The organism is Polaribacter sp. M10 (genome assembly GCF_054968445.1).
On record NZ_JBSSBG010000003.1, the window covers coordinates 1 to 230,686 of the forward strand.

A 230,686-nucleotide genomic window follows, 5' to 3' on the forward strand; every position below is an offset into this window, starting at 1 on the left:
AGGAAAAGCTATTACTGGAGCAAATTCTCAAACGTATACACCTGAAACTTCTTCAATTGGTACTTTTTATTATTATGCAGTGATTTCTCAACCAGAATCAGGTTGTAGTATTATTAGTGAGGTTTCTACTGTAAAAATTAATAAAGGTCCAGATTTCACGATTCAACCTACACCTTCTGAAATATGTTTAAATGATACAGCAAAAACCCTAGAAGTAGCTTATGAAAATGGCACAGGAACTGCAACTTATCAATGGTTTTCAAGTGATATTGATTCTAATTCTAATGGAGATGAAATACCTGGTGAAACTAACGCTACTTACAACCCTCCAACTGATAGTGTTGGCGAAATATTTTATTATGCAGTAATTTCTTTCAGTGGTGGTGGTTGTTCTGAAATTGTTTCAGAAACAGCTAGAGTTAAAGTAAATGGAATTCCTGTAATTGCTAATGATAAAATTACAATGTATAGTGAAGCAACTTTCAGTTTTGATCCTAATAGTATTGCTACGAATACAATTCCAGCAGGTACACAATACACTTGGTCTACGCCTACTTTTAGTCCTTCTGGAAGTATCCTTGGTGCATCAGCGGCAACAACTCCACAAAACACTATCAGTCAAACTTTAGAAAATACAGGGACATCACCTATAATAGTTACTTATGTAATTACACCTGCTACTGCAAGTTGTGTGGGAAATCCTTTTACCTTAGAAGTAACTGTAAACCCTAATATTAGTTCAAATACAGTGGTTACCAATATTACTTGTTTTGAAGCAAATGATGGAGCAATTTCAACTAATATTCAAGGTGGAGTTCCTTCTTCAACAGGCAATCCTTATCAGGTTTCTTGGTCTGGCCCTAATGGATTTTCATCAACAGATGCATCCCTATCAAATCTAGAAGCGGGTATTTATACGTTAAGAATAGAAGATAGTTCAGGCTTTTTTATCATAGAAGAATGGACTGTTACGCAACCTGATCTTTTAACAATTTCAAGAGATGTAGTACAAAATATTTCTTGTTTTCAAGGAAATGATGGTACTATAGAGGTTTCTTTTTCTGGAGGGACAGAACCTTATACGTATAACTGGTCTACAACTGATGGCAGTGGAATTATTGCAGGTACTAAAAATCAAAATACACTAACAGCAGGAACCTATTCTTTAGAAGTTGTAGATGCAAATAACTGTATAACACAAGAAACAGTTGTATTAACAGAACCAGATGGACTGAACATTACAACCAGCTTTAAACAAGATATTTTATGTTTTGGCGATGCTACAGGAGCAATTTCTATAGACGTTACTGGTGGTACACAAATTGAAGTTTCTCCCGGCGTTTTCGATTATACCTACAGTTGGTCTGGCCCTGCTGGTTTTACAAGTACATCAAAAAACATTACTAATATAATTGCGGGTACTTATACTGTTGCTGTTACAGACAATCTTGGTTGTACCACTGCTAGCGATATTGTTGTAAATGAATCTACAGAAATTAATATCAATTTCACAAAAAAAGATGTAAGTTGTTATGGAGAAGCAGATGGCGCTTTAGACGTTATTGTTTCTGGTGGTGCAGAACCATATCAAATTTCTTGGAGTAATTTTGCAAACGGATTTTCGCAATCTAATTTAACGGCTGACACTTATATAGCTACAATTACTGATGCTAACAATTGTGTTGAACAAGTTACCATAGAAATTAATCAACCTATATTTTTTATAGACCCTGTGGTTCAGCCTATATCTTGTAACAATGCGAATGATGGATCTGTAGCTTTAAATTTAACAGGTGGAGTTGCCCCAATTAAAGTAACTTGGAGTGATGACCCTACTGCAGGTGTAGAAAGAAATAATTTACCAGCAGGTACTTACACAGTAACGGTTATAGATAGCGACCCAAAACAGTGCCCCATTAAAGAAACATTTACATTTACAAATCCGCCTGCAATTGCAGTTTCGAGTATTGTTACTGATGCTATAGATTGTAACATAGAAAATAGCGGTAGTATAGACATTACTGTTTCTGGAGGTACAGCACCCCTTGAATTTGCTTGGAGTAATGGAGCAATTACAGAAGATTTAGAAGATATACCACAAGGAGATTACAGTGTAACCATTACAGATGCTAATGGATGTGAAGTAAATAGGCAGTTTTCTATTTTTAGACACGATCCTATAGAAATAGAATTTATAGAAAGCTATATTACAGATTGCGACACCAAAACAATCACTAAAAAAATAGAGGCGAAAACCTCTGGAGGATTCTTACCACATACATTAAGTTGGTCTTCTGGAACAGTTTCTGGAGTAAATAATGAGCTTATGACCACCAATCAAATTGGCGCTTATGTACTAACAGTTACTGATGATTCTGGTTGTGTACAAACAAAATCTATTTTAATAGATGAAATATCAACTATTGGCGATCCTGATTTTATCTATGATGCTTTTGCTCTAACTAATTACAACTACTTATCTTTAGAAGACCCCATACAATTTACCAATCTTTCTACTGGTAGTTTTACAAAAGTTACTTGGGACTTTGGAGATGGAAGTTTACCTGTAAATGATGAAAATCCAATTCATACGTACGACGCTGCTGGTAATTATACTGTTAGCCTTACAGTTGAATATGAATCTGGCTGTACTTATACCTCAGAAAAAACGATTGACATAACCATTGGTTATAAGTTAATTAATCCAACTGCTTTTACACCCAATGGAGATGGATATAACGAAACCATTAGGCCCAATTTTTTAGGATTTACAGAAATTGAAATGAACATCTATAACACTTGGGGTGTTCTAATTTATAATGAAAAAGGAACTTCTTTAAAAGGTTGGGATGGTACTATCAAAGATACACCCGCTGAAAACGGAAATTATATAATGGTTGTTAATGGAGTAACTTTTTATAATAAAAATATTACCACCTCAACACCAGTAACATTGCTTAAATAATATGAAAAATCTCGCAATTTTAGTTTTTTTACTGTTATCTACAACAATGTTGTACTCACAAGATGTAATTTTTTCTCAAAACTTTTTAGTACCCGAAACCCTAAACACCTCTTTTACAGGGGCATTAAGATCTTCAAAAGCAGGTACCGTACATAGATCTCAATGGAGAAATTCAGGATTAAAAATGAGTTCAAGTTTTGTGTTTTTTGATACTTGGTTCGAAGGCTATAAAACGGGCTTAGGAATTAGTGCCTTTAATCAAACAGAAAGTGCTTCGTCATACACCTTTAATCAAATTAATTTTAACTATGCCATGGCATTTCAAATTAGTGATTCTTGGTATTTTAGACCAAGTATTTCTGCGGGTTTTGGAACTAAAAACTATGGGTTTCAAAATTTATTATTAGAAGATCAAATCAATTTAAATTCGGGATACGTAAACACCTCTACAATAGACCCCATTCTATTAAAAGAGTTACGCAATTTCTTTGACTTTAGTTCTTCTATTCTTTTTAACAATGATGATTCTTGGATTGGCTTAACTCTTAAGCATTTAAACAAGCCCAACATTTCTTTAACAGAAAATGGTAATGTGCCGTTAGATATTTTTATATCAGCTCATTCTAACATTCTTATTCCAATATTTAACAATTACAGGAATGATTTTTCAGGAATGAGCAAACTATATTTACTTACCAATTTCATGATGCAAGGTAAGTTTAATCGTTTAGATGTAGGTACACAATATGTTGTTGACAATCGTTTCTCTATAGGTGTTTTAGCCTCTACAAGTCCCATTAAAAATGCTAATCAAAGTTCTTCCATTTCTTCCATAACTGCTTTTGCAGGCGTAAAATGGCAAGGGTTTAGATTTGGATATTCATATGATGCTAACACTACCAAACTTTTAAATACTGGTGGTATTCATGAATTTTCTATTTCTTATGATTTTGTAGTTAATATTAGAATGTTAGAACGTTATAAGTGTGTACCTTTCTTTTAATTCTTATAAATGAAAAGCAAGAAACTATTCGTAATCCTTATACTGTTTAACCTAAACAATACTTTAATCTTTGGATTTCAAAAGAATGAAAATCTCTCTGAATTAAAGTTTAAACTTGTTACTTGGAATATACAAGACTTAGGACGCACAAAAAATAACGAAGAAATTCTTTTTATTGCAAAAATTCTAAAAGATTACGATTTGATTGCCTTACAAGAAGTTGTAGCCAAAGACCCAGCAGGAGCAAAAGCCGTAACTAGAATTACAGATGCATTGAATAGATTAGGCAGCAAATGGGACTATAGCATAAGTAATCCCACAAATAGTTCTTCAAGCTATGCTAGTGAGCGATATGCTTTTTTATGGAAAACTTCTAAATTTAGGTTAAAAAAAAGTGCTTTTTTAGATAGTGAACTACAAGGTAAAATAGAAAGAGAACCCTTTATTGGTCTTTTTGAATTTAAGAAAAACAACAGTTCTTTTTATCTAGTTAATATGCATGCCAGAACTTATAATAAACATCCTGAAATGGAAATTGCAAATTTTAAGTTTTATCCTAAACGATTTAAAACAGATCGATTTATTTTTTTAGGTGATTTTAATTTAAGTGAAAAACATACTGTATGGAATCCCCTATATAAAATGGGGTTTAAATCGGCAATTCAAAATCAGCCCACCACATTAAAACGGAAATGCAAAGATGGTTCTTATTTAAATTATTCGATAGATAATATCTACTACAATAACAAATATTTTACACAAAAGAAAGCGTATGCTATTGATTTTGTAGGTAGTTGTAAAGATTTATTAACTGCAAGAAAAATTTCGGATCATTTGCCAGTAGTTTTATTTATATCAGGCAGTAAAGGTTAAAACTTTAGTATATATATAATAATGTTTAATTCCATTAGGGTTTTCTAACACCATACATCAAGAGGCAATGCAACATCCATCAAGACCCATTTGGTATTGCATCAAGACGCAACAACAAAAACTTCAGTAACTTTTGGTACAAACTATAGTAACTTTTAATACAAAGTTACTTATGTTTTGATACAAAGTATAGATACTTTTAGTAAAAAGTACTAGTGTTTTTACCCAAAAGTTATACTATATTTATATAAAAGTTCTAGTATTTTCTGTTAAATATTATAGTATATTTACCATTGGGGTATTTAGTAGCGTTTTAACCCCTTATTCTTGAATCTTTTACAATATACAAAAAAATGGCATTACAGTACAGAATTACCAAAAGAAATAACAGCATTCAAAACAATACCCCACAATACATTTTACAAGCCATAAGCAAGGGCACCATAGATTTAGATAAATTAAGTTCTGATATCAGTAACGAGTGTAGTTTGCATCAAGTAGATGTGCAAGCGGTGCTATATGCATTGGGTATTAAAATGAATTTTTACTTACAAAATGGTCATACAGTAGATATGGGTGATGTGGGTAAATTTAAAATGGGGTTCCAAAGTGTGGCTGCTGGAAGCCCGGAAGCTTTAAGTCCTAAAAAAAACATCAAAAAATTTATCATCAATTACCAACCTTCAATTAAACTAAAACGGATGTTAAAAGCAGGGGTGCAAGTGTTTAAGGAAGGGAGCAGGCATTTATAGATTTTGTTTTTCGTTGTTCGTTGTTCGTTGCTGGTTTATCGTTTTTGCTTTAATCTTAATAGATTTCTCTATTCCGCTCGCGCTTCTATCGAAATGACAGGCGGCTTGTCATTCTGATTGCAATGAAGGAAATTCGTTTTTGTAAAATCTGGCAAGAAAATAAAAGACATAAAAAAACGAATTGTGAAACACAATTCGTTGATTTAAACAGCTTTCGCTTTGTAGCGGGAACTGGACTCGAACCAGTGACCTTCGGGTTATGAGCCCGACGAGCTACCTACTGCTCTATCCCGCGATTTGGACTGCAAATATACAACACAAAGAAACTATTTTCCAAACTTTATTTCATTTATTTTTTTTCAGCCAAAATTTATACACAAAACATAAAACAAACTATCTTTGTTTTATGATACATAAAGCTGGTTTTGTAAATATTATTGGAAATCCTAATGTGGGTAAATCTACATTAATGAACGCACTAGTGGGCGAAAAGCTCTCTATCATCACCCCAAAAGCCCAAACAACTAGACATCGAATATTAGGTATTGTAAATCACGAAGAATATCAAATTGTATTTTCAGACACTCCAGGAATTATAAAACCTGCTTATGAATTACAAGCTTCTATGATGGATTTTGTAAAATCTGCTTTAGATGATGCCGATGTTTTAATCTATATGGTTGAAGTTGGTGAAACTGCCCTAAAAAACGAAGCTTTTTTTAATAAAATTATCAATAGTAAAATACCTGTTATTTTATTATTAAATAAAATTGATAAATCGAACAAAGAAGAGGTTGATAAAAAAATTGCGTATTGGCGAGAAAAAGTACCCAACTCTTTTGTTTATGTAATTTCTGCTTTAGAAAAATTTAATGTAGAATCTGTTTTTTATAAAATTATAGAATTACTACCAGAAGGACCTCCTTTTTATCCTAAAGATCAATTAACAGACAAACCCGAACGCTTTTTTGTAAACGAAAAAATTAGAGAAAAAATTCTAATGCATTACAAAAAAGAAATTCCTTATTCTGTAGAAGTAGAAACCGAAGAATTTATAGAACAAGAAAATATTGTAAGAATCCGTTCTATTATTATGGTAGAACGCGATACTCAAAAAGGAATTATTATTGGCCATAAAGGTGCTGCCATAAAAAGAATTGGTGCTGAAGCTCGTAAAGATTTAGAACGTTTTTTTCAGAAGAAAGTTTTTATAGAATTGTATGTAAAAGTGAATAAAAACTGGAGGAGTGATAAAAATCAATTAAAGCGTTTTGGTTATAATCAAAATTAAATTAACAATTTTTACAGCGTTAATGTTCTATCATTTCTATCATAAAATCGTGTAAATTTTTCATTTGATGTTTCCCTGTACTTTTACCAATTTTTCCTAAAAAATATAAAAGCACCCAAATTAAGGGCAAAATAATCATCATTAAAACAGGAAAAAAAATGGACTCATTTAAAGAAACTCTGGTATACAATAGCATACAAAAAGCAATAAATGAAATGCCGATTACAAAATGCACAAACATAAAAAGTGTCCAAACTGCTGGTTTAGGGCCAAACAATCCTTTTAAAAGTGAGCTTTCTGATGTTTTTTCTATAATTTCTAAATGCAATTGAGGCGACCAAAAATGCTCTTCTTTCTTAGAAACTTTTATAAAAACATGCCCATCAACAATGTTTCCAATTACGTTTGCGTTTTTATTTTTTAATCCTTCAGAAAAACGTTTCAGTATTTCATTACAATTCTCATCAAGGTCTATTGTAAATCTTGGTCTCAGAAAAACTTCGCTATTTCTTTTTTCTATCAACAGGTTTAATTTTTTACCCATAAAAATCTATTTTAGAACCCTTTAAAATTACAATTAAAATCCTTTAGTAAATCGTATCTTTGCAAAAAATTACAAATCAAATGAATAGCATTGTTGCCATTGTAGGAAGACCAAATGTAGGGAAGTCAACACTTTTTAACAGATTGGTACAAAGAAGAGAAGCAATTGTAGATTCGGTTAGCGGAGTTACAAGAGACAGACATTATGGAAAATCTGATTGGAATGGAAAAGAATTTTCTGTAATAGATACAGGAGGTTATGCTGTTGGTTCTGATGACATTTTTGAAGAAGAAATTAGAAAACAAGTAAACCTTGCCATAGACGAAGCAGATATTATTGTTTTTGTGGTTGATGTAGAAGATGGTATAACACCTATGGATGCTGAGGTTGCCAAACTTTTACGCAAAGTTAAAAAGCCAATTTTTATAGCTGTTAACAAAGTTGATAACGCAATGCGTGATGCAGATGCTGTAGAATTTTATAATTTAGGATTAGGAGATTACCACACCATTTCTTCTATAAACGGATCTGGAACTGGAGATTTATTAGATGCTTTAGCAGAAAAAATGCCAGAACCAGAAGCGGTTGATTTAGAAAAAGAAGAATTGCCAAGATTTGCTGTTGTTGGGCGCCCAAATGCTGGTAAATCATCGTTTATAAATGCTTTAATTGGCAAAGACAGAAATATAGTTACAAATATAGCAGGTACAACAAGAGATTCAATTGATACCAAATACAACAGATTTGGTTTCGATTTTAATTTAGTAGATACTGCAGGAATCCGAAAAAAATCGAGAGTAAAAGAAGATTTAGAATTTTATTCTGTAATGCGTGCTGTGCGTTCTATAGAATATTCAGACGTTATTATTTTAGTTGTTGATGCCACTCGTGGATTTGAAGGCCAAGATCAAAATATATTTTGGTTAGCAGAAAAAAACAGAAAAGGAGTTGTCATCTTAATTAATAAATGGGATTTGGTAGAAAAAGAAACCAACACCATGCGCGATTACGAAGCCAAAGTAAAAGAACAAATTGCACCCTTTACAGACGTGCCAATTATTTTTATTTCTGCACTAACAAAACAACGTTTGTTTAAAGCCATAGAAACAGCTGTAGAAGTTTTTGAAAACAGAAAAAACAGAATTTCTACAAGTAAGTTTAACGAAACTATGTTAGAAATCGTTAAAAACTATCCACCACCAGCCATTAAAGGAAAGTTTGTAAAAATTAAATACTGCATGCAGTTGCCAACGCAAACTCCACAATTTGCTTTTTTCTGCAACTTACCTCAATATGTTAGAGATCCGTACAAACGTTTTTTAGAAAATAAGCTAAGAGAAATTTATAATTTTTCTGGTGTACCAATCACTATTTACTTTAGACAGAAATAGTTAAATACCCATCATTTTTAAATAAATAAAAAAATTTTGAGATAACGATTATTTAAATACCTTTGTTATCAACCCCTTAAACAATTAAAATGAGAAAATATTTTTACGCTCTCGCAATCATTTCGATTGCTTTTGCATCATGTACAAGTCCTGCCACAGATGAGGAGGAATTAAATGACACCCCAAATGCTTTAAACGACTCTGCCTCTACAGATGTAGGAATATCAATTAACATTGACGTTTTAAACAATGATAATTTTGGTGATGATGGCCCATCTACAGGAGCAATTTCTGTAATTTCTAATTCAACCGAAAATGGCGGAACAGTTTCTGTAAACACAGCAGGTACACCAAATGACCCAACAGACGATACTATAGATTATACTCCAGAAGCAAATTTTGATGGTACTGATACTTTTGATTATACCATTACAGATAGTGATGGAGATAGCGATACTGCATCAGTTACTGTGGTAGTTATACCTCCTACAGGCCCAGAAGTAGGAACAACTTTTACCATTGGCGATTTAAAATATGTGATTACAAATTCTGATACTAAAGAAGTATCTATAGAAAAAACCACAGAAGATGGCCCTTCTGGTGCATTAGACTTACCTGCAACCATAGATCAATTCGATTTAACGTATAACGTTACTAGTATTGCAGACGAAGGTTTTGCTTATTCTTATAATTTAACAAGTGTAACGATACCAGAAAGCATTACAAGTATTGGTCAGTTAGCTTTTTACGATTCTTCTAGAATAACAAGCATAGATGTACCTGATACTGTATCAAACATAGAACATACAGCTTTTGGACAATGTAAAAGTTTAACATCCATAAATATTCCTGCAGCAACAGATAATTTAGCTGAAAATGTTTTCTTCGGATGCGAAAGTTTAACCTCTATTACGATACCATCAACAATAACTAGCATTGGGAATTCTGCTTTTTATTACTGCAGTAGTTTAAATAATGTTACCATTCCAGATAGTGTAGCCAATGAAGATATGGGTACTGCTGTTTTTGGTTATTGTAATTCTTTAACTACAGTAACTTTTCCTTCTAGTTATACAACAATCCCTGAAGCTACCTTTTATGCCTGTAATAATTTAGAAACGTATACGATACCAAGTAATATAACTACTATAGAGAATTCGGCATTTTATTCGTGCTCAGTTTTAAAAGAAATTACTATTCCAGATACCGTAACCAACATTGGTGACTCTGCATTTGGTTTATGTGTTAATATGACAAAAGCTGTAATTCCAGATAATTTTACAAGCTTAGCAGACAATTTATTTTATGAGTGTTCTAAACTTACAGATATCACCATACCTAATAGTGTAACAAGTATTGGAAACGCTGTTTTTTATGGATGTGCTACTTTAGAAAACATTAGTATACCAAATAGTGTAACAAGTATTGGTAGTGCTGCCTTTGGAAATTGTTTTAGCTTAAAGAATTTTGATTTACCAAGTGGTTTAACAAGCATTGAAGCGACTCTTTTTTGGAACTGCAGCAGCTTAACTGAAATTAACATCCCTAACAATGTAAACACCATAAAAGATGGTGCATTTGGAGGATGTAATAGTATAACAGAAATTACCATACCAGAGGGTATTACTACAATTCCAGAAAACACTTTTTACGCTTGTAGTAGTTTAACTGATGTTAATTTTCCGAGTACGTTAACTAGCATTGGAAAAACTGCTTTTGGTCTTTGCTCTAGTTTAACGAGTTTTACAGTTCCAAATACAATTACCAATATCGCTGAGTATACATTTTTTCAATGTACTAGTTTAACAGATGTTGTTATACCAAGTAGCATCACTAACATAGAAGACAATGCTTTTAATAACTGTGGTAGTTTACAAAACGTAACAGTAGATATTGAAACACCACTTACTATAGATGCAAATGTTTTTGAATATATTTCTTTAATCAACTCAACTTTAAAAGTACCAGCAAGTGCAGTATCAGCATATAGCGCTGCTGCAGTTTGGCAAGGATTTGGTACTATAAGTGCTTTATAATTATTTGTTGAACTTAATCTTTAAGTATTCAACTTATCAAAAAGAGTAAGAAGTAGTTTTCGATAAAAATCTATTATGATTTTTGTGTAATAACATAAAAAGGTGTTTCTACAATATCGTAGAAACACCTTAATTTGAAAAGGTTTTAGACAAGTATTCCTAGTACCTTAAGGCAGTTAAAACTCTTCTAAAATTAGATAGTTATCTCGATATAAATATATATATTTGTCTCTTTTGGTTAAGATGATCATGCTTGTTTATCAATATTTTAATAGTCAATAATTCTTATTAAACAAATATTTATGAATTTAACAAGAGTAGGAAATGTTTTAAAAACTACTACTGTTTTCTTTTTTATTTTTTTAAATATTACTGTTTTTTCTCAAAATCAGTCTAATCCCTCCTCTTTAAAAAAAGATTTAGATACCCTTAAAAGCGCCAACGAAATACTTGCGGTTTCTAAAGATTATATATCAAAAAAAGAATACAATAAAGCTGTATTATTTTTATCTGAACATTATGATAAATTTTCTGAGAACCTGTATATAAACTGGTTATATGCTTATGCGCTTTCTATGGATAATAACAATTCTGAAGCAAATAGCAAATTTAAAAAAGCAATTTCTATTGATGCTACCAATAAAGATCTGCAATTAGATTATGCTCGTTTTTTATATAAAATTGGTAAAATAAATAAGGTAGAAACTATTTTATCTAATTTTTTGGATGATAATTCTAAAAATGTAGAATTTTTAATGATGCAAGCAAACATTAATTTTTGGAAAGGAGATCTAAAAAATGCGAGAAGCATAATTACCAAAATCAATAAAATTTACCCAAACACAAATTATACAAAAAATTTAGAATCAGAAATTGAATCTGTAACTGCAACTTATATAAAGGCTAATTTTGAATATCAAACGGATTCTCAACCTTTAGATTATTTTGCGAGCCATATTACAATAGGAGAATATATTTCGAGGTTTTTAAGTCCTCAATTAGAAGTATCAAGATATAGTTTTTCACCAGAAAACGAAGACGCTTTAACCATTCAATTAAAAAATCAATTTTATTTTAATAAGCTTAAACTTAAAGCAAATGTATTTGGAGGAATCTATATCAATCATTCTGATAATTCTGATTGGATTGGCGGTTTAAGCATCACAAAAGAGCTGTTCAAAAAAACCTCATTAAAGGTGGGTTATGCAAAAAAGAATCTATTAGGTACAATTGCTAGTACCTCTATTAATTTAACGTATCAAAGCCTTTTTGGCGAATTAGATTACAGTAATAAATGGATGGTTTTGCATTCTTGGTACGACCATCAAATGTTTACTGATGACAATAAAATACAATCGTTTGGGGCTTGGATATTATCGCAACCCATAAAATTTAAAAAGTTTAATTTTCAAATTGGATATAGCTTTAATTATACAGATTCTGAAGACACTCTATTTTTCTTTGACAACCAAGGTGTAGGTGTATATAACCCTTATTTTACACCCGAAGAACAAGAAATCCATTCAGGTATATTTATTGTAAATTACAAGCCTACCAAAAAAATATCACTAGAAGCAAAAGTAAATTATGGTTTTGTTGGTAATATAAGAAACCCTTATCCTGTAACTACTACAGCTAATACAATTGAGATAGGTGGTTTTTACGATGCTACTTTTACACCAAAAGAATTTACTGGAAATATTAAATATAATTTTTCAAATAATTTTATTGCAAATATCACCTACATAGATCAAGAAACATTCTTCTATAATAGAAAAAATATTAACTTCGGATTAAACTTTATATTTTAATGAATTCAAAATTAAGAGATGATTTATTTGTATTTAAGCAAGCTAAAAAGGTAACTAGTTTAGACAAAGCCATCTTTTTAGGTTTAACACTTGCTGGATTACTTAGTATGTTTAATTTAATGGAGTGGTGGTTTAGAAAAGAACATATTGAAAACTTCTTTCTATTCATTGTTTTAAGTTTACTTTTTGGCTATGGAGTAATCAGAATAGCCTTAATTTGGATAAATTATTTAAGAATTAAAAAACCAACAGAAGTACCAGTTCCAAAAAAAGATTTAAGTGTTGCTGTTTTTACAACTTCTTCTCCTGGAGAGCCATTATCGATGTTTGAAACTACTTTAAAGGCCTTAGAAAACTTAGACTATCCACATACTACGTATTTATTAGATGATACAGAAGATATTGCCTTTAAAGAACTCGCTGAAAAACATGGTGCAGTATGGCTAAATTTAGTGAATATACCAGGTGCAAAAGCAGGTAAAATTAACGAAGCTTTAAAAATTACCAAAGAAGAATTTATTTTAGTTTTAGATCCAGATCATATTGTTTTTCCAAACTTTTTAGACCAAACATTAGGCTTTTTTCAAGATGAAAAAGTAGGCTTTGTTCAGGTAAGTCAAGGATATTATAACATGTTTCGCTCTTTTACAGCACAAGCAGCAGCAGAACAAACCTATACTTTTTACGGACCTACACAAATGGCTTTATATGGTTATGGAGGTGCTGTAGCTATTGGAGCTAATTGTACTTTTAGAAGAAAAGCCTTAGAAAGTATTGGTGGTCATGCCACAGGTTTATCCGAAGATTTAAACACCTCAATTAGAATACATTCTAAAGGATGGAAATCAGTCTACAACCCTGTTATTGTAAGTAGAGGTTTAGTGCCAGAAGATTTTACATCTTTTTGCAAACAACAATTAAAATGGGCAAGAGGAGTTTTTGAAATGCTATTTGATGAAATGCCAAGAGCGTACAAAACACTTAGTTTTTGGCAAAAATTGTCTTATTTTTCAATAGGAACTTACTATTTGGTAGGACCAATGACAGCTTTTTTTGTTCTAGTTCCCATCTTATTTTTTACAACAAAAATAAGTCCTGCTAGTATGGACTTTGCAGAATTTATTGTTCTTGGAGCACCAATTGTATTAATTGCAATCTTAATTTATGCTCATGCACAACGTTTTTTATGCGATACAAAAACGGAAAGAGGCATCCATTGGAGAGGAATGGTTTTAAAATATTCATGTTGGCCTGTATTTACTTATGCCTTTTTATTAGCTCTTATCAACAAAAAAGTTCCATACATACCTACTGCAAAAGTTGCGGTTAAAGGTTTTATGAGTCCGTTTGTAAAACCATTAATTATATATTGTGTGTTTTTTATACTAATGGTTGTTGGTATATATATTGAAAGAAGATACTACATTTCGCAAAGTGAATTAATTTTAACAGCTGAAAAAACTTGGGGAATGCTAGGTTTTGCTCTAATTGCATTTGTGCAATTTTTCGGCGGTATTGTTGCTGCTTACAAATCTTTGTATTTAAAAGCAGAAAATGCATGGAGCAGAATACTAATATCAAAAGACAAAAAAATAAAGGTAAAATAAAAGCTGAAGAGTAAAATTAAAAACCCCAGGTTTTAACTCTAAAGTTATATCTGATTAAATTTAAGAATTAGAACCGAAATAAAATAAATATAAATTATGTCATCAATTAAAAAAAAATTTAAGAGACTGTTTAATGTACTTCTTGCTTTAGTATTAGGCTATTTTATTGTTTACGGTTTATCTACTGTAAGCAAGAGTTCTAAGGGGCCTTTAGGCGGATTCTTGGAGAGTGTAGGCAATATGGTTAAAGATATTGAACAAGACAAAATCTTAGGAAAACGAGAAGAAAATAGAGGAAAAAAATTAGCTTGGTTTAAAGATCAAAGAAAAAATAAATATGCACTTTTAAAAACCAAAAACATTCTTTTTGGGGCTGCAGATGATAGTAATGGTGAGTCTTACGAAAACATTATTAATTTAGAAGATTCCTTAGCACTAACCTTTCCAATTATACAAATTTACAAAGCTTGGGGAGAGGGTCAGATTTACGATTTCCCTAAAAATAAAGTAGATGCCATTGTAAGAATTGGTTCTGTACCCATGATTACTTGGGAACCTTGGTTAGAAAAATTTTCACAAGAAAACTTTCCAGAAATCAGTAATTTAGAACAAAGAAACGATCATGGTTTGTTATCTATTGCTAATGGACATTATGATGCCTATATAAAAGAATGGGCTACTGAAGCTGCTAAAGTAGATACACCTATTTACTTAAGAGTAGGTCATGAAATGAATGACCCTTATCGTTATCCATGGGGGCCACAAAATAATGATCCAGAAGAATATATTGCGGCTTTTAGACACATTAGAAATGTTTTCGAATCTGTGGGTGCCTCAAATATTATTTGGGTTTGGAGTCCGCATTTATCTTATGGAAAGTTTCAAGAATACTATCCTGGAGCTGAATTTGTAGATATTATTGCAACAGGAGTATTAAATTATGGAACAAGTACGAGTTGGAGTGACTGGTGGACTTTTAAAGAAATTTTTGGTAATTTTTATAATGATTTAGCCGCTTTTTACAAACCTATAATGATTGCCGAGTTTGGCTCTTTAAAGCCTGGTGGAAATAGAGCAGATTGGTTTGCAGATGCGCTTCAAGATTTTAATAAAAAATATCCGTATGTAAACGCCATTGTATTTTTTCATTATGCAAGTGATGGAACCATTACTTATAAAAACGTAGATTGGTTTATTAAAAATGATAGCGAAGTTACTACAGCCATTAAAAACGAGTTAAAAAAATGGCCAGAAAATATTAAACAACCAGGCATGGAATAGTATTTTATCTTCCATAAAACTTTACAATTTCAATTTACAAAAACTGGCTTAGGTCAGTTTTTGTTGTTTTATGCACTTTTTTAAAAATTTATACTTATCTTATACAAACAACAATGCGTAATTATCATAGTAGAATAAAAATAATTGTACTTTTGTAACCTTTCCCCCATTTTTACGTCTTAATAGATACCTTTATTATAACTAATATATTATGAGAATCATAGAAGCTAATAATTTTGACGATGTAGAATTACCACTACAACTTTTCGTTTCCTTTAAAAAGGTATATGAGTTGTTCCAAAAATATGCAGATATAGAGTTTAAAGGTCATCCGTATCACAACTCTGCTATAGAAATGATAAAGTTGTTTAATAAACACCCGCAACTGGTAGATGGGTTTTCAGATTACTCAATCTTAGAAAAAAATAAAGAACAAATAGAATTACTATTAAACCCCTTATTTCCAGAACCTTTGTTGATGAACGAAATAAAAGCAGCAAGTGTTCCTTTCTCTTTTACATCGTTTAAATTTACAGATCGTTTTAAAAATATATTAGATAATGCTGGCGATGATTACGAATTTAACGTTCGTAATTTCGAAGACGATAGCATGTACATTATGGCATGTACATTTATCCTTGGTTTTGTTTATGGCTATAATATTGATGTAAAAAGACCTTTTTATTTTGATATTCCTGATAAAAAAACAGGAACTATGAAATATTATAGAGCCGCTTTTAATGCCGACTTTTCAGAAGTTATACCCACAGAAAAAGCACCGCAATTAACGCAAGAAGATTTTCAAGAATTATTAAATAACTTTGAAAATATTGATATTTGGAGAGAAAAATTTCCACCAAACAGTTATATTTTTAAAGGCTTTGGTTTAGTGAGTTTGTTTGATGTAACATCCGAAGAAATGTTATCTCAAATAAAAGCAAATTTACTTTCTGGTGGAGATGATTTAATCTACAAATTACAAAACAACCTAAGAGATTTTTATAGCATTAAAGACTTAAAATTAGGCTTTTCTATTTTCGATAACATCAATACTAAAGTTTGTGCAACTGTTGGAAAAAAATCGAACAGCATAATTCTAAATAAAAACGCAGAAATAAAATGTGATGAAAACTACTTTTGCGAAAGCATTATGAAAAAAGTTTTTGTAGATCATGAAACATTTATAATTTCTGATGTAGAGCAATATGGTTTAGATACCGATAAAAATCCTTTTTATCAAAACCTGCATGATTCTGGTATACAAAGTATCATATTAATACCAATTGTTGCTACAGGAAATGGAGATTTGGCCTTATTAGAAATTGCTTCTCAAAGAGCTTACGATTTAAATTCGGTTACGATTAATAAACTAAAAGACATTATTCCTGTTTTTGAAGCTGCTGTAAAAAGAACTTCAGAAGAGCGTCAAAATGTTTTAGAAGCAACCATTCAAGAGAATTATACCTCAATTCATCCTGCTGTAAAATGGCGATTTTACGAAGCAGCAGAAAAATATCATCAAGAATCTTTAGCTAGCGAAAACGCAAAATTAGATGAAATTGTTTTTAATGAGGTATATCCGTTATTTGGTCAGAGTGATATTAAAGGTTCTTCTGATGCAAGAAATACAGCCATAAAAGAAGATTTAACTACCCAATTAACTTTGGCAATTTCTGTATTAAAAGATGCTTGTAAAACAGAAAAACTACCAATTTATAACGAACTTATGTTCCGTGTTTCATCATATTTAAAAGATGTACAAGAAGGCTTAAACGCGGGTGATGAAGTAAGTATTTTAGACTTTTTAAGCAGCGAAATCTATCCCGTTTTTGGTCATATAAAAGATATTAGCAAAGAGCTTTCTGAGAAAGTTAAAATTTATATGAATCGTTTAGACAAAGATTTACATGTTGTTTACGAAAAGAGAAAAGAATATGAAGAAAGTGTTACGCTTTTAAATGATAAACTGGCAAAATTTATAGACAATAAGCAAAAAGATGTGCAAGAAATGTTTCCTCATTATTTTGAGCGATACAAAACAGATGGTGTAGAATACAACATGTACATTGGGCAATCTATTACCAAGTCTAAAACTTTCGACAATCTGTATTTGTACAACCTTCGTTTATGGCAACTTAAAGTTACTTGCGAAATGGAAAATCTAGCTTTTTACGAACGTAAAAACATGAAAAACGATTTGCGTGTGGCTTCCTTAATTTTAGTTCATAGCAATCCTATGGCTATTAAGTTTAGAATGGACGAAAAACAGTTCGATGTAGATGGCGCTTACAACATAAGGTACGAAATCATAAAAAAACGTATAGACAAAGCCAATATTAAAGGTACTCAAGATCGCTTAACAGTTCCTGGTAAAATTGCAATTGTATACTCGCAAGAAAAAGATGCTGTTGAGTACTCTAAATACATTGCTTACCTACAATCTAGAAATCAATTGGGTAAACTAGAACACTTAGAGTTAGAAGATTTACAAGGTGTTTCTGGGTTAAAAGCACTTAGAGTAGAAGTTATCTATCAAGAAGACTTTAACGAAAAAGAAACGTTTTCTTTTAACGATTTAATGAAAGAAATAGAGGCTTAATTTTAAAGATTCTATAAAGTATGTGGGCTGGTTCCTTGTACTGCAAAAGCAATAGAAAAGGCAATAACACTAACAATTATACCAATCATAAATACAGTATAAGTAGTTCTTAAAAGATTGTATTTTCTGTTTAATACTAAACCTAAAAAGTATAAATCTTTGGTTAAAGAACCATATAAATAATCTTTATCATTCATCATTTCTTGAATCCCCCATTCAAATTCTTCTAATTTCATTTGATGAAAATTACCAAAAAACAATAAGTTCACTTTTTTATTGGCAACATCTTCTTTGGTAAATTTTCCTTGGGTAACATTGGGTCTTGTTGCTAAGATGGATAAAACCATAGAAATAACCGTAAAAAGCACAAAAATTATAGACGGCACTAATAAATAATCGTTAGAAGGATTATCTAATTTAGGAATTAAAGTAGACAAAGACATCGAGATAATAATGGCGTTTACAGAAAGTAAAATATTTGCCTTAGTATCTGCAATATCACTCAAAGTTATGTGGTTTCTTAAAGCCACTCTAAACATGGTTTCTACACCTCTTTCAGGAACATCGCTCTTGTTCTTTTTAATATCTAAAGCCTCTTGTTTCTGATTAAATTTCTTGGTATTATTGGCAATCTCTTTTTGACTTTTAATTAATTTAGCCAAGTTTTTCGCCTTTCTTTTGCTCCAGTTTTTTAAAGCATAATCTGTATAAAACTTCTGAGTTATGGTAAAAAATTCGATATTACCACTAATCCAATCAATTTCAGACATCTTTCTTTTGTCTGTTAATTCCCACTCTTTTCTAAGTAAAGCAGTATAATCTAAAAAGTTTTTAGAAGCCAAATGTGCACAATCTGCATCAACAATAATTTCTTCTAATTTATCTGTAGGTTTAACCCCCATTTTAGTAGCTAAAATAATTCTAGAAATTACCTCAATTCTTTTAGCACTTACTTCATTATCTTTTAGCCAATTAACAGCAATTTTAACACTTTCTTCTTCGTGGTTTTCGGCTCCTTTTACAAAACCAGTGTCATGAAACCAAGCTGCCAATAAAACATCTTCGCTTTCTTCTTCTGTTATTTCTATATTTTCACAAATTTCTGTAGTATTTTCTACCACTCTTTGTGTGTGAGAAATATTATGATAAACATACTTCTTATCTAAATTTTTACTTAAAAAATTTAGTACATAAAGTTCTGCTTTAGATGTTAATTTACTCATTATTAAAATTATTTATATCAAAAGTAAGGAATAAAATCAACTTTTTATTCTATTCATTTAGTTGTAAATTTATAGTAAATTTTACGACTATTTAAATCAAATACAAAAAAATAAGAATGCTTACTTGGAAAAATATAATTAGTTACACTATAAACGGGAATCCTACTCCAGATAAAAGAGTAGAAAAATCCGATAAAGAATGGAAAGAGCAGTTAACTGCAGAACAATTTAGAATTACACGTAAAAAAGGCACAGAAAGACCACATTCTGGAGATTTATGTAGCATTTACGACGAAGGCCAATACAACTGTGTTTGTTGCAACACACCATTATTCGATTCTACAATTAAATTCGAATCTAGTTCTGGCTGGCCTAGTTTTACACAACCTATAAAAGAAAACGCAATAAAATACCATAAAGACACTTCTTTGGGTATGGTTAGGGTTGAAGTGATGTGCAATACTTGCGATGCACATTTGGGGCATATTTTTCCTGATGGACCAGAACCAAGTGGTTTGCGTTATTGCATTAACTCAGAATCTATGATTTTAGACAAAAAAGAAAATGAATAAAAACTTACAACTTGCCACAATTGGAGGTGGATGTTTTTGGTGCACAGAAGCTGTGTTTCAAGAAGTAAAAGGGGTAGAAAAAGTAGTTTCGGGTTATTCTGGTGGCAGTGCTCCTGGCAAACCAACTTATAGAGAAATTTGCTCGGGTTTAACAGGTCATGCAGAAGTAATTCAAGTAACTTTTAATGCAGATGTTATTTCTTACGAAGACATTTTGGTAATTTTCATGACTACGCATGATCCAACCACTTTAAACAGACAAGGGGCAGATAGAGGCACACAATACAGATCTGTAATTTATTACCATAATGAAACTCAAAAAGAAATTGCAGCAAATGTTTTAGACAAAGTTCAGCCTTATTATAACGATAAAATTGTAACAGAAATCAGTCCTTTAGATATTTTTTACGAAGCAGAATTAGAACATCAAAATTATTATAGAGACAATAAAAGACAAGGTTATTGCACTTTTGTAATTGAACCAAAATTATCGAAATTAAGACAATTACACGCAGATAAATTAAAATTACAAGGCGTATAAATTCGTTGTTACCACTTTATGAAGCTCAATATAAAAAATACATTTACCTCAGAATTACCTTCGGATAAAATTCTTGAAAACACAAGAAGACAAGTTGCTGAAGCTGTTTTCTCTTATGTACATCCTAAAAAAACAAAAGCACCCAAAGTAATTCACGTTTCGCAAGAAATGGCATCAGAATTAGGCATCACAAAAGAAGAAACTGAAACAGTTTTTTTTAAAAACATTGTTACTGGTAATGAGATTTGCCCAAACACAAAACCTTACGCAATGTGTTATGGTGGTCATCAATTTGGCAATTGGGCAGGACAATTAGGTGATGGTAGAGCCATAAATTTATTCGAGGTTGAACATCAAAATAAAAACTGGAAAGTACAATTAAAAGGTGCTGGCGAAACTCCATATTCTAGAACTGCAGATGGTTTGGCTGTTTTACGATCGTCAATTAGAGAGTATTTGTGCAGTGAGGCCATGTTTCATTTAGGCATACCCACAACTCGAGCTTTGTCTTTAAGTTTATCTGGCGATCAAGTTTTACGCGATGTTTTATACAATGGAAATCCGGCTTACGAAAAAGGCGCCATTGTTTCTCGTATTTCTCCATCGTTTTTACGTTTTGGAAATTATGAAATTTTTACTGCCAGAAAAGACATCAAAAATTTAAAGTTATTGGTAGATTATACCATTAAACATCATTTTTCAGCTTTAGGAAAACCTTCAAAAGAAACCTATATCAACTTTTTTAAAGCGGTTTCTGAACGTACGTTAAAGATGATTATTGATTGGCAAAGAGTGGGTTTTGTACATGGAGTGATGAATACTGATAACATGTCAATTCTTGGTTTAACCATAGATTATGGGCCTTATGGATGGTTAGAAGGTTTCGATTTTGGATGGACACCAAACACTACAGACAGGCAAAACAAACGCTACAGATATGGAAATCAGCCAAATATTGGGTTATGGAATTTGTATCAACTCGCAAATGCTCTGTACCCAATAATTGAAGAAGTTGCTCCTTTAGAAGCTATTTTAAATCAATATAAAACGGACTTTGAGAAACAATCTTTACAAATGATGAAAAGCAAATTAGGCTTATTTGTTACTGATGAAGATGATGTTGAATTGATTCAAAATTTAGAAGATAATTTACAATTGATAGAAACAGACATGACCATTTTCTTTAGAAATTTAAGCAATTTTTCTGATGATAAAACCGGACTAAAATTAATAGAAAATGCTTTTTACAATGTAGAACATCTTACAGATGATGTAAAAAATAGATGGAATTCTTGGTTAAAAAAATACGCTGATAGACTTAAAATAGAACGAGTTTCATCCGAAGAAAGAAAAGAAAAAATGGATTTAGTAAATCCTAAATTCGTTTTAAGAAATTACATGGCACAATTTGCAATTGATGAAGCTGACAAAGGAAATTACGGTTTAATTGATGAGCTTTTTCAACTCTTAAAAAACCCGTATGCAGAGCAACCAAAGCATGAAAAATGGTTTGCAAAAAGACCTGAATGGGCTAGAAATAAAGTGGGCTGTTCTATGTTGTCTTGTAGTTCTTAAAACTTTATCAAAGCGTATATATTAATTATCTTTCAGGTTTGGAAAAACTGAAAAAGTTTAAAGACAAAAATTATGAAAATTGGTTTAGGAACAGCAGCTTTAGGAAGACCACAATATATAAATGTTCGTCTGAAACAAGTAGATAATTCAGATTTAAATGCTTTTAAAAAGCAAAGTTTTTCTGTGTTAGAAAATGCTTATCAATCTGGAGTTCGTTATTTTGATACTGCTCCTGGTTATGGTTTAGCAGAAGATTTAGTTTTAGAATGGTTGCAAACCAAAAACAATAAATCTATAGAAGTAGCTACAAAATGGGGATATACCTATACTGCAAATTTTAATCCTGATGCTAAAATTCACGAAATAAAAGAACACAGTTCAGCCAAATTAAAAGAACAATGGCAATTTTCTAAACAACTTTTGCCTTATTTAAAAGTATATCAAATTCATTCTGCTACTTTAGAAACTGGAGTTTTAGAAAACAAATCCGTTTTAGAACAGCTGGCATTTTTAAAAAAAGAATACAATTTAAAAATTGGTGTAACTACAACAGGAACAAATCAGGTTGAAGTGATACAAAAAGCTTTAAATGTTTGTATTGATGGTGAACAATTATTTGATGTTTATCAGGTTACTTATAATTTTTTAGACCAAAGTTTAATAGAAATTTCTGATGAACTCATCAAACAAAATAAATCAATAGTAATAAAAGAAGCTTTAGCCAATGGTAGAATTTTTAGAAATAAAAAATACCCACATTATCAAAAAACATATACTATTTTAGAAAACTTAGCAAACAAATATAAAGTGGGTGTAGATGCCATTGCTCTAAAATACTGCATACAAACAATACCCAAAAGTGTGGTTTTAAGTGGCGCAAGTAACCCTAATCAATTAAAAGAAAATTTAAAAACTAATTCTTTTGTATTAACTTTAGATGAAATTGAACAATTAAATTCTTTTAAAATTTCACCAGAAATCTATTGGCAAGAAAGAAAAGAGTTGCAATGGAATTAACTTGAACTATAAGCTAAAAACTTTATATTAGTAGCACAATTACTATTATTTAATGATTCACGAACTTAAAGAAATAATCAATCAGGCCGTTATCAATCAACACAAAGGATTGAAAAATGTTTTGGCTTCTGTGGTACATTTAGAAGGTTCATCTTACAGAAAACCAGGCGTAAGAATGTTAATTTCTGAAGATTTAAATTCTGTTGGTGCAGTTTCTGGTGGTTGTGTTGAAAAGGAAATTATTCAGAGAGCTAAATCGGTTTTTGTTGATGGTAAACCCAAAGTAATCACTTACGATGGCAGATACAGATTGGGTTGCGAAGGCATTTTATACATTTTAATTGAACCTATTTTTATTGATGATGCATTTTTAAATGCTTTTTCAAATGCTGTTAAAAAACGAGAAACTTTAAAAATTGATAGTTTTTTTCTAAAAAAAGATGAAGCTTTTGGCTATTTTGGTTCTTTAGTCACTTTTTATAATCAAGAAAAATTTACATTTTCAGAATCATTCATACCTAAAGAAAAAAGTGAAATCGATCTTTTTACGCAAATTTTGCAGCCAGCTTTTAAATTAATTATAATTGGTGGCGAACACGATGCTGTAAAACTGTGTAAAATTGCTGCAAATTTAGGTTGGGAAATTGATGTAATAACGTCTGCAAAAGACAGCAAACAATTGTCCGATTTTCCTGGGGCAAATTCTGTGGTTGGTAATTCTCCAGAAACCATTCAATTTACAGATCTTTCAGAAAATACTGCTATTGTAATTATGAATCATAGTTATGTGCAAGATTTAAAATACGTGGTAAAATTATCAGCATACAAACCAAAATATATTGGTATTTTGGGTGCACCAAAAAGAAGAGAACGTTTATTTAATGAGCTTTTTGAGTTTATTCCAGATATTTCTGACGAATTTTTAGACAATATTTATACGCCTGCTGGTTTACATATTGGTGCAAAAACACCCGAAGAAATTGCAGTTTCTATAGTTGCAGAAATTTTATCGGTTATCAGACAAAAAGAACCTTTTTCTTTAAGGAATATTAATGGTAAAATTCATAGTTCTTAAATGAAAAATATTGCTGTTTTAGTTTTAGCTGCTGGTAAATCTACAAGAATGAAAAGCATAAAACAGCTTGTAAAGCTAGGTAATCAAACCCTTTTAGAACTTACTTTAGATAAAGCAAAACAATTAGCTACAAACTCTATATATTGTGTTTTAGGCGCAAATGCTAATTTGATTAAATTGAAAATTAAAACAGAAAACATCCACTTTATTTTAAATGATAATTATAATAACGGATTGAGTTCTAGTATTATTGCAGGCATTCATCACTTTAAAAAAAACAAAATTCAGTTAGATGGCTTTTTGGTGTTATTGGCAGATCAGCCAGCCATTTCTGTTGCTTATTTGCAAGAAATAATCAATCTATTTCACAAAAACACTTCTAAAATCATTGCTTCTAATTATGGCGATTTTTTAGGTGTACCAGCTCTTTTTCCATCAAAATATTTCGAAGATTTACTATTGATAAAAGGAGATAAAGGCGCAAAAAAATTCATCAATCAAAACACAAAAGACACGCTTTTACCTAAAATAAATGCAAATCTAGTAGATATTGATACCAAACAAGATTTAGATTCGTACAACAAGTCAATTTAAATATTTATTTTTACGCCATGAAAATATTGAAAATTTGTTTTGCGCTTTTACTAGTCTCATTTATACATTCTTGTGCCACTGTAAAAATGCAAGTTACAGAAGGTCAAAAATTTAACATAAAGAAGAATGATGCAAAGCTACTTCATTCATTTTATCTTGTTGGTGATGCTGGTAATTCTGAATTCAATAAAAGAGATTCTGCTTTATCTTACTTAAATCAGGTAATTGAAGAAGCGAATAAAAATTCTACTTTAATTTTTTTGGGTGATAATGTTTATCCAAAAGGAATTCCATCTAAAGGAAAAAAACTACACGAACTTTCTAAATACAGACTAAAAGTACAAACAGATATTGGGAAAAAATTTCCTGGAAAAACTTTATTTATTCCTGGAAATCACGATTGGTACAGTGGTTTAAAAGGATTAAAAAGACAAGAAAAACTAGTTGAAGATGCTTTAGGTAAAAATACTTTTTTACCCGAAAATGGATGTCCGTTAGAAAAAATTGAAGTAAATGATGATATAAATATTATTGTTGTAGACTCTCATTGGTATGTTACAAACTGGGACAATCATCCAGGAATTAACGATGAATGCCAAATTAAAACTCGCGAAAAATTCTTTGAAGAATTAGAGGGAATGATTAAAAAATCGCAAGGAAAAACCACGCTTTTAGCCATACATCATCCTATATTTACAAATGGTCCTCATGGAGGGTATTACTCTTTTAAAAGCCATACAAAACCTTTACCAATTTTAGGAAGTGCGCTAAATATTCTAAGAAAAACATCTGGTGTTACCAATACAGATCAACAAAATGATAAATACAACGAACTTAGAAAACGCATTATTAGTTTAGCACAGCAAAACGAAAAAATAATTCTTGTTTCGGGTCATGAGCATAATTTACAATACATTGTGCAAGACAACATACCACAAATAGTAAGTGGTTCTGGTTCTAAAGTTACAGCTACAAAAAATGTAAACGGAGGCTTATTTTCTTATGGTACACAAGGTTTTGCAAGATTAGATGTGTATACAGATGGTTCTTCTACAGTACACTATTATACTGCAAAAGATCGTAAAATTGTTTATGAAGCAAATGTGTTTGAGGCAGATAGTATTATTGAATTTAAAGCTTTTCCGAATGCAGATCTAACCGAAAAAAAAGCGTCTATTTACACGGATGAAGAAACCACTAAAACTGGCATGTATAATTTACTTTGGGGTAAACGATATCGAAAATATTTTGGTCAAAAAATAAATGCACCAACCGTAAGTTTAGATACTTTATTTGGTGGTTTAAAACCTGTAAGAAGAGGTGGTGGTCATCAATCAAAATCTTTACGATTAGAAGATAAAGAGGGTAAAGAATATGTAATGAGAGCTTTAAGAAAAAATGCTGTACAGTATTTACAAGCAGTTGCTTTTAAAGATCAATATGTAGAAGGGCAATTTAAAAAAACCTACACAGAAAGTTTGTTATTAGATGTTTTTACAGGCTCACACCCTTACGCTCCATTTACCATAGCTCAACTTGCAGATGCCATCAATGTTTATCATACAAATCCTATTTTATTTTATGTGCCTAAACAAGAAAGTTTGGGTGAGTTTAATACAGATTATGGTGATGAGCTGTATATGATTGAAGCCAGAACTGCAGATGGACATGGAGATAAAGAAAGCTTTGGTTATTCTGATGAAATTATAAGCACAGACGATTTACGCAAAAATTTAAAGAAGGACGAAAAATACGTTTTAGACGAAGAAGCATATATAAGAGCTCGTTTGTTTGATATGCTAATTGGAGATTGGGACAGACACCAAGACCAATGGAGATGGGCAGAGTTTAAAGAAAACGACAAAGTGGTTTACAGACCTGTACCAAGAGATAGAGATCAAGCTTTTTCTGTTTTTGCAGACGGAATTTTATTAAATATTTTTACCAAGTTAATACCAGATTTAAGAGGCATGCGCTCTTATGCAGAAGATATTAAAAGCGCAAAATGGTTTAATTTGTCTGGTCATCCTTTAGACATGACATTAATTTCTGCTTCCGATAAAAAGGTTTGGGATAAGCAAGTAAGCATCATTCAAAACCAAATTACAGACCAAGTTATAGAAAGTGCTTTTAAAAATTTTCCAGAAGAAGTAACTGACCAAACCATTAGCGAAATTAAAAGAAAACTAAAAGGTAGAAGAAAAAACCTTCAAAAAATATCTGACAATTATTTTTATTATCTAAATGAATTCCAAGTAATTACAGGAACAAATAAAGATGATTATTTCGAAATTGAACGCTTTGTAAATGGTGATACCAGAATTACAGTATACAGAATTAAAGATGGCGAAAAAGGAATTATTATCCATGATAGAAGATACAAATACGACATTACCAAAGAAATTTGGATTTATGGTTTAGATGATGATGACGAGTTTGTTTTAAGAGGTGCCAATGGTAAAAAAAGCATTAAACTAAAAATTATTGGTGGTTTAAATAACGATGTTTATGATATTGCAGAACCTCATGATGTAAAGGTTTATGATTACAAATCAAAAAAGAATACGTTTATAACAAAAAATATTCATAAAAAAATTACAGACGATTACAAAACCAATACTTACGATTACAAAAAACTAAAACACAAACAAAGTAAAGTTTCGCCAACAATTGGGTATAACCCAGATGATGGCATTAAACTTGGTTTAAAATATCTATTCTTAGTCAATTCTTTTGAAAGAAACCCTTTTACAAGACAACATGTAATTTCTGCAAATTATTATTTTGCAACTGAAGGTTTCGAGTTGGGCTATACATCAGAAATTGCAAATATTTTTGATAGATGGAACTTAGGTTTCGATGCAAAATTCACTAGCCCAAATTATGCCAACAACTTTTTTGGTTATGGAAATAATTCTTTAAATCCAGAAGCTCAAAAAGATGAAGAAAATAGAGATTACAATAGAGTTAAAATTGGGCAAATTAAAATAGGTTCGTTTATAAAGTTAAGAGGAGATTTAGGCGCTGCTTTAAAAGTAGGTTTAAACTACCAAAGTTATGATATAGAAAGAACTGAAGGCAGGTATTTAGAAGCAAATTACGCTGCAGATAACAGAATATTTAAACAACAACATTTCTTAAATACAGAAGCAAGTTACAACTATAAGCATTCAGACAATCCTGCATTTACAACTTTAGGCTTAGAATTCGATACCAAGTTTGGATACACTAGAAATTTAGATGAAAAAAGAAGTTTTGGGTACAACCATACTTCTTTGGCAATTACACACAAATTAATACCTAGTGGTAAATTAGTTTTGGCTTCTAAAGTAAAAGGACAATTTACTTTTGGTAATAATTTCGAGTTTTATCAGGCTGCCACCATTGGTGGTAATGATGGTTTACGTGCCTACAGAAATGAGCGTTTTACAGGTAAAAACGCATTTTATCACACTACAGATGTGCGCCTAAATTTAAGAAGTGTTAAAACAAGTTTATTACCTATGAATATCGGAATTTTTGGTGGCTTTGATTATGGTAAAGTTTGGCACACACCAGATAATTTAACCATACCAATTACTGAAAACGGAACACCAAATACTTCTTATGGTGGGGGAATATTTTTTAACGCTGCCAATATTTTTGTGGGTAATATAGGCGCTTTTAATGGCGATGATGGTATGCGAATTGCATTTAAGGTAGGTTTTGATTTTTAAATTATGAGTCAATTAGCATTAATTTCTGGTAGTATTTTTGGGTGTTTAGCAATCATTTTTGGTGCATTTGGAGCACATCTTTTAAAGAAAACTCTAAGTACAGACCAACTACAAAGTTTTGAAACAGGCGTAAAATACCAAATGTATCATGCCATTGTTTTGCTAATTTTAGGCTTTAATTTAGATGCTACTTTAACCATAGATAATTATATAGTTAATGCATTTATAATTGGTGTAATTCTGTTTTCTTTCTCTATTTACGGACTTGTTATTTCATCAGCAAAAAATAAGAAACTTAAATTTTTAGGTCCAATTACGCCTTTAGGAGGCTTGTTTTTAGTAGCTGCTTGGGCTTTATTATTGTATAAATATGTAGTTTTATTCTAATTTTAATTGATATAAATTACCACCTTCTCCACCAGATTTTTCATCAGTAATTAATAAAGTAGTAGTATCTTTAAAACAGATGCCTTCTTTTTGGGTTTCGTGGGTCAATTCTATTTCTTTTACTTTTCCTGATAAAAAATTATCACCTTTAAAATCGGTAAAAATTAGAATATTTTTTTGTGATAACAGCACCACTTTTTTACCATCGTTAGAAATATCAGCAGAAGTAATCCAAGAATCCGTTTTATTTCCATTATCAAATTCGCCAATTAACTTGGCTGTATGTTCTCCTTTTTTAGCAGGGATTTTATACAATGATGTTTTGCCGTATTTTTTCTTTGTTCTACTTTTTGTAAAAATATAAAGGTGATTTTTAAAGTAAAAAAAAGATTCTGCATCAAAGAATAGGTTTTTCTTTTTTGGTGGAAACTTATTTTGATCTTCATACTCAAATTCAATCTTTTCTACCTCAGCATTTTTTTTATCTAAATACTTTTTATCAACTTTAAGAATACGTAAATTTTTTCTTTTGTTAGTATTGTTTCCAAAATCGCCAATGTAAATATTTCCATTTTGGTCGGCTGTTAAATCTTCCCAATCATGGTTTTTTGTTTTAACGTAAATTTCTTTTAAAATTTTACCCTCTTCAGAAACTGCAAATAATTTTGGTTGATTTCCAGAATCATTCAACATCCAGATAAAATCTGAACCTTGTATTGTTTCTGTACCAGAAACTTCATCTAAAACTTTTGGTAAATCTGCAAGCATTTCTAGTTGTCCAAAATTCTGACAACTAAATAAAAATAAAAAACAGAAAGAAATCAGTAGTTTTTTCATCAACATTTTTTTTTGAAATTTATTTAGATTCTTTAAGTAGATAAATTTTAAGATTACCAACCTCCAGAAGCACCTCCACCTCCAAAAGAGCCACCTCCAAATCCGCCACCAAATCCACCTCCGCCAAAAGAGCCTCCACCAGAAGAACCACCAAAACCACCACCAAAGCTACCTCCACCTCTACCAGCGTTGCTTAAAATAATGGTATCTAAAATTGTGCCTGCTACAGAACCTCTTCTATAACCTCTTCCTCCACCTCTATTGTTTTTATTTCCTCTAGAAATAAGGATAAAAAAGATGATGATAAAAATAACGAAAATGATAACTCCAGGATCAAAACCCTCTGATTCTTGTTGTCGAGTTCCTTTAAACTCGCCCATTAAAGTTCTAAAAATATAATCTGATCCTTTGTCTAAACCAGCATAAAAATCTCCTTTTCTAAACTCTGGAATTATAATTCTATCTATAATTCTCTTCGATTGAAAATCTGTCATTAAATGCTCTACTCCTCTACCATTTTGGATGGCAATTTTTTTATCGTCTTTAGCTAATAAAATAAGAATTCCATTGTCTTTTTCTGCATCTCCAATCCCCCATTTTTCTCCCCAATTTGCAGCTAAATAATTAATGTTTTCACCTTCTGTGGATGAAATAATAGCAATTACAATTTGTGTAGAAGTAGTATCTGAATATTTTACTAATTTATGTTCTAAGCTCTTTTTTTGGTTTGATGAAAGCAAGCTTACATAATCGTAAACACTAGTTTGAAATTTAGGTGTTTCAGGGATTTTAAATCCTTGAGAAAAGGTATTTAATGAAAAAATAAAAGCGGTTACAAACAAGAACTTTTTAAACATACTTGTCCACTGAAAACTATTTTTAAAAAATTGTTTACGAATCATCATTATCCTTTAGAAATTTCATTAGAAAGTTCGTTTTCATCATCTATTTGCCAAGGAAAATGTGCTTTTAATTCTTCGCCAGCTTTTAAAATTCCATCAACAATTCCTTGTTTAAAATTGGCGTTTTTAAAATGATTTTGCATCACATCTTTAGTTGTATTCCAAAAATCTGTTGGCACCACTTTATTGATTCCTTTATGACCATAAATTACAAATTTCTTGTCTTTTACGGCTACATAAATTAGCACTGCATTTTCGTCTTTGGTGTTGTTCATTTTTAAGAGATGAAAAACTTCTAAAGCACGTTTGTAATGGTCTTTATCTGTTGTAGCTTCTATATGCACACGAATTTCGCCAGAAGTGTTTTTTTCTGCAACTCTAATTGCAGCAATAATTTCTTGCTCTTCTTCTTTGGTTAAAAAAGCTTCTACTTTAGACATTGTTTTGTTGTTCTTAATTAAAAATCAAAGTTTACATCTGGTGCATTTTCAGAACCTGGGTTAGATTTGTATCTAGCCATTTCATCGAAATTAAACCAACCAGCAAATACTGAATTTGGAAAAACTTTAATGTGTTTATTGTATTTATTTACATCTTCGTTAAAACGATCTCTAGCAACATTTATTCTGTTTTCTGTACCTTCTAACTGACTTTGTAATTCTAAGAAATTCGCATTGGCTTTTAAATCTGGATAACGTTCTACAGAAACTAATAATTTAGACAATGCACCTGTTAAACCAGATTGAGCTTGTTGAAATTGTGCCATATTTTCTGGTGTTAAATCACCAGCATTAATATTAACAGAAGTTGCTTTAGCTCTTGCATTAATAACATTGGTTAATGTTTCTTTTTCAAAATCTGCAGCTCCTTGTACGGTTTTTACCAAATTACCAATTAAATCGTTTCTACGTTGGTAAGCGCTTTCTACATTAGACCATTCTGTTTTTGCATCTTCTTGTAAAACAACAGCTTCGTTATTAAATCCTTTTGCTCTACTGTATCCATAAAAAGCTAAAACTGCTATAATTATTACTGGAATTAACCATTTTTTCATAATTTCTATATTTTAATTGATTGATTTTTTGTGTTACAATATTATCGATTATTCTTTAGAATCTAAAAAATAATGAACGGTTTTCTAAGGATTAGACACAACAAATAAACATTTGTTACAACTGATTTTTAATTTTAATCAATTCTGCTTTTACACTTTCTAATCTGCTAATAATTTCGTGATTATTAAAAATACCTTCCGGATTTTTTTTAAGCTTTTGCTTGGCGCCTTCTAAAGTAAAACCTCTTTCTTTTACTAAATTAAATATTAGCTTAAAGTTCTTGATATCTTCTTGTGTAAAAAGTCGATTGCCTTTGGCGTTTTTTTTAGGCTTAATAATAGCAAACTCTTTTTCCCAAAAACGAATTAAGGAAGCATTTACACCAAACGCTTTGGCAACTTCGCCTATTTTATAATAACGTTTTTCGGGTAAATCTATGTGCATTTTTCAATATTCAGTTTTTCAAAGTTAAAAAAGACTTTTAGAAGCTTAGGTAAACAATTGATTATTTTTTCATTTTTTTTCAATCCATGTCCAACTATCAACTTTAGTCTTGTCCCTTGTCTCTAAAACTAAAAATACTAATCGTAAGATTGACTTTCTTCTGAGGCTTGTTGTAGTTTGGCAAATTCATCCAAAGATAAATCTCCGTAATAAAAATTAATCGGATTTAAAGCCCTGTCGTTTTTATGCACTTCATAATGTAAATGTGGTGCAACAGACAAACCTGTATTACCTACATAACCAATTAAATCTCCTCTTTTAACTTCTTGGCGTCTTTTAACCACCATTTTGCTTAAGTGCGCATAAATTGTTTTGTAACCATAACCATGATCTATGTAAATTACATTTCCAAAAGTGCTACTTCTTTGTGCTCTATAAATTTTTCCATTTCCAGAAGCATACACAGGTGTACCTTTTGGAGCTGTAAAATCCATCCCTTTATGAAATTTATTGATTTTTAATATAGGATGCATTCTCATTTTATAACCAGAAGCTACATAAAAATCTCCTTTTTTAATCGGTAAAATTGCAGGTATTGCTGCTAACATTTCTTTTTTCTCTTTGGCTAAATCTACAATTTCATCTAAAGATTTAGATTGTACTACCATTTGTTTTGATAATATATCTACTTCTTTTGTGAGCTTTTTAATTAAATCAGAATTATCAAAACCATCTAAATTTTTATAACGATTTACACCACCAAAACCAGCTTTACGCTGCTCTTCTGGTATTGGGTTTGCTTCAAAATAACTTCGGTAAATATTGTTGTCTCTTTCTTGTAGTTGAGATAAAATAGAAGAGCTTTCTTCTAATCTTTTCTCTATCAGTTCGTAATGAAACTTTAAGTTTTCTAACTCTCTTTTTTGAGCTCTTTCTGAGGGAGACATTAAAATCTGACTAAAGCCTATAAAACCAAAAAAAGCAATTAAAATTACCCCTAAAATGCTAAATATTACTTTACGATAATAATCGCTCTTTTTTACTTCAATTTTTCTGTAAGAAAGCGTAGTCTCATCATAATAATATTTTACTTTTGCCATATTCTTAATTATACTATTTTTGTGTTTTTTGTAACGTTATATTTAAATAACCTTACTTAAATAACAAACAAATTTACAAAATGTTTTACAACTGCTTATTTTATAGCAGTTTTTTAAAAATAAATTAACAAAATCCAACTTGTTGGAAACTTCTTTTTTATGAAATCTCAAGAAATTCGCGCTACTTTTTTAAACTTTTTTAAAGAAAAATCTCATTTAGTAGTTCCTTCTGCACCAATGGTTACAAAAGATGACCCAACATTAATGTTTACCAATGCTGGTATGGTTCCGTTTAAAGAATATTTTTTAGGAAATGGAACTCCGAAAAAGAATCGAATTACAGATTCGCAAAAATGCTTGCGTGTTTCTGGTAAACATAACGATTTAGAAGAAGTGGGTTACGATACCTATCATCATACTTTATTCGAAATGTTAGGCAACTGGTCTTTTGGAGATTATTTTAAAAAAGAAGCTATTGCTTGGGCTTGGGAATTATTGACTGAGGTTTACAAAATTGATAAAGACATTTTATACGTTACTGTTTTTGAAGGATCTGATGATGCTGACAATTTAGAAATGGATACAGAAGCCTATGATATTTGGAAACAATTTATTGCTGAAGATCGTATTTTAAAAGGTAACAAGAAAGATAATTTTTGGGAAATGGGCGATCAAGGCCCATGTGGACCTTGTTCTGAAATTCATGTTGATATTCGTTCTGCAGAAGAAAAAGCAAAAGTAGATGGTAAATCTTTGGTAAACAAAGATCATCCTCAGGTGGTAGAAATCTGGAACTTGGTTTTTATGCAATACAACCGAAAAGCAAATGGTTCTTTAGAAGAATTACCAAACAAACATATAGATACAGGTATGGGGTTTGAGCGTTTGTGTATGGTTTTACAAAACGTGCAATCGAATTACGACACTGATGTTTTTACACCAATTATTAGCCAAATTGGCACAATAACAAATACTTCTTATGGTAAAAACGAACAACAAGATATTGCAATTCGTGTAATTTCTGATCATGTTAGAGCTGTCGCTTTTTCTATTGCTGATGGTCAATTACCAAGCAACACAGGTGCAGGTTATGTAATTCGTAGAATTTTAAGACGTGCAGTAAGATATGGTTTTACTTTTTTAGATAAAAAAGAACCATTTATTTATAGATTGGTAGCCGTTTTAAGTGAAAAAATGGGTACTGCTTTCCCAGAATTAAAAGCCCAAAAACAACTGATAGAAAACGTAATTAAAGAAGAAGAAACTTCATTTTTACGCACTTTAGATCAAGGTTTAGTTTTGTTAGATGGTATTATTGCATCAGCAAAAACTAAAGAAATTTCTGGTGATAAAGTATTCGAATTGTATGACACTTTCGGATTTCCTATAGATTTAACTGCTCTAATTTTATCAGAAAAAGGATACACTTTAGACGAAAAAGGTTTTGAAGCAGAATTGCAAAAACAAAAAAATAGATCGCGTGCAGCAAGTGAAATGTCTACAGAAGATTGGACAGTTTTAGTAGATGATGCTGTTCAAGAATTTATTGGTTATGATTTTTTAGAAGCCAAAGTAAAAATTACACGATACAGAAAAGTTACTTCTAAAAAAGATGGAACAATGTATCAACTCGTTTTTAATTTAACTCCTTTTTATGCAGAAGGTGGAGGGCAAGTTGGTGATAAAGGCTATTTAGAAAACGCAAATGGCGATGTAATTTATATTGTTGATACCAAAAAAGAAAACAATGTAATTATTCATTTTACTAAAAACTTACCTAAAAATGTAAACGATGTTTTTAAAGCTGTTGTTGATGAAAAACAACGTCATAGAACTGAGTGTAACCACACTGCAACCCATTTATTACACCAAGCATTAAGAGAGGTTTTAGGCACACATGTAGAACAAAAAGGTTCTGCTGTACATTCTAAATATTTACGTTTCGATTTTTCTCATTTTTCTAAATTAACTGTTGATGAATTACGTGACGTAGAAAACTTTGTAAATGCTCGTATTTCTGGCAAACTACCTTTAGAAGAAAGTAGAAATATTACCATGGAAAAAGCAATTGCAGATGGAGCAATGGCATTATTTGGCGAAAAATATGGAGATACTGTTAGAGCCATTAAATTTGGAAAATCCATAGAACTTTGTGGAGGTACACACGTAAAAAACACTGGTGATATTTGGCATTTTAAAATAAAATCTGAAAGTGCTGTTGCTGCAGGAATCAGAAGAATTGAAGCCATTACAAATGATGCTGTTAAAGATTTTTATTTTGATAATAACAGAACTTTATTCGAAGTAAAAGATGTATTAAACAACGCAAAAGATCCTGTAAAAGCAATTCAAAAATTACAAGATGAAAATGCTGATTTACAAAAACAAGTTGAGCAACTTTTAAAGGAAAAAGCACAAAATTTATCAGGAGAAATTAAAAATCAATTACAAGAAATTAACGGAGTGCAATTTTTAGCTACTAAAGTAGATTTAGATGCAAACGGAATTAAAAACCTTGCTTTTGGTTTGGGTAAAGAACATCAAAATTTATTTTTATTATTTGCTTCTGCTCCAACAAAAGAAAAAGCACTATTAACCTGTTATATTTCTAAAGAATTAGCCAACGAACGTGGTTATAATGCAGGTACTGTGGTAAGAGAATTAGGTAAATTAATTCACGGAGGTGGAGGTGGACAACCTTTCTTTGCAACTGCTGGTGGTAAAAATCCTGGAGGAATTCCTAAAGTTTTAGAAAAAGCAAAAGAATATATAGTTTAAACTATTTTATACCCAGTATTTTATTAAATGTTTTTATTTCGCATTTATAAAACTTTAATAACTTACTTTTAAATGATTGGTATTTTTTGTCTTTATTTTTCATGATTTATGGTTTTTATTTTAAAGATTAGACGCTTATAATTGAAAATGTTACAATAAATGAATTTGCAAACTAGAATACCTTTAAAGCAAGCATCTAAAAATCTAATTGATTACAATTCTAAACTGTTATTATTTGGCTCTTGTTTTTCTGAAAATATTGGAAACCAATTCAGTTATTTTAAGTTTCAATCTACGCAAAATCCGTTTGGTATTTTATTTCATCCGATAGCAATAGAGAATTTAATTACGAATGCCATCAACCAAAAAAAATACACAGAAAAAGATTTAATTTATCAAAATGAAATTTGGCATTCTTTTGATGCACATTCTAGCTTAAGTTCTTTAGATCAAAATGAAATTTTACACAACTTAAACTCAGCAATTTCTGCTACTCATCAACAAATAAAAGATGCTTCGCATATTATCATCACATTAGGAACTTCTTGGGTGTATAGACATATAGAAAGCGATAAAATTGTGGCTAATTGTCATAAAATTCCGCAAAAAAAATTCTTAAAAGAGTTGATCTCTGTGGATGAAATTACAGAAAGTTTACAAGCTATAATTGCTTTAATAAAAACAGTGAATACTAAGGTAGATATTATTTTTACAATATCGCCTGTAAGGCATTTAAAAGATGGTTTTATAGAGAATACGCAAAGTAAAAGTCATTTGATAACTGCAATTCATGAAGTAATTGAGCCAAGAACACACACACATTATTTTCCTTCTTATGAAATTATGATGGATGAATTACGCGATTATCGTTTTTATACAGAAGATTTAATTCATCCGAATAAAACAGCTGTAAACTATATTTGGGAAAGATTTTTGGCGACTTGGTTTTCTGATGAAACCACATCAACAATGAAAGAAATAGATGTTATACAAAAAGGAATTTTGCACAGGCCTTTTAATGAAAATTCCGAGCAACATCAGCAGTTTTTAAATAAATTAGATATAAAAAAACAGGCACTTCAAAAGCAATTTACTCATATTACTTTTTAAAAAAAGTAAGCCCGTTAAAAATAACAGACTTACTCAATTTATAATATTAAAACCCGATACTTACTCTAGGCAAACCTACTCTAACATTTGTACTGGTTCTTGTTCTATATCTTGGTTCTCTTCTATACTCAAAATGATAATAATATGTTGCATGTTTATGGTAATAATGACCATGAGAACAATGATTGTTACAATGCCTATTATGTTCTGCATATGCATCTCTTTTTCCTTTCATGTAAGCTTTGTAAGCTTCTTTATCTTTTTTCTTTAAATCTTTTTCATACGCTTTTTGTTCTTTCCAAAATTTTCTTTCTTCTTTTTTTGTTTCTGCTATTTTTAATGTGCTAAAAATGCTTTGGAGCATACTTTATGGCAAATAAAAAAAATCTGATTTTGGTCTTATTTTCTTTTTTATAGTTCATTATGGTTTTTTTGTAGCAATTCAATCTATTTTTGGCTTTGCTCTTTTTGGTATAGAAAGTAATGAAACTATAAAAGAACCTTTTCATCTTATAGAAAATTATGGTGCCATTTTAAATTTAGAAGATATAAAATATGCTCTACCTGCCATTATTTTTACACATTTAGGCAAATTTATTACAGATTATATTGGTAATAGAAAATACGAAATATTTACTGCTAAAGAAATTATGTTTAAACCATATGTTCGTATTTTTTTACAGCAATTTGTAGTAATTATCTCGTTCTTTTTTATTGTATTTAGTGGTGCTAGTGTTATTGCTGCTATTTTATTAATTCTTTTTAGGTTGATGGTAGATTTAACTTTAGAATCTATTAGAGAAAACTCTAAAACCATAGACTTTCTATCAGAAAAATTAGAAAACGAAAAAGCAAGTAAAGAAGAAATAAAAAAACAGCTTATTATTTTTACTGAGTAAAATATACGTCAAATGACGTATTGCACCAGTTTTGTGTTTTAAAGAGATTTGTAAAGTAACTTTAAAACCCTTAAAATGAAAAAAATATTAATATCACTTTCTATTATAGTTTTTTGTTTTTCTTTAAAAGCTCAAGAAATACAAAACTTTGAACCTAAAAACAATACTTACGGATTAAGAAATCTTAAAAAAAATCCGAAAAAAATTTACATCGCAAATTTTAATGTAAATATTCAAATTTATAAAGACGCACAAGACAGAAAAACTGGTAGTAAAGATTATAGGAAGGGAAAAGTTGTTGGAGATGCAAAAGCAGTTGCAGCTGTTGGTTTAGGAAATTTGGATAAAGATATGATACAGAATAAAGTTAATCAACTTTATAATGAATACATATCAGAATTAAAAAACAATGGGTTTGAGATTATTTCAGCTAAAATAGCTGGACAAATAGACAGTTATAAAGACTGGACTAAGGCAGATGGACCTTTTTTAAAAGAATCTAAAATACCAGGAGTTATTCAAATAATTCCAGCAAACTACAGCTACTATTACAAAGAGCAAAGTAAATTAAAAAGTAAACTAATTAAAAAACTAAGAGTAAATGCAAATATTTCTTCAGCAATCTCTAAAGAATTAGAGAATGCATTGGTTAGTGATGTTGAATTGTATTTTCTATTTACAGAAGATGGTGCTAAAGATTGGTTAAAAGGAAATGCAGCAAAAGTTAAAATTAATGTGAATTACAGGTTAATAAATTCCACAACAATTACTAATATCAAAAAAAGCAAAAGTTTATTCTCTATAGGTAGTAAAACATTTGATCAAGTAAACACAAGAGTTGATTTTACACAAGGTAAAAATAAAATTGGAGGAAGTGCTTTAAGCACATATTTAGGGTCGTTAAAAAAAGATTTAGAAATAAATGGAGTTATTAAAAAAGATAAAATAGTTGCATATCAAAGACAAGATTCAGATAGAATTACTTCTTTTAAAAACTTTGCAATTGCAGAAGACAGAATTAGTAAAACCGCAAATATTATAGAAGTTGATTCTAATAAATTTTCTGAAGGCTTTTATTTAGCAGGAAAAGAATTTATTTTTTATCATTTAAAAGAATTATTAGAAAACTATTAAATATGAGTAAAATGAAAAATCTAAAAATTATATTGCTTTTTAGTATTTCTATTTTATTTATAAAATGTTCAGGTTATGGTAAAAAATTACAATTTGGAAAAACTGAAGTTTACTACACAAGCAAAGTTGAAAAAAAGGATGCTAAGAGTTTAGGCAATTTTTTAGTAAGCTCTGGTTTTGCAGGTGACAATGAAAAATCTGTACAACTTTCTAAAGATGATGAAAATGGAAATTATCAATTTAGAATGGTAACCACAAAAGAAGCTGCTAACAGTAAATCTTATGAAACCATTTTTAAATTATATGCAAAACAAATTTCAGATTCTATTTTTAATAAGCAGCCTGTAGATTTTCATATTTGTGATAATACATTTTCAACTTTAAAAGTAATTCCTTTTAATGGTGAATAAAATGAAACGTTTCTTATACATTTTTGCCCTTTTTGTGGGTAGTATTTTTCTAATTTCAAACTCTGCACAACCAGGAGTTTGGAATGCAGGTGGCAGTGGAAGCTTTACGCTTTTGTATCCAGAAGACAGTATTGCATATAAAAAGATTCAGATGCAATCTGAAAAAATTTACATGCAACTATACAAAGGTTTTGCTACTGTAAAAGGGAATTATTTTTTTAAAAATACTACTAACGATACTTTAAAAATTAAAGTGGGTTATCCTATTAATAATGTATTTAAAAACGTACAATTTCATGATCATGTTAATGAAGTAAATGTAGATGGTTTATATAAAATAAAAGGTTTTGCAAACAATGAAGAGTTACCGTTGTTTGAAAAACCCAATGCCGATAATGAAAATTGGTACGTTTGGGAAATTGCATTTTTACCTAAAAAAACTACAGAATTCACTGTTTATTTTTTAATAAACACCAACAACGCTAAAATAATGCAGGGCTATAATTCTGATAATAAAAATGCTTTTATTTATCTAATTGAAACAGGTTCTCTTTGGAAATCGCCCATAGAAAATGGTAGTTTTTATACACAGCTGAAAAACAATATTTCTATAAAAAACACAAAAGCAAGTTCCCCATCCTCATTGTTTTTTAATGCTGATAAAAACATTTTACATTTTAATATGAGAGATTATGGCAAAAATCCAGATCCTAATTTTGTTTTGTCCTATAGTGAAACTTTAAAAGATTTCAATTTTAAAGAAATTACTGAAAAAAGCGATTTTTATTTCTCAAAAATCGATCAGTTTTCTAAAACAGAATTCAATGAGATATCTTTTGAACCTATTACTTTAAAAAACGTGTACGAGGTAGATGGAATTAGCAATGCATCCATAAGTATTATTTTCTACTTAGCAATGTATGGAGTCCCAATTTTTGTGGCGTTAATTGCTATTTTCATAATTATAATGATCATTAAAAATTTTAGAAAAAATAAATCAATAACAAGAATTTTTAAGCTTACAAATAGTTGCTATTTCTTTAATTAAATACAAACTAACTCCTTGTAAAAATTCCAAAAAAAAACGATTATGAATCTCCCAATTAATAATTTATTTTTAGTTACCCTTCTTTGTTTAGTTTCATTTTTTTTAATCACATTTTTATATTTCAACTATAAAAAAACTAAAAATTTAGAAATGAATAGATTAAATTATTTATTTTTAGATCTTGACAAAGAAAAATTAGTTGCCAATAAATTAAATTCTGTGGATTTAGAAATTTCACAAATTGAAAAACAAACACAGTTAAAAATAAATAAAGTAAATACAGGTGTTTTAAATATGCACTTTTCTTTAACTGAAATTTTTAATGATTAATCAAATACTTTTTTAATATGGTTTCTTTAAAAAGAATACTTTTTACTTTTTTTTTATTTTTTTGTTCTTTTATATATTCTCAAAATAAAAAGGAATTATTAAAAATTTTCACAGAAAAGGATTCTTTAACTTTTTATACTACAAAAGCAAAAGAGTTTATAACTAAAGACATAAAAGATAGTGTAGCCAAATATTATAAGAGGATGATTCCTTTTAGCAAAACTAAAAACACATATAAAGATTTTATTGATTTCTCATCTGAACTTGGTCATTATTATGAAGGAAGTGGCTCTTTTGAAAAAAGTATAGAAACTTATCAAAATGCATTAGCTCTTGCAGAATTTTATAATGATAAGATATATAGTTCAAAGATGTTTCAAGACATTTCTCAAACTTACAGAATTTTTCATAATTATGAAAAGGCAATTATTTATGGAAAAAAAGCTTATAATATTTTAACTTCAAATTCACGAGAGAGCTTAATACAAGAAACAAATGCTCTAAATGTGATAGCTGCAGCATACAACGAAAATAATAAATCTGATAGTGCTTTAATTTATCAAAAAAAAATTTTAGACTATATCCCTAAATTAGATTCTTTAGATTTAAAAGTAACATTTGTAAATATAGGCTACACTTTTATGAATCTTAACAGATTAGAAGAGGCTAGAATTTATACAGAAATTGGCTTAAAATTTTATAAACCTACAAAAAATCCATATGCAATTGGCTCTATTTACACTAATCTAGGAATGTATGCTAGAAGAGCTAAAAAATACGATTATGCTTTAAGAATGTTTGATTCTGCAATATATTATTCTAAAAAAAGTAAGTATATAGAAACTTACGTTTGGATTTATGATGAACGCGCTCAAGTTTACAAAGCACAAAATAACATACGAAAAGCTCTAGAAGATACCGAAAAATTATTAAAAATTAAAGATTCTGTATTCAAAAACACAAGAGACCAAACTGTACAAGAAACAGAAGCAAAATACCAAACAGCAAAAAAAGAAATAGAAATTGCCCAACAAAAAAAAGAACTATTAGAAAAAGAATTAGCAATAAAAAACAGAAATTTTTATGCAATACTACTAGCAGCTGCTTTATTAATTTTAGGAATTATCTTTTTTGCTGTTTACAAAAGAAATCAACTTAAAAAGCAACAATTACAAAAAGAAATAGATCTAAAAGATGCTTTAGCAAAGATAAAAACCCAAAACAGATTGCAAGAGCAACGCTTAAGAATTTCTAGAGATTTACATGATAATATAGGTTCTCAATTAACTTTTATTATTTCTTCTATAGACAACTTAAAATATGTTAGCAAAGATGCAAGCGAAAAGTTAAAAGAAAAATTAGTTGGTATCAGTTCCTTTACTTCAGAAACCATACACCAATTAAGAGATACTATTTGGGCAATGAATAAAAATGAAATTACAGTAGAAGATATACATACCAGAATTTTATCGTTTACAGAAAAAGCAAAAATTGCAACTCAAAACATTCATTTTTCTGTTGATTATAACATCGATAAAAACGAGACTTTTTCTTCTATGGAAGGCATGAATTTGTTTAGAGTTGTACAAGAAGCCATCAACAATGCCATAAAATATGCAGAGGCTTCTAAAATTGAAGTTATTATAGACAAAAAACAAAATGAGTTTGTAATTTCTGTAATTGACAACGGAATTGGTTTTGACATAAAAACGGTTGAACTAGGAAATGGCTTAAGTAATATGGAAAAGAGAATGAGTGAAATTGGTGGGAAAATTCAAATTTTATCTACTTTAAATCAAGGCACTAAAATTCATCTGTTTTTTTATAAAAAATAATACTATGAAATTAAAAATTTGTATTGCAGAAGACAATTATTTTTTATTAAAATCTATTAAAGAAAAACTTTCTTTTTTTGATGATATTTCTGTAAAATTCCATGCAAATAATGGTGCAGAATTAATTGGTAAATTAGAGGAAAACCACAATATAGATGTTATTTTAATGGATATTCAAATGCCAGAAATGGATGGTATTAAAGCTACTGAAATTGTAAAAAATAAGTATCCACAAATAAAAGTTATCATGCTTACAGTGGTAGATGATGACGACTGTATTTTTAAATCTATTAAAGCAGGTGCAAATGGGTATTTGTTAAAAGAAATTGATGCCGAAAATTTATATACAAGTATTAAAGAAGTTACAGAAGGTGGTGCTCCAATGACACCAAGTATTGCTTTAAAAACATTAAATTTACTTAGAAAACCTGTTGTTGTATCCACAAAAAAAGAAGACACTGAAGAAATAAAACTATCTAAAAGAGAAACAGAAATATTAATTCAATTAAGTAAAGGATTAAGCTATACAAAAATTGCAGAAAACCTATTTATATCTGCATCTACAGTAAGAAAACATATAGAAAACATATACAAAAAACTACAAGTACATAGTAAAATGGAGGCAGTAATAAAAGCTCAAAAAAGAAATCTTATTTAGCTGTTTTTTATTTTGTACCTTTAAATAATATTTTTGAAGATGATTAAAAATTATTATCGGTATAATAGCAGGAGCCTTAGTAGGTATATTTGTTACATCAATTATACTATCTAACTCTAGTAAATTGGCAGAATTATTTTTAACTAAAATAACAGCTACCTCTATAATTACAGGGATTTTATGTGGTGTTTACGCAAGCTTATCTAAATCTAAGCTACAGGTATTTTACATATCTGTACTTATAGGTATGGCTGTATTCTACCTAAAATATTTAATAACTGGCCATGATTTTGATGCCTTAACAATGGGCGCGTTTGTAGCTGCAATGTTGGGTGGTATTTTTGCCATTATTAGAAAAATTACACACTCTTACAAAGTATTTTCTAAATTAAACAAACGCAGAAAACAAGGTTTTGGCAACTATAATTAGTCTAAATGTTTCGCAACATTTTGCCAAGGACCACCATTAATTACATCTACACCATTTTGAGTTAAAAACTGGGTAGCTTGTCCACTTCTAGCACCACTTCTACAAACTGCTATAACAGGTTTTTTCCAAGCTTTTATTTGTTCTAATTCTAAAGGTATTAAGTTTAATACAATGTGTTTTGCATTTTCTATATGACCTTCATTCCATTCTGCTAAAGTTCTAACATCTAAAATTACTGCGTCTTTGGCTAAGTATTCTTTAATTTCTGCACTCATGTCTTTTCGTTTAAACATGTCAAATAAACCCATGTTCTATTTTTTTTATTGTTGGCACAAAACTAATCCATTTTCAATCAATTTTGTGTAGCTTTTGTTACATTTTAATTTTTCTAAAACTACTAATAATTCTTGTTGAATAGAAAAATTATGTTGCAAAGCTAATTCATACAATTCTAAAAACAGCAACCAATCATTAGAAAAATTATTTTTTAATTGATTATATATTACAGTTAGCTTTTCTTCAGTTACTGTTTTTTTTGCTCTCATTTTTCTTACATCACTATAAAGTGCGTACAATTCTCTTTCTTTATCAGTATATTTTATTTTGTATGTTTTGGTTTTAGAAACTTCTGTAGTGTCTTTAAAAGAATTTATATCTGCAGCACCTGTGTAAGCAGAAACTACTTCTTTACCAACTGCCATGTGATACAAACCCCAATCTGGTTGAAACAATATTTTATCTTTATAAGTAACAGTACAATTTTTAAAAGTTATTAATAATATTTTACCTCGCAAATCTCTTGTACCTGTAATTACGTTTCCTTCTACTTTTACACCACCTTCAAAAACCAAAGCAATTCTCTTACCTTCATAAATTTGATAGGCTTCTAAATCTCTGGGGCTCATGTTTTCGATAGCAATATTAATTCCTTTTAATTTTCCTATGGGGCTCCCAAAACCTTCTTTATGGTTTTCTATTCCATGACCAATTAATTCTTTATCTCTATTAGACAATGCCGTATTTCCTTGGGTTTTAATGTAAATGGGCTTACCATTATCATCTTCTATTACCTCTGTGAAAATACCCGAAATTTGGATTCCTGTACTTAGCTCTATTGTACCTAAATTTTTAGAATTGATTAACTTTTGTATGCCTTTTAAACCACCTTTACGAATTGCCATTGTATTGGCAAATTGTTCTAAAACTAAACTTAAATGAGCAAAATTTGGGGTTACAAATAATTGTGGTTGTGGTTTTGTAATATCAAAATTTATGTTTGCAGCTTCTATGGTATAAGGTAGTTTTTTAACTTTGTCTTGCATACACCAAGCACTTTCTCCTATAGAAGAAAGTAAACCTGCTCCGTAAATTTTAGGCTTTTCTACTGAGCCAATTAACCCATACTCTACTGTCCACCAATGTAAATTTCTAATTTGAGCCATTTCAGACAATTCGCCCATATTTTCCTGTAAATGTTCTACTGCATCTTGTGCATCTTGTATTTCTTTTTCGGTAGAATTCGGGTTTTCTTTTAATATGGATAAAAGCCTGATTGCTTCATACATTTCGTAATCTTTGGCAGATGATATTGCTTTGCAACCAATTTCGCCAAAACGTCTTAAATATTCTGCATATTCTGGATTTGCAATAATTGGTGCATGACCTGCAGCCTCGTGAATAATATCTGGTGCAGGTGTATATTCTATATGATTTATGGTTCTCATATCTGAAGCAATTACCAATACATTATAGGCTTGGAATTCCATAAAAGCATTTGGCGGAATAAATCCATCCACAGAAACTGCAGCCCAACCAATTTCTTTTAAAATTCGATTCATACCTTCCATTCTTGGAATATTCTCTGTAGAAATTCCTGTTTTTTTTAATCCTGGAATGTAAGATTTATGCGCAACTTTACTTAAATAATCAATATTCATTCGCATTACATACCTCCAAACTGCTTGGTTTTGCGCTGTATATTCATCATAAGGTTGCTTAACAATAAATTTATGCAAATGTTTTGGCAGCTTTTTAGTTACTTCATTAAAATCTAAATCATTTTTCATTACGAATTTCATAAAATTAGTTGAGTAAAATTACGAATAATTACAGATAAATCAATACAATTTATTTACAACTGCTTTTTTAGTACTTTAGCTTTATTAAAAAACCTTTCTTGAAAAAACTAATCTATTTAAGTCTAATACTTCTTTTTTGCTGCTGTAAAAAAGAACAAAAAATTACAGTTTCTATTTCTGATGATATCATCATCCCTAAAAATTATGTGGTTCTAAAATTATTATTAATAGAAAAGCGAATGAAATTGTTGGGAAAAAGCAAATTTACAACCTAAATACAATTTGGTTCAACATACAAAAATGTCTAAATTCGATTATGGTTATCATCCAATTGCTAGAAAAAGGTAATACAAACTTGGAACGATTGGAATTTAGACACTGCCTACCCAATGTTGTATCAAAATTTTTACAGACAAAACATCAATTAGATTGGTTTTGCTACAAAACAAGGAGTAAATGATGTCGATTTTCCTATTATTTCTGGATTATATGCTCCTGCTTTACGAAATGCAGAAGATTTAGAAAAAGCGATTAAAATTGCAAAGAAAAATGGCGCAAAAGGCATTTCTATTTTTACTGCAGACCATTTATCTGAAGCACAAAAAGGAGTATTTGTTAAATTAAAATCAGAATTTAAAAAGTAAACTATTGTAACATTTACTGGTTTTCAACTACTTATAATATAAAAGAGATACTATTATGGGTTTTGGAGGTTCTGCAGCAGCAATGATTACAAGTTTAAAAAACAACAAAAGAACACGTGTTTCTACTTTTAAAAAAATGAAAGATTTTAAAGAAGGTAAAAACATTCAAGTTTCTTTTCCTAAAAAATCTACCCCTGCACAACTCAAAAGAATAAGAGAAAAGCTACAAGCAGAAAACAAAAAAAGGTTTAGAAGATTTGCTATTATTGCTACTTGTCTTTTAATAATCGTCATTTACATTATGGGCTTTATAAAATTTTAAACAAAAAAAAAGCCGTCTTTTCAGACAGCTTTTCACTTACTTACTTTAATTATTTTTTTCGATAGGCAGCTTTTATCACTTTTATAACATCTTCTGCTTTAGATCTTTTTGCAATCTGTAACGCTGTCATTTTTAAAACCTTGTCAGATTTTGTGTCTAATTTTGCACCATGATCAATTAATAATTTTGCGATTTCAGGTTTATTATGTCTGGCAGCAAACATTAACGGAGTTAAACCTGTCGATTTTTCGTTAACATCTTGACCCGATTTAATTAGCGCCTTAACAGCATCGTAATTTCCCATTTGTATTAATTTACAAAATGAGCTTACTGCATAACCCGCTTTTGTTATTGTAATTGTTTTGTTAGTAGCCTTGGTAGAAACTGCATTAGTTGCCCCAGAAAAAGCCAATAAACAGATAAATGTGTTTAAGATTAATTTTTTCATAATAGATAGGTTTTTAAGTTATTTTAAAATTTATGGTTGTTTGTATCTATTCAATAGACCAAACTAAATCAATTATGTTTCAGAACTTTACTTCATTTAACAAGCGTTTAACGTATTCGTAAATTTTATCAAAAAAATTACTCAATTTATGTTAATATGTTATTTAAACTCATTTTAATGATTAGATTCTCAACTTTATCGGTTTCGTAGAATTTTAAAAATATCTCCAAAATCTTTCTTATTTTTACCTAATAAAACTACAAAATGGACAAGAAAGTAATCTTAATGATTTTAGATGGCTGGGGAATTACACAAGACCCAAAAGTATCTGCCATATACAATGCAAAAACACCATATATCAACTCTTTATATGATAAATATCCGAATGCAGAATTAAGAACTGATGGAGAACATGTTGGTTTGCCTGAAGGACAAATGGGTAATTCTGAAGTAGGACATATGAATTTAGGTGCTGGTAGAATTGTTTATCAAAATTTAGCTAGAATTAACAAAGCTGTTAAAGAAAAAACGCTAGGTAAAGAAAAAGTGTTGTTAGATACTTTTAAATATGCCAAAGAAAACAACAAAAATGTGCATTTATTAGGCTTGGTTTCTAATGGAGGAATTCATGCACACATAGATCATTTAAAAGGAATTATAGATGTTGCTAAAGAAAATGAAGTAAGCAATGTTTTTTTACATGCCTTTACAGATGGTAGAGATTGTGATCCAAAATCTGGAACGTATTTTATTAATGATGTGCAAGAGTATATGACAAAAAGTGTTGGTGAATTAGCATCAATTACTGGTCGTTATTACGCAATGGATAGAGACAATAGATGGGAACGTATAAAAGAAACCTATGATGGTTTAGTAAATGGAATTGGTACAAAAACTACAGATGCTATTGCAACTTTAAATGCCAATTACGAGGCTGGTTTAACAGATGAATTTCATAAACCAATCATTATTACCAACGAAGACGGATCTCCAAAAGCACAAATTAAAGAAGGTGATGCCGTAATTTTCTTTAATTATAGAACTGATAGAGGTAGAGAACTAACCAACGTTTTATGTCAGAATGATTTTCCAGATTTTGGTATGAAAAAACTAGACTTGTATTATACTACAATTACACTGTATGATTCTTCTTTTAAAGGAATTAATGTGATTTATAATAACGATAACATCAAAAATACTTTAGGAGAAGTTTTATCTGCTGCTGGTAAAAAACAAATCAGAATTGCTGAAACTGAGAAATATCCTCACGTTACTTTTTTCTTTTCTGGAGGACAAGAAGAACCTTTTGAAGGTGAATCTCGAATTTTAAGAAACTCGCCAAAAGTTGCTACTTACGATTTAAAACCAGAAATGTCTGCCTACGAATTAAAAGATGCACTTTGCGAAGATTTAGAAAAAGGCGAAGCTGATTTTGTTTGTTTAAACTTTGCAAACGGAGATATGGTTGGCCATACAGGAATTATGGAAGCTGCCATAAAAGCTTGCGAAACTGTAGACGAATGTGCAAAAGCAGTTATAGAAACTGGTTTAGCGAATGGTTATTCAACTTTACTAATTGCAGATCATGGAAATTGTGAAACAATGATGAATCCTGATGGATCACCTCATACAGCACATACCACAAACCCTGTTCCTTTTATTTTAATTGATGATGAAATAAAATCGATTAAAAGTGGAATTTTAGGTGATATTGCACCAACAATTTTAGATTTAATGGGTGTAGATCAACCAGAAGAAATGACGCAAAATTCGCTTTTATAATGTTAAAAAAAATCACACTTTTATTAGCTATTGTTGCCTTTATTTCTTGTAATACAAGTAAAACTACTGTAACCAACAAAGAAAAAGAAGTAACAAAAGAAGCTGTAAAAGTAAAAGAATATGTTAAGATAAAAGCCAAAGAAGCAAATGCCACTAAAAACGATAGAGGTTATTTAATAGGTTTTGCAGATAAAAATTCGTTTGCAGATGATGCTTATAAATCTTGGTTTAACAGCAGATATAGTGAGTACGACACAAACAAAGAAGTTATCGAAAAACTAAAACCTATTATTAATAATTTTACCATTAAAGGTTTTATGGGTACTTGGTGTGGAGATAGCAAAAGAGAAACTCCGCGTTTTTATAAAATACTAGAAGAAACTGGTTTCGATTTAAATTATTTTGAATTAGTTACTGTAGGTAGAAATAAAAAAACACCAGATAATTTACAAGAAGGTTATCATATAATACGAGTGCCAACTTTTATTTTTTATAAAGAAGGTAAAGAAGTAGGACGTTATGTAGAATATCCTAGAGAGAATTTAGAAAAAGATATTTTAAAAATACTTACAGGAGCACCTTACAAACATTCTTACGATAAAAGCGAATAAAATCTTTTTTTTTAGTAAAGATATTTACAGACACGAATTTTAAAGATTAAACAATAAATCTCTAAAATTCGTGTCTTTTTTTCATATGCATACTTGTGGATTAGCTTTACAGAAATCAGCAAATAATTACTAATAAATATAGTAACTTTGCATTTCAATTTTTAGAGAATGATTCATATTAAAACCAGAGAAGAAATAGAAATTATGCGCGAAAGTGCATTAATCGTTTCTAAAACTTTAGGTATGTTAGCTAAAGAAGTTAAACCTGGAGTAACTACTTTATATTTAGACAAATTAGCAGAAGATTTTATAAGAGAACAAGGAGCAATTCCTGGTTTTTTAGGGCTTTACGATTTTCCAAATACACTTTGTATGAGTCCGAATTCGCAAGTTGTTCATGGATTCCCAACAAATGAACCTTTAAAAGAAGGCGATATTATTTCTATAGATTGTGGTGCTTTAAAAAATGGTTTCTATGGAGATCATGCATATACTTTTGCTGTTGGCGAAATTGATGCTGAAACCAAAAAATTATTAGAAATTACCAAAGAGAGTTTATATGTTGGTATTAGAGAATTTAAAGTTGGTAAAAGAGTTGGCGATGTTGGTTATGCTATTCAGAATTTTACCGAAAAACATGGTTATGGAGTGGTTAGAGAATTAGTAGGCCATGGTTTGGGTAGAAAAATGCACGAAGACCCAGAAATGCCAAATTATGGTAGAAGAGGTAGAGGAAAAAAGTTTGTAGAAGGTATGGTTGTAGCCATAGAGCCAATGACAAATATGGGCACTCATAAAATAAAACAACATGCAGATGGCTGGACAATTACTACTTTAGACAACAAACCATCTGCACATTTTGAGCATGATGTTGCCATTGTTAACGGAAAACCAGAACTACTTTCTACTTTTAAATATATAAATGAAGCTTTAGGTATTGTTACTGATGAAGAAGACGAATTCCGACAAAATATTTAGACACGAATTTCACCGATTTTCACGGATAAATTAATTTTAAGAAAATGAACAATTTACTTTACAAAGAAGAAACTTATAAAATTATAGGTATTTGTATGGAAGTTCATAATCAATTAGGAAAAGGATTTAATGAGATCGTTTATAGTGATGCCCTAGAAATCGAGTTGATTGATAACAATATTAAATATTCAAAAGAGAAAAAATTCAACATCAGTTATAAAGGAAATATACTGCCTCATGCATATAGAGCAGATTTTATTATTAATGATAAAATAATTTTAGAGATAAAAGCTGTGCAATGTTTAACCTCTTCTCATATTAAACAAACATTAAACTACCTAGCCGTTTCTAGTCTTAAATTGGGTTTACTAATTAATTTTGGTGAAGATAGTTTAAGATATAAAAGAGTAATTTTATAACACTATTATCAGTGTAAATCTGTGAAATCCGTGTCAAACAAAATCTTTAAATCCATATTAAATTCAATTCCAAGACCCTGGCTCATAAAAGCGAGTTATGTAGTGCGTCCAATAATTGCATTAACTTTAAAAGGAAATCAATTTACAGATCCTATTGATGGCAAATCGTTTCGTAATTTTTTGCCCTATGGTTATGGTAAACAGCGCGAAAATGCACTTTCTCCATCAACTTTATCATTAGAAAGGCATCGTTTAATGTGGTTGTTTTTAAAGGATGAAACCAACTTTTTTACATCAACCAAAAAATTAAAAACGTTACATATTGCTCCTGAGCAATGTTTTTTAGACATCTTTAGAAAACAAAAAAACTTAGAATACATTACTTCAGATTTAGAAAGTCCGATTGCAGATGTTAAGGCAGATATTTGCGATTTACCTTTTAAAGACAATGAGTTTGATGTTGTTTTTTGCAATCATGTTTTAGAACATATTACAGACGATAAAAAAGCAATGCAAGAATTGTATAGAGTCTTAAAAAAAGGCGGATTTGGTATTTTTCAAATTCCACAAGACTTATCAAGAGAAACAACTTTTGAAGATGATTCTATTACAGATAAAAAAGAACGTGCTAAAATTTTTGGTCAATATGACCATGTAAGAGTTTACGGAAAAGATTATTTTAACAGACTACGTTCTGTAGGTTTTAAGGTTGATGAAATAGATTATACCCAAAAAATATCAACAGAAAAAGTAAAGCAATACTGTTTAATGAAAGGCGAAATTTTACCTGTTTGTTATAAATTAGACTAATTATTTTTTAGTAAAATTTCTCAAAAAATCACCTATTTTTTCTAAGCTTTCAGTTCCTAGAATAATAACACCATCTTTTTTAATTTGATAATTACCATTTTCTAATTTGCTTAGCACAGAATTTCCAGTATATACACCACCTTCATCTTCGGCAGCACTTACTTTTGTTCCATTTTGATTTATCCATACAACTTGAGTGCCTCGAATTGCTTGGTATTTGTTATTGTAGAAACCTCCTATATATTGATAATTTGAAGTAGCACTTAAAAAGCTTGCATCTAGAGAACATAAAAATCCCTTTAAATTATAATCTTCTACTCCATATAAAGGATGAATTCCTCCTCCTAAATGACCTCCAAAATTATACCAATCTTTATCAATTTTAACTTGATCGTCTTTGTTGTATTTTCTAATAGCTTCAATCTTTTCTAATCTTTTAAAAAGATTTTCAATATTCGCTATTTTAATCATTTTTTTAACGTTAAGATCGTATACAAAAGCGCTGTGCGAATTGTTTGGATAGGTAACTAATCTACCATTGCCTCTAGGTAACATTACTTTACCATAATGTGTAGAAAGTATATTAAAATCAGAGATACTAGGTATTTGAAAACTTACATTATTATTGGTATTGTAACTAAATAATTTTGTAGGATTAACAGCTTTATTTTTAAATATTATAAAACCATCAAAAGTAATAGCATCTTTATATTGGTTGGCTTTTATAAGTACTTCACCTCTATCATTTATTAATCCAAAGTAACCAGCATTTGTATATAAAGCCACATTGTTTTTATTAAATTTATAGATGCTGTCTGCTTTAAAAGACAAGGCATTAGATTTTTTTATCCAAACCGTTTTTAAAGAATCTATTCTGCGTAATTCTTTCTCTTTTTTTATACGATCTGCTTCTATTTTATCTAATTTATCATTTATGCTTTCTATATTTTCTAGAATAAATACATAATTATCTGAATTATTTATAAATTCTTCCGATTTTTTATTTTTACCATCATTTAAAAGAAAATACTGTTTAGAATAGTATTTCGCTTTTTCTAAAAATGCTAGTTGATTTTTTAAATCTGTTTGCTGATGATAGGTTTCAAAATATACAGACGCCCCTAAAGAAGCTATTTTTTTATCTAGAATAGTATCTGTATACTTCATTGCTTTTTGAAACATAGTAAGGGCTGTCTCAAAATCAATACTTTCTGTTAAAACTTCATTTGCTTTTCTAATATACACATTTGCAATATCTTTATTCGTTTGAGCTTCATTTACACCAAATGCCAATAAACATATAACAACAACAATTTTTTTCATAGTTAGGTAAGTACTTTTTCTATTTTTTTTTGCAATAGCTGCAATTTAATAAAAAAAGCTGATAATCAAGAATTAAAACTTACCCATTCTTTTTTTTCTAAGTGCAAATTTTAATTTCCTTAAATCGCTTTTAGCATGCGCAAACAACTCTAAATTATCTAAATAATCATTAGAATTTTTATTTTTAGCCAAGGCAAAATATTGTTTAGAGTATTTATTAGAAATTTCTAAAAATTTAATTTGTCTTTCTATAGTTCTCTGTTTGTGATGAATTTCATAATACGATCTTGCCCCTAAACTTGCTACATTTTTATCTGTAATAACATCCATATATTCCATAGCTTTATTAAAGTTGATGAGTGCTTCTGCATAATCTATACTTTCTTCTATGGCTGCATTTGCCTTTTTAATATATGAATAAGCTATTTTTTTGTTTGATTGCCCATTCGTCTGCAAACCACAGCAAACACAAATAACTACTATTGATAATAATTGTTTAAAGTTTATTTTTTTTGAACTCATAAAAAGTTAACGATTTAAGTAATTAACGACTTGTAATATAATTTAGTATGTAGAAAATTCTACTAAAGAACCATCTTCTGATGCGTAAATTAAGATGACTTTAATTTCAGGTTTGGTTTCTAAAAATTGTTTGGTTTTTTCTAAACCCATAGCCATAAAAGCAGTTGCATAAGCATCTACATCTGCACAATCTAAAGGTGCAATTACAGAAGCACTTAACAAATTACTTTCTGTAGCCAAACCGGTTTTTGGGTTAATAGTATGTACGTATTTTTTTCCATCATCTGCAATTCTAAACTTTCTATAGTTACCAGAAGTTGCCATAGATTTATTAGACAAATCTATCACTTTAAAGCCATCGTTATCAAAAGCCTTAACAGGATTCACCAATTGAATAACCCAAGGGTTTCCATTCTTTTTTAAGCCTTTTGCTCGTATTTCTCCTCCAATTTCTATCAAGTAATTTTCTATCTGTTTTGTATCAAAAAAACGAGATACAATATCTATTCCAAAACCTTTAGCAATAGAATTAAAATCTAAATATACCTTTGGATGTGCTTTAACAATCTTATCATTTATCAAACTAACCTTATCTAAACCAACAAATTGCATACTACTATCTATTTGTTGATGCGTTAGGTTTATCTTTTCTTTTTTAGGACCAAAACCATAAGCATTTACCAAATTACCCACTGTTGGATCGAAAAAACCATCGGTTTCTTTATAAATTCTTTTCGATTTTTTAAAAACTTCTGCAAAAATATCATCAATAATAACATCCTTTTCTCCTGCATTTATTTTGGATATATCTGAAGTAGAAATATAAGTTGATACAGAATTATTAATCACCAAAAACAAACTATCTAGAGATTTTTGATAATTTTCTGATGCATTTAAATACGTAATCTTATAGGTGGTTCCAAAAACACCTCCTTTTAAAACATAGTCTTGGTTTTTAATCTCTGTTTTACAAGCTGATAACAGTAATAAGCTTAAAAAAAAGAATACACCCTGTATTGATTTCATAAATTTGTGAATCGTTTTTTGCAAAAATAGTATATAAAATTTTCACAAAATCGTATTTATACTACTTATTCTATGTCGATTTTGTTAAATTTGTAGTCGAATTTAATTTTTTAAATGATGAAAAAAATAACAGCATTATTAATATTGACTGTAATCTTAGTAAGTTCTTGTGTTTCTAAAAAGCAATATGCGCAATTAGAATCTACACATGCTAAAACAAAAGACGAATTGTTAAAAGTAGAAACAACTTTACAACAATGTTTAATAGATCAAGAAAAACAAAACACGCAAGTTTCTTCTCTTACAGAACAAGTATCTTCGTTAAAAGAAGACAAGAAGAATGCCTTAAAACAAGTAGAAAACTTAACAGTTTTATCTAAATCATCTTCTGATGGTATAAACAAAGTAATTGCTCAATTAAGCGAAAAAGACAAATACATTAATGGTATTAGAAGAGCAATGACCCAAAAAGATTCTATAAATCTTGCTATTAAGTTTCACTTAACTAAAAATTTAACTGATGGTATACAAGATGAAGATATTACTGTAAATGTAGAAAAAACAGTAGTATTTATTTCTATATCTGATAAACTTTTATTTAAAAGCGGTAGTTATAATGTAACTGATAACGCATATACAGTTTTAGAGAAAATTGCCAAAGTTATTAAAGGACAACCAGAAATGGAAGTTATGATTGAAGGGCACACAGATTCTACCCCAATTAAAAGAAACATAATACAAGATAACTGGGATTTATCTGCATTACGTGCAACTTCTATTACTCGTATTTTACAATATAAATACGGAGTACAGCCACAACGTTTAATTGCAGCTGGTAGAAGTCAGTATATCCCTTTAGTAGAAAACGACACTAAAGAAAACAAAGCAAAAAACAGAAGAACAAAAATTATTATTATGCCTAAATTAAATCAGTTTTTTGAATTATTAGAGCAAGATGCAGAGTAATTTTAGTCTTTAACATCCTTATTAAAAACCAACTTTTTTAAGTTGGTTTTTTTGTTTTTAAAGGTTAAATGTTAAATGTTAAAAACCTGAACTCTTTTAACTTTTAATTTGCATAAAATAATACCTATAAATTATATTATTGCTGAATAACTACTGAGGTAGAATCGTAAGAAAAACAATGAGCATTAAAAATAAAAGGCAACAGCAAGCAAAATTATTACGGATTTTTAGAAAAATTCACAGAAAAACAGGTGCCTTATTATTCGTTTTTTTCTTTTTTATTTCTGTATCCGGACTTTTATTAGGTTGGAAAAAGCATAGTAATGGCATTATTTTATCAAAATCTTACCAAGGCACATCAACCAATCTTAAAGACTGGTTACCAATAGATCGTTTACACAAAAATGCTTGTAAAATTCTACACGATTCAATATCTTCTAAACTCTCATCAAAAATAGATCGAATTGATATCAGAAAAAATAAAGGTATGGTAAAATTTGTTTTTGAAGACCATTATTGGAGCATTCAACTTGATGGTGCAACAGGCCAATTATTACATATTGGGCAAAGACGTTCTGATTTTATCGAAAACATTCATGATGGCTCTATACTAGACAGGTATTTTGAAACAACAAATGGACAAATAAAACTAATTTATACCTCTGTAATGGGATTTGCTCTAATAAGTTTTACAATAACAGGATTTTGGCTTTGGTATGGACCTAAACGAATGCGAAAAAAAAGAACGGTTAAAAGTATTGATTAATTTCAATTAAACTAAAACCTACTCTAAAACCTTTAAAAAATCTTCAAAAGCCACATAATAAGGTTGATCTTTAAAAACAGGGCTTTCAATACTTTCTGCATTCGCAATTCCTACGCCTGCAAACCAAACTTTTGCATTTTGTTTTTTTGCATGATTGATAAAAGTTTCCATCCAAATACTATCATAATCGTTCGGATTTTGAAGATTGTTAGTCGCTTTTACCAATACAAAAATGGTAGGTTCTCCTTTTTTAAACAATACAAACTGAGGATGTCTTTTTAATTGACTGTTAATGGCTTGGAACTCATAACCCATTTTGGTGAGCTTCTCTCCTACTATATTCATTGCCAAATTATGCAATTCTTGTTTCGTTAAAATCTGCATTGTTTTTTAGTTTCTTTAAATTTCAATTAATCTGTCATTTCGACCTTGTGGAGAAATCTAAATAATTGAGATTTTTCGACTTCATTACATTTCGCTCAAAATGACATTTTAAATACAATTTTACCTATTTCTTCTTATTTCGTCTATTATAATTTTTATCACCTCTAGTTTTGGGCTTCTTATATTTCTTAGCAATTTCTCTTCTATAAGAGCCTCCTAAATTCACTTTGCTATTCTTTTCACTCTTTTCATGAAAAGCTGGTCCTGGCACATATTCTTGTCCTGTTCTATTTTTAGATTGTTCTCTATCTTCACTTGGGCGTTCATCTTCCGTCAACAATTTCGAAATTTCTACTTCTTCTGGCAATTCTAAAACCGGGATTTTATAATCCATTAAAGTTTCTATTTCTTCTTTTGCTTTTTGCTCTTTTTCTGTGGATAAAAGAATCGTTTTACCCGCTTTTTCTGCTCTACCAGTTCTACCTATTCTATGCATATAGTTTTCAGGAAAATCTGGCGTATCAAAATTAATAACGTGACTCACATTATCAAAATCTAAACCACGAGCCATAACATCTGTAGCTACTAAAATTCGGTTATTACCTTCATCAAACTGACGAATAGAACGTATTCTGTAATTCTGGGTTTTATTAGAATGTATTACACAAGTTTCGCTACCAAAAACTTCTTCTAAATGTTTAAATAAATAATCTGCAGTTCTTTTAAAACCTACAAATATTAACACCTTATTGTATGTTTGTTTATCACTTAAAAGATGATTTAACAAATTTACTTTAGTAAAAAAATTGGGAATATTATAAGAAACCTGCTCTATATTATCTAATGGAGTTCCACTAACTGCAATAGATATTTTCTGCGGATTTTTAAAAAAATCGTAAATTAAAGCATCTACATCTTCTGTCATAGTTGCAGAAAACAGCACGTTTTGTCTTCTTTCTGGTAGAATATCAAAAATATTCATCAACTGAAAACGAAAGCCTAAATCTAACATTACATCTACCTCATCAATTACCAATTTCTGAATCGATTTTAATTTTAAAGCATTACTTAAACCTAAATCGTACAAACGTCCAGGAGTTGCCACAATAATATCTTGACCTTGTAAAATGGCTTGTTTTTGTGTGTTGATATTTGCACCACCATAAACACCCAACACTCTTGTATTAATGTATTTTGATAATTTTTCAATTTCATCTACAACTTGCAAAACCAATTCACGCGTTGGCACTAACACCAAAACTCTTGGATGCAATTGTTTCGAAAATTTTAAATCGCGTAAAATTGGCATCATATACGCAAAGGTTTTTCCTGTACCTGTTTGCGCAATTCCTACAACATCTTTACCAGATCTAACCACAGAAAATGCTTGCTCTTGAATTGGAGTTGGGTTTTGAAAACCTAAATCGTCAATAGCATATTGTAACTGATTTGATAAGTCTAAATCTTGGAAAGTCATTTTGTATATTTTCTGCAAAGATACAGATTATAAAGATGCCATGTTTTGATTTTATACGCATGAATATTCTTAATTTTGTTGATGAAAATCAATCTTAACTAATGATTACAGATACACATACTCATTTATATTCAGAACAATTTAATGACGATAGAAAAGCAATGATTCAGCGTGCAAAAGATGCTGGTGTTACTCGCTTTTTTATTCCTGCAATTGATTCTACTTACACAGAAAAAATGTTTACTTTAGAAAAAGAAAATCCTGATAATGTGTTTTTAATGATGGGTTTACATCCAACTTCTGTTAAGGAAAATTACAAAGAAGAGTTGGCACTTGTAAAAAAATGGATCGATAAAAAACAATTTTATGCTATTGGTGAAATTGGTATAGATTTGTATTGGGACAAAACTTTTTTAACCCAACAACAAGAAGCTTTTAAAACACAAATTCAGTGGGCAAAAGAAAAGAAAATACCCATAAACATACATTGTAGAAATGCTTTTGATGAAGTTTTTGAAGTACTAGAATCAGAAAAAAGTGATGATTTAAGAGGGATTTTTCATTGTTTTACAGGTACATTAGAACAAGCTAAACAAGCCATTTCTTACAACATGAAATTAGGAATTGGTGGTGTTGCCACTTTTAAAAATGGTAAAATTGATACCTTTTTAAACCAAATTGACATCAAACACATTGTACTAGAAACAGACGCTCCTTATTTAGCACCAACTCCTTATAGAGGCAAAAGAAATGAAAGTGCATACTTAACAAATGTTGTTGATAAATTGGTAGATATTTACGGATTTTCCTACAACGAAATTGCAGAAATTACCACGCAAAATTCTAAAGACGTTTTTGGAATTTGATGGTATTTGACACAATTACAACAAAAGAAAAATTCTTCAATTTTGAGCATCCTAAAACTTATACTTATTTAGGTATAGCTATTTCAATGATTTCGTTTTTAATTATTTTAATCAATAAAAAATATTTAGGTTTTAACTTTTTAGAAACTATCTTTTTTCCATTGGCCGTTGTTTCTTTTATTGTTTACGCAATTTCTCAGTTTTTTACGCTTTTTTCTAAAGAAGATATTCTGATAACTTATACTGGAAATCTAAAAATAACTGAAGACGAATTTATTATTGACAAAGAAAAAATAAATTTTTCGGATATTATTTCCATTCAATTATCTGTTGATGATTATGAGGGCAGGACAAAAAACACATATTCTAAGACAGAACCAATGTATAGTAAAGGAATAGAAAATTTTGTAAAGCTTGCTACAATTAACAAAAAAATAGAAAAACAAATTCAAATTTGTAGTTTAAGAGAAACTCATTTAATTGTTGATTTTATAGCCGCTCAAATTGTAAAAAATAAATTTGCAAAAGCAAATACGAAACAATTAATCGCAATTTTTAGTGATTCTTTTAAGAAAACGGACGATGCCAGAAATTATATTGCCAATCAGATTAAAAACAGAAAAATAAAAACGGTTGAAGGTTTATTAATGATGAATTATGCATCAGATAAAGAAGCTAAAGAATTAAGAGAAAAATATAATTTATAATTGAATTCACAAACCACATATTACAAAACACCAATTGGTATTGCTGAAATTATTGGCGATAAAAACGGAATTCAATCTATTACAATTTTAGATGATGATTCAATTTCTGACGAACTACTAAAGACAACAACTCCTGAAGTTTTACAAGAATGTGTTACGCAATTAGAAGAATATTTTAAAGGAAAAAGAGCCAGTTTTAATTTAACTGTAAATCCTAAAGGAACTTCTTTTCAAAAAAAAGTTTGGAAAGCTTTGTTAGATATTCCTTATGGAAAAACGAGATCGTATTTACAACAAAGTAAGTTTTTAGGCGATGTAAAAGCCATAAGAGCAGTAGCTTCAGCAAATGGAAAAAACCCACTTTGGATTGTAATTCCTTGCCATAGAGTAATTGGTTCTGATGGTTCTTTAACAGGTTATGCAGGCGGAATTTGGCGTAAAAAATGGTTGTTAGCGCACGAAAATCCTGTAAAACAACAATCTCTTTTTTAACTGAGATTTACCAGTAACTTTATCATCTCTTTAAAAAAGAAAAAGGATTTAATAAATACATTTTCTTTGATTATCTTTGAAATAATTATGAGTACAGAAACTTTAAAAATATCATTAGCTCAGAAAATTTTAGCAATATCAGACACTAAACTTTTAAAGAAAGTAAAAGCTTTACTTGAAAAAGAAAATAGTGTTGGTTATTCTGCTGATGGAGAACCTATTTCTGAAAATGACTATGTTAAGGAAATGGATTTAAGTATTGATGCCATAAACACTAATAAAGCAACTTTATTTACTACTCAAGAAGTTAGAAAAAATATTGTTGATGCAAATAATTTGGGACAGTAAAGCCAATACAGATTTATCAGAAAACATAAAATATATTGCCAAAAAAAGTCCTCAAAACGCTTTAATGGTATTAGATACACTTTTAGAACTACCAAACTCAATCATTAAATTCCCTTTTTCTTACCCTATTGAACCTTTTTATAATAACGAAAATGTTCGTTTTATTACCAAATGGAGTTTTAAAATGGTTTATTATATTAAATTAGATACAATTTATATAATGAGAGTTTTTAACACAAATATGGAACCTACTAGAATCTTAGAAAAATAGATTTTCTTAATTTTTAAAAAACTAAAACATAAAAACATATTTTTACGTTAGCTTCTTATAGTTTCTATGTTTAAAAAAATATTCTTTTATGTTATCCTTTTCTTTGGATTATCAATTCAGAGTCAAACTAAATCTACAGATTATAGAAAGAAAATTATTGAGGTAAAACAAGACACTATTCAATTAGATTCTGTGGCTTTAAATCCACAAGAATTTAAAATTTTTGATGATAAACAACAAATAATTCCTTCAAAGAATTACAACATCAACTTTAGCAAAGCCATCTTAATTATCAACTCAAAAAAATACAAAAAAATTACAGTTGAATATTTTAGATTGCCCGATTTTATCACCAAAATCTATACTCCTTTTGATGAAAAACTAATTTTACAAAGCAATACAAACCAAGGCCAATTATACAGTTTAACAACCAACAAAAAAAAGACAGACATCAAACTTTTTGATGGTTTACAAACCAGAGGATTTATTACACGAGGCATCACTTCTGGTAACAATCAAAATGCAGTTACCAATTCTGCATTAGATTTAGAAATATCTGGTAAACTTTCTAAAGAAGTAACTTTAAGAGCCAATATTTTTGATACTAATATTCCTGTTCAGAACAATGGAGTATCTCAAAACTTAACCGATTTTGATCGTATTTTTATAGAAATGTTTACTGATAATTGGCGAGTTAGAGCTGGAGATTTATCACTTAAAAATACAGAAACGTTCTTCTTTCCGTTTACAAAACAAGTTTCTGGTTTAGAAGTAGAAGCCAATGTAAATAACAATTTAAAAGTGGCTGCATCTGGTGCTGTGGTTAGAGGTAAATTCAACACTTTTAATTTTACAGGTGTAGAAGGCAACCAAGGACCATATAAAATTTACGGTGCAAATAATGAGTCTGTAATTTTAATGATAGAAGGCTCAGAACAGGTGTATGTAAATGGTTCTTTAATAAAAAGAGGCGAAAACGAAGATTATACCATAAATTATAATTTGGGTGAAATTACCTTTAACACCACTTATCCTATTACAAATGATATGCGTATTTGGATAGATTTTCAGTACGCAGAAAGAAATTACACACGTTTTATTACCTATGATAAAGCCGAATATAAAGGAGAAAAATTTAGTATTGCTGGTTATTTTTATTCTGAAAATGATGCTAAAAATCAACCTTTACAACAAAGTTTATCTACAGAACAAAAAGAGATTTTAGTCAATGCTGGTAATAACGAAGAGGCTATGTTTTCTGAAAGTGCTTTTATTGATGTGTTTGATGAAAATAAAATTCTCTACAAAAAAGTAACAGACGGAACACAAGAATATTTTGAATATTCTACCAATGAAAACGACGAATTATACACGGTAACTTTTACAAATGTTGGAACTAATAATGGAGATTATGTTTTAGATGATACTATTGCAACAGGAAGTATTTTTAGTTTTGTAGGCACAAATCTGGGTGATTATAGCCCAATTACTAGACTTGTTGCCCCAACAAAATCGCAATTATTTATTGTAAAATCTGAATTAAACACCGATAAAAAAACCAGTTTAGATACCGAAATTGCCATTAGTAACAGAGATGCCAATTTGTATTCTGCAATAGATGATGAAAACAATATTGCAGTGGCTGCAAAAATTAATTGGGAGCAGATTTTAATCGATAAAAGTTGGAAATTAACCAGTAAAATTAGCCACGAATATGCACAAAAAAACTTTTATTCTGAACAAGGTTATGAGCCTGTTGAATTTAATAGAGATTGGAATATTTTAAGCAATAATGCTACTAAAAACTATTTTCAATCGGCATTAAATTTAACCAATAAAAAAGAAGATTTTCTTAGTTATCAGTTTTACAATTTAACTTACAACAATGGTTTTAAAGGAACTAAACATCAACTAAAATCGAAAATTAAAGCCAATACAACAAGTTTTTTTGTTGATGGAAGCTTTTTATCTAATACTTCTAATGTTGAAGACAATTCATTTTTTAGAGCACAAGCAAAAGTAGAACATTCACTTAAAAAATCTTGGTTGGGTGCGTTTATTAATTTCGAAACCAATTCTAGAAAAGACGTAACAACCCATCAATTTATAAATACAAGTCATCGTTTTAAGGAATACGAAGGTTATTTTGGTGTTGGAGATTCCACAAAAATATTTGCAAAAATTGGTTATAATTTTAGAAACAACGACAGTATAAAATCGAATCAGTTTGCAGAAATTAATAACAGAAAAACAATTTATATAGATAGTAAACTCATCAAAAATAAAAACACCAATTTAAGTGTATATGCCAATTATAGAATTACAGAAAACAACTTTTCTGATGATGAAAAAGCACTAAACTCTAGAGTTGTTTTTAGTCAAAAATTGTTCAAAAATTTTATCAATTTAAGTACAGTTTATGAAACTTCTTCAGGTAATGTAGCTCAACAAGATTATATTTATGTTCAGACAGAACCTGGTTTGGGTTTTTATACTTGGATTGATTATAATAACGACGGAATTAAAGATTTTAATGAGTTCGAAATTGCACAATTTCAAGACCAAGCCAATTACTTGCGTTTGCCAAAACCAAATTTAAGTTTTATTTCAACTCAACGTGCCAAATTAAATCAATCTATAAACATAAATCCAAGAAATTGGGCTACTAAAACTGGTTTTAAAAAGTTGATTTCTCACTTTTATAATCAAACATATTTAACTGTAGAAAACGAACAAGAAAGAACTGAAAATTCGTTTCAATTAAATCCTTTCGATTTTAATGAAAATTCATTAATTGGTTTGAATTTAAACATCAGAAATAGTTTGTTTTATAATAAAGATTTACAGAAAAACAGTATAACTTTTACTTATGGAAACTCGAAATTAAAACAACAATACATTATTGGTAATCAAGAAAATAACATTAATTTACATCAATTAGATTATGCCCATAAATTTGCAGATTTCTGGTTGATAGACTTAATGACAAAAACATCAAAAAATAGTTTAGAAACAGAAAATTTTACAGACAGAAACTACGAAATTAATGCTAATGAAATTCAGCCAAAAATTAGTTTTTTATACAACCAAAACAATCGGTTTTCTGCATTTTATCACTTTAAAAATAAACAAAACAAATTAGAAGATTTCGAAAAATTGAATCAACAAAAATTTGGGATAGAATATTTTTACATCAGCAAAAAGAAAAATCAAATTTCTGCCAATGTAAATGTATTTTTAAATGATTTTACTGGAGATACCAACACACCTGTTGCCTACCAAATGTTAGAGGGTTTACAAGCAGGTAAAAATTATACTTGGAGCTTGTTGTTTAACCGAAAACTAAACGCTTTTTTAAACCTAAATTTAAATTATTTGGGTAGAAAAAGTGAAAATTCGAAAACCATTCATACAGGCAGTATACAATTAAGAGCTAATTTTTAATATTCTTGGTAAGGTTTTTGATAAATTTGTTTACTTAAATCTAAAACTTAACCATGAAAAAAATTACTTTTATTATTTTAGTCTTTGTAACTACAATTGCTTTTGCACAAGAAAAAGAAGAAAATTATCCGCAAGACATCAATAAAAAAACAGAAATTAAAATTAACGCTTTAACTTTAGTCGCTGCAAAATGGATAGATGTTTCTTACGAGCGTTTAATTGATGAAGAGTCTTCTTATGGAATTGCAGCTACAATAAATACAGATAGAGATGAAAGTGATTTAAATTATTCGCTTACACCTTTTTACAGACGTTATTTTTCGGGAAATTTTGCAAGAGGCTTTTTTGTAGAAGGTTTTGGTATGTTGTACTCTGCAAGAGACTATTATTATGATTATTATGATCACTACGATTATTATAGTAATTCTAATAACTTTGAAACTGGCTTTGGTTTAGGTATTTCTATTGGAGGAAAATTTGTTTCTAAAAAAGGTTTTACCACAGAATTAGTTTTAGGTGTGGGACGTAATTTTTCTGAAAATAGTTATGATGATGCCATTGGTAGAGTTGGAATTTCTGTTGGATACCGTTTTTAAAAGCATTCGTCTATAAAATAAGTTTAGTAATTACATCGTTAAAAGCTAAAAGACAATTTATGAAAAAATCAATTTTACTATTTACACTTTTCATTAGCTCAATTACTTTTTCTCAAAGAGAATTTAAATTAGATATTGCTGATGCTCTAATCATAAAAACTCTAGATTTTTCTTATGAAAACTATATAAATGAAGAATCTTCTTTTGGTATTTCTGTACAATTTAATTTAGAAAAACAAGAAGTAGATTTTAGATACAATGAGAATATGATGATAACTCCATATTATCGTCATTATTTTACAACTGAATATAATTGGAACTTTTTTGGTGAAGGTTTCTTCGGAATTAATTCTGGTAAAAAAGAGTCTATTGAAGATTCTGATATTTATGACATAGAATATACAGATGGTGCTTTAGGTGTTGCAGTGGGTACAAAATACATCTCTAATGGAGGTCTAGTAATTGATTTGTATGGTGGTTTAGGACGTAATTTATTTGGATCAGAATCGCCTGTAATTGTTCCAAGAATTGGATTTAATGTTGGTTGGAGGTTTTAAAAAAATGAAAAAATTGTTGCCTTACTCACTACTTTTAAATGTTATTTTTTTACTTTCATTTGGATACTTTATTTTTATCAAAAGAGATGGATTCAACTATTTAAAAAACAAAATATTTACCCCATTACAAGAGCCTTTAAACTCTCATCTTTACCAAACTAAAATGAGCATTTTTAACAGCATGCCATATGTTGAAGAAAGTATTATTTTTCTTGGTGATAGTATCACTGAATTTTGCAATTGGAATGAGCTTTTTGGTCAAAATAACATTATAAACCGCGGAATTAGTGGTGACACTCTTGATGGCCTTTTGTACAGAATTGATGAGGTTATTAAGAAAAAGCCTAAAAAATTATTTATAATGATTGGCATTAATGATCTAGGAAAAGGCAAAAGTGTAAATCAAATACTCGAAAAGTATACAATTTTAATCGACAAAACACATAGTAATTTACCTGAATCCAAAATTTACATTCAAAGTGTTTTACCTGCAAAACGAAAAAATTTAAGTAATACTGATATTAAAAAGATCAATATTGGCTTAATTAAAATTGCGAATAAATACAACAAAAACTATATAGACCTTTATTCATCATTTTTATCTAAAAACAATGAGTTAAATGATGCATATTCGTTAGATGGACTGCATTTAAATGGCAAAGGATACCAGTTATGGAAACAAATTATTAAAAAAGATATAGAATAACCTACATCTTTTGCAACCAAGTCTTTACATCAACCTCAGCTTTTATAATAGCTCTTAATTCAGAGATTTTAACTCTTTTTTGCTCCATAGAATCTCTATGTCTAATAGTAACAGAATCGTCTTCTAAAGAATCGTGATCTACAGTAATACAAAAGGGTGTACCAGCTGCATCTTGTCTTCTGTAACGTTTACCAACTGCATCTTTTTCATCATAAAAAACATTAAAATCCCATTTTAAATCTTCCATAATTTTTTTAGCAACTTCTGGCAAACCATCCTTTTTAACCAATGGTAAAACTGCTGCTTTAAATGGTGCTAAAACTGCTGGTAATTTTAAAACCGTTCTTGTAGTTCCGTTTTCTAAAGCTTCTTCTTGCAAAGAATTAGAAAAAACAGCTAAAAACATTCTATCTAAACCAATAGAAGTTTCTACTACATAAGGCACATAACTTTTGTTTTCTGTATGATCGAAATATTGTAATTTTTTACCAGAATATGCTTCATGGGCTTTTAAATCGAAATCAGTTCTAGAGTGTATCCCTTCTAATTCTTTAAATCCGAAAGGAAAATTAAACTCAATATCTGCTGCAGCATCTGCATAATGCGCTAATTTATCATGGTCGTGAAAACGATAGTTTTCTGCTCCCATTCCTAAACTTAAATGCCATTTTAAACGGGTTTCTTTCCAGTTTTCGTACCATTCTTTTTGCGTACCTGGTTTTACAAAAAATTGCATTTCCATTTGTTCAAACTCACGCATTCTAAAAATAAATTGCCTTGCAACAATCTCATTTCTAAAAGCTTTACCAGTTTGCGCAATTCCGAAAGGAATTTTCATTCGCCCAGTTTTTTGCACGTTTAAAAAGTTTACAAAAATACCTTGTGCAGTTTCTGGACGTAAATATACTTGTGTAGAATTTTCTGCTGAAGCACCAATTTTAGTTCCAAACATTAGGTTAAATTGCTTAACTTCTGTCCAGTTTTTTGAGCCAGAAACAGGACAAACAATGCCTAAATCTAAAATTAAATTTCTAAATCCTTCTAAATCGCTTTCTTCTTGAACGCGCGTTAATTCTGCAGAAATTTCATCAATTTGTTTTTGACGACGAATTACATTTTGGTTTGTAGCTCTAAACTCATCCTCATTAAAAGCATCACCAAAACGTTTTTGAGCTTTAGCAATATCCTTTTGAATTTTTAGATTTATTTTTTCTCTAAATTCTTCTACTAAAACATCTGCTCTATAACGTTTCTTAGAATCTTTATTATCGATTAAAGGATCGTTAAAAGCATCTACGTGCCCAGAAGCTTTCCAAGTTGTTGGATGCATTAATATTGCAGCATCTATACCCACAATGTTTTCGTGCATTTGCACCATTGCTTTCCACCAATAATCTCTAATATTTTTCTTTAGCTCAACTCCATTTTGAGCATAATCGTAAACCGCACTTAATCCATCATAAATTTCAGAAGACTGAAATACATAACCATACTCTTTTGCGTGCGATAAAACTTTTTTAAATTGATCTTCTTGTTTTGCCATAATGAGGGCAAAGATACATGTTTACAGAAATTTTTCAACAAAAAAATTACTCGACTTTTTTACATCGATAAATAAATGCTGGCGGAATATTTAAGGGCTCGAATTCTAGCAAAATTTCTTCTTTAAACACCTTCTTTAGCTTTTTAAAATAAGACAAACTGTATTGATATTGTATAAAAGTTCCATCTGTATTTAAAACTTGGTAAGATTTGTCTAATATTTCATTGCAAATAACCTCTGGTATAATTGTAAATGGCAAACTAGAAATAATATAATCTGCAGAAGAAAGATTTATTTTTTTTAGTTCTTCTACTACTTTTGCTGCAGAAGCCTTTAAAACAATTAATTGTGGATGATTAAATTTTAACAATTGTTCATAAAAATTATCGTTAATTTCAAAACAAATTAAAACTGCATTTGGCGATAGTCTTTCTAAAATGTGTTTTGTAATTGCGCCATTACCAGCACCTAATTCTACAATAACATTGGCTTTTGCAAAATCTATTTTCTTTAGCATCTTTTTAGATAAAAAGCGAGAACTTGGTGTAATTGTACCCAAAGTTTGCATATTTCTTAAGGCTTCTTGAAAAAAATTTATTTTAGTAGACAATTGTTATCTCTAATTTATTGAGTATATTTCTAAAAATTGGTTTGTAAAGATGAGACTTTTAAAAGACTTATTCTATATTTTTTATCCTAAATTATGCGTGGTTTGCGATGAAAACTTAATAGAAAATGAAAATGTTGTGTGTACACTTTGCAGACACGATTTACCTCTTACTAATTTTAACAGCTTTACAAACAACAAAATTACCCAAACATTTTATGGCAGTATAAACATACATAAAGGTTATGCTTTATTATTTTATAGAAAAGAAGGGAGTACCTTAAATTTAATTCACGATTTAAAATATAAAGGTAATGAGAATATTGGTATTTTCTTTGGTAATTGGTTGGGCGAAATGCTGAAAGAAAACCAAGAATTTAATACTGTAGATTGCATTATACCAGTGCCTTTACATCCTAAAAAATTAAGAGAAAGAGGTTATAATCAAGTTACTAAATTCGGAGAAAAACTTAGTTTTTATTTAGAAATTCCGTTTGTAGAAAATGAACTTATTCGGATTTCATCGACCAAAACACAGACGTTTAAATCTCGTTTTGAGCGTTTTAAAAATATTGACACTAAATTTCAGTTAAAAAATGCATCAAAATTTAACAACAAACATATTTTGTTAATCGATGATGTAATTACAACAGGCGCAACATTAAAAGCATGTGCTACAGAATTTCTAAAATCTAACAATTGTAAAATAAGCATTTTAACCATGGCTTACACAGAATAAAATTTATGATTTTATATTCAAAAATTAATCGTTAATTTGTGTAAAATTTAGTTGAGTGAAAACGTTTTATAAATTTCTTTTATTAATTTCAATTCTTCTTTTTGCAATAAGTTGTGCTAGAACTGGAAGACCAGAAGGTGGCCCAAAAGATGAAAATGCACCTTTATTTGTAACTGCAAATCCGCCTTACGAAAGTATAAAATTCGATAAAAAAGTAGTAAAAATTGAGTTTGATGAGTTTGTGGTTCTTAAAAATTTAAACGATCAATTGGTGGTTTCTCCACCTATGAAAAATCCACCTTTAATTTCTCCTCAAGGAACTGCAAGCAGAGAAATAAAGATCGAAATTTTAGACACTTTAAAACAAAACACTACCTACATTTTTAATTTTGGTAATGCAATACAAGACAACAATGAAGGGAACAAGCTAGAAAACTTTAAATATGTTTTTTCTACAGGAGATTATATCGATTCTTTAACCACATCTGGTTTTATAAAAGATGCCAAACTAAAAGAAGCACCTAAAAGTGTAAACGTTTTATTATACAGAATAGACAGTACTTTTAACGATTCTATTGTTTACAATAAGAAACCCAATTACATTACAAGCACATTAGATACTACAAATTTTAAATTCACAAATTTAAGAAAAGGCAAGTATTTAATGGTGGCTTTAAAAGAAGAAATTAACGATTATATTTTTAATCCTATTACAGATAAAATAGGTTTTTCTGCAGACACACTTTTACTACCAAGAGACAGCATTGTAAGCAAACCTATTATTTTGTTTCAAGAAAATTTACCTTACGAGTTTAAAAGAGGTAAAGAAGTTACCAAAGGAAAAATTGAATTCGGTTTTGTTGGTGATGCAAAAAACATGAAAGTAAATCTGCTATCTAAAGTGCCAGATACATTTAAAAGTGTTTCGAAATTTATGATTGATAAAGACACTCTAAATTACTGGTTTACACCAATAGAAGCAGACTCTTTAAATTTTATAGTTTCTAATGATGATGTTTTGGATACTTTAACCGTAAAACTGCGTAAAAACAAATTAGATTCTCTTAAAATTACCACAACTGTTAGAAACACTTTGCATTTTAGAGATACGTTTTTTATTAACAGTAACAACCCAATTGTTAAAATTGATACCACTAAAATTTCTCTATTTGATAAAGATACTATAGCTGTAAACTACAAAACCTTAGCTTCTAAAAAAGAAAATAAAATTGCTTTTCTTTTTGATAAAAAACCAGAAGATAAATACAATTTTAAAGCATTACCTGATGCATTTAACGATGTTTTTGGCATAAAAAACGACACCTTAAACTATAATTTTTCTACAAAAGCAATTGATGATTATGGTAGAATAACCATCAACGTAAATAACGTAAATAATAGAAATTTAATTATAGAAATTTTATCTGGCTCTAAACAAGAAAAAGTTTTAGAACGCAAATTTATTGCAACTTCTACCAAAGTAGTTTTCGATTTATTAGAACCTGGCAAATATACCATTAGAGCCATTGTAGATACAAACAAAAATAACAAATGGGATACTGGAAGTTATCTTAATAAACAATTAGCAGAAGAAATTATTTATCACAAAGAAATTAATAATGCAGATTTAAGAGCCAATTTTTTCTTGGTTGAGAATTTTACAATAAACTAAAAAATATGAAAACGCTTTTAATTATGCTGCTCATTGTTTTGAGCTTAATACTATGGTTTAAAGCCATATCAGATATTTCTAGAACAAGATTCAGCAGCGATAACAACAAAAAAATATGGTTTTTCATCATTTTTTTAATTCCAGTTTTAGGAGCTCTTGCTTATTTTTTGATGAAAAAAAATTACATAAAAAAAAGACCTAAATTTTAGTTTAGGTCTTTTTTTTGTTCTTAAAAATTTAGAGCTTGATCTAAATCTGACAATAAATCTTCTTCATCTTCAATACCCACACTTAAACGAATTAAAGAATCTGTAATTCCTATTTTTAAACGTTCTGGTTCTGGAATTGATGCGTGTGTCATTGTAGTTGGGTGATTTACCAAACTTTCTACACCTCCTAAAGATTCTGCCAAAGTAAACACTTTTGTGTTTTCTAAAAACTTAAAGGCTGCTGCTTTACTTTCGTCTTTAAGTCTAAAAGAAACCATACCACCAAAATCTTTCATTTGTTTTTTAGCAATTTCATAATTTGGGTGATTTTCTAAACCTGGATAATACACCTCTCCTACTTTTGGATGATTTTGTAAAAATTTGGCTACTGCTCTACCATTTTCGCAATGTCTTTGCATTCTAATATGTAACGTTTTTACACCTCTTAAAGCTAAAAAAGAATCCATTGGACCTGCAATTGCACCAGCTGCAAACTGAATAAAATGCAATTCTTCTGCCAATTTTGCATCTTTTACCATTAAAGCTCCCATAACAACATCTGAGTGCCCACCTAAATATTTTGTTGCAGAATGCATAACAATATCTGCGCCTAAAGTTAAGGGTTGTTGTAAATAAGGAGTTGCAAAAGTATTATCTACAGCTACTAAAATAGTTTCATTTACATCTTTTATTGCTGATGCAATTGCTTCGATATCAGCAATTTTCATTAACGGATTTGTTGGTGTTTCTAACCAAACTAATTTTGTTTTTTCTGTAATGGCATCTGTTACATTGTTTACTTTATTCATATCTACGAAAGAGAATTCTAATCCGTATTTTTTAAATAATCTTGTAAACATTCTGTAAGTACCACCATATAAATCGTCTCCTGCAATTACCTCATCTCCTGGACTTAATGTTCTTAAAACGCAGTCTATTGCAGCTAAACCAGATGAAAACGCAAAACCATGAGTACCATTTTCTATGGCAGCAAAACTGCTTTCTAATGCTGCTCTTGTTGGGTTTTCTCCTCTTGAATATTCATACCCTTTATGAACTCCTGGGCTAGATTGTGCATAGGTAGATGTTAAAAAAACAGGTGGCATTACTGCTCCTGTTGCTTCTTCGTGTTTCTGACCTCCGTGAATTGTTTTTGTGTTGAATTTCATTTCTTATATTTTCTGATACTCTTAGTCTTCTGTTATTTGGTTTTCTTACAGTTTTAGTAGCTATTCGTTTGCAAACAAGTTTAGCCCTGATTGAACGGTTTGTTTGAGCTCTTTTTTTATGCTATATTTAAACTAGATGCTTTAACAATAATTAAATTACTGTCTTTTAAATGCAAGATGCTGAAATAAATTCAGCATAAAAAAAAGCGAGTAGTGAAAGCAGGAAATAGCTTCTATAAAAACTTTTTAATAGATCTTATAATTCCGTAATGAATTCCTTCGTGAAAATTATTAAAAGCAATTGCATTTTCTATGTTTTTTAAAACATAACCTGTACTTGTTGGGTATTCTGTGTAATTCTCAAAAATACCAGCTTCAAAATCTTCTTGCAAAGTATCTGGTAAGCCAACTAACAACTCTTTTACCTCATCAAATTCTTCTGGGGTAAAGTTTGTAGTTGGTGCTGTTCCTTTTCTATAATTCTCTATTAAATTGTCTGGGCACAAAGGATTTAAACCTGATAATTTATAGTGCAATAATTGTTGTGTTACCACTAAGTGCGCTACATTCCAAGCAATATTGTTTTTAAAACCTTGTGGAATTGTATGAATTTGCTCTAAAGATAATCCTTCTAATTCTTTAATAACGAGTTCTCTCGATTTTCTTAAAACATCAAATTGTATATTCATTTTTTATGTATAATTTTGATGTTGTAAATATAATTTAATAAAAATGAAGAAAGTCTATTTTTTACAAACTTGTGATACCTGCAGAAGAATTTTAAAAGAAGTAAATACAGAAGGTTTTGAAAGACAAGAAATAAAAACAAATAACATTTCTGTTGCACAATTAGAAGAAATGTATGCACTTTCTGGCAGTTATGAGGCTTTATTTAACAAGCGTGCTAAGTTGTACAAAGCTATGGATTTGAAAAATCAGGATTTAACAGAGGCTGATTATAGACAATTTTTGTTAGATGAATACACGTTTTTAAAACGCCCTGTTTTTATTGTTGATGATAAAATTTTTATCGGAAATAGTAAAAAAGTAATTGAGCAATTGAAAGCAGCTCTATAATACTTAAATGATCTTGTCATTTCGATCTTGTGAAGAAATCTAAACTTAAGAATTCTTTGTAAGATTTCTCAACTTCGTTTCTCTACGTTCGAAATGACAAGCTGACTTTTTAGTCTTTTTGGTCTTTTTGGTCTTTTTAGTCTTTTTAGTCTATAATAACATTAGAATTAGACATCATTTCTGACAATTCTTCCATAGTTAAGTTGGTTTTTAGTCCGAATAAAATAACTTTATCATTATCGCTATTGGCTTGTAAAACGATTTCTTTTACAATATCATTTTTTTCTAAAATATAAAAAGAGGCTTTTCCATCATCTCCTTTTACACGAGCCATGGTTTTTAATTTGTTCTTTTTAATATACTTTTTAAAATCTTTAGACACAGTTGCATCTTCGTTATTAAAAACCATTAATTTAAAATCGCTGGTCTTTTTTAGTAGTTTTTGTAAATCGTCATTATCATCTTCATCTAAAAAAGAACCTGCAAAAGAGGCTGATAAATTAAGAGAAAAAGCAGACTGCTCTTTGTGTTTTTTGTAAAAGTTTTTAAATGTAGTTTCTTGAGCAACAGCACTTATCATAAAAAGTGCACATAGAATGGTTGTAATTTGTTTCATAATACTTGGTTTTCTTTTCAGACGAGTACCAAAGTATTTTGTTACAATTTTATTTTTTTTTGATGCTTTTTTTTGATTAAGAAAGATAAACCTGCATTAAACCTTCTGCTTCTTTTTGAGCACTCCAATTCTGTAAAATTTCCTGTCTTGCTTGTTTTCCTAAATGCGGAATTTCGCCTTGAATAGATTTTGATAAAAGGTTTTCTAATTCAGAAATATTACCAGCTTCAAATAAATAACCGTTTTTTGTATGCGTGATTAATTCTGAATGCACACCTACATTTTTTGTGGCAATTACAGTACACTCGCAAGCCATGGCTTCTGCTGTTACTAAAGAAAATCCTTCAGAAAAACTAGGAGCAACAACTATTTTTGCAGCTTGATAATATGAAATTATCTCTCTAGTTTCATCAACAAAATAAACTTGATTTTCTATTTGATGTTGCTGAGCAATATCTTTGAGTTCTTTTAAAAATTCAGGTTTATCTACTTGTCCAACAATTACTAACGCCCAATTTTTATGACTTTTTAAAACCTTAGCAGCTTCTAATAAAATGATTTGTCCTTTTGCTTTTCTTACTCTACCAGCGTTTAAAATGATGTTTTCTTGAGGAATATTCTCTAACTTTTTACTTGCATCAGGTTTAAAATCAGTAACTCGAACTCCATGACCAACTATGGTGTTTTTAATACCTAAACTTTTACTCATACTTTGTATAAGTGTAATCACTTTATCTGCTTTTTTTAATAAAAATAAGGTTAAGCCAGATGGTTTAGATTCTGCGTGTCTTGTAGCAATTAAAGTGAATTTTGCGCCTAAAAAACGATACAAAAGCATTCGCATTATTTCATTATTTCTATGACAATGCACTACAGTTTTAGCATTAGAAAATAAGATAGATTTTAGTTTTTTTGTGCTAAGATGCCTTCCATTAATGTTAGAACCATAGACGTAGGTTTCAAATTCATCAGAAAAAAAAGGAAGCACATTTTCTATGCTTCTAGTAACGCCTGTTTTACGTTTATGAAAATGAATATGAATTAGAATCGGTTTCAGTTGATGAAGTTTTTATTTCATTATTTTGCAAATTAAGTGCAAAAACTTGAACTTTTAGGCAAACTTACGTTCTATTATTTCCATAAATCGCATTTCTAATTCTTCTTGATTGTCCCAGTTATAATCTGGTTTTACCATTGTATTGATAAAGTTTTTAGCTTCACTTTCTGATCGAAAAGTATTTAATTGCGAAACCACTCTATTATAATCTTCTTGCTGATTATTAAACAAGTTTTTTACAAATGCAATTCTATCATTTAAACCAATCTGAATATTTTTAGCCAATTTATCATTTAAAGATATTGGTTGCGCATTTTCGAACAAATCTGCCATAACATCTACAGAAATAACATCTTGCAATTCTTCTTCTAAAGACATTGTTTTGCGTTCTTCTACTTTTACAACATCATTTATAATTTCTTCTTTTGGTTCTTCTACTTCTTGTATTGCTTTTGTTACTTCTTTTTTAATTTCTTCAGTATTCTCTTCTTTTGGAAAAAGTATTTCTTCTAACTCATCAAAAGGTTGTTCTATAATTTCTTCTACTTTATTGGTTTGTAGGTGTTGTGTTATTTGTTGAATCGGTTCTATTTCTTCTTCAATTACCTCTTGCTTAATTTCATTATCATTAGTATCAGCAGTCGGCTCATCCACCAAATTATAGACTATTTTTTCTTCTAAAATAAGTTCTTTATCGCTATTGTGTGCTACAGTAATTGCACTTTCTTTAGCTTCTAAAGCTTGTTCTACCCTATCTAACAACTCTTCTTTTGTATCTTCTAAATTTGGAGTTTCATTAATATATTCTTCTACAAAAGCCAACAGCGAAAGCTTTTCATAAACTTCTTTCGATTTTTCTTTTAATGCAAAAACATCATCTTTGTTTTTCATTTTTAAAATGCTGTGTGCTAAACTAATTAAATCTGCTTCCAATTTTTTGTGCATATCTTTTCTTTGAGTTGCTGAAATCATTTCAGCATAAATTATTTTTTGCTACTAAATATTTATAGATTTGTAATTGCTTAAAAATAAATAAAATTATAACGCTTAAAATTACAAAATGTTTCTTGAAAATACAGTAAATCATACTGAACAATTTGGCTGGATAGAAGTAATTTGTGGTTCTATGTTTTCTGGCAAGACAGAAGAGCTAATAAGACGTTTAAAACGTGCGCAATTTGCTAAGCAAAAAGTAGAGATTTTTAAACCTGCTGTAGATACAAGATACGATGATGAAGAAGTGGTGTCTCATAACGATTCTAGAATTCGTTCTACACCAGTACCAGTTTCATCTAACATAAGACTTTTAGCCAACAATGTTGATGTTGTTGGTATTGATGAAGCTCAGTTTTTTGATGATGAAATTGTTGCGGTTTGTAATGATTTGGCAAATAGAGGAATTCGTGTAATTGTTGCGGGTTTAGATATGGATTTTAAAGGAAACCCTTTTGGCCCAATGCCAGCTTTAATGGCAACAGCAGAATATGTAACTAAAGTACATGCTGTTTGCACACATACAGGAAATTTAGCTCATTATAGTTTTAGAAAAGCGCAAAATGACAAGTTAGTAATGCTTGGAGAAACCCAAGAATACGAACCTTTAAGCAGAGCTGCTTATTATAAAGCCATTAAAAAGAAGCGTGAAGAATCTTCTACAAACACAAATGAAGAATCTGATGTTGAACTTTTAAATGATATTGAAAATCTTAAAGATTCTGGAATTAGTGCTACAGACACAGAATTAAATTAACAAATGCTGTTTCTAATTCGGCATATAAAATATGAATAATCACGTTACAGTTTTAGAAATTGATAGTAATGCTTTAGCACATAACTTAAATTATTTTAAAGAAAAATTAAAACCTGAAACCAAAATTTTAGCCGTTGTTAAAGCTTTTGGTTATGGTTCTGATGGTGTGCAAGTTGCCAAATTTTTAGAAGACAAAGTAGATTATTTTGCTGTTGCATACACACAAGAAGGTGTTGCTTTGCGCGAAGCAAAAATTAAAACACCTATTTTAGTTTTGCATCCACAGATACCCAATTTAAAAACGATTGTAGATTATAGATTAGAACCAAATCTTTACAATTTTAAAATCTTTAATGCTTTTTTAAAATTAGCAGACCAAATGCCTTTAATGAATTATCCAATTCATTTAAAATTTAATACAGGCTTAAACAGATTAGGTTTTTGGCATACAGATATCCCTAAAATCTTAACCGATTTAAATGGCTTTAATCATGTAAAAGTACAATCTATATTCTCTCATTTAGCTGCTAGTGAAGATTTAGAAGAAAAAGAATTCTCTATAAATCAATTGAATAATTTTGCATACATAGCTCAACAATTTTACAAACATTTAGGGTACAAACCGCTGTTACATGTTTTAAATACCTCTGGAGTTGTAAATTATGCAAAAGCACAATTTGATATGGTTAGAGTTGGTATTGGTTTGTATGGTTTTGGTAACGATGATAAAGAAACTGCGCAATTAAAAAATACACATAATTTAAAATCTATTATTTCTCAGATTCATTTAATTCAGCCAGGTGAAACTGTTGGATATAACAGAGCTTTTGTAGCTAAAAGCCCAACAAAATCTGCAACAATCCCAATTGGACATGCAGATGGATTATCTAGAAAATTAGGAAATAAAAAAGGTTTTGTGCTTATAAATAATCAAAAAGCAAAAATTATTGGTAATGTTTGTATGGATATGATTATGGTTGATGTTACAAAAATTGATTGTAAAGAAGGTGATGAAGTTATCATTTTTAATCATCAAAAAATGTTAAATCATATTGCAACTATTTCTGAAACGATTGTTTACGAAACTTTAACTGCCATCTCTCAACGTGTTAAAAAGGTTTTAAAATAACAATTGTTATAACAGTACATTTAATATAAAATAACATTCAATAAAACTTAAAAATTTGCGGCTTAAAAGCCCAACTTACACCTTTTATCGAATAAAAAAATTATTGAAATTTTAATTTTTCTACTTTTGTCTAAATTAAAATTATACACAAATGGGAATGCTTAAAGAATTTAAAGAATTTGCAATGAAGGGTAACCTTGTAGATATTGCAGTTGGTTTTGTTATGGGTGCTGCTTTTAAGCAAGTAGTTACTTCATTTACAGGAGGTATTGTTTCTCCGTTAATTGGCTTAATATTTAAAGCAGATTTTAAAGATTTAAAATATATTGCTAAAGAAGGTGTTGTAGATGCAACTGGTAAAGTTACTGGAGAAGTAGCCATTTTATATGGTGAGTTTATTACCAACGTTATCGATTTTATTATTGTAGCTTTTGTTATGTTTATGATGATAAAAGGAATAAACGCAACTAAAAAGAAAGAAGAACCAGCTCCAGAACCAGCTCCTGCAGGACCAAGTCAAGAAGATTTATTAGCTGAAATTAGAGATTTATTAGCAAAGCAAAAATAAATTCTTTTCTTTTAGAAAACGATACAAAACCCAAGCAATAGCTTGGGTTTTTTTATGGATTATTGCCAAATCTGCATCCATACCATTTGTTCTTTTTAGAAAAAAATTATTAAAAATGTAACCTTTTTGTAAATTGATGGTTTTAATTATAGAAACCAACCCAAAACCAACCTTGAAACAATTAACTGACGAAGAAATTATGTTAGCAATTGCAACTGGCAAAATAGAATTATTATCGATTCTTTTTGATAGATATCATGTACGAATGTATAATTATTTTAATAAGATGGTTTGTAATAAAATGGTTAGCGAAGATTTAACGCAAGATGTTTTTATAAAAGTAATTAAGTACAGATCATCTTACAAAAACGGAAATTTTGATGAGACTAAAACTCAAACTATTGATGTTTCTAAATTCTTAAAAGGTGTTTATTTCTTAAGAAATGAATTTAATAATGGTAACATCATCACTAAAAAGATCTTAAAATTGTAAAAAATCTACTTAACAAAAACTAACAACAACAAACTGTTGTAGTTTTTAGAATTTCTATTGCCCTTAATTACTTACGATAAAAATATTTTTGTGTAATAACAAATAATTTTATGATGCTTAAAAAAATAACAGTAATTCTATTTTGTGTTGGTCTTTTGTCTTTCAGTTTTATCAGTAAAAATGATAACGATAACATTTTACAAGAAAAAGAAAACATTAAAACTTTGGCATTACCTAATCATTTAAATGATGGTACAAAATGGGAATTTCAAGAAGATTTATCAGACGATTTTAACTATACTTTTGCTCCATCAAACAAAAAGACAGATTTTGGAAATGGTAAATGGTACAATTTTTATCAAAGTAAATGGGATGGACCAGGTACAACTTATTGGAAATACAATCACGTAGAAGTTGATGGAAATGATTTATTAATTAAATCTTCTCGCTGGAAAGGTGATGATGAAGAAGCCCCAAAAGCATTTCGAAGAAATAAAATGAATAAGCCTAAAGGCGGAATAAGTGCAGGCTGTATTACATCTAACAAACAAGTTTTATATCCTATTTTTATAGAGTCTAAAGCAAGTGTTGCCAATATTGTTTTGGCTTCTGATGTTTGGCTATTAAGCCCAGATGCTACTCAAGAAATAGATATTATGGAATGTTATGGTGGTAAAGAACCAGGCAATTCTCATTTTGCAAAATCCATTCACGTTAGTCATCATTCTTTTATTAGAAAGCCGTTTACAGATTATCAACCAAGAGATAAAGGTGCTTGGTATAACAGAAAAGGCGTTTCTGGTTGGGGAGAATATTGTTGGAATAATGGCGATAGAAAATACGTAAGAACTGGTGTTTATTGGAAAAGTCCTGTACATTTTGAATATTATATAGATGGTGAATTGGTACGTGTTTTATATGATAAAGCTGTAGCCACAAAAATAAATGGAAAATGGGAATTTGGTTACCCAACTATGACAGATGGTAAATTAGACAAAGAATGGGGCAAGCAAAAAATTACACTTTTCAGTACAAAAGACACTTATTCTTTTTCTGAATTAGAAAAAGCAAGCAACGCTTCTTCTGTTAGTATTATAGATCCTTTTAAATTTCAAGGTGGTAAAGGTTTTACAAAACCTTTAAACATAATTATTAATTTAGAATCACAAGATTGGCACGTAAAAGCAGACAGAACTCCAACTGATGCAGATTTAGCAAATGCAGATAAAAACACTATGAAAGTAGATTGGTTTCGAGTTTTTAAGCCAAAAATGTAATTATTAAATCTAAAAAAAGAGGCAAATTAAGTTTTACATTTTTATAATTACAACTAAAAATTGTAATTATAAAAATGTAAAAAAATAACTCATCTAACTTTTTAAAATCTCTAAAAACAAATCTCTTTCTATTTCTTTTGCACCTAAACTTGCTAAATGTTCGTTATAAATTTGGCAATCTATCAATGTATAATTTTTGTTTTTTGCTAGGTAAATAAATGCCAATTTAGAAGCATTAGACACTTTACTAAACATGCTTTCTCCACAAAAAATTTGGTTAATTTCTACCCCATATAAGCCACCAACTAATTCTTTATCTTTCCAAACCTCAATAGATTTTGCCACTCCTCTTTTGTGTAAGTTAATGTAAGCTTGCTCCATATCGTCTGTAATCCAAGTGCCAAAACCATCTTTTCTGTTGATGTTTTTACAGTTGTAAATCACTTCTTCAAATGCTTGGTTTTCTGTGATTACAAACTCATTATTTTTAATGATTTTTCGCATCGATTTTGACACTTTTACCTCCTCAGGAACTAAAACCATTCTTTCTGATGGGCAATACCAAACAATAGGATCACCTTCTGAAAACCAAGGGAAAATTCCGTTTTTGTAAGCGTAAATTAAACGTTCTTCAGACAAATCGCCTCCCAAAGCTAAAATACCATCTGGAGTTGCATATCTATAATCTGGGAATTCTATTTTTTCGGTGAGCCAAATCAAACTTTATATTTTTTTGCTAAATTATTAAAATCGTAAAATGAATTATTTAAAAGTTTACTCAAAATTATTAAAATTTTGTCAGTATTTTTGCAAATCGTTTTTATCTATAAAACAACAAAATGCTAAAAAGAAAAAAGCCAAAAAAATCTCAAGGTAAAAAATTTAAGTTAGTACATAAGTACTATAAAATTACTGGTTTTTATTCGTTTGTAGGTAAAAATCTTAAAAGTGCAATTCTACCAATTTTAGGTATTATTGTTGCTATTTACTTATTTAACAAATACGTATACAATATTAATGATGGATTGCATCATTTTACAGAAACGTTTTCTAGGCTTTCTATTTTATTGGTATTTTTTCTTTCAGAAACTATTTTAGGTTTAATTCCGCCAGAAATTTTTATTGCTTGGACCAAAAAAACTGACGAACCTATTTTAAATTTAGCACTATTAGCAACATTGTCTTATTCTGGTGGTTTAATTTCTTATTTTATAGGTAGAATGGCTTTAAAAATAGCCTCTGTAAAAAATTATTTAGAAATTAAAATGGCCAAAAACTTGGCAAATACACGTAAATGGGGAGGAATTTTAGTTTTAGTTGGTGCATTATTACCACTTCCTTTTTCTATTGCTTGTATGACTGCTGGTATGATTAAATATCCTTTTAAAAATGTTTTTTTCTTCGGATTATTTCGTTTTGCAAGATTTGCAATTTATGCTTGGGCAATTTTTAAAGTAGTACATTAAAACAATTATCTTTGCAATATGGGATTAACAAATAACGATATTTTTAAAAAACTAAGAGTAGCACACAAACTGCGTGATACAGATATTATAGAGATTTGTGCTTTGGTAGATTTTAAAGTTACAAAAGGCGAATTAGGTGCAATTTTCAGAAAAGAAGATCATCCTAAGTATGTAGAATGTGGAGATCAATTTTTACGTAATTTTTTAAACGGATTAATTATTCATTTGCGTGGGCCAATGCCTAAAAAATCGTAGATTTTTTTTAGACTCTTAGTCAGTTAGATTTTTAGAGACAAGAACCAAAACTAAAATATATTAATCAAAAAAAAGAGAGAATTCATTTAATGAATTCTCTCTTTTTTTATCTTGTATCTTGTCTCTTGATTCTATAAAAATCAAAAAAACTAAACCATTAAATATCTCATAATCTAGAATGGTAAATCATCTGGCTCATCATCAGAAACTTTAGATGCTGGCTCAAACTGATCTACAGGAGGCAAATTACTAGGTGCAGCAGCCTGACCTAAGTTTTCTATTCTCCAACCAACAATTGAGTTAAAGTATTTTGCTTCTCCTTGTGGATTAATCCACTCTCTACCTCTTAAATTAATTGATATCTTAACATCTTGACCAACTTTATAGTTGTTTAACAAATCTGTTTTGTCTTGATGAAATTCTACGCTAATCATTTGTGGATATTGATCGTCTGTAGTTACAACAACATCTCTTTTTCTAAATCCGTTAGCACCAAAAGTTTGTACTTCTCCAATTAATTTTATTTTACCAATAACTTCCATAATATTTATTTTAATAAAAGTACTTTCCAAGCACTTTCTACATCATTTTTACTTAAAAAATCCTGGGCAAATGTATGTTTTTTTGTAGTTTCTAACCCAATAAATTCTGGATGTTCTTTCCCAAAGTTATTAACAGTGTCAGTAGTTGGCAATTGTTCAATATTACCTAACATCCCCAAATTATTACCAGTTAAAACAGTACTATTTCTAATTTCTGATGGAATATTATCAATACCAATTCCTAAAGTTGATATTGGTTTCGGAATTTCGAAAAATCCATCTCTTGCTCTTGTATAATAACTACCTCCTGCTCTAGCCACTAAATCAATTTTATGTTGATCTATTGCTCCATTATCATCTAAAACATCTTTATTAATGTGGATTTTTACAACCTCGCAAACAATTAAATTTCCTGCTCCTCCTTCATCACCCGTAAAAATAACATCATTTACTTTGCACTCAAATTGCACAGGCGATTCTGCAACTCTAAAAGGTTTTATTTCATCTGATTTTAGCATTGTAAAACCTGCTTTTTCAAACTCGTTTACACCTTCTGGATATTCTGTAGAGCTTAAAGACATTTGCTGCACAATATCATAATTCACCACATTAATCACTACTTCTTTTGTTGCTAAAGCATTATTTAAAGTATGTTTTGTGGTATTGTCTCTTACCCTTCTTGCAGGTGAAAATATTACTATTGGTGGATTTGATCCGAAGACGTTAAAAAAAGAAAAAGGTGATAAATTAGGATTACCATCAGCATCTATAGTACTTGCAAATGCAATGGGTCTTGGTGCAATTGCGCCTAATAAATAGCCATGTAATTTACCTGTTGGTATTTCTTTTGGATTGATTGAAAGCATATTCAAAAATTTAAATAGATGTTACACTTCGAGTGATTTTCGATTTCAAGAGAAAATTTTATCGAGAAGTTCTCGATACTAATTTATTACGTTATCTCTTCATAAATTCACTGGAACTGACAAATAAAATTCATTAGTAAAGATACTATCAAAACTTGAAATGAGTTATATACAAGAAACCTTTATATTTGTTTTTAATGAAATTTTTCTCAAATACACTACTTTTTAAGCGCATTACAATTCTTGTTTCTTTTGTAATTGTTACGCTAATTCTTTGGAATACTTATACTTTCTTTCAGAAATTTAAACAATCTGAAAGAGCTAAAATGGAAATTCATGGAGAAGCCATTAAAGAACTCAATACAGAAAGTTTAGAAGATTTAGAAAAAAATATTTCAGAATTACCTTTAAGTGTCATCAGCAGAACAAAAGATATACCTTTTATTTTGGTTGATGCCAATGGCGAGATCAAAGGTTCTAACAACTTAGATCCTAAAAAAGAAAACGATCCAGAATATTTAAAAGAGCAGCTCGAAATTATGAAAAGTCAAAATCTGCCTATTCAGGTAGATTATTTGGGCAAAACTGATTTTATTTATTACAGAGATTCAGATTTATTAAACAAACTCACTTATTATCCTTTAGCTTTAATTTTAATTTTAGTGCTGTTTTTAGCGGTTATTTATTTGTTTTACAGCTCTAATAAAGCTGCAGAAACCAATAAATTATGGACAGGAATGGCAAAAGAAACTGCGCATCAAATTGGTACGCCATTATCATCTCTGTTAGGTTGGATTTCTATTTTAAAGATGGAAAATGTTGATGAAACTTACATCAACGAAATTGAAAAAGATGTACATCGTTTAAATACCATTGCCAATCGTTTTTCTAAAATTGGTTCTGTGCCTGAATTAAAAAAAGAAAATATTGTTGATGTTACAAAACAAGCTTTTGATTATTTAGAATCTAGAAGTTCTAAACAAATTTCGTTTTCTTTTACTACTTCTAATGATGTTATTATCTCAGAAATAAATACAGAATTATTTGGATGGGTAATCGAAAACCTTATTAAAAATGCTATTGATGCCATGTTAGGTAAAGGTAATCTAAACTTAAAAATAGAAAACAGCCAAAAGAAAGTAAAAATTACGGTTTCTGATACTGGTAAAGGAATGCCTAAAAAGTTATTTAAACAAATATTTAAACCTGGTTTTACCACCAAAAAAAGGGGTTGGGGTTTAGGTTTATCGCTGTCTAAACGAATTGTAGAAGATTACCACAATGGAAAAATATTTGTTAAAAAATCTGAAATTGATAAAGGAACTACTTTTCAGATTTTATTGAATAAATTATAATTAAGAAAAATTGCTAGAAATACTTTCTGCTAACGCAACAAACTCTTCGTTTGTAAGTTTTTCTTTTTTGGTAAATTGCATATCAGCCATTGCGTTTGTTGGTATTAAATGTACATGAACATGAGGCACTTCTAAACCAATTACACTCATACCAATTCTTTTACAAGGAATTGATTTTTCTAATGCTTTTGCAACTCTGTAAGAGAAATCCATTAGCGCTAAATATTCTTCTTTAGATAAGTCGAAAATCTTGTTTTCTTCTTTTTTTGGCACCACTAAAGTATGCCCTTTTGCATTCGGATTAATATCTAAAAAAGCAAAAAAATTATCATCTTCTGCAACTTTATAACTTGGTATTTCTCCATTAATTATTTTGGTAAATATGCTCATTGTATAATTTTAAAAGTTAATTTTAGATGATGAGTAAATATAAAAAAGAATTCGGGTTCTGACATTATCAAAACCCGAATTTAGAATAGTTTTTTTTAGTAATTATTTCCTAAAAAGTTATTTCAAAAAGTTTGCAAACAAGTTTAGCCCTGATTGAAACGACATCCTTTTTTATTTTTCATAAAAAAGATATAGTGGAAAGCAGGAAATAGCTTCAAATAAAATTATCTAGAAATCTCAACAATTTCAAATTTCATAATTCCATTTGGAACTTTAATTTCTGCAATTTCTCCAACTTTTTTACCTAATAAACCTTTACCAATTGGCGAATTTACAGACAGTTTTCCATTTCTAACATCAGTTTCAGAATCTGCAACTAATCTGTAAGAAAACTCCATTCCATTACTTGTATTTTTAATTTTTACATTAGAATGAATTAATATTTTAGAGGTATCTAACTGACTTTCATCTAAAATACGTGCATTTGCTACTATATTTTTTAATTTGGCAATTTTTGTTTCTAAGTGAGATTGTTCTTCTTTTGCTGCATGGTATTCCGCATTTTCACTCAAATCACCTTTATCTCTGGCATCCGCAATTTCTTGAGTAACTCTAGGTCTTTCAACTTGTTCTAGTTGATGCAATTCTTCTTTTAACTTTTTTAATCCTTCTGGAGAATAATATGAAATTTCGCTCATTTTCTTTGTTTTTAAAACTTATCCTTTTCTTTGCAAAACATACAATTTATCAAAAAAGAGATAATACAATTATTTCTTAAAACCCATTATGGGTTAAATTTAAAAAATCTCATTGCCTTCACAGGAATGAGATTGTATTACAAATGTACAAAATATTTGTAAATTGCCAGCGTTTTTAATTAAACTGAAATCCATAATGCTCAAAAAATTAGTGCTTTTCACGTGTTTCGTCTCTTTTATAAACTGCTCAGATACAACTAATTTAGAAGGCTGCATTAGGTCTTTTAGCTTAAGTACAGCTACAGATTTAAACAATCCTGGACTTATAAATGCACAAACTCCTGGGGGTTATGCAGAGTTACCAAGCTCTGGTGGTTTAAGTAAAGGAATACTTTTATTTAATAAAAACGGAAGTGATTTTGTTGCTTTTGATAGATTATGCCCTGCAAATAATTGCACAGCTCCAATGATATTTGAAAACCGACTTTTAAAATGTACTTGCGATGATAGTACTTACAGTGTAGATTTTGGTGGCGCACCACAAACAGAAGGTTATCAATGCCCTGCAATTGAGTATAATGTAACTAGAAATGGTTCTACAATTCGAATCAGTAATTTTTAATAGTTTCTTAGCTTTTAGATGCTTATTTTTGCTAAAATACAATTACAATTATCGTGAAAAATTATTTTTCTTCAGACTTTAAATTAGGCGTTTTAGGTGGTGGTCAGCTAGGTAGAATGTTGTTAGCAGAAACTCAAAAATTCGACATTCATACTTCAATTTTAGATAGTAGTGCAACTGCACCTTGTGCAGAAATTTGCAACACATTTGTTATTGGAGATTTATTAGATTTTGATGCAGTTTACAATTTTGGGAAAACTGTAGATTTATTAACCATAGAAATTGAAAACGTAAATTTAGATGCTTTAGATAAATTGGAAGACGAAGGTTTAACCATTTATCCAAAGCCAAAAGATTTAAGAATTATTCAAAGTAAAGCAAGACAGAAAAATTTTTATATAGATCATCAAATACCAACAGCAGAATTTTCTCATTATGCATATTTAGAAGAATTAAAGCATTCTTTTGAAAACAATATTATCGATTTTCCTTTTGTTTGGAAAGCTGCACGTTTTGGTTATGATGGAAATGGCGTAAAAATTGTAAGAAATGTAGAAGATTTACACAGTTTACCCAATGTAGAATGCATTACAGAAAAGTTAATTCCGTTTAAAAATGAATTAGCAGTTATTGTGGCTAGAAATTCTGATGGAGAACTATCTACTTATCCAGTTGTAGAAATGGAATTTCATCCAGAAGCAAATCAAGTTGAGTATGTAATTTGCCCAGCAAGAATCGATTTTAAAGTTGCAGAAAAGGCAAGAGAAATAGCGTTAAAAGTAGTTAGTGAATTAGATTTTGTAGGTTTATTGGCTGTAGAAATGTTTCAAACAGTAGACGATAAAATATTGGTAAACGAAGTTGCTCCAAGACCACATAATTCTGGTCATTACTCTATAGAAGCCAGTTATACCAATCAATTTGAGCAACATTTACGTTCTATTTTAAATCTTCCTTTAGGAAACACAGAAAGTAAAGTAGCAGGAATAATGGTAAACCTTGTTGGAGAAGAAGGTTTTTCTGGTGATGTAATCTATAAAAACTTAAACGACATTCTAAAAATTGATGGAGTTACGCCTCATATTTACGGAAAGAAAGAAACGCGTCCATTCAGAAAAATGGGACATGTAACCATTGTGAATTCTGATATTGATAAAGCTAGAGAAATAGCACAAAAAGTTAAAGAAACGATTAGAGTGATAAGCAAATAATTATGATAGGAATAATAATGGGAAGCGATTCAGATCTTCCAATAATGCAAGAAGCAATAGACATTTTAGAAAGTTTTGACATACAAATAGAAGTAGATATTGTATCTGCTCATAGAACTCCAGAAAAATTATTCGACTATTCTAAAAATGCACACAAAAGAGGTATAAAAGCAATTATTGCTGGTGCAGGAGGTGCAGCTCATTTACCAGGAATGGTGGCAAGTATGAGTCCTTTACCTGTAATTGGAGTTCCTGTAAAAAGCAGAAATTCTATAGATGGTTGGGATTCTGTTTTATCAATATTACAAATGCCAGGAGGTGTGCCAGTTGCAACTGTAGCTTTAGATGGTGCAAAAAATGCAGGTATTTTAGCAGCTCAAATTATTGGTGCTTCAGATAAATGTGTTTTAGATAAAATTATCGCTTACAAAGAAGGCTTAAAACTTAAAGTTGAAAAAGCCGCTAAAAAAATTCAAAATTAATAGTTCAGGATTCAAAGTTACCATTGAATATTAAATTTTAAACATTGAACATAACAGAATGAACCCACTTTTACAAGATTTTAATACAGCTCCGTTTACAAAAATATCTTCTGATGATTATAAGCCAGCTATCAAAAAAGGGATAGAAATTGCAAAAGCAGAAATAGACGAAATTGTTAATAATACAGAAGCACCAACTTTTGAAAATACTACTGTTGCTCTAGATTTTACTGGTGAAAAACTGAATCGTATTACTTCTATCTTTTTTAATTTAAATTCTGCTGAAACGAATGATGCTATTCAGAAAATTGCTCAAGAAGTTTCGCCTTGGTTAAGTGAATTTAAAAATGATATCACTTTAAACGAAGCCCTTTTTGAAAGAGTAAAAGCTGTTTTTGATGATAGAAAAAATTTAGATTTAACACCAGAACAACAAATGTTGTTAGAAAAGCAATACAAAGGTTTTGCTAGAAATGGTGCAAATTTAAGTGATGATAAAAAATCGAAATTAAGAGAAATAGACTCAAAACTATCTAAATTATCTTTACAATTTGGCGAAAATGTATTGGCAGAAACCAATGCTTTCGAACTGCATTTAACCAATGAAGAAGATGTTTCTGGCTTACCAGAATCTGCAAAAGAAGCTGCTCAACAATTGGCACAAGAACACAATAAAGAAGGTTATATTTTTACGCTGCATTACCCAAGTTACATTCCTTTTTTAACGTATGCAGACAATAGGGAATTGCGCAAAAAAATGGCAATTGCAGCTGGTAAAAAAGCGTTTCAAGACAATGAGTTTAACAACGAAAAAATAGTTTTAGAAATTGTAAACTTACGTCAGCAAAGAGCAAATTTATTGGGATATAAAACGCATGCTCATTTTGTTTTAGAAGAACGAATGGCAGAATCTCCAGAAAAAGTAATTGAATTTTCCAACAATTTATTGGCAAAAGCAAAACCTGCTGCCCAAAAAGAATTTGAAAATTTAGAAAAATATGCTAAAAATTTAGACGGAATAGATCAACTCCAAAAATGGGATGGTGCTTATTATTCAGAAAAATTAAAGAAAGAATTATTTGATTTAGATCAAGAGGTTTTAAAGCCTTATTTTAAATTAGAAAATGTAATTGATGGGGTTTTTGAAATTGCAAATCGTTTGTACGATTTAAATTTTGAAGAAGTAGATACCATCGAAAAATATCATCCAGAGGTAAAAACCTATAACGTAACTGACAATGATGGTAATTTTATTGCTGTTTTTTATGCGGATTATCATCCTAGAAAAGGCAAAAGAAATGGTGCTTGGATGACGAGTTACAAATCACAACAAATTAAAAACGGAGTAAACGAAAGACCTCACGTTTCTATTGTGTGTAATTTTACAAAACCCACAGCTACAAAACCCTCTTTATTAACATTTAACGAGGTTACAACTTTGTTTCACGAGTTTGGCCACGCTTTGCATGGCATGTTAGCAAATACCACTTACAACAGTTTGTCTGGTACTTCTGTTTCTTGGGATTTTGTTGAATTACCAAGTCAGGTTTTAGAAAACTGGTGTTATGAAAAAGAAGCTTTAGAATTGTTTGCAAAACATTACGAAACAGGTGAAGTTATCCCTATGAAATATGTAGAAAAGATTAAAGAATCTGCAAGTTTTCATGAAGGAATGCAAACTTTACGTCAATTGAGTTTCGGACTTTTAGACATGAAATGGCACTCAGAAGATCCATCAGAAATTACTTCTGTAAAAGATTTTGAAATTGATGCTTTTTCTGAAACCAGATTGTATCCTGATGTTGCAGAAAACTGTATGAGTACAGCATTTTCTCATATTTTTCAAGGTGGATATTCTGCAGGATATTATTCATACAAATGGGCAGAAGTTTTAGATGCTGATGCTTTTGAATATTTCTTAGAAGAAGGAATTTTTAACAAAGAAGTAGCTACAAAATTTAAAGAAAATGTACTGTCTAAAGGCGGAACTGTAAAACCAATGGAATTGTACAAACGCTTTAGAGGTCAAGAACCAAAACCAGAAGCTTTATTAAGAAGAGCAGGACTTATATAATTACAAATTAATAATTTTCAATTACGATTTATGGTTATTCGTTTTCATAATTCGTAATTGAAATTTTGTAATTAACTCTTATTTTTAGCCTCTATCCATTTACTCATAAACTTAGTTGCTTGTAATGTTTGATGTTGCAACATGCTTCCTAAAAAATTCTGAGATCTGTGTTGTTCTAAATTATTTTGAATTTCTTTTATTTTATTGATAAAAGGGCCTTCTAATTTTTCTTTATTATATATATGATTGATGATTTCCACTCCAGTTAATTGTGCGTTTTCCCAAAGAGATTTGCTTTTATATAATTGAGTTGCAATTAATGCAAAATCTGAGAAATCATCTTCTATAAAACCTGCCCAAGGAAAATTACCACACATTCCCTCTGCCCCAATTGTTGTGGTTACACTTGGTGTTCCACAAAGCATGGCTTCTGTCAATTTCCCTTTTATACCTGCTCCAAAACGCAAAGGTGCTAATACTAATCTTGCATTTTCAACAACTTCTCTTGAATTTTCTGCAAAACCTTTAATTAGAAATCCGTCTTTTGTATTGTGCAATTGCTCAATTTGTTGATTTACATATGCTCCATAAATATGAAGTTCTGCTTTTGGCAAATACGCTCTTATCTCTCCCCAAACTTCATTTTTTAAAGTGAGTACAGCATCAACATTGGGTTTGTGAAAAAAGTTTCCAATAAAAACAAAATGTTCTCTTTCCTCAAATAATTTCCATTTTTTTGTTTGATGTTCATCAAGCTTATCTAATAAAAAAGGTAAATAATAAAGTAGGTTTTCATCAACCTTAAAAACAGATTTTAGCAATTCCATTTCATAAGTTGATATAATTAAAGACAAATCGCATCGTAAAATAGAAGCAATTTCTCTTTTAGTTTCATCGGCTTTTAACAAAGCTTCGTTAGTAAACTCCTCTCCTTTTTTTAATTGTTGATGTCTAACTTTTCGTAAAAAATGTAAATCTTCTGTATCTAAAATTCGTAGAGCATTTGGGCAGTTTTCTGCAACTCGCCAACCAAATTGTTCTTCTATCATAAATCGATCAAAAACAACAATATTTGGGTTTAATTTTTGAATAAAATCATCAAACGAAGATGAATTCAGCTCAATAGCTACTGTTGCAATCCCTAAAGAATCTAGGTTAAAAGCGTTTTCACTTTTTTGAGCAGTAGCAGCAAAAGTAATTGTAAAATTATGTTTTAAAAAAAGTGCAATCAATTGCAACATTCTACTGCCAGCAGCAGAAGAATTGGGCTCTACCCAAACTGCACCAATAATTAAAATAGATTGTTTTTTCAACTATTTTGCGGTCATTTGTTGCTTGTAATCTGCCTGTACTTTTTTGCCCCAAGTTACAATTGCATTAATTTGTTCTTGTGTTAAATTTGCTTCAGAATGCGTCCAAGTATAAGAATCTAAAGGCATTTCACCTTTCTCAACTTCTTCATACAATTCATCCATTTTATGCTCTTTTCTTTTTAATGAATATTCGCTCCAATTCGAAAAATCTAAATGTTTTTTTCCATCCTCAATATGTTCTGCCAACCAATAATTTACAGGTGTAATGTTGTTATACCAAGGGTAATTTGTTTTTGCAGAATGGCAATCGAAACAACTTGTTTTTAAGATATCTAACACCTCTTCAGACGGATTAGTTTCTGCTATAAATGCGTTAACTGTATCTCCATTACCATCATTTTTTTCAGGACCAAAAAATTGAGCTATTATCAAAAGTAAAAGTAAAACAAGGCCTATTTTTTTTAGTATTTTCATCAGACAGAAATTAAAGTTATAGAATTGTAAATCTACATAATTTGAATAGTATTCTCTAAAAAATATATGTATTTTTGTTTTTCAAATTTCCATTAAATTACATTATGAAGTACGATATTATTGTTATTGGTTCTGGACCTGGAGGATATATTTCTGCAATTAGAGCAGCACAATTAGGTAAAAAAGTTGCTATTATAGAAAAATATAGCACTTTAGGTGGTACCTGTTTAAACGTGGGTTGTATTCCTTCTAAAGCATTGCTAGATTCTTCTCATCATTATTATGATGCTGTTCACCATTTTGAAGAGCATGGTATTTCTATAGAAAAACCAACTTTTGATTTTTCAAAAATGGTTGAAAGAAAAGCCAGTGTTGTAGAAACTACAACTGGAGGAATCAAGTATTTAATGGATAAAAACAAAATTGATGTTTACGAAGGTTTAGGTTCTTTTGAAGATGCTACACACGTAAAAATTACAAAAAGTGACGATTCATCAGAAGTAATAGAAGGTTCAAATATTATTATTGCAACTGGTTCTAAACCATCAACCTTACCTTTTATTAGCATTGATAAAGAAAGAATTATCACTTCTACAGAAGCTTTAAAATTAAAAGAAGTACCAAAACATTTATTAGTAATTGGTGGTGGTGTTATTGGTTTAGAGTTAGGTTCTGTGTACAAAAGATTAGGTGCAGACGTAACTGTTATTGAATATGCTCCAAAAATTACACCAACTATGGATACTGATGTTTCTAAAGAACTTACCAAAGTTTTAAAGAAACAAGGGATGAAATTTAACGTAAGTACAGGGGTAACTTCTGTTGAAAGAAATGGTGATGAAGTTGTTGTAAAAGCCAATAATAAAAAAGGTGAAGAAGTAACTTTTACTGGTGATTATTGTTTAGTTGCAGTAGGTAGAAAAGCGTATACAGAAGGTTTAGGTTTAGAAAAAGCTGGTGTAAAAGTTAATGAAAGAGGTCAAGTTGATGTAAATGAGCATTTACAAACAAATATTTCTAACATTTATGCAATTGGTGATGTTGTAAAAGGTGCAATGTTAGCACATAAAGCTGAAGAAGAAGGTGTTGTTGTTGCAGAATATTTAGCTGGCGAAAAACCACATATTGATTATAATTTAATTCCTGGTATTGTGTATACTTGGCCAGAAGTTGCTGCAGTTGGTAAGACTGAGCAAGAATTAAAAGATGCAAAAATCGATTATAAATCTGGTAAATTTTCTATGAGAGCTTTGGGTAGATCTAGAGCAAGTGGAGATATTGATGGTTTTGTAAAAGTTTTAGCAGATAAAAACACTGATGAAGTTTTAGGAGTTCATATGGTAGGTGCAAGAGTTGCAGATTTAATTATGGAAGCTGCAGTTGCTATGGAATATAGAGCGTCTGCAGAAGATTTAGCTAGAATTTGTCATGGACACCCAACCTATTCAGAGGCAGTAAAAGAAGCTGCAAAAGCGGCTTGGGATGGTAAACCATTAAATGCTTAAAATTATAAAATAGTATACTAGACCTCACAGGTTTTAAAAACTTGTGAGGTCTTTTTAATTTAAGAAATGCAGAGAACCATAAAATCTTTTTCTATTAAAAATGTTCCAAAATTTAAAGAACATTTGTTGTTATGGGCTCAACAATTTGAAACTGCAATTTGGTTAGATTCTAACAATTACAAACAACAATATTCTAGTTTCGATTGTGCTTTGGCTGTTGAAGAATTTACCTCAATTAAAACAGATTATTTTAATGCTTTCGATAAATTAGAAGAATATCAAACCACAACTAAAGATTATATTTTTGGGTATATTTCTTATGATGTTAAGAATGATGTTGAACAACTTTCTTCTAATAATTTTGATGGGTTAGATTTTGCTGATTTGTATTTTTTTCAGCCTCAAAAACTGTTTTTCATCAAAGGTAATACAGTAGAATTCCATTATTTAAGAATGGTTGATGATGAAATGGAAAGTGATTTTGATGATATATCTAAAATGTCATTTCGAGCGCAGTCGAGAAATCTAAAATCTAAAAATGATATAAAAATAAAACTACGAATTCATAAAGACGAATATCATCAAAAGGTAAATCAACTTTTAGAGCATATTAAAATCGGAGATCTTTATGAAGCCAACTTTTGTCAAGAATTTTATGCTGAAAATTCGACCATAAATCCGATTAAAGTTTACCAAGATTTAAATAAAATTTCTGAACCTCCTTTTGCTGTTTTTCTAAAAATAGAACATCAATATTTATTGTCTGCATCACCAGAAAGATATATTAAAAAAGAAGGTAATAAAATAATTTCTCAGCCTATAAAAGGTACAGCAAAACGTTTACGAAATACAATTGATGATGATAAAATTGCATCAGATTTATCTAGAGACATTAAAGAACGCTCAGAAAATGTAATGATTGTAGATTTAGTAAGAAACGATTTATCTAAATCTGCAAAAAAAGGAAGTGTAAAAGTAGAGGAATTATGCAAGGTGTATTCGTTTAAACAAGTACATCAAATGATTTCTACTGTGGTTGCTGAAATTGAAGAAAATATACATCCTGTAACCGTGTTAAAAGATACTTTTCCTATGGGAAGCATGACAGGCGCTCCAAAATTTGCTGCAATGAAAATGATTGAAAATTTAGAAGAAACCAAGCGTGGTTTGTATTCTGGTGCTGTGGGTTATATTACTCCAGATGGCGATTTCGATTTTAATGTAGTGATTAGAAGTATTTTGTATAACGAAGAAAAAAAGTACATTTCTTATTCTGTTGGTAGTGCAATTACAGTAAAATCTGTGCCAGAAAAAGAGTATGAAGAATGTTTATTGAAGGCAAAAGCAATGAAATACGTATTGCTAAATTCTAAATAATTTTACAATTCCTTAATTTTTAGATAAACAAATTTTGTTTGTTCTAAAATATCTTGCAATAAAAATGATGACTACAAAATTATCAGAAAAGGAATATAAAAAACTCGTTATCGACATTGCCAAAAACATAAGTCCTGTACTTGTGCAAAGAGAAAATGATGTAGTTTTTAATGCCGAAAATATTGCCTTACAAGCCAAACAAATTGCAACTGCAGTAAATGAGGTTTTAGCAAATCAAAACACTTAATATTTGCTGTATAAATTGAATTCTTTTTTGTGAAATGCTATTGTATAATAGCCTATAGAGATATACTTTTATATTTATATCTTTACAAGATGATTACAAACAAAGAAGAAAAATTTCAAAATATTTTTGATAGTTTACAGGATAAAAAAACAGAACAAACCATGTTTAGGAGTTTTTTAAATAAATATCCTGATGACTGGAAGCAGCTCAAAATTTCATTTTCTAAATTTAACAGGAGTAAACAGTTGGGTAAAACCATTCCATTACCAAAACCAGAACAGTCTTTAAAAAAAGAGCTTCGTGTTTGGTTAAAAAAGCAATAATTATGACTCAAAAAGAATTCAATTTTACTATTTATAATACTGAATTTTACGGTCGATATTGGCAAGGAAAAGAAACCAAAGCTGTTGTGGTTTTAGCACATGGAATGGGAGAACATTCTAATCGTTACAAACACGTTGCAAAAAAATTAACTGAAAATGATTTTGCTGTTGTTGCTTTTGATCATTTTGGCCATGGAAAAACGGAAGGCAAAAGAGGTCATAATCCCAATTTTGAAGCGGTTCTAGAAAGCATTTCAAAAACAATTGAGAAAGCAAAAGAATTATATCCTGAAAAACCTATTTTCTTGTATGGCCATTCTATGGGTGGCAATGCAGTTATCAATTATACCTTAAGAAAAAAGCATTCATTAAAAGGAGTTATTGCAACAAGTCCGTTTTTAAAATTAGCTTTTCAACCACCAAAAATAAAATTGGCAGCTGGTAAAATTTTACAAAAAATTGCACCCTCAATTACGTTGAGTAATGAATTAAATGTAAATCATATTTCTAGAGATCAAACAGAAGTTGAAAAATACAAAAATGATGATTTAGTGCACGATAAAATTAGTCCTAATTTTTCGCTAACCTTTATAGAAACTGGCAATTGGGCTATAGAAAATGCAAACAAATTACAAACCCCAATGTATCTTTTACATGGAACAGATGATAAAATTATCGATTATAAAGGCACAGAAGAATTTGCAAATAATTCAGAATTTGCTACTTTAAAATTGTACAAAGGTGGTTACCATGAATTGCATAATGATCTTTGCCAAGAAGAAATGCTGCAAGATGTTGTAAACTGGTTGAATTCTAAAATTTAAATGACAAGAATTGCGTATTTTTGATGCGTAAATGCTTCAGAAATTCAAAGAACATATCACTAAAAATTTACCTTTTTTAAAGGATAAAAACTTATTACTTGCCATTTCTGGAGGTATAGATTCTGTTGTTCTTCATCATCTTTTTTATCAATTAAAAATAGACATTTCTTTAGCACATTGCAATTTTAAGCTTAGAGAAAAAGAAAGCGATTTAGATGAAGAGTTTCTAAAAAAACTTGCCAAAACAAACAACAATCCGATTTTTACAATTCAATTTGATACTTTAAATTTTGCCAAAGAAAACAAACTTTCTACTCAAATTGCAGCAAGAGAATTACGTTACAATTGGTTTAAAGAGTTGATAGAAACACATCATTTCGATTATGTTTTAACAGCACATCATGCAGATGATAATTTAGAAACTTTTCTAATTAACCTAACAAGAGGTTCTGGTTTAGATGGTTTTACAGGCATCCCAAAAATAAACGGAAATATTGTTCGTCCACTTTTACCTTTTTCTAGGGATGAAATTCTGAATTATGCAAAAGAAAACAATATTGCTTGGAGAGAAGATGCAAGCAACGCATCAACCAAATATATACGCAATAAAATTAGGCATCAAGTAGTGCCTGTTTTAAAGGAAATCAACCCGAGTTTGTTAGAAACTTTTGCCAAATCTTTAGAAAATTTACAAGAATCTCAACAAATTATCGAAGATCGCATTGAAGATATTTCATCAAAAATTATTAAAAAAGATATTTCTAATACAATCGAAATACTAAGAATTAATATTGATAAAATCCATCAACTTTCTAATCCAAAAGCTTATTTATACCAACTTTTAAAGGAGTATAATTTTACAGAATGGAATGATGTTTACGCTTTATTATCGGCACAATCTGGTAAACAAGTTTTTTCTAAAACGCATCGACTATTAAAAGATAGAACTTTTTTAATTGTATCGAAATTAGACTTGTCAACTTCGCTAGAAATGCTATTTGAAATACAGAATGATCAATCAGAAATAACAACTCCAATTCATTTAGTTTTAGAAGATATTAGTGAAAAATCTATCGAAAACAAGCAAACAATTTACATTGATAAAGATTTGTTAAAATACCCTTTACTTGTTAGAAAATGGAAAAATGGAGACTATCTTTATCCAACAGGAATGCTAGGAAAAAAGAAACTGAGGAAATACTTTAAAGACGAAAAATTTTCGCTCTTAAAAAAAGAACAAACTTGGTTACTTTGTAATGCAGATAACAAAATTATTTGGGTGATTAACCACAGGCAAGATCGTCGTTTTTCATCAACCAAAAACACAAAAAATTATTTAAAAATTACCACCTTATAATGAAGAAATTCATCACGTTATTCATCTTTTTATCCGCTTTTGTTTTAAAAGCACAAACTGAAAATGAGCCCATAACCATTGCCACTTCTGTAAAAAAAATATCAGACACAGAGTACGATATTATTTTTAATGCAAAATTATACAAAGGTTGGTATTTGTACTCACAATACAATCCTGATGGCGCTTCTTTACCTTTAGAAATTACTATTCCTGATGGCGAAACTGGCTATAAATTAATTGGCAAAGCAGATGAAAAAGATACTTTTAAAAAATATTCTGATGTTTGGGAAGTAGAAGAAGTTGTTTTTAAAGAGAAGGCAACAATTACCCAAAGAATTCAATTATTCAACAAAAAAATTACACAAGTAAAATTAAATTTCTTTGGTCAAGTTTGTGAAACTGCATGTATTAATATCGATGAAGATTTTACAGTTTCACTTACCAAAAACCCTATAAAAATTAAGAATACTGTTGATGAAAGAAGTGCTGCTTTAACCAAACAATTAAAGTTAAATTTAAAAAACACAGAACTTTTAGTAAACACTTCTGATGCAGAATCAGAAAGTTCAAGCGGATTATTTAGTATCTTTTTTCTTGGTTTTGCAGGTGGTTTATTAGCATTATTAACGCCTTGTGTTTTTCCTATGATTCCGTTAACGGTTTCATTTTTCACAAAACAATCAGAAAACAAAAAGAAAGGAATTTTTAATGCCATTTTGTACGGCTTATTTATCGTTTTAATTTACATCTTATTAAGTTTACCTTTTCACTTTTTAGACAATTTAGATCCAGAAATTTTAAATACAATTTCTACCAATGTTTGGTTGAACATTTTCTTCTTTGCAGTTTTAGTGTTTTTTGCGTTTTCTTTTTTCGGTTTTTACGAAATAACTTTACCAAGTTCTTGGGGTAATAAAATGGATTCTGCTTCTTCTGTTGGCGGAATTATTGGAATCTTTTTTATGGCATTAACTTTAGCAATTGTTTCTTTTTCTTGTACAGGCCCTATTTTAGGTTCTTTATTAGCTGGTTCCTTAACTTCGGATGGTGGAGCAACACAATTAACTGCAGGAATGTCTGGTTTTGGTTTGGCTTTGGCTTTGCCTTTTGCGTTGTTTGCCTTGTTCCCAAATTGGTTAAATTCATTGCCAAAATCTGGTGGTTGGTTAAACACTACCAAAGTGGTTTTAGGGTTTTTAGAATTAGCATTGGCCTTTAAATTTTTATCGAATGCAGATTTAGTTGCACATTGGGATATTTTAAAACGTGAAGTTTTCATCGGAATTTGGGTGATTGTTTTTATAGGATTAGCCTTGTATTTGTTTGCAAAAATTAAATTCCCACACGATTCTCCAATCAAAAAACTATCTTTTTCTAGAATCTCTTTTGGTGTTTTAACAATAGCGTTTATCATTTATATTGCTCCTGGAGTTTTAAAAAATCCTACTTGGAATTTAAGTTTATTAAGTGGTTTTCCTCCTCCACAATTTTATAGTATTTACGAACAAGAAAGTGATTGCCCATTAGGTTTAGATTGCTATAAAGATTTTGATGAAGGTTTGGCAAAAGCAACAGAAGTTAACAAGCCTATTTTATTAGATTTTACAGGATGGGCCTGTGTAAATTGTAGAAAAATGGAAGAAAATGTTTGGAGCGAACCAGACATTTATCAAACTTTAAAAGAAGATTATATTCTAATTTCTTTGTATGTAGATGATAATGATAAGCAATTACCAAAAGCACAACAATTCGACTTTTTAAAAGCAAATGGTAAGCTTAAAAAAATAAAAACAATTGGTGATAAATGGTCTACTTTTCAGGTTGTTAATTTTAAAAACGCATCACAACCTTATTATGTTTTGTTAAGTCCAGATTTAGAAATTCTAAACACACCACAACAATATACAGATAGAGACACTTTTTACAATTGGTTAAAAAGAGGTTTGCAAGCGTTTGAAAAGTAAAAAATTTTAAAAAACGAAAAACTCTTCTTTTAAAAATTCCTCAAATTTTGGCTCAGAAAATAACAAAATGAATAGAGTTCGATAGAAATTAAACATTTTAGAAAATTTAAATAAAATTTCTATCGTATTCGTAATTTTTAAAGCCATTTTTAATAAAAATCTATGTTCTTTATTTTTGGTTTTTTGTAAATTCACACCACTAAAACGAAAGAATATGTCTGCATTACCAAAATTGACAAGATTTAACGATAATGTGTTGTCTAAATACCAAATTTACAATAGTATTTTTACCACACTTCCTTTCGACACAATTGATGATACAGGAGTATTACTTCCTCTACTACATAAAGTGTGTGAAACTGGTTTTAAACTTGAAAAGAACCCTACTGAAATAGTAGAACATTTTTTTAAAAAATACCAAGAAAATCCTACAGAAAAAGAAAAAACAGATCTGCTATTCCGTTTTATTCAATTTATAGAACGTCAAGTAGTTTTGTTTGATGCCATAGAAGATGCAGCTTTTCCTATTGTAAATAATATGGACGGTTTTGGTACCTTAAGAAACTCTAAAGAAACTGCATTTTTAAGTAACAAAAAAGATGAATTAAAAGCGCATTTAGAAGATTTTAAAGTACGTATTGTTTTAACAGCACATCCTACTCAGTTTTATCCTGGATCCATTTTAGGAATAATCACAGATTTAGATAAAGCCATACAAAATGATGATTTGCTTTTAATTAAAAAATTATTAGCGCAATTAGGTAAAACTCCTTTTTATAAAAAAGAAAAACCATCTCCTTTTGATGAGGCTGTAAGTTTAATTTGGTATTTAGAGCATGTATTTTATCATTCAGTACCAAAAATATACAACTATATTCAGCATCATATTTATGATGGTAAACCTATAGATAACGAAATTATCGACCTTGGTTTTTGGCCAGGAGGAGATAGAGATGGAAATCCGTTTGTAACTACAAAAATAACTTTAGACGTAGCAGAAAAATTGCGCCAAACTATTTTAAGAAGTTATTACAGAGATGTAAGAAGACTTAAAAGACGTTTTACTTTTGATGGTGTACAAGATATTTTAGTCCGAATAGAAAAAAGACTTTACAAACACGTTGTTAGAAGTTATTCTAAAGTTAATTTCTCTCAAAAAATTCTTTTAGAAGAATTGTATAATGCCAGAGAAATTATTGTAGAAAAACATCAATCTCTGTTTGTAGAAGAATTGAATGACTTTATCAATAAAGTTAGAATCTTTGGTTTCCATTTTGCAACCTTAGATATTAGACAAGATAGTAGAGTACATCACAAGGCATTTGTTCAAATTGTAAAAGATTTACAAGAACAAGGTGATACTACTTTTCCTGATAATTATTTAAATCTAACAGAAGAAGAACAAATAAATATTTTATCTGTAATTAAAGGTAATATAGACCCAAGTATTTTATCTGATGAAACTTCAGTAAAAACCATAGAATCTATTTACGCATTAAAAGAAATACAGCAAAGAAATGGAGAACGTGGTGCAAATCGTTACATAATTAGTAACAACCAAACTGCATTAAACGTTATGGAAACTTTTGCAATGCTTAATTTGTGTGGTTTCGAAAATGAATTACCTGTAGATGTAATTCCACTTTTTGAAACTGTAGAAGATTTAGAAAATGCAGAAGATGTAATGCGTATTTTATATACCAACAAAACCTATAGATACCACTTAACCAAAAGAAAAAATAAACAAACCATTATGTTAGGTTTTTCTGATGGAACAAAAGATGGTGGATATTTAATGGCAAATTGGGGTATTTTTAAAGCAAAAGAAGCTTTAACAAGAATATCTAGAGAATTTGATATTGAAGTAATTTTCTTTGACGGACGTGGAGGACCACCTGCACGTGGAGGAGGAAAAACACATCAATTTTATGCTTCTTTAGGACCAACAATAGAAGACAAAGAAATTCAATTAACCATACAAGGACAAACAATTAGTTCTAATTTTGGAACATTAAATTCATCTCAATACAACTTAGAACAATTAATAAGTTCTGGTATTAAAAACGAAGTATTTACAAGAGATCAATTAAACGATCATCATAGAGAAATTATAGAAGATTTAGCAGCAACAAGCTACCAAGCTTATGTAGACTTTAAGAAACATCCTCAGTTTTTACCTTATTTAGAACAAATGAGTACCTTAAAATACTACGCTAAAACAAATATTGGTAGTAGACCAAGTAAACGTTCTAATTCTGATACTTTAGATTTTTCTCAGCTAAGAGCAATACCTTTTGTAGGTAGTTGGAGTCAGTTAAAACAAAACGTACCAGGATTTTTTGGTGTTGGTACAGCCTTAAAGAAATACGAAGAAGAAGGTAGATTTAATGAAATTGTAGATTTCTATAATTCATCAGATTTCTTTAAAACACTATTAGAAAATAGCATGATGAGTTTAACAAAATCTTTCTTTGGTTTAACTGCTTATATGGCAGAAGATCCAGTATTTGGTGAATTTTGGAAACTAATTTTTGAAGAATATAAAACCACCAAACGCCTTTTATTAAAACTTACAGGTCATAAAGAGTTAATGGAGAATTTCCCAGTGGGCAAAGCATCTATCGAAATTAGAGAAAACATTGTTTTACCATTGTTAACCATTCAGCAGTATGCTTTAAAGAAAATTCAAGAATTGCAAAAGCAAGAGGGCAATGAAGAAGAAATAGAAGTTTACGAAAAAATGGTGATGCGTTCTTTATTTGGTAATATTAATGCGAGTAGAAATTCTGCTTAAACCTAGCTCAATAAAATAGAAATGCAATCAATCTTTTTTGATTGCATTTTTTTTATGCCTTTATTTTTTTTACTTTTAAAGAAAAAAGCATGCTTGTTAAAGTTTTTGGGTCTGCTGTTTTTGGTATCGAAGCCACAACAATTACTGTAGAAGTTAACATAGACAAAGGTATAGGCTATCATCTTGTTGGCTTACCAGACAAAGCCGTTAGCGAAAGTTCGTACAGAATTTCTGCTGCTTTAAACAACAATTCTTACAAACTTCCTGGTAAAAAAATTATCATAAATATGGCACCTGCTGATATCAGAAAAGAAGGTGCTTCTTATGATTTAACTTTAGCTGTCGGAATTTTAGCAGCTTCAAATCAAATTCAATCTGATAACATAAACGAATATATTATTATGGGCGAACTTTCTTTGGATGGAAGTTTGCAACCCATAAGAGGGGTTTTACCAATGGCAATAAAAGCCAGAGAAGAAGGTTTTAAACACTTTATTTTACCCAAAGAAAACGCCAAAGAAGCTGCCATTGTTAACGATTTAGAAGTTTTAGGAGTTGATAATATTTTAGAGGTCATCAATCATTTTAATGGTGATGCTAAAATTGAACCTACTATTGTAGATACTAGAGCTGAATTTTATAAAAGTATCGATTTTCCTGAATTTGATTTTTCTGATGTTAAAGGGCAAGAATCTATAAAACGTTGTATGGAAATTGCTGCAGCTGGTGGCCATAATATTATTTTAATTGGTCCTCCAGGGTCTGGAAAAACAATGCTTGCCAAAAGATTGCCAAGTATTTTACCACCAATGACTTTGCACGAAGCTTTAGAAACCACAAAAATTCATTCTGTAGTGGGTAAAACTCAAAATAATGGATTAATGGTTCAAAGACCTTTTCGTAGTCCACATCATACAATTAGCAATGTTGCTCTGGTTGGAGGAGGGCAATATCCAAAACCAGGAGAAATTTCATTATCTCATAATGGCGTTTTGTTTTTAGATGAATTGCCAGAGTTTAAACGAGAAGTGTTAGAAGTTATGCGTCAGCCTTTAGAAGATAGAGATGTAACCATTTCTAGAGCAAAATTTACGGTTACCTATCCTTGTTCTTTTATGTTGGTGGCAAGTATGAACCCTTCTCCTTCAGGTTTTTTTAATGATCCAAATAGTCCAATGACTTCTACCCCACAAGAAATGCAACGTTATTTGAGTAAAATTTCTGGACCGCTTTTAGATAGAATTGATATTCATATCGAAGTAACACCTGTTCCTTTCGAAAAATTATCCGAAGAAAGAAAAGGAGAATCTTCTATAGAAATTAGAAAGCGAGTTACTGCAGCAAGAGAGCTTCAATCTGAACGTTTTGCAGCACTAGAAAACATACATTATAATGCACAAATGAATGTGAAACAAATACGCGAATTCTGTAAATTATCCGAAGAAAGTTTATCGCTTTTAAAAACAGCCATGGAAAAATTAAACCTATCTGCAAGGGCTTATGATCGAATTTTAAAAGTAGCAAGAACTATTGCAGATTTGGCAAATGATACAGATATTTCTCCAGAGCATATTGCTGAAGCCATTCAGTACAGAAGTTTAGATCGTGAAGGTTGGTTGGGGTAAATTCACCACTTATTTTAACTAAATTTTTTGAATAATTATTGTATATTTGGTAAACCAATTTGGTAAACCAATTTAAATAAATAGATTTACTTTATTTTGGTTCATTTTTTGAATCTGAATAGAAGCAATAACAATTTATAGATATATGAAAAATTTAGCGCTAACTTTACTATTAATATTGTCTTTAACTAGCTTAAAAACAAATGCACAAAAAATATTAGTTTCTAGCATTAACCAATATAATACAGCAATCAAGAAAGCTGTTCCAGGTTCTACTATAATTCTTAAAAACGGAATTTGGAAAGATGTAAAATTAAACGCTTACGGAAAAGGAAATGAAAATAATCCTATTGTAGTAAAGGCAGAAACTGCTGGAGAAGTTATTATTTCTGGTAATTCTACTCTAAATATTTATGGCGAATATGTTATTGTAAGTGGTTTGTGGTTTAAAGATGGTAACTCTAATTATAAATCTGTTGTTCAGTTTCGTAAAGATTCTAAAACTTTTGCTAACAATTGTCGTTTTGCAAATTCTACCATTTCTTATTACAAAGTTGCAGACGGAATTAAAGATCATTGGGTAGATATTTGGGGAAAAAATAATAGAGTAGATCATAATAATTTTACTGGTAAAACAAGCCCAGGAACTACAGTTGTGGTTTGGTTAAAAGGCGATGAGCATATAGAAAACAATCATAAAATTGACAATAATTTCTTCGGATCTAGACCTGAATTAGGTACAAATGGAGGAGAAACTATTAGAATTGGTACAAGTGCAAATTCGATGAAATCTTCTAAAACCATAGTAGAAAGAAATATTTTTGCCAATTGCGATGGAGAAATCGAAATTATATCTAACAAATCTGGCGATAATATTTTTAGAGACAATCTTTTTGTAGGTAGTAAAGGTTGTTTAACCTTACGTCATGGAAATAATGCTTTAGTAGAAAGAAATGTTTTTTTAGGAAACGGAGTTTCTAAAACTGGAGGAATTAGAGTAATAAATGCAGGACATATCATCAGAAATAATTTAATGGTAGGTTTACTTGGTAATGGTTACAGAGGTTCTCTTGTGTTGATGAATGGTGTACCAAACTCACCATTAAACAGGTATCATCAAGTGAAAAATGTAGATATTCAAAACAATACAATTATTAATTCTGGACCAATTTCTTTTGGTGAAGGTAAGGATGATGAAAAATCGTTATCACCAAAAAATGTAAACTTTGCTAACAATATATTTTATCATACAACAGCTACAGAAAATGTATTATTTGTTGATGAAACTTCTGACATCAACTTTAATAACAATTATATCCATGCAAATGGTAATCCTGTTAAAGGCTTTAAATCTACTAAAATTGATTGGAAACAGATTAAAAATCTACCAATTCCAACCAAGCAAAATCCAGATTTGTTAAACGTTTCTAAAAACAGTAATAGCCCAGAAAGAGACATTACAAAAGCTGTTAGAAAAATATTTAATGCTGGTGCTTTTAATTTAGATGCTACTAAATTACCTAAAGCTTTAGGTTTAAGAGCTGGCCCAGGTTGGAAACCAGATATTGTTGCTCCAATAATTAAACCAGACGATATTGCTGTAGCTCCAGGTGAAGAAACGTTAAGAAAAGCTATCGCAAAAGCTGCTCCAGGATCTACCCTTCTTTTAAGTGTTGGAGAATATGTTAGCGAAAAAACCATAAAAATTGGTAAAGAAATTACAATTACTGGTGATAAAAATGGTACAACAGTCATAAAATCTAAAGATGGATTAGAAAAACCTTTGAGTTATTTCTTTAGAGTAAATGAAGGTGCTAAATTAAATTTAAGCAACGTTATAATTGATGGTGAAGCCTCTAATGTTAAATACGCTATTGTATCACCAGATAAAAAAGAAAAAGGTCTTTATAATTTATTTGTGAATAATGTTGTCTTTAAAAACTTTACAAATACAGATGGTGGATCTATTTTTAAGGCATATAATGGTACTAAAGCAGATACTTTAAGCTTTGTGAACACCAAGTTCGAAAACAGTTATAGAGGCTTAAATTTATCTTACGATAAAGATGTAATGGGTTTTTATAATGCAAATATCATAATTTTAAAAAATAGCATTTTTAAAGACATTGAAGAAGCTGCGGTAAATTATGTTAGAAGCACACCTTTAGTAGATCTTCCTGGAGGTAAATTAGTGATTAGCAATTGTGTTTTTAGCAATGTGTTTAATCAAGAGAAAGGTAAAGTTCTAAAAACAAACGGAATTCAAATTGTAGAAATTAAAAATTCTGTGTTCGAAAACAGTTATAAAATTCAAACTCCAATAGATTTAAAAGGGAAATTTAACTTTATTACCAATTCTTTAATCTACAATAGTGGATTTGTAAAAGTAAGCAAAGGAGCTAAAAAAGAGGATTTATTGTACAAGAATCCTAAGTGGGAAAATGACGATTTATTTATACCAAGTAAAAAATCTTCTTTATTAAAAGAAAACAATAATATTGATACAATTGGTTTACTAAAAGAATAGAATATTATTTCTGATGTGTTTTTTTTCTTTTGATGTAAATATTGTAAACTAAACCAAATAGAATTAGAAAAACACCTAAAAGCGTTAATAAATTATAGATTTCTCCGAACCAAAAAGCACCTATAATTATTGCAAAAATTACTTCTAAATTCTTAAGAGGAGCAACAAGATTAGTTTCATTAGTTTGAAAAGCTTTGGTCATATATAACTGACCAATATAACCTAAAACACCCAAACTTAGTAATAAAAGCCATTCTGTTGGTTTTGGGTTTATCCAGTTGTTGATAGACATTAATCCGCCAAAAACAAAAGCAGTAACCATAAAATAATTGATAATAACTAGAGGATGCTCTTTGCTACCAATTTTACGAATTAAAACAAAAACTAATCCTTGAAATACGGCTGATACTAATACAAATAGTAAACCTATTGTATTTACGTCTGTACCAAAACCTTTTATCAATAAAACACCTACAAAAGCCAGTAAAAACAAAAACCATTGAATGATTTTAATTTTTTCTTTCAATAAAAAAAAGGCAAGTATGGCTGCAAATATGGGTGATGTATATCGTAAAGAAACTGAAGTGCCTACAGGTAAATAATTTAAAGACTGAAAAAAACAAGTTAACGAAATTACACCAACAATTGCTCTGGCCAATAATAACTTTTTATTAGTACCTAATAGAGGAATTTTAGATTTTAAAATTAATGGTAACGTAAAAACTAAAGTACCAATTGATCTAAAAAACACAATTTGATAGACATTAAATGCTGATAAATATTTTACAACAGCATTCATAACTGCAAAGGCAATTACGCTAAATATCATAAAAAAAATTGCCCTGTTATTGTTCATTTTTACATTTTTAATACAGAAAAAGTCGTTTTGTAATTTTACAAAACGACTTTTAATATAAACAAATCAAATAAAATTAATATCCAGAATTTTGTGTAATTACACCACCAGTTGCTAATATTTCAGAAACCGGAATTGGAAATATGTAATAATCGCTGTTTACTGTGGTACCCATTTCAGCATTCACACTGTTAGTTCTTACTAAATCATCCCATCTTTTACCTTCAAAAGCCAATTCTAATCTTCTTTCGGCTAAGATTGCTGTTCTAGCTTCTGCTTGAGTAGATGCTGTAGAGTTATTTAACCCTGCTCTATTTCTAATTTTGTTTAATTGCGTAACAGCTGCAGCAGTGCTTCCGTTTTCATTTAATGCTTCTGCATATAATAAGATAACGTCTGCTAATCTAATTTCAATCCAATCATGCTCACCTCCAAGACCTCCGTCTTTTGGAAATTTAATTGCAGTTGTACCAGCATCACTTAAAGTAACAGCTCTTCTTAAATCTGTACCACCACCATTTGCATCACTAGCATCGAAAGCAGCAACTAAATCTGGATCTACAGGAAAATCTGCTTTAGAATCATCACCAACAAACCAGTTCCAAAAATCAGATCCAAAAGAATATTCATCTACAATAGAACTAGATACTTGAGTAGAAAAAATAATTTCTGAATTTTCTACTTCATTAGCAGCTCCGAATATTTCGCTAAAGTCGTCTTTTAAAGCAATTCCTGCTCCAGAAGCTCCGTTTACAACAGCTGCAAGTTGCGTTTCTGCACTAGCATAATTACCCATAGCTGCATATACTTTACCTAATAAAGCTTGTGCTGCGTATTTAGATGCTCTACCATTATCTATAGTAGCAGATAAACCTGCAATAGCATCATTTAAATCTGGAATAACAACATTGTTATATACATCTGTAGCCGGTGTTCTAGCTAAGATTGATGTATCTGTTAAACTTGGTGCTGCTGATAAATTAACTGTAACAGCTCCAAAAGATTTTACCAATTTGTAGTAAGATAAAGCTCTTAAAAACTTAGCTTCTGCAATATGTGTTGCATTTGTAGAGTTTTCAATAACGTTGTTTGCACTTAAAATAGACTTATACATTGCTGTATATAAAGGTCCAAAAAATTGATCTTCCATAGTAGTTAAATTACTTGTAAAAGCATCGAACTCTGTATATGGAGCTTCATCCATAACTGCATTATCTGATCTAAACTCACCCATAATAGCTAGTGGAGTTACACTACCTAATTGGTAATAGTATGCAGCATTTAATACACCTTCAAAGTCTGTTAAAGAATCTGCACTTGCTAAATTTGGCGGAGCTTGGTCTAAGTCTGGTGAACATGCTGTTGCTAAAAACAACGATGTTAATAATATATATATTTTTTTCATTTTTTTTTATTTAAAAATTAACATTTAAACCTAAAGTAAAACTTCTTACTACTGGACTAGCACCAACTTGAGCACCATACACTGTAGGGTCTGTTGTATTTACACCTTCTGGGTTGTATGATGTATAATCGCTACCCATTATGTATAATAAGTTTGTAGCAGCACCATAAAATCTAATAGAACTAAATCCTATTTTATCAGCAAGTTCTGATTTAAGCGTGTAACCAATAGTTAAGTTTCTTAATGCAACATAAGAAGCATCTTGAATCATAGCATCTGTTTGGTTTCTGTTTGCAGTATAGTGCTCTCCATTATGATCTGCAATACCATCGCCATTTGCATCGAAAGTACCTGTTAATCTACCTCCCCATTGAGACTCATAATAAAGTGGGTCTATATTATAAACCTCTGCACCATGAGAACCTTGTAATTGGAAAGACATATCGAAATCTTTATATCTAAAGTTATGAGACATTCCCCAGTAAAAATCAGGTGTATTTTGCCCAATAAGTACTAAATCTCCACCATCTGCAACAGTTCTTGTTCTATCAATAACACCATCGCCATTTTGGTCTACAACATAAGATTCTCCTGTAGTATTGTTAGGGTGTCTTGTACCATCAGCTAAATATTTCATCTCTACCTCTCCAATTGTTTCTAATCCCCACATTTCACCAATTCCACCACCTACGTAGTTTCTAAATACTGGTCCTCTACCACTTTGACCAAAAATTTGCTGTGGTAATTCATCTAAACCACCTAAATAAGTAATCTCTGTATTTACTGTAGATAAGTTAGCACTCATATTCCAAGAGAAATCTTCTGTGTTCATTAAACTACCAGCTAATTCAAATTCTAAACCAGAACTTTCTACATCACCAACGTTAAGAATAGAAGAAGGATTTCCTAATACTTCTGACTGAGCTTGATTGATTAAGATATCTTCAATATCAGATGTATAATAATCTATACCTAAAGTAAAACGATTGTTTAAAATTCCTAAATCTACACCGTAGTTTGTTTCTGTATTCGTTTGCCAAGTTAAATCTGGGTTTGGAGAATTTGAAGGAATCAAATATCCTGTACCATAAATTGTAGCAGAAGGATCTAATAAACTTAAAGAATCATAAGAACCTAAGAAAGAAGTTGTACCTAAAGAACCTGTACTAAATCTAACTTTTAATCTACTTAACAATTCGTTTTCTTTTAAGAAAGATTCGTTATGTAAGTTCCAACCTAAAGAAATTGCTGGAAACGTTTCATATTTTTTATTAGCTCCAAAACGAGAATCACCATCTCTTCTTAAAGACGCAGAAAGTAAAAAACGATCGTCGTAAGAATAGTTAATTCTACCAAATACACTTTCTCTTACTCTTTTTTCATCTCTTTCAGTTACAACGATGTCTGCAGGATCGAATAAATTGTAGTTTAAAACTGCTTCGTCTGGCACATTAGAACCATCTAATCTAGTACCAATAAATCTTGTATTTTGAAATTCTACACCAGCTACTGCAGAGATATCATGTTTCCCTATTTTAGTTGCGTAACTTAAAGTAGTTTCGCTTAATACAGAAGAAATTTTTAAATCTATTTGATCCATAAAAGTTTGAGAATCTCTAGCTCTAGAATCGTAACCTAATAATCTGTGTGCATAGGTTTGAGTGTCTTTCATATCTCCACCTAAAACAGTTTTAATACTTAAACCTTCCATAATATTGTATTGTAAATAACCACTTACATTTCCAAAAAATGTTTTTTGCCAGCTATCTACATTATCAAGTTTTGCAGCAGGACCTGCATCACCAGAACCACCAATACCATTGTTAGCTCTACCATAATGCCAATCTTGTGCAGCCATACCTGGTTCTAACTCATAAATGCTACTTGCTTCATAAGTAGAACCTCTATACCCATTGTCGAAAGCAGCTAAACCTAAAGCTTGTGCTTGTTGATCTAATTGTTGTACAAATGCAATAGATTCTTCTGTGTGATAAATAGAGTGCACTCCATAAGACCTTAATAAATCTCTCATATCATGCGCTAAAATATCTCTATCTGACACAAAACCGTTAAAGCTTAAACCTGCTTTAAATTTATCCCCTAAATTTGCATCAACATTTAAACGAGCATTCATTCTTTCGAAACCTTGTGTAATTACAACACCTTCTGCATTTTGATAACCTACAGAAGCAAAATATTTAGCATCATCTGTACCACCACTTACACTAAAGTCATGACTTTGAGTTGTACCTGTTTGAAACAACCAATCTTCTGGACTAATTGCACCAGGAGAGTTTTCGTAAGCACTTAATCTGTATTCTAAAAATGCAGCATCTTGCGTTAATGTAGCATCCCAATTACCAGCAGCCATTTCTGATCTTGCATAAGCTGCCCATTCTGGACCAGACATTAAAATGTTATCGCGATATTTGTTTGATGCACTTACATAAGTATTATAGCTAAATTTAGCTTTACCAGATTTACCTTTTTTAGTAGTAACCAAAACAACACCATTTGCACCTCTAGAACCATAAATTGCAGCAGAAGCAGCATCTTTTAAAATTTCTAAACTTTCGATATCGTTTGGATTGATTGTTTCTAAACCTCCAGAGATAGGATAACCATCTACTACAATTAAAGGATTAGAAGCCCCTGAAATAGATGAAGCAGCTCTAATTTGAATTTTTGGAGCAGCACCAGGAGAACCATCTTGATTCTGAATTAATACACCAGATAATTTACCAGCTAAAGCGTCGTCTACACGTGCAACTTGAACGTTTGCTACATCTTCTCCTCCAATTTTTGCAACTGCACCCGAAATTTGAGATCTTTTACGCGTTCCATAACCTACTACAACGATTTCATCTAACTCACTAGCATCTTCTGCTAAGCTTACGATTATTGTTTTTTGATTCGTTATTGTTACTGATTTCTTAGCGTAACCTAAATAAGAAAAGGACAGGACATCTCCTGTAGTTACTTCGATAGAAAAGTTACCATCAAAATCTGTTTCTGTTCCTCTTGTAGTTCCTTGTATGATAACAGTTACCCCAGGAAGAACCTCGTTATCTGCTTGTGATGTTACTGTACCTTTTACAGTATAGCTGTCTTGTGCATAAGAGCAGATGTTTACTAACATTATTAGCAATAATGTTATTTTTAATTTTAATTTCATAATATTATTTTATGTTTAAAAATATTCTTCATTCAGTATTAATGAATGAACTTTGGTATACAGAATAATTCGAAATGAAAAAACTAAAGTGATTTTTTTTTACTCTAATAATTATAAATAGAACTATTTTGTGATTACATCTATTAAGTTATAGATTAAGTTTTTTTGGTGGATAGTAAAACCTATCCTAATTGTTTATTGTTTGTTTGTCTATAGTTAATTAATTGTTTTTTGTCATACGCAGAAATTATTTTTTAAATTTAAATTGGTTATCCATTTTGGTTTACCAGTTTGGTTTACCAAATATATATACATATTTTATAATAAGAAAGCCTTTTGTTAATTATTTCCTAAAATATTATGATTCTATATAGAGACTTGGTGAAATCGTGAGATTTTAAAGAGAATTTGACAATTTTACTTTTAATATTTAATAAGATAAATAGGATTTTACCTTAAAGTTGAAATAAAAAAAGGCATATAAAAGAAATTTACACCTTAGGTCGTAAATTTTAAATAAAAAAAAAGCCATTCTGTACGCATACAAAATGGCTTAATGATAATTAAAAATAAAAAAAACTCTAAATTCCTAAGGCTTGTCCTCCACCAATTTGAATTGTTTCTGCAGTAATAAATGCTGCATCTTTACTTGCTAAGAAAGAAACTACACCAGCAACATCTTCTGGTTTACCTAATCTACCTAACATAATATTATTAGCCCAAGAAGCAAATACTTCTGGTTTAGTAGATTTAATTTGTGCATGAAAAGGAGTATCAATTGTACCTGGAGATACTGCATTTACTCTAATGCTATATTCTGCTAAATCTTTAGCTAATGCTCTTGTAATGGTATGAACTCCTGCTTTAGATGTACCATAGATACCAGCTCCTGGTCCTCCTGCATTCCAAGCTGCATTAGAAGTATAGTTTATAATTGATGCGTTATCACTTTTCTTTAAAAAAGGAATTGCTGCTCTAGATGCAAAAAATACAGAATCAAGATTTAAAGCCATAACAAATCTATAAAACTCAGTTGTCATTTCTTCGAACCTAGATCTACCACCTAAACCACCAGCGTTATTTACTAATACATCTATATGTCCGTACTTTTCACCAATTTTAGTGATGTTTTCAGTTACTTCTTCATCTTTAGTAACGTCAAATCCATAATATTCAGATGTAATACCTTCTGCTGTTAACTCTTCTACTCTTTGAGCCCCAGCCTCATCTTCTATACCATTTAAAATTACTGTATAGCCATCTTTACCTAATCTTTTGGCAACTTCAAAGCCTATACCTCCTGTAGCTCCTGTTACTACAGCAACTTTATCTTTTAATGTACTCATTTTTTACTTATTTTTATTTGTTAGTATTGTATGTGTTCGTTTTTAATCTTCTACTGATTTAATTTCTCTTGCAAAATAATAGATTGCTCCTAAGCCTAATGGTACAAAAGCAGCGATAGCAACGAAAATTGGTGTATATGAAAAGTTTTCTTGAATAATTGGCACTAAAAAGTTCATTAATATCACCGAAAAAACACCGATCATACCTCCTAAACCTGCTAAAGAGCCTACAGATTTACCACTAAATAAATCACTTGGTAAAGTTTGTACATTTCCAATTGCGAATTGGAAACCAAAAAGTACAAAGAATACGATTGCTACAAAACGCTCTGGAGAATCTCCAAACAACACTGTTGCAACTAGCCCTAAAAACATTATTACCCCACCAATTAATATGGTTAATTTTCTTCCTTTATCTATTGAGTTTGTTTTTGCTATTATTCTACCCGATACAAATCCGCCAGCAATACTTCCTAAAGCAGCTCCTACATAAGGTACCCAAGCAAACATACCAACCTCTTTTACATTAAAGCCGTAAACATCTGCTAAATAAAGTGGCATCCAACCTACAAATAACCACCAAATTGGTTCTAAGAAAAAACGTCCAACAACAATGGCCCAAGATTCTTTGTAAGATAAAATCTGTTTTAATGTTAAGCCTTTAGTTTCTTCTGTAGCATCTTGATCTGCTTTACTCTGACCTTCTACAATATATTTTTGTTCTTCAGGTGTTATCCATGGGTGTTTTTTTGGTCCTGCTTTATTGATTAACAACCAAGGAATAATCCAAATTAAACCAAAAGAACCTACTACCATAAAAGTTGTTCTCCATCCGTAAGCAACAAAAAGTGTTGCTATAAATGGTGGTGCAATTACTGAGCCTATAGAAGCACCTGCATTAAATAAACCTTGTGCAATGGCGCGTTCTTTAATAGGAAACCATTCTGCATTACTCTTAACACCTCCAGGCCAGTTACCAGCTTCTGAAAGACCTAATGTACTTCTAAAGAAAGTAAGCCCTACAAGACCACGTACTGTTGAGTGTAAAAAAGAAGATAAACCCCATACACCAATACTGATTACGTAACCAATTCTAGTACCTACTTTATCAAAAAGTTTTCCTGAAAATAATTGACCAAGTGCATAAAATACCATGAAGATATTTAATATTAACCCATAATCGCTTTTTGTAAGATCTAATGAACCAGATATTGAGTTTGGTTGATCATTACTACCCCACATAATTGCTAGAGCACTTCTATCGATATAATTTATTACTGTAGCTATAAATATAAGCCCAATAATAAACCATCTTAATCCTTTAATTTTCATACTATTATTATCTAAAGATTTATATATATTTGGTTAACCAGTTTGGTTTACCAAATTTAACATTTTTAAATTAAATTCTACTATCTAAAAAAAATTATTTTTTAAATTTATTATAATAGAAAATAAATAAGCTGTTTTTCAGAATTTTAAAACTCTATTCTATATTATAGCAATAGTTATAAAGTTCTTTAAAATGGTCTTTCATTTTTTGTTTTGCCAATTGTGGGTTTTGAGTTTTTATAGCATCGAATATTGCTTGATGATCTATAATACCTCTTTGAGATAAACCTGCATCGCAAACATGGTGTTTTTGAAAATTGGTAATGATTTCTGGAGTTATAATTAACATGAATGTATTCATTGTGCTATTACCACTTGCTTTAGCAATAGCCAAATGAAATAATAAATCTTCTTGAACGGCATCTTCTCCGTTAATAACTTTATCCCTATAAGCGTTTAAAGCGTTTTCTATCATTATTAAATCTTGTTCAGTTCTTCGCATTGCTGCAAGTCTTACTGTTTTAAGTTCTAATAAAATTCTAGTTTCAACTAAAGATTTAAAATCGGGTTCATCTAATCTTAATATATCATCAATCATACCATTCATAGCTATAACACCTATGTTTGCAACAAAGGTTCCACTTTGTGGTATTGACTTTAATAAACCATAAAATTCTAATCTTTGTATAGCTTCTCTTATATTACTTCTACTTACTTCGAATTTTTCGGACAGCATTCTTTCTGATGGAAGTTTATCCCCTGGCTCTAAATTTTTATAGTTTATTAACTCTTTAATTTTAGAAATAATATCCTTTTGAATATTAGAGCTTTCCGATTTTGTAAGTATATCTAACTTCATAGTTAAAAAATTATATTAAAGAATATACGAAGATAATTAGAATTTTTAATATACATTTTTTATTTATTCTTAATAAATTAAAAACCTGGTGTAATTATATCTATATTATCATAAAAAACTTCGTTAGAACTATCTACAGCATTAAGTGCTCTAACATAAATTACAACTTTTGTTGTTGATGGTTTAAAAACAAATGTGTTTGTTGTAAAAGTATCTTTTGTAGATGAAGCTTTGGATGAATTATGGTCATTATCGATTACAAAATACGCATCTGCGTTTTTTTCTCTCTCTGCTTCTGTATTAATAGCATCTTCGCTTTTAATTTCGTTATTTAAAATAAATACTTCAGTATTAACACCTTCAGATTCTGAACGAGAGTCGATTGTAAATGTATATTCTACACCAACTTCTACATCTACTACTTGGTATAAACGACGACTTGCTTCATTTATTTTTACACCTCTATCTCCTAAACCTGCAAATTTATTTCCATCGCTAGAAGAACCTGGTTGCTCGCTATTATCTCCAAAAGCAGTTTCTAACCAGCTATCTAAATCTGAGTTATACCATAAGGCTCTATAAGGACTGGCTGAAGTAGCTCCTCCATCTGAATCGAGTTTTACTGTACTATTTGGTGTCATATCCCAAGCATCTGCATTGTCTCCGGTTTCATTTTGAAAATCATCAGCTGTTCCATTTAAAACTATTACTTTAAATGTTGGTTCTACACCACCTACAGGAACTGCCTTTGTAATACTTCTTGGGTTACCTGCACTATTTGTAATGGTTAAAGTTACATTATAAGTACCTCTGGTTGCGTACGTATGCGTTGGATTTAAGTCTGTAGATGAATTTCCATCACCAAAATCCCAGCTATGAGAAACCGCTAAAAGAGATGCATCAGAAAAAGATACTGTTAAAGAACTTGTTGTAAAACTAAAATCTGGGATTGCTGCTAAAACTAAACCTTCAACTTTTTTAGTTACAGTAACTTCTTTACCTAAATATGTTGTTGCTGTAAGAGTAACATCAAAAATATCTGCAGTTGCATAGGTGTGAACAGGACTAAAATTTGGATCTGATAATCCGTCTGCTGCATCCCAAGATACTGTTGTTCCATCACCAAAATCCCAAACTAAAGAGCTTGCTCCTGTACTCATATTCTCGAAAGTTACTTGAGAATCTACAATTGAAAAACTGTAATCTACGTAAATTGGTGCAACATTTGCAGAATCTTGAGCTATTAAGCCATCTGAACTTGTTGTTGTTAAATTTACTTGATACAAACCTCCAGTAGTGTATGTGTAATCTGGATTTGCTTCTGTAGATGTTCCTCCATCACCAAAATCCCAGGCATAAGAAATTGCATCTGTAGAATAACTTCTAAACACTAATTCTAAATTAGAGTCTGCACTTGTACTCGATGTAAAAAGTGTAGTTGGTTGTATATCGTTAATGTTACCTGTTGGTGGCACAAACTCTTCATACCCATCATCGTAACAAGATATAAAACCTATAGACATTAAGAATATAAGTGCTATACTTTTATTTATTTTTTTATTTAATTTATAAAACATAATATAAAATTTTAAAAACTATTTATTGTTTAACCACGATATCAAAGAAATCTAATCTTGTTTCTACACCTGTATTGGTTGCAAAAATTATAACAGATTCATTTTCTCCTGCTTCAAAGGTAATTGCGTGTTTTTTAAAAACATCTGCAGTTCTACCAACGTTTGTGTCTGTTCTGGCACCTAAAATATTTGCTTCTAATTTAGATTCTGAATACGATGATGTTTCTGGTTTTAATACTGAAACTGTCATTGTTCCATAACTATCTACATTAAATGCACTAAAGTAAGTAAGTACATATTCTGCACCTGGAGTAACTTCAATTTCTTGATAAGCAACTCTACCACCATCAGCTGGAAACTTAGCTGCTTGTGTACCTTCTGGTAAAACACCTTCGGCTTTTGTGTTGATTTGGATTCCTGAAAAAGAGTCTTGACCAAAAGGATTCCAGTTTTCTCTAGGGCTTGGAACATTCCAAGAAGCTCTACCATCTCCAGTTCCATCAAATAAACTATTGTCTTCGAAACCTGGTTCGCTAATTTCTGGAACAGGTACTGTTGGTACAGCTTGATTAACCGTTATAATTTTTTCTGTGTATTCTGATTTTCCCAGGTCATCTGTTACAGTTAAACCCACTGTGTAAGTACCTGGACCAGGAAAAGAAATAATTAATTCTTGATCTTCTAAAGTTGCTGCTGGTAAACTAGCAATTTGTGCTTCTAAATCTGCCACGTTTTGTTTTACCTCATCTGTTACAGCATCTTCTGCTTCTTGTAAAGCAACCTCTAAATCTGCAATTTGTGCTTGTAATACAGTTACTTTATCAGGATTAGACTCACAAGGAATTTTAAATTCTAATTTAGCAATTTCGCTTTCTATGGCAACTACTGCAGCCAATTGAGCATCTATTGATTGTTCTAAAACTGGTAAATCTTTATTGATTAGTGCAACACCTTCAGAAGGAGTTACAGACCATAAATATTGTGTACCATTTACCGCTAAATTAGACCCAGCTTGAAAACTGAAATCGTAATTTGCAGACAACTCAACATCATTACAATCGAATTCTGAAGATGAAACATCAGCTACGCTGTAAAATGGTGTTGGACTTGTAAAATCTGGTAAGTCACCAACATCTGGCAAACTATCATCGACACAAGAGGTTAGAGATACAAATACCCCTAAAACTATATATTTTAATTTGATTATATATTTTTTCATAATTATGCGATTTTAATATCCATTATTCTGTGAATAAAAATTAGGTAAATTGTCCATTTCTCTTTGAGGGAAAGGCAGGTATTTTTTACCACTTGTATAGTTTAAACTATTAGCTGTTGAAAATGCGCCAAGAACATTATCGGCTTCACCAAATCTTATTAAATCGTACAAGCGTTGGTTTTCGTAAACAAACTCGACTCTTCTTTCTTCTAATAGTTCAGCTTTAGTTAAGTTAGCTACTTCTTCTAAACCTGCTCTTGCTCTTACTTGATTAAAAGCATCGATTGCTCTAATATCTGTAGTTGAGTCTGCACCTGCTAAAATTGCTTCTGCATATAATAAAAGTACATCTGCGTATCTTAAAACAATCCAATCATTATCTCCAATTTCTCCATCAGTAGGAAACTTTGCATTAAAAGTATCGTTTGTAATATCTGCTGGATTATAAGAAATAGCATCTAAAGTACCAGGAAATCTTACAGGCTGTAAAGTAGGATTCATTACATCTAAAAGATCTAAAGTTGCAATATTAACACCATTTGATGGCCCTTGTAAAGTCATAGAAAAACTATGAGATTCTGAATCTGTTTCTACTTGATCGTCTAAACCACTATCACTAGTTGCATAATTATCACTACTTACTAAATCGTAAGCAATAGAAAAGATAACTTCTTCATTTTTTTCTAAACCTCCATTATTAGACCAATCTCCATCTAAAACGATATCTCCTTCTTGGTATCCTCCAGTAAATTCGTTACCAAATACATTTCCAAAATCTATAGCTAGCGTTGCATAATATTCTCCATCTGACACAATACCATCTCCATCATAATCTTTTGCATTTGCTCTTTCTGTATATAATAAATCGTAATTATATGCTTGATTGTTTTGCACAACTGAAGCTAATAAAAGTTCTGCTTCTGTATAATTAGGATTTGGCTGACTTAGATAAGCCTTAGCTGCCAAACAAATTGCTGCACCTTTTGAAGGGCGATATTTGTCTTGTGCTGCACCATCTAAATATGCTATAGATGTTTTAAAATCATCAATAATTTTTGCATAAACCTCTGCTTCTGGTAATTGAGGATAATCTAAAGCTTCTTCTGTTGTTATGTCTAAAACTTTATCTATATATGGTACATTTTGATATGCTCTAACTAAGTTAAAGTGACAAAGTGCTCTCATAAAATAAGCTTCACCAACAGTATATTGTTGACTTTCTGATGCTAAAAAACGGTTATCTATAATTGTATTTGCATGCTTAATTGTATGCATATTATTAGAATAATACGTAGCAACATCTCCATTATTAGGATCTACATTATAAGAACTAATTAACGGAAAATTTCCGTTTTCTGAATTGGCTCTTGAATTGTCTGATCTTAATTCTGTTAAATAGAATTCATTTGCTGGTACTTTTTGATATGCATCTAAAACACCATTAGCTAATGCTATAAAACCATCGTCTGTTTGTAACAACTCTTCTAATGAAAGTGCAGTAGGGTTGCTTAGGTCTAGTTCTGTTTCACAACTTGTCAATAAAGTCATAAAAGAAAAACAAACTATTATATTTTTATATATATTTTTCATAATTAATTAAAATTGAAAGTTAATACCTGCTGAAACTGTTTTAACCACAGGACCATCTCCTCTTTGATACCCAGCTGTTAAAGGCGTATTTGCATTGCTAGATGTTTGCCCTTGTGCTTCCGGATTAAATCCTTCGTAACCTTTAGCTGTAAAGAACAATAAATTTTCTCCTGTTAAATACAATCTAAGTTTATTACAATTTAATTTTTCAGTTATAGATTCTGGAAAAGTATACCCTATTGTTAAGTTTCTTAACGCTACAAAAGATGCATCTTGAATATGATCGTCTGTAAACCTTCTGTGAACTGTTAAATCTCTATCTGGAAAATTAGACACTTCGTTTACTGCAGACTCACTTGCATAATATAATTGATCTAAATCTGCTACTCTTACTTCTGCTCCATGAGAACCTTGAAATTGGAAAGAAACATCAAAATCGTAAATTGAGAAATCTGAATTGAAACCCCATTCGAAATCTGGATAAGGACTACCTAATTCTGTTCTATCATCATCATCAATAATACCATCGCCATTTAAATCTTTTACATAAACATCTGCAAAATCGTTATTAAATCTATTAAAAGGATTATCTACCCACTCTAAAGGAATTTCTCTATCGTAAACCCAACCATAAAAAGATGTAATTGGCTGGCCTACTTTTGCAATAAATTCTGTTGGTCTTGTATCTTGATCTATTCTAGAAATAATTTGCTCATTATTACCTAAACTTTTTACAGTATTTCTGTTTAATGAGAACTGACCAGAAGCACTCCATCTAAAGTTTTCGTTTCTAATAAGTCTAGCATTTAACTCTAACTCTACCCCTTCATTTTGTACTTCACCAAGGTTTTGCAACCAACTATCTGTACCATAAGTTGCAGAAACTGGTGCTAAAAGCAATAAATCTTCACTTCTTCTAATGTAGTAATCTGCTGTAAAATTAACAAGTCCTCTACCAAAAGTAACATCTAAACCTGGGTTAAATTCTATTAATTTTTCCCAACCTAAAATTTGGTTTGCTAAAGTTGTTCCTTTTACTCCTGTTTGACCATTGTAACTAATTGTACTATACGTTTCTTCGAATCTGTAAAGAGATTCAAAAATATTATTTGATATTTGATTAGAACCAGATACACCATAACTTGCTCTTACTTTTAAGAAAGAGATTAAATCGTTAGATTCTAAGAATTTTTCGTTAGATAAAATCCATCCTAAAGAAGCTGCAGGAAAAAATCCTGTTCTTGTATTAGGTCCAAATCTTGTACTAGAATCGCTACGTAAAGATAATTGGAATAAATATTTATCATCATAACTATAATCTACTCTACCAAAGTAAGATACTAACTTTTCGCCAGCATTATCTGTATAAGTTGTTCCACCATCTGCTAACGCTATATTATCGTTAAAATCGTTTGTATAACCTACAGCTTCAGACTCTTGTCTGTAATTATGCGCTTCCATATACTCAAAACCAGCCACTGAATTTAAGCTATGCTTACCAAATTCTTTGTTATATTTTAATAGAGATTCGAAAGTAAATTGGTTTAATTCATCTCTTCTTTCTAAACGATAAGCTTCTTGATCTCTGTTTTCTTGACCATATAAATAATCTGCTTCGTTCGATTTATTATGTCTAAAAACACCAGAAACTGTTTGTCTAAAATTAAGTCCTTTTGCTAATTTAAAATCGATGTAAGACGATGCATTTAAGCTTAATTTTTTCTTAGTTCTAGATCTTTCTAAAAAGTGAACTAATGGATGTACATTTTTAGTTGTCGATAACGTTAATCCTCCAGAAGTTAAAGGGCTAACCACAGGTAAACCTGTACTTGGATCTCTTAAAATAGATCTTGGGTTTGCTGGATCTTTTGTAAATACGTGATCGAAAGCTCTAGAAAAACCATAGCTACCTACACCCAAATTTTCGAATAATTTACCTGCATCTGTAGAAACACCTACATCTGTAGAAAACTGAGTAACGTATTTTAAATGCTCTTCATTTAAATACAAAGGAACGTGACCCATTTGTCTTAAAGGATCTGTAAATCTTGCTGGTAATTTTTCTTGATCGTTATAATTGATACGGATATTACCACCATATTTTATTTTTTTGTTTTTAGATTTACTATCTACTTTAATTCTAATATTGTACTTATTAAAATTGTCTTTTACAGCAATACCTTGATCTTCTAAATATCCTAAAGAAGCTGTATAGCTTGTTAATTCAGTTCCTCCTCTTACAGAAAAAGAGTGATTTTTAATAAAGCCACCTTCAAAAATTTCTTCTTGCCAGTTCTTTTCTCCATCACCTAAAGAAGCAATAAACTCCATAGCTTCTAACTCTGCATAAGCAGTTTCGTAGTCGTTAATAATTCTATCGTAATTAGCACTACTTGTAGAAATACCATCAACAGTACTTTGCAAACCATTTAACCTTGCTCTTTCATCTGCTATAGAAGTATTAAAGTTGTCGTTATTGTCTGCATATTTATAACCCGTAAAAGTATTGTAAGAAAAAGTAGTTTTACCTACAACTCCTTTTTTAAGCGTAATTAAAATTACACCATTTGCACCCCTAGAACCGTAAATTGCAACAGAAGATGCATCTTTTAACACACTAATAGATTCTATATTATTATTATCTATAGAACCTAAGATATCTGTATCTGTACCTAAAATTACACCATCTACCACAATTAATGGTGATGATGAACCTGTTACAGAACCTGGCCCTCTTAATGTTATTTTAGGATCTCCACCTGCTTCTGAAGATACTACTTGAATTCTTAAACCTGCAACTCTACCCTTTAACGCATCTTCTACACGAGATACTGCTTGGTTTTGCAAGTCATCTCCAGACACTTTAGTTAAAGCACTGGTAACATTGGTTTGTTTTTGATCTCCATAACCTACAATTACAATTTCATCTAAAACATCTGCGCTTTCTTCTAAAGCAACATCTAATCTTAATTGATTTGTATAGGTTACTGATTTGGTTTTAAAACCTAAATACGAAAACTGAATTACATCTCCAGTTTTCATTTTTAATGAATAGTTACCATCAAAATCTGTACTAACTCCTTTCTTAGAACGGATGTTTATAATATTGGCTCCTAAAACAGGTTCACCATCAGATAGTGAGGTAACAGTTCCTTTTATGGTTACTTCATCTTGCGCATACAATGATGTACAAAATAATAGTACTACAAAAAATACCGATTTAATTTTTAAATTCATAGTTAACTGATTTAAATTATTTTGCTGATAAACAAAACTTTAGTTTTTATCAATTTGGTTTTACACAAAAATTTTGAATCCCCAAACTGGTTAACCAATTTGGTTTACCAAATATACGAATTCGTTTACTCAAATAAAAGTAATTTGTTAATTATTTCTTAAAATTGGAGTAACATTAAAGACTTTGAACTACATCTTTTTTTATCAAAAAAAAAAAAAAAGGTTTGTAATTGTGATTTAAAATAATATAAGTACTAAACTTACACATCAAACAAAAGCCTTTATATATATTTGGCTATGGTTATTTATGATTCTTTATCTCCGAAATAAGATACTCCATCTCCACTTAAAAAATCTTCTCTAACTGGACTAAAAGTATCTATTAGCTGGCCTTCTTCTAAACAAACTGCACTATGTAATAGGTTTGGCTCTATATACACTCCATCTCCTGCTTCTACAATTTGCTTAACACCATCTATTTCAAACTCAAATTTACCTGAAACACAGTAAGTAGCTTGCGTGTGAAAATGTTGATGAGGAGCACCTAATGCTCCTTTTTCAAATTTTACACTTACCATCATTATTTGATTATCATAACCTAAGAATTTTCTGGATACTCCTCCACCAAGGTTTTCCCATTCCATATCTTTTGTGATAATGTACTTTTCGCTAAATCGTTTCATTTTTACTATTTTTTATTAATTGATTGTTTATAGTAGTAAGGTCCTATCCAAGAATAGGTCTTACCATTTAATTTTAAATTATGTTTTGTTTCTTTTAAACTATCTAAATTTGATGTTATAAATAGCTTTGTATTTCCTTTTATGGTTGTAATTTCTACAGCAGTATAGTCTGCAGCATCTAAAATTACCTTTACTTCTTTTATAGAACTTTTAGAGTTTAATGCAGACTCTGTTACAGGACTATAGCTTCCATGAGATTCTATAGTTGATACAAAGGTTGTATTTTTAACATTATTTCTTCTAACAAGTAAAGCAGGGTCTCTTCTTAAATTAAATTCTGGATCGTTAGCTCCAATTCTTGTAAAAAGTAATTGATCTTTTTTATCTGTTACAGTAGTTATTGTATAAAACTTATAGTTATTAAACCACGAGAATTTACTATTACCTTCTGCTCCTTTTGCTGATGCTTCTAAAAATAAATGCTGATATCCATTCTTTTTACCAAGAGGTTTTAATACTGTATTTGTTTTATACTCAAAGTTTGCATCTAAAACCTGACCAAAGTAATAAAAAGGAAAATCGTATTGATTCTTACTTTCTGCTTCTACTTTCATGATATCTAAAACAAAAGGTTTTTCTAAATCTTGGTCTTTTATTATTGCCATTGTTCTATGCATATCTGTGCCTGGATAAGTATTACCTACCTTAGCACTTACTACTTGTACAGCTTCATTATCAGAAGAAAAATAATGCAAGTCTGGGTGATTTACACTTCCTAATTCATATTTACCTTGGTAATGAGAAGTTTCATTTTGGGTAACCGTATTATGTGCAATTGTTTGTTTTGCCCAAGTTTTATTTTCTTTTAAATAATTACCACCACCTTTTTGTTCGATGTTTACAAAACGTGATAAACCATAATCTTGAATTACCTCTTCTCCATTTTCGTATAAAGAATATGATAATTTATCATAATGTCCATGACTTGAACCTTGTGAGGCATATTTAAAAACCAACTCTATAGCTTCATTTCTTAAAATACCTACTCCACCTTGTTTGCCTTCTGGACCATCAGATAAATTAATCGATTTCTTTTCAAAAGGTTTTGTTTTACCTTCTTTAATACCTAAAGCCACAGCCAAACCAGAATCATCTAACAAAACACTATTCTGCTTTTTTGCAATACTTAATAAACCAGGATCTTGATTTCCATAATGGTAAGAAATATCTACAGCAGTAACTAAAGAGTTTGTGTAATAAGACATCCCTTTTTGACCATCATTTAAAGGAAAAAAATCGCCATCTGCATCAGATAAATTTAACAGAGCATTTATAGATTTTAAAAGCACTCCATCTTTATATTCTAAAATCTTTAATTCAGGTTTTACATTCTGCAGTCCTTCTGCAAACACCAAAAATGGATACATTGCATAACGTTGATAATATGGACCTTCATTATAATATCCGTCTGGCGAAAAAGGCTCTTCTATATTGGCTAAAAAACCTGCTTTACCAGATTTGTTGATAAAACCACCATCATCATCTTTAGCTGTTTTATCCATTTCTTTACCCTTAATACCATACAAAGCACGTTGAATTAATTCTTCATCATCCATAACCAAACCAATCATACCCACAGCTGCATTACCCCAAGTACTGTGATTGTGTACTCTTTGATAAAATTGCGGACTATCTACAGAAATATGATCTGCAAATGGTTTAAATAAATTGGTTTCTAACTTATTACGCTCTTCTGCTGTTAAATAATTATAAATACAATCGTAAGCTTGACTTACATATACCAACCAATTAGAATCGTTTAAACATTGCCAAAATAATTTACCTCTAGCATAAGATCTTGTTTTAGGATGCAAAGGCAATGTTTTATATATTTCCTCATATTGCATTAACATGTCTTTTACATACTTGGCGTATTTTTCATCATCTAAAATTTGATATAAAACACCTGCTTTTTGCATGATAAACCAATTTTTTTTATGTCTAGAATGCGTATAACCACCAGAATAATCTTTTGGTATTGGAGTGTCTATGCCTAAAGCAATTTCTGCATCTACTTCTTCTTTTACTTTTTGTAAAGAATTATCAAAAATTGGTATTGTACCTAATTGTGCTCTAATATTTTTAACACCTTGTGCAGTTAGAATTAATTTTGGGTGTTGACTCTCTGAATCAGAAACCGATACTTTTTCTTGTTTGCTACAAGAAAAGGCAATTAATAAAACAAATAAAAGTGCTTTGTGATAATTCATCTAAATTTTTTAAAAAAAATAAGAACTCAAATTAATGAGCCCTTATTTTCAGTTTTCAATATAATTGTTAGTTCTTAATTAACTTTCTTGTAGCCACAGAATCGCCACTTGTAAGTTTCATTAAATATACTCCTTTTGACAAAGAAGATACATCTAAAATATTATTGTTTAATGTAGAAGTTTTAATTACTTGTTTCCCTAACAAGTTAAATACCTCTATTTTATTAAGTTCTACTTGAGAAGTTATTGTAACAGATTCTTTTGCAGGATTTGGATACACAGAAACTTTAGAAGAAAAGATATCATCTACAGAAGCTGTAGTTTGTTCAATTAAAGAAATGTTATCATAAAAAACTTCATTAGAAGAATCTACAGCTGCAGAAGCTCTTACATAAATTACAACAAAGCTGCCTGAAGCCGTAAAACTAAAAGAAGTTGTCGTAAAATTATTTGTAGTTTCATTCGATTTACTTGGATTATAATCATTTGTGATTTCAAAATAATGATCTACAGTAGTACTTGTAGCAGATAGGTTTAACTCATCAGAAATTTCTGTATTTAACATAAAAACTTCTGAAGGAACATTTTCAGCCTCTGAACGTGATTCTATAGAAAAAGTATAGGTTTTACCTGGCGTAACTACCACTTTTTGATACAATCTTCTACAAGCTTCATTAATTTTAACTCCTCTTGTTTTAACACCCGCTGTTGGTCCTGCAGTGTAGTCCCAATTACCATCACTAGAAGAACCTGGTTGTTCATCAGAATCTCCACAATTTGTTTCTAGCCAATCTGCTAAATCTGAATTATACCATCCATTTGGATTATTGTCTTCATTAAATCTATAAGGACTTGTAATTTCATTTCCATTGTCATCATCTAATTTACTATTAGGTGTCATATCCCAAGAATCAGCATTATCATTAGTATCACCAATGTGAAGATCACAACTTCCATTTCTAACAAGTTCGGTTTGCGCAAATAAACCTGCGCTGGCAATTAATGCCATAAAAAGTAATGTTTTTTTCATAATTAAGTGTTTAGTTTATAGTTAATAATTAGATAACCAATCTGGTTTACCAAATTGGTTTACCAAAAATACAATAATATTTGGATTATCAAAATTTAATTAACACTTTATTATAGCTTGATTACTAAATACTTAAATAAAAATGACATATATCAGTAAATAAAAAAAATTACTGAACTGGCTGTGTACTTGGACCAACTGTAGCTTCTTTAAACCAAACTTCTGAGTAACATCCGTTTGCATATTGCTTGGCAATATCTCCATTAAAAGTTTCTGAACCTGTATACCAAACAATATTATCTTCTGGATTTTTACCATTTGTTTGGTTATAGGCGCCTTGTTTAAAATACTGAATTTCGCCAGCATAAGCATTTTCTCGTTCTATACCATCTCTGCCAATTGCAGCATACAAATCCCAAATTTGTTGTGGAATATCTTCTTTTGTAGAAAAATCTGATTTTAATAAGTTTTTTGTAAATTTTACAGTTTTATGACCTTCGCTTTTAAAGGTTAAATACATTACTCCTTTGTAAACATTTATTTCATAACTGAACGTTTCTCCTAACTCAATTCCATCTTTTGGTTCTTCTGGATAAGAATCTGTTGCATTACCAACAACAGACATATCATAACCCCAAACTGCTGAAGAATAATCCCATCTTCCAGAATTATCACCTTTGGTATTTATTTCGTAATTCCAAAAAACAGAACCTTTGGTATGACCTGGAAATTTTTTGTAAAAAATCTTGATTGGCTCGTTTTCATGACCTTCATCACTATGAATTTGACCCACAACTACAGCATAAGAAGCTGCAACTCTTGCATCACCAGAAGTAGAAACGTGTTGCACTTTTAAAGTACCTGTTAATTTACCACCAACTTCTGGAATCCAATGTGCTTTTTGCCCTAATTCCGTTCTTGTGTTTTTAGATGTTCTAGAAGTTACACCCGAATTTGGTGTTTTATAAACCACCCAATCTGTTGTGCCATCATTTTCTACATAGAAAAAATTGTCTTTCTTATAATTTATTAACGAATCTTGGTAAGTACCATCACCCAAAAGAATTTTCCACTCACCTAAAAAAGGCAAAACATCACTTGGGTAATTTTTTACTTCTTTTATTTCTATTGATACATTATTATTAGTGTTAGCATTTTTTTTACACGCAATAAACACGGATAATACTGCAATTATTAAGACTGATTTTTTCATTTATAGTAGTATATAGAAATTGAATTAATACATTAATTTTTGCTTTAAATTCTCTTCAGATTTAATGATTCCTGAATTTGTTACAGTGTTATTAGAATGTGTATTGTTTTTTGCACCCCATAATAAAGCTACTAATTTTACGCTATTATTTTTAAAAATGTTATTGTTGATATTTACATTTACAATTCCTCTGTGATTGATTAGAATTCTATTTTTTTCTGATGAACCACAGTTGGTAAATGTTGAGTTGGTTACCAACAAATTACCGCCAATTGTAGACTCATCATAACCACCTCTATAATAATCGATAACATTTTGTTTTACGTTATTAAAAGTACAATTGTCTACAATTAAATATTCTGTGTTATAATCTCCTCTATCATTTGTTTCTTCTGATAATTCTAATCCGTTTTCACAATTTAAAATTGCTGTATTTTTAAACGTAATTTCTTCTGAAAAAGATTGTTTAAAAACTTTAAGTGCGTAATTAAAATTACTGATTTCAGCATCAATAACTTCTAACCCAAAGTGATTAGACATATTCTCTTTTAAACTTGCAAAAGCATATTGCGAATTTGTTCCTTTTAGCTTAATATTTTTTAAGGTTAATTTACCATAAGGATGCATTGCTATAGCAGGCGTATTTGCAGCACCTTTATATGTAATTTCTGATTTATTACTCGATTGAATCGTAATTGTTTTATCTATAATTAACGATTCTGAAAGGGCATAATTACCATCATTTAAATTGATAATATCACCACTTTCTGCAGCTTTTAATTGGGCCACTAATTCATCGATAGTATTTACAGTATGCGTTTTTGGGTCTTTTGCTTTTACTTCATTAGAATACCAATCTGCACCATATTTAGATTTATCTAAAATGTTTAAATTGATATTTTCTGTTTCTAAAATTGCACCAATTTGATTGTTTTTACTTCTCGAATTCCCTAATAAATCTTCTGTAATTTGCTCAAAATCGAAGCCTACATAAGGCTCAATATCTTGCAAACCAGACAAAGGAAAAGACAGATTAGAACCAATATCTGTTAATGATAATTCTTTGGTAATTAAACCATGGTTATTTTTAATTTCAACGCCATTGTTATCAATTACATTACTTTTAAAAGTAACACCATCTGCTTTATCATGTTCTATAATTGGATTTGGATCTCCAACAGAATTATAAATTACATTATTAACCACCTCAGTTCTTAAAGGTCTTGCAGAACGTATTTCTGATTTTGGCAAAACAGCAGCTTGTGCAATATTTGTACCTACACCAAATTGCCAAGGTGAATCTGAATCTACAAAAGTATTGTAAGCCACAACCACATCTGTAACTTGGTTGTATCTGTTTAATGGCGATTTTGGAATTCCGTTCATAATTGCAATCGGACTTCTAAAGTTTTTTCCTTTTATTTTATAAAACAGATTGTTAATTACCCAATGCCCAGTGTTTATAATTCGAATACCACCATAGTTTTCGTTAACACCATCACCAATAAAATAATTACCATCAACAGTTACATAATTACCATGTCTTGTAACTACAGAACCTTCACTTTTGTAAAAAACGTTATTTTTAATGATATTAAAATTGGTTTTGCTTGATATAATTTCTACTTCTCCATTACATTCTTCAAACAAATTATTAGCAATGGTTGTATTACTTGGAGACATTGAGGTAAAACTACTACCTAACTGAATGGTTTCTCCTCTTGCACCACCTTTTCTTGGTCTTGGTCCAAAATGATTATTTACAATTCTGTGATAATTTCGAATACTTTGATTTCCTTTTAAATCTACTCTAACTGTTGGCCCTCCATTTGTTTTACCAGCTAAATAACAGTTGCTTAATTCATTGTGTTTGCCGTAAAACTGTACCCAAAGATTATCTTGATCTCTCTGTAAATTGTTAAAATCTAGAATTACACAATTAGAAACTGTACTATGATTGGCAACATCTTTTTTAGAAGTTCTAAACGCAATAACATTTGTAGTTGGAGAATGCCCATTTCTAAAAAACAAACCGCTAACATTTATATAATTACCACTTATTTCTAAATTAGAAACGCCTTCTATAAAAACTTGACCAGGCGTTTCTGCGCTTAAAGAAATAGGATTTTCTTTAGTTCCTTCTCCAATTAACTTAATGTTTACATCTTTATAAGTGCCATTTTTTAGCACAATATCATCACCCGATTTTACATTTTTTAAAGCTTCAGTAAGCTCGCTAACATTAGACACATAAATGCTATTTTCTACTTTATTACAAGAAGTAAAAAGCGTAACAACAATAAACACAGATAAATAAAAATACGATTTCATATAAGGAATTAAAAATTGGTTTACCAAATTGGTTTACCAAATATATTGATTGCTAAGTAAGTATACAAGAAATACCTCTTAAAACTTTAATTTAAAACACAAAATTCCCCATTTTAACAGCTGAACTCTTTAACAAAACCATTGCATAATATTTAGCCAAACTACGCATATCAAAAATAATTAATACCAAATATTTAAAATAACAAGATATTATTCAATAAAATTTAAATATTTATGATTTCTATTAAAATATCTATACTTAAAAAAAATATGATTTTACTAAATTGTAAACCAGTAAATTCTTTAAAACATCAACTAATGAAAACAACAAATTTTAGCAGACGCGAATGGCTAAAAAAAGGAACTTTAACCTTAGGCGCTTTGGCTCTAGTACCTCATGAAATATGGAGTAATAATGTACTAACTGCTCAAAAAGAAAACCGAACTTTCTTATACAATTCTAACAATTATTTTAATGAATTTACACCTCCTTTAATAAAGGAAGAAGCTTCTTTAACCATTTTAAGAGCTAATGAAAATCCTTATGGGCCACCACCAAAATCGGCAGAAGCTTTTCAAAAAGAAGTTTTTACGGGTAACAGATATTCTTGGAAAACCTTATCTAACCTAAAAGCTAAAATTGCTAAAAACGAAGGCATTGATCCAAATCAAATTTTAATGGGGCCAGGTTCTTCTGATTTATTAGAAAAAGTTGCCATGGTTTTGTTTCAAAATGGAGGAAATGTAGTGAGTGCAGACCCAAGTTACATGTCTTTAATTGTAGTGGCAAAATCTGTAGGTGGTAAATGGAAATCGTATAAATTATTAGATGATTCTCAACACGATTTAGATGCCATGGAAGCTGGTATTGATGAAGATACTAAACTAGTATACATCTGCAACCCAAACAACCCAACAGGTTCTATTACAGATGCAAAAAAATTAAGAGAATTTTGTAGTAGAGTTTCAGAAAAAGTACCTGTTTTTGTAGATGAAGCGTATATTGAATTGTCTAAAAACGGCATAAAAGATTCTATGAATACGTTAGTTGCAGAAGGTAAAAATGTAATTGTTGCCAGAACTTTTTCTAAAATTCACGGAATGGCTGGTTTACGAATTGGCTATGTTATTGGAAAAAAAGAAACTTTAGATGTAATTTCTGAAATTACAAGAGGTGGAATGGGTATTACAGGCCCATCTATTGCTGCAGCAACTACAAGTTTAGAAAATACCGATTTTTTAGATATGTGTAAAACTAAAATTGCTGATGCAAGAGATTACACCATGTCTTATTTAAAAGAAAACAACTATTCTTATTTACCATCTGAAACCAACTTTATTATTTTTGAAATTCCGATGACAGGAAAAAAATTCTTAAAAGAAATTTATAGCAGAAACGTTGCTGTAAGAGCTTTTAAATTCTGGGATAAAAATTGGTGTAGAGTTAGTATTGGAACTATGGAAGAAATGAAAACCTTTACCAATGCAATCACAGAAATTTTTGCTTAATTTATGGATGGAGCTTTAGAAAAATCCATTTCATTTTTACTTTTTATTTTTATCGGATTTCTTTTAAAAAAGAAGATTTCTGTTGGCGATGAAACTAACGGAATTAAAAGTTTAATTCTTACAATTGCTTTACCTGCAACCATTTTTATTGCACTTTTAAAAGTAAAAATTGATGGTAACCTAATCCTTTTTCCTGTATTGGCATTAGGTTTGAACATTGTTTTATTTGCAATTACGCCTATTTTACTTTCGCTAATTGGCATACCTATGAATTCTGATAAAGGAAGAAGTGCAAGATTATTAATACCATCTTTAGCACCTGGTTTGTCTTGTTTTCCTTTTATTTTAGAATTTTTGGGTGATGGATCTTTGGCAAAAGCTGCAATGGCAGATTTGGGTAACAAATTTTTTGTGCTCTTTTTATTGTATTTAGTCGCTTTAAAATGGCATTATAAAAATGCAGATTTCGAAGCCAATTCACTTAAAACAAAATTAAAATCGTTGGCTAAAACCTTAGTTTACGAACCCGTAAATCTATTTATTTTAGTTGCCCTAATATTAGTTTCCTTTGGCATTACTTTAGATAAAATTCCGAACTTTTTATCAAGTACCTTAACAAGATTGAGTTATATTATGACGCCTTTAGTGCTACTTTTTATAGGTTTGGCTGTAAAGTTTAAAAAGCAACAATTTTTTCAATTGTTTTCTTTATTACTTTTAAGAGCCGGATTTACTTTGTTGTTAATAGCTGGTATTGTCTTTTTTGCTGATATTTCTATAAAAAAAGACATTTTAGTAATGATTGCTTTTTCTTTAAGTTCTGCCAGTTTTTGGCCTTTTGCCCATATTTCTGCAGTAAACTTTAAAGAACAAAAAGAAAACACTAAAGACAAAACTTTTGATACCAATTTTGCGCTATCAATATTAGCATTATCCTTACCTATTTCTGTAATTCTTATTTTAGGAATTTTAACTGCTGGCAATACGTTTACAAGTATTCATAACATCTTAATTTTAGGTGGATGCTTATCTGCAATCGGATTATTTTATCCGATAATTATAAAAGTAAAATCTAATTTTGCTTTTTCGAAAAATGATGTAAATACATCAAAAAAAAACTCAGTTGAGTTTTTAGCTGATAAATAATCTTTTCATTAATCTGGGCTTGTTTAAATTATAAACAGGTTCAGATTAATGATTTTAAGGATACATCAACTTATAACATTTCTAGAAATTGAAAAGGTTTTATAAAAAGTTTAAATTTCTTTATAAAATCTACAACTCGCGTTAAGGATTGAGCGCGTGTTTGAGCTCTTTTTGTTTTTTCAACAAAAAAGCGAGTAGCGAAAGCCTGTTAAAACGCCCAAATAAAAAAACCTTCCCAAATTAATGGAAAGGTTTTAAAGTTTTATGAGATTTCTCCACAAGGTCGAAATGACAATTAGCTTTTAAATTTAAGTTGCTACTAATAACTAAAAGCAAAAGGCTAGTAACGATAATGCTCTGGCTTATATGGCCCTTCTACAGTAACACCAATATATTCGGCTTGATCGTTACGTAATTCTGTTAACTCTACTCCAATTTTTTCTAAGTGTAATTTTGCTACTTTTTCATCTAAATGTTTAGGTAACATATACACTTTGTTTTCGTAAGCATCTGCATTGTTCCAAAGTTCAATTTGCGCTAAAGTTTGGTTGGTAAATGAGTTAGACATTACAAAACTTGGGTGCCCAGTTGCACAACCTAAGTTTACCAAACGTCCTTCTGCTAAAATAATGATGTCTTTACCATTGATGGTATATTTATCAACCTGAGGTTTGATTTCTACTTTAGAATCGCCATGATTTTCGTTTAACCAAGCAATATCTAATTCGTTATCAAAATGCCCAATATTACAGATAATTGTTTTGTCTTTTACACCTTCAAAATGTTTCGCTGTAACAATATCTTTATTTCCTGTTGTTGTAATAATGATATCTGCATTACCCATAACCGTTTCTAAACGCTTTACTTCAAAACCATCCATTGCAGCTTGTAATGCACAAATTGGATCGATTTCTGTAACAGTAACAATAGAACCTGCACCTTTAAAAGAAGCAGCTGTACCTTTACCAACATCTCCATAACCACAAACCACTACTCTTTTACCAGCCAACATAATGTCTGTTGCTCTTCTAATAGCATCTACAGCAGATTCTTTACAACCGTATTTGTTATCGAATTTAGATTTGGTAACAGAATCGTTAATATTAATAGCTGGCATTGGTAACGTTCCGTTTTTTACTCTTTCGTAAAGTCTGTGAACTCCTGTTGTTGTTTCTTCTGATAAACCATTGATTCCTGCAGCCAGTTCTGGATATTTATCTAAAACCATGTTGGTTAAATCTCCACCATCATCTAAAATCATATTTAATGGTTTTTTGTCTTCACCAAAAAATAAGGTTTGCTCAATACACCAATCAAATTCTTCTTCGTTCATCCCTTTCCATGCATACACAGGTGTTCCTGTAGCAGCAATTGCAGCAGCAGCTTGATCTTGTGTAGAAAAAATGTTACAAGAACTCCAAGTTACCTCAGCTCCTAAAGCTTGTAACGTTTCAATTAAAACTGCAGTCTGAATGGTCATGTGCAAACAACCTGCAATTCTTGCACCTTTTAATGGCTGAGCATCTTTATATTCTTCTCTTAAACTCATTAATCCTGGCATTTCTGCTTCTGCCAATTCTATTTCTTTTCTACCCCAATCTGCTAAAGAAATATCTTTAACTTTAAATGGTACGTAAGCTGTTTTTGTGCTCATATTATGTATATTTATTGTCTATTTTTTGCGACTGCAAAGTTACAACATAGAAATTAAAATATATGGCTCTTTACAAAACATTAACTATCAGCCCAGAAACCAAAATTTTTATCTGGAAAATAGAAGAATCTATTGATGAATTAAAATCAGGAATTTCTTTGACCGAAAAGAATAAAATTCGATTTAATTCGATGAAATCTGATTTACATCAAAAAGGATTTTTATCTATAAGACACTTGTTAAAAGAAATTAATTTAACTGATGCTGATTTAGTGTATGATGAATTTGGGAAGCCTCATTTAGATAAAGGACGATATATTTCTATTACACACTCTTTCAATTTTACAGCAATTATTTATTCTACCGAGAAAGAAGTTGGTATTGATATTGAAAAACAGCGTGATAAAATTTTAAAAATAGCTCATAAATTTACGCCAATTGAAGAGTATAAAACCATTGCAAATGCTGATGCTTTAATTAGTAAACTAACCATTGTTTGGGGAGCCAAAGAAAGTTTGTACAAAATTTACGGAAAGAAAAAACTACTTTTTTTACGTGATATTTATGTTGCTGATTTTAAATTTGCTGATGAAAAAACCACTGGTGAAATTAGATATAATGGCTCTGTAACTTCTTATAATATTCACTTTTTAGAATTTGAGGGTTTTACTTGTGTGTTTGCTTTTTAAAAGAATAGTATTTTAGCAATTGTGCATATTTAGCAGAATGTGTTATAAGCAAAAAATAGGAAAAAATTATTAACTGTTTTGATTGATCCTAAAAAATAGTAATAAATAACATCGTTTCTTTTTTTAGAAAAAACATACCAAGCTATTGCAATTTTATTTTTAAGTCTGCTTTCTTTCAGAAATCTCGAAATATTTAATTAACTGCAGAAAAGAGAATAATACAAAACCAATTCCTCTAGAAACCAAAAAGTTAATTTTAAATATTTCATTAGGTGGTGAATTGCTAACTGCTGAATTTTATAATAAAAATCTTATTTATTTAGAAAATGGTTCAGTTACCATAGTGCCTTACACACCAAATATTTAATGCAGATACAGGTTTAGTGATTATTGGAACTGATTTTGACAAAGAGGAGTTTTATTATAATAAGTTTAAAAATAATAATTTCTATTTATTCATTTGCTGTTTAATTAATTAGACTAAATAAATTAGAATATTCTGGTTCTATTTCTAAAGAATTTATCTTCGTTTTATCTAAAACCACCTTCTTATCGAAATAGATTTTTGGTTCTTTTTCAAATGGTTGAATCGTAAAAACCAATTGCTTATTTTTTTCGAGTTGAATATCTGTTAAATTAATAGACCAAGTAGTATCGTTATTAAAATTATCTGCCACTAAATTTTTACCAGAATAACATTGAATTTTATCTCCAGAATAATCTATTCTTAAATATAAGTTTTGATAATTTTTTACTGGGACATCCTCTAAATTAAGCAGATATCTGTATGGCGAAAACTGAATATTATTATGCAATTCTGGAGTAGCAATTTCTTTGGCATTTTTTTTGTTTCGAACATTTTCCCAAGGTGCTGGTATTTTATAGGATTCTGTATACAACCAACTAGCATCACTATTTACATAAACCTTTTCTGCATTGTAAAATTCTACTTCTATCACAGCAGTAAAATATTTATCGCCATTAAAATAAGGAAAATCTACAAGTAACTTATTTTCGCCTTGTTGTAAATATCCTGTAAAATCTAATTTATTTACAACATTGGTTTTAAATTCTTGATTTAACCAATTTCCATTTACCCTTAACATAGGTTTTAGATTTGAAAACAGATAACATGTTGCTTTTTTAATTTTTGCGGTATTCTTTAGCTTAAAATCTTTAAAAAACAGCTTTTGATACATATCTTTTTTAGACTGATCATTTTCTGCAGATACTTGCAACCATTTGGCTTCATTTATTAAATCTTTTTGTTCTAAACTATATTTCAAGTCATTTTTAGTATTTGTAATGCTGTAATACCTAAAACCATTTTTAGTTTTCTTCTTTAAATTTAAACTACTGTTAAGCGCAACAACCTCATCATTTAGATTTGTAGAAAACACTTTTAAATTATTTTTCTCGTCCATAACTAAATTTGCGGTAGACAGAAATCCGTATGTTTTAGAAGGTGTTTTAAATCGCCAAAACATATCTTTTTGTTTTTCAGATAATATAAAAACTCGCTGTGTTTCTCCGTTTGCATGTTTTATTATAATTGGATTTTCTAATCCTGTTAGATCTGTTTTTACGAAAAAACCTTTTTTTGATTGCGCTATCTTTTTTCCGTTTACATTTATACTTTTAATGTTTTCTGATGCAAACAAAAACTCGCTTTCTATGTTTTCTGTTTTATAAAAATACCAATCGTTAGTGTTTTTGTTTTCTAAACTACAAATAGGTTGTGCTGTTGCATAAGATAATATACTATTGCCCAATAACATATTAACAGGCCATATAAAAACAGCTCTTTCTTTAATATTTATGGGTTTTGAAGGTATTTTAACAATTTCTTTTTTTAATTTAAGATGAAACTGAACCTCTTTTTTTGTTGAGTTTGTATATCCTCTGTAATAGTTAGAAACAAACAGAAAACCTTTATCCTCTTTTGTTCTAAAAGAATATTGTAAATCGTTTGGTTGGTTATTATCTTCTGGAATGATAGGCGTCATTGGTGCTAGTTGTTCGCCAAATTCAGACAAAAAATAATGTAAAGATTTTAGTTTATGATATGCTGGCGAAATTTCACCAGTTTCTCTTAATGCTGCCTGAAAATCGTATGAAATATCTGGATACTCGTTCCAATAACCAGACTCTAATTTATTTTCTTCTAGCGTAGTAAATTTTCCTGTTGGGTTTAAACCGCCTGCAAACACGTAATAACCAGGCAAATTACTACCTGAAGCAACACTAGAAGTTGCTATAGTTACCCCATCAATAGGATCTAAAATAGGACGTCTGTGTTCCGATATTTGATTTCCAATTCCTAATTCGCATGTAAAATAAGGGTACAAACTGTAATCTGGTCTATATTTAGCTGTACTTGCTTCATTACCTATACTTTGGTCATTAATGGGTTTATTAAACACATAACTTTCGTTGGTTGTAATTTTTTTCAAGCTTGTATTCCATGGAGCTGCAGGGTAACCACCCCAAAGTGGTATAACTTCATTTTCTGGAGTAGAAGTATTTCTCCAGCCAGTAATAGTATACATTGGTACATCCATACCAAATTTTTGTGCTAAGTTTTTTAAAGCCATTATATGATTTTCTCCTCCTTTGCCTCTCCAATATTCATTTTCTAACTGAATTCCAATTACTGGTCCATCATCTTTATAATACAAGCCTTTTAATTGCTTAGAAATCTCACTATATAATCGGTTTACATAGTTCAAATATTTTACATCATTAGATCGGATTTTTAAGTCTTGTTTCTTTACCAACCAATCTGGCAGTCCTCCATTTCTAACTTCTCCATGGCACCAAGGTCCAATTCTTGGGTATGCCCAAATATTATGTTTTTTACATAGTTCTATAAATCGCCTTAAATTATTACGTCCTTCCCAATTAAAAACGCCTTCTTTTTCTTCGTGAAAAATCCAAAATACATAGGTAGAAATTATGGTAATTCCGTTAGCCTTCATTTTTAAAATTAAATCTTCCCATTTGTCTGGGTTGCATCTAGAAAAATGAATTTCTCCCATAACAGAAACTTTAGGTTTACCTGCTAACGATAAATATTTATTGTTGATAGTAATTTCTTTTCCTTTAGGACCAGAATGCCCCATTTTTAAAGAACCTTTTATAACTTTTTGAGGCTCTATATTTGCATTAATTGTTATAGTTTGACAATTAGCTGACACAGATACTAATAACAAAATAAGATTAAAAAAAAGCGAATTGTATTTCATATTTAAAACTTTTAACTAAAATGATTATGGGTTTTCGGTAACATAAGAGTTCCAAATTGGGCGCTCTTTCTTTTCAAATAATTCTGAAACAACATCTAAAGACACCTCTTGTGACGGAGTAAACACACTAGAACTCATATAAGATACAATACTCTTATATAGCTGTTTAGAAACTATATTTTTATTTTGATCTAAATTAATACTACAAACCATTAAGTTTCCTTTACTTACTTTGGCTTCAAAAAGCATTGCTAATCTTCTATTTAAAAACCAAGTATCTATAGGTTGAACAATTGGTTTAAAAGCTGGCGGAAAGTTTTCTAAGTTCATCACTTGTTGTCTATTGGATAGTTCCCACCATTGTAGGTCAGAGTAATAATCTGTTGGGAAATCCTTAAAAACAGGATGTTTATCTTTAATTAGAATACCTGTTGTGTGTGGTGGTCTCATTTTAAACCAAGAGGTATTCCAATAAACTGGAGTTTGGTACTGTACAATATCTTTACCATTTTCTACTTTACCTGCTGCAAGCAACAATACTTTTCCTCCAGATTCTAAAATACTTTTGGCTTTTGCATCTAAACTTTTAGTAACATGTATATTATTGGTATTTATTTTGTTTAATTGCTTGGGATACACCCAAATACTCCATGAATTTGTGTAACTGCCTACAGAAACTTTTAAAGTATATTTTGATGCTTTTTCAACAAAATTAAGGGCTAAACTTATATTTCCTATTTTATTTCCTTTTCCTAAAGGAATGGTTTTATTTTCTAGGTTACCATGTTTAATTACTGTATTATTTTCATCTAATAAAGTCCATTTCGGATTTAAATTTTCTAATTGATTTCCACTAAAATTGGCTACTTCAATTGCTGCTACTAAGTTTTCTGCATTAGAGAAAGTATATTTTGGCAACCTTGCTAAAGGAACAACTTCGCTACAAAACGATTTAAATTCTTCTGCAGAAACATACCCTTTTTCATCCCAAAAAGCATCTAAAACACCAACAAGAGCAGTACCTTGTCCAGAAAAATCATTTAACCCTAGTAATTGAAAACCTGCTAAATTTGGTGTTCTTAAAGTAGCTTCAATTTCTTGTTTATAACATGAAGCTTGCAGTTTACCTGATGCCATTAAAAAATCGTGGGCTTGGTCTACCATGTGATGGTCTTTTAAGTCTTCTTTAAAAAGTTCAAAGTTTTTAGCTTTTAATGGACCAGTATATTTTTTAATTTCATCAAAATTAGGAAACGCACACCATTGCCCCATTTCAAAAGTTATATAGGGTTGTTCTAAATTTTCGGTTTTATTTCTATAATCGAACATACTATTTGGTTGTTCATTTTTCCAGTTTAATCCTCTAGGTGGTGCACGAACTATAAAATCGCTATTCTTAATTATAGACCAACTTCCTCCTGTAGAAGCACCAGTAAATAGCCTTTGTGGATCATATTCTCTAAAATGCGACACCCAGTTTTCTAAATAAGGTACATAATTTCCAGAAGGTTCATTTCCGTAAGCCATCATCACAAACGATGGGTGATTTCCATAGGCGTCTATTATACGTTTTGTTTCGTCCATTAAATATTTATCAATAGGCTTACCTCTACCTAAACTTGTTGAATATTTTGCCCAACTAGGTCCTTCAACCTGCAAATAAATCCCAGCTTTATCGGCTGCAATAAAAGCAGCTTCTGGTGGACAATAAGAATGAAAACGCACATGATTCAAACCAAAAGATTTGTTTATTTCAAAAATTCGCGCCCAAGAATCTTCGTCTGTTGGAGGATATCCTGTTAACGGAAAAACACTACAATCTGTAGTGCCTCGCAACGATATTGGTGTTCCGTTTATTTTAAAATGTTTCTTATCTATTGTAAATTCTCGCATACCAAAAACACTTTCTTTAATATCTTGTAAACCATTATCATTTTCGAGAGAAACTTTTATATTATATAAGTTTGGGTTAAATTCGCTCCATGTTTTAAACGCATTACCCATTGGTATTTTAATACTTAACTCGCTGGTATTTTTTTTAAAATTATAGGTTAAAGGTTCTAAAATATGCTCATGGTTTAAACCATTTACAACAACAGAAACTTTGGTGTTTTGTTTGATTTTTTTGTTTAGAATAATTTTAGCTTCAACTATTTTATTGGCAATATTTGGTGTTAATTTAAGTTGATTTATACTGTATTTGTTTTTAGAAAACAACTTGATATCTCCAACAATTCCGTTCCAGTTACCTTGTGTATGATCAGAAATACTGTGCGAATTAATACCCACATCTAAATCTCTAATAGCATTATCTACACGAATGGTTAAAAGATGTTTACCCGGTTTTATATTTTTTTCAACTAAAAAATTATGAGGTACAGAAAGACTATTTTGTGTTCCTATATACAGAGAGTCTAACCAGACTTTAGTTTGCCAATGTGGACGCTCTAACGATAATTCAATAGATTTGTGTTTCCAATTATCTGGAATTGTAATTTCTTTTTGATACCATGCAACTCCAACAAAATGTTTGTCTGGTGTTAACCAAAAAGGGAATTTTAAACTATCTTTTTTTCTATACTTTTCTAAGGCAGGATTAAAATACCATGTACTATCATAAATACTACCAGTCCATTTTGTTTTTAGAGTTGGTGTTTCACCTATACCCTTATCTCTTAAAGAAGATGGTAATATAATACTATCTGTAAAGCTTAAATTTTGCCATTGCTCATTTAATCCTAAATTATCTTTATCTAATTTATAAGTCCAATTACCTTTAAGATTTATAACTTCTGATTGTTTTTGGCAATTATAAAAAGCTAAAACTACTATTAAACTAAGAAAAATTTTCATCTTCATTTTAATGCATCTTTAAATTTTGTCTATAAAAATTATTAGTTAACAACTCTAAATGTGTTGTTGCGCCACTATGATTAATATCTAATTCTAAAACTTGTTGAAACTGTTTTTTTGCAATAGCTAACTTATTTAAACCTAAATTACCTAAAGCTATTAAATAGTTGCAATGTATTTTGTTTCGAGTATTTAAATTGTCTTCCCAAATTAATAAATCCGGAAGCGAAACTGCAAAATAATCTATTTTAATATCATCATTCATATGAGTTGTTCCGTAATTTATTAGATTATTAAACCTTGTTTCAGCCTCTTTATTTTTATTCAATTTTAAACAAGCTAAGCCTTGATAGAAAATTTTATCTGGCTGTTGGTCGTTGTAAAAAACAGCCGCAGAAGGTACAGAAAGCCCTATTGTTGCTTTCACTAAATATTGATTGGCAACCTCTGTTTTTCCTAAACCTGTATAAGCACAAGCAAACCAAAAATGTATGTCGTTTTCTTGAACACCTGTTAGCTTTCCTTCACCTAAATTTGTTGGATATTTTATGGTTTTCTCTAGAAGCGAAACGGCATTTTCAAAATTATTGTTTTTAATTTCAATTCTAGCCAAGGCTATTAAAGCATATAAATATTGAGCTGTAACTTTACCTTCACCACCTTCCCAAGGGTGAAATTGCCTACTACTTAAAAGTTGTAAAGCTATTTGATAATTACCTAATAAATTATGCAATGTGCAAACTTCTAAATATAAATCGTCTCTAGCATCTACCAATTTTTTTTGGTTTTCTAAAAATTGTAACCTCTTTTTTAATGGATGATTTAGCCTTTTGTACAAACAATCTAATTCGAATAAAACTCTAGCGTCTGAAGGATTTAATTTAAAGGCTTTTTCTAGAGCAGTTAATGCGTTTTTATGATCATTTTTTTTATTGAAAAACGCCAATGCTAAATTTCTAAGAACAGTTGGGAAATTAGGGTTTAAATTTTTTGATTTTTCCCAGCAATTTATTGCCAACTGGTATTGTTTTTTATCATACCAAAGATTTCCTAAGTGATAATACGCTACAGGATCTTCACTGTTATCAATAGCGCTTTCTAATGCTAATACAGCCTCTAATCTGTATGCAAAACTGTAATCTGTAGTTACTGTTTTTGCTTTTTTAAAGGTGTTTACTGCCTTTTCTGTATCATTATTAAGCATTTCTAACCACCCTAAATAATAGTTGGCTAAAGAGTTTGGTTTGCAATTTTTTATACCCATTTTCAACAAAGAAACAGCTTCATTATAAAGTCCAGAACCAGCATAATCTAGTGCATATTCTATATAGCTATCTATACTATTACGCATTAAGGTTTTTAACTCTTGTAAAACACTTTTATTGTCTGTAAGTAAATACTTTTCAAACATTGCGCTAAAATTAAAGCGATCTATAGATAGACTGTCTTTAATAAGGTTAATAGCTTTTTTAGGTTGTTTTGTTTTACGCAATAAGGCAATTTTTAACGTTCTTGCTTTATGGTTATGCCAATTTCTAATGAGTGCTTTTTCAACTAATTCTATTGCCAAAACATAATCGTCTTTTATAGTGGCTATTTGCGCTAAATGAAAATATGCTGCGTCTTGCCACGCAGCGTTCCAAGCAGATTTGTAAAATGCTTTATAGGCTTCATCAAATTTATATTGATATTTTAGAGCTTGCCCTAAATTGTAATATGCTTCTCCATCGTATGGATTTGGATTCTTTTCCGTTAGAGTTTCAATGGCTTTATTAAAGTAAGTTTCGGCTTGTTTAAATTGTCCGTTTTTCATCATTAATACCCCCATAGCATTGTTGCATCTGGCATCTCCAGGTTCTCTGCTTAATGCTTCCAAATAATAATCTTCTGGTTTAAAGGTAGCGTGCCTATATTGTTCTAAATGATGGCCTCTTAAATATAATTGCTCTATACTTTTAATCTCTTTTGGTTCTTTTGCAGCTTTTGCAGCTTCTGGAATTTCTTTTTCTTCTTTTTTTAATGGTTGATAGGTGACTAGTACATTCCCAGAAGCATCAAAAAGTGTTAAGTTATAATCGGTAACCTCTAAATCTGGATTAATGGTTATTCGATTTTCATAAGAATCTCTTGGTGTTGCATTTATAATGGTTTCAAAAAGAGTTTCATTTTTGGCTTTTAACACTATTTTAGCATTAGAATATATGCCCAAAGTGTAGCATTTAATAATGGCTGTTTCATCTTCAAACTCTAGATTAAGCATGGCTTCTTTAGTGGCGTTTTTAACGACACCTAAGTCGCGATAAGGCATAAAATACTGAGAAAAAGTTTTTTCTTCAAATGGGTGTATCCAAGAAAAATCTGGTTGATTATCTGTATACACACCACACATAAGTTCTATATACGGACCATCTTCATCTGTTAAATTTAAATCCCAAGATTTACCAAAATCGCCATGACCCCAGGTCCATTGTTTTTTTCCTGGTGAAATATTATTGTCTGCCACATGAAGCAAACCGCCTTGAGAGTCATTTTCAAAACCACCAACAAAATTATAAGCACTATTAATGGCCATGTATGATGTTGGTACAGGAATATTTTTATACTTTGAAATATCGGTTCCAGGAGCATAATCTACTTTGTAATAAGTACCTGTTGCTATAGGAAAATCGGATACGTCTTTTTTACCATGATCGAAAACAGCATGAACATCTGGAGGGAAAACAGATTGATAATGGTCGTTAACTTTTACTGCTGGGTTTGCCCACCATAAAAAAGTTTGTGATTGTGGCGTTCGGTTGTAGAGTTTTACCTTTATTTCCATATAGGCCTTATCTGGATAGAGGGTAAAACCCATCATTCCTTTAGTTCTGGTCATTTGCTCAATTTCGCTACACCAAACGGTTTTACTGCCATCTTCATTTTCTTCAATATCAGAATCTATAGGGCTGTATGTTGATGGCCTATGGTGCTGTGGCCAGTTAAATTCTATTCCACCAGAAATCCATGGCCCTGTTAAACCAACCAAAGCAGGTTTTATTACTTGATTGTAATATACAAAATGACGATTTTTAGTTTTATCAAAAGCCATCTGCACTCGCCCTCCTAATTCTGGAAAAATCATGATTTTTACAAAATCGTTTTCTAAATAAATGGCTTGCCAAGTTTTATCTACTTTAGTATCGCTTATTTTCTCAACTATAGGCAAAGGGTACACTTTACCAGAGCTACCTTGATAAACTCTGTTTTCTAAAAATATAGGATTTTTTTCGGCTTCTCCAATTTCATAGGTTGGTATTACAACTGCTTCTCTCCAGACTTTAACACGCATACTTTTATAAAATTATTTTGTAATTTCTTTTTCAATAGATTCTAAAGATTTTCCTTTAGTTTCTGGTAAGTTTTTATAAATGAACCAAAACCCTGCAATTGAGATTAATCCATATAACCAAAAGGTTCCATACGAGCCTAAAAAGGTATTTAAAATAGGAAATGTATAGGTTAAAATAAAACAAGCTAACCACAAAGCAACTGTTGCAATTGACATGGCTGCGCCTCTAACTCTATTTGGAAAAATTTCTGAAAGCACGACCCAAGTTACTGGTGCTAATGACATGGCGTAACAGGCAATTGCAGATATTACAAGAATTAACAGAGGTAATCCACTAATTTGAAAATAGTATGCAGTCCCCATTAAACTATAAATACCAGCTAAACCGCCTGCACCAAATAGCATTAAAGAACGCCTGCCCCAGCGATCTACTGTGGCAATTGCAATAAACGTAAAAACTAAATTTACACTTCCTGTAATTACAATATTAAAAAGTATGTCTGAAACGCTGTATCCAGCTGCTTTAAAAATTTCTTCTGCATAATTAAAAATAACATTTATACCACACCATTGCTGAAAAACAGCAATTAGTACACCTATAATAATTACTTTTCTTAAACCTGGTTCTAATAATTTTTTAAAGTTTTGTTTATATTTTATGTCTGCATTATTTGTCTTTTCAATACTATTTATTTCGATATCCGCATACCTTTTCCCTCCTACTTTAGATAAAATATTTTTAGCTTTTTCTGATTTTCCGTTACTAATTAACCATCTGGGGCTTTCTGGAACAAAAAACATAAATAGAAAGAAAAGACCTGCAGGAATCAGCTCCATCCAAAACATCCAACGCCAGCCACTTTGTCCGTTCCAAGAATTAATCATTTCTAAATTAGTTATATTTTCAGGTACAGGTTCTGCTATTAGCCAATTGGCTAATTGGGCCACTAAAATACCTGCAACAATTGTTAACTGATTTAAAGAAACAAAACGACCTCGAGTTTCACTTGGTGAAATTTCTGCAATGTACATTGGAGACAAGTTAGAAGCCAAACCAATACCTATACCTCCAACAATTCTATAAATAATGAAAAACGTAAAATTGTTAGCTGCACCTGTTCCGTAGGCAGAAATAACAAACAATAAAGCAGCAAATATTAAAAGTTTTTTTCTACCATACTTATCACTAAGTATACCAGAACAAATAGCACCTAACAAACAACCTATTAAAGCACAACTCATTGCCCAACCTTTAAGTGCTGGAGAATTTGTGATATCAAAGAATTTTTCATAAAATGGTTTTGCCCCACCAATAACCACCCAATCGTAACCAAATAATAACCCACCCATAGCAGTTATTAAAGATATACTTAATAAAAAGCGATAATTAATTTTATTTCTTTCTCTCATTACACACTTATATTTATTTTGTGAACTAAACAAAAATAGAGCATAAAATAATTTTAGAAAATAGATTATTTTTAGAAAAAAATGGATTATATTATTAATTTTAATACTTTTAGTTTATGAATAAAAAAGCTTTATTTAAAGAAAGTAAAACAATTATTTTACCTAGTGAAATAATTAAAAAACTTACAATAAACGAACTTACAAATTCTCTTTTTGTTACTGATATTGGATATTATAAAAAAGCCGAAAACCATTATACTAATAGAAAAAAAGGGTGCAATGAAAACATTCTACTCTACTGTACAGATGGAAAAGGTTGGGTAGAAATTGATAATAAAAAACAATTTTTATTAAAAAATGAGTATGTAATTATATCTTCAAACACACCTCATAAATACGGAAGTGACACTAAAAATCCATGGAGTATTTATTGGATTCATTTTATTGGTTCTAAAGCACATTTTTTTATAAACCACCCCAACAAAAAAGTTGAAATTAACCCTAATACCAATTCTAGATATAATGATAGAATTTTACTTTTTGAAGAAATTTTTAAAAATTTAGAAATGGGATATTCGCTAGATAATTTAGAGTATGCAAATATTTGCTTATTGCATATGTTAGGTTCATTTAGATATTTATCTCAGTTTAGAAAAATAAATGAATACAACAAACATGATCGAATAGAAAAAAGCATCAGTTTTATGAAAGAAAATATTACAGAAAAGTTAAGTTTAAATAAAATTTCTTCACATGTAAATTTATCTATTTCTCAATTTTCATTGCTATTTAAACAAAGAACATCTACAACACCTTTAGAGTATCTAACAGCTTTAAGAATTCAACAAGCCTCTAACCTGCTTAATTTTAGCTCTTTAAGAATTAACGAAATAGCAAATTTAGTTGGCTATAAAGATCCTTTTTATTTTAGTCGAATGTTTTCTAAAACAATGGGAATATCACCAAAAAACTACAGAAAATTAAAAAAAGAATAGTTTTTATAAAATTTTAGAAAAACCTACTGAAGAATGTTTAATAAACATTTTGTAACATCTTTAGTAATTTTGTTGGCAACTTACTATCTTTTCTATTCTTTAATAAAAAATCTTCTAAAATTGCTTTTTTTTTTATGAAACAATACTATTTTAAAAGAATTTTAAATGTTTTTACTCTGTTTTCTTGGGTAACTTTTACAAGATATAAACCTTTAGGGTTTCCATTTAGATTTATAATTTTACTTTTACTTGCGTCGATTTTTAATAATTCTTTTCCTAAAACATTATAAACCTGAATAATTCCCTTATCTAAACCTTCTATATTTACAATATTCTTTGTAGGATTTGGAAAGAATTTAATCGACTTATTTAAGTCTAAATTATCATCAGTAAATAAGGCTTGATCTTCTGGATAGTAAATATTTGGTATTGCTGGCTTTTGCATACCTACTCCTAAATAAAAACTAGTGTGTGCTGGCTGATTATATCCCACATTTTGCCAAGCTATACTAGTTCTATATAAAGGATCGTGTAATAAAGTAAACAAGCGCTCAGTGGTTTGATGTGGAGAAGACATGATAACTAATTGTGTATTATTACTCTTGCGATAAATTATTTCTTCTCTCCAATCTCCTAAAATATCAACTATTAAGCTTGGATTTGATTTTGAACCATTATTGCTAGACAAAGAAAGATTATCATAATTATAAGATGTTAAAATTCTATCAGTACTTCCACGATTTGAATTCCATTTTGTAATTACAGTTCTATCTACCAATTCTCTTAATAAATCTCCATCATACCAAGCTAGCATATTGTAAGTTCTTGTATTACCCGCAGATGTTGGGTATGTTGTAGATATTATATCTCCTGTAATATTATAAATTCCACTTCCATTTGATGCCCACATTTCTGCACCAAGATAATTGGGGTCTATATCTGCAATTACACCTCTACCTATATCTCCACTTCCATCTACTGTCCAAAACATGTCTCCTGTTTGAGGGTTTCTATAATCAATCTGAGGAATATTTGGATTATTTGCTTCTTCATGTACCATAAAATATTCTAAGCCGTCATGTAAAGGGTCAAAGTCTCCTAAATGACTAGCATCTCCATGCCCTAATCCTGTTGAGTATAGGCCTGTTCCATCATCATCTACAACCATAGAGCCATATACTATTTCATCTTTTCCATCTTTATCCACATCTCCAACAGTAATACTGTGGTTACCCTGTCCTGCATATTCACTATTTCCGTTTGCATTTGAATCAAATATCCAACGGTTTAAAAAATTTCCATCTCTATAATCAAAAGCAGCTAAAACGGTTCTTGTATAATATCCTCTTGCGAAAACTAAGCTTGGCTTTTGGCCATCAAGATATGCAACGCATGCCAAAAATCGATCTACTCTGTTACCGTAATTGTCTCCCCAACTAGATACAGAACCTCTTGCAGGAATGTATTCTATCGTATCTATAAAAGCTCCTGTTTGTCCATTAAACAAACTCAAATATTCTGGTCCAGATAATATATATCCATTTGAATTTCTAAAATCTGCATTTTCATCTCCCAAAATTGTTCCAACACCATCAATAGTGCCATCTGCAGTTTTACAAGCTACTTCTGCTTTACCATTTCCATCTAAATCATAAACCATAAACTGTGTATAGTGTGCACCTGAACGAATATTTTTTCCTAAATCAATAGTCCATAAAACCGTACCTTCTATACTTAAACCCTGAAGAAAGGTATTTCCTGTATAACCACCATGGGCATTATCTTTTGCATTAGTTGGCTGCCACTTTAAAACTATATCTAGTTGACCATCTCCGTCTAAATCTCCAATAGATGCATCGTTTGCCTCATAAGTATAGGTAACATTATCTGGTGTAACACCTCCTAATGGAGCAGTTATTGGTATTTGTTTATAAATATCACTCCATACCATTGTTGGTTTAGATAATTCTTGTTCTTCTCCATTAATAATAGCAGCTACTCTGTAAGTAGTATCTTGGCTGGTTTCATCTACATAGTTACTTGCGCCATCAATGGGTTGATTATTTAACTTAATTGTTCCTCTGTATAAGTTATAAGTAGCATTTTCGAACTCATCTCCAAATATTCGCCAACTGATTAATACTTTTGTGCTAGATGTTCTTACTGCAAGTACTCCTCGATCTAGTTTTTCTATCTGCTTTTGAGAAGAAATATTGTTTACAAAAAGAATAAAAACTAAAAAAACAATACTTTTCTTAACCATAAAATTTAAAATTTATTACAAAATACTAGCATTTAAAAGGTTAATTATCCTGCTCTATCCTGAACAATAATTTTAAAATAGTGTACTTTTGATGTCTAAATTAATTTTAGATGAATATTTCTATAGCATTAAGCCTGTATACCTTTACATAATAATGCTAAAAATTATATTGTAAATTTTACAAAACGATTTTAACACCAAAATTTATGGTATTTTCAAAAACTCCTATAATGTATTATAATGGCTTTTTAAAATAAAGTAATTAAACACCATTTTAAAATCAAGGAATGTTATTTAATTAAAATTGTAAAATCTGGTAGAAATAATTATGAATCAAATTTTTATTTTTTTTTTAGAACAGTATCAAAATACTTCAACAACAGCTATTGTTTTAGAAGCCCTTGCTTTCTTTTTTGGCATTGCAAGTGTTTGGTTTGCCAAAAAAGAAAACATTTTAGTTTATCCAACAGGCTTAGTAGCTACAGTAATATCTGTCTATTTGCTTTATAAAGCTCAATATTTTGGAGATATGATGATGAATTTCTACTATTCTATAATGAGTATTTATGGTTGGTGGAACTGGTCTAGAAAAAAAGGTGATGAAATTTTGGTACCTATAACTAGAACCACAACTAAAGAAAAAATTATCGGATTGATTTTAGTTATTTTAACAATGATAGTTACTTATATGGTCTATGTAAAATTTGATTACGAAATAAAAACCGAAAACTACATTGATATTTTTACATCGGGTATTTTCTTTACTGCAATGTGGTTTATGGCTACTAAAAAAATAGAAAATTGGACGCTTTGGATATTTGCTGATCTAATTACAATACCTCTTTATGCATACAGAGGTTTAGGAATGTTATCTTTACAATATTTGATTTTTACTATTTTAGCAATTCAAGGTTATTTAGCATGGAAGAAAAGCTTAGACAAACCCCAATAAACGTTGTAAAAATAGTTTTGTTCGGACCAGAATCTACTGGAAAAACAACACTTTCTAGACAATTAGCAGAATATTACAATACAGTTTGGGTACCTGAATATGCAAGAGAATACTTGCAAGATAAATGGAATATCGAAAAGAAAACTTGTGAAGTATCCGATTTAATACCGATTGCAATTGGGCAAATGAACCTCGAAAATAAGCTAGCCCAAAAAGCTAACCAAATATTAATTTGCGATACAGATTTATTAGAAACAAAAATCTATTCTCAAGAATTTTATGGGGGTTTTGTTGATGAAAAATTAAATGAAGCAGCCAAAATAAATCAATATAATTTGTATTTATTAACCTATATAGACACGCCTTGGGAAGCAGATGATATAAGAGACAGACCCGAACAACGATTAGAAATGTTTACGGCATTTGAAAATGCTTTAATAGAACACAATCGAAATTATGTAACCTTAAAAGGCAACAAAGAAAATCGATTAAAAAAAGCCATTAAAGTAATTGACGAATTAATATTGAAAAAGAACTAATTTTACCTCAAAAATTACAGGTATAAAAATTATTGCTAATATTGAATGATCTTAGAAAACATCAATTAATAAACGAATTAAACTTCAAAGCCATCAGAAGTTCTGGTGCTGGTGGGCAACACGTAAATAAAACATCATCTAAAATAGAATTGACTTTCGATTTAGAAAACTCACTCTCTTTATCCGAAGATGAAAAAACACTGCTAAAAACCAAATTAGCTTCTAAACTTACCAAAGAAAATTTCTTGATTCTTTTTTGCGAAGAAACACGATCGCAACATAAAAATAAAGAACTAGCCATAAAACGTTTTTTAGAATTGATAAAAACCAACTTGGTGAAACCAAAAAAAAGAAGACCTACCAAACCTAGTAGATCTTCAATTTTAAAAAATGCTGAGAAAAATAAACGAAAATCGCTTAAAAAAGCCTTGCGTAAAAAACCAAGACTCGATTAAAATTCTAATACGCTTCTGCAATATTTACATAAAAGTTTCCATCAGTTTCGCTACCCATTCCGTAATCGAACCTGATATTTAATTTTTCTTTTTTATCCAACATAAAACGCAATCCTACTCCATAGTTCAATTTTATATCATTTAAACTTAAATCTTTCGATTTGTTAAACACGTCTCCTGCTCCTAAAAAAGCAACCATTCCAAAACGACTGTCTTTAAACGTTTTTCTATATTCTACTTGTGCTGCCAGTAAATTTTCTTCTATATATCTACCTTCTATATAACCACGCATCATTTCTTCACTTCCAAAAAGTGCCAATTCAGACAAAGGTGTATCTCCATTTGCAAAATGTCCAATAGCCTGAAAAGCCAAAACATCATCATTCTTTTGAGATATTTTTAAATAATGTCTTAAATCAAAACGTGTTAACTCAAATTGATGAGTACCTCCTAAAGCAGTTCCATAAAAACCTTTGGTTAATTCTAGATACCAACCTTTAGAAGCATTTAAAATATTATCTCTACTATCATACAAAGCAGCCAACTCAAAACCCACAGAAGTTGAGCCATCAAAACCTGAAGGTTGATTAGTAGCTAATAATTTATTGGATTCTATTTTAGTTTTATAAATTTTATTGTAGCGCAAACCACCTCCTAAAAACAGATATCGTGTAAATGCTTGTTTTAATAAAATAGGTTCGAATAAAAATTGATAATTATCGTAAATTTCTTCGTTTGTTTCTGGTGAATTTTGACCAATTCCATAGTACAATCTTGGATAATTCTGAAAAATAATATTACCAGAAATCACCCATTTTTCTTGATTGGTAAAAATCTCGAATCCAGAGAAAACAAAAAACTGATTGTTTAAGGTATACAACAAAGAAACTGGCATATTAGATGTTCTTGTTTCTTCTCCACTTCCTTTAAACTTAAATAAATATTTTGCACCAACTCCAAAACCCAAACTCGTTTCTGGAGAGTAACTTAAAATAGGTGCTGTAATAATTTTTGATAAATACAAAGTAGAATCTTGTGCTACTTTATCTTTGTTTGGATAAAATGTAAAATACTCTACAAATTTATCTAATCCGCTTTCTTTTTCTTGGGCTTGTATTGGTAAGCCTATTGCCAACATAAAAGTTAGGCAAATTATTTTATGTGATATTTTCATTGATTGGTATAATTAAAACAAAGCATTTTTTATTATTATAAACAAAAACACTCTTTAGTGAACTACAAATTTATTGATAAATCAAAACGAAAATGTGCTGTATTGCACTATATAGTACACCATATGCTAAATTGAACTTGATTCATCTGGATAAAATTTACATTGAAAAAAAAATCACATTTCTATTTCATAAGAAATTTTTAGCACTTAATTTTGCAGCGTTCTCATAAAGGGGTGCTAATTACAGTTTTTAGTTTTTGGTTTAGAGTCTAATCAGACTTTTTAACTTACAAACTTTTAACTTTTAAAGGCTGAGATCATACCCAATGAACCTAGAACAGGTAATGCTGTTTAGGGATTTTAACGTAATTTCGATCTAAAAGAAGCAATCTTTAAGTAAAAGGTAAAATTCTTATAAACAACAATCGTAATTACAATAACAATTATTCAATTTTAATCACAAGAATAATTACCTCTTTTTATTCGTTTTAAATTTTTTAAAATGAAAAAAATTATCTTTTTTTTATTCTTGTTTGCAAGTATTATTGCAAACGCCCAATCTTATACTGTAAAAGGAACTGTATACGATGAAAACAAAAAACCTTTAACAGGAGCATCAGTCCTAGTTAAAGAAAATAAACTAGGAACATCCACAGATTTTAATGGTAATTTTAGTTTAAAATTAGCAAAAGGAACGTATACTTTAGAGGTTTCGTTTTTAGGTTACAAAACAATTTCAGACAAAATTATCATCAACCAAAATGAAGATTATGACATCATTTTAAAACAAGATGAAACTGTTTTGGAAGAAGTTTTGGTTTCTGCGGTTCGTGCAAATACAGATGTGCCAGTAACCTTCTCTAATTTATCAAAAAAAGAAATTGCCAAACGTAATTTAGGACAAGACATCCCAGTTTTATTAAACTATATGCCTTCTGTGGTTTCTTCTTCAGATGCAGGTGCTGGAGTTGGGTATACGTATATGAGTGTGCGTGGTTCTAATGGAGAAAGAATTAATGTAACTGTAAACGGAATTCCTTATAATGATGCAGAAAGTCATGGAACTTTTTGGGTGAATTTAGGTGATTTTGCTTCGTCTACACAAAATTTACAATTGCAAAGAGGTGTTGGTACATCAACAAACGGTTCTGGAGCTTTTGGGGCAAGTTTAAATATTTTAACAGATGCTGTTTCTGATGAAGCTTTTGGAGAAATTTCGAACTCTTTTGGCTCTTACAACACCAGAAAACATACTGTAAAATTTAGTACTGGTAAAATTAACGATCATATAGAAATTGCAGGACGTTTGTCTAATATTTATTCTGATGGTTACGTAGATAGAGCTACGTCAGATTTAAAATCTTACTATTTACAAGGTAGTTATACAGATGATAATACTTTGATAAAAGCAATTACGTTTGGCGGAAAAGAAAAAACGTATCAAGCTTGGTATGGTTTAACTGCAGATGAATTAGCTGCAGACAGAAGACAAAATCCGTATACTTATGATAACGAAGTAGATGATTATGAACAAAATCATTATCAATTGCATTGGAATGAAAAATTAAACGACAATTGGTCTACAAATTTAGGATTAAACTACACAAAAGGAGCTGGTTTTTTTGAACAATATAAAGATGAAGAAGATGCTGCTGATTTTAATAACTTAATTGTTGATGGTTCTGATGTAATTGTAAGACGCTGGCTAGAAAATGATTTTTATGTAGTAAATTTTAATACCAATTACAAAACAGATCACTTAAGCTTAATTTCAGGAATTTCGTATTCTAATTATACTGGAGATCATTTTGGTGAAGTTATTTGGGGTTCTGAGTTAGCTGCAAATACTAACATTAGAGATCGTTATTATTTTTCTGATGCCAAAAAAACAGATTTTTCTGTGTTTACCAAAGCAACATTTAGCATTAGCGAAAATCTTTCTGGCTATGCAGATTTACAAGGTAGGTTTGTAAATTACCAAACTGCAGGCTTAACTTCTGATAGAGATGCAATTGATGTAGATGCTAGTTTTAGTTTCTTTAATCCAAAATTTGGGTTAACCTATAAAATTAACAGTAGTAATAAATTATATACTTCTTTTGCGGTGGCAAACAGAGAGCCAAATAGAAACGATTTTGAAGGCGGAGTTACCACTCCTGAAACGTTAAACGATTTAGAATTTGGATGGCGTTTAAACAAACCAACTATTAAACTAAACACAAATATCTACTATATGGATTATAAAAATCAGTTGGTTTTAACTGGAGCTTTAGATGATGTTGGAGCGCCTATAAGAGCCACTTCTGGTAGTAGTTATCGTTTAGGTTTAGAAATTGATGCAGATATTAAAATCTCTAATAAATTTTCTATAAAACCAAATGCTGCTTTTAGTTCTAATAAAAACAGAGATTTCTTTGTTACTAGAGATGGAAACGCAAATCCTACTGCATTAGGGAACACAGATATTTCTTTTTCGCCAGATGTTGTAGTTGGTAATATGTTTAATTACAACCCAATAGAAAACTTACAAATCTCATTTTTATCAAAATTTGTAGGCAAACAGTTTATGAGCAACTTTAGTAGTGCTATTTCTGAAAATGATGTTTTAGACTCATTTTTTACAAGCGATTTAAATATTGTTTATCAAATAAAACCAAATAAAATCTTTAAATCGATTACGTTAACAGCTTTAGTAAATAATATTTTTAATACTGAATATGTAGATAGAGGTTATTATGGAATTTATGATGATGATTGGTCTGTTGCTGGAGTTATAACTACAATTGATTATGCAGGTTACTATCCGCAAGCCACCAGAAACTTTTTAGTTGGCGCTACTTTTCGTTTTTAATTAAAAACTTTTAAAATATAAAAGCCGTTTCAAAACATTTTGAAACGGCTTTTTACTTTTCTTTTTCAGTTAAAAAAATTAGCTATTAGTATAATCTTCTACTCTTTCATTAATATCTTTTCTTAAGTCTTTAAATTCTTTATTTAACTCTTTACAATTGGCTCTTATTTGTTGGGTAGATTCGTTTAACTCATCAATTAAAACAGCAAATTCTTCTTCTATATCATTTATTTCTTCTTGTACTTCATTAGTTTCTAGCCAACTTGGTATGGTTTCAGAAAGGTTATTTACAAACTTCTTTAAATATATAATTCTGTTTTTCGATATTTTAAACTCATCATTCTCCATTCTTAATAGCTGAGCATTTGCCATGTTATATGCGTTCCAGTTTTCAAAAACAAAACCATCTTCGTAATTTTTTCTGATAATTTCAGTCTCACCATTTTCTAATTCTATAAAAACTACATCAGAATTATCTATAAAATCTGTTTTTTGTTCTTTTTTAGAATTACAAGCACTCATGAGTACTACAGTTGCTATTAAAATTATTTTAAGTTTATATTTAAGTTTCATTGTTGCTATTGTTTTTTATTCCTTACAAAATTAATGTATGAATAAACTTAATTTTAACGCAAATGATTTGATTGTTAATCCAATCAAAAAAAAACTAAAAATGGTCATTTTTTAATCAAATTTGATTAAAAACAAATAATAAACACTGTTTTCTTAGCAAAATCGACTTATTTTGTGTAATTTCGAATTCTATGAAAAACTCAAAATTACATCAGCAAAGCATCATTATAAATAGTCAGAATGCTACTGATTCTTCTTCAAATTTTGTTTTCTAGTTTTTCTGAATTCTACATCATCAATCACAATTTATACACTTTACTAACAAGTTTAATTGTTACAACCTATTTGTAAAATTTCACCTTTCAAACATCAAAAAAAAACATATTTATGAGACAGCTAAAAATTGTAAAACAAGTCACCAATCGTGATGCAAAATCCTTAGAAAAATATTTTCAAGAAATTAGTAAAATAGGCTTAATCACTGCTGATGAAGAAGTTGAACTGGCTTTAAAAATAAAAAAAGGAGATGACAGAGCTTTAGATAAATTGGTAAAAGCTAATTTACGTTTTGTGGTTTCTGTTGCAAAACAATACCAAGGACAAGGTTTAAAATTGTCTGATTTAATTAATGAAGGTAATTTAGGTTTGGTAAAAGCAGCCAAACGTTTTGATGAAACAAGAGGTTTTAAATTTATTTCTTATGCAGTTTGGTGGGTTCGTCAATCGATAATGTCTGCTTTAGCAGAGCAATCTAGAATTGTGCGTTTGCCTCTGAATAAAATTGGTAGCATTAGTAAAATTAAAAAAGTATACTCTAAATTAGAGCAACAAAACGAAAGAATACCCACTTATGTAGAAATTGCAAATGAGCTAGATACTACAGTAAGCAGTGTTGCACAATCTATGAAAAATTCTGGCAAACACCTTTCTATGGATGCGCCTTTTAAAGAAGGTGAAGATGCAAATTTATATAATGTTTTAAAAACAGATGAGTTTCCTAGACCCGATAAAAAGCTAATGAAAGAGTCTTTAAGTACAGAAATTGAAAGGGCTTTAAACACACTTACCCATAAAGAAGCCAACGTAATTAAAATGTTTTATGGTTTGGGCAACCAAAGACCTTCGAGTTTAAGTGAAATTGGAGAAACTTTCGATTTAACTAGAGAACGTGTAAGGCAAGTAAAACAAAAAGCTATTAAACGTTTACAAAACAAATCTAGAACAGACGTTTTGCGCTATTATTTAGGATAAACAAAAAATACGTAACAAAAAATATCTAAGCAAAATACAATATATTTGATGATATGAATTAAATTGTTTGAAATTTGAAAATATCGACATTATGAAACCAAAATATCTTGTATTAGTTTTAGTGTTCCTGGTTTTTAACTGTGAGAAAAAAAATAGAAAGGATACTTTAAATTCAGAAAACTGGTCGAAACGAAAAATTAACCATGTTTTAAAAGATTCTTTAGAATACGGAAAATCTTACCTTTCTATTTATTCTGAAATTTACAGTTTTACTGATAGTAAAAAAATCAGTCTAACATCGATGGTGAGTTTAAGAAACACAAGCGATTTAGATACCATTTATCTTTTAAAAGCTGAATATTTTGATACAGAAGGCAAATCGATTCGAAAATATTTTGATTATCCTATTTTTATTGCTCCATTAGAAACCACAGAAATCATAATTGGAGAAAAAGACGTAACTGGTGGTACTGGTTCTAATTTTATTTTTGAGTGGAAAAAGCAAAAAAATACTCCAGAACCTATTTTTGAAGCAGTAATGACATCAACAATGAGTCAACAAGGATTATCTTTTACAACACAAGCTAAACGTATAGAATAAACTAAAATGGCAGAATTTTTAACAACCATTTTTTTTGTATTTGCTGTAATAGATCCTGTAGGAACTATACCTGTTTATCTAGAAGCTACCAAAGAATTCGATTTAAAATACAAGAAAAAAATTGCGATTCGTGCTTCTGTAATTGCATTTTTAATTCTTTTATTTTTTATTGTAATTGGGCAATTAATTCTAGAAGGCATGTCTGTTTCTTTAGATGCTTTTCAAATTTCTGGTGGTGTAATTTTATTTTTGTTTGCCCTAACTATGATTTTTGGTGATGGCAAACCTGAGCTCGAAAAAAACGGAATTACCGATTATAAACATGTAACTATTTTTCCTGTAGCAATACCATCTATAGCATCTCCAGGTGCAATTATGGCTGTTGTTTTAATGACTGATAATCATCTTTATACAATTCAACAACAAGTAATAACAACTGCAATTGTTTTATTAGTAATTGGCATTACTTGTAGTATTCTTTTAGGTGCAAATTTGTTACAAAAACGTATTGGAAACTATGGAATTACTGTAATTAGCAAAATTATGGGATTAATTTTAGCAGCTTATGCAGTACAAAGTATTTTAACTGGTATTACAAGCTATTTTACAAACTTAGAATAAATTATAATTACACCAACTCTTCTATAAATTTCTCAATAGAAACTGCATTATCTACAGAAAAATTACCAATTTTTGTTCTTCTTAATGCAGATAAATGTGCACCAGAATTTAGCGCATTTCCGAAATCGTAAGCTAAAGAACGGATGTAAGTTCCTTTGCTACAAACCACTCTAAAATCAACTTTTGGTAAATTAATATTTGTAATTTCGAATTCAGAAATTGTTATTTCTCTTGATTTTATTTCAGTAGTTTCACCTTTTCTAGCTAACTCATACAAACGTTTTCCGTCTTTTTTTATAGCAGAAAAAATAGGTGGTTTTTGCTGAATATTACCAATAAATTGTTGTGTAGTTTCTTTTAATAAAGCTTCTGTAATATGTTCTGTAGCAAAAGTCTCGTTAACCTCAGTTTCTAAATCGTAACTTGGTGTTGTTTCACCTAAAGTTATAGTGCCTGTATATTCTTTTATTTGACCTTGATACGTGTTTATTTCTTTAGTTTGCTTACCTGTACAAATAATTAATAAACCTGTTGCAAGCGGATCTAAAGTACCTGCATGACCTACTTTTATTTTTTTGATATTAAAACGTTGCTTAATATGCCAACGGATTTTATTTACAACCTGAAAAGAGGTCCAAGTTAACGGTTTATCAACCAATAAAACCTGACCATTTTTATAATCTTCTTCTGTTTTAATCACAAGTATTGTTCATATTTATAAGTAGATTCCTGCTTTTGCAGAAATAACAAGAAGCTTAGCTTAACAAAGCATACCCAATTGCAATAATACCTACAATTGCACAGTATAATGAAAAGTAAGATAATTTACTCTTTTTAACCAAAGCAATCATCCATTTACAAGCTAATAAACCAGATAAAAATGCAGCTATAAATCCTGCTGAAATTCCTATCATTTCTGAAGATTGAAAATTTAAATCGCCTCCTAAAACATCTTTTCCAATTTTTCCAAAAATTAACGGAACTACCATTAAAAAAGAAAAACGAGCTGCTCTTGTTCTATCAATTCCTAATAATACAGAGGTAGAAATGGTTGCTCCAGATCTAGAAATACCAGGTAACATTGCTATTGCCTGAGAAACCCCAATAATTACTGCATTTACAAAAGAAACTTCTTTGTTAGTATTTTTAGCTTTGTCTGCCAACAATAAAAGTACAGCAGTAACCAATAACATAACACCCACTAATAAAATTTTACCCCCAAAAAACGATTCTAATTGTTCTTCGAAAAGTAAACCTACAATAACAGCAGGTATCATAGAAATGATAATTTTTATAGAAAATTTAAATTCATCATTCCATTTAAATTGGAATAATCCTTTTAAAATTTCTGCCACTTCTTTTCTAAAAATAACCAAAGTACTTAAAGCAGTTGCAAAGTGCAAAACTACTGTAAAAGTTAAACTTTCTTCGGGTACAGAAGTATCACCTAAAATAGCTTTTGCTAATTCTAAATGACCACTAGATGATACTGGTAAAAATTCGGTTAATCCTTGTACTATTCCAAGAATAATTGCTTCTAAAACATCCATAGCTTATTTTTTTGGGTCTACTAATATTGCATAAATTTCTATTCCAAGTCCTATAATTACTAAAGTTGGCGCCAAACGAATTCGTTGCCAATTGTAGATTTCTTCGTTAAAAACGTTAGGATCATCACTACCACCTCCAGACATAAAAATAAATCCTAAAGTAATAAAAACAATACCAATAAGCATAATGATATAGTTTTTTTTACCGAATAAAAATTCTTGCTCTTGATTAATTTCTTTTTTCATATTTATTAATAATAAAGTTCGTCTGTTTTTAAATTTAAAAAACGTTGAGTTGCAAAAAATGTACTAATCCAGGTGATGATAAATGCTGATAAAATTACACCAATTGCAATATAACCTAGAGTAATATAATCTTCTAAAAAGTCTAAACTTGGTATGTATTTGTCTAAATAATACACTACAACACCTAAACCAATTAGCGCTATAAATGCGCCAATCATTCCTAATTTTATGCTTCGCCAAATAAAGGGTCTGCGAATAAAACTTTTGGTAGCACCTACCATTTGCATGGTTTTAATGTTAAATCTTTTCGAATAAATTGATAATCTAATTGAACTGTTAATTAATATCATTGCAATTAAACTAAAAAATCCGCTTAAAACTAAAAGCCAAAAACTAATTCTGTTGATGTTTTTAGTTAACAAATTAATTAAAGGTTTGTCGTAAGAAACATCAGCAACAAAAGCATTTTTAGAAAATCTTTTTTCTAACTCTTCAATTTTTTCTGGTGTAACAAAATCTGCCTTTAAGTAAATATCTATTCCGTTTTTTAAAGGATTTTCTCCTAAAAACGTTAAGAAATCTTCGCCAATTTCTTCGCTATACTTTTTTGCTGCTTGAGCTTTGCTTGTATAAATTGCCTTTTTAGTAAATTCTTCTGTTAGTAAAGATTCTCTAAAGGTTTTTATTTGTTTTTGAGTTACGTTGTCTTTGATAAACAATGTAATTGCAACTTTTTCTTTAATGTAATTCGCTGCTTTTGTAGATTTTAATAATATCAACCCTAAAATACCAACCATAAAAAGCACCAAAGCAATACTAATTACAACTGAAATGTAAGAAGATGTTAAGCGTCTTTTTTGATAAGAGTCAAATTTTGATGACATTAATTAACTGTTAAAAATCGTTGCAAGATAATAATTACGATTCAGTTGATAGTAAGACTTTGCAGTATTTTAACTAATTGATTTCTTGGCACAATTCAATTAGAACTCCATTTGTACTTTTTGGATGCAAAAAAGCGACTAATTTATTGTCTGCACCTTTTTTTGGAGTTTCATTTAAAATGATAAATCCTTCTTTTTTTAGTCTTTTTATTTCTGAAATAATATCATTTACTGCAAAAGCAATATGATGAATTCCTTCTCCTTTTTTATCGATAAATTTAGCAATTGGACTCTCTGCATTTGTGGCCTGAAGCAATTCAATTTTGTTAGGACCCGTTTTAAAAAAAGAGGTTTTTACGCCTTCTGATAAAACTTCTTCTGTTTTGTAATGCTTTTCACCAAAAAGCACTGCAAATAGCTGATTCGATTTTTCTAAATCTTTTACAGCAATGCCAATATGTTCTATTTTATCCATTTTGTAAAAATAAAAAAACCAGTAAAGAATTCTTTACTGGTTTACATTTTATTAAAAGATAATTTCTAGTTTTCTATAACAGAAACATTATCAACTTCATAAGTTGCAGAACCCGAAGTTGTAGAAGTATATTTAAATGCAATAAATAAATTACCACCTGCAGCTGCAGAAACGTCTATGTCTCCAGAATCTGTCCAAGCCCAACTACCAGAAGAAAGTGTAGCTGAAAGCTGAGTCCACGTACCACTAGAATTAGGGTCTCCACCTGCATAATCTGTACTCATATAAACTTCTAATACATTACCAGAATAGTTTTTAGCAGTTTGAAAGTTTAAAGTTGCACCAGAAACATTAGATAAATCTATAGCTGGTGTAATTAACCAATCTTCATTTTCTACATTACCACCAGAATAACCAGACATTGCTGCACATTTACCAGGATTACCAAACGTATTTGGAGACCAAACTTGAGGACCTTTTACGCTATAGGCTGTCCAAGTAGGGAAATCTGTTTCAAAGGATTCTACAAATAAAGGATCGCATCTAGAACCATCCATAACTACATCATCTAACGTATTTAGGTTGATTACTAAATCATAACCATCGTAAGTTTTATTTATAATTCCTGATATGGAACCTTTACCATCTGTTGGTAAGGTAATACCCGCAAAAGAAGCAAAGCTACTAGACTCTAAAATAAATGTTGCAGATTCTACACAACTTTCTATAATTCTTTGAGAATCGAAATCATCTGTAGGATCTACATAAGGTAAACCTGCTAAACCAATAGGAAACTGAGTGTCTACCAATTTTACATACATACCAATATGTGATTCTGTAACTTCGGATAAATTTAATTCTAAAGGAACAATTGTTTCAGTTGTAGGCGATCTTAAAATATGATCCTTAACTTGGTTTGTTGTAATGTTTAAAATATCATTATCAAAATCATCATATTTACCACCAATGGTAACAACATCATCACCAGTATTTGTTTCACCAATGTATAAATCTTTTAAGTAGATATATACTTCTCTACCCACATTAAATTGATTGTATATATCAGCTTGATTTACAACAACTTTTAACGCTGATGTAGGATTTTCTGGTGCATCTTGTATAAAGAAATCTTGATAAAAGTTACCAGTAGCATCACTAGAAGTTACATAACCTTTTACTGCAATTTCAGATTCTATAAGTGTTGCATCATATTGTACAAATAATGCTTTTACTTCTGTAATGGTTTTTAAATCTACTTCACCAGCTTCTATTCTATCTAATAAAGTATTTAATTTTGCATTTTCTTCTGCACCTAAACTTACTGGCACAGTATAATCTCCATCTTCTACACAAGAAGTAAAAGATACACTAGCAAAAATAACTAGTACTAATAGGATTAATTTATTTGTTTTCATGTTTCTTTTATTTGTGTTTTTTAAAATCTTAAGTTTACGTTTAAAAAGTAGGTAGTACCTCTACCATACCAATATTTGTTTCCAAAAACAGGAGTATCTAATGCTTTATCTGCACTTAATTGATTGTAGTTTGCGTTTCTACCTTGCTCAAAACCTCCTGATTTATATTCTGTATTAAATAAGTTATTTACGGTTGCAAATACACTAATAAATTTGTCGTCAATTTTCCAAGATTTACCTCCAATTAAATTTACAACAACATAATCGTCGAATTTTTCTTGCTCTAATAACTCTTCTGCAACTGCTACATCGTAATTTTCGAAAGGTAAGCCATCAGAATCTAGATAAAAGTTACTAGATCTTGTTAATGGAGCAACATCTACATAAGTATTGCTAAAAAAGTTGGTTGTAGCTCCAATCCACCAATAATCTGGATCTCTATATTCAAAACCAACAGAATACGCATTTTGTGGCCCTGCTGCAATTTTATAATTCTTTAAGTTAGTTTGACCAAAATCTTTAGAACCATCTATAAAACCAGCAGCTTGAGATTCTGAGTCATTTTCTGATGTTAAATATAAATTAGGATTATTATCGTAAGTATATTGCCCAATATTGGCAGCTGCCTTTAATTTAATTGTTGATGTTACTTGCGCTTCTATACCTAATTCTACTCCAAAATGTTTTTTATTGATTCCTGATAAAATTTCTTGTACAAAAGCTGTATTATCACCACCAATACCATCTGCAAAATAAAAAGAAATTTCTGTTGCATCTGCTATAGTTGTGTAATAACCAGTTATTCTAGAAGTAATAATTGGACTTCTTACAATGTAACTTAAATCTGTTGAAAATATTTTTTCGCTTTCTAAACCCTGAACTGTATTATTATTTTCTCTTGAGTTAGAAAAAGAACTTCTAATGGTTGGTGCATTTGTTAAATAAGCAACATTAGCATCTATTAAATGACGACCAGTAACTTTGTAAGTTGCTCCTAATTTTGCACCATAATTGGTAAAACTTAATTTTTCTGATAAACCTAATGAATTATCTGGAAAACCTCCATTTTGATACAAACCTTCTCTTTGATGTGTTGTTCTAGAAATATTAACAGCTGTAAAGAAATCTATTTTATTGTACTTAAATTGACTTTGTAAAAATGCGCCAATTACATCAGAATTTAAATTGTAATTGTATTTAAATTTATCTCCTTTACCAGCAACATAATTTGGGTTTAACAAATTATTTTGTTGTTCGTCTAAAGTTTCTGCAAACGTATCTACATCTAAATAACCAATACCACCTAACAAATCGATTACTTCTGCAAAGCTATTAGAACGCAATTGCTTGTACTCTAATTTTGCATTTAATGTAATGTTGTTATTTAATTCTGAATTTAAAATGGTATTTACAGTAAATTGTTTGTCATCATTTCTATCTTCATACAAAACGTAAGCATTTTCTATGTTTTGAGAAGCATTTGTAATATTAGCATCAAAAATACGATCCCAATTTAATTGACCATCGTTAATAAAATTTTGCTGAGCTTGGTAGGCACCTGCTAAATCATCATCAGCTAAAAAATCACTTGGTAAATTTTTATAATAGGTAGGAGTAGGATTTGCACCACCATTATAATCTATTCTACTGTTACCAATTTTACCAAATTGATAAGCAACATTTGTTTGCAAAGACGTGCTATTTGTAATATCCCAAAAATGGTTTAACATTAAAATAGGTTCTTCTACTTCTTTAATTCTTGAGTTTGTTTTTTTACCATTTAAATATCCCCAGTAATCATTGTAAGCTATCCCTTTAAGATCAAAAACTTCTTGAGTGTTTGGTGCAGATTTACCTCTTCTATTTGGTGTAAAAATCGAAGTAAAGTTAATACTATGATTATCGCCAAATTGTTTTTCTATAGAAGCAAACAAAGAATAAGCGTTGTAGGTTGTACCCTCATTAAAACCCTCTAAACCAGATCTTCTACTTCCAGAAAAGGTCATAGACCAACCACCATCTAACAATCCTGTAGAATGTGTTGCCATAACTCTATGAACGTAACTTCTGTTAGAAGATGAATAAGAAATTCTTGTACCAGGTCTTTGTCCTGATGCTCTAGTATCTATGTTTGTAGATCCTAAAACTCCACCAAAAGTATAATTAGAAGCTGCTAAACCATTGCTAAATTCTTGGTTTCTTAACACATCATTTAAACCACCCCAGTTACTCCATTGAGCTCTACCATCATAAAGCTTGTTCATTTCTATACCATTAATCAGTACTTTTCCATTTCCAGAATCCAAACCTTTAATTCTAAAAAATGAAGAACTAAACTCAAAAGCAGCTGTTCTTAAATAAACATCTCTAGTAGCTTGTAACAAACCAGCAATATTATCTGCAGCACTTGCATCGTCATTTAATTCATCGTCTGTAATAGTAATTAAACTTAAATCTTGGTCTATTGCAATATCTTTAAACAAAAGGATATTACCTAAATCAATTGTATTTCCAGAAATTTCTATCGGAAAATTTTGGGTTTCGTAACCCTGTAGTCTTACCTCTAATATATAAGATCCATTTGGTACGTTCTGTATTGCAAAAACTCCATCAGAACCCGTTTCTTGATTCAAATTTGTGTTTACAACACTTACCAAAACACTTTTTAAAGGATTTTCGGAATCACTGTCTAAAACAATTCCTTTTACAATATTCTGTGCATTAATTCCTGTAAAAAAGAATAATGTTACAAATATTGACAAAATAATTTTTCTCATAAATGATTTGATTATATTTCTATATATTTTTTGTTGAAAATGGCGGTAAAATTAACAAATTTTAAGAAACTCTAATGTTAACATAACATTATATAATTTTGGGCTTGAAATTTGTTTTTTAACTTTGCACATTTAAAGATAATCATAATGAACAAATATTTGCCTTTTTTTGCGCTTCTTTTTTTAACAGTTTCTCTTACCAATGCTCAGAGTAAGACGAAACAATACAATATAAGAACAGTTGCTTTTTACAATTTAGAAAATCTTTTTGACACCATTAACGATACTGCTATTAATGATGAAGCTAGCCCAATGATGGAATTAAAATCTAACCGATCTAAAGTATATTGGGACAAGATTGAGAAATTAAGTTCTGTTATAGTACAAATTGGTGCAGATAAAGCAAGAACTAGCCCTGCTATTATAGGTGTTTCTGAAGTAGAAAACTTAAGTGTTTTAGAAGATTTGGTGAATTCTGAAAATTTAAGAAAAAAAGGATATGGAATTATACATTACGATTCGCCAGACAAACGTGGAATTGATGTAGCTTTATTATATCAAAAAAGATATTTTAAACCTGTTTTTCACGAAGCATATAACCCAAAAATTTATAGAAACAATTATCCTGTTTATACAAGAGATCAATTATTAGTTTCTGGTTATTTAGATGACGAATTGATTCATGTTATTGTAAATCACTGGCCTTCTAGAAGTGGTGGTGAAGCAAAAAGTAGGCCTTTGCGCGAAAAAGCAGCATATCAAAACACCAAAATAATTGCACAAGTGCGAGAAAAAGATCCGAATGCAAAAATTATAATTATGGGAGATTTTAATGATGATCCTACCAATTCTAGTTTTAAAAAAGTTTTAAAAACCAAAGCTGAAAAGAAAAATGTTGGTGATTTGGACATCTACAACCCTTATGAAGAACTGCATAAAAAGGGCTTTAATACCTTAGGTTATAGAGATAATATTAATTTATTTGATATGGTTTTAATTTCTTCACCATTATTAGATAAAGGCGAAAAAGATTTCTCTACCTACAAAATGTATCAAGCTAAAATTTTTAACAAACGCTTTTTAACAGGTAAAAAAGGACAGTTTAAAGGATATCCTTTTAGAAGTTTCTCTTATGGAGGTTATACTGGGGGTTACTCAGACCATTATCCTGTTTATATGTATTTGATTAAAGAAAAAAAGTAAAAAAAGGAAGAATTATTAAATAGAAATCGTTTGTTAATTGATTAATATTCTTATCATTATAAAAATTAATTAACGAACGGTTTACCTTTAAAACTTTTTTTGATATGCCTACCTAAATCTAAAAACCCATCATAATTCAAGGTGTTATTTGTGGTTACAAAAAGAAGAGAATTGACACTGAACTCACCAAACAATGCAGACATTTAGACAAAAAAATGGATGAATTGGATTTATGGAGAAAATTTTGAAAATAGTTCAACTAAAATTGATACTATTACCACTCAATATTGAGTGATATTAACTTATTTTAACATTTTTTTGTGCCTTTTTGCTTGATTTTCTTAATTTTATGAGAAAATACGCTACACGCTTTGAAAAAGCAAAAAATTCATATTCTTGAATATCTTTTGCATCCTTATGTAATTTCATTATTGATTGCAATTGGGGTGATTTTTCTATTACCCAATTATTTTTCTAAATATCAATTAGTTGAAGATTTTGATAAAAATTTCACTACTGTAAATAACAAGTTTTTTTATGAAGATATTGATGGTGATGGCTTTAGCGAACGTGTTATTTTATTCGATAATCTAAATTATGGTAATAATGCAAGTTATCACATTTACAAAGCAAATGGCGACGTTGTCGATCAATTTAATTTAGATACTAAATTTCCAAAAAGTAAAATAGCCTGGTTTCAAGATGCTAATTTTAATGGTACAAAAGAAATTTACATCCTAACAAAATCGAATGATTCCATTTTTTTGAACATTCAAGAACATATTGATTTTAAACGACCTATTGAAAAGAAAATTTTTGTAGATAAAATTACAGGGTATCAAGGAAATTATGAGTTTATCCACGGAAGAGATAGAAAAATTGCAGGAGTAAATTATGATACAGATTATGTCCATTTTACAGTATCTGCTAGTTATGGAGGTAATCCAAGAAAAATATATAGATACAACCCTAAAAATAATGAGATACTAAAATCACCTCATTTTACAAATTCAGGCGGTATTGCTAATATGATTGATGTTGATAATGATGGTAAAAAAGAAATTTTATTAACTACCTATGCAACAGCTAATTCCATAGACACTGCATATACAAAAAGATCAGACTATACAGCTTGGTTAACTATTTTAGATGATGATTTACAGTTTTTATTTGAACCTATTGGCTTTGAAGTTCTTGGAGGTATTGACTTAGTATACCCCAAAGAAATGAATGCCAATTATATATTAGCGCTCTTAAAATCTGCAGAACACTCTACATTACCATCAAAACTCTTAAAAATATCCTTAGATGGAGAAATGCTAAAAGAGTTCATTTTACCTAAAGGAAACTATCATTGTATCAATCATTATGAAAAGGATTTATTTGTTTGCGACGATAAAGAAAATGGAAATTATCATTTGTTTAATACCAATTTAGAAATTGTGAAGACCTTTGAAATTGAAAAACAATATACAGGTTATTTATATGATGTAAATAAAGATGGTAATAAAGAATGGATTTTGTACAGTATAAATAAATCTATTTTCACAATTTATGAGAAAGACTTTAAAAACAAGGTTTCTATAAACTTCCCCAACAATTATAAAAGCTTTGTAAATATGGGAGTTAGGTATCCAGAAAATGGAAACTCGCAAATTTTTCTACAATTTAACAATGGTATTTTAATTTATTCTTATAAAGAAAACCCATATTACTATTTTAAATACCTTTTTTACTTTGGAGTATATGCATGTATTACTGCTCTCACCTTTTTAATTACAAAGGGTCAAAAAATTAGAGAACAGAAAAAGCGAGCCATAGAAAAAGAAATTGCAGACTTGCAACTGAAAACCATTAAAAACAAAGTAGATCCGCATTTTGTATTTAATGCTTTAAATACCATTAGCGAAATGACCTTGGTTGATGACAAATTAGAAGTTGACAGGTTTATCAATCGTTTTGCCAATTTTATGAGGAATACCTTGGCACATTCAGATAAAATTTCTACAACTATTAAAGAAGAAATTAATTATACTGAAGATTTTATAAAATTGCAACAGATTCGTTTTAACTATCAATTTGATTATAAAATTACCATTTCAAAAGACATTGACAAATCTTTTAAAATACCCAAACATTGCATTTTTACTTACGTAGAAAACGCGTTGAAATATGGAATTACTGCTCAAGAGAAAGGAATGTTAAGAATACACATTGATAAAAAAGAAACTAATATTCACATTGCCATACAAGACAATGGCCCAGGTCTACAAAAACAGAAAAACAAGAAAAAAGGTACAGGAAATGGACTAAAAATATTGAATAAAATTTTTAGTCTTTATGAAAACCGATACAAAACAAAAATTGAACATACTATTACCGAAATTAAAAAAGAAGATGCAATTCAAGGCGTTTTAGTACAACTAAAAATAGCAACTTCCACAAAAAAATAATGTTATGAATACTATTAAAACTGTTATTATAGATGATGAAACCCGATCTTTAAACCGATTAAAACTTTTATTACATCATTTTAAAGAAATTGAACTCCTTGGTATTTTTGAAAATGCAGATCAAGGAATTGATTGTATAACCAAACATGAACCAGATTTGGTATTGTTAGATATAGAAATGCCTCTAAAATCAGGTATAGAGGTTGCAAAAGAAATTAACAAACTAGTCATAAACACAAAAATAATTTTTGTGTCTGCTCACGAACATTATGCTATTAAAGCCATTAAAGCAGGGGTATTTGACTACCTATTAAAACCTGTTTGTATAGACGAATTAAAATTAGCTTTACAACGTTTTACCACACACTTTAAAATAAACTTAAACCAAAGAGAATTGCAAGTAATAAAAGCTTTATCACAAGGCTTAAACAGCAAAGCTATTGGTGAAAAATTATTTATCAGCAGACATACAGTAGACAACTATAGAAGATCGGCTTTAGAGAAAACCAACTGCCAAAATACTGCTGCACTCATCAAATTTGCTTCTGAGAATGAGTTGATTTAGTGGTTATTGACAGTATTTTTGACATTCTTTGATAGCGAAAAATTATATTTATCTTGTTTTATTTGGGTTTAGCGAAGAATTAATCGCTAACTCAAAAAAATCGCTATGAAAAAAATAATGTTAACTATTATTTTAACTTGTTTAACAGTTAAAATAAATTACACCCAAGTAAAAAACAAGCTTGAATTATATTTAAAGAAACCACCTGAAAGTTTTATTGAAAACTCATCAGATATTTCAATTAATCATCAAGAGATATCTAATTTAATTTCTCAAAATGATAGATACATCTCACAAGACGGACAAGTATCAATAAGCAACGTTAAGGTTACAAAAATACCAAATCAAAATTTTGAACACTACCTAGAAACCCATGATGAAAATGGTAAAAATGTAGATATAGGTTCTAAAAATAGTTTAGGAGATGGTATCATTAGTAATAATCTTGTTTTTACTAGTAGAATTAGCAGTGTAACAGACTTAATTATTAGCAATAAGAATATCGAAAATATTAACGGTATTGAGGATTTTGTTCAGTTAAAACATTTGAATATTTCTAACAATAGTATAACTGACATTGATCTAAGTAAAAACCTAATGCTAGAAAGTTTAATTGCTAACGAAAATAGAATACAAAATATAGTTCTAGAAACGAACCACAATTTAAGGGAAGTTAATTTAAATGAAAACAACCTAAAACAAATTTATATTAGCAACCTACTTAATTTAATTAAATTCTCGGCAAACGATAATGAATTACTAGAAATTAATTTAAATAAAAACATCAATTTAACAGATTTACACCTTCAAAGAAACCAACTTAAAGAAATAGACTTAAAAAATAATATTAACTTAATAAACCTATCTCTTGGAGAAAATCAACTTAAAAAAATAGACATTACTTACAACACCAACTTAAAAACTTTATTCATTTATAAAAATAATTTACAACACTTTAACTGCACAAATAATCCATATTTAGAGTTTCTTTATGCATCTCAAAATGAAATATCAAGTATTAATCTAAGCAACAATGTATCACTTAAATTTTTATCAGTATATAAAAACAAATTAGATAACCTTGATTTAAGTTTCAATAAAAATTTGGAAAGAATTTGGATTTACGATAATCCAATTTCGGATTTGGATTTAAAAAATAATATAAAATTATGGCTTTTTTCTGGTTATAAATGTCATTTTAACTCATTAGATTTTAGCAAAAACAAAAACCTAGCTGGATTATGGTTGTACGACAATCCCAAACTTGAAAGTCTTAATTTAAACAATAAAAATAATTCTAAAATAGAAGTATTAAATATCACAAACACACCTTTACTCTCTTGTATTCAGGTTGATGATACTAATTACAGTACTAGAAATTGGTTAGAAAGAGACAAACATCATTCTTTTAACAAACACTGCTTTAAAACCTTAAAAATTAAAAAACTAACAACCAATAATTTTCATATCTCACCAAACCCAGCGAAAAATAAAATAGTTATAAGCATTAAAACTGAAATAAATTATGTGGAAATTTATTCTCTTTTAGGCAAAAAGGTATTGCAAATTAAAAACCAAAATGAAATAGACATCAGTCAATTACCTAATGCCGTGTATTTTATAAAAATACATACCAATACTGGAATTGGCACGAAAAAGTTTATCAAAAACTAAAGTTTAAAATGAAAAAATTGTTTTGAAATACAAAAGCCAGAAATTTAATTTCTGGCTTTTATATTTTTTTTGAAATTATCTTACAACAAATAATCAGTACTAATAAAATTAGATGCTTTTTTATCTAACAATTCTTCTAAAATAGCATTGTTATATTCTGTGTCTTTAGATGCTACAAAAGTTCTAATTGAGAAAGAACGCAAGGCATCATGCACACTTAAAGTACCTACTGCAGAATCTTTTCTACCTGTAAAAGGATACACATCTGGTCCTCTTTGTGCTGCACTATTTAAATTTACTCTACACACTAAATTTACAAGCGTATCAATTAAAGGTGCTAATGTTTTTATTTCGCTACCAAAAACGCTTACTTGCTGACCGTAATTCGACTCAGCCATATCATCTAAAGGTTCTTGAATATTTTTAAAAGAAACTACAGGTATTACAGGGCCAAATTGCTCTTCTTGATACACTCTCATGTCTTTAGAAACCGGATATAAAACTGCAGGATAAATATAGTTTTCAGTTGTTTCGCCTCCTTTTTTATTAATTACTTTTGCACCTTTTGCTGTAGCATCATCTATTAATTCTTGAATGTAAGCTGGTTTTCCTGGTTCTGGTAAAGGTGTTAATTTTACGCCATCTTCCCAAGGATTTCCAAATTTTAAAGCATCTACTCTTTCTGCAAATCGTTTGTTAAATTTATCTACAATATGCTCATGCACATACAATACTTTTAACGCTGTACAACGTTGTCCGTTAAAAGAAGTTGAACCTGTGATACACTCATTAATTGCCAAATCTAAATCTGCATCAGGTAAAACAATACCAGGGTTTTTAGCTTCTAAACCTAAAACCAAACGCAATCTATTTTTATAAGGATGATTTTCCTGAATTGCATTGGCAGATTTACTATTACCTATTAAAGCTAAAACATCAACTTTACCAGTTTTCATAATTGGAGTTGCCAAAACACGACCTCTTCCATAAATGATGTTTACAACACCTTCTGGAAAGCTATTTTGAAAAGCTTCCATTAATGGCGATAATAATAAAACTCCATGTTTTGCTGGTTTAAATACGGTTGTATTCCCCATAATTAAAGCAGGAATTAACAAAGCAAAAGTTTCGTTTAAAGGATAATTATAAGGCCCTAAACACAAAACAACTCCTAAAGGGCCACGTCTTACATGTGCATATACTCCACTATTTTTTTGAAATTTAGCAGAATTTCGATCCATCTGCTTATAATCTTCAATCGTATCGTAAATATATTCAATGGTTCTGTCGAATTCTTTTTCAGAATCTGGTAAAGCTTTACCAATTTCCCACATTAGCAATTTTACAACCTCATCTCTTTTGGTTTTCATCTGCTCTGCAAACTCTTCCATACAAGCAATTCTGTCTGCAACACGCATTGTAGGCCATAAACCTTGCCCTTTATCATAAGCTCTGTAAGCCGAATTTAAAGCTTCAATTGCTTGGTCTCCTGTTAAATTAGGCACAGTACCTAATAACGTTGGTTTGTATTTTTCTGTTGATGAAATAGAGGAATAAACTTCTGAAAATTCTCCTTTCCATTCTTTTAATTCGCCACTTACTAAATATGTTTTTTGATGTTTTAATTCCTTAATTATATATTTATCAGGAATTTCATTAAAGTTTTTTTTCATATAGAATATTTAAAACTGTTCTCATAAAATTTAAAATAATTTTATGTAACGAATTTAGCAAAATTTAGCATTACATGTTCTTTTTCGAATCTAAAATAGCGAAAAGCATTTCGTATTATAATACCTTTTAAAACAATTATACTAAAAATTGAAACAAGTCTGGTTTATCATTTAAGTAATCTCCAAAGAAGTTATTTTCTTTCATTCTTTGTATTAAAGGATCCAAATCTTTAGATGATTTTAACTCCAAACCCACAACTGCAGCTCCTTTTATTCTATTGTTTTTTTTGGTGTATTCAAAATGTGTAATATCGTCATCAGGACCTAAAATATCTACCACAAACTCTTTTAAAGCTCCTGCTCGTTGAGGAAATTTAACTATAAAATAATGTTTTAAATCCGCATAAACTAAAGCACGTTCTTTAATTTCTTCTGTTCTAGTAATATCGTTATTACTGCCACTTACTACACATACTACATTTTTTCCTTTAATTTCATCAGCAAAAAAATCTAACGCAGCAATACTTAATGCACCTGCAGGTTCTACTACAATTGCATCTTTGTTATACAAGTCTAAAATGGTTTGGCAAACTTTACCTTCTGGTACTGTAATCACTTTATGGAGATTTTGTTTACAGATTTCAAAATTTAAATCGCCAACTTTTTTAACAGCAGCACCATCTACAAAAGGATCTATGGTTAATAAAGCTGTATTTTTATTATTATTGATTGATGTTAGCATTGCAGGTGCACCTTCTGGTTCTATTCCAATAATTTTGGTTTCTGGAGACAATAATTTAAACACAGAAGACAACCCTGATGACAAACCTCCACCACCAATTGGCACAAAAACATAATCGATCTTTTTATTGGTTTGTTCTAAAATTTCTAAACCTACAGTTGCCTGACCTTCAATAACTTTTTCGTCGTTAAAAGGATGAATAAAAGTTTTATTTTTAGCATCGCATTCTAATTTTGCTGCATTAAAAGCATCATCAAAAGTATCGCCACCAATTACAATTTCGATAAACTCTTCTCCAAACATTTTTACCTGATTAATCTTTTGATTTGGCGTTGGTGAAGGCATAAAAATAGTACCTTTTATCTGCAATAATTTACAAGACATGGCCACACCTTGTGCATGATTTCCTGCACTTGCACAAACAATTCCGTTTTGTTTTTCATCAGCATTTAAAGAAAACATTTTATTGTAGGCGCCTCTAATTTTGTAAGATCGTACAACTTGTAAATCTTCTCTTTTAAAAAAAATAGTGGCATCGAATTTTTTAGAAAGATTAAGGTTTTTACTAAAAGGTGTTTTAGAGGCAACACCATCTAAATTTTTAGCTGCAATTTTTATGTTTTGTAAACTGGGTAGGTAAATTTGTTCTGTTTGCATGGATCAAAAGTAAAAAGAAAACCTGTCAAATTTTTTAAATCTGACAGGTTTATTACATAAATTGGGGGATATAAGTTTTTATGCAGATTTTATTACTTTCATTGCAGTCATAGAAGCTCTTAAACGCTCTCCTACAATCTCTACAGGATGATTTCTAATAATCTTATTTACTCTAATTAACTCTTGGTTATCTACACCGTTTTCTGAGCTAAATGGTTTGCCAATAACGTTTGTTGAAACTGTTTTCATAAAATCAGCTAACAACGGTTTACAAGCATGATCGAATAAATAACAACCATATTCTGCTGTATCAGAAATTACACGATTCATTTCTGCTAATTTCATTCTTGCAATAGTATTTGCAATTAACGGAGTTTCGTGCAAAGATTCGTAGTATGCAGAAGCATCTATAATTCCAGATTCTGTCATTGCTTCAAAAGCCAACTCAACACCAGCTCTAACAAAAGCAACTAATAACGTTCCGTGATCGAAATATTCTTGTTCTGAGATTTCTTGATCTGTAATTTCTTGTTTTTCGAAAGCAGTTTCTCCAGTAGCAGCTCTCCAAGTTAATAAGTTTACATCATCATTTGCCCAATCTTCCATCATTGTTTTAGAGAAATGACCAGTCATTATATCATCCATATGTTTTTGGAACAATGGACGCATAATGTCTTTTAATTCTTCTGATAAACGAAACGCTTCAATTTTAGCAGGATTAGACAATCTGTCCATCATATTTGTAATACCACCATGCTTTAACGCTTCTGTAGTGGTTTCCCATCCATATTGAATTAATTTTGCTGCATAACCTGGCTCTATACCTTCTTCAACCATTTTATCGAAAGATAAAATAGCTCCTGTTTGTAACAAACCACATAAAATAGTTTGCTCTCCCATTAAATCTGATTTTACTTCAGCAACAAAAGAAGATTCTAAAACACCAGCTGTATGACCACCTGTTGCAACTGCATATGCTTTTGCTTGTGCCCAACCTTTACCTTCTGGATCATTTTCTGGATGTACTGCAGTTAAAGTTGGTACTCCAAAACCTCTTTTAAATTCTTCACGAACTTCTGAACCAGGTGATTTAGGTGCCACCATAATTACAGTTAAGTCTTTACGAATTTGCATACCTTCTTCTACAATATTAAATCCGTGAGAATATGATAAAGTAGCACCTTTTTTCATTAAAGGCATAATTGCATTTACAACATTGGTGTGTTGTTTGTCTGGCGTTAAATTAATTACTAAATCTGCAGTTGGTAACATTTCTTCGTATGTACCTACTTTAAAATCGTTAGAAGTAGCATTAATATAAGACTGTCTTTTTTGATCTATTGCTGCTTGTCTTAATGTATAAGAGATGTCTAAACCAGAATCTCTCATATTTAAACCTTGATTTAAACCCTGTGCTCCACAGCCCACAATAACAATTTTCTTTCCTTTTAATGCGTTTACTCCGTCTTCAAATTCTGAAGGATCCATAAAACGACATTTACCTAACTGCTCTAATTTTTGTCTTAATGTTAATGTGTTAAAATAATTTGACATTTTTATTTATTTAGTTGTTTGTTAAGAAGATAGAAAAAAGAGGATAAGAAATAGATGTGTTTTATACATCACTATAGTCTCTTCTCTCTAGTTTTTATTCTTTTCTATTGATACTATTTAGTTGTTGTATATTTCTAACAATGGTGATATTTTCATTTCTTCTTTTGTTACTGCAATTAAACCTGATCTTGTGTATTGCATAATTCCAAAAGGAGCTAATTGATTGTATAACTCTACTATTTCTTCTTTTTTTCCTGATTTTTCAAGAACAAAAAACTCTTTGTTTACAGTTACAATTCTAGCATTACTTTCTTTAATGATATTCTGAATTTGACGTTCTTCGAACAACAATTCTGATTTAATTTTAAACAAGCCAGCAATTTGATAAATAATATCATCTAAACTATGATAATAGGCTTTTATAACCTCTACTTGTTTTTCTATTTGACCAATAATTTTTTTAATACCTACCTCGTTCATATTTACCACAATTGTAAATTTAGAAACGCCTTCTATTTCTGAAGGAGAAGTATTTAAACTTTCTATATTGATGTGTCTTCTCTGGAAAATTGCAGAAATTCTGTTCAACAATCCAATATTATTTTCGGTATACACAGAAACTGTATATAGTTGTTTTTCTTCTGTACTCATACTCGTAAGTTCAAGGTTTAAAGATTAAAGTTTTAAAGTTCTCACTCAAACCTTTAATCTTTGTTCTTTATTCTATATTCTTTACTCTAAACGTATATCTGAAACACTTGCTCCTGAAGGAATCATTGGAAACACATTATCTTCTTTTTCTACACAAACTTCTAAGAAATACGCTTCTTTACTTTGCATCATTTCTGCAACAGCTTCTGCTAACTCTTCACGTTTGGTAACTTTTCTTGCTTTAATGTAATATCCTTCTGCAATAGCAACAAAATTAGGATTTACCATTTCTGTGGATGCATAACGTTTATCGAAAAATAATTGTTGCCATTGTCTCACCATCCCAAGAAAATCGTTATTTAAAACCACCACTTTTACTGCTGCTTTTTGCTGAAAAATAGTCCCTAATTCTTGAATTGTCATTTGGTAACCACCATCACCAGAAATAGAAACCACTTCACGTTCTGGAGCTGCCATTTTTGCTCCAATAGCTGCAGGTAATCCAAAGCCCATTGTTCCTAATCCACCAGAAGTAATATTACTTTTAGATACGTTAAACTCTGCATATCTACAAGCAATCATTTGATGTTGCCCTACATCACTTACAATTGCAGCTTCCCCTTTACTCTGAATATTGATTTCTTTCAAAACTTCACCCATGGTTAAGCCTTCTTTTGTAGGATATAAATCGTTTTTGATTACTTTATCGTATTCTATTTGATATAAATCTTTAAACTTCTGATGCCATTCGTTATGAGAATTTTTATTGATTAAAGGCAACAATAAATTTAAACTCGCTTTAGCATCGCCCAAAACAGCAACATCCGTTTTTACGTTTTTATCTACTTCTGCAGGATCAATTTCGAAATGAATTATTTTGGCTTGTTTTGCGTACGTATTTAAACTTCCTGTAACACGATCGTCAAAACGCATACCTATTGCAATTAAAACATCACACTCATTGGTTAACATGTTAGGCGCATAATTACCATGCATACCTACCATACCTACATTAAAAGGATGTGAAGTTGGTATTGCTGAAGCTCCTAAAATTGTCCAAGCAGCAGGAATTTCTGCTTTTTCTACCACAGCTTTTAATTCGTCCTCGGCTTTACCTAAAATAACGCCTTGCCCCCAAACTATTAATGGTTTTTTAGCATTGTTAATGATTTCTGCAGCTTCTTCTACTTTTTTAATATCTGTATCAGGAACTGGCTTATAACTTCGAACTTGGGTACATTTGGTGTAAGAAAAATCAAATTCGTTAAATTGAGCATCTTTGGTAATATCAACCAAAACAGGACCTGGTCTACCACTTCTAGCAATGTAGAACGCTTTTGCTAAAGCTTCTGGAATATCTTCTGCTTTGGTTACTTGGCAATTCCATTTTGTTACTGGTGTAGAAATACCCACTATATCTGTTTCTTGAAATGCATCTGAACCTAACAAACCAGATGGCACTTGACCTGTAATACAAACCATTGGTGTAGAATCTATCTGTGCATCTGCAATACCTGTAATTAAATTGGTTGCTCCTGGCCCAGAAGTAGCCATTGCTACACCTACTTTACCAGAAATTCTGGCATAACCTTGAGCTGAATGTGTAGCTCCTTGTTCGTGACGCGTTAAAACGTGATGAATTTTATCTTGATATTTGTATAACTCATCATAAACTGGCATAATTGCACCTCCAGGATATCCGTACAGAATATCTACTCCTTCTTCAATCAAACATCTTACAATTGCCTCACTACCAGAAATACGCTCTGTAGTTTTGGTAGCTTTTTTTGGTTTGGTTATGGTTTTTGTTTCCATATTATCTTTATGTTTTATACCTACAAGGTTTTTGGAAACCTCGCAGGAGTTTTAAGCATCAGTAACACATCCTTTAGATGCTGATGCTACTGTTTTTGCGTATTTGTATAAAATTCCTTTTTTGTGTTTTGGTTCTGGTGCCACCCATTTTGCTTTTCTTTCTGCTAATTCTTCATCAGAAATTAAAACATTAATCGAATTATCTTCTGCACTAATTCTAATTTTATCACCAGTTTCAATCAATCCGATTGCTCCTCCTGACTGTGCTTCTGGAGTGATATGCCCCACAACAAAACCATGAGTACCACCAGAAAAACGACCATCTGTAATTAATGCTACTGATTTCCCTAAACCTGCTCCCATAATTAACGAAGTTGGTTTTAGCATTTCTGGCATTCCTGGACCTCCTTTTGGACCAACATACCTAATGACGACTACATCTCCTTTTGCTACTTCACCATTAGAAATCCCTGTATTTGCAGCTTGTTCACCATCATAAACCACAGCTTTACCTTCGAACAACAAACCTTCATTACCAGAAATTTTTGCTACAGCTCCTTCTTCTGCAAGATTACCATATAAAATCTGTAAATTTCCAGATGATTTTAAGGCTTTATCTTTTGGAAAAATCACATCTTGATCTTCAAATTCCATAGCTTCTACATCTGCTAAATTTTCAGCTAAAGTTTTCCCTGTAACTGTCATACAATCGCCATGTAAATATCCATTTTCTAATAAATATTTCATAATGGCTGGTGTACCACCTACTCCATGTACATCTTCCATTAAATATTTACCAGATGGTTTTAAATCTGCAATTAACGGAGTTCTGTCTGAAACTCTTTGAAAATCTTCTAAAGTAAACTCAATATCAGCAGCATGTGCAATTGCTAAAAAGTGTAATACTGCATTTGTAGAACCTCCTAAAGCATTTACCAAAGCAATTGCATTTTCTAAAGATTTTTTAGAAATAATATCTAAAGGTTTTAAATCTAATTCTAATAAGTTTTTAATTGCTCTTGCGTGTCTTTCTGACTCAGATAATTTATTAGGATTTTCTGCAGGAATCGATGAATTGTAAGGCAATGCAAACCCCATACATTCAATAGCAGAAGCCATTGTATTTGCAGTATACATACCTCCACAAGCACCTGCTCCTGGAATTGCTCTTTTTATAATTTCTCTGTATTCCTCTTCCTCAATTTCTCCAGCAACTTTTTGCCCTAAAGCTTCAAAAGCAGAAACGATATTTAGTTTTCTACCCTTGTAATTTCCAGATGCAATTGTTCCTCCATACATCATAATTGATGGACGATTTAAACGCAACATAGACATTACAGCTCCTGGCATATTTTTATCGCAACCAACAATAGCGATTAAACCATCGTAACTTTGGGCGTTCATTACAGTTTCTATAGAATCTGCAATAATATCTCTAGAAACCAGTGAGTAATTCATACCAGAAGTTCCCATAGAAATACCATCAGAAACACCTATTGTATTGAAACCTAAACCAACTAAATCTGCAATTTTACACTCTATTTTGACCTCTTCTTTAAGTCTATTTAAATGCATATTACAAGGATTACCATCGTAACCAGTACTCGCAATTCCTATTTGCGCTTTTTGCATATCTTCATCAGATAAACCAACTGCATACAACATTGCCTGTGATGCTGGTTGAGATTCGTCTTGTGTTAATCTGCTACTGTGTTTATTTAGTTTCATTTAATGATTTCTTTGTTTTGTTTACTAAATTATTCTATTTCTCGTTTTTTGTTACATTAAACCTAATTGAATTCTTGAATTTCAGTTGTTTAAAATAACATTAATCTTACTGATTTACAGCTATTTAACCTTACTTAAATATGATACTCAATTATTGAAATAAATGCAATAAAAAACCTTCCGTTTTTAAAGGAAGGCTAAATTTAATTTTTATGTTATAAATACCACTTCCTGATCAATTCGTAATAATTACGATGACGTTTAAAACAGTAATAATATTTAAAATTTGTGTTCTCATTTTGTTGATTCAAATATTTAAAATTTTTATTTAAAAATCCTAATTTTAAATTGAATTTAATTAGATGATGGTACTCTGACCCATATGAATATTTTTAAAATTCATATTACTATCATCTTGATTTGTGATATAATCTGCAACAAAATCTCCTACTTTAGAAGTTGTTGTCGAGTTTTGTATTTTACGTTTAATATCTTTTGTTGTAATTCCTAATGCTAAGGATTTTTCTACAGCTCTTTCAATTGCATCTGCTTCTTCATTTAAGCCTAAATGTTGTAACAACATACCTGCAGATAAAATTGATGCTAAAGGGTTTGCTAAATCTTTGCCTTTTGCCTCAAAATATGAACCATGAATAGGTTCAAACAAAGCGTTTTCTTTACCAATTGATGATGATGCAATTAAACCTTTAGAACCACTTATTATACTGGCTTCATCAGAAATAATATCTCCAAAAAGATTTTCTGTAAGAATAACATCAAACTGTTTTGGATGCGTTATTAATTGCATAGTTGCATTGGCTACAAACAAATATTCTAAAGTAATCTCTGGATAATCTTTTGCTATTTCAGTAACTGTTTTTCGCCATAAACGTGAAGTTTCTAACACATTAGATTCATCTACCAAAGTTACTTTTTTCTTTCTTTTTTGCGCAGCTTTAAACGCTAAATGTGTAATTCTGGTAATTTCATCAACCGTATAAACAGATACATCAGAAGCTGTTTTACCATCTTCACTTAGTTCTTTTTTACCAAAATAAATTCCGCCAGTTAACTCTCTATATACTAAAAAATCTGTACCTTTTATTACCTCTCTTTTTAAAGGAGAATTATGAATTAAATTGTCGTAAGCCTTTACAGGTCTTACATTACAATATAAATCCAATTCTTTTCTAAGTTGTAGCAAACCTTGTTCTGGTCTAATTTTAGCAGAAGGATCATTATCGTACTTAGGATCACCAATAGCACCGTACAAAATAGCATCAGAATTTCTACAAATATCTATAGTTTCTTGTGGTAAAGGAACTCCTGTTTTTTCTATTGCACAAGCACCTAACAATGCTTCTTTATACAAAAAAATATGGTCGTAAGCCTCTGCTACTGCATCTAATGCTTTTTTGGCCTGTTCTACTACTTCAGGACCAATACCATCTCCAGGAATTACAGCTATAGTATATTTCATAATTCTATTTCATTTAAGCCATTGCTATTTTAGATATCTTATTAACTTTTTTCATTATAGAATGAATATCGTCGTCTTTTACTTCTTTTTGTTTATCAGCAGTTTCTAAAAAAGAAGTATACGCAGTATCTAATTGAATTTTAGTTAATTCGTACCCAATTTTCTTAGCCCTGTATGCCAATGCTGCTCTACCACTTCTTGCAGTTAACACAATTGCACTTTCTGTAACCCCAACATCTTCAGGATCCATAATTTCGTAAGTTTCTCTGTTTTTGATAACTCCATCTTGATGAATTCCAGAACTATGTGCAAACGCATTTGCCCCTACAATTGCTTTATTTGGTTGTACAGGCATTCCCATACTTTCACGAACCATAATACTTGTATCGTACAATAATTTTGTGTTGATAGAAGTTTCTAAATTTAAATATGGATGTTGCTTTAACACCATAACTACTTCTTCTAAAGCTGTATTTCCTGCTCTTTCTCCTATCCCATTTATGGTACATTCAATTTGACGAGCACCATTAATAACACCAGAAATTGAGTTTGCTGTTGCCAAACCTAAATCGTTATGACAGTGACAAGATAGTGTAACATTTTCGATACCTTTTACATTTTCTCTCAGGTATTTCATCTTTGCACCATATTCTTCTGGCAAACAATATCCTGTGGTATCTGGAATGTTTAAAACAGTTGCACCTGCTTTAATTACTTCTTCGCAAACTTTGGCTAAAAACTCATTATCTGTTCTACCAGCATCTTCTGCGTAAAACTCAACATCTTCTACAAAAGACTTAGCATAAGATACTGCTTTTATAGCTCTTTCAATTACTTTTTCTCTGGTAGAATTAAATTTGAATTGTATATGAGAATCACTAGTACCAATACCTGTATGAATTCTTGGATGATTAGCAAATTTTAATGCTTCTGCTGCAACTTTTATATCATTTTCTACAGCTCTTGTTAAACCACAAACTGTCGCATTTTTTACAATTTTAGCTATTTCTGATACTGAATTAAAATCTCCAGGACTAGAAACAGGAAAACCTGCTTCAATTACATTTACACCTAGTAAATCTAATCTTTCAGCTATTACTAATTTTTGACCAGTATCTAACTTACAACCAGGCACTTGCTCCCCATCTCTTAAAGTTGTATCAAAAATTTGAACCTTGTTATCTTGCATAATTTGTAAAGATTATCTTTATATTTAATCAAATGTATATTAATGAGATTAAAATAAATGGTTATTTTTACAGTTCCGTACGATTTCTAATATACTTAGCAAAATCACAAGTATTTTATTATCAGTAATTTATGAGCAAAAACACTACATCAGTCAATAATCAAAACGATGCTCTTTTTATATTAATTAAGTCTTTAACCAAGTCAGAAAAGAGACAATTTAATTTATATGTTGGTAGACTTGGTGGTAATATTGATGCCAAGTTTTTTTCGCTTTTTAAGTTTTTAGAAAAGCTTAAAATTTATGACGAAAAAGTAATTATTAATAGCGGTATTGTATCTAAACAACAATTATCAAATTTAAAAGCGCATTTATACAAACAGATTTTAATTAGTTTACGATTAAATCCTGCTCATAAAAATATTAGAATTCAGATTAGAGAGCAACTCGATTTTGCAACAGTTTTATATCAAAAAGGATTATACAAACAGAGCTTAAAGTTATTGGATAAAGCTAAAAATCTAGCTTTAGAAAACGAAGAAAAAAACATTGCTTACGAAATTGTTGAACTCGAAAAAGTTATAGAAACTCAATACATTACAAGAAGTTTAAGCAACAGAGCAGATCAACTTTCGGTACAAGCCAAAACATTAAGTCAACAAAATGTAATAGCCAGTAAATTGTCTAATTTATCATTACAATTGTACAGTCATTTATTACAAAATGGTTATGTAAAAAACAATGAAGAATTAGAGTTTATTAATCAATATTTCCATAAAAGATTACCCAAATATAATTTTGAAGATTTAGGTTTTAGAGAAAAATTATGGCTCTACAAATCGCATTTATGGTATAGTTTTTTAACTCAAGATTTTTTACAGAGTTACAAGTATGCAAGAAAATGGGTAGATTTATTTAAGGAAGACAAAAAGCATATTTTACAACATCCTGTTTTTTACTTAAAAGGGATCAATTACTTATTAGAGGCTTCTTTTTTTGTAAAGAAAAAATCTACTTTTAAAAGAGAGTTAATCGCTTTTGAAGAAGAAATTGAGCAAAATACAATTCCATCGAACACAAATACAGAACTTTTAATTTTTCAGTATTTGTATGCCAATAAATTGCACTTACATTTTTTAGAAGCTACTTTTTCTGAAGGAGAATACTTGGTAGAAATTATCAATAAAAAAATACAAAATTACAGAAACAGATTAGACAGCCATTATATTGTAATGCTGTACTACAAAATTGCTTGTTTGTATTTTGGAATGGGTAAAAACGAACTATGCATTAGCTATTTACAGAAAATTATAAAGTCTAAAAATTTAAGCTCTGCAGAAGATTTACAGTGTTTTGCAAGAATTTTAAATTTGATTGCGCATTACGAATGCGGATTAGATTACGATTTAGAAAGACAGTTTTTAGATACTTATAAGTTTCTATTAAAAATGGAAAATCTACAAGAAGTTCAAAAAATATTCTTAACGTCTATTAAAGATTTGAGCGATGTTTTTCCTCATGAAATTAAAAATGAGTTCAAAAAAATACACGCAAAACTGCAAAAGTTTGAAAATCATCCTTATGAAAAAAGAGCATTTTTGTATTTAGACATTCTTTCTTGGTTAGAAAGTAAAATAAAAAACAAACCTATAGCTTTGATAATTAAAGAAAAATCAAAGAAATAAATTAAATACTAAATTATTATTAATTATTTTAACAATTATTACGAACTATACATTTTTTAATAATTTACATAAAATAATACGCATCTAAACCCATCAAAATAAATAATACTTCTATTTTTGTGGTGTGAATCTTTCTAAATTAAATACAAATTCTTCTAAAACTACTTCTGTAGTATGTATTTCTATGAACACCATTATTCGCACAACAACTACAACTATTACCCTTTAGGGGTTTACTATATACATATTACTCAGGTTATTTATTGTTTCGTACACATCGAAATAAAAACAAAAAAAATTACAAACTATTTATCAATTTAAGATGAAAGTATTAAAATTCGGAGGCTCTTCAGTAGCCAATTCAGAAAAAATAAAACAAGTTTTAAGCATTATTGCAAAAACATCAGAAGAACAAAAAGTAGCAGTTATTGTATCTGCCTTTGGCAAAACTACAGATAAACTTTTAGCAGGAGCAAATGAAGCTTTAGAAGATATTACTGCTGCTAAAGAAATTTTAGAGTTAATTAAAGAATTACATTTTAGAGTAATTGATGATTTAATCATCAAAAATAAAAAAGAGGTTTCAGATGAAATTACCTATTTATTCGATCGTTTAATTTCTATTTACGAAGGGATTTTTTTACTTCAAGAATTATCTAATAAAACATTAGCAAAAGTTTCTAGTTTTGGAGAACGATTATCTTCTTATATCATTGCAAATGCAGCCAAAGAAACTTTAGATGCTACTCATAAAGAAAGCAGAGATTTAATTATTACCAATGATGAGTATTTAAATGCTCAAGTAAATTTTGAGGTTACAAATAAAAATATTGCCATCTTTTTTCATGATAATCAACATAGAATTGCTGTTTTAGGTGGATTTATTTCATCGAACACAGCTGGCGAAACTACAACTTTAGGTAGAGGTGGTTCTGATTTTTCTGCTGCCATTTATGCAGCAGCTTTAAATGCTGATGAATTGCAAATCTGGACAGACGTTAGTGGAATGTATACTGCAAATCCTAGAATTGTAAAACAAGCGTATCCAATTTCAGAAATTTCTTACGAAGAAGCTATGGAATTATCGCACTTTGGTGCAAAGGTTTTATACCCGCCAACAATTCAACCTGCTTTAAGAAAAAATATTCCTATCAGAATTAAAAACACTTTCGATCCTGAAAATTTCGGAACGTTAATTTCTAACGATCCTGAAAATGGAAATGAAGTAAAAGGAATTTCGCATATAGAAGATATTAGTTTAATTACTTTAGAAGGTGGTGGAATGATAGGTATTCCAGGTTTTTCTAAACGTTTATTCGAAGCACTTTCTGTAGCCAAAATAAATGTAGTGTTTATTACGCAAGCATCATCAGAACACTCTATTTGTGTGGGTGTTTATGATCTAGATGCAGAAAAAGCAAAAACCATTTTAGACGAAACTTTTAGTATAGAAATTTACAGAAAAAAGATTAAGCCAATTATTGTAGAAAACGATTTGGCAATAATAGCTGTAGTTGGTGAGAGCATGAAAAACTACCAAGGTTTAAGCGGACAAATGTTTAGTGCTTTGGGTAGAAATAACGTAAATGTTAGAGCTATTGCACAAGGTTCATCAGAAAAAAACATCTCTGCAGTTATTAATAAATACGATGCTAAAAAGGCATTAAACACTTTACACGAACAATTTTTTGAAGAAAAAACCAAACAATTAAACTTGTTTGTAACAGGTGTAGGTAATGTTGGCGAGCGTTTTTTAGCACAAATACATCAACAAAAGAAATTTTTAAAAGAAAATTTAAAACTAAACATTCGAGTAATTGGTATCTCTAATTCTAGAAAAATGGTTTTTGACGATTCTGGAATTAACCTAGATAACTGGAAAGATTTATTAGAAAATGGAGAACCAACCAGTTTAGAAAATTTTTACACAAAAGTAAAAGAAGCCAATCATAGAAACAGTGTTTTTATAGACAACACAGCAAATCAACAAGTTTCTGAAGTATATGAAAAATATTTAAGAGATAGCATTTCTGTAGTTACTTGCAACAAAATTGCTTGTGCTTCTAGTTTTTATAATTACAAAAAACTAAAAGAAGTATCTAAAAAATACAACGCTTCATTTTTATTCGAAACCAATGTTGGTGCAGGTTTACCAATTATAGATACACTTAAAAATTTAGTGAATTCTGGAGATCGAATTCATAAAATTCAAGCAGTTTTATCTGGTAGTTTAAACTTTGTTTTTAATAATTTTGATAAAGACTCTACATTTCATGATGTTGTTGCTCAGGCTCAAAAAGAAGGATATACAGAACCAGATCCAAAAATTGATTTAAGTGGTGTAGATGTGGCCAGAAAAATTTTAATTCTTGCTAGAGAAAGCGGTTTTAAAATGGAATTAGAAGACATTAAAAACAATGCTTTTTTACCTGAAGAAGCTTTAAAAACTACAAATAATGATGATTTTTATGCAGCTTTAACAAAGCACGAAAGTCATTTTCAAGATATATTTAAACAAGCCAATGATAAAGATTGTCGTTTAAAATATGTAGCAGAATTTGTAGACGGAAAAGCAAATGTTGGTTTACAGCACATCCCTGCAGATCATCCTTTTTACAATCTAGAAGGTAGTGATAATATTGTATTGTTTTTTACAGATAGATATCCAGAAAACCCTTTAATTATAAAAGGCGCTGGTGCTGGTGCAGATGTAACTGCTTCTGGTATTTTTGCTGATGTTATTAGAATTGCAAATCAATAATTATTAAAAAATTGAAGAATATAAACATTTCATTTGTTTATAATTTTTTAATTCTTGAATTTTAAATTTTTTAATAAAATAGAAATGGATTACTTAAAAATATTTTCTCCTGCAACTGTTGCCAATGTTTCTTGTGGTTACGATTCTTTGGGTTTTGCTGTTGATGAAATTGGTGATGAAATGACATTTACCAAAACACCAAACAAAGGCGTAGAAATTACCAATATTACTGGTGCAGATTTAACTTACGATGTAGATAAAAACGCTGCAAGTGCTGTAGTTAAAAAAATGCTGTTGGATGCAAATGCAGATTTTGGAGTACAACTCACCATTCATAAAGGGTTTTCTCCAGGAAGTGGATTGGGTAGTTCTGCTGCAAGTGCTGCTGGTGCTGCTTTTGGCGCAAATCAATTATTAGGCAACATCTACTCTGAATTAGAATTAACAAAATTTGCAATGTTTGGCGAAGAAGTTGCTTGCGGAAGTCCGATTGCAGATAATGTGGCTGCAGCAATTTATGGCGGTTTTGTACTCATTAGAAGTTACGAACCCTTAGATATTGTAAAATTACCTGTACCAAATGAATTAAGACTTGTGGCAATTCATCCACAAATAGAAATAAAAACCAAAGATGCAAGAGCAGTTTTACCAACAGAAATTGCATTAAAAGATGCTGTTACACAATGGGCAAATGTTGGCGGACTAATTTCTGGCTTACATACAAACGATTATAATTTAATCAGCAATTCTTTGGTAGATATTATTGTAGAACCACATCGTAAAAAACTAATTCCTTATTTTGATGATGTACAAAAAGCAGCATTAAAAGCAGGTGCTTTAGGTGCTGGAATTTCTGGTTCTGGACCTACCATTTTTGCACTTTGTAAAGGTGATGAAAATGTAAAAGAGGTTTACAATGCAATTGAAAGAAGCTACAGAAACAAAGGAGTTGATTTCGAACTTTATACATCAAAAGTAAATCCAGAAGGAATAAAAATTATATAATTGCAATATGCTTAAAGCCATAAACTTTAAGCACTTTGTTTCATTTTGCCAAAAGCATAGTGCTTATGGCTTAAAGCAAAAAAAACACAATGAACTATTACAGTTTACATCATAAATCGCCAAATACAACTTTTAAAAACGCTGTTGTAGAAGGCTTAGCAAAAGATAGAGGAATTTATTTTCCAGAAAACATTACTCCATTATCAAAAGATTTTATCAACAATATTTCTGAATATTCCAATCATGAAATTGCCTATGAAGCCATAAAACAATTTGTGGGTGATGAAATTCCTACAGATATTTTAAAAGATATTATTGCAGAAACTGTTTCTTTCGATTTTCCTGTGGTTAAGGTTGATGATAATATTGCAACTTTAGAATTGTTTCACGGACCAACAATGGCTTTTAAAGATGTTGGCGCAAAATTTATGGCAAAATGCTTAGAGTATTTTAACAAAGATAATGATGATGAAGTTACTGTTTTAGTAGCGACTTCTGGTGATACTGGAGGTGCTGTTGCCAACGGATTTTTAGGTGCAAAAGGTGTAAATGTGGTTATTTTATATCCTTCAGGAAAAGTGAGCGATATTCAAGAAAAACAACTAACTACCTTAGGACAAAATATTACAGCTTTAGAAGTAGATGGCGTTTTCGACGATTGCCAAGACATGGTAAAAACAGCTTTTTTAGACGAAGATATAGAGCGAACTTTAACTTCTGCAAACTCTATAAATGTTGCACGTTGGTTACCACAAATGTTTTATTTTTTCTTTGCTTATAAAGAATTACATCAACAACATAAAGACCTTATCTTTTCTGTACCAAGTGGAAATTTTGGGAATATTTGTGCAGGAATAATGGCTCAAAAATTAGGTTTACCTATCAAACATTTTGTTGCCTCTACAAACGTAAATGATACTGTTCCTAATTATTTGGTTGATGGAGTTTACACGCCAAAACCATCAAAAGCAACCATTTCTAATGCTATGGATGTGGGTAACCCAAGTAACTTTATTAGAATTAGAGAATTGTTCAACAACGATTTAGATGCTTTAAAAAGCGCCTTTTCTTCATATAGTTTTACTGATGATGAAACTCGTGAAACCATGAAAAGCATCTATAATAATTCTGGCTATGTTGCAGATCCTCATGGAGCAGTGGGTTACTTAGGATTAAAAAAACACGGATTAAAAGAAAATGAGTTTGGTGTATTTTTAGAAACTGCACATCCTGTAAAATTTTTAGATGTTGTAGAAGAAACTTTACCTGTAAAAGTTGAAATTCCTGAGCAAATTAAAAAAGTAATTAACAATACTAAAGTAGCTTTAAAAGCTGCTACTTACCAAGATTTAAAAGCGTACTTAATGAAATAATTTTAATATTTTTCCATGGTATTTAATTCAGGAGATCCTCCTCTATTATTACAACCAGAAGCAATATAAATTTCATTTTTATATAAAAAAGCACCAGTTCCATGTCTACCTTGTACAAGGTTTGGATAGTTTTGCCATTTGTGTGTAAAAATATTTAAACCTTCTACTTGATTATGGGCTTCTTTTTGATGAATAGATTCACCTCCAATTACTAAAACATCTTTGCCATACAAAAGCGCAATATTTCCTGCTCTTTGAGTTGGTAAATTTTCTGGAAGGGTTGTCCATTTTTCAGATTTAATATCAAAAACATCAACTTCTGCAATGGTTTCGTGAAAAGTTCTTTTTGGCGCTTTAGAACGTCTGCCAGCTAAAACATAAATTTTGTTATTGGCTTCTACTGCCTGAAAATGATCTCTAGCTCTTGGTGCATCTGGCAAAACTTTCCATTCTTTGGTTTTTAAATTGTAACTATCTAGCCATTTTTTATGATCTGATCTATGCCCATCTTTAATACCACAAGAAATATAAATAATGTTATTTTTTATGGTATTACCTGTTGATCCTCTTAATCTTTCTGCGGGAATTTTATCACCCTTAACCCAAGTGTCTGTGGCTGTTTTGTAGATGTAAATATTTTCGATCGGAGTTTCTGCAGGATAACGTCCTGTTAAAGCACCAATAATATAAATATCATCTTTATAAACTACTGGCTGAAAATGATGCATTTCTAAAGGTGGCTTTGCTCCTTTTGACCATTTTTTTGTTTTTGCATCAAAAATACTCACGTAGTCTATTCTTCTTCCTCCTAACAAATAAAATTTGTCTTTAACATTTACAAAAGCTGCTTCGTGCCTTTTTAAAGGTTTAGAATCGTCTGTAGATTTTACTAAAGTCCATTTTTTCTGAGTAGATTTTGGATTATTTTCTAAGCTAGCGCATGCAAAAACGAACAATAAAAGCAATAGATTAAAAAAAGCACTTCTTTTCACATCAACATATTTAAAGTATAAATATATTTATTTTTGACTGAATTACAACAAGTTAATAATTAAAAAATGTTTGTTTTAAGAATTTAAAATCAGAAAAACACCAATCATAATTCCCACAAGAGGTACAATCTTTTTACGCTTGTTTTTTTCTTTAAAAATAAATCCGCCAACAATAACAGTAATTAACAATTGACTTCTTTTTATGGCTGATAGCAACATAATTAAAGCTTCAGGATCTTGTAATGCTTTAAAATAAAAGTAATCTGCTGTGTACAACAACAACCCTACTAAAGGGATTAACCAACTCCATTTAAATTTTGCTCTTTTTTCTTTAAAAGGAAACCAACTTATGCTTATAATAATCAGCAATATTAATAAAGTATAAAAGCAAAACCAGAACAATAATGTTTGCGGATTTAAGTGTAAACTTTGCACTAAAAATTTATCGTACAAACCACTTGATGCCCCTAAAAAAGTAGCACCGATAATTGCAAAAATCCATTTGTTACTTTTAAAAATTATCCCTTCAATTTTTCCGATTTTAGAATATAATATCACTGAAAAAATAATCAGAAAAAAACCAATCCATTGATAAATGTTTGGCTCTTCTTTAAAAATAAATATAGCTCCAATAAAAGTAAAAAACGGCCCTGCAGAACGTATAGGAGCTACAATTGTAATTGGTAAATGTTTTAAAGCACTATAAGCTAAAACCCAAGAGGCAGCCATAATCATCGATTTTATAAAAATAAAACCGTGTTTTTCTATTGGCAATTTTTCGATGTAAAATCCTATGGATTTAAAATAATCAGGATTTACATTAGAACCAATGTAAAAAGGTAAAAAAACTAAAAATCCGGCAGTTAAAGTAATTGTTAATACTGGTAAAACCTCGTTGTTTTTAACAACTTGTTTTTTTATGATGCCATGAAACCCTAAAAAAAGTGCGGCTAAAAGCCCCAAATACATCCACATAAACCAATTTTTTTTCTGCTTAAATGTAACCTAAAAAAAAAGCAACTGATAATCAAAAGATTAAAAGTTGCTTTAGTTGGCCTACAAGGACTCGAACCTTGAATGTCGGTACCAAAAACCGGTGTGTTGCCAATTACACCATAGGCCAATGCTTCTTAGCGGATGCAAATTTAATGCAATCTTTTAATTTTGCAAACTATTTTTTATAAAATTTTCTTTTAACAAAGATTTATGAAGTTTTCTTTAATCAGAAAAACAATTAGAACAAGCTTTTATTCATAATTATTAGTAAATTCGCCCACATACAATTACCTGCTTATATGACACCAGCACAATTTAATAAATGGAACATCATTCTAGGATGGATTACATTTGCTATTGCCTTAATTACCTATACATTAACCTTAGAACCAACAGTGAGTGCATGGGATGTAGGAGAGTACATTTCTACAGCTGTAAAATTAGAAGTTGGGCACCCTCCAGGAGCTCCACTTTTTCAGATGTTAGGTGCATTTTTTGCAATGTTTACATCAGATAATACAGAAATTGCAAAAATGGTAAACTTTATGTCTGCTTTGGCAAGTGCATTTACCATCTTATTTATGTTTTGGACCATTAGTAATTTAGCAAAAAAATTAGCTTCTAAAACCGGAAATATTTCTAAAGGCAAACGAATTGCCATTTTAGGAAGTGCTTTAGTTGGTTCTTTAACTTACACTTTTTCTGATAGTTTTTGGTTTAGTGCTGTTGAGGGTGAAGTTTATGCAATGTCATCTTTTTTAATGGCTTTATTATTTTGGCTAGGTTTAAAGTGGGAAAGCGAAATAGACACACCAAGAGGCAACAAATGGTTAGTTTTAATAAGCTTTGTTGTGGGTTTATCATTTGGAGTTCACATTCTTTCTTTATTGGTAATTCCAGCAATTGTAATGTTGTATTTCTTTAAAACTTACAAAAACATCAACTTAAAAACCTCTGCAATTGCTACTGTTTTTTCAGTACTTGTGTTAATGCTGGTTTTTAAATTCATTTTTCCTTTTACCTTAAAATTCTTTAGTGCGTCTGAATTGTTTTTTATCAATTCTGTAGGCTTACCTTACAATTCAGGAAGTATTATTGCTGCAATTATATTAGTAGCTTTGTTTGTTTTCGGATTAAAATACACCAGAAAAAAGCAAAAATTAACGGCAAACACCTTAATCCTTTCATTACTTTTTATAATGATAGGTTTCTCTTCTTGGATGATGTTACCTATAAGAGCCAATGCAAACACTACCATTAACGAAAACAATCCTTCTAGTGCTCGCGAATTATTAGCATATTACGAACGTGAACAATATGGGGATGCCAATGTTTTTTACGATACTTATTATTCTAACACTTATAGTAGAGAGCAAGATGCAAAAAATCCTACTAGAGATGACAAACCAAAATATGAGAAAAAAGACGGTAAATATGTAATTGTAAACAAATACAAAGATGTATTACCTAATTATTCTGACAAGCACAAAGGTTTTATACCAAGAATGGTAAATCCTGCATCTGAAGAGATGTATAAAAAAATTGCAGGAATCCCAGCAAATAGTAAACGTAGACCCACTTTTGCAGAGAACATTAAATTTATGGTTAGCTATCAATTTGGGTACATGTATGGCCGTTATTTTATGTGGAATTTTGTTGGAAGACAAAACGATATACAAGGTAGGTTAGACATTTTTAATGGAAACTGGATTAGCGGAATTGATGTAATAGACGAAGCAAGATTAGGTTCTCAAGAAATGTTGCCTTGGCAATCTTTACTAAATAAAGGACGTAATAAATACTATTTTTTACCTCTTATTTTAGGTTTAATAGGGTTGTTATTCCAAATTAAATGGGATAAAACTAATTTCTTTACCCTGTTTTTATTCTTTGCCTTTACAGGTTTTGCAATTATATTTTATACAAATCCGAAACCTTTTGAGCCAAGAGAACGTGATTACGCAGTTGTGGGTAGTTTCTATATTTTCGCTATTTGGGTAGGTTTTGGAGTGCTAGCTCTTTACGAATATTTCAAAAATTTAGCCACTCGAAAAAATGTAGCAATTATAGTTACAGTAATTTCTTTATTGGCTGTACCAACTTTAATGGCTTTCCAAAATTGGGACGATCATGATCGTTCTAACAGATACACAACACATTTAAATGCGCAAGCTTACTTAGAAAGTTGCGATCCAAATGCAATTATGTTTACCATTGGTGATAATGATACTTTTCCTCTTTGGTACATGCAAGAAGTAGAAGGCATTAGAACAGATATTAAACTAGTAAACACAAGTCTTTTTCAAACAGATTGGTACATAGACCAAATGAAAAGAAAAAGTTATGATGCAGATCCTATTCCATCGCAATTAGAACATGATGAATATAGATACGGAACACTAGATGTAGCTTATTACTTTCCTGAATTATTTCCTCAATTAAAAGATTCTGTCATAGAATTAGATTATTTTATGAAATGGATTCAGAGTGATAATAAACGTACTTTTTATGATTTAGATGATGATGGAAACCCAGAAAAAGTATTACTCGCAAATAAAATTCGTATTCCTGTAAACAAAGAAAATGTTTTAAAACATGGAATTGTAGCTCAAAAAGATGCTGATAAGATTGTACCTTATATAGACATTACTATTGATAGAGCTATTGGTAAAAATGCCATCTTAATGTTAGATATTTTAAATAATTTCGACTGGAAACGTCCTATTTATTTTACTGGAGGATCTAATGCTGATAACGAATATATTTGGCTAAAAGATTACTTACAATTAGATGGTGTGGCTTTTAAATTAGTGCCTATAAAAACACCTACCAAAGTTTATAATGAAAACGGACAATTAATTCGTGAGTTGAGTTTGTTTGATATTGGTAGAATTGATACAGAAAAAATGTACAGCAACGTTAAAAAATGGAACTGGCGAAATATAAACGATGGTAAAATTTATTTAGACGAACAAACCAAAAGAAACGCAATCTCTCTAAGAAACAGTTTAATGCGTTTGTCTAAAGCATTTGCCAAAGAAGGTGATACATTAAAAGCTGTAGAAGTGTTAGATTTATCATTAGAAAAAATGCCTATTGAAGATTTTGATCATTATAGTTTATCTATGGATTATCCTGAATTGTATTATAGATTTGGTGAAGTTAAAAAAGCAAGAACTGCTGCAGAAGATTTAATTCGATTGTTTAAAGAAAAACTCGTTTGGTATAGTACTTTTTCTGTTGAAGATTTTGATATGGTTTTCGAAGATTTCGATCTAACATTCAGATACCTTTACAAAGGTGTTATAGACCAAGTAGTACAGTATGATACTGACCCAGAATTGATAAATGAGTTACAAGAAGAGTTTAACGAAACACTAAATTTGTTTCAGCATATTATGCCCTCTGAAGAAGTAACAGAATAAAATAAAAAAACCACAAACTAATAGTTTGTGGTTTTTTTTATGTTTTAATAGTAAATTAAACGTACTGTTGCACCAAACCAATTAAGGTATTCGCATCTTGAAAACCTGTTTGGCGCCATTTCATTTCTCCATTTTTATAAATCATAAAAGTAGGATTTCCTTTTACACGCAAAGCATCAGCTAAGGTTTCATTTTTCTTAATATCAATTTTAATCACTTTGGCTTTATCACCTAAAGCAGCAGCAACATCTCTTAAAGTATCTACACTATTTTCAACCTCATTCCAATCTGCATAAAAGTCGATTAAAACAGGTATATCAACACTAATTAACTCTCCAAATTTTGTCATATCCTAAATTTTTAAAAGGAAAAAATTGCTAAAATTTTATTTAATTAACACAAAGATAATAAATCTAATTAAATAAGCTGATTATCAGGCTTTTTTAAGTTCTATAACAGTAATCTCTGGCCAAATACCTACTCTACCAGGAAAAGCATGATAACCAAAACCTCTATTTACATTTATAAATCTACCAAATTCTTGATATAAACCAGCCCATTGTTTATAAACATATTGAGAAGGACTCCATTTAAAAAAACCAGGAATCTCAATACCCATTTGCAAACCATGTGTATGACCACTTAAAGTTAAATGATAATTAAAATCATCTTTCTTTACTTTTTCTTGCCAATGACTTGGATCGTGACTCATTAAAATTTTAAAATCGTCTTTTTGCACATTTGCTGATGCTTTTTCAAGATCTCCTGCCTGATTAAAACCTTTTCCCCAATTTTCAACACCAATTAAAGCTATTTTTTGTCCGTCTTTTTCTATATATCTGTTTTCATTGCACAACAAATCAAAACCAATCTTTTGATGAATATCTTTTACAGCTTCAAAATTTTTGATTTTATCTTCTGGCGATTTCCAATCCATGTAATCCCCATAATCGTGATTTCCAAGAATGGCATATTTACCTTCTTTGACTTCTAGTTTTGCAAAAACATCAATCCAATTGTCCATTTCATTTGCTTGATTGTTTACAATATCTCCAGTGAACAACATTAAATCAGATTTTTGTTCATTTATCAAATCTACACCATATTGTATTTTTTCTTTGTTGGTAAAACTACCAGAATGTATATCCGAAATTTGAGTTATGGTATACCCATCAAAAGCAGCAGGTAAATCATCAAAAGCAAGCTGATATTTTATCACTTTATAATTGTATTTACCTTGTATAATTCCGTAGATAAAAGACACAAAAGGAATGGCTGCCAACCCTAAAGCTAATTGAGAAATGAATTTTCTTCTACCTGCTAAAGGTTGTGTTTCTGTTTTAGAAACTGCTGATATTCCTTTTACAATCCATCTATAAATATCTTCGCCAAAAAGTAATAAAAAAAGCACCAACTTCGGAATTAAAAAAGTAAGCAACAAACCCATTGCCATTTGAAATTGTGGTGTTTGTCCATTGCTTCTATCGTAAGTAAAAATCGTAATCAAAAAGTTAATGTAAACAAGGCAACTTGCAATTAAAACAGCATATCTTAAAAACTTATTTTTAGAAACTATTTTTATGGCATTAAATGTGTAAACCTCTAAAATTACTGCAAGAATCGTTACAACTATTAGTGGAATTAACCAACGTAGCATAAAATTTATTTTTTAACACACAAAGGTAACTGTTAAAAAACGAATGAATTTTAACAACTTGTTAAAGTTTAAAAGTGCGTTTTTATTAAATGAACACCAAATAAAATTACTTATTCTTTTCTAACAATTCATCTAAATTCACCTATTTAAAATCTTAAGAACAAGATGTATTTCATCAATCTAAACATTTATTAAGTTTTATGATAGATTTTACTAGGCAAACTCAAATTAAAATCAATAGAATATAAAGCGCAGTTTTATGCAGTTTTTTGTAGTTTTATCTTTTTTCAACTCTATACAAAATGGCAGACCAAAAAAGACTTTTTTTAGTAGATGCATACGCATTAATTTTCAGAGGATATTACGCTTTTATAAAAAACCCAAGAATTAATTCTAAAGGGTTAGACACTTCTGCAATAATGGGGTTTATGAACTCTTTATTAGATGTTATAAAACGCGAAAGACCAGATAAATTAGCAGTTTGTTTTGATAAAGGTGGTAGCGTAGATCGTGTAGAAATGTTCGAAGCTTACAAAGCCAATAGAGACGAAACTCCTGAAGCCATAAAAGTTGCTGTACCTTATATTTATGAAATTTTAAAAGCCATGCATATACCAATTATGGTTAAAGAAGGTTTTGAAGCAGATGATGTAATTGGCACACTTTCTAAACAAGCAGAAAAAGAAGGTTTTAAAACTTACATGGTTACACCTGATAAGGATTTTGCACAACTAGTATCAGAAAATATTTTTATGTACAAACCGCGTTTTGGTGGTGGTTACGATATTTGGGGAGTGCCAGAAGTACAAGAAAAATTCGGAGTAGAAACACCAGAACAAGTCATCGATTTTTTAGGAATGATGGGAGATTCTGCTGATAACATCCCAGGTTTACCTGGAGTTGGAGAAAAAACTGCCAAAAAATTCTTAGCACAATTTGGTTCTATGGAAGGTTTATTAGCCAACACAGATCAGCTAAAAGGAAAAATGAAAGAAAAGGTTGAAGCTAATGGAGAGTTAGGGTTACTGTCTAAAAAATTGGCAACAATTATGTTAGATGTTCCTGTAACTTTTGATGCTAAAGATTTTAATTTAGATGAACCTGATAAAGAAAAAGTAACTGAACTTTTTAACGATTTAGAGTTTAGAAATTTATTAACCAATTTTTTACGAACTTTTACTACTGAAACTGATACAGAAGAAAAATCAGCAGTAAAAGCAACTGAAAAAACTAAAAAACCAGCAGCAAAAGCAGATGGGCAATTCGATTTATTTGCAGCTCCAGGTGCAGGAAGCGTTTCTAAAGAAGATGTTGCTTTAGGTTTTAAAACCATAGAAAATACCAATCATTTTTATCAGCATATAGATACCGCTTTTTCTAGAAAATTATTAATTCAGAAATTAATGCAACAAACTTCGGTTTGTTTCGATACTGAAACTACTGGTTTAAAAGCACTAGAAGTTGAGCTGATAGGTATTGCTTTTTCTTACGAAGCAGGTAAAGGTTATTATGTTTCTTTTCCTGAAGACCAAACAGAAACCCAAACTATTATAGAAGAATTTAGACCTTTTTTCGAATCTGAAAATATTGAGAAAATTGGTCATAATTTAAAATACGACATCAAAGTTTTATCAAATTATAAAATGCCTGTAAAAGGTAAATTGTTTGATACCATGATTGCTCATTATCTAATTAATCCTGATATGAGGCATAATATGGATGTTTTGGCAGAAACGTATTTAAATTATCAACCTGTATCAATTACAGAATTAATTGGTAAAAAAGGAAAAAATCAGCTTTCTATGCGAGTTGTGCCTATTGCAGATCAAACAGAATATGCAGTAGAAGATGCAGATATTACGTATCAATTAAAACAACTTTTTACCACAGAATTGGCTTCTGGTAATGTTACCAATTTGTTTAATGATGTAGAATTGCCTCTAGTTTCTGTACTAACAGCTATGGAAATTGAAGGAATAAACATTAATACTGATTTTTTAAAAGAACTATCTGTGGCTTTGTCTGATGATATTATTAGACTAGAAAAAAACATTTATGAGCAAGCAGGAGAAGAATTTAACATTGCATCACCAAAACAATTGGGTATTGTTTTATTCGAAAAAATGCAATTGGTTGATAAACCTAAAAAGACCAAAACTGGTCAATACAAAACTGGTGAAGACATTTTATCTTACTTGGCAAAAGATCACAAAATTATTCAAGATGTTTTAGAATATCGTCAATATAAAAAATTACAAAGTACTTATGTTGATGCTTTGCCTAATGAAATCAACAAAAAAACAGGAAGAATTCATACAGTATATGCACAAGCAGTTGCTGCAACTGGTAGATTGAGTTCTAACAATCCTAATTTACAAAACATACCAATTAGAACAGAAAGAGGTCGTGAAGTAAGAAAAGCATTTATACCAAGAAGTCAGGAATATGTTTTGTTAGCTGCAGATTATAGCCAAATAGAATTAAGAATTATTGCTGCTTTAAGCGAAGAAGATAATATGATAAATGCCTTTAAAAATGGCGAAGATATTCACGCTTCTACTGCTGCAAAAGTGTTTAATGTTCCTTTGGATGAAGTGACTCGTGAGCAAAGAAGTAATGCAAAAACCGTAAACTTTGGAATTGTTTATGGAGTTTCTGCTTTCGGATTAAGTAACCAAACCAACTTGTCTAGAGGCGAAGCCAAAGAATTGATTGATACGTATTACGAAACCTATCCAAAATTAAAAGCGTACATGTCTGCTCAAGTAGATTTTGCTAGAGAAAATGGTTATGTAGAAACCGTTTTAAACAGACGCAGGTATTTAAAAGACATCAATTCTAGAAATGCAATGGTTAGAAGTGGAGCAGAAAGAAATGCTGTAAATGCGCCAATACAAGGTTCTGCTGCAGATATTATAAAACTTGCCATGATAAACATTCATAACCGATTTGAAAAGGAAGGTTTTAAATCTAAAATGCTATTGCAAGTACATGATGAATTGGTTTTTGATGCTCATAAAGACGAACTAAAAACCATAGAACCAATCATTAAACACGAAATGGAAAATGCTTTTAAAATGAGTGTTCCCTTAGATGTTGAAATAGGTTTGGGTTATAATTGGTTAGAGGCTCATTAGAAAAATTGAAACTAGATTACATAGAAAAATTTAACGAACTTAATGAAAACTTGGTTCGTCTTTATAATTTTAATACACCAAAAACCATATAATCTAAAGAAATTATATTTTTGGGCAGATTTTCCAAAATCAAAAAACACCAAAATAAAACACAAAAAAAGGTAGATTAAAAATCTACCTTAGTTTAAAAACTTTTTCTTTTAAAGAGTGTTATTTATTATTGATCTTCTTTTACAATTTTATCTAACTTTTTAATCTCTTCATTATATTCTTCAATTGCCTCGTCAAATTTTCCTTTTTTAATTTCTTCGTTAAATTCTTCAATGGCTTCTTCGTGAATTTTTATATAATCGTTTACAGTTTCATCTAACTCTTCTTTTAAATCGTCAAATTTTTCTGAAAGCTCTTCTAAATTTTCTTGCATTTCTTTTTCTGATGCATCTTGATCTTCTATAAGTTCTAAATATTCATCTTGAATATCTTGCACATCTTCCATAACTTCTTCGGTTTTTAACCAAGCAGGAATGGTGTTTCCTAAGTTTGCAATTCTATAATTCATATTCTGAATTCTTTCTCTAGTAGTAACAAAATCTACTTTTCTTAAGTTCGATAATTCGTAGTTTACTACTGTATAATCTTTCCAATCATCAAAACCAGCAATTCCTCTTTTATCTAAATTATACACAATTGGCGTTTCTTTTTCTTTCATTTTAAAGGTACGTGTAACCACTTTTTCTTCTGTACCTTCTTCCATATCATTTTCTAGTTCAACGTCTAAATTGTCCTTATCTTTTTCGTACAATTCTGCCATTTCTTCTTTAGCTTCTGTAGTGTTATTTTTCTTTGGATTATCGCAAGAAAACAACAAAAAATTAGTCAACGTTAATACAATGGCTGCAGTTTTTACTGAATTCATATTCATAATTTTCATAATATTTCTATTTTAAGTTCACTACAAAACTAAAGGATAACAAAACACTTCTTTAACGCAAATAATGTAATTCTTTGCTCTTTAGATAATTTAAATTCTATAAACTGTTTAAGTGGTATTTTATAACAAAACAACCTATCTTTGACAATTATTCTGATAAAATTGAAACACTTACATCATTTTAAAACCGATATTTCTGAAATAAAACCTCCAGAAAAATTTACTTTTCCATTCTATTATCAACCTCATTTATTAGCAAAAACAGCTGTGGATGAAATTCAGGCTTATTTAGAAAATCAAACTGACTTTAACCATAATTTTGGTTTACATGATAAAAATTCTGAAAATGCCATTGGTAAAATGTTTGGAGTTTTGGTAGTTAAAGATGATAAAAATAAATTGGGTTATTTAGCCGCTTTTTCTGGTAAATTAGATGATAATAGTTTGCCTAAAGCATTTGTGCCACCTGTTTTTAACATGAGAACAGAAGGTAGTTTTTACACCAAAGGAGAAAAAGAAATTGAAGAGATAAATGCTCAATTAGGTTCAATTTTAAAGGATGAAAATTACTTAACTCTAAAAGCAAATCACAAAAAATTAATTCTAGAAATTGAAACAGATTTAGAGCTGCAAAGAAAAAAAATGAAACTTTCTAAAGCTGATAGAAAAGCAAGAAAGCAACAAGCAATTTCAGTTTTAAACGATATTGAGTTTAAAAAACTAACCCAAATACTACAGCAAGAAAGTTATAACGATCAGTTTTTTTACAAAGAATTGCAAGAATACTATCAATCTAAAATAGATAAAAGCTCAAAAAAAATAACTGTTTTTGAAGATAAAATTGAAGCTTTAAAAACAAAACGAAAAGAAAAATCGAATTATTTACAGCAAACATTGTTTAGCAAATATGCTTTTTTAAATCAGAAAAAAGAACTAAAAAGTTTGTTAGCTATTTTTAACGATCCAACAATAAAACCACCTGCAGGTTCTGGTGAATGTGCTGCACCAAAATTATTACACTATGCGTTTGCCAACAACTTAACACCAATTTGTATGGCAGAATTCTGGTGGGGAATTTCGCCAAACTCAGCCATTAGAAAACACAAAAATTATTATCCTGCTTGCCAAAGCAGATGTAAACCCATTTTACAACACATGTTAAATGGCATTAAAATGGATGATAATTTACTGTTAGAAAACTTATCAAAAAAAGAACAGTTAAAAATTATTTTTGAAGATGATGTTTTAATTGTTATTAATAAACCCGCAGAATTTTTATCTGTACCTGGTAAAGAAATTAAAGATTCTGTGTACACAAGAATTAAAGAGCAATACCCAACAGCAACTGGGCCTTTAATTGTGCATCGTTTAGACATGTCTACTTCCGGAATTTTAGTGCTTACCAAAACCAAAGAAGCCAATAAAATGTTACAAAGTCAGTTTATAAACAGAACTGTAAAAAAAAGGTATGTTGCTTTATTGGATGGTAATTTGTCAGCAAAAAAAGGTACAATTAAACTTCCTTTGCGTGTAGATTTAGATGACAGACCCAAACAATTGGTCGATTTTAAATATGGAAAAAATGCTGTTACCAATTGGGAAATCATCAACAAAGAAAATGGTAAAACTCGTGTTTATTTTTATCCTATTACAGGAAGAACGCATCAATTAAGAGTACATGCAGCTCATAAAAATGGTTTAAACACGCCTATTATTGGTGATGATTTGTATGGTAAAAAAGCGAATAGACTGCATTTACATGCTGAATTTATCGAGTTTTTACATCCATCAACTTATAAAAAAATGAGTTTTAAGGTTGATGCCGATTTTTAAATTAAAAAAGCATTTTTATATGTAATTTTGTATCCGAAAATTATGAGCATTATTTCTAAAGACATACAAAAAGCAATTGCCATTTTAACCAATGAAGAATTGGTGGCAATACCTACTGAAACCGTTTATGGTTTAGCAGGTAATATCTTTAGCGAAAAAGCGATTAAAAGCATTTTCGAAACTAAAAAGCGTCCTTTTTTTAATCCCTTAATTGTTCATATTTCAGGAGTAGATCAACTAGAAAACATTGTTTCTGAAATTCCTAAAAAAGCAAAGATTTTAGCAGAAAAATTCTGGCCAGGTTCTCTAACTTTAGTTTTAAAAAAGCACGAATCAATTCCTGATTTAATTACTGCTGGTAAAGACACAGTTGCTGTTCGAGTACCATATCATGCAACAACAATAAGCCTTTTAGAGCAATTGCCTTTTCCTTTGGCTGCACCTAGTGCCAATCCTTTTAACAATATTAGTCCTACAAAACCAGAACATGTAGAACGCTATTTTAAAAATGATATTAAAATGGTTTTAGATGGTGGTACTTGTAAAAACGGAATAGAATCTACCATTATTGGTTTCGAAAACAATGAACCCATTATTTACAGACTAGGAGCTTTGGCTATAGAAGAAATTGAAGCAGTTGTAGGCAAAGTAGCTATAATGAATAAAAAGGAAGAAAACCCAGATGCTCCAGGAATGCTAGACAAGCATTATTCGCCAATTACAACAACCATTTTAACAACTTCTATTGTTGATGTAATTGAGCAACATCCCAATAAAAAAATTGGTATTTTAAGCTTAAATTCTTCTTTTAAAAGTGATAAAATTAGTGCTGAAATTATTTTATCAACTTCATCTAATTTAGAAGAAGCTGCATCAAAATTATACGATGCTTTACATCAATTAGATCATCAAAATTTAGACATTATTCTAGTAGAAAAAATGCCCGATTTTGGTTTAGGAAAATCGATGAACGATCGTTTGCAAAGAGCATCTTTTAAAGGATAATTATTACTTCTTTTCGTCTTTTAATAAAGAGAATAATGCAGATCTAAATATTGAAAGTAAAATGCTAAAAAAGAGTGCTGCCCAAAAGCCAGAAACTTTAAAACCGTCTATTAAACTGTCTGCCAATAAAATAATACAAGCATTTATTACAAAAATAAAGAGCCCAAAAGTTACAATGGTTGCTGGTAGTGTAAAGAATATTAAAAGTGGCCTAACAATCATATTTAAAATTGCAATTACAACCGCTACAATTATTGCTGATAGATAACCAGTTACAGCAACTCCTGGTAAAATATTAGCCAAAACAATTACTGCTAAAGCCGTTAATAAAATTTTTAGAAAAGTTTTCATAAGTATAAATTTAACCTATTGATTGCCAAAAGTGTACCAAATTAAAAATCGGAAGTTTTGGCAGGTTTCATCAACATTAAACTGTGCTAAAACTACTTCTTATTCAACTCAGCAGCTTTACGTTCTAACTCTGCTTGAAATTCTTCCATAACAGGTTTTACAGTGCTTTCTGGTATGTCTGCCACCTTAATATACATTAAACCATCTACAGCATTGTTAAATTTTGGATCAACATTAAAAGCCACCAAACGTGCATTTTGTTTCACGTATTTTTTAATTAAAACCGGAATTCGAAGTGCACCAGGTTCTATTTCGTCGATAATTTTATCAAACTTTTGCATATCTGCTTTGGTAGCATCAAACACAAAATCTTTATCACCATCTTTTAATTTTACCTTGTATTCTTTCTTCGGATAAATATATTGTGCAATATAAGGATCGTAATAATGAGATTTCATAAACTCAATCATTAACGATTTAGAGAAATCTGAAAACTGATTGCTAATAGAAACGCCACCCATTAAATATTTATGTTCTGGATAACGTAAAGTAACGTGTACAATACCTTTCCAAAGCAAAAATAAAGGCATTGGTTTTTGTTGATATTCGCCAATAATAAAAGCACGTCCCATTTCTATGGTGTTTTCCATCATTTGATGCAATTCTGGCTCTATTCTAAACAAAGTTTGTATATAAAAACCATTAATACCATACTTTTTATAGATTTCTTTACCTAGCCCCATTCTGTAAGCGCCAGCCAAACATTTGGCTTCACTATCCCATAAAAACATATGATAATAATATTTATCATACTTGTCTAAATCTATGGCTTTGTTGGTACCTTCTCCAACATCTCTAAAGGTAATTTCTCTTAGCCTACCAATTTCGTGCAACAAATTCGGAATGTCTTTTGCGTTGGCAAAAAAGACTTCGTAGTTTTTACTTTGTAATAATCTACCATTATTTTCTCTTAAAGCATCTACCTCTTTAATAAAAGATTCTACACTTTTTTGTGGAGTAATTTTCTTAACAGATTTCTTAATTTTTATTTTTTCTGTTGATAAAATCTTGCTCTTTTTATCATAAGGATTTGCTAACATATACGTCTTCTTTCGAATAAATTCGTAAAAAGCAGATATGTCTTTAAATTCGTTTTGATCTTTTACAGCAATCGGTCTACCAATTCTAACTTTAACTAATTTATCATCTTGAGAAACAGCTTCTGATGGTAATTTTGCGGTTCTTAACGTATCAGAAATTTTAGATAAAAAGTAAAAAAATCGACTGTTTTTTGCATGAAAATATATAGGTATTACTGGTACTTGTGCTTTTTTTATCAAACGCACAGCACCTTCTTCCCAAGGTTTATCTACTTTTAATTTGCCCTCTGTATAGGTAGAAACTTCTCCTGCAGGAAAAATACCCAAAGGTTTACCCTCTTTTACATGTAATAAAGCACTTTTTATCCCTACAACACTAGATTTAGCATCCTTTCTATCTTCAAAAGGATTTACAGGCATTATATAAGGTTTTAAAGGTTCTATTCTGTGCAATAAGAAGTTGGCAATTATTTTATAATCATTTCTTTTTTCTGTTAAAAGTTTTAATAGCAAAATACCATCAATTCCTCCTAAAGGATGATTAGAAATGGTAATAAAGGGACCGTCTTTAGGAATTCTCTTTAAATCTTCTTCCGGAATTTGAAATTGTACATTACAATCTTCTAAAACAGCATTTAAAAACTCTAAATCAGATTTATTCTTATTCTTATCGTAAATCTCATTTACTTTAGAAATTCTTAATACTTTTATAAGCAACCAACCTATAAAGGTACCAACAAAACCAAGTTTCTGTAAACCAATTACTTGTGCTATTTCTTTAGAAGTTACTAATGCCATAAAGTTTAGTTAGAACTAAATGCAAACATAGTAAAAAAAACGAAGTTCTAATTTGTTTTAATTAGGATTAACAACTATTTGTGATGTTTCTTTATTTACCTGAGTTAATAATGATTTTCCTTTGCTTTCTATCAATTCTATTGCTTTATCATCAAAATGACGAATGGTATATAAATCTACTCCTTTTTGTACTTCAATTTTAAATTGATTTTTTAGTTCATTATAAAAAGCATCAAACTTATTGAACTTATTATCAATACAAACCGAAAAACTGATGGCAGAATTCTGAATTAAATTTACTTTCAGTTGATAATCGTGTAATTTTTGAAAGATAAAACTGATGTTGTTTTCTACCATAAACGAAAAATCTAAAGCAGAAATAGACACCAAAATCTGATCTTTCTTAACAATAAAACAAGGTATATAAGGCACCAATCTTGTACCTTTACTAACCTTTGTACCTGTTTCTTTAGGGTTTACAAAAGAACGCACCAATAACGGAATTTCTTTTCTTTCTATTGGTTGTAAGGTTTTTGGGTGAATTACAGAAGCTCCATAAAACGCCATTTCTATGGCTTCTTCATAAGAAATTTGCTCTAACAAAGTGGTATCAGAAAACACTCTTGGATCTGCATTTAAAACTCCAGGTACATCTTTCCAAATTGTAACGCTTTCTGCATTTAAACAATAAGCAAAAATACCGGCTGTATAATCTGAACCTTCTCTACCTAAAGTAGTGGTGTTTTCGGTATCATTTGCAGCAATAAAACCTTGAGTTATATTTATTTTAGAAGCATCTACTTTTTGGGTAATCAACTCTTCTGTTAGTTGCCAATCTACTTTTGCATCTCTATAATTACTATCTGTTTTTACATAGTTTCTAACATCGAACCAAATATTTTCTTGACCCAATTTTGCCAAATATGCACTTACTATTTTGGTTGATAATAATTCTCCAAAACAAATAATTTGATCGTAAACATAATTAAATCTTTGCGAGGTATTTCTAGCCAAAAACCAACCTAATTCGCCAAAAAGCACATCGATTTCTTTGTAAACCTCATCACTTTTATCAAACAAAGAACCCATAATATTTTTATGATATTCTTCTATAAAGTTTAATTTATTAGGTAAATCTTCTTTTTTATGATAATAAGAATCTATAACATCTTCAAAAGCATTTGTCATTTTACCCATTGCAGAAATTACAACTAAGGTATCTTTTGCTCCTTCATTTTTAATAATACTAGCAACATTTTTTACACTTTCCGCATCTTTTACAGATGCTCCTCCAAACTTAAAAATCTTCATTTTACTTATTTTCTATAAATTTTGCTAAATTCTCTTTATTCATTTGTACCACAGACCAATCGTTTAAATAAGTTGCACCTGTGCTTTTGTAAAATTCTATTGCATTGGTATTCCAATCGATAACTTCCCAAGCAACTCTATTGTAATTGTTATCGTAAGCATATTTTAAAACAGCTGTATATAAAGCCTTACCTGCTCCTATTTTTTGTTTTTCTTTGGTAACAATAAGGTCTTCTAAGTGAATGGTTCTACCTTTCCAAGTAGAAAAACGTTCATAAAAAAGTGCAATACCAATAATTTTATTTTCTTGTTCTGCCACAAAAACTTTAAATTTTGGATTTGCAGAAAAACCATCATTTATTAAATCTTCTACAGTAATTTCTACAGCATCTGGCTCTTTTTCAAAAACTGCTAATTCAGTAATTAAATCTAATACAGATTGCATATCTTTTTGTTGTCCTAACCTTATGTTGAAACTCATTTTTTAAAATTTTGGGTAAAGATACTTGATTTTATAATCGCTAAAAATTATTGAAGATTTTTGACAATAAAACTTATTTTGTTCAATTTTTTAAAGATTCTTGAAAACGCTTAACCACAGGTAAAATATAATTCGAAAACGTTGTAGTAACCCGAAAAAGTTTGGATATTTGTTAAATATCTAACTATTAATCATAATAATGGCAAAAAAAAATCAAACTTTAGGAGAATTTATCATTGAAAATCAGCAGGATTTTAAATATTCATCAGGAGAATTATCTCGCCTTTTAAACTCTTTACGATTAGCAGGTAAAGTTGTAAATCACGAAGTAAATAAAGCCGGACTTGTAGATATTACTGGAGCTGCAGGAGACACTAATATTCAAGGAGAAGATCAACAAAAGTTGGATGTTTATGCCAATGAAATTTTTATACAAACACTTACAGACAGAAATATTGTTTGTGGAATAGCGAGTGAAGAAGAAGACGATTTTATTATTATTAATAGTAAAGATGAGAATCATCAAAATAAATATGTTGTTCTTATGGATCCTTTAGATGGTTCATCAAACATAGACGTTAACGTTTCTGTTGGTACCATTTTTTCTATTTTTAGAAGGGTTACCCCTGTTGGAACACCTGTTGAATTACAAGATTTTTTACAATCTGGAGACCAACAAGTAGCTGCAGGTTATATTGTTTATGGTACCTCTACTATGTTGGTATATACTACAGGAAATGGTGTAAATGGCTTTACATTAAACCCTGCTTTAGGTAGTTGGTATTTATCACACCCTGATATGAAATTCCCAGAAGATGGAAGTATTTATTCTGTAAACGAAGGAAATTATTTAGATTTTCCTGCAGGAATTAAAATGTATATCAAATATTGTCAAGCAGAAGAAGGAGACAGACCTTATACAAGTAGGTATATAGGATCTTTGGTTTCTGATTTTCATAGAAATATGATAAAAGGTGGAATTTACATGTACCCTAAAGGATCAAAAAATCCGAAAGGAAAGCTACGTTTGTTGTATGAATGTAGTCCTATGGCATTTTTAGCAGAACAAGCTGGTGGTTTAGCCTCAGATGGGTATAAGAGAATTATGGAAATAGAACCTAAAGAATTGCATGAAAGAGTTCCTTTTATATGTGGAAGTAAAAATATGGTAAAAAAAGTTGAACAATTCATGCAAACTTTTGGTGAATAAATCTTTTTTATACAGTAATAAATTATCAAAACGTAAACTTCTTGTAAAACCATCTATTTATAGTTAGATTTGTGAAACAAAATTTAATTTAATCAATAAATATAAAGAATTATGGCTTTTGAATTACCAGAATTAGGATATGCTTATGATGCATTAGAACCAAATATTGATGCAAGAACTATGGAAATACACCATACAAAACATCATAATGGTTATACAACAAAATTAAATGCAGCTATTGAAGGAACAGAATTAGAAGGAAAATCTATCGAAGATATTTTAACTAATTTAGATATGAGTAACAGTGCTGTAAGAAATAATGGTGGTGGTTTTTACAACCACTCTTTATTTTGGTCTGTAATGAATCCTGAAAATGGTGGTTACTTATCTGGTGACTTAAAAGATGCAATTGAAGAAGCATTTGGTTCTAAAGAAGCGTTTATAGATGCTTTTTCTAAAGCTGCAGCTACTCAATTTGGTTCTGGATGGGCTTGGTTATGTGTTTTACCAGGTGGTAAAGTAGAAGTTTGTTCTACACCAAACCAAGACAACCCATTAATGCCAGGTGTAACTTGTGGTGGAACTCCAATCTTAGGATTAGACGTTTGGGAACATGCATACTATTTAAACTACCAAAATAGAAGACCAGATTATATTAGTGCTTTCTTTAAAGTAATTAACTGGAACGAAGTTGAAAGAAGATATGCAGAAGCTAAGTAATTAGCAAACAACATAAAGTAAAAAAAAGCATCCACTTCTGGATGCTTTTTTTATTGAAAAGAATTACCTATTACCGTAAAACTTGAATTCGATAATAGAATCTGTTGTTAAGAAATACTCACACTTTTTTCGTTTCAATAATTGGATTTGTATACTTTCTTCTAAAACAAAAGTTGTTGAAATTTCTATAAAACTAATAACTAAAAAAGTTAATACTATAATTTGGAATAATTATATAAAATTAATTTACCAAGCTATTAGTTTGGTCTGCACCAGCTAGTACAAGTTCGCTCAGATTAACTGAAAAACTTAAACTAATTTTTTCAGTATTATTTATAGGTGAAACAAAGTTATCAGATAATTCTGCCTCTAATACTTGAAATGTTGCAATATTATTCTCAATAGTAACTTTTAACTCTTGTGTAGGTCTTGAATTTACAAAAGGTGCATACCATTCTTGGCTTCCACTATTACCAATTCTTGCCACATTAAAAAAATATTGCCCAGTATCAACATCAAAATCTGCGTCTGGTCTGTGTACAAATGTTGTTGTTTGAGTAGGTAAATCTTTGATAAAAAGACGTACATAGGTACCTAAATCTGTACTTTGTGTTAGCACAAGATCTTTCTCAAAAACAGTAAAATCATATATTACACCATTAGAAAGAGAATAAGATGTAAAAGAATAATAGTTTAAACTACCTAGGTTAGTACTTGAGCTTAGTGTATTTTTTGCTAGAGAATTTGTAGGGTTATCTAAAATCTCTTCTTCTGATTCGTTACTTGTACAAGAAATCGCACTAAAAGCTAAGCCGAATAATATTAATAGAATTTTGTTAATTTTCATCTTTTCCTAGTGTATTTATTTTTAATTACATTGAAATCTCGCCAGCTTTTTCAGCAAAATCTAAAAGAATAGCTATTGTTTTTCCGTTTCCTTTTGCTATTGCATGAACTATTGAATTACCAGAGTTTTTATCAGTAAAAACTTTAAAACTTTTAATCTTGTATTTTTTTCCGCTATCTGATGTGTTTAATGCATTTTCGGTAACATACGACTCACTAACAGCTTGCCCCATTAATTGCGACATAGCCCCACTTACAATCTCATTATTGGCTAGAGTATTTACTTTTTCTAGGTTGCTTGCTAAATTATTTACATTTTTAACATTCATGTTTTTTGCATCTTTAATTGTGTTTACTGCTTTGGTAATATTTTTTAAAGACAACATAGATTTATTAACATAAACATAGGCAAATTTATCGTTGTTACTAGCAGTTTCTAATTTAACAACATCACCAACCTTAAATTCAGTTCCTTTTGATGTTTTATAAGGATTCTTACTTTTCTTTCCATTTACTTGTGCTAACATTAACATTGGAGTAAGCAACAATAGAATAATTACATTTTTTTTCATAATAGTATAGATTTAAAAATTAAAACAACAGCCCAAAACTCTTTGCTAATTCACCCAAAAAAAGAGACTGAGAATTGGATACTGTTTAAAACAATATTTTTATATATTTTTGGTTGTGATGAATTAACAATCCAAAGGTAGTATTGAAAAGAAATGAAGTAAATAGAGTTTATTGCGTAAATAACTAGGGTATTTACCGTATTTAATACTAAATCTGTAAATATGTGAGTTAAAAATTACAAGATTCGTTTTTTTTAAAGTTCCATCCTTTTTTCAAATATCCCTAAAAATTGGTTTAGAATGAAACTCAATTTCTGATTGATATTGTCCGTTTTTAGTAGATTCTTTCCAAACTAAAAACACCTAGTTTTTACAGTTGCATCAATTAGATAAAATTGAGTTTTTTTATGGTTTCTGATTTTACTTTAACCATTTTCAATTGAAATAGGTTACAAATAATCTTTCCATTTTTTTCTAAAAGAAAAACAAAAAATACACCGAATTTATGCCCTTTAATTTAAAAAGATTTCATTGCAAAAAGACACTTTGAATTGCAGTTATTCTTAAAGTTCTTTAAACCGACTTTTGTGACATTTTTTATTGAAGTTGTATCGATTTTTGTGCATTTATAAAAAGATTTTTTATCTTTCTTACCCACAAACCTGCAAAGATTTCTGATGTAATTCTAGAGATTGAGTTAATGAATCATGAAATTCGGTATTAATAGTACCTGTAAATCCCATAAAATTAATAATTAGCTGTATTTTACCTTTTGTTCATTAACTTCATTATAAAATACTGCGTCTTTATTACTAGAAAATAGCGCTAACAAAAAGAAGCTGTCTGAAAAGGAGCGTTATATGTCATTTTAAGGAGCGTCGAAAAATATATACGTTTGATTTTCAATAAATAAGATTTCTTCATTACAGTCTAAATGACAAGTTTTAATACTTTTCAGACAACCTATTTTTTATTGAATTATAATTTTTTTACTGATTAACTCTCCTGTATCTAAAAACAAATTAACCATATAAACACCTTTAGATGCATAAAAACTAACTCGGTTTGCTTTGGATGATATTTGAGGTTGATATACTATTTCTTTACCCAGAATATCATAAATTTTTAAACTTGCTTTTACATCTTTTAGCCCTTTAATATACAGTTGATCAGTGAAGTATATTTGAATTTGATTTGGTTTAAACTCACTTACAGACGCTGTATTACTACCCACATATTTATAAAGTTCTCTTCCTAAATCGCTACTTTGTTCTAAGTTTATTAATAATTCATTGGCTGTTGGATAAAATTCATAGAACATTGTATTTCCAGCTCCTTGAGTTAAATCTTGAATAATTTGTGTACCCGATTCTGTTCCGTCTGTTTTCCAGAGTTCAGTACCAGTATTGCCAAATTGAGTAGCAACAAAATATAATTCATCTTTAAAAATTGAAAAATAAAAAGGAAAAGATCCATCTAGGGCACTATCATTATCTATATCTATAACTTTAGTAGTACCTGATTCTGTTCCGTCTGTTTTCCAGAGCTCAACGTCATCACCTTCATTTCCTCTAAAATAAAGATCGTCTTTGTAAGGAAACATTTCTAAACTCTCAAAATTAAGATTACTTTTTAATACTCTTGTTCCGTTTAAAGTACCATCAGTTACCAATAAGTTTTCATTTTGTCCTGTTAAAGCGCCTTCAAAAAAAAGAAGTCCATTATGTACTTTTAGTAACTTTTCACTTTTTATTGAGCTGTCAATAGCATTGGTTCCGGCTGTAGTTCCATCCGAAGAAAACAACACATCAGTTGTTCCATCTTTTTTAGTGATAAAAATAGTACTATTTAGCTCTTCTAGATAAAAATCGCCACCTGATGTTCCTTCGTAAAAATCTTTTAACATAAAGGTTCCGTTCTCTGTGCCATCTGTTACATATAACTCTCTTCCATACTCTGTAGTTTCTGCAGTAAAATACATTTTACCGTCAGTTGCACTAAAAAAATCTTTAGGATCAGATCCTGAAGCACCTGGATTGATGTCTTTTACCAATTTTGTACCAGAAACAGAGCCGTCTGTAACCCAAAGTTCTCTTCCTGATTCGGAATTTTTAGCTACAAAGAATAGTTTATTTCCAATAACCATGTTTTCGTAACCTGATCCTAAAAAACTATATACTTGTATGTCTAAGAACTTATTTGTATTGGCTTGTGTACCGTCTGTAGACCATAAAGTAAAATCGAAGGAATTAAATTGATTGTAAAAGAATATTTTATTATTGAGTACTTGTGGTTTATAAAAATAAGTTTCTGTTAAAAGTGTAAAATTATCACCATCAAAAGCATAAGCACCTTGAACATTATTAATTCTGGCATTAAGATAAAGCATACCATTAAATTCTAATGGTTTATTAGAGGATTTTACCTCATTGTTATTTTGGTCTTTTACCACTTCTACAATGCCATTAGAATATTTAAACAAATAATTGCTAAAATTTTGCGAAGCTGTAAAATAAACCTGATTTTTATAAGTAATAAAGTTTGTTGAAAAACTATCTTTATTCCCTTCATTAATATCTTTAACCAACTCAATTTGAGCAAAAGCTATTGTGGTTACTACTAGATTAAATACTACTATTAATTTTCTTTTCATATCTCTTCATTTAAAATGTTATTGTAAATTTTAATTATGCTGTTTCAAAAAATTCAAATCTTATTCAATAGATTTTCCTTTTATCACTCTTTAAAATTCTTTTTCATTTTTTTTAATGTCCTTAGAAACTGTAACCATGTAAATATTTTAGAACACAACTAAAAGTGACAACAATTAAAACAGCATCCATTTCTATATTGTTAATTCATCCTAGAAAAGAATGCGAAATGAATACTGTTCTGTATTTTTTTAAGTAGGATGAATTAACACTTCAAAAATACTTTTGAAATAAAAGGGAGTAAATAGTGTATTTACCGTACTTAACTACGGTGTGTGAGGTATTTTAAGAAGTTAATCCGTTTTGGAAAGCAAAACGAATTAAAGAAGCCACATTATGAACATCTAATTTTTTCATAATATTGGTTCTATGCGTATCTACAGTTCTTGGGCTAATAAATAGTTTTTCGCCAATTTGATTGTTTGTAAAACCATTAGAAATTGCTATAATTATTTCTATTTCTCTTGGTGTTAAAGAATTTAATAAAGGTGATTTTTCTTTAGTTTCTGCCGTTAATTTTGAAACACTTTTATTGATGAGAAGTTCTTTTGTAACATCTGAATTAAAATAATCTTTACCCTTGTAAATTGTTTTAATGCCTTGTATTAAATCTTCTTTAGGAATTGTTTTAAGCATATAGCCTTTTACACCAATTTCTACTAACTCTGTTATAATAGAAGCTTCTTTGTGCATAGAAAGCATTGCTATTTTTGTATCTGTATATTTGGCTATAATTTGTTTTGCGGTTTCAATACCATTTAAAATAGGCATATCAATATCTAACAAAACAACGTCTACAGGTATGTTTTTAAGGAAATTTAAGGCTTCTTGACCATTTTCTAGTACAGCCAATACATTTATATCATTATCTAAACTTAAAGCATCTTTAATACCTAAAGCCATTAGTGGATGATCATCAACAATAAGCGTATGAATGGGCATTATTTTTTAATTTTGATAGTGACTAAAGTACCTTTTTCTGGACTTTTATCAAAATTAGCTTCTCCATTTACAATTTCTAAACGGCTTTTAATATTACTAAACCCCATTCCTTTTTTAGCTTTTTTATGGTCTATACCAATGCCATCATCTTCTACAATAAAGATAATATGATCTGCAGAATTAATTAGCTGTACACTTACTGATGTTGCTTTGCTATGTTTAATAATATTATTTACCAACTCTTGGGTAATTCGATATAAGGTAATTTCGATTTTTTCTTGTAATCTTTCTTTTAAATTAAAATGTTCAAAAGAATAATTAATATTAACATAGGCTAAACTTCCTTTTAGTAAATCATCAATAGCAGCTACCAAACCTAATTCACTTAAAGCTCTTGGCATCATTTGATGCGATATATTTCTTAAATCTTCACTAGAATTATTTAGTCTTGTTAAGATTTCTTTTACTTCTTTATCTTCTTCAATTTCTTTTTTCTTAAAAACGTTTCTAGATTTTAAAATAATACTACCAATCTGCTGCACAACACCATCATGCAATTCTCTAGCTATTTTACTACGTTCTTGTTCTTGAGCATCAATAATTGCTTTAAAACCACGTTCTTTTTCTTGCGTAATTTGCTGCTCGGCTTTTCGTTTATTTCGTTGATTAATGGCAAAAAATAGAATAACAGCTATTAACAATCCTCCAATCAATATAAAAACCCAACTTCTAGTTTTTGATAATTTTAACTCTGTCTCTGCCTTTTCTGTTCTGGTTTTTAGAAGTTCTTTTTCTTTCTTTTCTGTTTGATATTTCGTTTCTAACTCTAAAATAGCTTTGGTTTTTTCGTTTTCAAAAATGGTGTCTTTTACTTTATTATATTCTAAAGCATTTAAATATGCATTTTTATAATTCTTGAGTTTAAAATTAACTTTTGCCAAAAGTTGCAAGGCTCTAATTTTAATTTCATTAAAATTATTTTCTATGGCAAGTTTTAGTACTTTTTCAGCCTCTTTTTTAGATTTTGAAAATTGATTTGATTTTAAATAATTGTTGGATAAACCAATTGTTGCATCTGCTAATTCGTAAATATTATTTTCTTTTTCAAAAATTCTAATAGATTCTAAATATAAACTTCTGCTTTCAGTATAATACCCTAAACTATCCTTTGCATTTGCAATTTGAATATTCATATAAGGAACATATCGTTTATAGCCTAAATCTGAATACATTTTTTTTGCTTCAGTAGAATAATTTACAGATTCTTCATACAATTTTAGCTTTAGTAAGACACCTCCAATATTTCCGGTTGTAATTACAATACCAACATCATAATTATTTTCTTTATAAATTTTTAAAGCTTTTTGATAATATTCTAAAACCTTTTTAAACTCTTTTTGCTTTTTGTAGACAATTCCTATGTTTACCAAAACCATAGGTACTTTATCAAAGCTGGTTGTATTATTTTCGTAAATTTTTAATGCTTTAAAATAAGTTTCTAAAGCATTTATATAATCGCCTTTTTCATCATAAATAATTCCAATATTATTTAAACTATTTGCAATACCAATTGCATCTTTAATATCTTCTTTTATAAATAAGCTTTTCTCATAGTAAAATAATGCACTATCTAGTTTAGATATGTACTCAAAATTACTTCCTAATGTATTGTAGGAATTTGCAATACCTTTTTTAAAATTTATTTTTTTTGAGAGATTAAGGGCTTTTTTTGAGTATGCAAATGCACTATCCATATTTACATATTTATACTCCCAAGAAATTTCATCTAAAGCATCAATTAATAAAGTATCTGTAAACTTTGATAGATTATTTTTTAAACTATCTAATTTTGAGTTTTCTTGAGAAACTATATGAAATGAAAAAGAAATTAGAAATATTAAAATATATCTTTTCATAGCAGATTTGGTTAATTTGTTAAACAAATATGGCAAAAATTATTATCTTTTTCAAGTAAGTCCCTAAAATTAAGCACTTAATAAAAAAAAGCATCCTAAATTTAGGATGCTTTTTATAATAATATTATCTATGATAAATCAATAAGCACGCTCATCACTACCTTCATAGAAATTGATAAAAGCTTGGTTTACCACTCTCATTCCTCCAGGAGTTGGATAATTACCTGTAAAATACCAATCTCCTAAATTATCAGGACATGCTTTGTGCAAACCTTCTATAGATTGATAAATAACCTCTACCTCAGCTTTTATATCTTTTGTTTTAAGCATTTCTGCAATTTTAACAGAAATCTGTTCTGCTGTAAAAGGCTTGTAAATTCCTTTAACATGGTTTACAATTTCTGCATCTGTTTTTTGTTGTTGCTCTTTACACAACTTATACACATCGCCTACAATATGATATTGATTGGTATCTTTTAGCAATTCTAAAGCTGCTTTAAAAGCAATAAAAGCATCTATTCTTGCCATATCAATTCCATAACAATCTGGGTATCGAATTTGTGGCGCAGAAGAAACTACTACTATTTTTTTAGGGTTTAAACGATCTAAAATCTTAATAATACTTTTCTTTAAGGTTGTACCACGTACAATACTATCATCTATAATAACCAAATTATCTGTAGGTTTTACAACACCGTAAGTAATGTCGTAAACATGTTCTACCAAATCATCTCTAGAATTATCGTCTGCAATAAAGGTTCTTAATTTTGCATCTTTAATGGCAATTTTTTCAAAACGAGGTCTTTCTGATAGAATTTCGGTAACTTTTTCTGCAGACAATTGCTTGCCTCCTTCTAATATTTTTGCTGTTTTTTGTTGATTTAATAAATCTTCTGCAGCTTCTGTCATTCCGTAAAAAGAAGTTTCTGCGGTATTCGGTATAAAAGAAAAAACAGTGTTAGAAATATCGCTATCAATTGATTTTAATATTTCTGGAAAAACATATTTTCCTAAATTTTTACGTTCTTCGTAAATAGAAGCATCACTACCTCTAGAAAAGTAAATACGCTCAAAAGAACAAGCTAAATTTTCTCTTGGTTCGTTTACTTTTTTAATTGATGTTTTTCCGCTTTTTTTAATAATTAGTGCATGTCCTCTTTCTAATTCTTGAACATCATTAATATTTACATTAAAAACAGTTTGAATTACGGGTCTTTCTGATGCTACTACAACAACCTCATCATCTTCATAAAAATAAGTAGGTCTTATTCCATTTGGATCTCTTAATACAAAAGCATCTCCATGACCAACCAAACCAGCCATTGCATAACCACCATCCCAACTTCTAGAAGATCTTTTTAAAACTTTTTTTAACTTTAAATTTTCTTCTATGTATGGTGATGCATTTCTTTTATTAAATCCTTTTTTCTTAGCTTCTTGGTATAATTTAGCCACTTCGTCTTCTAAAAAATGACCAATTTTTTCCATTACAGTAACTGTATCTGTAAATTCTTTTGGATGTTGCCCTAACTCGATTAACTCTTCTAGTATTTGATTAGAGTTAGTCATGTTAAAGTTACCGGCTACAATTAGGTTTTTGTGTTTCCAGTTACTTTGTCTTAAAAAAGGATGTACACTTTCTATGCTATTTTTACCAAAAGTTCCATAACGTACGTGTCCTAAAAATAAGTTACCTACGTAAGGCATATTTTCTTCTTGCCAAGCAACATCGTCTTTTTTATCTGGATTTTCTTCTAAAACACCATTTAAACGTCCATTAATTTGGGCAAAAATATCTTGAATTGGTTGAGGCTGATTTGAACGAACTCTACTAATATATCTTGTACCAGGTTCTACATTAAATTTTACACTTGCAAAACCAGCACCATCTTGGCCACGATTGTGTTGCTTTTCCATCAACAAATACATTTTATTAATTCCGTAAAAAGCAGAACCGTATTTATCTTTATAAAATTGCAAAGGTTTCTTTAATCTAACTAGTGCAATTCCGCATTCGTGTTTAATTGCGTCACTCATTTAAGTAATTGTTTTGTTGTATGTTTTGTATAAAAAAATCCGCGTTTTTAGACGCGGATTTTTATTTATGTTAATTCTATGTCAAACTGCGTTAACTGCTTAAATGCTTGCAAACGTATTTTTACTTCATTTTCAGTTAGTTCTTGCATTCGCTCTGTACCAAATTTTTCTACGCAAAAGGACGCTAAATTAGAACCGTAAATAATTGCGTTTTTCATATTATCAAAAGAAATGTTTTCTGTTTTTGCCAAATAGCCACAAAAACCACCTGCAAAAGTATCTCCTGCTCCTGTAGGGTCAAAAACTTCTGCTAAAGGCAATGCTGGTGCAAAAAACATGTTTTCTTCATTAAATAATAAAGCTCCATGCTCTCCTTTTTTAATTACAACATATTTTGGACCCATTTCATGGATTTTCTTTGCTGCATTTACCAAAGAATATTCACCAGAAAGCTGACGTGCTTCTTCATCATTAATGGTAATAACGTCTACTCTTTTTAGTACTGTATGTAAGTCTTCTAAAGCTATATCCATCCAAAAATTCATAGTATCTAAAACTACTAATTTTGGTTCTTCTTCTAATTGATCTAAAACAGAAGCTTGTGTTAATGGGTGTAAATTACCCAACATTACAATACCTGCATTTTTAAAATTTTCTGGCACAACTGGCTCAAAATTTTCTAGTACGTTTAATTCTGTAATTAACGTATCTCTAGAATTCATATCATTATGATATTTACCACTCCAGAAAAAAGTTTTGCCTTCTTTTATAATTTCAATTCCATCAGTATTAATTCCTTTAGAATTCATCATTTTTAAATACGAATCAGGGAAATCTCCACCTACAACAGAAACTACACCTGTTTCTACACCAAACTGACTTGCAGCTAAACCTACAAAAATTCCAGAACCACCAAGAATTTTATCGGTTTTACCAAAAGGTGTTTCAATTGCATCGAATGCTACAGTACCAACTGCCAATAATTTGCTCATATGTACATTTTAACCTTCTAAAAAGAAGGGATTTTTACAATGCGAGAAATAGTAATCTCTCAAAAATTTGTTAATAAAAAATCTTTCTTTTATCTTATTGCGGCATAAAATGCCTTTTTATGAGTAATTTTGCACAACAACAGTGCAATAAATTACAAAAGGCAAAAATAAGTTTTAAAAATGACTATCAAAGAAATACAAGAAGAAATTATTGATGAGTTTTCTATGTTTGATGATTGGATGGAGCGTTACGAATACATTATAGAATTAGGTAAATCTTTACCAATTATTGATGCTCAATATAAATTAGACGAAAATTTAATTAAAGGATGCCAGTCTAAAGTTTGGCTATATTCTGAATTAGAAAACGATACTATTAAATACACTGCAGACAGCGATGCAATTTTAACCAAAGGAATTGTGGCACTATTATTGCGCGTTTTTTCTAAACAAAAACCTGCAGACATTTTAAATGCAGATACAGATTTTATAGACGAAATTGGTTTAAAAGAACATTTGTCTCCTACAAGAGCAAACGGACTAGTTTCTATGGTAAAACAGATAAAAATGTACGCAATTGCACAACAAACTAAATTAGCAAATTAAGACAACTACTTCTGTAGACATTACAAAATATTAAGATGACAGATAAAGAATTAGAAGAAATAGGAGATAAAATTATAAGAGTTTTAAAAACTATTTTCGATCCAGAAATACCAGTAGATATTTACGAATTAGGTTTAATTTACGATGTTTTTGTTTCGGATGAAAACAATGCAAAAATTTTAATGACTTTAACTTCTCCTAACTGCCCAGTTGCAGAAACATTACCTGTAGAAGTAGAAGATAAAGTAAAGTCTTTAAAAGAAATAAACGAGTGCGAAGTAGAAATTACTTTCGACCCAACTTGGACTCAAGAAATGATGAGTGAAGAAGCAAAGTTAGAATTAGGAATGCTTTAGTGTTCAGTGTTCAAAACTAAAAAAACTTTGAAACTTAAAGAAAAATGGAAGAAATTATAAATAGAGTTGCCAATAGCAAACTAAAAACTTTTGACCTAGAAGAAATTTATCCTGAAGGTAAAAGAGTTTTGTTTGATATTAAAGATTGGCTATACCAAGAGTTAATTCTAAAAGAAAAAGATTTTAGAGAGGCTGTAAAAAACCATGATTGGGATCAGTACAAAAATTCTTTTGTAGCAGTTACATGCTCTGTAGATGCTATAGTGCCTTCTTGGGCATTTATGTTAGTAGCATCAGAATTAATGCCATTTGCTAATAAAGTGGTTATTGGCGATTTAGAATTGTTAGAAACTGTAATTTATCAAGAATTAATTGGCTTTTTAGATTTAAGAGATTTTGCTAATACCCCAGTAATTATAAAAGGTTGTGCAGAAAAACCAATACCTGCATCTGCATTTGCTTTTTTAATAGAAAAATTACAACCTATTGCAAAGTCGATTATGTTTGGCGAAGCTTGCTCAACAGTACCTCTATATAGGTCTAAAATTTAATATTTGTGTAATTCAAAGTTTGATATCGTGAAAAATTTATTGCTACTGCTTTTCTTTTTAAGCTCTCTAAGCGTTTTATCTCAAAAGAAGAAAAAAACAGAACCACAACCCAAATGGAAAATTAAAGGCAAATTTGCTTTTGTTTTTAATCAATCTTCATTTTCGAATTGGTCTTCTGGAGGAGAAAATACAATAGCTGGTAACTTTAACGTGAATTACGATTTTAATTACAAAAAAAACAACGTAAACTGGGATACTAGACTAATAACTAGTTACGGATTAAGTCATTTAAGCGAAAATGGTTGGAGAAAAACAGATGATCGTTTCGAATTAAATTCTGTACTTGGTATTAAAACAACTACATATTGGTTTTTTTCGTTTATCAGCAATTTTAAATCTCAATATACAAAAGGTTTTAATTACAATGTAGACCCAAAAGTAACTGTTTCAGATTTTTTATCGCCTGCATATTTAACTTTTGGTCCAGGAATGCTATGGAAAAAATCGGATAACTTAAACGTTAATATTGCTCCTGGTACAGCCAGATACACTTTTGTTAACGACGCTTTTTCTGGTAAATTTGGTGTAGATGAAGGTAGAAATACTGCTTTTAGTTTAGGCTTTAACTTATCTGGCTATTATAAATTTAACTTAATGGAAAATATTCAGATGGAAAACATATTAACGCTTTATTCTGATTATTTAGCAAACATTGGCAATATTGATACTGATTATCAAACAAATATCCGTTTTAAGGTAAACAAATCTATTAAAATGCTTATGACTTTCCATACCATAATAGATGATAATGCTTCTAGTAGAATTCAATTTAAACAACTTTTTGGCTTAGGCGTTAACTATAATTTCCACGATAAAGTGACTTATTAATAAATTTATGGTCTAAAGGATACAGTGTACTTTTACACGCTTATTTTTTAAAGTAAAAACATAAAAATGAAAAAACTTTCTATTCTACTATTATTAGTATGCATTGGCTTTACTGCAAATGCACAAACTGCTGAAGAATTAAAAAAAGAATTGGCTCCTAAAAAAGCACAAATTGCAAAATTAGAAGGAGAAGTAAAAGCTTTACAAGCAAAAATTAATGCATTACCTGGCTGGAGAAAAGGTGCTTTTGGTACTATTGGCGCAAGTTTATCTGGTTTTAACAATTGGTATGCAAGAACAGCTCCAAATACGGCTGCAGGTAACATTGGTGTTACTGTAAATGCATTTGCAAACTTAATTGAAGAAGATTTTTTCTGGAGAAACTCTGGAACAATCAATTTAGGTTGGGTTAAATTTGATGATAAAGACGACCCTACAGATTCTGGTAAATTTGAAACTGCAACAGACGTTTTTACCATTTCTTCTTTATATGGGAAAAGATTAAATAAAAAATGGGCAATTTCTGCATTAGGTGAATACAGAACTACTTTGTTAGATAACTTTAATGATCCTGGATATTTAGATTTTGGTGCTGGTGCAACCTGGACACCAACAAGCCATTTGGTAGTTGTTATACACCCTGGAAACTACAATTTTGTTTTTAGTAGCGGAGACACAGTTTTTGAATCTTCTTTAGGTGCTAAAATTGTAGCAGATTATACAAATAAATATGGAGGTTTAAGTGTAAAATCGAACCTATCTATGTTTCAAAGCTATAAAGATGGTGATTTATCTAACTGGACATGGACCAACTCTTTTGGTTACACAATCTGGAAAGGAATTGGTTTAGGTTTTGAGTTTGGTTTAAGAAACAACAAACAAGAAGCTTTAAATAATGCTAAAATTGAAAACCCTGCAGAAACTTTTGATACCATAGATAATAAATTACAATCTTATTGGTTGTTTGGTTTAAGCTACGCTTTCTAAAGAAAATATAAAAATAACAAATATAAAAACCTCAAGAATTTCTTGAGGTTTTATATTTTAATTACTTTTATAACTTAAATTACTATAGATGACTTTATTAATAATTTACGCAACAATTTCTATTTTCTTCTCATTTCTGTGCTCTATCTTAGAAGCGGTTTTATTGAGTATTACTCCAACATTCATCAACCTAAAAAAGAGCGAAGGCGAAAGTTATGCAACTGAACTAGAAGTTTTAAAGAAAGATGTAGATAAACCTTTAATTGCCATTTTAACAATTAACACCATTGCACATACAGTTGGTGCTATTTTAGTGGGTGTACAAGCAAAAGTAGCTTATGTAGAAATGTATGGCACTAACACAAGTAGTGTTTTAGGTTTTGAGTTTACAGAAGAAGTTATGGTGGGTGTGGTTTCTACAATAATGACCATTCTAATTTTAGTAGCTTCAGAAATTATACCAAAAACTATTGGTGCAACGTATTGGAAACAATTAGCAAACTTTACTTCTAAAGCCTTAAATATTATGATATTTCCGTTAAAATGGACAGGTATTCTTTGGGTTTTACAGCTTACTACAAAATTAATTGGTGGTAAAGGTCATGGTAGTATTTTAAGTAGAGAAGGCTTTTTAGTGATGACAGAAATGGCTGAAAAAGATGGCGTTTTTCAAAAGAATGAAAGTAAAGTAATTCGAAATCTTTTAGGTTTTAAAGAAATAAAAGTAAATGATGTAATGACTCCAAGAACGGTTTTAGAAACTGCTGATGAAAGTCAGACCATTCAATCTTTTTACAACGATCATAAAAATTTACGTTTTTCTAGAATTCCTGTTTATAAAGAAAATCCTGATGAAATTACTGGTTATTTTCTAAAGGATAATTTATTAGAAGCCATAATAAATGGTAAAGGAACAGATACTTTAGCCACCATAAGAAGAGACATTTTAATTACCAATAGAGAATTATCCATTCCAGATTTATTTGATAAATTAATTAAAGAAAAAGAACATATTGCTTTAGTTGTAGACGAGTATGGTTCTGTTAGTGGATTAGTTTCTCAGGAAGATGTTATTGAAACATTATTAGGTTTAGAAATTATGGACGAAACCGATAATATTGCAGATTTACAATCTTTTGCCAGAAAATCTTGGGAAAATAGAGCTAAAAGAATGGGGATTATACAAGAAGAAAATACAGATGAATCATAATATTGATCTTTAAAAAGTAGAATAACTTAAATGTTATTGAAAAAATTACAGCCCCTTCAGGTTTTGGAAACCAGAAGGGGCTGTAATTTTTTGTTTTCTTAATTCTATTACAAATTAAAAAATAAATATTGTTTTCTGAAACTAACTAAAATCAACAAACAAGTTTAGCCCTGATTGCAACGACATCCTTTTTTGCTTTTCGCAAAAAAGATATAGTGGAAAGCAGGAAATAGCTTCTAAAACTAACTAGGTTGTAACATCCACTTAAACTGAAAGTCTGTATCTGGTACTTTAATTCTTTCGGTAATTCTGTACATTCTGTCTGGAAGCTTCATTAAGTAATCTCTTGCTTTTTCTGCTTCTGGAGTTAGGTTTGTTATTTTATCAATTTCCCACATGGTGTTCAATTTCTTTAAAATATCTACATAATCGAAACCAGTGTATACGCCAATTCTTTGTGCAACTGTAGAGAAATCGTCGAATAAGCTTCCTTTTGCGCCAAAAGATTCTCTTAAATGCATGGCTGGCATAACAATTTTGTGTTTCATCATGTGCTGAAAAGCCAACATCATTTCACTGGCATCTATCTGAAAAATTTCTTTTACAAAATGTGCATATGCTTGGTGATGACGCATTTCGTCTCCTGCAATAATTTTAGACATTTTTGCCAATGCTTTATGTCCTTTTTTACGAGCAATTTTAGCTACATTGTTATGAGAAACATAAGTAGCCAACTCTTGAAAAGTAGTATATACAAAGTTTTTATATGGATCTGTTGATGTACCAATATCAAAACCATCTGCAATTAAATGTTGTGTAGAAATTTCTACTTCGCGCATATTTACACGTCCTGATAAATACAAGTATTTATTTAAAACATCTCCATGTCTGTTTTCTTCGGCTGTCCATGTTCTTACCCATTTTGCCCAACTATTGTCTGGATCTTGGGTAACACCATCTAAATCTAACAACCATGATTCGTATGTTGGCAAGGCTTCTTCTGTAATTGTATCACCTACTAAAACCACCCAGAAATCGTCATGCAATTCTTTAGATATTTCTCTAATTTCTTCTACTTCTGAAATAAAAGAATCTTTTTGTGAGTTGGGTAAGAAATCTGTAGGTTGCCAAATTTTTTCTGCTGGTATTAAATAGGTTTCCATAAAGTGCTGCATCTTTTTTTCTAAAGTTAACATCACTTCTTTTCTAACGTTATGTATCGACATAATTTTATTTTATATGTTTTGTAATTACTGATTCTGTCTTTTCTAACAATTCATCAAAAGGCATTGAATCAATTTTTATAGGTTTATGTGTTGTAATGGTAATTGGACTACCTAAACCTAAAGGAAATTTTCCATATTTGAAAACTTTCCACGAATTATTTATGGTTAAAGGTACAACATAACCATCTTTATTAAATTTGGTAATTACTTTTAACCCGTTTGAAGAAAACTTTTTAGGTTTACCTGTTTTACTTCTTGTGCCTTCAGGGAAAATGGTTGCTCCCCATTTGTTTTGTTTTATTCTTTTAGCAAACTCTACCAAAGCTGAAATAGCTTGTTTTGGATCTTTTCTATTGATAAGTGCTGCACCTCCGTTTCTTAAATTGTAAGACACACTTGGGATGCCTTTTCCTAACTCAATTTTAGCAACAAATTTGGGGTTGTATTTTCTAAAAAACCAACCAATTGGTGGAATATCAAATGTACTTTGATGGTTTGAAACAAAAATCAATGATGCTTCTTTAGGTAAGGTATGTTCGTTTTTAAGATAGATAGGGATTCCTAAAATCAACATTGATTTTACCAAACAAAAATTTAAAGCGGCAACCACTTTTGCATGTGCATTATGCCCAAAAAGGTTAAAACTCAACCATTGAAATGGATGAAAAAAAACCAATAAAAGAATAAATGTGACTGCAAAAATTGGTGAAAGTATGTAACTGATTATTTTCATTAACTAAACCAATTAGACCAAGGAATTCTTGAAAGAATTAGTACTAATGCCAATCCGTAAAAGATGGCAAATGTTTTAAACTTTGCACCACTTTCTGTTTTCTTTTTATGTTTAGACCAACCTATGGTGATCAATACGATTGCTAAAATCATCATTATTGGGTGTTCTACCGCTAATAATCTTGCTGTTTTGTCTGCCATGACTTCACCTGCATCGCTTTTTAAAGCTTTGTACCAAGGAGACATAAAATACCAAGCTAAACCTATTAATAATTGAATATGAGAAACAATTAAACCAAATAAACCTATTCTTAAATCTTTATCTGTAAATTGTTTTTTTTGTACCAAACCAATTATTGCGTTTACAACTGCAAAAATTAATATTAGCAATACTAAGTAAGCCCAATAAGAGTGAACATTTTTCATCATAATACGTATAGTTTAATGCTGTAAAGTTACAATTTTATGTATAAAAAAACCACCTCTGTAGAGGTGGTTTTAAAATATTTATAATTTAAAGAATTAGTCGTTTCTTACGTAAACGCCACCTTCTAAAATATAATTAATTACAATGTTATGAGAAGAACCATCATATACATAAACAGTAATTGCAAATTTTTGTCCTTCTTCCATACCTGGGTAATTGCTAACGATAACTGTATTTAATGCAGCATCTATTTGCTCGTCTGTCCAGTTAAAAGTACTAATGTTACCATAAGCTTCTAGATTTTGAACAGCACTTTCATAACCTGCAACAGTTTTATACGTACTTGCAATTAAATCGTAATCAGCAGCAACTAATTCGTACTTAATAGTATTATCTGGCACCCAAGTTGTACCATCATGTGCCAATTGTAAAGAAGTAGTAATTGTAGATTCGAAACCTGACCAAACACCTGATTCTTTTGTATATAAATCTCCACGTACTTGAGCTCCACTTGAGCTTGAAAAGTAATCGTAAATTACAGTTAATGCATCACCTTCTAAAGCATAAGGATATTTCGTATCTAAGAAAGTTGGTAAATAATCTGATGGTGGTGTTGAACTACCAAAGTTATCATATCTTCCTGGTTGTCCAGACGCTTCACCCATTGAATCGAAATCTGCAGAACTAACAAAGTATACATCTTCTATAACTTCCCAAGCACCATCTGTATAGATAAAAAATGCTCCCATATCAGAGGTTTCACCTGTTGCTCCAACAGTTTTTACAGCTAAACTTTCAACTCTCCATCTTCCTGCATCAGAATCTGTAGATTCGTATTTTAATGCAATATTAATAGTTTCTCCTTCATATGCAGAGAAATCATAGTCTTCAGAGGCAGCCATATCTCCAGTAGCTGGATTACTTAATGTAATTTCATCCCAAGTTGCAGTAGCAATGTCATCAGTATAATCTTTAGAAACTAAAATTTTAAGCAAAGAAGGATCATTAGCATAATCTAATTCTTGTGTAATTTGAAATTTAAGATTTGATTCGCTAGTTAAATCGATAGTTGGTGAAACAATCCACTCTGTATTTGCAACTTGGCCACCAAAATAGCTATTACCTTGTACATAACCTGATTGTGATGTCCAAACATCGTCGTCACCAAATTCTTCAGCAACAACCCATCCTTCCATACTTGCAGCAAAATTATATTCAACAAGATTTGCTAAACCTACAACAGGTGTTTCTGTGTATTTTTTATATTTTGCTAATAAAATTTGCCCTTCTGTTGGGCTTGCAACTTGTGCATCTAATATTGCTGGAATTTGATCAATTTCATTTACATCTGGATAAAAGCCAAAAGCATCACTACCAGTTGTAGCGTAATCTGAATTTGTAAATTCATAAGCAGAAGCGCTTGTATAATCACTAATTCCTGGTGCATTACCAATATATAATTGATATTCGATTAATGCAGAAGAGCCTTTACCCCAAACTGGGTATTTGTCTGCTAAAAACGCTGGTAAAGCTGCTTTAGCATCATCTTCTGAGCTAAAACTACCAAAAGATAATTCTAATTCTTCGTAATCATCATCGGTTAATGTATATACTACGTCTCCTACAACAGCATTAGATTCTGCATCTACTTCTGTGTAAATATCTTCTAATGGATCACAAGAAGTGAAAACCATTGAAAAAACTGTTAATAATAAAAGTATTTTTTTCATTTTTATATTGTTTTTTATCTAAAATTCAACTTTTAATCCTAAACTAAATGTTCTACCTGCTCCATAGTAAACTTGTGCAGTATCATAGTTTGAATTAGAACCGTTATTTGCATCAGAAATATATTCTACATCAAATATATTATTAAAGTTTGCTGATAATGTAGACGCAAATCCTCCAATATCGAAACCATGTCTAATACCAAAATCAAATAAGTGGTAATTTGGTAATTTCCAAGTATCTACACCTTGTTCTGCTTCATCTGTTCTAGAAGTTACATTCATTGTTGCATAATTGTCTCCTGCGTAATTGTAATCTAAAGAAATATTAGTTTTTTCTAATAAATCATATTGAATACCAAATGCAAAAGTGGTTTGTGCAGCATCTGAAACTTTTAAATCTTTAGCGTAAACTGTTGATGTGGCAATAACCTCTCCTGTAGTATCATTAAATGTACTTGCAGATGCATTATCTTGCCATCTCCAGTTTCCTAAAGAAGCCATACCTGTAATAGATAATTTATCTATTGGTCTAAATAAGAAATCTATTTCTAAACCTTGGTGTAATGCGTCTAATCCTGTAACGTTAGAAGTAATAAACTCACCATCTGCTCCTGGTAAAGAGAATGTCATAAATCTATCTATCCAAGCTGTGTGATATAAGTTAACATTTGCAGAAAACACTTGAGTTTTAAAACCATAACCTAATTCTACACTAAATACTTTTTCGTTTAAAGCACCTTCGTATAAATCTACATCGTAATCGCTGTTAAATACGTTGTCTGCAATAGGTGCTCTTGAGAAATAACCAATATTTGCAAATACATTTTGAGAATCTGTATAGTTGTAATTTGCCCCTCCTTTAATACTGTATCCATAAAAATTAGCAGTTTCTGACTCTCTTGTTTCATCACCAAAAGACATTCTGTCTACTTTGCTGTATACTGAGTTTGATACAGAAGAAGAAACGAATAAAGATAAATCATCTTTACTATATTCTAACTGACCAAATACACCATATCTACCAACTTTACCATCGTAATCTTTATTAAAACGATCTCCTACTTTTAAAGCTTGACCTCCTGTTCTTTCATCTAAATCTGAGTTATAGTAGTATTCACCACCTAAAAGGTCTGTAACTTCATACCAGTGAGAACCTATATAATATCTTGCATCAAGACCACCTGATAATGTTAATGTTTCTGATAAATCAGTTTTTAAAGTAGATAAAACTCCATACCATTCGTGAGAGTTTTTAGAAGCTGCAAAAATATCTGTTGCACCATTTGCTCCATTTGCAATATTTTCGTCAACAATTCTATCGAAATCAATTGGTTGATCTATATCACCTAATCTATAAGAATCATTAGAAAATTTTGTACCTTGAGTTCTTCTACCACCTCCAGAACCGAAAGAAGCATATAAAGATGTAGTTAAGAATGTAGCATCAGAAATAATCCAATCGTGATTTAAAGAAATCTGAGGTTTGTGATAAAAGTTAAAAGAAGAGTTTTCTACTTTTCCATTTCTAAAACCCCAATCAGGATTAAATCTTTTTCCACCTTGTTGTGTAGCTCTATATTGAGCAATTGTTCTTCTATTAAATCTTTGTCCATGCTCTTGAATTGTACCAATTGCATTAAAAGATAATTTATGGTTTTCG

The 230,686-nt window shown here is 30.1% G+C and carries 194 protein-coding genes, 2 tRNA genes and 1 pseudogene (1 of these 197 cut by a window edge); 104 read left to right on the forward strand and 93 right to left on the reverse strand.

Translation table 11 applies throughout. The features are described from left to right. The 4 genes from ACWYN7_RS04625 to ACWYN7_RS04640 all read left to right on the forward strand — a co-directional run. The coding region (locus ACWYN7_RS04625; protein ID WP_462858681.1) for a PKD domain-containing protein at positions 1-2,965 on the forward strand (2,965 nt) is incomplete at its 5' end. Position 2,966: 1 nt separating this feature from the next. Further along, complete coding sequence (locus ACWYN7_RS04630) at positions 2,967-3,968, forward strand: PorP/SprF family type IX secretion system membrane protein (protein ID WP_462858682.1); 1,002 nt, start codon at positions 2,967-2,969, stop codon at positions 3,966-3,968. A 9-nt stretch (positions 3,969-3,977) separates the two neighbouring features. Further along, positions 3,978-4,841: an endonuclease/exonuclease/phosphatase family protein gene (locus ACWYN7_RS04635; RefSeq protein WP_462858683.1), complete on the forward strand. Its 864-nt coding sequence runs from the start codon at positions 3,978-3,980 to the stop codon at positions 4,839-4,841. 353 nt (positions 4,842-5,194) lie between these two features. After that, a complete protein-coding gene (locus ACWYN7_RS04640) occupies positions 5,195-5,593 on the forward strand; it encodes an HU family DNA-binding protein (RefSeq protein ID WP_462858684.1) in 399 nt (132 codons plus the stop codon). 222 nt (positions 5,594-5,815) lie between these two features. Here the strand turns inward: ACWYN7_RS04640 and ACWYN7_RS04645 are convergent. Continuing rightward, positions 5,816-5,888 (reverse strand) — tRNA-Met (locus ACWYN7_RS04645). 111 nt (positions 5,889-5,999) lie between these two features. Between ACWYN7_RS04645 and era the strand changes: the two genes are divergently transcribed. Further along, positions 6,000-6,884, forward strand: a complete 885-nt coding sequence (gene era, locus ACWYN7_RS04650) for a GTPase Era (protein ID WP_462858685.1) — start codon at positions 6,000-6,002, stop codon at positions 6,882-6,884. Positions 6,885-6,903: 19 nt separating this feature from the next. On the opposite strand, the gene ACWYN7_RS04655 is transcribed toward era, so the two are convergent. Continuing rightward, entirely contained in the window at positions 6,904-7,428 is a 525-nt protein-coding gene (locus ACWYN7_RS04655; protein WP_462858686.1) for a GTP-binding protein, read from the reverse strand. 80 nt (positions 7,429-7,508) lie between these two features. On the opposite strand from ACWYN7_RS04655, the gene der reads away from it, so the two are divergent. From der to ACWYN7_RS04685, 6 genes are all read left to right on the forward strand, one after another. Continuing rightward, the gene (gene der, locus ACWYN7_RS04660) at positions 7,509-8,819 is read left to right on the forward strand and encodes a ribosome biogenesis GTPase Der (RefSeq protein WP_462858687.1); all 1,311 of its coding nucleotides are present in this window, start codon (positions 7,509-7,511) and stop codon (positions 8,817-8,819) included. Between the two features lie 89 nt (positions 8,820-8,908). Beyond that, positions 8,909-10,855 carry a leucine-rich repeat protein gene (locus ACWYN7_RS04665; RefSeq protein ID WP_462858688.1) on the forward strand — a complete coding sequence of 649 codons (1,947 nt, stop codon included), beginning with the start codon at positions 8,909-8,911 and terminating at the stop codon, positions 10,853-10,855. Between the two features lie 302 nt (positions 10,856-11,157). Then, positions 11,158-12,666, forward strand: a complete 1,509-nt coding sequence (locus ACWYN7_RS04670) for a tetratricopeptide repeat protein (protein WP_462858689.1) — start codon at positions 11,158-11,160, stop codon at positions 12,664-12,666. Then, positions 12,666-14,273 carry a glycosyltransferase family 2 protein gene (locus ACWYN7_RS04675; RefSeq protein ID WP_462858690.1) on the forward strand — a complete coding sequence of 536 codons (1,608 nt, stop codon included), beginning with the start codon at positions 12,666-12,668 and terminating at the stop codon, positions 14,271-14,273. Before ACWYN7_RS04670 ends, ACWYN7_RS04675 begins: the two co-directional genes overlap by 1 nt. Positions 14,274-14,369: 96 nt before the next feature. Beyond that, positions 14,370-15,554, forward strand: coding sequence for a glycoside hydrolase family 26 protein (locus ACWYN7_RS04680; RefSeq protein ID WP_462858691.1), 1,185 nt, complete (start codon positions 14,370-14,372; stop codon positions 15,552-15,554). A 211-nt stretch (positions 15,555-15,765) separates the two neighbouring features. After that, complete coding sequence (locus tag ACWYN7_RS04685; RefSeq protein ID WP_462858692.1) at positions 15,766-18,153, forward strand: GAF domain-containing protein; 2,388 nt, start codon at positions 15,766-15,768, stop codon at positions 18,151-18,153. An 11-nt stretch (positions 18,154-18,164) separates the two neighbouring features. Here the strand turns inward: ACWYN7_RS04685 and ACWYN7_RS04690 are convergent, their stop codons facing one another. Continuing rightward, positions 18,165-19,376, reverse strand: a complete 1,212-nt coding sequence (locus ACWYN7_RS04690) for a Pycsar system effector family protein (protein ID WP_462858693.1) — start codon at positions 19,374-19,376, stop codon at positions 18,165-18,167. 116 nt (positions 19,377-19,492) lie between these two features. On the opposite strand from ACWYN7_RS04690, the gene msrB reads away from it, so the two are divergent. From msrB to ACWYN7_RS04730, 8 genes are all read left to right on the forward strand, one after another. After that, positions 19,493-19,948 (forward strand): peptide-methionine (R)-S-oxide reductase MsrB, encoded by a 456-nt coding sequence (gene msrB / locus ACWYN7_RS04695; RefSeq protein WP_462858694.1) that lies wholly within the window; start codon positions 19,493-19,495, stop codon positions 19,946-19,948. Then, positions 19,941-20,489 carry a peptide-methionine (S)-S-oxide reductase MsrA gene (gene msrA, locus ACWYN7_RS04700; protein WP_462858695.1) on the forward strand — a complete coding sequence of 183 codons (549 nt, stop codon included), beginning with the start codon at positions 19,941-19,943 and terminating at the stop codon, positions 20,487-20,489. Before msrB ends, msrA begins: the two co-directional genes overlap by 8 nt. Before the next feature lie 18 nt (positions 20,490-20,507). Next, the gene (locus ACWYN7_RS04705) at positions 20,508-22,064 is read left to right on the forward strand and encodes a protein adenylyltransferase SelO (RefSeq protein WP_462858696.1); all 1,557 of its coding nucleotides are present in this window, start codon (positions 20,508-20,510) and stop codon (positions 22,062-22,064) included. A gap of 72 nt (positions 22,065-22,136) precedes the next feature. After that, positions 22,137-23,081: an aldo/keto reductase gene (locus tag ACWYN7_RS04710; RefSeq protein ID WP_462858697.1), complete on the forward strand. Its 945-nt coding sequence runs from the start codon at positions 22,137-22,139 to the stop codon at positions 23,079-23,081. Between the two features lie 52 nt (positions 23,082-23,133). Next, the gene (locus tag ACWYN7_RS04715) at positions 23,134-24,156 is read left to right on the forward strand and encodes an XdhC family protein (RefSeq protein ID WP_462858698.1); all 1,023 of its coding nucleotides are present in this window, start codon (positions 23,134-23,136) and stop codon (positions 24,154-24,156) included. Next, positions 24,157-24,750: a nucleotidyltransferase family protein gene (locus ACWYN7_RS04720; RefSeq protein WP_462858699.1), complete on the forward strand. Its 594-nt coding sequence runs from the start codon at positions 24,157-24,159 to the stop codon at positions 24,748-24,750. It abuts the gene before it with no gap. A gap of 86 nt (positions 24,751-24,836) precedes the next feature. Further along, positions 24,837-28,466 (forward strand): metallophosphoesterase, encoded by a 3,630-nt coding sequence (locus tag ACWYN7_RS04725; RefSeq protein ID WP_462858700.1) that lies wholly within the window; start codon positions 24,837-24,839, stop codon positions 28,464-28,466. 3 nt (positions 28,467-28,469) lie between these two features. Beyond that, entirely contained in the window at positions 28,470-28,853 is a 384-nt protein-coding gene (locus ACWYN7_RS04730) for a DUF423 domain-containing protein (RefSeq protein ID WP_462858701.1), read from the forward strand. Here the strand turns inward: ACWYN7_RS04730 and ACWYN7_RS04735 are convergent. The 6 genes from ACWYN7_RS04735 to ACWYN7_RS04760 form a co-directional block, all read right to left on the reverse strand. After that, the gene (locus ACWYN7_RS04735; protein ID WP_462858702.1) at positions 28,845-29,690 is read right to left on the reverse strand and encodes a hypothetical protein; all 846 of its coding nucleotides are present in this window, start codon (positions 29,688-29,690) and stop codon (positions 28,845-28,847) included. The genes ACWYN7_RS04730 and ACWYN7_RS04735 overlap by 9 nt on opposite strands. 53 nt (positions 29,691-29,743) lie before the next feature. Further along, complete coding sequence (locus ACWYN7_RS04740) at positions 29,744-30,595, reverse strand: TPM domain-containing protein (protein WP_462858703.1); 852 nt, start codon at positions 30,593-30,595, stop codon at positions 29,744-29,746. Beyond that, entirely contained in the window at positions 30,595-31,032 is a 438-nt protein-coding gene (locus tag ACWYN7_RS04745) for a TPM domain-containing protein (RefSeq protein ID WP_462858704.1), read from the reverse strand. Before ACWYN7_RS04745 ends, ACWYN7_RS04740 begins: the two co-directional genes overlap by 1 nt. 17 nt (positions 31,033-31,049) lie before the next feature. Beyond that, positions 31,050-31,646 carry a LemA family protein gene (locus ACWYN7_RS04750; RefSeq protein WP_462858705.1) on the reverse strand — a complete coding sequence of 199 codons (597 nt, stop codon included), beginning with the start codon at positions 31,644-31,646 and terminating at the stop codon, positions 31,050-31,052. Positions 31,647-31,761: 115 nt separating this feature from the next. Continuing rightward, complete coding sequence (locus ACWYN7_RS04755; protein ID WP_462858706.1) at positions 31,762-32,091, reverse strand: MerR family transcriptional regulator; 330 nt, start codon at positions 32,089-32,091, stop codon at positions 31,762-31,764. A 137-nt stretch (positions 32,092-32,228) separates the two neighbouring features. Next, complete coding sequence (locus ACWYN7_RS04760) at positions 32,229-33,191, reverse strand: peptidoglycan DD-metalloendopeptidase family protein (RefSeq protein ID WP_462858707.1); 963 nt, start codon at positions 33,189-33,191, stop codon at positions 32,229-32,231. 159 nt (positions 33,192-33,350) lie between these two features. On the opposite strand from ACWYN7_RS04760, the gene alaS reads away from it, so the two are divergent. Continuing rightward, on the forward strand, positions 33,351-35,969 hold the full coding sequence (gene alaS, locus ACWYN7_RS04765; protein ID WP_462858708.1) for an alanine--tRNA ligase: 2,619 nt from the start codon (positions 33,351-33,353) through the stop codon (positions 35,967-35,969). 159 nt (positions 35,970-36,128) lie between these two features. After that, positions 36,129-37,079: a GSCFA domain-containing protein gene (locus tag ACWYN7_RS04770; RefSeq protein WP_462858709.1), complete on the forward strand. Its 951-nt coding sequence runs from the start codon at positions 36,129-36,131 to the stop codon at positions 37,077-37,079. Positions 37,080-37,125: 46 nt separating this feature from the next. On the opposite strand, the gene ACWYN7_RS04775 is transcribed toward ACWYN7_RS04770, so the two are convergent. Beyond that, the gene (locus tag ACWYN7_RS04775; RefSeq protein WP_462858710.1) at positions 37,126-37,443 is read right to left on the reverse strand and encodes a hypothetical protein; all 318 of its coding nucleotides are present in this window, start codon (positions 37,441-37,443) and stop codon (positions 37,126-37,128) included. A gap of 34 nt (positions 37,444-37,477) precedes the next feature. Here ACWYN7_RS04775 and ACWYN7_RS04780 point away from each other — a divergent pair. The 8 genes and pseudogenes from ACWYN7_RS04780 to ACWYN7_RS04815 all read left to right on the forward strand — a co-directional run. Beyond that, positions 37,478-37,978, forward strand: a pseudogene (locus ACWYN7_RS04780) (DUF6498-containing protein); the annotation flags it as partial. Between the two features lie 75 nt (positions 37,979-38,053). After that, positions 38,054-39,112 (forward strand): hypothetical protein, encoded by a 1,059-nt coding sequence (locus ACWYN7_RS04785; protein ID WP_462858711.1) that lies wholly within the window; start codon positions 38,054-38,056, stop codon positions 39,110-39,112. A gap of 11 nt (positions 39,113-39,123) precedes the next feature. Next, a complete protein-coding gene (locus tag ACWYN7_RS04790) occupies positions 39,124-39,522 on the forward strand; it encodes a hypothetical protein (protein ID WP_462858712.1) in 399 nt (132 codons plus the stop codon). Position 39,523: 1 nt separating this feature from the next. Further along, the gene (locus ACWYN7_RS04795) at positions 39,524-40,570 is read left to right on the forward strand and encodes a hypothetical protein (protein ID WP_462858713.1); all 1,047 of its coding nucleotides are present in this window, start codon (positions 39,524-39,526) and stop codon (positions 40,568-40,570) included. 150 nt (positions 40,571-40,720) lie between these two features. Beyond that, positions 40,721-40,900 carry a hypothetical protein gene (locus tag ACWYN7_RS04800; protein ID WP_462858714.1) on the forward strand — a complete coding sequence of 60 codons (180 nt, stop codon included), beginning with the start codon at positions 40,721-40,723 and terminating at the stop codon, positions 40,898-40,900. A 203-nt stretch (positions 40,901-41,103) separates the two neighbouring features. Then, positions 41,104-42,735 (forward strand): tetratricopeptide repeat protein, encoded by a 1,632-nt coding sequence (locus ACWYN7_RS04805; protein WP_462858715.1) that lies wholly within the window; start codon positions 41,104-41,106, stop codon positions 42,733-42,735. A gap of 4 nt (positions 42,736-42,739) precedes the next feature. Then, the gene (locus ACWYN7_RS04810) at positions 42,740-43,393 is read left to right on the forward strand and encodes a response regulator (RefSeq protein ID WP_462858716.1); all 654 of its coding nucleotides are present in this window, start codon (positions 42,740-42,742) and stop codon (positions 43,391-43,393) included. A 124-nt stretch (positions 43,394-43,517) separates the two neighbouring features. Continuing rightward, complete coding sequence (locus tag ACWYN7_RS04815) at positions 43,518-43,823, forward strand: hypothetical protein (RefSeq protein WP_462858717.1); 306 nt, start codon at positions 43,518-43,520, stop codon at positions 43,821-43,823. On the opposite strand, the gene ACWYN7_RS04820 is transcribed toward ACWYN7_RS04815, so the two are convergent. From ACWYN7_RS04820 to ACWYN7_RS04830, 3 genes are all read right to left on the reverse strand, one after another. Next, entirely contained in the window at positions 43,820-44,131 is a 312-nt protein-coding gene (locus ACWYN7_RS04820) for a rhodanese-like domain-containing protein (protein WP_462858718.1), read from the reverse strand. The two genes, ACWYN7_RS04815 and ACWYN7_RS04820, sit on opposite strands and share 4 nt — an antisense overlap. A 12-nt stretch (positions 44,132-44,143) precedes the next feature. Beyond that, a complete protein-coding gene (locus ACWYN7_RS04825) occupies positions 44,144-45,889 on the reverse strand; it encodes an aromatic amino acid hydroxylase (RefSeq protein WP_462858924.1) in 1,746 nt (581 codons plus the stop codon). Positions 45,890-46,325: 436 nt separating this feature from the next. Beyond that, a complete protein-coding gene (locus tag ACWYN7_RS04830; protein WP_462858719.1) occupies positions 46,326-46,466 on the reverse strand; it encodes a hypothetical protein in 141 nt (46 codons plus the stop codon). A 134-nt stretch (positions 46,467-46,600) separates the two neighbouring features. Between ACWYN7_RS04830 and ACWYN7_RS04835 the strand changes: the two genes are divergently transcribed. Continuing rightward, complete coding sequence (locus ACWYN7_RS04835; protein ID WP_462858720.1) at positions 46,601-46,867, forward strand: hypothetical protein; 267 nt, start codon at positions 46,601-46,603, stop codon at positions 46,865-46,867. Positions 46,868-46,916: 49 nt separating this feature from the next. Here the strand turns inward: ACWYN7_RS04835 and ACWYN7_RS04840 are convergent, their stop codons facing one another. After that, complete coding sequence (locus ACWYN7_RS04840; protein ID WP_462858721.1) at positions 46,917-47,315, reverse strand: ankyrin repeat domain-containing protein; 399 nt, start codon at positions 47,313-47,315, stop codon at positions 46,917-46,919. Positions 47,316-47,579: 264 nt separating this feature from the next. Between ACWYN7_RS04840 and gpmI the strand changes: the two genes are divergently transcribed. The 5 genes from gpmI (at position 47,580) to ACWYN7_RS04865 (ending at position 51,915) form a co-directional block, all read left to right on the forward strand. Beyond that, entirely contained in the window at positions 47,580-49,097 is a 1,518-nt protein-coding gene (gene gpmI / locus ACWYN7_RS04845) for a 2,3-bisphosphoglycerate-independent phosphoglycerate mutase (protein WP_462858722.1), read from the forward strand. Then, entirely contained in the window at positions 49,097-49,708 is a 612-nt protein-coding gene (locus tag ACWYN7_RS04850) for a thioredoxin family protein (protein WP_462858723.1), read from the forward strand. The genes gpmI and ACWYN7_RS04850 overlap by 1 nt, the downstream gene beginning before the upstream one ends. 168 nt (positions 49,709-49,876) lie before the next feature. Further along, positions 49,877-50,686, forward strand: coding sequence for a type I methionyl aminopeptidase (map, locus tag ACWYN7_RS04855; protein ID WP_462858724.1), 810 nt, complete (start codon positions 49,877-49,879; stop codon positions 50,684-50,686). 44 nt (positions 50,687-50,730) lie between these two features. Further along, entirely contained in the window at positions 50,731-51,105 is a 375-nt protein-coding gene (locus tag ACWYN7_RS04860; RefSeq protein WP_459484092.1) for a GxxExxY protein, read from the forward strand. A 30-nt stretch (positions 51,106-51,135) separates the two neighbouring features. Further along, positions 51,136-51,915 (forward strand): class I SAM-dependent methyltransferase, encoded by a 780-nt coding sequence (locus ACWYN7_RS04865; RefSeq protein WP_462858725.1) that lies wholly within the window; start codon positions 51,136-51,138, stop codon positions 51,913-51,915. Here the strand turns inward: ACWYN7_RS04865 and ACWYN7_RS04870 are convergent, their stop codons facing one another. The 3 genes from ACWYN7_RS04870 to ACWYN7_RS04880 all read right to left on the reverse strand — a co-directional run bounded on the left by ACWYN7_RS04870 (position 51,916) and on the right by ACWYN7_RS04880 (position 54,786). Further along, positions 51,916-53,238 carry a hypothetical protein gene (locus tag ACWYN7_RS04870; protein WP_462858726.1) on the reverse strand — a complete coding sequence of 441 codons (1,323 nt, stop codon included), beginning with the start codon at positions 53,236-53,238 and terminating at the stop codon, positions 51,916-51,918. 72 nt (positions 53,239-53,310) lie between these two features. Continuing rightward, on the reverse strand, positions 53,311-53,760 hold the full coding sequence (locus ACWYN7_RS04875; protein ID WP_462858727.1) for a hypothetical protein: 450 nt from the start codon (positions 53,758-53,760) through the stop codon (positions 53,311-53,313). 42 nt (positions 53,761-53,802) lie between these two features. Next, complete coding sequence (locus ACWYN7_RS04880) at positions 53,803-54,786, reverse strand: FAD:protein FMN transferase (protein ID WP_462858728.1); 984 nt, start codon at positions 54,784-54,786, stop codon at positions 53,803-53,805. A gap of 117 nt (positions 54,787-54,903) precedes the next feature. Between ACWYN7_RS04880 and ACWYN7_RS04885 the strand changes: the two genes are divergently transcribed. After that, on the forward strand, positions 54,904-55,752 hold the full coding sequence (locus ACWYN7_RS04885; RefSeq protein ID WP_462858729.1) for an OmpA/MotB family protein: 849 nt from the start codon (positions 54,904-54,906) through the stop codon (positions 55,750-55,752). 178 nt (positions 55,753-55,930) lie between these two features. Continuing rightward, positions 55,931-56,518 (forward strand): PepSY domain-containing protein, encoded by a 588-nt coding sequence (locus tag ACWYN7_RS04890; protein ID WP_462858730.1) that lies wholly within the window; start codon positions 55,931-55,933, stop codon positions 56,516-56,518. A gap of 18 nt (positions 56,519-56,536) precedes the next feature. Here ACWYN7_RS04890 and ACWYN7_RS04895 read toward each other — a convergent pair whose 3' ends face one another. Then, positions 56,537-56,902, reverse strand: coding sequence for a Na(+)-translocating NADH-quinone reductase subunit F (locus ACWYN7_RS04895; protein ID WP_459484082.1), 366 nt, complete (start codon positions 56,900-56,902; stop codon positions 56,537-56,539). A gap of 124 nt (positions 56,903-57,026) precedes the next feature. Then, positions 57,027-58,379, reverse strand: a complete 1,353-nt coding sequence (locus tag ACWYN7_RS04900) for a DEAD/DEAH box helicase (RefSeq protein ID WP_462858731.1) — start codon at positions 58,377-58,379, stop codon at positions 57,027-57,029. A gap of 101 nt (positions 58,380-58,480) precedes the next feature. Between ACWYN7_RS04900 and ACWYN7_RS04905 the strand changes: the two genes are divergently transcribed. From ACWYN7_RS04905 to ACWYN7_RS04945, 9 genes are all read left to right on the forward strand, one after another. After that, positions 58,481-59,245: a TatD family hydrolase gene (locus tag ACWYN7_RS04905; protein WP_462858732.1), complete on the forward strand. Its 765-nt coding sequence runs from the start codon at positions 58,481-58,483 to the stop codon at positions 59,243-59,245. After that, positions 59,242-59,952 (forward strand): hypothetical protein, encoded by a 711-nt coding sequence (locus ACWYN7_RS04910; RefSeq protein ID WP_462858733.1) that lies wholly within the window; start codon positions 59,242-59,244, stop codon positions 59,950-59,952. The genes ACWYN7_RS04905 and ACWYN7_RS04910 overlap by 4 nt, the downstream gene beginning before the upstream one ends. Then, complete coding sequence (locus ACWYN7_RS04915; protein WP_462858734.1) at positions 59,953-60,444, forward strand: methylated-DNA--[protein]-cysteine S-methyltransferase; 492 nt, start codon at positions 59,953-59,955, stop codon at positions 60,442-60,444. An 87-nt stretch (positions 60,445-60,531) separates the two neighbouring features. After that, positions 60,532-60,792 (forward strand): hypothetical protein, encoded by a 261-nt coding sequence (locus ACWYN7_RS04920; RefSeq protein WP_462858735.1) that lies wholly within the window; start codon positions 60,532-60,534, stop codon positions 60,790-60,792. Next, entirely contained in the window at positions 60,770-61,063 is a 294-nt protein-coding gene (locus ACWYN7_RS04925; protein WP_462858736.1) for a type II toxin-antitoxin system RelE/ParE family toxin, read from the forward strand. The genes ACWYN7_RS04920 and ACWYN7_RS04925 overlap by 23 nt, the downstream gene beginning before the upstream one ends. Before the next feature lie 66 nt (positions 61,064-61,129). Further along, positions 61,130-64,507: an RNA polymerase beta'' subunit family protein gene (locus tag ACWYN7_RS04930; protein ID WP_462858737.1), complete on the forward strand. Its 3,378-nt coding sequence runs from the start codon at positions 61,130-61,132 to the stop codon at positions 64,505-64,507. A gap of 53 nt (positions 64,508-64,560) precedes the next feature. After that, entirely contained in the window at positions 64,561-65,103 is a 543-nt protein-coding gene (locus ACWYN7_RS04935; protein WP_462858738.1) for a DUF3575 domain-containing protein, read from the forward strand. 59 nt (positions 65,104-65,162) lie between these two features. After that, positions 65,163-65,660, forward strand: a complete 498-nt coding sequence (locus ACWYN7_RS04940; protein ID WP_462858739.1) for a DUF3575 domain-containing protein — start codon at positions 65,163-65,165, stop codon at positions 65,658-65,660. Between the two features lie 163 nt (positions 65,661-65,823). Next, on the forward strand, positions 65,824-66,366 hold the full coding sequence (locus tag ACWYN7_RS04945; RefSeq protein ID WP_462858740.1) for a GDSL-type esterase/lipase family protein: 543 nt from the start codon (positions 65,824-65,826) through the stop codon (positions 66,364-66,366). A 1-nt stretch (position 66,367) separates the two neighbouring features. On the opposite strand, the gene ACWYN7_RS04950 is transcribed toward ACWYN7_RS04945, so the two are convergent. Further along, entirely contained in the window at positions 66,368-67,909 is a 1,542-nt protein-coding gene (locus ACWYN7_RS04950; protein ID WP_462858741.1) for a glycine--tRNA ligase, read from the reverse strand. Positions 67,910-67,955: 46 nt separating this feature from the next. Then, positions 67,956-68,519 carry a class I SAM-dependent methyltransferase gene (locus ACWYN7_RS04955; RefSeq protein ID WP_462858742.1) on the reverse strand — a complete coding sequence of 188 codons (564 nt, stop codon included), beginning with the start codon at positions 68,517-68,519 and terminating at the stop codon, positions 67,956-67,958. A 49-nt stretch (positions 68,520-68,568) separates the two neighbouring features. Here ACWYN7_RS04955 and ACWYN7_RS04960 point away from each other — a divergent pair, with 49 nt between their 5' ends. From ACWYN7_RS04960 to ACWYN7_RS04970, 3 genes are read left to right on the forward strand one after another with little or no spacing between them, the layout of a single operon-like run. Then, positions 68,569-69,255: a ComF family protein gene (locus ACWYN7_RS04960; RefSeq protein ID WP_462858743.1), complete on the forward strand. Its 687-nt coding sequence runs from the start codon at positions 68,569-68,571 to the stop codon at positions 69,253-69,255. A gap of 55 nt (positions 69,256-69,310) precedes the next feature. Next, positions 69,311-70,927, forward strand: coding sequence for an Ig-like domain-containing domain (locus tag ACWYN7_RS04965; RefSeq protein WP_462858744.1), 1,617 nt, complete (start codon positions 69,311-69,313; stop codon positions 70,925-70,927). 23 nt (positions 70,928-70,950) lie between these two features. Further along, positions 70,951-71,136, forward strand: a complete 186-nt coding sequence (locus ACWYN7_RS04970; protein ID WP_462858925.1) for a PLDc N-terminal domain-containing protein — start codon at positions 70,951-70,953, stop codon at positions 71,134-71,136. Positions 71,137-71,156: 20 nt separating this feature from the next. Here the strand turns inward: ACWYN7_RS04970 and ACWYN7_RS04975 are convergent, their stop codons facing one another. After that, positions 71,157-72,305, reverse strand: a complete 1,149-nt coding sequence (locus tag ACWYN7_RS04975) for a cystathionine gamma-synthase (RefSeq protein ID WP_462858745.1) — start codon at positions 72,303-72,305, stop codon at positions 71,157-71,159. A 233-nt stretch (positions 72,306-72,538) separates the two neighbouring features. After that, positions 72,539-72,994, reverse strand: coding sequence for a DinB family protein (locus ACWYN7_RS04980; protein ID WP_462858746.1), 456 nt, complete (start codon positions 72,992-72,994; stop codon positions 72,539-72,541). 43 nt (positions 72,995-73,037) lie between these two features. Between ACWYN7_RS04980 and ACWYN7_RS04985 the strand changes: the two genes are divergently transcribed. After that, positions 73,038-73,382, forward strand: a complete 345-nt coding sequence (locus ACWYN7_RS04985) for an arsenate reductase family protein (RefSeq protein WP_462858747.1) — start codon at positions 73,038-73,040, stop codon at positions 73,380-73,382. 145 nt (positions 73,383-73,527) lie between these two features. Here the strand turns inward: ACWYN7_RS04985 and ACWYN7_RS04990 are convergent, their stop codons facing one another. From ACWYN7_RS04990 to ACWYN7_RS05000, 3 genes are all read right to left on the reverse strand, one after another. Continuing rightward, positions 73,528-73,998 carry a DUF4252 domain-containing protein gene (locus ACWYN7_RS04990; RefSeq protein WP_462858748.1) on the reverse strand — a complete coding sequence of 157 codons (471 nt, stop codon included), beginning with the start codon at positions 73,996-73,998 and terminating at the stop codon, positions 73,528-73,530. 76 nt (positions 73,999-74,074) lie between these two features. Beyond that, a complete protein-coding gene (locus ACWYN7_RS04995) occupies positions 74,075-74,986 on the reverse strand; it encodes a glycosyltransferase family 4 protein (RefSeq protein ID WP_462858749.1) in 912 nt (303 codons plus the stop codon). A 123-nt stretch (positions 74,987-75,109) separates the two neighbouring features. Then, entirely contained in the window at positions 75,110-76,027 is a 918-nt protein-coding gene (locus ACWYN7_RS05000) for a hypothetical protein (protein ID WP_462858750.1), read from the reverse strand. Positions 76,028-76,115: 88 nt separating this feature from the next. Between ACWYN7_RS05000 and ACWYN7_RS05005 the strand changes: the two genes are divergently transcribed. The 5 genes from ACWYN7_RS05005 to ACWYN7_RS05025 all read left to right on the forward strand — a co-directional run bounded on the left by ACWYN7_RS05005 (position 76,116) and on the right by ACWYN7_RS05025 (position 80,272). Then, the gene (locus ACWYN7_RS05005) at positions 76,116-76,805 is read left to right on the forward strand and encodes a thymidine kinase (protein WP_462858751.1); all 690 of its coding nucleotides are present in this window, start codon (positions 76,116-76,118) and stop codon (positions 76,803-76,805) included. Positions 76,806-76,836: 31 nt separating this feature from the next. Further along, on the forward strand, positions 76,837-77,934 hold the full coding sequence (alr, locus tag ACWYN7_RS05010) for an alanine racemase (RefSeq protein WP_462858752.1): 1,098 nt from the start codon (positions 76,837-76,839) through the stop codon (positions 77,932-77,934). Between the two features lie 157 nt (positions 77,935-78,091). Further along, positions 78,092-78,502 (forward strand): large-conductance mechanosensitive channel protein MscL, encoded by a 411-nt coding sequence (mscL, locus tag ACWYN7_RS05015; RefSeq protein WP_462858926.1) that lies wholly within the window; start codon positions 78,092-78,094, stop codon positions 78,500-78,502. Positions 78,503-78,638: 136 nt separating this feature from the next. Further along, the gene (locus ACWYN7_RS05020) at positions 78,639-78,995 is read left to right on the forward strand and encodes an RNA polymerase sigma factor (protein ID WP_462858753.1); all 357 of its coding nucleotides are present in this window, start codon (positions 78,639-78,641) and stop codon (positions 78,993-78,995) included. Positions 78,996-79,105: 110 nt separating this feature from the next. Then, complete coding sequence (locus ACWYN7_RS05025) at positions 79,106-80,272, forward strand: LamG domain-containing protein (RefSeq protein ID WP_462858754.1); 1,167 nt, start codon at positions 79,106-79,108, stop codon at positions 80,270-80,272. Between the two features lie 93 nt (positions 80,273-80,365). On the opposite strand, the gene aat is transcribed toward ACWYN7_RS05025, so the two are convergent. Further along, positions 80,366-80,992: a leucyl/phenylalanyl-tRNA--protein transferase gene (gene aat, locus ACWYN7_RS05030; protein WP_462858755.1), complete on the reverse strand. Its 627-nt coding sequence runs from the start codon at positions 80,990-80,992 to the stop codon at positions 80,366-80,368. Positions 80,993-81,111: 119 nt separating this feature from the next. Between aat and ACWYN7_RS05035 the strand changes: the two genes are divergently transcribed. Beyond that, positions 81,112-81,738, forward strand: coding sequence for a YqaA family protein (locus ACWYN7_RS05035; protein WP_462858756.1), 627 nt, complete (start codon positions 81,112-81,114; stop codon positions 81,736-81,738). An 18-nt stretch (positions 81,739-81,756) separates the two neighbouring features. Then, complete coding sequence (locus ACWYN7_RS05040) at positions 81,757-81,993, forward strand: DUF1456 family protein (protein ID WP_397444577.1); 237 nt, start codon at positions 81,757-81,759, stop codon at positions 81,991-81,993. A 173-nt stretch (positions 81,994-82,166) separates the two neighbouring features. Here ACWYN7_RS05040 and ACWYN7_RS05045 read toward each other — a convergent pair whose 3' ends face one another. Next, positions 82,167-82,535, reverse strand: a complete 369-nt coding sequence (locus ACWYN7_RS05045; protein WP_462858757.1) for a DUF3127 domain-containing protein — start codon at positions 82,533-82,535, stop codon at positions 82,167-82,169. A 5-nt stretch (positions 82,536-82,540) separates the two neighbouring features. Continuing rightward, on the reverse strand, positions 82,541-83,401 hold the full coding sequence (locus ACWYN7_RS05050; protein ID WP_462858758.1) for a flavin reductase family protein: 861 nt from the start codon (positions 83,399-83,401) through the stop codon (positions 82,541-82,543). A 197-nt stretch (positions 83,402-83,598) separates the two neighbouring features. On the opposite strand from ACWYN7_RS05050, the gene ACWYN7_RS05055 reads away from it, so the two are divergent. Next, positions 83,599-84,756 (forward strand): sensor histidine kinase, encoded by a 1,158-nt coding sequence (locus tag ACWYN7_RS05055; protein ID WP_462858759.1) that lies wholly within the window; start codon positions 83,599-83,601, stop codon positions 84,754-84,756. Here ACWYN7_RS05055 and ACWYN7_RS05060 read toward each other — a convergent pair whose 3' ends face one another. Next, entirely contained in the window at positions 84,757-85,146 is a 390-nt protein-coding gene (locus ACWYN7_RS05060) for an HIT family protein (protein ID WP_462858760.1), read from the reverse strand. A gap of 224 nt (positions 85,147-85,370) precedes the next feature. Beyond that, positions 85,371-85,844: a transcription elongation factor GreA gene (gene greA, locus ACWYN7_RS05065; protein ID WP_462858761.1), complete on the reverse strand. Its 474-nt coding sequence runs from the start codon at positions 85,842-85,844 to the stop codon at positions 85,371-85,373. Positions 85,845-86,040: 196 nt separating this feature from the next. Between greA and ACWYN7_RS05070 the strand changes: the two genes are divergently transcribed. From ACWYN7_RS05070 to ACWYN7_RS05085, 4 genes are read left to right on the forward strand one after another with little or no spacing between them, the layout of a single operon-like run. Further along, entirely contained in the window at positions 86,041-86,466 is a 426-nt protein-coding gene (locus ACWYN7_RS05070) for a phosphoribosylaminoimidazole carboxylase (protein WP_462858762.1), read from the forward strand. Between the two features lie 53 nt (positions 86,467-86,519). Further along, positions 86,520-87,677 carry a 5-(carboxyamino)imidazole ribonucleotide synthase gene (locus ACWYN7_RS05075; protein WP_462858763.1) on the forward strand — a complete coding sequence of 386 codons (1,158 nt, stop codon included), beginning with the start codon at positions 86,520-86,522 and terminating at the stop codon, positions 87,675-87,677. A gap of 2 nt (positions 87,678-87,679) precedes the next feature. Then, positions 87,680-88,159 carry a 5-(carboxyamino)imidazole ribonucleotide mutase gene (gene purE, locus ACWYN7_RS05080; RefSeq protein WP_462858764.1) on the forward strand — a complete coding sequence of 160 codons (480 nt, stop codon included), beginning with the start codon at positions 87,680-87,682 and terminating at the stop codon, positions 88,157-88,159. A 58-nt stretch (positions 88,160-88,217) separates the two neighbouring features. Then, positions 88,218-90,233: a M3 family metallopeptidase gene (locus ACWYN7_RS05085; protein ID WP_462858765.1), complete on the forward strand. Its 2,016-nt coding sequence runs from the start codon at positions 88,218-88,220 to the stop codon at positions 90,231-90,233. A 71-nt stretch (positions 90,234-90,304) separates the two neighbouring features. Here ACWYN7_RS05085 and ACWYN7_RS05090 read toward each other — a convergent pair whose 3' ends face one another. Next, positions 90,305-91,546, reverse strand: a complete 1,242-nt coding sequence (locus ACWYN7_RS05090) for a glycosyltransferase (RefSeq protein WP_462858766.1) — start codon at positions 91,544-91,546, stop codon at positions 90,305-90,307. Next, entirely contained in the window at positions 91,547-92,020 is a 474-nt protein-coding gene (locus tag ACWYN7_RS05095; RefSeq protein WP_462858767.1) for a heme-binding domain-containing protein, read from the reverse strand. A gap of 104 nt (positions 92,021-92,124) precedes the next feature. Here ACWYN7_RS05095 and lpdA point away from each other — a divergent pair, with 104 nt between their 5' ends. The 10 genes from lpdA to ACWYN7_RS05145 all read left to right on the forward strand — a co-directional run bounded on the left by lpdA (position 92,125) and on the right by ACWYN7_RS05145 (position 106,563). After that, positions 92,125-93,525, forward strand: coding sequence for a dihydrolipoyl dehydrogenase (gene lpdA, locus ACWYN7_RS05100; RefSeq protein ID WP_462858768.1), 1,401 nt, complete (start codon positions 92,125-92,127; stop codon positions 93,523-93,525). 66 nt (positions 93,526-93,591) lie between these two features. Next, positions 93,592-94,902 (forward strand): anthranilate synthase component I family protein, encoded by a 1,311-nt coding sequence (locus ACWYN7_RS05105; protein WP_462858769.1) that lies wholly within the window; start codon positions 93,592-93,594, stop codon positions 94,900-94,902. 67 nt (positions 94,903-94,969) lie between these two features. After that, positions 94,970-95,149 carry a hypothetical protein gene (locus ACWYN7_RS05110; protein WP_462858770.1) on the forward strand — a complete coding sequence of 60 codons (180 nt, stop codon included), beginning with the start codon at positions 94,970-94,972 and terminating at the stop codon, positions 95,147-95,149. Positions 95,150-95,238: 89 nt separating this feature from the next. Next, entirely contained in the window at positions 95,239-95,472 is a 234-nt protein-coding gene (locus ACWYN7_RS05115) for a hypothetical protein (RefSeq protein WP_462858772.1), read from the forward strand. Positions 95,473-95,474: 2 nt separating this feature from the next. Next, complete coding sequence (locus ACWYN7_RS05120) at positions 95,475-96,296, forward strand: alpha/beta hydrolase (RefSeq protein WP_462858773.1); 822 nt, start codon at positions 95,475-95,477, stop codon at positions 96,294-96,296. Positions 96,297-96,327: 31 nt separating this feature from the next. Then, entirely contained in the window at positions 96,328-97,653 is a 1,326-nt protein-coding gene (gene tilS / locus ACWYN7_RS05125) for a tRNA lysidine(34) synthetase TilS (protein WP_462858774.1), read from the forward strand. Continuing rightward, positions 97,653-99,617, forward strand: a complete 1,965-nt coding sequence (locus ACWYN7_RS05130) for a protein-disulfide reductase DsbD family protein (protein ID WP_462858775.1) — start codon at positions 97,653-97,655, stop codon at positions 99,615-99,617. Before tilS ends, ACWYN7_RS05130 begins: the two co-directional genes overlap by 1 nt. Before the next feature lie 214 nt (positions 99,618-99,831). Continuing rightward, positions 99,832-102,411 carry a phosphoenolpyruvate carboxylase gene (locus ACWYN7_RS05135; RefSeq protein ID WP_462858776.1) on the forward strand — a complete coding sequence of 860 codons (2,580 nt, stop codon included), beginning with the start codon at positions 99,832-99,834 and terminating at the stop codon, positions 102,409-102,411. 89 nt (positions 102,412-102,500) lie between these two features. Beyond that, complete coding sequence (locus ACWYN7_RS05140; RefSeq protein ID WP_462858777.1) at positions 102,501-104,036, forward strand: YifB family Mg chelatase-like AAA ATPase; 1,536 nt, start codon at positions 102,501-102,503, stop codon at positions 104,034-104,036. Positions 104,037-104,181: 145 nt separating this feature from the next. Continuing rightward, positions 104,182-106,563, forward strand: a complete 2,382-nt coding sequence (locus ACWYN7_RS05145) for a polysaccharide lyase 6 family protein (RefSeq protein WP_462858778.1) — start codon at positions 104,182-104,184, stop codon at positions 106,561-106,563. A 4-nt stretch (positions 106,564-106,567) separates the two neighbouring features. On the opposite strand, the gene ACWYN7_RS05150 is transcribed toward ACWYN7_RS05145, so the two are convergent. From ACWYN7_RS05150 to ACWYN7_RS05220, 15 genes are all read right to left on the reverse strand, one after another. After that, complete coding sequence (locus ACWYN7_RS05150) at positions 106,568-107,419, reverse strand: DMT family transporter (RefSeq protein WP_462858779.1); 852 nt, start codon at positions 107,417-107,419, stop codon at positions 106,568-106,570. Between the two features lie 76 nt (positions 107,420-107,495). Beyond that, complete coding sequence (locus ACWYN7_RS05155) at positions 107,496-108,824, reverse strand: RagB/SusD family nutrient uptake outer membrane protein (RefSeq protein ID WP_462858780.1); 1,329 nt, start codon at positions 108,822-108,824, stop codon at positions 107,496-107,498. Between the two features lie 10 nt (positions 108,825-108,834). After that, entirely contained in the window at positions 108,835-111,999 is a 3,165-nt protein-coding gene (locus ACWYN7_RS05160) for a SusC/RagA family TonB-linked outer membrane protein (protein WP_462858781.1), read from the reverse strand. A gap of 581 nt (positions 112,000-112,580) precedes the next feature. After that, positions 112,581-113,345: an SDR family NAD(P)-dependent oxidoreductase gene (locus ACWYN7_RS05165; RefSeq protein WP_462858782.1), complete on the reverse strand. Its 765-nt coding sequence runs from the start codon at positions 113,343-113,345 to the stop codon at positions 112,581-112,583. A 42-nt stretch (positions 113,346-113,387) separates the two neighbouring features. Further along, complete coding sequence (locus ACWYN7_RS05170; protein WP_462858784.1) at positions 113,388-114,677, reverse strand: MFS transporter; 1,290 nt, start codon at positions 114,675-114,677, stop codon at positions 113,388-113,390. 154 nt (positions 114,678-114,831) lie between these two features. Continuing rightward, positions 114,832-115,536, reverse strand: a complete 705-nt coding sequence (locus tag ACWYN7_RS05175; protein ID WP_462858785.1) for a FadR/GntR family transcriptional regulator — start codon at positions 115,534-115,536, stop codon at positions 114,832-114,834. A gap of 77 nt (positions 115,537-115,613) precedes the next feature. Continuing rightward, the gene (locus tag ACWYN7_RS05180; protein ID WP_462858786.1) at positions 115,614-117,113 is read right to left on the reverse strand and encodes a PKD domain-containing protein; all 1,500 of its coding nucleotides are present in this window, start codon (positions 117,111-117,113) and stop codon (positions 115,614-115,616) included. A 22-nt stretch (positions 117,114-117,135) separates the two neighbouring features. Further along, positions 117,136-118,332 (reverse strand): PKD domain-containing protein, encoded by a 1,197-nt coding sequence (locus ACWYN7_RS05185; RefSeq protein ID WP_462858787.1) that lies wholly within the window; start codon positions 118,330-118,332, stop codon positions 117,136-117,138. Positions 118,333-118,344: 12 nt separating this feature from the next. Next, entirely contained in the window at positions 118,345-119,922 is a 1,578-nt protein-coding gene (locus ACWYN7_RS05190; protein WP_462858788.1) for a RagB/SusD family nutrient uptake outer membrane protein, read from the reverse strand. A gap of 6 nt (positions 119,923-119,928) precedes the next feature. Continuing rightward, positions 119,929-123,159: a SusC/RagA family TonB-linked outer membrane protein gene (locus ACWYN7_RS05195; RefSeq protein WP_462858789.1), complete on the reverse strand. Its 3,231-nt coding sequence runs from the start codon at positions 123,157-123,159 to the stop codon at positions 119,929-119,931. 305 nt (positions 123,160-123,464) lie between these two features. Further along, positions 123,465-123,842, reverse strand: a complete 378-nt coding sequence (locus tag ACWYN7_RS05200) for a cupin domain-containing protein (RefSeq protein ID WP_462858790.1) — start codon at positions 123,840-123,842, stop codon at positions 123,465-123,467. A 5-nt stretch (positions 123,843-123,847) separates the two neighbouring features. Beyond that, positions 123,848-126,112, reverse strand: a complete 2,265-nt coding sequence (locus ACWYN7_RS05205) for an alginate lyase family protein (protein WP_462858791.1) — start codon at positions 126,110-126,112, stop codon at positions 123,848-123,850. A gap of 67 nt (positions 126,113-126,179) precedes the next feature. Continuing rightward, complete coding sequence (locus tag ACWYN7_RS05210) at positions 126,180-127,142, reverse strand: T9SS type A sorting domain-containing protein (RefSeq protein ID WP_462858792.1); 963 nt, start codon at positions 127,140-127,142, stop codon at positions 126,180-126,182. A 169-nt stretch (positions 127,143-127,311) separates the two neighbouring features. Further along, positions 127,312-128,355 carry a polysaccharide lyase family 7 protein gene (locus ACWYN7_RS05215; RefSeq protein ID WP_462858793.1) on the reverse strand — a complete coding sequence of 348 codons (1,044 nt, stop codon included), beginning with the start codon at positions 128,353-128,355 and terminating at the stop codon, positions 127,312-127,314. A gap of 24 nt (positions 128,356-128,379) precedes the next feature. Next, complete coding sequence (locus tag ACWYN7_RS05220; RefSeq protein WP_462858794.1) at positions 128,380-130,686, reverse strand: chondroitinase-B domain-containing protein; 2,307 nt, start codon at positions 130,684-130,686, stop codon at positions 128,380-128,382. A gap of 318 nt (positions 130,687-131,004) precedes the next feature. Between ACWYN7_RS05220 and ACWYN7_RS05225 the strand changes: the two genes are divergently transcribed. Together ACWYN7_RS05225 and ACWYN7_RS05230 are read left to right on the forward strand one after the other, a co-directional pair. Then, positions 131,005-132,195: a pyridoxal phosphate-dependent aminotransferase gene (locus ACWYN7_RS05225; protein WP_462858795.1), complete on the forward strand. Its 1,191-nt coding sequence runs from the start codon at positions 131,005-131,007 to the stop codon at positions 132,193-132,195. A 3-nt stretch (positions 132,196-132,198) separates the two neighbouring features. Beyond that, positions 132,199-133,341: an AEC family transporter gene (locus ACWYN7_RS05230; protein WP_462858796.1), complete on the forward strand. Its 1,143-nt coding sequence runs from the start codon at positions 132,199-132,201 to the stop codon at positions 133,339-133,341. Between the two features lie 340 nt (positions 133,342-133,681). On the opposite strand, the gene ahcY is transcribed toward ACWYN7_RS05230, so the two are convergent. Further along, complete coding sequence (gene ahcY, locus ACWYN7_RS05235; protein ID WP_462858797.1) at positions 133,682-134,995, reverse strand: adenosylhomocysteinase; 1,314 nt, start codon at positions 134,993-134,995, stop codon at positions 133,682-133,684. Between the two features lie 62 nt (positions 134,996-135,057). On the opposite strand from ahcY, the gene ACWYN7_RS05240 reads away from it, so the two are divergent. Next, positions 135,058-135,684, forward strand: coding sequence for a 4'-phosphopantetheinyl transferase family protein (locus ACWYN7_RS05240; RefSeq protein WP_462858798.1), 627 nt, complete (start codon positions 135,058-135,060; stop codon positions 135,682-135,684). 467 nt (positions 135,685-136,151) lie between these two features. Here ACWYN7_RS05240 and ACWYN7_RS05245 read toward each other — a convergent pair whose 3' ends face one another. The 4 genes from ACWYN7_RS05245 to ACWYN7_RS05260 are packed head-to-tail and all read right to left on the reverse strand — an operon-like array spanning position 136,152 to position 146,520. After that, positions 136,152-138,929, reverse strand: coding sequence for a beta-galactosidase (locus tag ACWYN7_RS05245; protein ID WP_462858799.1), 2,778 nt, complete (start codon positions 138,927-138,929; stop codon positions 136,152-136,154). A gap of 24 nt (positions 138,930-138,953) precedes the next feature. Beyond that, entirely contained in the window at positions 138,954-141,782 is a 2,829-nt protein-coding gene (locus ACWYN7_RS05250; protein WP_462858800.1) for a sugar-binding domain-containing protein, read from the reverse strand. A gap of 7 nt (positions 141,783-141,789) precedes the next feature. Continuing rightward, positions 141,790-145,110, reverse strand: coding sequence for a DUF5107 domain-containing protein (locus ACWYN7_RS05255; RefSeq protein ID WP_462858801.1), 3,321 nt, complete (start codon positions 145,108-145,110; stop codon positions 141,790-141,792). Positions 145,111-145,122: 12 nt separating this feature from the next. Continuing rightward, positions 145,123-146,520: a sugar porter family MFS transporter gene (locus ACWYN7_RS05260; protein ID WP_462858802.1), complete on the reverse strand. Its 1,398-nt coding sequence runs from the start codon at positions 146,518-146,520 to the stop codon at positions 145,123-145,125. A gap of 116 nt (positions 146,521-146,636) precedes the next feature. On the opposite strand from ACWYN7_RS05260, the gene ACWYN7_RS05265 reads away from it, so the two are divergent. Then, positions 146,637-147,515 carry an AraC family transcriptional regulator gene (locus ACWYN7_RS05265; protein WP_462858803.1) on the forward strand — a complete coding sequence of 293 codons (879 nt, stop codon included), beginning with the start codon at positions 146,637-146,639 and terminating at the stop codon, positions 147,513-147,515. 145 nt (positions 147,516-147,660) lie between these two features. On the opposite strand, the gene ACWYN7_RS05270 is transcribed toward ACWYN7_RS05265, so the two are convergent. Then, complete coding sequence (locus ACWYN7_RS05270) at positions 147,661-149,778, reverse strand: rhamnogalacturonan lyase family protein (RefSeq protein WP_462858804.1); 2,118 nt, start codon at positions 149,776-149,778, stop codon at positions 147,661-147,663. A 328-nt stretch (positions 149,779-150,106) separates the two neighbouring features. On the opposite strand from ACWYN7_RS05270, the gene pnuC reads away from it, so the two are divergent. The 3 genes from pnuC to arfB are packed head-to-tail and all read left to right on the forward strand — an operon-like array spanning position 150,107 to position 151,724. Further along, positions 150,107-150,730 (forward strand): nicotinamide riboside transporter PnuC, encoded by a 624-nt coding sequence (pnuC, locus tag ACWYN7_RS05275; protein WP_462858805.1) that lies wholly within the window; start codon positions 150,107-150,109, stop codon positions 150,728-150,730. Beyond that, the gene (locus ACWYN7_RS05280) at positions 150,700-151,269 is read left to right on the forward strand and encodes an AAA family ATPase (protein WP_462858806.1); all 570 of its coding nucleotides are present in this window, start codon (positions 150,700-150,702) and stop codon (positions 151,267-151,269) included. The genes pnuC and ACWYN7_RS05280 overlap by 31 nt, the downstream gene beginning before the upstream one ends. Before the next feature lie 41 nt (positions 151,270-151,310). After that, positions 151,311-151,724: an alternative ribosome rescue aminoacyl-tRNA hydrolase ArfB gene (gene arfB, locus ACWYN7_RS05285; RefSeq protein ID WP_462858807.1), complete on the forward strand. Its 414-nt coding sequence runs from the start codon at positions 151,311-151,313 to the stop codon at positions 151,722-151,724. A 4-nt stretch (positions 151,725-151,728) separates the two neighbouring features. On the opposite strand, the gene ACWYN7_RS05290 is transcribed toward arfB, so the two are convergent. Then, positions 151,729-152,898 carry a BamA/TamA family outer membrane protein gene (locus ACWYN7_RS05290; protein WP_462858808.1) on the reverse strand — a complete coding sequence of 390 codons (1,170 nt, stop codon included), beginning with the start codon at positions 152,896-152,898 and terminating at the stop codon, positions 151,729-151,731. A 502-nt stretch (positions 152,899-153,400) separates the two neighbouring features. Between ACWYN7_RS05290 and ACWYN7_RS05295 the strand changes: the two genes are divergently transcribed. Next, complete coding sequence (locus ACWYN7_RS05295; RefSeq protein ID WP_462858809.1) at positions 153,401-155,749, forward strand: TonB-dependent receptor; 2,349 nt, start codon at positions 153,401-153,403, stop codon at positions 155,747-155,749. Between the two features lie 78 nt (positions 155,750-155,827). Here the strand turns inward: ACWYN7_RS05295 and ACWYN7_RS05300 are convergent, their stop codons facing one another. Continuing rightward, complete coding sequence (locus ACWYN7_RS05300) at positions 155,828-156,322, reverse strand: hypothetical protein (protein WP_462858810.1); 495 nt, start codon at positions 156,320-156,322, stop codon at positions 155,828-155,830. Positions 156,323-156,709: 387 nt separating this feature from the next. On the opposite strand from ACWYN7_RS05300, the gene ACWYN7_RS05305 reads away from it, so the two are divergent. The 3 genes from ACWYN7_RS05305 to ACWYN7_RS05315 all read left to right on the forward strand — a co-directional run bounded on the left by ACWYN7_RS05305 (position 156,710) and on the right by ACWYN7_RS05315 (position 158,795). Continuing rightward, entirely contained in the window at positions 156,710-157,573 is an 864-nt protein-coding gene (locus ACWYN7_RS05305) for a sigma-70 family RNA polymerase sigma factor (protein ID WP_462858811.1), read from the forward strand. Positions 157,574-157,664: 91 nt separating this feature from the next. Continuing rightward, entirely contained in the window at positions 157,665-158,174 is a 510-nt protein-coding gene (locus ACWYN7_RS05310) for a DUF3124 domain-containing protein (RefSeq protein ID WP_462858812.1), read from the forward strand. Positions 158,175-158,180: 6 nt separating this feature from the next. Beyond that, positions 158,181-158,795 (forward strand): MarC family protein, encoded by a 615-nt coding sequence (locus ACWYN7_RS05315; protein WP_462858813.1) that lies wholly within the window; start codon positions 158,181-158,183, stop codon positions 158,793-158,795. Positions 158,796-158,802: 7 nt separating this feature from the next. On the opposite strand, the gene truB is transcribed toward ACWYN7_RS05315, so the two are convergent. The 7 genes from truB to ACWYN7_RS05350 all read right to left on the reverse strand — a co-directional run bounded on the left by truB (position 158,803) and on the right by ACWYN7_RS05350 (position 166,142). Further along, entirely contained in the window at positions 158,803-159,492 is a 690-nt protein-coding gene (truB, locus tag ACWYN7_RS05320) for a tRNA pseudouridine(55) synthase TruB (RefSeq protein WP_462858927.1), read from the reverse strand. A gap of 58 nt (positions 159,493-159,550) precedes the next feature. Next, the gene (locus ACWYN7_RS05325; protein WP_462858814.1) at positions 159,551-160,345 is read right to left on the reverse strand and encodes an undecaprenyl-diphosphate phosphatase; all 795 of its coding nucleotides are present in this window, start codon (positions 160,343-160,345) and stop codon (positions 159,551-159,553) included. Between the two features lie 3 nt (positions 160,346-160,348). After that, on the reverse strand, positions 160,349-160,591 hold the full coding sequence (locus ACWYN7_RS05330) for a DUF3098 domain-containing protein (protein WP_068356793.1): 243 nt from the start codon (positions 160,589-160,591) through the stop codon (positions 160,349-160,351). A gap of 5 nt (positions 160,592-160,596) precedes the next feature. Then, entirely contained in the window at positions 160,597-161,475 is an 879-nt protein-coding gene (locus tag ACWYN7_RS05335) for a cell division protein FtsX (RefSeq protein ID WP_462858815.1), read from the reverse strand. 73 nt (positions 161,476-161,548) lie between these two features. Then, on the reverse strand, positions 161,549-161,950 hold the full coding sequence (mce, locus tag ACWYN7_RS05340; protein ID WP_462858816.1) for a methylmalonyl-CoA epimerase: 402 nt from the start codon (positions 161,948-161,950) through the stop codon (positions 161,549-161,551). A 65-nt stretch (positions 161,951-162,015) separates the two neighbouring features. Beyond that, entirely contained in the window at positions 162,016-163,365 is a 1,350-nt protein-coding gene (locus ACWYN7_RS05345) for a DUF5689 domain-containing protein (RefSeq protein ID WP_462858817.1), read from the reverse strand. Between the two features lie 20 nt (positions 163,366-163,385). After that, entirely contained in the window at positions 163,386-166,142 is a 2,757-nt protein-coding gene (locus ACWYN7_RS05350; RefSeq protein WP_462858818.1) for a carboxypeptidase-like regulatory domain-containing protein, read from the reverse strand. Positions 166,143-166,289: 147 nt separating this feature from the next. Here ACWYN7_RS05350 and ACWYN7_RS05355 point away from each other — a divergent pair, with 147 nt between their 5' ends. From ACWYN7_RS05355 to ACWYN7_RS05375, 5 genes are all read left to right on the forward strand, one after another. Next, the gene (locus tag ACWYN7_RS05355) at positions 166,290-167,345 is read left to right on the forward strand and encodes an endonuclease/exonuclease/phosphatase family protein (RefSeq protein WP_462858819.1); all 1,056 of its coding nucleotides are present in this window, start codon (positions 166,290-166,292) and stop codon (positions 167,343-167,345) included. Positions 167,346-167,479: 134 nt separating this feature from the next. Then, positions 167,480-167,593: a DUF2200 family protein gene (locus tag ACWYN7_RS05360; protein WP_462858928.1), complete on the forward strand. Its 114-nt coding sequence runs from the start codon at positions 167,480-167,482 to the stop codon at positions 167,591-167,593. 123 nt (positions 167,594-167,716) lie between these two features. After that, complete coding sequence (locus ACWYN7_RS05365; protein ID WP_462858820.1) at positions 167,717-169,798, forward strand: sensor histidine kinase; 2,082 nt, start codon at positions 167,717-167,719, stop codon at positions 169,796-169,798. 4 nt (positions 169,799-169,802) lie between these two features. Beyond that, positions 169,803-170,363: a response regulator gene (locus ACWYN7_RS05370; protein ID WP_462858821.1), complete on the forward strand. Its 561-nt coding sequence runs from the start codon at positions 169,803-169,805 to the stop codon at positions 170,361-170,363. Positions 170,364-170,468: 105 nt separating this feature from the next. After that, positions 170,469-172,037 carry a T9SS type A sorting domain-containing protein gene (locus ACWYN7_RS05375; RefSeq protein WP_462858822.1) on the forward strand — a complete coding sequence of 523 codons (1,569 nt, stop codon included), beginning with the start codon at positions 170,469-170,471 and terminating at the stop codon, positions 172,035-172,037. An 80-nt stretch (positions 172,038-172,117) separates the two neighbouring features. On the opposite strand, the gene ACWYN7_RS05380 is transcribed toward ACWYN7_RS05375, so the two are convergent. The 8 genes from ACWYN7_RS05380 to ACWYN7_RS05415 form a co-directional block, all read right to left on the reverse strand. Further along, positions 172,118-173,710 (reverse strand): NADP-dependent glyceraldehyde-3-phosphate dehydrogenase, encoded by a 1,593-nt coding sequence (locus tag ACWYN7_RS05380; RefSeq protein ID WP_462858823.1) that lies wholly within the window; start codon positions 173,708-173,710, stop codon positions 172,118-172,120. Positions 173,711-173,846: 136 nt separating this feature from the next. Continuing rightward, positions 173,847-175,109: a threonine ammonia-lyase IlvA gene (ilvA, locus tag ACWYN7_RS05385; RefSeq protein ID WP_462858824.1), complete on the reverse strand. Its 1,263-nt coding sequence runs from the start codon at positions 175,107-175,109 to the stop codon at positions 173,847-173,849. A gap of 78 nt (positions 175,110-175,187) precedes the next feature. Next, entirely contained in the window at positions 175,188-176,663 is a 1,476-nt protein-coding gene (gene ilvC, locus ACWYN7_RS05390; protein ID WP_462858825.1) for a ketol-acid reductoisomerase, read from the reverse strand. A gap of 117 nt (positions 176,664-176,780) precedes the next feature. Next, positions 176,781-177,314: an acetolactate synthase small subunit gene (gene ilvN / locus ACWYN7_RS05395; protein WP_462858826.1), complete on the reverse strand. Its 534-nt coding sequence runs from the start codon at positions 177,312-177,314 to the stop codon at positions 176,781-176,783. An 81-nt stretch (positions 177,315-177,395) separates the two neighbouring features. Then, on the reverse strand, positions 177,396-179,129 hold the full coding sequence (ilvB, locus tag ACWYN7_RS05400; protein ID WP_462858827.1) for a biosynthetic-type acetolactate synthase large subunit: 1,734 nt from the start codon (positions 179,127-179,129) through the stop codon (positions 177,396-177,398). 51 nt (positions 179,130-179,180) lie between these two features. Next, positions 179,181-180,857: a dihydroxy-acid dehydratase gene (ilvD, locus tag ACWYN7_RS05405; protein WP_462858828.1), complete on the reverse strand. Its 1,677-nt coding sequence runs from the start codon at positions 180,855-180,857 to the stop codon at positions 179,181-179,183. 358 nt (positions 180,858-181,215) lie between these two features. Beyond that, positions 181,216-182,337: a 3-isopropylmalate dehydrogenase gene (gene leuB / locus ACWYN7_RS05410; RefSeq protein WP_462858829.1), complete on the reverse strand. Its 1,122-nt coding sequence runs from the start codon at positions 182,335-182,337 to the stop codon at positions 181,216-181,218. Between the two features lie 13 nt (positions 182,338-182,350). After that, positions 182,351-183,526 (reverse strand): 2-isopropylmalate synthase, encoded by a 1,176-nt coding sequence (locus tag ACWYN7_RS05415; RefSeq protein ID WP_462858830.1) that lies wholly within the window; start codon positions 183,524-183,526, stop codon positions 182,351-182,353. 131 nt (positions 183,527-183,657) lie between these two features. Between ACWYN7_RS05415 and ACWYN7_RS05420 the strand changes: the two genes are divergently transcribed. From ACWYN7_RS05420 to thrC, 4 genes are all read left to right on the forward strand, one after another. Then, positions 183,658-185,211, forward strand: a complete 1,554-nt coding sequence (locus ACWYN7_RS05420; RefSeq protein ID WP_462858831.1) for a hypothetical protein — start codon at positions 183,658-183,660, stop codon at positions 185,209-185,211. A gap of 322 nt (positions 185,212-185,533) precedes the next feature. Beyond that, positions 185,534-187,972 (forward strand): bifunctional aspartate kinase/homoserine dehydrogenase I, encoded by a 2,439-nt coding sequence (gene thrA, locus ACWYN7_RS05425; RefSeq protein WP_462858832.1) that lies wholly within the window; start codon positions 185,534-185,536, stop codon positions 187,970-187,972. Positions 187,973-188,056: 84 nt separating this feature from the next. Beyond that, a complete protein-coding gene (locus tag ACWYN7_RS05430; RefSeq protein ID WP_462858833.1) occupies positions 188,057-188,977 on the forward strand; it encodes a homoserine kinase in 921 nt (306 codons plus the stop codon). A gap of 89 nt (positions 188,978-189,066) precedes the next feature. Continuing rightward, positions 189,067-190,350: a threonine synthase gene (gene thrC, locus ACWYN7_RS05435; protein WP_462858834.1), complete on the forward strand. Its 1,284-nt coding sequence runs from the start codon at positions 189,067-189,069 to the stop codon at positions 190,348-190,350. Between the two features lie 2 nt (positions 190,351-190,352). Here thrC and ACWYN7_RS05440 read toward each other — a convergent pair whose 3' ends face one another. The 3 genes from ACWYN7_RS05440 to ACWYN7_RS05450 all read right to left on the reverse strand — a co-directional run bounded on the left by ACWYN7_RS05440 (position 190,353) and on the right by ACWYN7_RS05450 (position 192,465). Further along, positions 190,353-191,342, reverse strand: coding sequence for a Kelch repeat-containing protein (locus ACWYN7_RS05440; protein WP_462858835.1), 990 nt, complete (start codon positions 191,340-191,342; stop codon positions 190,353-190,355). Positions 191,343-191,417: 75 nt separating this feature from the next. Next, a complete protein-coding gene (locus ACWYN7_RS05445) occupies positions 191,418-192,317 on the reverse strand; it encodes an EamA family transporter (RefSeq protein ID WP_462858836.1) in 900 nt (299 codons plus the stop codon). A gap of 76 nt (positions 192,318-192,393) precedes the next feature. Further along, positions 192,394-192,465 (reverse strand) — tRNA-Gln (locus ACWYN7_RS05450). 172 nt (positions 192,466-192,637) lie between these two features. Here ACWYN7_RS05450 and ACWYN7_RS05455 point away from each other — a divergent pair. Next, positions 192,638-195,763 (forward strand): glycosyltransferase family 117 protein, encoded by a 3,126-nt coding sequence (locus tag ACWYN7_RS05455; protein WP_462858837.1) that lies wholly within the window; start codon positions 192,638-192,640, stop codon positions 195,761-195,763. Between the two features lie 55 nt (positions 195,764-195,818). Here the strand turns inward: ACWYN7_RS05455 and ACWYN7_RS05460 are convergent, their stop codons facing one another. Continuing rightward, a complete protein-coding gene (locus ACWYN7_RS05460; RefSeq protein WP_462858838.1) occupies positions 195,819-196,112 on the reverse strand; it encodes a thioredoxin family protein in 294 nt (97 codons plus the stop codon). An 84-nt stretch (positions 196,113-196,196) separates the two neighbouring features. Then, the gene (locus tag ACWYN7_RS05465; RefSeq protein ID WP_462858839.1) at positions 196,197-197,420 is read right to left on the reverse strand and encodes a metallophosphoesterase; all 1,224 of its coding nucleotides are present in this window, start codon (positions 197,418-197,420) and stop codon (positions 196,197-196,199) included. 302 nt (positions 197,421-197,722) lie between these two features. Between ACWYN7_RS05465 and polA the strand changes: the two genes are divergently transcribed. Continuing rightward, a complete protein-coding gene (polA, locus tag ACWYN7_RS05470) occupies positions 197,723-200,557 on the forward strand; it encodes a DNA polymerase I (protein ID WP_462858840.1) in 2,835 nt (944 codons plus the stop codon). 217 nt (positions 200,558-200,774) lie between these two features. Here the strand turns inward: polA and ACWYN7_RS05475 are convergent, their stop codons facing one another. After that, complete coding sequence (locus ACWYN7_RS05475) at positions 200,775-201,488, reverse strand: hypothetical protein (protein ID WP_462858841.1); 714 nt, start codon at positions 201,486-201,488, stop codon at positions 200,775-200,777. 162 nt (positions 201,489-201,650) lie between these two features. On the opposite strand from ACWYN7_RS05475, the gene ACWYN7_RS05480 reads away from it, so the two are divergent. Both ACWYN7_RS05480 and ACWYN7_RS05485 read left to right on the forward strand, forming a co-directional pair. Beyond that, a complete protein-coding gene (locus tag ACWYN7_RS05480; RefSeq protein ID WP_462858842.1) occupies positions 201,651-203,321 on the forward strand; it encodes an RluA family pseudouridine synthase in 1,671 nt (556 codons plus the stop codon). Between the two features lie 42 nt (positions 203,322-203,363). Then, the gene (locus tag ACWYN7_RS05485; RefSeq protein ID WP_462858843.1) at positions 203,364-204,326 is read left to right on the forward strand and encodes an L-threonylcarbamoyladenylate synthase; all 963 of its coding nucleotides are present in this window, start codon (positions 203,364-203,366) and stop codon (positions 204,324-204,326) included. Positions 204,327-204,329: 3 nt separating this feature from the next. On the opposite strand, the gene ACWYN7_RS05490 is transcribed toward ACWYN7_RS05485, so the two are convergent. From ACWYN7_RS05490 to ACWYN7_RS05505, 4 genes are all read right to left on the reverse strand, one after another. After that, positions 204,330-204,677 carry a phage holin family protein gene (locus ACWYN7_RS05490; protein WP_462858844.1) on the reverse strand — a complete coding sequence of 116 codons (348 nt, stop codon included), beginning with the start codon at positions 204,675-204,677 and terminating at the stop codon, positions 204,330-204,332. Positions 204,678-204,769: 92 nt separating this feature from the next. Next, positions 204,770-206,575 (reverse strand): GNAT family N-acyltransferase, encoded by a 1,806-nt coding sequence (locus tag ACWYN7_RS05495; protein WP_462858845.1) that lies wholly within the window; start codon positions 206,573-206,575, stop codon positions 204,770-204,772. 57 nt (positions 206,576-206,632) lie between these two features. After that, positions 206,633-207,886 carry an aspartate kinase gene (locus tag ACWYN7_RS05500; protein ID WP_462858846.1) on the reverse strand — a complete coding sequence of 418 codons (1,254 nt, stop codon included), beginning with the start codon at positions 207,884-207,886 and terminating at the stop codon, positions 206,633-206,635. A 1-nt stretch (position 207,887) separates the two neighbouring features. Next, a complete protein-coding gene (locus tag ACWYN7_RS05505) occupies positions 207,888-208,367 on the reverse strand; it encodes an N-acetyltransferase family protein (RefSeq protein ID WP_462858847.1) in 480 nt (159 codons plus the stop codon). A 199-nt stretch (positions 208,368-208,566) separates the two neighbouring features. Between ACWYN7_RS05505 and fbp the strand changes: the two genes are divergently transcribed. Together fbp and ACWYN7_RS05515 are read left to right on the forward strand one after the other, a co-directional pair. Beyond that, a complete protein-coding gene (gene fbp, locus ACWYN7_RS05510) occupies positions 208,567-209,577 on the forward strand; it encodes a class 1 fructose-bisphosphatase (protein WP_462858848.1) in 1,011 nt (336 codons plus the stop codon). 111 nt (positions 209,578-209,688) lie between these two features. Beyond that, entirely contained in the window at positions 209,689-210,297 is a 609-nt protein-coding gene (locus tag ACWYN7_RS05515) for a superoxide dismutase (RefSeq protein ID WP_462858849.1), read from the forward strand. Positions 210,298-210,538: 241 nt separating this feature from the next. Here ACWYN7_RS05515 and ACWYN7_RS05520 read toward each other — a convergent pair whose 3' ends face one another. The 7 genes from ACWYN7_RS05520 to ACWYN7_RS05550 form a co-directional block, all read right to left on the reverse strand. Next, positions 210,539-211,144 (reverse strand): hypothetical protein, encoded by a 606-nt coding sequence (locus ACWYN7_RS05520; RefSeq protein WP_462858850.1) that lies wholly within the window; start codon positions 211,142-211,144, stop codon positions 210,539-210,541. A 25-nt stretch (positions 211,145-211,169) separates the two neighbouring features. Continuing rightward, positions 211,170-211,715, reverse strand: coding sequence for a hypothetical protein (locus ACWYN7_RS05525; RefSeq protein ID WP_462858851.1), 546 nt, complete (start codon positions 211,713-211,715; stop codon positions 211,170-211,172). 970 nt (positions 211,716-212,685) lie between these two features. After that, positions 212,686-214,368: an ELWxxDGT repeat protein gene (locus ACWYN7_RS05530; protein WP_462858852.1), complete on the reverse strand. Its 1,683-nt coding sequence runs from the start codon at positions 214,366-214,368 to the stop codon at positions 212,686-212,688. A 343-nt stretch (positions 214,369-214,711) separates the two neighbouring features. Further along, positions 214,712-215,368 (reverse strand): response regulator, encoded by a 657-nt coding sequence (locus ACWYN7_RS05535; RefSeq protein ID WP_462858853.1) that lies wholly within the window; start codon positions 215,366-215,368, stop codon positions 214,712-214,714. Beyond that, on the reverse strand, positions 215,368-217,284 hold the full coding sequence (locus ACWYN7_RS05540) for a tetratricopeptide repeat-containing sensor histidine kinase (protein ID WP_462858854.1): 1,917 nt from the start codon (positions 217,282-217,284) through the stop codon (positions 215,368-215,370). Before ACWYN7_RS05540 ends, ACWYN7_RS05535 begins: the two co-directional genes overlap by 1 nt. A 138-nt stretch (positions 217,285-217,422) precedes the next feature. Next, complete coding sequence (locus ACWYN7_RS05545) at positions 217,423-219,321, reverse strand: amidophosphoribosyltransferase (protein ID WP_462858855.1); 1,899 nt, start codon at positions 219,319-219,321, stop codon at positions 217,423-217,425. Positions 219,322-219,386: 65 nt separating this feature from the next. Continuing rightward, positions 219,387-220,313 (reverse strand): PfkB family carbohydrate kinase, encoded by a 927-nt coding sequence (locus ACWYN7_RS05550; protein ID WP_462858856.1) that lies wholly within the window; start codon positions 220,311-220,313, stop codon positions 219,387-219,389. 180 nt (positions 220,314-220,493) lie between these two features. On the opposite strand from ACWYN7_RS05550, the gene ACWYN7_RS05555 reads away from it, so the two are divergent. From ACWYN7_RS05555 to ACWYN7_RS05580, 6 genes are all read left to right on the forward strand, one after another. Further along, a complete protein-coding gene (locus tag ACWYN7_RS05555; RefSeq protein WP_462858857.1) occupies positions 220,494-220,919 on the forward strand; it encodes a SufE family protein in 426 nt (141 codons plus the stop codon). Positions 220,920-220,954: 35 nt separating this feature from the next. Then, positions 220,955-221,275, forward strand: a complete 321-nt coding sequence (locus ACWYN7_RS05560) for a DUF59 domain-containing protein (protein ID WP_462858858.1) — start codon at positions 220,955-220,957, stop codon at positions 221,273-221,275. 44 nt (positions 221,276-221,319) lie between these two features. Then, positions 221,320-221,826: a DUF2480 family protein gene (locus tag ACWYN7_RS05565; RefSeq protein ID WP_462858859.1), complete on the forward strand. Its 507-nt coding sequence runs from the start codon at positions 221,320-221,322 to the stop codon at positions 221,824-221,826. Between the two features lie 27 nt (positions 221,827-221,853). Continuing rightward, positions 221,854-222,714 (forward strand): DUF3078 domain-containing protein, encoded by an 861-nt coding sequence (locus ACWYN7_RS05570; protein WP_462858860.1) that lies wholly within the window; start codon positions 221,854-221,856, stop codon positions 222,712-222,714. 66 nt (positions 222,715-222,780) lie between these two features. Then, positions 222,781-223,701, forward strand: a complete 921-nt coding sequence (locus ACWYN7_RS05575; protein WP_462858861.1) for a DUF3078 domain-containing protein — start codon at positions 222,781-222,783, stop codon at positions 223,699-223,701. 88 nt (positions 223,702-223,789) lie between these two features. After that, complete coding sequence (locus ACWYN7_RS05580; RefSeq protein ID WP_462858862.1) at positions 223,790-224,911, forward strand: CNNM domain-containing protein; 1,122 nt, start codon at positions 223,790-223,792, stop codon at positions 224,909-224,911. Between the two features lie 242 nt (positions 224,912-225,153). Here the strand turns inward: ACWYN7_RS05580 and ACWYN7_RS05585 are convergent, their stop codons facing one another. The 5 genes from ACWYN7_RS05585 to ACWYN7_RS05605 all read right to left on the reverse strand — a co-directional run. Next, positions 225,154-226,137, reverse strand: coding sequence for an acyl-ACP desaturase (locus tag ACWYN7_RS05585; RefSeq protein ID WP_462858863.1), 984 nt, complete (start codon positions 226,135-226,137; stop codon positions 225,154-225,156). 4 nt (positions 226,138-226,141) lie between these two features. Continuing rightward, the gene (locus ACWYN7_RS05590; protein WP_462858864.1) at positions 226,142-226,870 is read right to left on the reverse strand and encodes a lysophospholipid acyltransferase family protein; all 729 of its coding nucleotides are present in this window, start codon (positions 226,868-226,870) and stop codon (positions 226,142-226,144) included. Continuing rightward, positions 226,870-227,295 carry a hypothetical protein gene (locus ACWYN7_RS05595; protein WP_462858929.1) on the reverse strand — a complete coding sequence of 142 codons (426 nt, stop codon included), beginning with the start codon at positions 227,293-227,295 and terminating at the stop codon, positions 226,870-226,872. Before ACWYN7_RS05595 ends, ACWYN7_RS05590 begins: the two co-directional genes overlap by 1 nt. Positions 227,296-227,391: 96 nt before the next feature. Then, entirely contained in the window at positions 227,392-229,026 is a 1,635-nt protein-coding gene (locus ACWYN7_RS05600; RefSeq protein WP_462858865.1) for a choice-of-anchor J domain-containing protein, read from the reverse strand. Between the two features lie 18 nt (positions 229,027-229,044). Further along, on the reverse strand, positions 229,045-230,686 hold the 3' portion of the coding sequence (locus ACWYN7_RS05605) for a TonB-dependent receptor (protein WP_462858866.1). It continues 896 nt past the right edge of the window; 1,642 of the gene's 2,538 nt are visible here — the last part of the coding sequence; its start codon lies beyond the right edge, outside the window; the stop codon is at positions 229,045-229,047.

Bases quoted from the DNA above. Each gene is read 5' to 3' on its own strand.
- ACWYN7_RS05210 (WP_462858792.1), bottom strand. From the start codon at position 127,142: ATGAAAAAAACATTACTTTTTATGGCATTAATTGCCAGCGCAGGTTTA.
- ACWYN7_RS04715 (WP_462858698.1), top strand. From the start codon at position 23,134: ATGATTCACGAACTTAAAGAAATAATCAATCAGGCCGTTATCAATCAA.
- ACWYN7_RS04840 (WP_462858721.1), bottom strand. From the start codon at position 47,315: ATGAAAAAATTAATCTTAAACACATTTATCTGTTTATTGGCTTTTTCT.
- alr (WP_462858752.1), top strand. From the start codon at position 76,837: ATGAATAATCACGTTACAGTTTTAGAAATTGATAGTAATGCTTTAGCA.
- alaS (WP_462858708.1), top strand. From the start codon at position 33,351: ATGAAATCTCAAGAAATTCGCGCTACTTTTTTAAACTTTTTTAAAGAA.
- ACWYN7_RS05280 (WP_462858806.1), top strand. From the start codon at position 150,700: ATGGAAGAAAAGCTTAGACAAACCCCAATAAACGTTGTAAAAATAGTT.
- ACWYN7_RS05200 (WP_462858790.1), bottom strand. From the start codon at position 123,842: ATGAAACGATTTAGCGAAAAGTACATTATCACAAAAGATATGGAATGG.
- ACWYN7_RS05295 (WP_462858809.1), top strand. From the start codon at position 153,401: ATGAAAAAAATTATCTTTTTTTTATTCTTGTTTGCAAGTATTATTGCA.
- ACWYN7_RS04930 (WP_462858737.1), top strand. From the start codon at position 61,130: ATGTTTAAAAAAATATTCTTTTATGTTATCCTTTTCTTTGGATTATCA.
- msrB (WP_462858694.1), top strand. From the start codon at position 19,493: ATGCTTACTTGGAAAAATATAATTAGTTACACTATAAACGGGAATCCT.
- ACWYN7_RS04905 (WP_462858732.1), top strand. From the start codon at position 58,481: ATGATTACAGATACACATACTCATTTATATTCAGAACAATTTAATGAC.
- ACWYN7_RS04640 (WP_462858684.1), top strand. From the start codon at position 5,195: ATGGCATTACAGTACAGAATTACCAAAAGAAATAACAGCATTCAAAAC.
- ilvA (WP_462858824.1), bottom strand. From the start codon at position 175,109: ATGCAAACAGAACAAATTTACCTACCCAGTTTACAAAACATAAAAATT.
- ACWYN7_RS04885 (WP_462858729.1), top strand. From the start codon at position 54,904: ATGAAAAAAATAACAGCATTATTAATATTGACTGTAATCTTAGTAAGT.
- ACWYN7_RS05495 (WP_462858845.1), bottom strand. From the start codon at position 206,575: ATGGCATTAGTAACTTCTAAAGAAATAGCACAAGTAATTGGTTTACAG.
- ilvC (WP_462858825.1), bottom strand. From the start codon at position 176,663: ATGTCAAATTATTTTAACACATTAACATTAAGACAAAAATTAGAGCAG.
- ACWYN7_RS05055 (WP_462858759.1), top strand. From the start codon at position 83,599: ATGAAATTTTTCTCAAATACACTACTTTTTAAGCGCATTACAATTCTT.
- ACWYN7_RS05350 (WP_462858818.1), bottom strand. From the start codon at position 166,142: ATGAGAAAAATTATTTTGTCAATATTTGTAACATTATTCTTTTTTACA.
- ACWYN7_RS05330 (WP_068356793.1), bottom strand. From the start codon at position 160,591: ATGAAAAAAGAAATTAATCAAGAGCAAGAATTTTTATTCGGTAAAAAA.
- ACWYN7_RS04665 (WP_462858688.1), top strand. From the start codon at position 8,909: ATGAGAAAATATTTTTACGCTCTCGCAATCATTTCGATTGCTTTTGCA.
- ACWYN7_RS04805 (WP_462858715.1), top strand. From the start codon at position 41,104: ATGATTCCTTTTAGCAAAACTAAAAACACATATAAAGATTTTATTGAT.
- ACWYN7_RS05040 (WP_397444577.1), top strand. From the start codon at position 81,757: ATGGGATTAACAAATAACGATATTTTTAAAAAACTAAGAGTAGCACAC.
- ACWYN7_RS04735 (WP_462858702.1), bottom strand. From the start codon at position 29,690: ATGAAAAAACTACTGATTTCTTTCTGTTTTTTATTTTTATTTAGTTGT.
- ACWYN7_RS05230 (WP_462858796.1), top strand. From the start codon at position 132,199: ATGGATGGAGCTTTAGAAAAATCCATTTCATTTTTACTTTTTATTTTT.
- ACWYN7_RS05175 (WP_462858785.1), bottom strand. From the start codon at position 115,536: ATGAAGTTAGATATACTTACAAAATCGGAAAGCTCTAATATTCAAAAG.
- ACWYN7_RS05540 (WP_462858854.1), bottom strand. From the start codon at position 217,284: ATGAAAAGATATATTTTAATATTTCTAATTTCTTTTTCATTTCATATA.
- ACWYN7_RS04895 (WP_459484082.1), bottom strand. From the start codon at position 56,902: ATGCAGATTTTAACGAAACAAGAATTGCATAATTTGGCAATGAATATA.
- ACWYN7_RS05005 (WP_462858751.1), top strand. From the start codon at position 76,116: ATGTTTCTTGAAAATACAGTAAATCATACTGAACAATTTGGCTGGATA.
- ACWYN7_RS05490 (WP_462858844.1), bottom strand. From the start codon at position 204,677: ATGAAAACTTTTCTAAAAATTTTATTAACGGCTTTAGCAGTAATTGTT.
- ACWYN7_RS05505 (WP_462858847.1), bottom strand. From the start codon at position 208,367: ATGAGTTTCAACATAAGGTTAGGACAACAAAAAGATATGCAATCTGTA.
- ACWYN7_RS04860 (WP_459484092.1), top strand. From the start codon at position 50,731: ATGAACAATTTACTTTACAAAGAAGAAACTTATAAAATTATAGGTATT.
- ACWYN7_RS05415 (WP_462858830.1), bottom strand. From the start codon at position 183,526: ATGCAAGATAACAAGGTTCAAATTTTTGATACAACTTTAAGAGATGGG.
- ACWYN7_RS04980 (WP_462858746.1), bottom strand. From the start codon at position 72,994: ATGAATATACAATTTGATGTTTTAAGAAAATCGAGAGAACTCGTTATT.
- ACWYN7_RS05335 (WP_462858815.1), bottom strand. From the start codon at position 161,475: ATGTCATCAAAATTTGACTCTTATCAAAAAAGACGCTTAACATCTTCT.
- ACWYN7_RS05290 (WP_462858808.1), bottom strand. From the start codon at position 152,898: ATGAAAATATCACATAAAATAATTTGCCTAACTTTTATGTTGGCAATA.
- ACWYN7_RS05250 (WP_462858800.1), bottom strand. From the start codon at position 141,782: ATGAAAATTTTTCTTAGTTTAATAGTAGTTTTAGCTTTTTATAATTGC.
- purE (WP_462858764.1), top strand. From the start codon at position 87,680: ATGATAGGAATAATAATGGGAAGCGATTCAGATCTTCCAATAATGCAA.
- ACWYN7_RS05185 (WP_462858787.1), bottom strand. From the start codon at position 118,332: ATGAAAAAATATATAATCAAATTAAAATATATAGTTTTAGGGGTATTT.
- ilvD (WP_462858828.1), bottom strand. From the start codon at position 180,857: ATGAAACTAAATAAACACAGTAGCAGATTAACACAAGACGAATCTCAA.
- ACWYN7_RS05355 (WP_462858819.1), top strand. From the start codon at position 166,290: ATGAACAAATATTTGCCTTTTTTTGCGCTTCTTTTTTTAACAGTTTCT.
- ACWYN7_RS05020 (WP_462858753.1), top strand. From the start codon at position 78,639: ATGGTTTTAATTATAGAAACCAACCCAAAACCAACCTTGAAACAATTA.
- ACWYN7_RS05525 (WP_462858851.1), bottom strand. From the start codon at position 211,715: ATGAAAAAAAATGTAATTATTCTATTGTTGCTTACTCCAATGTTAATG.
- ACWYN7_RS05170 (WP_462858784.1), bottom strand. From the start codon at position 114,677: ATGAAAATTAAAGGATTAAGATGGTTTATTATTGGGCTTATATTTATA.
- ACWYN7_RS05300 (WP_462858810.1), bottom strand. From the start codon at position 156,322: ATGAAACTTAAATATAAACTTAAAATAATTTTAATAGCAACTGTAGTA.
- ACWYN7_RS04670 (WP_462858689.1), top strand. From the start codon at position 11,158: ATGAATTTAACAAGAGTAGGAAATGTTTTAAAAACTACTACTGTTTTC.
- era (WP_462858685.1), top strand. From the start codon at position 6,000: ATGATACATAAAGCTGGTTTTGTAAATATTATTGGAAATCCTAATGTG.
- ACWYN7_RS05240 (WP_462858798.1), top strand. From the start codon at position 135,058: ATGGCTCTTTACAAAACATTAACTATCAGCCCAGAAACCAAAATTTTT.
- ACWYN7_RS04960 (WP_462858743.1), top strand. From the start codon at position 68,569: ATGAGACTTTTAAAAGACTTATTCTATATTTTTTATCCTAAATTATGC.
- ACWYN7_RS05325 (WP_462858814.1), bottom strand. From the start codon at position 160,345: ATGGATGTTTTAGAAGCAATTATTCTTGGAATAGTACAAGGATTAACC.
- ACWYN7_RS05530 (WP_462858852.1), bottom strand. From the start codon at position 214,368: ATGAAAAGAAAATTAATAGTAGTATTTAATCTAGTAGTAACCACAATA.
- ACWYN7_RS05380 (WP_462858823.1), bottom strand. From the start codon at position 173,710: ATGAAAAAAAACTTTAATGAAATTCCTGATAAATATATAATTAAGGAA.
- ACWYN7_RS05445 (WP_462858836.1), bottom strand. From the start codon at position 192,317: ATGTGGATGTATTTGGGGCTTTTAGCCGCACTTTTTTTAGGGTTTCAT.
- ACWYN7_RS05155 (WP_462858780.1), bottom strand. From the start codon at position 108,824: ATGAAAAAAATATATATATTATTAACATCGTTGTTTTTAGCAACAGCA.
- ACWYN7_RS05550 (WP_462858856.1), bottom strand. From the start codon at position 220,313: ATGAGCAAATTATTGGCAGTTGGTACTGTAGCATTCGATGCAATTGAA.
- ACWYN7_RS05110 (WP_462858770.1), top strand. From the start codon at position 94,970: ATGACTACAAAATTATCAGAAAAGGAATATAAAAAACTCGTTATCGAC.
- ACWYN7_RS05150 (WP_462858779.1), bottom strand. From the start codon at position 107,419: ATGAACAATAACAGGGCAATTTTTTTTATGATATTTAGCGTAATTGCC.
- ACWYN7_RS04655 (WP_462858686.1), bottom strand. From the start codon at position 7,428: ATGGGTAAAAAATTAAACCTGTTGATAGAAAAAAGAAATAGCGAAGTT.
- ACWYN7_RS04970 (WP_462858925.1), top strand. From the start codon at position 70,951: ATGCTGCTCATTGTTTTGAGCTTAATACTATGGTTTAAAGCCATATCA.
- map (WP_462858724.1), top strand. From the start codon at position 49,877: ATGATTCATATTAAAACCAGAGAAGAAATAGAAATTATGCGCGAAAGT.
- ACWYN7_RS05460 (WP_462858838.1), bottom strand. From the start codon at position 196,112: ATGACAAAATTTGGAGAGTTAATTAGTGTTGATATACCTGTTTTAATC.
- ACWYN7_RS05045 (WP_462858757.1), bottom strand. From the start codon at position 82,535: ATGGAAGTTATTGGTAAAATAAAATTAATTGGAGAAGTACAAACTTTT.
- ACWYN7_RS04710 (WP_462858697.1), top strand. From the start codon at position 22,137: ATGAAAATTGGTTTAGGAACAGCAGCTTTAGGAAGACCACAATATATA.
- ACWYN7_RS05485 (WP_462858843.1), top strand. From the start codon at position 203,364: ATGAGCATTATTTCTAAAGACATACAAAAAGCAATTGCCATTTTAACC.
- ACWYN7_RS04685 (WP_462858692.1), top strand. From the start codon at position 15,766: ATGAGAATCATAGAAGCTAATAATTTTGACGATGTAGAATTACCACTA.
- ACWYN7_RS05535 (WP_462858853.1), bottom strand. From the start codon at position 215,368: ATGCCCATTCATACGCTTATTGTTGATGATCATCCACTAATGGCTTTA.
- ACWYN7_RS05515 (WP_462858849.1), top strand. From the start codon at position 209,689: ATGGCTTTTGAATTACCAGAATTAGGATATGCTTATGATGCATTAGAA.
- ACWYN7_RS04945 (WP_462858740.1), top strand. From the start codon at position 65,824: ATGAGCATTTTTAACAGCATGCCATATGTTGAAGAAAGTATTATTTTT.
- ACWYN7_RS04690 (WP_462858693.1), bottom strand. From the start codon at position 19,376: ATGAGTAAATTAACATCTAAAGCAGAACTTTATGTACTAAATTTTTTA.
- ACWYN7_RS05265 (WP_462858803.1), top strand. From the start codon at position 146,637: ATGAATAAAAAAGCTTTATTTAAAGAAAGTAAAACAATTATTTTACCT.
- polA (WP_462858840.1), top strand. From the start codon at position 197,723: ATGGCAGACCAAAAAAGACTTTTTTTAGTAGATGCATACGCATTAATT.
- ACWYN7_RS04790 (WP_462858712.1), top strand. From the start codon at position 39,124: ATGAAAAATCTAAAAATTATATTGCTTTTTAGTATTTCTATTTTATTT.
- ACWYN7_RS05120 (WP_462858773.1), top strand. From the start codon at position 95,475: ATGACTCAAAAAGAATTCAATTTTACTATTTATAATACTGAATTTTAC.
- ACWYN7_RS05050 (WP_462858758.1), bottom strand. From the start codon at position 83,401: ATGCTTTCAATCAATCCAAAAGAAATACCAACAGGTAAATTACATGGC.
- ACWYN7_RS04770 (WP_462858709.1), top strand. From the start codon at position 36,129: ATGAATTTGCAAACTAGAATACCTTTAAAGCAAGCATCTAAAAATCTA.
- ACWYN7_RS05260 (WP_462858802.1), bottom strand. From the start codon at position 146,520: ATGAGAGAAAGAAATAAAATTAATTATCGCTTTTTATTAAGTATATCT.
- ACWYN7_RS05430 (WP_462858833.1), top strand. From the start codon at position 188,057: ATGGATTACTTAAAAATATTTTCTCCTGCAACTGTTGCCAATGTTTCT.
- ACWYN7_RS04935 (WP_462858738.1), top strand. From the start codon at position 64,561: ATGAAAAAAATTACTTTTATTATTTTAGTCTTTGTAACTACAATTGCT.
- ACWYN7_RS05060 (WP_462858760.1), bottom strand. From the start codon at position 85,146: ATGAGCATATTTACCAAAATAATTAATGGAGAAATACCAAGTTATAAA.
- ACWYN7_RS05190 (WP_462858788.1), bottom strand. From the start codon at position 119,922: ATGAAAAATATATATAAAAATATAATAGTTTGTTTTTCTTTTATGACT.
- ACWYN7_RS04680 (WP_462858691.1), top strand. From the start codon at position 14,370: ATGTCATCAATTAAAAAAAAATTTAAGAGACTGTTTAATGTACTTCTT.
- ACWYN7_RS05025 (WP_462858754.1), top strand. From the start codon at position 79,106: ATGATGCTTAAAAAAATAACAGTAATTCTATTTTGTGTTGGTCTTTTG.
- ACWYN7_RS05035 (WP_462858756.1), top strand. From the start codon at position 81,112: ATGCTAAAAAGAAAAAAGCCAAAAAAATCTCAAGGTAAAAAATTTAAG.
- ilvN (WP_462858826.1), bottom strand. From the start codon at position 177,314: ATGAGTACAGAAGAAAAACAACTATATACAGTTTCTGTGTATACCGAA.
- ACWYN7_RS05565 (WP_462858859.1), top strand. From the start codon at position 221,320: ATGGAAGAAATTATAAATAGAGTTGCCAATAGCAAACTAAAAACTTTT.
- ACWYN7_RS05070 (WP_462858762.1), top strand. From the start codon at position 86,041: ATGCTCAAAAAATTAGTGCTTTTCACGTGTTTCGTCTCTTTTATAAAC.
- ACWYN7_RS04890 (WP_462858730.1), top strand. From the start codon at position 55,931: ATGAGCATTAAAAATAAAAGGCAACAGCAAGCAAAATTATTACGGATT.
- ACWYN7_RS05095 (WP_462858767.1), bottom strand. From the start codon at position 92,020: ATGAAAATACTAAAAAAAATAGGCCTTGTTTTACTTTTACTTTTGATA.
- ahcY (WP_462858797.1), bottom strand. From the start codon at position 134,995: ATGAGCACAAAAACAGCTTACGTACCATTTAAAGTTAAAGATATTTCT.
- ACWYN7_RS05500 (WP_462858846.1), bottom strand. From the start codon at position 207,886: ATGAAGATTTTTAAGTTTGGAGGAGCATCTGTAAAAGATGCGGAAAGT.
- fbp (WP_462858848.1), top strand. From the start codon at position 208,567: ATGGCAAAAAAAAATCAAACTTTAGGAGAATTTATCATTGAAAATCAG.
- ACWYN7_RS05215 (WP_462858793.1), bottom strand. From the start codon at position 128,355: ATGAAAAAATCAGTCTTAATAATTGCAGTATTATCCGTGTTTATTGCG.
- ACWYN7_RS05310 (WP_462858812.1), top strand. From the start codon at position 157,665: ATGAAACCAAAATATCTTGTATTAGTTTTAGTGTTCCTGGTTTTTAAC.
- ACWYN7_RS04925 (WP_462858736.1), top strand. From the start codon at position 60,770: ATGCAAATAATTTGGGACAGTAAAGCCAATACAGATTTATCAGAAAAC.
- ACWYN7_RS05105 (WP_462858769.1), top strand. From the start codon at position 93,592: ATGCAGAGAACCATAAAATCTTTTTCTATTAAAAATGTTCCAAAATTT.
- ACWYN7_RS05140 (WP_462858777.1), top strand. From the start codon at position 102,501: ATGCTTGTTAAAGTTTTTGGGTCTGCTGTTTTTGGTATCGAAGCCACA.
- ACWYN7_RS04950 (WP_462858741.1), bottom strand. From the start codon at position 67,909: ATGGCAAAACAAGAAGATCAATTTAAAAAAGTTTTATCGCACGCAAAA.
- ACWYN7_RS05245 (WP_462858799.1), bottom strand. From the start codon at position 138,929: ATGAAATACAATTCGCTTTTTTTTAATCTTATTTTGTTATTAGTATCT.
- ACWYN7_RS05585 (WP_462858863.1), bottom strand. From the start codon at position 226,137: ATGTCGATACATAACGTTAGAAAAGAAGTGATGTTAACTTTAGAAAAA.
- ACWYN7_RS04870 (WP_462858726.1), bottom strand. From the start codon at position 53,238: ATGAAAAAAATTGTTGTTGTTATATGTTTATTGGCATTTGGTGTAAAT.
- ACWYN7_RS04880 (WP_462858728.1), bottom strand. From the start codon at position 54,786: ATGAAATCAATACAGGGTGTATTCTTTTTTTTAAGCTTATTACTGTTA.
- ACWYN7_RS04875 (WP_462858727.1), bottom strand. From the start codon at position 53,760: ATGAGTTCAAAAAAAATAAACTTTAAACAATTATTATCAATAGTAGTT.
- ACWYN7_RS05165 (WP_462858782.1), bottom strand. From the start codon at position 113,345: ATGAGTACATTAAAAGATAAAGTTGCTGTAGTAACAGGAGCTACAGGA.
- ACWYN7_RS04630 (WP_462858682.1), top strand. From the start codon at position 2,967: ATGAAAAATCTCGCAATTTTAGTTTTTTTACTGTTATCTACAACAATG.
- leuB (WP_462858829.1), bottom strand. From the start codon at position 182,337: ATGAAATATACTATAGCTGTAATTCCTGGAGATGGTATTGGTCCTGAA.
- ACWYN7_RS05375 (WP_462858822.1), top strand. From the start codon at position 170,469: ATGAAAAAAATAATGTTAACTATTATTTTAACTTGTTTAACAGTTAAA.
- ACWYN7_RS05590 (WP_462858864.1), bottom strand. From the start codon at position 226,870: ATGAAAATAATCAGTTACATACTTTCACCAATTTTTGCAGTCACATTT.
- mce (WP_462858816.1), bottom strand. From the start codon at position 161,950: ATGGATAAAATAGAACATATTGGCATTGCTGTAAAAGATTTAGAAAAA.
- ACWYN7_RS04745 (WP_462858704.1), bottom strand. From the start codon at position 31,032: ATGTCTAAAGTAGAAGCTTTTTTAACCAAAGAAGAAGAGCAAGAAATT.
- ACWYN7_RS04740 (WP_462858703.1), bottom strand. From the start codon at position 30,595: ATGATGATTCGTAAACAATTTTTTAAAAATAGTTTTCAGTGGACAAGT.
- ACWYN7_RS05160 (WP_462858781.1), bottom strand. From the start codon at position 111,999: ATGAAATTAAAATTAAAAATAACATTATTGCTAATAATGTTAGTAAAC.
- lpdA (WP_462858768.1), top strand. From the start codon at position 92,125: ATGAAGTACGATATTATTGTTATTGGTTCTGGACCTGGAGGATATATT.
- ACWYN7_RS04785 (WP_462858711.1), top strand. From the start codon at position 38,054: ATGAAAAAAATATTAATATCACTTTCTATTATAGTTTTTTGTTTTTCT.
- ACWYN7_RS05270 (WP_462858804.1), bottom strand. From the start codon at position 149,778: ATGGTTAAGAAAAGTATTGTTTTTTTAGTTTTTATTCTTTTTGTAAAC.
- ACWYN7_RS04835 (WP_462858720.1), top strand. From the start codon at position 46,601: ATGGGTTTTGGAGGTTCTGCAGCAGCAATGATTACAAGTTTAAAAAAC.
- ACWYN7_RS04985 (WP_462858747.1), top strand. From the start codon at position 73,038: ATGAAGAAAGTCTATTTTTTACAAACTTGTGATACCTGCAGAAGAATT.
- ACWYN7_RS04730 (WP_462858701.1), top strand. From the start codon at position 28,470: ATGAGTCAATTAGCATTAATTTCTGGTAGTATTTTTGGGTGTTTAGCA.
- ACWYN7_RS04725 (WP_462858700.1), top strand. From the start codon at position 24,837: ATGCAAGTTACAGAAGGTCAAAAATTTAACATAAAGAAGAATGATGCA.
- ACWYN7_RS05420 (WP_462858831.1), top strand. From the start codon at position 183,658: ATGAGCAAAAACACTACATCAGTCAATAATCAAAACGATGCTCTTTTT.
- ACWYN7_RS04825 (WP_462858924.1), bottom strand. From the start codon at position 45,889: ATGAAAAATGATTTAGATTTTAATGAAGTAACTAAAAAGCTGCCAAAA.
- ilvB (WP_462858827.1), bottom strand. From the start codon at position 179,129: ATGGAAACAAAAACCATAACCAAACCAAAAAAAGCTACCAAAACTACA.
- ACWYN7_RS05575 (WP_462858861.1), top strand. From the start codon at position 222,781: ATGAAAAAACTTTCTATTCTACTATTATTAGTATGCATTGGCTTTACT.
- ACWYN7_RS05315 (WP_462858813.1), top strand. From the start codon at position 158,181: ATGGCAGAATTTTTAACAACCATTTTTTTTGTATTTGCTGTAATAGAT.
- ACWYN7_RS04635 (WP_462858683.1), top strand. From the start codon at position 3,978: ATGAAAAGCAAGAAACTATTCGTAATCCTTATACTGTTTAACCTAAAC.
- ACWYN7_RS04775 (WP_462858710.1), bottom strand. From the start codon at position 37,443: ATGCTCCAAAGCATTTTTAGCACATTAAAAATAGCAGAAACAAAAAAA.
- der (WP_462858687.1), top strand. From the start codon at position 7,509: ATGAATAGCATTGTTGCCATTGTAGGAAGACCAAATGTAGGGAAGTCA.
- ACWYN7_RS05000 (WP_462858750.1), bottom strand. From the start codon at position 76,027: ATGATTTCAGCAACTCAAAGAAAAGATATGCACAAAAAATTGGAAGCA.
- ACWYN7_RS05555 (WP_462858857.1), top strand. From the start codon at position 220,494: ATGACTATCAAAGAAATACAAGAAGAAATTATTGATGAGTTTTCTATG.
- gpmI (WP_462858722.1), top strand. From the start codon at position 47,580: ATGGACAAGAAAGTAATCTTAATGATTTTAGATGGCTGGGGAATTACA.
- ACWYN7_RS05345 (WP_462858817.1), bottom strand. From the start codon at position 163,365: ATGAAAACAAATAAATTAATCCTATTAGTACTAGTTATTTTTGCTAGT.
- ACWYN7_RS04750 (WP_462858705.1), bottom strand. From the start codon at position 31,646: ATGAAAAAATGGTTAATTCCAGTAATAATTATAGCAGTTTTAGCTTTT.
- ACWYN7_RS05465 (WP_462858839.1), bottom strand. From the start codon at position 197,420: ATGCTACGTTGGTTAATTCCACTAATAGTTGTAACGATTCTTGCAGTA.
- ACWYN7_RS05115 (WP_462858772.1), top strand. From the start codon at position 95,239: ATGATTACAAACAAAGAAGAAAAATTTCAAAATATTTTTGATAGTTTA.
- ACWYN7_RS05085 (WP_462858765.1), top strand. From the start codon at position 88,218: ATGAACCCACTTTTACAAGATTTTAATACAGCTCCGTTTACAAAAATA.
- ACWYN7_RS05600 (WP_462858865.1), bottom strand. From the start codon at position 229,026: ATGAAAAAAATACTTTTATTATTAACAGTTTTTTCAATGGTTTTCACT.
- ACWYN7_RS05225 (WP_462858795.1), top strand. From the start codon at position 131,005: ATGAAAACAACAAATTTTAGCAGACGCGAATGGCTAAAAAAAGGAACT.
- ACWYN7_RS05180 (WP_462858786.1), bottom strand. From the start codon at position 117,113: ATGTTTTATAAATTAAATAAAAAAATAAATAAAAGTATAGCACTTATA.
- ACWYN7_RS05135 (WP_462858776.1), top strand. From the start codon at position 99,832: ATGTCTGCATTACCAAAATTGACAAGATTTAACGATAATGTGTTGTCT.
- ACWYN7_RS04830 (WP_462858719.1), bottom strand. From the start codon at position 46,466: ATGCCTTTTGCGCCATTTTTCTTTGCAATTTTAATCGCTTTTTCTAAA.
- ACWYN7_RS05255 (WP_462858801.1), bottom strand. From the start codon at position 145,110: ATGCGTGTTAAAGTCTGGAGAGAAGCAGTTGTAATACCAACCTATGAA.
- ACWYN7_RS04940 (WP_462858739.1), top strand. From the start codon at position 65,163: ATGAAAAAATCAATTTTACTATTTACACTTTTCATTAGCTCAATTACT.
- ACWYN7_RS04850 (WP_462858723.1), top strand. From the start codon at position 49,097: ATGTTAAAAAAAATCACACTTTTATTAGCTATTGTTGCCTTTATTTCT.
- ACWYN7_RS05195 (WP_462858789.1), bottom strand. From the start codon at position 123,159: ATGAATTTAAAAATTAAATCGGTATTTTTTGTAGTACTATTATTTTGT.
- ACWYN7_RS05595 (WP_462858929.1), bottom strand. From the start codon at position 227,295: ATGAAAAATGTTCACTCTTATTGGGCTTACTTAGTATTGCTAATATTA.
- ACWYN7_RS04755 (WP_462858706.1), bottom strand. From the start codon at position 32,091: ATGCACATAGATTTACCCGAAAAACGTTATTATAAAATAGGCGAAGTT.
- ACWYN7_RS04795 (WP_462858713.1), top strand. From the start codon at position 39,524: ATGAAACGTTTCTTATACATTTTTGCCCTTTTTGTGGGTAGTATTTTT.
- ACWYN7_RS05205 (WP_462858791.1), bottom strand. From the start codon at position 126,112: ATGAATTATCACAAAGCACTTTTATTTGTTTTATTAATTGCCTTTTCT.
- ACWYN7_RS05370 (WP_462858821.1), top strand. From the start codon at position 169,803: ATGAATACTATTAAAACTGTTATTATAGATGATGAAACCCGATCTTTA.
- ACWYN7_RS05130 (WP_462858775.1), top strand. From the start codon at position 97,653: ATGAAGAAATTCATCACGTTATTCATCTTTTTATCCGCTTTTGTTTTA.
- ACWYN7_RS05305 (WP_462858811.1), top strand. From the start codon at position 156,710: ATGAGACAGCTAAAAATTGTAAAACAAGTCACCAATCGTGATGCAAAA.
- ACWYN7_RS05580 (WP_462858862.1), top strand. From the start codon at position 223,790: ATGACTTTATTAATAATTTACGCAACAATTTCTATTTTCTTCTCATTT.
- greA (WP_462858761.1), bottom strand. From the start codon at position 85,844: ATGAGCGAAATTTCATATTATTCTCCAGAAGGATTAAAAAAGTTAAAA.
- ACWYN7_RS04800 (WP_462858714.1), top strand. From the start codon at position 40,721: ATGAATAGATTAAATTATTTATTTTTAGATCTTGACAAAGAAAAATTA.
- ACWYN7_RS04705 (WP_462858696.1), top strand. From the start codon at position 20,508: ATGAAGCTCAATATAAAAAATACATTTACCTCAGAATTACCTTCGGAT.
- ACWYN7_RS05220 (WP_462858794.1), bottom strand. From the start codon at position 130,686: ATGAAATCGTATTTTTATTTATCTGTGTTTATTGTTGTTACGCTTTTT.
- ACWYN7_RS04990 (WP_462858748.1), bottom strand. From the start codon at position 73,998: ATGAAACAAATTACAACCATTCTATGTGCACTTTTTATGATAAGTGCT.
- ACWYN7_RS04720 (WP_462858699.1), top strand. From the start codon at position 24,157: ATGAAAAATATTGCTGTTTTAGTTTTAGCTGCTGGTAAATCTACAAGA.
- msrA (WP_462858695.1), top strand. From the start codon at position 19,941: ATGAATAAAAACTTACAACTTGCCACAATTGGAGGTGGATGTTTTTGG.
- ACWYN7_RS04760 (WP_462858707.1), bottom strand. From the start codon at position 33,191: ATGGCAAAAGTAAAATATTATTATGATGAGACTACGCTTTCTTACAGA.
- thrC (WP_462858834.1), top strand. From the start codon at position 189,067: ATGAACTATTACAGTTTACATCATAAATCGCCAAATACAACTTTTAAA.
- ACWYN7_RS04810 (WP_462858716.1), top strand. From the start codon at position 42,740: ATGAAATTAAAAATTTGTATTGCAGAAGACAATTATTTTTTATTAAAA.
- pnuC (WP_462858805.1), top strand. From the start codon at position 150,107: ATGAATCAAATTTTTATTTTTTTTTTAGAACAGTATCAAAATACTTCA.
- ACWYN7_RS05145 (WP_462858778.1), top strand. From the start codon at position 104,182: ATGAAAAATTTAGCGCTAACTTTACTATTAATATTGTCTTTAACTAGC.
- ACWYN7_RS05475 (WP_462858841.1), bottom strand. From the start codon at position 201,488: ATGAAAATTATGAATATGAATTCAGTAAAAACTGCAGCCATTGTATTA.
- mscL (WP_462858926.1), top strand. From the start codon at position 78,092: ATGCTTAAAGAATTTAAAGAATTTGCAATGAAGGGTAACCTTGTAGAT.
- tilS (WP_462858774.1), top strand. From the start codon at position 96,328: ATGCTTCAGAAATTCAAAGAACATATCACTAAAAATTTACCTTTTTTA.
- thrA (WP_462858832.1), top strand. From the start codon at position 185,534: ATGAAAGTATTAAAATTCGGAGGCTCTTCAGTAGCCAATTCAGAAAAA.
- ACWYN7_RS05520 (WP_462858850.1), bottom strand. From the start codon at position 211,144: ATGAAAATTAACAAAATTCTATTAATATTATTCGGCTTAGCTTTTAGT.
- ACWYN7_RS05455 (WP_462858837.1), top strand. From the start codon at position 192,638: ATGACACCAGCACAATTTAATAAATGGAACATCATTCTAGGATGGATT.
- ACWYN7_RS04675 (WP_462858690.1), top strand. From the start codon at position 12,666: ATGAATTCAAAATTAAGAGATGATTTATTTGTATTTAAGCAAGCTAAA.
- ACWYN7_RS05545 (WP_462858855.1), bottom strand. From the start codon at position 219,321: ATGAGTGACGCAATTAAACACGAATGCGGAATTGCACTAGTTAGATTA.
- ACWYN7_RS04900 (WP_462858731.1), bottom strand. From the start codon at position 58,379: ATGACTTTCCAAGATTTAGACTTATCAAATCAGTTACAATATGCTATT.
- ACWYN7_RS04920 (WP_462858735.1), top strand. From the start codon at position 60,532: ATGAGTACAGAAACTTTAAAAATATCATTAGCTCAGAAAATTTTAGCA.
- ACWYN7_RS04820 (WP_462858718.1), bottom strand. From the start codon at position 44,131: ATGGGTTTATTTGACATGTTTAAACGAAAAGACATGAGTGCAGAAATT.
- ACWYN7_RS05560 (WP_462858858.1), top strand. From the start codon at position 220,955: ATGACAGATAAAGAATTAGAAGAAATAGGAGATAAAATTATAAGAGTT.
- ACWYN7_RS04975 (WP_462858745.1), bottom strand. From the start codon at position 72,305: ATGAAATTCAACACAAAAACAATTCACGGAGGTCAGAAACACGAAGAA.